Origin of the sequence: Burkholderia sp. 22088 (assembly GCF_052045915.1) — a bacterium.
GTDB classification, from domain to species: domain Bacteria; phylum Pseudomonadota; class Gammaproteobacteria; order Burkholderiales; family Burkholderiaceae; genus Burkholderia; species Burkholderia cepacia.
In genome coordinates, this window is record NZ_JBQEPY010000010.1 from 109,534 (window position 1) to 302,704 (window position 193,171).

Consider the following 193,171-nt stretch of genomic DNA (forward strand, 5'->3'; position numbering starts at 1 on the left):
ATCATGTTCGGGGTCGTCATGATTGTTCTCCTCCCTGATTGCCTGCATTGTTGTAGGTGGCGTGCAGCGGCGCGGGCGCCGGCGTGCCGCGAGCGGCGTCACGGCGCGCGCGGGCGGCCTCGCGGCGCGTCGCGAACACGACGAGCGCCTGGTACGCGGACGGCAGCACGCGCGCCATCCAGTCGCCGGCCTTCGCGTCGCGGCCGATCAGCACGCGGCGCTTGTTCTTGCGCACGCCCGCGAGGATCGTGCGCGCGGCATCGTCGGCGGTCGTGATGAAGAACTTCTCGAACGTGTCGCGGCCTTGCTGCTCGCTCGCGACCATGAAGCCGACCATGTTCTTCGACACGCGGCTTGCCTGCGCGATGTTCGTGCGGATGCCGCCCGGATGCACGCAGGTCGCCGATACGCCGCACTTCATCATGTCGAGTTCCTGGCGCAGCGATTCGGTGAAGCCGCGTACCGCGAACTTGGTCGCGTTGTAGCCGCTCATGCCCGGTTGCGCGAAGATCCCGAACAGGCTCGACGTGTTGATCACGTGGCCGTCGCCCGATGCCTTCAGGTACGGCAGGAATGCCTTCGTGCCGTGCACGACGCCCCAGAAATTGATGTTCACGATCCACTCGAGATCGTTGTAGTCCATCCCTTCGATCGTGCTCGACAGCGCGACGCCCGCGTTGTTGAAGATCAGGTTGACCTTGCCGTGTTCTTTCGCGGTGTCGTCGGCCCACGCGAACATCGCATCGCGCTCGCCGACGTCGAGCACGCGCGTCGAGACACGCACGTTCGGCGCGATCGTACGGACGATCCGTTCGGTTTCGGCAAGGCCGACGCCGTTCTTGTCGGCGAGCGACACGTGGCAGCCTGCCTGTGCGAGCTGGATCGCGAGCGAGCGGCCCATGCCCGAGCCGGCACCCGTGATCGCGGCGACCTTGTTGGCGAAATCTCTCATGTCGGTTGCTCCTTGTCTGGCTCAGGCCGCTTCGGCGGAAGTCGGAGTCGAAGTCGAAGCGGCTGCGGCCGGCGCGGCGGCGGGCCGCGCCGTGGTGTCGAGTTGCGGCGCGCGATACGCGTGGTAATCGGCGATCGAGAAATGCGCGGTCGCCTGGCGGAAGCGCCACGTGAAGCCCGGCCACAGCGTGGTGTTCTTGCCGGTGCGCGGATCGAGGTACCAGCTCTTGCAGCCGCCCGTCGACCAGATCGCCTTTTTCAGCTTGCCCTGCAGGTCGCTGTTGAATTGCGCCTCGACGAGCGGACGCACCTCGATCGCATCCGCGCGTTCGCGACGCATCGCCTGCAATGCGCCGAGGATGTACTCGATCTGCGACTCGATCATGAACACCATCGAGTTGTGGCCGAGGCCCGTGTTCGGGCCGACGATCATGAAGAAGTTCGGGTAGCCGGGCAGCGTCGAGCCGAGATACGCGTGCGCGCCGTCGCGCCATGCGTCGACGATGTCGAGCCCTCCGCGGCCGATGATCGCGCCGCGCGGAAACGGATCGGCCACCTGGAAGCCGGTGCCGTAGATCAGGCAGTCGACTTCATGGCGGCGGCCGTCGGTCGTCACGACCGCGTCGGCTTCGATGTGGTCGATGCCGGTCGTGATCACGTCGACGTTCTTGCGCGACAGCGCCGGGTAGTAGTCGTTCGAGATCAGCACGCGCTTGCAGCCGAGCGTGTAGTTCGGCGTGACGGTCTTGCGCAGCTCCGGATCGGGAATCTGCTTGCGGATGTGGCGCAGCGCGAGCTTCTGCACGTTCTTCATCAGCGACGGATGGATCGCGAAGCCGAGCACGCGCGATTCGAGCATCCAGTAGATGCCGCTGCGCACGGCCTTCTGCGTGAACGGCAGCGTACGGAACAGCCACTTCTCGAACCCGGTCAGGTTGCGGTCGGGCTTCGGCATGATCCACGGCGGCGTGCGCTGGAACAGCGCGAGTGTTTTCACGCGCGGTGCGATCTGCGGCACGAACTGGATGGCGCTCGCGCCGGTGCCGATCACCGCGACGCGCTTGCCTTCGAGTGCATAGTCGTGATCCCAGTGCTGCGAGTGGAACGCGCGGCCCTTGAAATTCTCGACGCCGGGAATCGACGGCAGCGCGGCGCGCGACAGGCCGCCCATCCCGGACACCAGCACGCGTGCCGACAGCCGCTTGCCGTTCGCGAACGTGAGGCGCCAGCGTTGCGCGGCGTCGTCGTATTCGGCGCGCTGCAGTTCGTGGTTCAGGCGCAGGTGCGCGCCGATCCCGAAGCGCTGCACGCAGTCTTCCAGATACGCGCGGATCTCCGGTTGCGGCGCGAACATGCGCGTCCAGCGCGGGTTCGGCGCGAACGAGAACGAATAGACGTGCGATTGCACGTCGCATGCACACCCGGGGTAATGATTGTCGCGCCACGTGCCGCCGACCGACGCGGCCTTCTCGAGGACGACGAAGTCGGTCACGCCTGTTTGCCGCAGGCGGATCGCCATCCCGAGGCCGGCGAAGCCGGTGCCGATGATGGCGATGTCGATGGTTTCGTCCAGGCCGTCGTGGCCGGGCGGACCGAAAGGCAGCGTACGAGCATTCATCCGGGTGTCTCCGATTTGGCTCATTTTCGAATGTTACATTGTTTGATGTAACGATAGTGGGTGAACCCGGAAACCGCAAGAGGCTAGAAGCGGCGCTCTAAGGGCCGGAAGCCAGGCTGGAAAAGGCTGAGCGGGGTTTGGAACGGGCCGGTTCCCGCATCGCGGGATGCGCGGAAAGGGCCGTCGGCGGGGCGAGAGAGGGAGCGCACGAGACCGCCGGCGTGCGGCGGTCTGTTTGAAACGGTATCAGGGACGGATCGTTCGGGCGGCCGTCTCATGGAAAACCCCGGCGACGATCGTGACCTGCGCGAGCGCGTAGAGGCCCCAGATCAGGTACTCGATGCCCGGAAAGCCGCCGAGGAAACGGCCGACGCCGATCAGCGTATCGGAGCCGACGAAGATCAGGCTGCCGACGGCCACCAGTGGGCCGCGCGTGCGGGCCGCGAGCGCGAAGCTCGCCATCACGCAGAGCACGAGCATGTAGACGGCGACGGGTGCGAGCAGTTCGCCGAGGTGCGGGAAAAACGCCACGTAGAACGCCGGGGCGGCGATCCACAGCCCGACGAGCGCGACGACGCGCCAGCCGTGCGGCCGTGCGCGCCAGCGCATGAAGATCGCGCAATAGCACAGGTGCGTGAGCAGGAACGCGCCGAGGCCGAGGACGAACGACAGCGGCCAGTCGGGCAGCGCGAGCAGCACGTCGCCGAGCACGGCGGTCACGAGCGCCGCACACAGCCACGCGCGTTCGCGCGCCGCGCCGCAGGTGCTGCCCGCCGCGAGCAGCAGGATGCCCATCGCGGCTTTCGCGGCGGCCTGGCCGGGATAGGGGGCGGCAGCGAGCGACAGCCCGTACAGCAGCGCGGCGAAGACGGCGAGCGGCCAGAGCCGGCGGTAGGTGGCGGGAAGCGTGGCGATCAAGGCGGGTGTCTCCGGTTTGTTGTTGTCTGCGGTGGACGGCGCACGGTCGAGGGCGCGGCTGCCGGCCATTATCCGGAAGAACGGGCGCGGGAAAACCGGCGAATCCTTCTAGGACGCGGCAGGCAGGGGACGCAAAGGCGCCTGGCCGCAGCCGTGGCGATCCGGCTTTGCCGTGTGCACGACGGGCGAACGCCTTCACCCGGTTTCTTCGACGTGTTGCCCCGGTCGAGCCGGGGCAACGACATCAATTCGGCTTGTTATGATCGCCGCGGTATTGCCGTTGTCGTTGTTCCGCCCGGCCGCGTGACAGGATGCGCAAGCCGGTGCGTGCCCGATGAATCCATGCCGTACTCGCTCCGCGCGCCGATGCAACGCGGCGCGGGCCGGCCCCCACGAAAAATGGTCCGACCATGACCGAACTTCTCCATGGCGACGGCGCGATCCGTCGCACGACGCCCTACGGCTCGTCGATCGAAAACACCTTTGCGGGCGTGCTGTCGTTCATGCGCCGCAACTATTCGCGCGCGCTCGACGGGGTCGACGTCGCGATCTCCGGCGTGCCGCTCGACCTCGCGACGACCTATCGCTCCGGCGCGCGGCTCGGCCCGGCCGCGATTCGCGCGGCGAGCGTGCAGCTCGCGGAGCTTCACCCGTATCCGTGGGGTTTCAACCCGTTCGACGATCTCGCGGCCGTCGACTACGGCGATTGCTGGTTCGACGCGCACAACCCGCTGTCGATCAAGCCCGCGATCGTCGAGCATGCGCGCACGATCCTGCGCTCGGGCGCGAAGATGCTGACGCTCGGCGGCGACCACTACATCACGTATCCGCTGCTGGTCGCGCACGCGGAGCGCTACGGCAAGCCGCTGTCGCTGATCCATTTCGACGCGCACTGCGATACGTGGGCCGACGACGATCCGGACAGCCTCAATCACGGGACGATGTTCTACAAGGCCGTGAAGGAAGGGCTGATCGATCCCGCGACGTCGGTGCAGGTCGGCATCCGCACCTGGAACGACGATTTCCTCGGGATCGAGCGGCTCGATGCCGCGTGGGTGCACGACCACGGTGCGCGCGCGGCGGTCGAGCGGATCGTCGACATCGTCGGCGCGCGGCCCGCGTACCTGACGTTCGACATCGATTGCCTCGATCCGGCGTTCGCGCCCGGCACCGGCACGCCGGTCGCGGGCGGGCTGTCGTCGGCACAGGCCCTCGCGATCGTGCGCGCGCTCGGCGCGATCGACCTGGTCGGTGCGGATGTGGTCGAGGTGGCACCTGCGTACGACCACGCGGACATCACGGCGATCGCGGCCGCGCATGTTGCGTGTGACTTGCTGTGTCTGTGGCGGCAGAAGAGGGTGGCAGGGGCGCTGAAGTAAGCAGGCATGCCGGGTATGCGCGTGCCGACGGCGCGCGCACGTTGTCGGCTCGATGCGCGGTGTGCCGATTGCCGTTTGCATCCGGTGGATTCGGCAAAGGGCCATCGGGGATTTCCGTGGAAGGTCCTTGCCGATCCGTTGGCGACATCCGCGAAACGTCAGCGGGTGGCTGCCTCCGTCCGCCGGCGAGGCATTCGCGTATCACCGATGTTGCGTGCCCGCGGCATCGAGCAAAAAGCTATCGATTCCTGAAGAAAGCGGAAAGCATGTCGTCTGCCGGAGCAGCACGGTGCGGCGTCGCTCGCTGCTTTCCCGATCGTCCGCGGGATCGTGCGCGATCCGGCTCGACACCGGTGCCAACCGGCCATGTTCCTGTATAAACCGCACGCGGCCGGATGAGATCGGATTGCGCGCGCTGCTCGAGCCCGTGCGCGATCCAGCCGATCGAGCGGCCCAGTGCGAACAGGCCGAATGCGGCACCGACGGGAAGCCGCAAATGTCTGCGCAGTGCCACCAGCGCGAGATCCACGGAGGGCTTCTGGCCGGTGAGCGCGCTCCCTGCATCGAGCATCCTGTTCCACTGAGGGCGGCGCGGCAGGATCCGCGACAACAGATACGTCGCGCGCACGTCGCCATCAGGGTAGAGCGAATGTCCGAAGCCCGGCAAGCCGTCACCCCGGGCGAGACGCTCGCTCATTTTCCGTTCGACATCCTTATTGCCGATTTCGTCCCACAGTGCTTCGCCGCGCGCCGTGGTGGCGCCGTGACGTTCGCCCGACAGGCCGGCCAGGCCGCCGACCACGACGGCCCGCAGGCTCGCGTTCGTCGATGCAATGCACCGGCCCGTGAAGCTCGACGCGTTCAGTTCGTGATCCGCGCACAGCACGAGCGCCGCCCTGATCAGCTCGGCGCCCGCGGGCCCGACGCCCCACGCCCGCGCGCATTGCACGTGGATGGGGGCCGTATCGATCCGGGTGCGCAGCAGGCATGCCGCCAGAATCCGCACGAGATCGCCGCAGCCCTGTGCGTGACGATCGGACGATTGCTGCCAGATCGCCGTTGGCGCGTCCTCGCTCGCGACGGTGAAGAGCGGCAGCAGTGCCTGCTCGGCACGTTGGTCGCCGTAGTGCCTGAAGAGCGTTCGCAGCACCGCGGGCGTAGCGGGGGCCTGGCGGCCGAAAGCGGTCTGCTCGTCGCATCGCCATAGCAGCGCCGCGACTTCCTCGAGGCTCGCCCGGCTCGCGAGATCGAGCGCATCCGTGCCGCGATAGAAGAGCCGGCCGCCGTCGATCAACGTGATGCTCGATTCGAGCACCGGGGCACCCCAGTTCAGCGCGGCCTTTGCCACTTCCTTCGGCTTGCGGCCTCGTGCGCGTTGATCCGCGAGCCGGTCGACGTCGGCCGCGAGGTAGCGGCTTTCACGGTGGCTGCCGCCAGGTTCCGCGCGAAGCAGGCCGCGGCTGACGTACGCATAGAGCGTTTGCCGCGAGACGCCGAGCCTTGCCGCGGCGTCGGTCGAATTCAGGTAGTTCGACATCGTGCGCAGAGTGAATCGTTCGACAGGTTGATCAGGATAATCAACGTTGACAGCAAATGCGAGCGAGACGATCTTTGCGTCACCTAATTCATGCGAGGCGAACATGCGTGTCGATCAAATATCGCGGGAACGGGCCACGACCGACGAGGATCGGGTGTCGCACCATCTGCGGACGTTCTGGCTGGCGGCCGGCGGCTCTCCGGCTTTCCTCGAATCGTGCAGCTTCAGCGGCGCGGGAGAACTGGTCTCCGCGTTTCGCGTAACCGACATGGCCGCGGCGGCAATCGGGGCGGCGGGGACGTCCGTCGCCGAATTGCTGCATGCGTCGGCGGGAACGTTGCCGGCGGTACAGGTCGACCGGCGCATGGCGTCGCTGTGGTTCGGCACGTCGTTGCGTCCGCAGGGCTGGACGATGCCGCCTCAATGGGATCCGGTGGCCGGCAACTATCGGGCGCGCGATCGCTGGATCAGGTTGCACACCAACGCGCCGCATCATCGACTGGCCGCGTTGTCGGTACTCGGCTGTGCCGCCGATGCGGAATCGGTCGCGCAGGCGGTGAGTCGCTGGGATGCCGGCGCGCTCGAGGCGGCGATCGTCGAGCGTGGCGGGTGTGCCGCGGCGATGTACTCGGCGCAGGAGTGGGCCGGGCATCCGCAGGGGCAGGCGGTCGCAGCCGAACCGTTGCTGCACGTTCATTCCGCGACGGATGCCGTCGCGCATGCCTGGCGGCCTTCGAGCGACCGGCCGCTGCGCGGCATTCGCGTGCTCGACCTGACGCGCATTCTCGCCGGCCCCGTGGCGACACGATTTCTTGCCGGCCTGGGTGCCGAGGTGCTGCGCATCGATCCGTACGGCTGGGAAGAACCGGGTACGGTGCCCGAAGTCGTCCTCGGCAAGCGCTGTGCGCGGCTGAACCTGAAGGATGCCGCGGATCTCGATACGCTCAGGCAGTTGCTGCGCCGCGCGGATATCGTCGTGCACGGTTACCGGTCGGATGCGCTGGCGCGCCTCGGGCTCGATGCCGCGCAACGGCGCGAACTGAATCCCGCGCTCATCGACGTGTCGCTCGACGCCTATGGCTGGACCGGCGCGTGGCGTTGCCGGCGCGGCTTCGACAGCCTCATTCAGATGAGCACGGGAATCGCCGAGGCGGGCATGCGCGTGACGGGCAGCGATGAACCGGTGAACCTGCCGGTCCAGGCGATCGACCATGCGACGGGCTACCTGATGGCGACGGCCGCCATCCGCGGGCTGACCACGCGAATGACGCAGGGTGTCGGTACCGAGGTCCGCGCTTCGCTGGCGCGCACGGCGGCCGTCTTGCAGTTGCGCCCGGAGCCGATGAGCGAGGTGGTCGAACTGGTCGCCGACGATCAGCGGGATCGGGCGGACCACGTCGAGCTCACATCGTGGGGGCCGGCATCGCGGCTTCGCCCGCCATTGCAGATCGACGATGCGCCGCTGCGTTGGTTTTATCCGGCACGTGCACTGGGTGCATATGAACCCGGGTGGTTGTCGTCGAACGACGATCTTTGAGGAGGCGCGTTTCCCGGTCTTCGGCGCCGTACGCCCGGAAGGTCAACGTGACGCGAAGAAGTCGGGGGCGATGAACGGCCGGCCGGCTGCCGACACCATCGGCCGGCACGTGACCACGTAGAGCAACCAGGTCAATGGAGGCGCGGAGCGGGGACGTTGGCGAAGCGGGCAGTTGCTCGCCGCCCAAATTCCGCAACGTCGGGCAATGCAGAAAAGGCCGGCGGGCAGCATGCCCGTCGGCCTTTTTTCTATGGACGTGTGCGAAGCGTGGGTTCGCGCTACTTCGCGGCGAGCGCGGATGCGATGCTCTTGTCGCTCCACGCGTTGTCGGCCACGCTCAGCTTCTGCGGAATCAGCTTCGCCGCGTAGAACGCATCGGCGACGCCTTGCTGGGCCGCGACGATCCGGTCGTCGATCGGCACCGCGCCAAACGGGACACGCTTGATCCACGTCTCGACGAGCGGTTGCGGCAGGCCGACCTTCGGCGCGATCAGCGCGGCGGTGTCGGCCGGATGCGCGTTGACCCACAGGCCCGTCTCGCGCGCCTGCTTCAGGATCGCGCCGACCACGTCGGGATGCTGCTGCGCGAAGTCCCGCGTCGCTTCGTAGAAGTTGTTGGTCGCCGCGAGGCCCGTGTAGTCGGACAGCGTGCGTACCTTCAGCGTGTTTTGCGCGGCCGCGTAGTACGGATCCCAGACGACCCACGCATCGACGTTGCCGCTTTCGAACGCGGCGCGCGCGTCGGCCGGCGCAAGGTACACGGGGTGGATTTCGTCGTAGCGCACGCCGGCCTTCTGCAAGGCTTCGAGCAGCAGGTAGTTCGCGCTCGAGCCCTTCTGCAGCGCGATTTTCTTGCCGCGCAGGCCCGTAACCGAACGGATCGGCGAATCGGCCTTCACGAGCACGGCTTCGTTGTGCGGCGCCGGCGGTTCCGCGCCGACGTAGACGAAGTGCACGCCGGCCGCTTGCGCGAACACGGGCGGCGGCGCGCCCGTATAGCCGAAGTCGATGCTGTTCGCGTTCAGTGCTTCGAGCAGTTGCGGCCCGGCCGGGAATTCGAACCACTGGACGCCATAACCGAGCGGCTTGAGCCGCGCTTCGAGCGAACCTTGGGCCTTGACGACCGACAGCAGGCCGGCCTTCTGGTAGCCGATGCGCACGACCTTGTCGGCGCTACCTTGTGCGAACGCCGATGCCGCGGACAGCGTGACGAGCGTGACGGCGGCGGTGCGGGCGATCCAGCGGGTGAAACGAATCATCGAACGGACTCCATGCAAAACGTCTTCGGGCGAGCGGCTGTGCCGCTCGGTTGGAAGAATCGTCGCATGGGCGGTCGCGCCCGCAAACGAAGCATTGCCGATATGAATATGACGGCGGCGCGCCTATGCTTCGTCGTCGTGTTCCGATGCCGGCGTGCCGGACTGCCGCGCGGCTTCGTCGCTGAGCTTTTTGTCGAGGATCGTCGCGACGCGGCCGCCGAGATAGGCGCTCGCGGCGGTTTCCAGCGCGCGGTTCGTCTCGCCTTCGACGAACACGGCCGCGAGCGGGCGCAGGCGCCAGATCGCGTCGACCAGCTCGGGCACGTCGGTGGCGGGCGGCAGCGTGCCGGCGTCGTAGCGGTCGAGCCGCTTCACGACGAGATCGACGAGCAGCCGCGCGATCGCGTCGAAATGCGGCCGCGCGAGGCTGATCACGTCGAGCAGTTCGCGCGGCGGGATGCCTTCCTTCGTCATCGCGGCCGCCGCTTCGAGCAGCGCGGGGCTCTTCGCGACGAACGACAGGCCGCGCCGTTCGAGCAGGCCGAGTTCGGTGACGCGTGACAGCTGCGTGGTCGCCTGCGGGCCGAACATCTGCGCGAGCGCGGCGAGCGAATAGGTTTTCGGCAGTTCGTGCGACCAGCGGCCGCCGATCGCGTTTTCGAGGCCGAGGATCGAGCGCAGGTCGTGGCCTTCGTCGATCGCCTTGATCAGGTCCTGGATGTTCGACAGCGTGTAGCCGCGCGCGAGCAGGTGGTTGATCAGCTTCAGGCGCGCGACGTGCGTGTCGTCGTAAATGCCGACGCGGCCGCGCTTTTCCGGCGGCGCGAGCAAGCCGCGATCCTGGTACGCGCGGACATTGCGCACGGTCGTGTCGGACACGCGCGCAAGCTCGTCGACCGTGTACTCGTTGCGGGCGTCCGGCGCGGCCTCGTCGGGTGTGGAATGAGTCTGTTTTGACATGCGGCCATTCTAGCGCGACGTGGCGCGCCAGGGTCCGTTCGCGCGCATGAAGGGCCGGCGCGAGCCGGTCATTCGCATGACCGGACCTATGGCGAGACGGGGAGCGTGTTCGCACCGTCGCCGAGCGGGCGCTGCAGCAGCGCCGTATCGATCCAGCGGCCGTGCTTGAAACCGGCCGCCTTCAGCATGCCGGCCGGCTCGAAGCCGAACGCGCGATGCAGCGACGTCGAGCCGCCGGTGCCGCCGTCGGCGATCACCGCGATCATCTGCCGCCACGGGCCGGCCTCGCAGCGTTCGATCAGTGCCGCGAGCAGCGCGCGGCCGATCCCGCGCCCGCGCTGCGCATCGTCGATGTAGATCGAATCCTCGATCGTGAAGCGGTACGCGCTGCGCGTGCGGTACGGCGTCGCGTACGCGTAGCCGGCCACGCGGCCGTCGCATTCGGCGACGAGGTACGGCAGCCCGTGGCTCAGTACCGCGTCGCGGCGCGCGCGCAGTTCGGCGACGTCGGGCGGCGTTTCCTCGAAGGAGGCGACGCTGTGGTGCACGTGGTGCGCATAGATCGCGTGGATCGCGTCGAGATCGGCTTCGGTCGCGTCGCGGACGACGCAGGCGGCTGGCGAGATGGACATGGCGACGGAGCGACAGGGTGGGGTACGGGAAAACCACTACTATGCGGGCGATTGCCCGGCGCGTAAAGCGGTGGCCGCGGCGATGGCGAGCGGCGGCGACTGCAGCGGTAACCGCGCGTCGGGCGCCGCGGGGTTCAGTTCGGCGCCCGCTTCTTCTGCGTGTCGCGCGGCAACTCGTCGAAGCGGGCGAAGTAGTAGGCGGAAAAGCGGCCGAGGTGCCCGAAGCCGAACGTCAGCGCCGTATCGGTGATGCTGGCGGCCGGGTCGGTCAGCAACTGCACGCGCGCGGCGTCCAACCGGATGTTGCGCAGCAGCTCCATCGGGGTCGCGCCGTGATAGCGGCGACACAGCACGTTCAGCGTCCGCAGGCTGACACCGGCCGCGCGGGCGAGATCCTCGAGCGAGATCGGCGCGCAGAGCCGCGCGTGGATGAATTCGTGCAGCGCATCCATCTGCCGGATGTCGCCGCGCGATCCGGCTTGCGCGGGTGCGCCGCGCGCTTGCAGCGCCGGGCCGGCTTGCACGGCGGCGGGCGACGGCGGGCAATGCACGAGCAGGAACAGCGCGAGGCTTTGTTCGAAGTGGTCGCGCCATTCGGCCCGTATGCCGCCGTCGTCGGCAACGGCGAGCACGTTGAGCAGCGACTGCGCGATCAGATCCCACTGCGACGCAAGCGCCGTCGGCAACAGGAAGCCCGGTGCGAGGCCGGGCGCCGCGTCGTCGGGCCGGCGGCCGCAGACTGCGCGCATCAGCGAATCGGGCACCTTGACGATCAGCTGCCGGGTGCCGGTTCGCCAGCGCAGGCGCACGCGCGACGTCGGTGCCAGCACGGCGGTACGCCCTTCGGAGACGCCCATCACGTGCCCGTCGCACTCGATTTCGGCGCTGCCCGCGAGGGACGTGTGGACGAGCGAAAAGCCGTCGAACGGGCGCGGGGCGACTTCGACTTCGGCGCCGTACTGCAGCGCGTAGACGCTCAGGTGATTCAGTTGCCCCTTGAACAGCGCTGCGTCGGGTACGCCCTGCTTCCAGCGCAGCGCATGCTCGGCCAGTTCCAGCGAGACCTGCTCGTGCGCATCCGTGCGCAGGCCGGATCGGAACACGCAATTCCGATACAGCGCGGACAATGCGTCCGCATTCGGGGTGAGGGGCATGGGGCGTCTCCTGCGTGGCGTTTTTCGTGCAGCACATCGGCTGGCCGCGGATGTGCGTCGTGCCACATCGGTTTCTCTTGTGAGCGAGATATCCTGAAACGATGATATTGATCTTTGTCAGGCTTGTCGAAAGTTTCGCAAGAATCGGATAGTCCCGTCCCCGCCGGGGAGAAATCCGGATAGCGCGCGGCGTGCGGCACGAGAAAAACGAACCGGATTCGCGAGCGGCCTGCAAATTCCGGATAGTGGAAATCATTGTGGCTTCCTACACTGCGCCGGCAGCCGGACGAACAGCGGCGCATTTCATGTCAATGATTCGTACAACTACTAAGTTGATGGGCCGATCGATCGTACTAGGTCGAACTCGCGTAATGCGACGGCTACCGCCGGGCCCGGGTCCCCTCTGGAAAAGGAAGGAAGCTCCATGCGTCAAATCAACCTGCAGGCGCTCTCGGACGATGCGCGGCTGGGCAAGCTGCACGGCGTCGTGCTGTTCTGGTGCGCGCTGATCATCGTGTTCGACGGTTACGACCTGGCAGTGGCCGGCATCGCGCTGCCGGCGATCATGAACGAGATGGGCGTCAACCCCGCGCAGGCCGGCTTCATGGTCAGCTCGGCGCTGTTCGGCATGATGGTCGGCAACATCGTGTTCGGGACCGTCGCCGAGCGGATCGGGCGCCGCCGGGCCATCGCGGCCTGCCTGACGTTGTTCAGCGTCTTCACCGCGGCGGCCGGACTGGCGCCGACGCCCGTGCTGTTCGGTGTCGCGCGCTTCCTCGCGGGCATCGGCATCGGCGGCGTCATGCCGAACGTGATCGCCCACATGACCGAATATGCGCCGCGCCGCGTGCGCAATACGCTGGTGACGCTGATGTTCAGCGGCTATTCCGTCGGCGGCATGCTGGCGGCGGTCATGGGCAAGGGGATGATCGACGCCCATGGATGGCAATCGGTGTTCGTCGCCGCGGGCGCGCCGGTGCTGCTCGTTCCGCTGCTCATGAAATGGATGCCGGAATCGCTGCCGTTCCTGATCCGGCACGGCAGGACGGACGAACTCGCACGCATCGCGCAGCGGCTCGATCCCGCCTATCGGCCGCAACCGGGCGACTGCTATGTCGTTCCGCGCGCCGACCACGCGGGCAACGCGCCGGTCCGGCAGCTGTTCGACGACGGCCGCGGGTTCAGCACGGTCATGTTCTGGATCGCGTGCTTCATGTGCCTGTTCATGGTGTACGCGCTCAGTTCGTGGTTGACGCGGCTGATGGCGGGCGCCGGCTACAGCCTCGGCTCGGCGTTGACGTTCGTGCTGGTGCTGAACGCCGGCGCGATGGCCGGCGCGATCGGCGGCGGCTGGCTGGCCGATCGCCTGCCGATCAAGACGGTGCTCGTGTCGATGTACCTCCTTGCCGCCGTGTCGATCACGCTGCTCGGCTACCCGATGCCGACCGCGCTGCTGTTCGTGCTGGTCGGCCTCGCGGGTGCGTCGACGATCGGCACGCAGATCGTCAACTGCGCATATGCGGGGCAGTTCTATCCGATGGCGATCCGGTCGACCGGCATCGGCTGGACGTTGGGTGTGGGCCGCAGCGGCGCGATCCTGGCGCCGATCGTCATCGGCGTGCTGGTGGGCATCAATCTGCCGCTGGCACAGAACTTCATGGCGATCGGGCTGCCCGCGCTGGTGGCGGCCGTCGCGGTCGGCTTGATCGATCAGCGGCGCTCGGCGTCGCGCCACGGCCCGGCGGTTTCGGCCGCCGAACGGCACGTGTCGTCCGCCGGGCAGTCCTGAACGGTTTATCCGCGGCGCCGGCGCGCGGCCGCCGGCCGATCGCGCACGGCGACGCCGCGGCCCGCATCCTGTGAAGGGGAAAGTCAGTCATGCAGCTCGATTCAAGGGCGTCGAAGGCGATGCTGGGGTGGAGTGTGTTCGCATCGTCGCTGATCGCGACGACGGGCACCGTACAGGCGCAGGGCAGTGTGACGCTGTACGGCATCGTCGACACCGGCATTTCGTACTACAACCATGCGGCGAAGGGCGGATCGGCGGTGGGCATGCCGCATCTGACCGGCGAATTGCCGTCGCGGTGGGGCGTGAAGGGTACCGAAGACCTGGGGGGCGGCAACCGCGCGTTTTTCGTGCTGGAGAACGGCTTTCAGCCAGGCACCGGTCGGCTCAACTACGGCGGGCGACTGTTCGGCCGGCAGGCGAACGTGGGACTGAGCAGCGCATACGGAACGCTCACGCTCGGCAGGCAAATGAACATGACGGCCCATGCGCTGGCCAACGCCGACGTGATCGGGCCGTCCATTCATTCGCCGAGCAACTTCGACGCCTATCTGCCGAATGCGCGCAGCGACAACGCGATCGGTTACCTGGGCAAGTTCCGCAGGCTCACGATCGGCGGCACCTACAGCTTCGGCCGCGATGCCGCCGGGCCGGCCGGGCCTTCCGCGACCGGCTGCGCTGGGCAGGTGCCGGGCAATCCGCTCGCGTGCCGGCAATATACGGCGCTGGTCGCTTACGACGCGGCGCGCTTTGGCGTCGCGGTGTCCTACGACGTGAAGCGCGGCGGGGCGGGCGCATCGGCGCCGCTCGACAGCAGCGCCCATACGAGCACGCACGGCGTCGTCGGCGGCTATGCGGTGATGGGGCGCGCGAAGCTCGGCGCGGGATGGATCAGGAACAACGTCGCGGCGGCCGGCCATTTGCAGACCGATATCGTCTTCGCGGGCGTTGCCTATGCGCCGACGCCTGCGGTCACGTTCGATGCACAAGGCACGCGTTATCTGCGACGCGGGCCCGCGAGCAACGCGAACGCGACGTTGCTGGCCGGGCGCGCCAACCATCAGCTGTCCAAGCGGACGCGCGTCTATACGTCGGTCGGCTACATGCTGAACAGCGCGAGCGCAGGCAAGGCGGTCGCCGCCGGTGGCACGGTCGAAACGGGGCAGAGCCAACTGGGGATCATGGCCGGGCTACAGCAGCGGTTCTGACGAGGCCGGGGCGTCAGAGCCGCCCATCCGCCGCGCGAACCGCTTCGGCGATCGCATCCGCGACACGCTGTACGCGCGGCGAGCGGCGCACGTCCGGATGGACGACGAGCCAGATTTCGCGCTCGATATCGCAACGCGGCGCGGTGGTCAGTTCGACGAGCGGCGCACCGGCTTGCACGGCCGGATCGTCGACGAGAAAGCGCGGCAGCAGCGCGACGCCGGCGCCCGCCGCGCACGCGCGATGCTGCGCGGCGAGGTCGTTCGCGATGAACGCGAAACGGCGCCCGGCCGCGAAACGCTCGAGCCACTGCTGCTGCGGCGTTTGCGCGAGTGCATCGTCGTAGCCGACGAACGGCCAGGTGTCGGGCGGCGCGCTCGCCCATTCCGGCGACGCGCACAGCGCGAAGCGCATCGTGCCGAGCCGCCGCGCCGCGAGCCCCGGCTCGGTCGGCCGCGACAGCCGCACCGCGAGATCGGCTTCGCGCGCGTACAGGTTCGCCGCGTGCATCTCGCCCATCAGGTCGATCCGCAGCGCCGGCCATGCGTGCTGCGCGCGGGCCAGGCGCGGCGCGAGGAAATGGCTGGCGAACACCGGCGACGCCGATACGCGTACCACGCCGTCGAGTGCAGCCGCACCCTGGGCGGCGCGCGCGAACGCATGCGCGTCTGCTTCGAGGCGTGCGGCGTGCTCGGCAAGGTGCAGCCCTTCGTCGGTGGGCGGCCAGCCGCGCGGCAGCCGGTCGAACAGCCGGATGCCGAGCGCGGATTCCAGCGCGTCGATGCGGCGCGCGACCGTCGAATGCTGAACCTGCAGCGTCCGCGCGGCCGCCGACAGGCTGCCGCCGCGCATCACCGCGAGGAAGTACCGGATGTCGTCCCAGCCCATCGGTGGCGCGGCTGCGGGTGTGGATGCTTGATCGGTCGAATTTTGCACAGTAGATGGGCGATCAACGGGAATTTCGATCGATTATGCACGATGGGATGATCGTGTCACTTCATTCGATTGCGAGGAACGTCATGACTCAAACCACGACCGCCATCCGGATCGGGATCGACCGCTACGGCGACGCCGGCGTGCTGCGCCGCGTCGATGCACCCGTCGCGCCGCCCGATGCCGGCGAGGTACGGATTCGCCAGACCGCGATCGGCGTGAATTTCGTCGACATCTATTTCAGGACGGGCGCGCATGCGTTGCCCGCGCTGCCGGACGCACTCGGCGTCGAGGCGGCGGGTGTGATCGATGCGGTCGGGCCGGGTGTGACGGATCTCGTCCCCGGCCAGCGCGTCGCGTATGCGGGCATGCCGACCGGCAGCTATGCGAGCCTGCGCACGATGCCGGCCGAGCGCGTGGTGCCGATCCCCGACGGCTTGAGCGATGACGCAGCGGCCGCCGGGCTGCTGAAAGGGATCACCGTTTACATGCTGATGCATCGCGTCCGGCAGGTCGGCGCGGGCGACACGGTGCTCGTGCACGCTGCCGCCGGCGGTGTAGGACTGCTGGCGACGCAATGGGCGCGTGCGCTCGGCGCGCGGGTGATCGGCACGGTCGGGTCGGCCGCGAAAGCCGCGCTCGTGCGCACGCATGGCGCCGAGGCGGTCGTCGATTATCGCGAGGAGGATTTCGTCGCGGCGGCGCGCGCGTTCGGCGGCGGCACCGGGGTCGATTACGCGATCGACGGGATCGGCGGCGACGTGCTGACGCGCACGCTCGGTGCAGTCCGTCCGTTCGGGATGGTCGCGAGCATCGGGCAGGTGGCCGCGATCGGCGCACGGCACACGTTCGATCTCGACGAACTGGGGCCGGCGCGCTCGATCGCGCTGGCGCGGCCGAGCGTGCTCGGCTTCATCGCGCGCGACGTCGACGGTTACCGGGAGGCTGCGCGCGCGACACTCGAACGGCTGGCGAGCGGGATGCACGTGGAGATCGGCGCGCGGCTGCCGCTCGAACAGGCGGCCGATGCGCACCGGCTGCTGGAGTCGCGCACGACGACGGGCGGGGTCGTGCTGGTGCCGTAACGGCGGGTGGCGGCGAATCGCGAGGCGGCCCGGGGGCTGCATCGCGGTTCACCGGCAAGTCAGTTGTGCTTGCGCAACGGCGCATCCTCGACGAACCACGCGAGCACGAACGCGATCGCGATGACCGTCGCCGCCGCGAGATAGACGACGTGCAGCGAGCCTGCGAACGCATGCAGGTACGCGTCGCGCACGGCATCCGGCAACTGGTGCACGGCGGCCGGGCCGAGCGCGGGCGGCAGCTCCGTGCCGGCCGGCAGCGCAGCCGTCACCCGCGACTGCAGCCCGTGCGAGAACAGCGCGCCGAACGCCGCGACGCCGAGCGAGCCGCCGATCGAGCGGAACAGCGTCGCCCCCGACGTCGCGACGCCCATGTGCCGGAATTCGACCGTGTTCTGCACGGCGAGCGTGAGCACGGGCATCACCATGCCGAGCCCGATCCCGAGCAGCGCCATGTACGCATACATCGTGTGCAGCGGCGTATCGAGCGTCAGTGTGGACAGCAGCGCCATCGCGATGCCGCCGGTCAGCGTGCCCAGGATCGGAAACATCCGGTACGAGCCGAGCCGCGAGATCAGCCGGCCGCTGACGACCGACGTCACGAGCATCCCGCCCATCATCGGCAACAGCTGCATCCCGGCCTGCGACGGTGTCGAACCCTTCACGACCTGCAGGTAAAGCGGAATGAACGTGACCGAGCCGAACAGCGCGATGCCGACGACGAAGCCGATCAGGCTGACCAGCACGAAGGTGCGATGGCGGAACAGTTCGAGCGGCATGATCGGCTCGGCCGCGAGCCGTTCTTCGTAAATGAAGCCGCCGATCGAGACGACGCCGAGCACGAGCGTCATCCACAGCTGCGGCGACGTCCACGGCAGCAGCGAGCCGCCTTCGCTCGTGAACAGGATCACGCAGGTGAGGGCCGTGGCGAGGAACGCGGCGCCCATGTAGTCGATCCGGTGCTTCACGTGCGCGGTGTGCGGCCGGAACGCGACGCCGATCACCGCGAGCGCGAGAAAGCCGAGCGGCAGGTTGATCGTGAAGATCCAGCGCCACGACAGGTGCTCGACCAGGAAGCCGCCGAGCAGCGGGCCGACGATCGTCGCGAGGCCGTACACGCCGCCGAACATCCCCTGATAGCGTGCGCGGCGGTCGGGCGGCACCAGATCGCCGATCGCGGCCATCGTCACGACCATCAGGCCGCCGCCGCCGAGCCCCTGCAGCGCGCGCAGCACGATCAGCTGCGTCATGTCCTGCGCGACGCCGCACAGCGCGGAGCCGGCGAGGAACAGCACGATCGCGGCCTGCAGCACGATCTTGCGGCCGTACAGGTCGCCGAGCTTGCCGTACAACGGCAGCACGACGGTGGACGACAGCAGGTACGCGGTAACGACCCACGACAACTGGTCGAGCCCGCCGAGCTCGCCGACGATCGTCGGCAGCGCGGTCGACACGATCGTCTGGTCGAGCGCGGACAGCAGCATGACGAGCAGCAGCGCGGTGACGATCAGCCCGGTCGGCGCGTCACGGCGGGCCGTTTCGGCGGCCGGCGGAGTGAGGAGGGTGTCGGTAGTCATCGATATATCTGCCGTGGCAGGGAATTGGCTCGAACTATAGCGATGGATAGTTGACCAGTCAATTTCTGCCCGGGCTCGATTTGTTGCAACGGTAACAGTAGATTGCCGACGCAAAAAATTGACCGGGATCAGCCGGAAAGCAGGGCCGGACTCAAGTTTTTTGCAGGCAAACCGTAATACAGCGTGCTGCGGACCGATTTCCGCGGCACTTTTCACCGCTCACGTCCCGTCATGAACCTGAACGCCCTGTTTTCCCGTTTCTCGATCCGCACGCGGATCTTCTCCACGCTCGGCCTTGTCGCCGCGCTGCTCGTCGTGTCGGGGCTGATCGGCCTCGCCGGCATGCAGAGCTCGAACCGCGCGCTCGACGAGGCTTATACGCAGCAGCTGGCGGCGAAGACCGCGCTGTCGACGGCCAGTCTCAACCTGACGATCGTGCGCACGACGCTCGACCGCGCGCTGCTGCACCCGGAAGCGCCGGACGTGCCCGATCTCGTCAAGAAGGCCGAGAGTTATCTCGTGAAGGCCGACACCGCGTGGCGCGCCTACGCGTCGATGCCGCACGACGGCGACGAAGGCCCGCTCGCGAGCCGCCTCGATGCCGCGCGCCAGGCGCTGATCGGGCAGGCGCTGAGGCCGATGATCGACGCGGTCCGCGACGGCCGCCGCGACGAGGCCGACCGGCTGCTGATGTCGGTCGCGCCGCCGCTGTCGGTTGCGCTCACGCAGGCGACCGATGCGCTCGATGCGTACCAGGGCGCACGCGGCAAGGAGGTGTACGACACCGCGCAGACCTACTACGGCTGGATGCGTGCGGGCGCGATCGCGGGTATCGCGTTCGGCCTGGCCGCGTGCCTCGGCTGCGCGATCGGCCTGCATTACGCGATCACGCAGCCGGTGAACCGCCTGCTGTCGCATTTCCGCCGCCTGTCGGAAGGCGACCTGACGTCGGAAGTGCGCTGGTCGTCGCGCGACGAGATGGCCGAACTGGTCAACGGCGTGACCGGCATGCAGCGCAGCCTCGCGGACACCGTGCGTCAGGTCAGCCAGGGTTCCGAGGCGATCTCGACGGCGACGCACCAGATCGCGGCCGGCAACACCGACCTGTCGCAGCGTACCGAGGAACAGGCGTCCGCATTGCAGGAGACGGCTGCGAGCATGGAGCAGCTCACCGCGACCGTGAAGCAGAACGCGGACAACGCGGTGGAGGCGCAGGCCTGCGCGGACACCGCGAGCGAGATCGCCACGCGCGGCGCGACCGTGGTCGGCGAGGTGATCGGCACGATGAACGAGATCGACCAGAGCTCGCAGAAGGTTGCCGACATCATCGGCACGATCGAGGGGATCGCGTTCCAGACCAACATCCTCGCGCTGAATGCGGCGGTCGAAGCCGCGCGTGCAGGCGAGCAGGGCCGCGGCTTCGCGGTGGTCGCGGGCGAGGTGCGCACGCTTGCGCAACGCTCGGCGTCGGCGGCGAAGGAAATCCGCACGCTGATCGGCGAGTCGGTCGAGCGCGTCGCGAACGGCTCGCGGCTCGTCGGCGTGGCCGGCACGACGATGCAGGACATCCAGCAGGCGATCGGCCGCGTCACGGGCATCATGACGGAGATCGCGGCCGCGTCGAACGAGCAGCGCGACGGGATCGAGCAGGTGAACCGCGCGGTGTCGCAGATGGACCAGGTCTCGCAGCAGAACGCGGCGCTCGTCGAGCAGGCTGCGGCTGCGGCGGCTTCGCTGGAGGAACAGGCGGACGGGTTGCGGCGCGCGGTGGGGGCGTTCCGGGTGGCTTGAGCGACGGCGTGGCGTGGTGGCGGGTTTGTCGGTTGACGTAACCCGTCTCGCGGATCAGTCCGTGTGCTCGCGGATGATCCGGTCAAGCAGATCGGGGATGTCGGAAGGTGCCTCTGAACCCGTGAACGTACACACTTCGATGTGCCCGTCACGAAATACGTCTACTTCGACGCGCATTGCGACTATCGTCATCGAGACCAGCACGCTGTCCGGTCGGTTGCGGCTCAACGTGTAATGGATCTTCGCGGTATCGAGGCGGTCGAGCAGGTTGAATAGCGGATGTGTGGTCATGACCCGAAGGATTGTTTGCTGAACACGTGCCTTTGCGTGATCACCCAAGTAGTTCGCTTGCCACTTCATGCCGCCGCAAGTTCAAACGCCCGGGGCCAGGCTCAACCCGATCGCCTCGCACAGCACGGCGACTTCCGCGCCGCATGAAGGCTCGAGCACGAACAACGCCTTGCGATTCGCGTCGAGATCGGCCAGATATCGATCGAGCAGCGCCTCGTCGACGCTTGCTGCTTCGAAATCTTCCCGGCTGTGCATCCACTTCAGCCACTCGCATACGTCGGCCGCCGAAAACGCGTATGCGGGGGATATCAGAAGGCGTGACACGACGTTCTGTTCCGCAAAATCGATTACGCGTTGGGAGATGACGCCGGTGAAGCGAAACGTGCCGACCCTTCCGTCGATTCGACGAAACCGAAGCCGCAATTCCTGATCAGTTGGACGATGGTCAATGGTGACGAGTTCGGCATCGTGAAAGGTCGGCATGTCGTCGAGCCCGATCACGCTTTGGTAAGTCACGTTTCCCATGAATGAAATGAAATCCCGGTTCAAGGTTACGGAAGAATGGTTAACGGTACACCCGGTCCCCGGCGCAATCTCCCGCTAAATGGGTCAATCGCCCAGTTATGCGCGTGAGGAATGCCTTGGCCATGATCGTGGTCGAAATCGATATCGACCGCGGGGCGGCCATCCTGGCCGTACAGGCGCATCTGTCCGCTGCCTGGGTTCGTGTACCAGGTACCGGGTTTTCCGGCGTTCGGCGTCTTGGCAATTTCAAGAATGTCGTTGCCGGGCGAGAGTTCCAAATACTCGAACGGCTGCGCGTTGTCGAGTAGCGTGGACGTGAGGCAATCGCCTGCCTGCCGGGTTGCTCCTTCAGACCAGTCCTCCACGACGCTTTGGAGATAGCTGACGAGTTCGTCCGCGCTCACGTCGCTCGGCGTGGCCCAACTGCGCGCCGTGATCGGCTCGCAAGATGACGGCGGCCTATTGATGGGTTTGATGCTTTCCAGATTGGAGAACGGCGTGAACGACGGTCCGGCCGCCATAGCCCTTCGGGCGACTGGCTTTCCGGTTCCGCCGCTCGCGCCCGATTGCGTAGCTGTTCGCTCGATTGCAACGGAAACTCCTCCCCCTCGTATGGCCGAGCGAAGTAGCGCAACAGCGTCGCCGGCCGCGCCATACGACGCACGAAGCCCAAGCCGTCGAATGTAGTCCGACGCTCTATGGGTTTCGTTCCCGACACCTGCGATCGGCCAGATCCGCAAGAACTCGTCTGCATCTCGTCTCTGCTGGAGCGTCAACGCGCCCGAAGAAACGGAATTGTCCAAGGTGGCGTGCCTGCCGAAACCCAAAGCGATTTTCACTGCAGCCATCGATCGACGCGTCTCAAATGCCATACGGAATGGCCTGGCATCGTAGCGGCGGACCGCAAGCGGATGAACCATCAGTTGTCGCAGGAATCGGGCACAAGGCTGGCGGATCAGGGCTTCGGGCAGAATGAAATGTGCCCGACTGTGTCAGCGGGCATCATGGCGAACAACGTCGTCAAGTCGGACGAACCGCGCTACCTGGTCACCCCGCCGTGAGCTGCGCGGCCGCACGCGACGACGCGACGATCAGCAGCTTCATCGTCGCGCGCGTCGCACCGACGAACAGCTTGCGCGCGGCACGCGCGTCGAGCGTGTCGAAGTCGACCTCGGTGAGGATCACGCAGGGTGCCGACTGGCCCTTGAAGCGGTAGATCGAATCGAGCAGCACGTCGCCTTCGCGATATTCCGGGTTGCCGAACAGGTCGTACTTGCCGGTGAAGCTCTTGAGCCGGTGCGGGCCGAGCTGGTCGAGCGGCGCGAGCACCGAGCCTTCGCGGCCGCGATACGACAGCACCGCAATGTCCTGCTTGCGAAAGCCAAGCGACAGCGCGTGCGTGATCGCCCGCTTGGTCGCGTCGACGCAGGCTTCGGCCAACGCGTCTTGCGACGCACCTTCTTCCCCGTACGCCGACACCGACGGATCCGAACCGTCGAACGGGCTGCCCGAGCGCAGCTCGGCCGCGAGCGGCTCGACCCTGCCGACGATGTCGCGCACGAATTCGAGCAGGTCGCGCGGGCTCCGGTAGTTCGTGAGCGCCTTCAGCGTGACCCAGCCCGGCAGCGCGACGGGCTCGCGCATGTACAGGTTCTGCAGCGGATCTTCCAGCCACCACCATGCGCCGTCCGGCACCAGCAGGCGCTCCAGCGCGGCCGCCCACGGAGCATGGAAATCCTGTCCTTCATCGACGACCAGCACGTCGAAGCGCCAGCGTTCGGAAATGGGCGTTTGCGCGAAGCGCGCCTCGAGCCGTTCGAATTCGCCGGGCACCTGGAAGTCCGGCGTATAACCGCCGTCGCGCGCGACCCAGTCGCACAGCTGGTGGTAATTCGCGATCTTCGCGCCGGGCGGCGCGATGCGCGTGATGTAGTCGGCGAGCGGCCGGTTGAAGCACACATAGAGCACACGCTTGCCGGCCGCGACGGCATCGCGCATTGCCTGCACCGCGAGCTGCGTCTTGCCCGAGCCGGCCGTGCCGGTGACGCGCAGCCGGAACGGCGCGAATTCGAGCTGGCGCGCCCATGCGGCGAGCCCGCCCGACAGCCGCGTGACAAGCGTGCCGGCCTGCCCGACGAGCGCGCTCGTATCGGGCGTGAGCGCGAGCTCGTCCGCGAGGAAATGGTGGAGTTTCGGCGCGTTCGGAAAGTGCTCGTCGTCCTCGGGCAGGATCCGCAGGATCACCTGCGCGAGCTGCGCCTTGCGCGACGCGTCGACGATGCGGTCGGCCGCGACGCCGGCGATCGACGCGTCGCGGATCGAGTAGTCGGGGCAGTACAGCAGCGCCTCGACGCCGTAGACACCCGCGCCGAGCGCGGCCGTCAGGCGCCGGTGCAGCGTTTCCTGCGTGCGCGCGAGCTGGATCGGGACGTTGCGTTCCTTCTGCAGATAGACCTTCACGAGCCCCTTCGGCGTTTCGCGCAGGAAGCCGGCTTTCTGCTCGATCAGCAGCACGCGGCCGGCCGGGCTCACGACGACGAACGCGGCCTCGCCGAACACCGAGAACGCCTGGTCGGCGCGCGTCCAGTGCACGCCGTGATACACGGTGTACCCGTCGGGCAGCGCGTGTTCGAGGGCCGCGAGCGTTTCGCGCTCGCGTTCGGCCGCGCCGGTCGCGGCGAGGCTTTTCCAGTCGTCGGGGATGAGGCGGGCCATGGCGTCGGGCGGCGGATGCCGGCGTGGGCGTGAACGGGTGCGGCTATTGTACTGATCCACGACCCTGTTCACGACCGCCGTGCCGCGCGGACGATGGCCGTCCGGACCGGGAACGGCCCGGGGACGTTACCCGCGTGCGAGCCGTTTCGCGAGATCGGCGCTGAGGATCGCCATGCGCGCGGGTTTTTCGTAGCAGACGACGTCGAACGCGCGGATCACTTCGCTGATGTCGGCCTCGCTCGCGCGGCCGGTGAGCAGGTCGCCCGTCAGCACGAAGATCGGCGCGCCCGGGTTGTCGGACGTGCGCACGGCCTTGATCGCGGTGGCGGCCGTGCTGTCGTCGAACAGCCATTCGGTCAGGACCGCGTCGAACGCCTGGCCCTGCAGCGCGTCGACGAACGGCGCGAGGCCGTCGAATGCGGCCGTCGCGAAACCCTGGCGTTCGAGATAGCGGCACAGCTCGGTCGCGCTGACGCGATCGGGGTCGATCACCGCGACGACGAGCTTGTCGCTCTCCGCGCGGCGCGGATAGATCTCGATCTTGTGCACGTCGTACGCGTTCTGATACAGCACGCCGGTGTGGCGCAGCACGCGCCAGCGGCCGTTCTGTTCGTACGCGACGAATTCGGGGCGCGCGCCGGCTTCGAGCGGCGCGCCGATCCATGCGGTGCACGGAATCTCGGCGACGCCTGCATAAAGTACGGCCTCCTGCGAATAGGCGCCGACCATGCCGGGGTCGAGCGTTTGCGCGCCGAACAGCTGGGCGGCGGGTTCGCCGTACGCTTCGGCGACTTTCTTGATCTGCGCGAGCGTCCAGGGGCTGCTGCCGCGCAGCTTACGATGGCCTTGCGAAAAGCTCAGGTCGAGGATGCGGCATAGCTCGGTGGTCTGCTGGCGCTTGCCGATGCCGTTGCGGGTCATCAGCTCGCGCACGCGCTCGGCAACCGCGAGGGAATCCGTGGTGATTGCTTCAGTGGTCATGCTACGGGAACGGATCGTGACGTTCAGAACGACGCCTTGCGGCAGTCTCGACGGACAGTCTTCGTGACGTCCAGGGGCGAGCCGACCGGCCACGCGCGGAAAAGATAACTTTACCGCAAAATGGTCGTTATTCAGCGTCGTGAAAGGTGCGTTTGTGTGAAAGGTGTGTCACGACGTTACCACCGCCGCCCGTATCCGGATGCATTAACCCCTGACAGGAAACAATGACGACAACCTATCCGCTGCACGATGCCCTGACCCTTGGCGATACGCCATTCCCGGCCGACGCCGACGTCGTGATCGCCGGCGCCGGCATCATGGGCTGCGCAGCCGCGTATTACCTGGGTCTGCGCGGCCTGAAGGCCGTCGTGCTCGACAAGTCGCGTATCGCCGGGCAGCAGTCGACACGGGCGTGGGGATTCGTGCGGCAGCAGGGCCGGGAAGCTGCCGAGGTGCCGCTGATGATGGCCGGCATGCGGATCTGGGAGACGTTAGAGGAAACCCTCGGTTTCGATCTCGAATGGCGGCAGGGCGGCTGTCTTTATATTGCGGACAACGAAACGGACTGGGCGTCGTTCAACGCGTGGCTCGCGGTCGCGCGCGAGCACGGACTCGACACGCGTACGCTGACGCGCGCGCAGATCGACGAGCGCGTCAGCGGCCTTTCGCCGCAGGCACGCACGCTCGGCGGGCTGTATACCGCGACCGACGGCCAGGCCGAGCCGCGCCGGGTGGCTGCCGCGTTCGCCGCGCGTGCCGTCGAGGCCGGCGCGCGCTTCTTCGAAGGCTGCGGCGTGACCGCGATCGAGACGGCCGGCGGCGCGGTGGTCGGCGTCGTGACCGAGCGCGGCACGATCCGCACGCGGCGCGTGATCTGCGCGGCGGGCGCGACCAGTTTCCGGCTGCTTGACGGCGTCGGCATCCGACTGCCGCAGCAGGCCGTCCGCGGCACCTGCATGCGCACCAATGTGGTGCCGCCGGTGTCGGCGTCGACGGTGTGGGGGCACGGCCTCGGCATCCGGCAGCGCAAGAACGGCGCGATCAATCTCGCCGACGACATGCAGGTCGACGTCGACCTGACGCTCGGCCACCTGCGCGGGTTGAGCCTGTTCTGGCCGGAGTTCTGGTCGCAGCGCGACAAATTCCGGCTGCACGTGAACGGGGCTGCCTGGCGCGATGCGCTTGCGCGCATCAACGGTGCGACCGGGCCGATCGAGCCGCGCGATCCGCAGCCGCAGCCGAATCGCGCGCATGCGCCGCGTGCACTCGCGAAACTCAAGACGATCTTTCCCGCGCTGAAGGACGCGCAGATCGTCGAGGCCTGGGCCGGCCTGATCGACGTGCTGCCCGACGGCATTCCGGTGATCGATGCGCCGGGCACGCCGTCCGGGCTCGCGATTGCGACGGGGTTCTGCGGCCACGGTTTCGCGATGGGGCCGATCGTCGGGCGGCTGCTTGCCGAATGGATCGACACCGGCGCGCCGTCGCTCGACCTGTCGGCGTTTCGCGCGCAGCGCTTCGTCGACGGGACGATGGTGCGGCCGCGCAGCATGCTGTAACGGATGAATCGATGTGATGACGTCGGCCGGTCGCGGCCGACCCATCGTAGAATCGAGCCCGCATCCTTCAGGAGATTCCCCGTTGGCATCGCCCTCCGCCCAGCGCCGCTCGTTGCGCTCACGCCTGCGTCGCGCGCGTAACCCGTGGCAGGCGCCGCGCGCACGCACGCTGTTCACGCGTCGCGCGACGTCGCCGCGCCGCACGCTGCTGTTCCGTCTCGGCGCGGTCGCGCTGCTGTGCACGCTCGCGTTCCTCGTGCTGTATCTCGATCGCGACGGGTTGCGCGATTCGACCAAGAGCACGCCGATGACCGTCGCCGATCTCGTGTACTTCACGATGGTCACGGTCGCGACGGTCGGCTACGGCGACATCGTGCCCGTCACCGCACGGGCGCGCCTCATCGATGCGTTCTTCATCGTGCCGATCCGCATCGTCATCTGGTTCATTTTCCTGGGCACGGCCTATCAGTTCGTGATCCAGCGCGTCGTCGAGGAATTCCGCATGAAACGCCTGCAAAAGCAATTGTCCGATCACATCGTCGTATGCGGTTATGGCCTGTCGGGCTCGATCGCGGTGCGCGAATTGCTCGAGAGCGGTGTCGATCCGGCGACGGTCATCGTGATCGATTCGCAGCAGCAAGCGCTCGAGGCCGCGACGTCGCTCGGCGTGACCGGGCTGCTCGGCGATCCCGCGCACGAGGATCTGCTGCAGCAGGCGCAGGTGCGTTCGGCGAAGGCGGTGATCATTTCGGTGACCGATGATCCGACCGCGATCCTGCTGACGCTGTCGGTGCGCAGCATCGCGCCCGATACGAAGATCGTCGTTCGGATCCAGGAGAACCTGTACCAGCGGCAACTGCGGCAGGCGGGCGCCGACGTGATCGTGTCGTCGACGAAGATCGGCGCGCTGCTGCTCGCGGACGCCGTGCATAGCCGCTATATCGTGCCGTTCGTGAACGACATGCTGTCGACGCGCGGACGCGCGACGCTGCTGGAGCGCGAAGCGATGCCGCAAGAGGTCGGCTGCATGACGAACGTCGTGCCGGGTGCGATCGTCGTCGGGCTCGATCGGTGCGGGAAGATTTTTTCGTTCTACGAGGACCCGCCTTGCAGGATCGAGGCAGGGGACACGCTGGTTGTGATTCAGTCGGCGCGGATTCCGGATCCGGATGTTTGATGCTTGGTTGTTCTTATAAAATAAATTAGTTCAATGACTTATGATCGTTTGTAAAGATTGCTTGTCGATTTTTTTTCGTGTGTAGGCGTCATGTAGGCGTCCCAGGAGTGACATCGATCCACGTAGATCCTCGTGGAATCGATGCCTGAGAATCCGGTTCGACGGCAGTCAGTCCGAGACAGCATGTTTCTCAACGATCTTGATAACTTGATCAATGCATTTTCATCAGGGATCCCCAGGTGGCGACTGCTGGCGGCGGCGCATCGACATGCAAAAGCGGCGCCAGCCCCGGGCTGACTTCAATTGAACAAGGCCGGGTGTGCGTTGAGTCATGCCAAAACGCACGACTCGCGGGCACGCCCGATTCACGGCCATCAAGACAGGCTTTGCCCTTCCTTGCGCAAAGACCCCGTCAGGTGACGCAATTCGTCCAGCAGCTTGACGGCGGGCGCGGGTAGCGTGCCTCGCCGGCGCCGGAATGCCGTCAGGGTGCGTTGCGCATCCAGGCCTTCGATATCCAGAGCGTCGATGACGCCCGCTTTGCTTTCGGTGTCGTACATCGGTTCGGCCATCCACGAGACAAAGCCACATCGCGCTACGAGGCTTTTGAGTACGGTGACCGAACGGGTCTCGACCGCGATGGCCGGCATTGGCAGGCCGCGGGCCCTGAAGGTTTCCTGCATGTGGGCATAAGGTCCGGTTCCCTTGGGCGTGAGCGCCCACCGTTGTGTCAATGTGTCGTCGAGTCGAAGGCCGCGCTTCGCCCGCAACGGATGATCGAGTGCCGCGACCACGAAACTCCTGTCGGTCCATGAACAATCGGAGATCGCAGCGACATCCTCGGTTTCGATTCCCGATGTGCAAAGCGCCAGGTCGATTTCATAAGCGAGCAAGCCCTCGACGAGACGATCCCACACGCCTTCGATCACCTCGACGCGCAGATTGGGCCATTTCTCCAGCACACACGCGATGGCCATCGGCAAGACGAGGCTCGCTATGCTGCCCACCGCGCCGACCTTGATCACGCCTTTCGCCAGGCCGCGCATCGCGTCCAGTTCCTCGCGCGCCTGTTCGGCTTCCCTTTGCAGCGACATCGCATGCGGCATCAATGCTTCGCCCAGCGCGGTCAGCTGCATCCCCTTGGTGTGACGCTCGAAAAGCGGCCCCCCGACGGACTCCTCGAGCCGCTTGATCGATCTGCTCAGCGCCGGCTGGGTCATGTTCAGCATGGCCGCGGCTCGTCCCAGGCTACCTGCGGAGACGATCGCGGTGAACATCATCAACTGCTGCAGATTGAAACTCATCGTGTCGAACCAGATTGAAAGGGGGGGAAGGGGGCGAGCGAGATTCCGGGTCGCCCGGCGCCAGCTAGGTGTCTTCCCTGCAAGGGCTCGCGGTGCCCGCTCATTGCGGCCACCGACGAGCCCCCGATGACGGCGAACAGCCTTTTCCGACAAGGCATCCGGGCGGAATTGGCCGATCCGGCATTCCGATAGACGCATGCCAAAATGTAATGACTTTGAGCTTTTTTGGCAATTTTCAAACAGGGTGTCGAATCCCATACTGCGGCTCATCCCATCACCGCCAGCCTGAGTGGCGAACCGCAGAGGATTCGAGATGCAACGAAATACAAGTGGGCAGCCGACCGTTCGCGATGCCGTCGTGGACTTGATGCGGCGCCTCGAATTGACGTCCGTGTTTGCCAATCCCGGCTCGACCGAGCTACCGATGTTCCGCGACTTCCCGGAGGACTTCCGGTACGTGCTCGGATTGCAGGAAGCAGTGGTGGTCGGTATGGCGGACGGGTATGCCCAAGCCACCGGCAATGCCGCGCTGGTCAACCTGCATTCGGCAGCCGGTGTCGGCAACGCGATGGGCAACGTCTTCACGGCTTTCAAGAACCGGACGCCCCTGATCATCACGGCCGGCCAGCAGGCCCGTTCGATTCTGCCGTTCGATCCGTTTCTGTCGGCATCGCAAGCCACCGAGCTGCCGCGGCCCTATGTGAAATGGAGCATTGAACCGGCTCGTGCCGCGGATGTTCCGCTGGCCCTCGCCCGTGCTTACCACGTGGCGATGCAGGAGCCGCGTGGTCCGGTGTTCGTGTCCATTCCGGTCGACGACTGGGATCAGCCGGCCGACTTCGTCGAGGCGACCCGGATCAGCACCCGGTTCCGCCCCGATCCGGTACGGATCGCGGAGATCGGCGACGCGCTGGACGACTGCGAACGGCCGGCCCTCGTCGTCGGCGCGGAACTCGATCGTGCCGATGCGTGGAGCGAGGCCATCCAGCTGGCCGAGCGCCACAACGCGCGGGTTTATGTTGCGCCGATGTCGTCACGCTGCAGCTTCCCGGAAGATCATCGACTTTTCGCCGGCTTCCTGCCGGCAATGCGCGAAAAAATCGTTCGGATGCTGAACGGGCATGACCTGATCTTCGTCGTCGGGGCGCCGGCTTTTGCGTATCACGTCGAAGGCAGTGGCCCGCATGTGCCCGATGGCGCGGCGTTGTACCAGCTCATCGACGATCCGGCTACCGCTGCCTGGACCCCGGTCGGCACGTCGGTGGTGGCGAACATTCGCCTGGGGCTGGTGGACCTGCTCGCCCGGCCGGCACCGCGAGGCCGGCCCCTGCCGGCGCCGCGCGAGGCGGTCGAGCGAGCCGAGCCCACAGCAGTGATGTCGGTCGCTTATGCGTTGCAGACGCTGTCCGAAGTCCGCAACGCAGCCGATATCGTGGTCGAGGAGGCGCCCAGTTCACGCCCCGTCATGCAACGTTATCTCCCGTTCACGCGCAGTCAGACGTTCTACACGATGGCAAGCGGCGGTCTGGGCTACGGCATGCCCGCCGCGGTGGGTGTCGCCTTGGCCAGACCCGGCAGCCGCGTGATCGGCCTCATCGGCGACGGCTCGGCGATGTATTCGCCGCAAGCGATCTATAGCGCGGTCCAGCTCGATCTTCCGATCACATTCGTGATCCTGAATAACTCGCGCTACGCCGCCTTGCAGGAATTCGCGCCCGTGTTCGGCTTCGCCGCGTCGGATCCGGTACAGGGCACCGACCTGCCAGGGCTGGATTTCGTTTCCCTGGCCAACAGCATGGGGTGCGAAGGCGTTCGAGTGAGCGACGCGCTGTCGCTGAAGCCCGCGCTGGAAGACGCGTTGTCTTCGGGAAAAACACGCGTCGTCGAAATTGTCGTGGCCTGACCGCGAGTCGCTGATTCGGCAGGCCGGTTTTTCAAGAATATTCCAGGAGACGGTAATGAATCAGGTAACGATGTTGATCAACGGCGAGCGTGCGATGGCTCGCGACGGCGCGACATTCGAGCGCCGTAACCCGCTCGATGACACGGTTGCCTCTACGGCGCCGGCCGCGACTGTCGCCGATGCACAAGCGGCGGTGCATGCGGCGGCCGCCGCGTTTCCCGCATGGTCGGCGATGGGCCCCGGCGAGCGACGCGCTCTACTGAATCGGGCCGCGGATGCGCTCGAAGAAAAAGGCGACGCTTTCGCGCTGGCAATGGCAACCGAAACGGGCGCGTCTCGCCTGTGGGCGGATTTCAACGTCAAGCTTGCGGCCGACGGGCTGCGCGAAGCGGCTGCGATGATCACGCAGATCTCCGGCGAGGTGATTCCGTCGGACGTGCCGGGCAGTCTTGCGCTCGGCGTGAGGCAGGCCGCCGGCGTCGTGCTCGGGATCGCACCGTGGAACGCGCCCGTCATCCTCGGCGTGCGTGCCGTCGCGTTGCCGCTGGCGTGCGGCAATACCGTCGTGCTCAAAGGTTCCGAAACCTGCCCCGCGACCCACGGCCTCATCATCGAAGCGTTACAGGACGCCGGACTGCCACGCGGCGTCGTGAACTTCGTCACGAACGCGCCGGCGAATGCGGGCGACATCGTCGAAGCGATCATTGCCGAACCGGCGGTCAGGCGGGTGAACTTCACGGGTTCGACGCGCGTCGGCCGCATCGTCGCGACCCAGTGCGCGAAATATCTGAAGCCTTCGGTACTCGAACTCGGCGGAAAGGCACCGTTTCTGGTGCTTCACGATGCCGATATCGAAGCGGCGGTTCAAGGCGCGGCATTCGGGGCGTTCGCCAATTCCGGCCAGATCTGCATGTCGACCGAACGCATCGTCGTCGACACGAAGATCGCCGATGAATTCGTCGCGCGACTGGCGGAAAAGGCACGGAGCCTGCCGCTTGGCGATCCGAGAAAGGGGCCGACCGTGCTCGGCTCCGTCGTGGACATGGCGACGGTCAGGAGATGCAACGACCTGATCGACGACGCGCTGGCGAAAGGTGCGACCCTGGTATGCGGAGGGACATCCGAGACCACGCTCATGCCGGCCACGTTGCTCGATCACGTGACGGCGGACATGCATATCTACCGGGAGGAGTCGTTCGGGCCCGTCAAGGCGATCGTTCGCGTCAATGGCGACGAAGAGGCCATCGCCTGTGCCAACGACAACGAATATGGCCTGTCGGCGGCAGTCTTCAGCCGTGACGTCGCGCGGGCGTTGACGGTCGCGAAGCGTATCGAGTCCGGGCTTTGCCACGTCAATGGCCCGACGGTTCACGACGAGGCGCAGATGCCGTTTGGCGGGATGAAGTCCAGTGGTTTCGGGCATTTCGGCGGCAAGGCCGGGATCGCGGAATTTACGGATTTGCGCTGGATCACCGTGCAAACGACGCCTCGTCACTATCCGTTCTGATCGTTGCCGCGGTCATGGCACGTGTTGCTCACCATGGACGCGATGGGCTTCCGGATGGTGGGCACGAACACAATAACAACCCGATATCGTTGAGACGCCTTCGCTCCTGAAACGACGAGCGACCGGCTTAAGGAGACTGCAATGCCCGTCATCAATTTCGAGTCGTCGCTCGATCGCGCCCGGTTGGAGTCCGACCGTCGCGTCGGAAAACGAATTACGCAGGACTGCGATTCAGAATTCGCCGGTCTGTCCGGGAGAGCGAAATGAACGATCGTAATCCGCCTCTGCTGACCGTAGACATCGGCCGTGCCCTCGATGAAGGACCGTTCTCGGCGTTCCAGCGAACGGTCGTCCTGCTCGCCGCGCTTGCGATCGTGATGGATGGCTTCGATGGGCAGCTCATCGGGTTCGCCATTCCCAGCTTGATCAAGGAATGGGGCATCACGCGCAACGCATTTGCGCCCGCCGTTGCTGCCGGCCTCGTCGGCATGGGTATAGGGAGCGCGTTCGCCGGGCTGTTCGCGGACAGGTTCGGTCGGCGCTGGGCAATCATCGGCAGCGTGCTGGTATTCGGCTTGGCGACGAGTTCGATTGCGCTATCGCCGGACGTGATGACCATTGCCATCCTGCGCTTCTTCGCGGGACTGGGTATCGGCGGCGCACTGCCGAGCGCGACGACCATGACGGCGGAATTTACGCCGGCTCGCCGGCGGACGCTCGCGGTGACCGCAACCATCGTTTGCGTACCGCTGGGGGGCATGCTTGCGGGGCTATTCGCGAGCGTCGTGCTTCCGCATTACGGCTGGCGCGGGCTCTTTCTGATTGGCGGCACGCTTCCCGTCGCACTGGCGCTCCTGCTGTATTTCGTCATGCCGGAATCGCCGCGTTATCTTGTGCGTCATCAGGAACGCTGGAATGAACTGCGTCACCTGCTGTCCCGCATGTCCCGCTCGATTCAGCCGCACGCCGTATTCGCCGATCAGAAGGAGCAGAAAGCGGGGCAGCGCCCAGGCTTTCGCGCGTTGTTCGCGGACCATCAAGGCCGCGACACGCTCGCAATCTGGGTCGCTTTCTTCATGAACCTCGTCGCGGTCTACAGCGCATTCAGCTGGCTGCCGACGATGCTGGCAGGCGAGGGACTCAGCGCTTCGGTGGCGGGTTCAGGTCTTACCGCCTACAACCTCGGCGGCGTACTGGGCGCAATGGGCTGCGCAGTGGCGATCGGTCGGTTCGGGTCGCGCTGGCCTTTGCTCGTATGTTGCCTGATGGCGTCCGCGAGCGCGCTTTTCCTGCGCGGTCTCGACGTCTCTGCCCACACGACGTTGCTCGTGTTCGGGATCGGGTTGCACGGCCTCTTCGTGAACGCGGTTCAATCGACGATGTATGCCCTTTGCGCGTACGTCTATCCCACCGAGATTCGCGCGACCGGGACCGCATCCGCGCTCGCGTTTGGGCGGCTCGGCGCGATTCTCAGCGCGTTCGCGGGGGCCTTCGTGATCACGCAGGGTGGAGCGTCTGCGTACCTGGGCATGCTGGGTGCCGCGATGGCGATGGTTTTTATCTGCCTGATGATCGTGCGTCGTCATATTCCGCCCATCAAGGGCGCTTGAGATCAGTGTCGAGGGCGACGTTTGTCACGCGCTCCGCGCAGGGCACGTAACGATGTCGCTCATGTTGAACCGAATGACGGAAAACGTCTGACAGTACCTTCAGTTGGAGATGGCATGCGCACTCAAGTAGGCATTATTGGCGCCGGTCCTGCCGGCCTCCTTCTTTCTCATCTTTTGCATCTGAAAGGTATCGAGTCTGTCGTGCTCGAAACCCGCCGACGCGAGCAGATCGAATCGACGATCAGGGCGGGTGTACTCGAGCAGGGGACGATGGACCTGCTTGAAGCGTCCGGTGTCGGTGAGCGTATGAAGGCAGAAGGAGCGTTGCATCACGGCTTTGAACTCGCCTTCGACGGAAAGCGGCGGCGCATCGACCTCAAGGCGTTGACCGGGCGGGCCATCACCGTCTATGCGCAACACGAAGTCATCAAGGATCTGGTGGCGGCTCGGGTTGCTGCAGGCGGCTCTATCCTGTTTGATGTCGCGGATGTCTCGATTCACAACATCGACACGTCGGCCCCGTCGATACGGTTCGTGCATCAAGGGCAATCACATACGCTGGACTGTGATTTCGTGATCGGATGCGACGGTTCGCAAGGGGTGTCCCGTTCGGCGATTCCCGAGAGCGTTCGCCGCGATTTCGAGCGCGTCTATCCGTTCGGTTGGTTCGGCATTCTGGTCGAAGGTGCGCCGTCCGCAGACGAGCTGATCTATGCACGTCATGATCGCGGTTTTGCCTTGGTCAGTACCCGTTCGCCGACGGTTCAGCGCATGTATTTCCAGTGCGACCCGAAAGATTCGGTCGACAACTGGTCCGACGACCGGATCTGGGCCGAAATGCACGCACGCGTCGACTCCGCCGATGGCCAGAGCGTTGTCGACGGGAAGATCTTTCAGAAGAATATCGTCGGCATGAGGAGCTTCGTCTCGACGACGATGCAGCACGGCCGACTGTTTCTTGCCGGCGACGCCGCTCATATCGTTCCTCCTACCGGAGCAAAAGGTCTCAACCTGGCAGTCTCCGACGTACGAATCCTGAGCAGTGGACTCGACGCGTATTACCGGACCGGCGATGAAGCGCAACTCGCTTCGTACAGCGAGCTTGCGCTGAAACGGATCTGGCGTGCCGAGCATTTCTCCTACTGGATGACCCGCATGATGCATCGTCTCGACGATGCCTCGCCGTTCGAACAGCAGTTGCAGGTTGCCGAGCTCGAGCATGTGACTACGTCCGAGACTGCGGCGAGGTCCATGGCGGAAAACTATGTTGGGAGCGTTGCCGTCTAGCTTTCGACTTTGCGTCGTTACTCGGTCGTCTTCCGCCTCGAATGACCGAGGGAGACGCGCGAAACCGGCGTGCAGCGCGTCTCGTGCTTTTCGCATCACGATTTACTCTGACAGTACCCCGATCATGACAACAGGATTTCCCGGCATTTTCTCCGTCAGCGACTATCGTGGCGAAGCCAGACGGCGGTTGCCACGCATGGTGTTCGACTATCTGGAAGGCGCGGCAGACGACGAATCGGGATTGACGCATAACCGTTCGGCGTTCGACAGGCTGCAGTTGTTGCCGCGCCGGCTGTCGGATGTCAGCACGCGAGAGCAGTCGGTGCCGCTTTTCGGGCGGCTGATTCCATTACCGCTGGTGATCGCGCCGACGGGCCTCAATAGCGCGTTCTGGCCGAAGGGCGACCTCGCACTTGCGCGCGCGGCGGGCAAGGCCGGAATTCCGTTTGCGCTATCGACGGCTTCCAACATGTCCATCGAAGAGGTGGCAAAAGGGGCCGACGGAGACCTGTGGTTTCAACTGTACGTCGTTCATCGCAACCTCGCGAAGAGTCTGGTCAATCGTGCCCGTTCGGCTCGCTATTCGACCTTGATCCTCACCGCCGATGTCGCGGTGAACGGCTTTCGCCGACGCGATCTTCGCAATGGCTTTGCCATGCCGTTCAAGGCAAGTGCACGTGCGGCCGTCGACGGACTGTCGCACCCGCGCTGGCTTTGGTCCTATCTGATGAACGGCATGCCGGAGTTGAAGAATTTCGCCACGGACGATGCATCGGACACCGCCTCCCAGGCGGCGATTCTTCGCCGGCAGATGGATGCGAGCTTCAGTTGGGACGACCTGCGCCGTTTGCGGGACGAATGGCCGGGCAAACTCCTCGTCAAGGGCATCGTGACGGCCGACGATGCCGCGCGGTGCGTCGCGCTCGGCGCGGACGGCGTCATCGTTTCGAACCACGGCGGCAGGCAACTCGCCGACCTGCCCGCGACGGCCGACGTGCTGCCGGATATCGTCGAGCGCACCTCAGGCACGACGGTCATTCTCGACAGCGGCATCCGGACGGGGGCCGACGTCGTCAAGGCGGTCGCGCTGGGGGCCCACGCCGTGATGCTGGGGCGGGCCACCTTGTACGGGCTGGCTGCCAGAGGGGAAACCGGCGTGAGCGACGTCATCGACATGATCAAACGGGAAACTGACCGGACGCTCGCCCTCATCGGTTGTCGCTCGGTGGGCGAGCTCGATCGCAGCTATGTTTCGAAGCGGCCGTCATAGGCAACTGCGCATTGACGGCGGATTCTGGATGCGCAATTGTTCGGGGTGACGCTCCCGCGTATTTGCCGCCGGAACCTTGTGCCATGAATCAAGTGACGACCACGGATCATTACCATCGCGACGACCGGCTTTTGGCATGGGCGGATCAGGTTCGGGCCAGTTGCGTCCCCATGGTTTTCAGGACCGAATCCGATCAGGGATTTCGTGGCGAGATTTCCAGCGTGAACACGGGCGGAGTGTGTGTGTCGCGGATCTCGGCGGTCGATCACGTCGCGGCTCACGACTGGGACGACGTGCGGCGCACGGCGGACGACTACCTGCTCGTGTCGATACAGATCGAGGGGCGAGGTGCACTCGAGCAGGATGCCCGCACCGCGTTCGTCGACCCTACCGACATGGTGCTGTTCGACTCGTCGCGCCATTTCGTCTGGCATTTTTCCGGACAGCACTACACGATCCGCTTTCCCCGCCAGGCGCTGGAGAAATTGGTGCCGTGCGGCCGGCAGCACACCGCGGTGCGTATTCCTGCGGCCACCGGGATACGCCGTATCGCCGCGGACCATATCGCGTCGCTGCACCGAGTGCTTTCGTCAGACGAAGGCGCGATGACCGCTTGCGAGAGGCTTGGCGATGTGTCCGCCAACCTGGTCGCGCTGGCGTTGGCGGATTATTTCAACACGGTTCCGCTGCCCAGATCCAACGTGAAAGAGATGCATCTGCTGCGGGCGCGCGCGTTGATCAAGGACAGGATTCACGACCCGGAACTGGGACCCGAACTGATCGCCGATGAACTGGGGGTTTCCAGCCGTTACCTCTATCGCCTGTTCGCCGAGGCCGGGGAGTCGATCGGCGAGACCATCTGTACGGCCAGACTCAACGGGTGCGGCGAGTGGCTTCGGCAACGCGCGTACGCTAACCGCTCGATTACCGATATTGCGATGGCTTGGGGTTTCAATAATGCATCGCATTTCAGTCGTACGTTTCGACGTCACTTTGGCGTGTCTGCGCGCGACTACCGTGCGAAGCATCGCGACGTTGGTTGAATCGCCCCTGAGCGGGCTGCGCGGTAATCCCGCCGGCTGGCAGCATAAGTAAAAATCCTGTTCTGTCAGAGTCAAGCGTCCGCCATATTGGCCCCGGACACTTTCTCTACAACGTTGCGGGCGTCCCGTCCCGCGAGTCGTGGAGGAGTATCTTGGCTCTCAACCATCCCCAATATAAGGCGGCTGTCGTGCAGGCCGCCCCGGCGTTCCTTGATCTTCAAGCCGGAATCGAAAAGTCCATACGCCTGATTGAAGAGGCGGCGCAGGCCGGCGCCGCCCTGATCGCGTTCCCTGAAGTGTGGCTGCCGGGCTACCCGTTCTACATCTGGCTGGGTACACCGGCCTGGTATATGAGCAAAGGCTATGTTCAGCGATATTTCGACAACTCGCTGAGCTACGACAGTCCGGAAGCCGATGCACTGAGGGCCGCGGCCAGAAAAAACCGCATCACGGTGGTGATGGGACTCTCGGAGCGCAAGGGCCATTCCTTATATATCTCCCAATGGATCATCGGCCCCGACGGAGAAACCCTCCTGCAACGGCAGAAACTCAAGCCTACCCACCTCGAGCGGACGGTCTTCGGTGATGGCGAGGGCAGTGGCCTGACCGTAATCGACAGTCCGTTGGGAAAGCTCGGCGGGCTTTGTTGTGCCGAACACGTGCAGCCTTTGACCAAGGCCGCAATGTATGCGCAAGGCGAACAGGTCCACGTTGCGGCCTGGCCGAGCTTCTCGCTCTATGAATTTGCCAGCGCATTGAGCCACCAGGTGAACAACGCGGTTTCGCGGACGTATGCCGTCGAAGGAGGTTGCTTCGTCCTCGCGCCTTCGACAGTCGTCACCGAGGAAATGGTCGAGAGCCTTTGCGACACCGAGGACAAACGTCAGCTGTTGCGGGCAGGCGGTGGCCACAGCGTCGGATACGGGCCCGACGGGGCGGAACTGTTCGACAAGATCGACGAAACCGCGGAAGGCCTGCTCTACGCCGATATCGACCTCGGCATGCAATCGCTTTCGAAGTGCGTTTTCGATCCCGTGGGGCATTACTCGCGGCCTGACGTCCTGCGGTTGCTGATCGACCGGCGACCGCGCCCTCCGGTCACCGAGATCCTCGATGGCCCCGCCGGGGAGACGGTCGCCGATGATCAAACATCGTCGGACAACGGTTGCTCGCCGGAGCTCGCGAGAAGTGGCGGAGATCGGTAGCGGCCTGTCGGGCTCGCCATGCGATTCCGTGGTGAGCCGGACGGAGGTTTTCGTGTCGCTGCCGTATTGGCTCGATACCGATTGAAGCGGGATGGTTTTCTTTGAAACAACAGCCATTCAATCACGACGATATATTTAGGATATCGATATGAACTACAAACAAAATAGAGAATACGAATGGAAGATGGTCATCTTTCTTGCGGTGCTGTTCGGCATCGTTGGACTCGATCGTCTGGTCATCGTGTATCTGTTTCCGGTTCTTCTGCCGGAGCTCAAATTGAACAACACGCAGGCGGGCGCAATCGCGTCGGTTCTCGCGTTGACCTGGGCCATTTCGACATGGGTGCTCGGGAGTCTGTCCGATCGCCATGGGCGTCGCAAGATTCTGCTGGGGTCTTCGATCTTCTTCTCGGTGATGACCTCCTTTACCGGCGTCGCCAAGTCGTTCCACGGCATGCTGCTCGTGCGAGGCCTCCTTGGCGTGGGCGAGGGCGGCGTCTTCAGCGCCAGCGTCGCGACGATCGACGAAATATCGACGCCGAGCCGGCGCGGCTTGAATCTGGGCATTCATCAATCGTTTTTCCCGCTTCTGGGTATCGGCCTTGGACCGATCATCGCTACCCAGCTCGTGATGCACATGCGCTGGGAGTGGGTGTTTTTCGTGCTCGGTATTCCGGGGCTTTTGCTGACGTTCCTGATCGGCAGGACCATGCGAAAGACGGAGGCCGGTCGCGACAAGCAGGTCCGGGCGGCCTCGGGCGGCCCGTTGACCGTGCTGAGATACAAGAACATCTGGTTGACCACGGTCATCGGATCGCTCTTCCAGACGGGCTTGTTCGTGTTCTCGACGTTCGTCGCGCTCTATCTGACCAAAGTCGTGGGCCTCAGCCTCGGCACGGTCGGCTTGATCATTTCCGGATGGGGTTTCGGCGGGTTTATCGGAATGGTCGCCGTTCCGGCGATATCGGATCGGCTCGGGCGGCGTATCGTGCTCGTCGTCTCGGCGGCTTGCTATGGCGTCCTGATGTTGGCGTTCGTTCTTTGTCACGCTTCTCCGATCGTGATGTTCGTCAACCTCTTTGCTGCCGGGATTTGCGGCTTCGGCATCGCACCTCTCTTTCTTGCCGTGATTCCTTGCGAATCCGTACCGTCCACGCTGACCGGTTCGGCCGTAGGCGTTCCGACCGCTGTCAGTGAACTCATTGGCGGGGTCCTGATGCCCGTGGTTGCAGGTGGGCTTGCCGATACGTTCGGTCTGGGTTATCCGATGCTGATCGTCGGGGGCGTGTCGTTGGTGAGCGCGCTCGTGGGGATGTTTCTCGATGAAACGGTACCCGCTGCGACGTCGAAGCATTCCGTCTCGAACATCGACGCGGCCTGAACGTCCGTCGAAGCGCAGGCGAATTTCAGATCGTTACGCGGACTCACTCGATCGAGGCCGCCTGCGTCGGCCGGGGGGCGGTATCCGCGGCGAAGAGGGGCGCTGCCAGGGTTGGCTACGCCATCGTCATTTCTGAAGATGCGCTACAAAAAAGCCGATGCGCAATCTACGAAGACCGAAATGCACGAGAGACGTAGATGCCAACCCTGCCGCAGCTTTCAGTCGTCGACGCAAAAGGCGCGATCGATCGACGCGAGATATCCTGCCTGGAATACGTTCAGGCGCTGGTGGATCAACACGCCAAAACCGAGTCGCTGAACGGGTTCGTGTTTTTCGACCGTGACGCGCTGTTGCAAGCGGCGCGGGAACACGATGAATCGCTCGTAGCCCGAACGGGCCGGTTGCCGCTTTCCGGCATTCCATTGGCCATCAAGGACAACATCGACTGCGCGGGCATGCCGACCGCCGCGGGAACGGCAGCGCTCCGCGACGCCGTACCTCGAGCTGACGCACCCGTCGTGGCACGCGTGATCGACGCGGGCGCGTTGGCCGCGGGCAAAGCGAACATGCACGAACTCGCTTTCGGCTGCACCAACCACAACGGATTTTTCGGCCCGGCCCGCAACCCGTATGACCCGTCCAGAATTCCAGGCGGAAGCAGCGGCGGGTCTGCCGTGCTGGTGGCGAGTGGTGCGGTGCCGGCGGCGCTCGGCACCGACACGGGCGGATCGGTGCGCATACCGGCGGCGCTGTATGGATTGGTCGGCTTTCGTCCTACGCACGGACGCTATCCGTCCGGAGGTGTCGTGCCGATATCGCCCACGCGTGACACGGTCGGCCCGATCGCCCGCACCGTCGCCGACGTGATGTTGCTGGACGAGATCTTGTCCGGAAGCGGTTCAACGCTTCCCGCGGTCGACGATACACGTGGCTTTCGCCTGGCAGTTCCCTATTCGACGTTGGGGGAGGGGTTGTCACCCGACGCCTGGCCGGTACTCGAACGTGCGCTGCATGCAAGTGCCGCGGTGGGCGTTGGGGGGCTCGTGCCGGCATCGGTACGAAACCGTATTGGCGGTTTAGTCTCTTGTATCGGACGATTCGCCGCGTCGTGCGTACGTGGCCGTCGACCGCGCCGTTCAATCGTCATGACGACGGGGTCGTTCCGGCCGCGGCGACGGAGGCGGCAAGCTCCGCGCGGTTGGAGAATCCCTTCTTGTCCATGATCCGCCGCAAATGGGTGCGCACGGTCGACAGGCTGATGCAGAGAAGACGGCCGATATCCTGATCGGTACAGCCCTTTGCGACCAGCTGGGCGATCTCGCTCTCACGGTCCGTGAGCCCTGTCGCGCTGCCTGCCCGGCGTTTGATCGCGCGGCAAAGGAACGGCTCGATCGCATCGAGCACGAGTTTGTCGCGCATCTCGAACTCAGGCCGATTCCTCGTTCGCCAGATTCTCAAGTCGCTGAGCTGGCGTTCGCCGTCGAAGACAAACACGTTGATTCCATGATGCAACCCATCCTGCGCGAGAAACTCGTTGTAGAACTCGCTTTTCTCCAGTGCAGGCCGGTCCATCACTTCTTCCACCAACGTGGCCCTGCGCCGCTTGCAGAGTTGCGCCGTCATCGGGTCATTGTGCTGGTACCAGCTCGTGTAGCGACGCACGTGATCCGAGTCGACATTGACTGCAATCGGGTCGGCGTACATCCCTTTTTCGGCATCCCAGTTGTAGGAGACGCAGAAATCGGATCGCAGCAGCCGGGTCAGGTCTGACAAAACGACGCGCCTGACATCCACGATCGGCCCGAGCTCCTCGAGCCGCCCGATGATGTCACCGAAAAGTCGGAGTTCGTCGAGCGTGAGATCGTGAACTTGTGGCTTCAAGGGTGCCTCATCGGTAGGTGGAATCGGGAGACAGCATGCGTGACAGCCTCGAAAGACTGGTTCGCATTACACATCAAGCATAGCAAGGCAAAAAATCCCGATCAGCAATGAACTTCACTGCCATTGCCTGTCCGTTGTATTCATGCCGCAGTCAGGTCCACTGCCTATTGCAGATCGGAAGGGATGTTCGCGAGGGCGCCTGAATTTCTTGAGCGCGGGCTCAGGCCGAGTTTCCCCTGTCGATATTTCTAACGATGGGGCTCAAAAAACGGTGCTCATAGAGTAGACGCGCAGTGGGAAGCGGACGTGCCGAGACTGTTCGTTGTAGCGAGGCAAGCTGGAGGGTTACCCGGAGACGCCTGCCCATTGACCAAACGATTCCGATGCATTTCCAGCGGGACGTTTTCCTCAGTCATTTTCGTCAACGAAAGCTACGCATAAAATTAGGAAAGCGATATGAATACGGTCATCAAGCGAAGCATGGTGGTGTGCGCCGCGGTCGGTTGCGGCGTGGCACATGCACAGTCCTCAGTGACGCTGTACGGGCTGGTGGATGCGGGTATTACGTACACGAACAATGCGACATCGAGCACCGGACATGGCGCGCTCGTGCAGTTTGCGTCCGGGTCTTCGCAGGGAGATCGCTGGGGGCTGACGGGTAAAGAGGACCTGGGTGGCGGACTCAAGGCGATCTTCACGCTCGAAAGCGGCTTTCAACTTTCCAACGGGGCCTTGGCGCAGAGCGGGCTTTTGTTCAATCGCGCAGCCTTCGTCGGCCTTGACGGACGCTTCGGCACGCTGACGCTCGGGCGGCAATACGACTTCATCGGCGATATCTTTCCGGCGTACTCGATTGCGGGAAATACGGCAGCGGGCATCCTGGGGTGGGGAATCCCGGCGTATGCGGCTGGCGGATATACGCTCGACAACCGACTGTGGGGCGATAACGTCAACAACTCGGTGAAGTATCTTTCGCCGACGATTTCGGGTTTCAGTGTCGGCGCCATGTATGGTTTCGGCAACGTCGCCGGCTCGTTGGGCACCAACAGCTCGATGAATTTTCTGCTGAACTACAGCCAAGGCGGGCTCGCCGCATCGCTGTCGTATTTCAAGCAGCATAACGCGACGACTTCCGCGAATTTGACCGAATACGCCGGCGGTGCAACCTACAGCCTGGGGAAAGCGCAGATTTTTGGTGTCGTGACCGATGTTCAGTTGAGCAGCGGCACCCGGGCTCGGGCGCTGACCTATGACGGTGGCATGACTTACTTTGTCAAGCCCGATATTTCGCTTGGAGCAGGGTTCCAGTTTCAACAGCGCAACAACGGCGTCGGCAGCGCGAACCAGGTGACCATCGGGGCGGATTACTTCATTTCCAAGCGAACGGACGTGTATTTCGTTGGCGCGCTCGCGCATGATCATGCACACGGCGCGCAAATCGAAGCAGCGCTCGGATCGCCGTCCAGCACGAGTTTTCAGACTGCGGCACGGATCGGCATTCGCCACAAGTTCTGACGGTCGCGGGTCGAGCGCGATGGCGAACCGGGGGTTCGCCCATTTGTCTTCGACGCGGTATCGGCCGCTACATCGCCGCACCATAAAGATGATGCGCGTCGGTCAGTGCATCCGCGACGAGTTCCAGGCCGTCCCGGCACTGCTCCCGATCCTGCGGCCCGCCAAGGCAGATACGGATCGCCGCCGGCGGGTCGCCGTCCGTCGAAAATGCCGCGCTCGCCACGGCGGCGACGTTTCGACTCCGCAGATGCTGCGCCAGATCCGGTGCGGTCCATAGGCACTCGCCCGGAATCGGCAACCAGAGATGGAAACCGTCGGGGTGGGCATCGAAAGGCCATGCGCCGAGAATCCGGCCCGCGATCGCCTGCCGTGCATGCGCCTCCGATCGAATCGCGGCCAGCATCTCGCTTGCCGTGCCGTCATTGATCCACTGGGTAGACAGCAGCATCGTGAACGGGCTCGGCATCACGGTCGTGGCGCGCAATGCGCCGGCGATCCGCTGTGCTTCGCGCACCGTCGGCGCGAGCAGGTAAGCGATGCGCAACCCGGCGCCGAAGTTCTTCGACATGCCGGTCACGTAGTAGGTCAGTTCTGGCGCCAGCAGCGCCAGCGGGGGCGGTGCGCTCTGCGGCAGCATCGCATAGGCATCGTCCTCGATGATGGGCACGTTGTAGCGTGTGGCGATATCGGCCAACGCTTCGCGGCGTCGGAACGGTATCGTGAGCGTGCTCGGGTTCTGCAGGGTCGGGTTGCAGTACAGCGCGGCGGGCTGTCCGCTTCGGCAGAGCGATTCGAAGGCATGCGGCAACGGCCCGTCGTCGTCCCGCGGCAGCGGCTGTAACCGCACGCCCAGTTGCGATGCGATGGCCTTGATGCCGGGGTAAGCGAGCGAATCGAGGCAGATCGAGTCGCCGCGGCTTGCAAGCCGGGAAACGAGCGCGACGAGGGCGCTGTGGATTCCCGGACAAACGAGCACGCTATCGCTGCTGCAGCCGGGCAGGCGATTGGCCAGCCATGCGCGGCCGGCGGCGCGATCCGCCGGTGTGCCGCCGAAATCCTGATATCGCATCAATTGGTAAGGGTCCGCCGCGGCGAACAATGCGGCAGCCGATTCCTGCAGTCGCCCGGCCATCTCGGGCGGCTCCGGTGGCATGTTCATCGACATCTCGATGCTGCTCCCGCCCGACAGCGGGATCGTCCGGGTTGGGCCGCGCACGAATGTACCGCTTCCTGCCCGTGTATCGAGCAAGCCGCGCCTGCGGGCTTCAGCATACGCGCGGGCTACCGTCGTGTAGTTCAGGTTCAGCGCACCGGCGAGATCGCGCAGCCCGGGTAGGCGGTCGCGTGGTTTCAGCCGGCCCGCCGCCAGGTCTTCCTCGATCAGGTCGGGGATCAGCAGGTACGCCGGCTTCCTGCTTTCCAGGAGTCGCTTCGACCAATGATGGATTATGTAATCCATACCTGTTTCCATTTGATGATTCATCAAAACGTTAGCATGGCGCATTAATCGGAAATATCTATATCGCCATTCTGAAGCCAGATGATTGCATTGATCGCATCATGTATCGGATTGATGCATGGATGCACGCTCGATGCGCACGCATGCTTGCTGGTTGCTTCACACGGGTGCGCGCCGTCGCCCGGACGGGACACTTCCTGTCCGAACCGCATTCGGTCACGCAAGGATCGGACCGGCTGCATCGGCATTTATCGATTGAATGATCGGAGAGTGATCGCATCAGGTCTGTGCCTGGTTGGCATATGCGTTGCGTTAATGAGATCGCCCGGACTCGAAAGTGTTCGGGAATATCACTGAACTCATTATCAAACGGAGCGTGCCATGCCCGCAGTCAATCAGCCGTTGCACAAGAAGGGAGATTTCCTCGTCGATTACGAGGAAAAGGTGTTCGAAGACGTCAAGGCGGAACCGGGCGAGAAAGCGCTCGTGACGTTCCACACGGTTGCGTTCGAGGGATCGATCGGCTTCGTGAACCTGCTGCAGGCGACTCGCCTGCAACGCAAGGGATTCGAGACGTCGGTGCTGCTCTATGGCCCCGGCGTGACGCTCGGCCTCCAGCGCGGGTTTCCGACGCTCGGGGACGAGGCGTTTCCCGGTCATCTGAACTTCAACAAGCAACTCGTCAAGTTCATGGAAGAAGGCGGGAAAGTCTACGCGTGCCGTTTTGCGCTGCAGGCGCTCTACGGGCATGGCGAAGCGTCGCTGATCGAGGGCATTCGACCGATCAATCCGCTCGACGTGCTGGATATCCAGCTGCTTCACCGCAAGGAGAACGCGCTGGTCATCCATACCTGGACCGTTTGATCGAATGACGGGTGCCATCATGTCCGACAAACGCATCGTCCGGGCGGCAGCCGTCCAGATCGCTCCCGATCTGGAACGCGCCGGCGGCACGCTCGACAAGGTCTGCGCGGCGATCGACGAGGCCGCCGGCAAGGGCGTCCAGCTGATCGTCTTTCCTGAAACATTCGTGCCGTATTACCCGTACTTCTCGTTCGTGCGGACGCCGGTCGCATCCGGCGCCGATCACATGCGGCTGTACGAGCAGGCCGTGGCGGTGCCGGGCCCCGTGACGCATGCCGTTGCGGAGCGCGCGCGTCTGCACGGGATGGTGGTCGTGCTCGGCGTGAACGAGCGCGACCACGGCAGCCTGTACAACACGCAGCTGATCTTCGACGTCGACGGGCGCCTCGCGGTGAAGCGCCGCAAGATCACGCCGACGTTTCACGAGCGGATGATCTGGGGGCAGGGCGACGCGGCCGGACTCAAGGTTGCGCAGACCGGTGTCGGACGGGTCGGTGCGCTCGCGTGCTGGGAGCACTACAACCCGCTCGCCCGTTATGCGCTGATGACGCAGCACGAGGAAATTCATTGCAGTCAGTTTCCCGGCTCGCTGGTCGGCCCGATCTTTGCGGAACAGATCGAAGTCACGATCCGCCACCACGCGCTGGAAGCGGGCTGCTTTGTCGTCAATGCGACCGGCTGGCTGACGGACGCCCAGATCGAGTCGATCACGGGCGATCCGAATCTGCAGAAGGCCCTGCGCGGCGGATGCAATACCGCGATCGTGTCACCGGAGGGGCAGCATCTGGCCGAGCCCTTGCGGGAGGGCGAAGGGATGGTGATCGCCGACCTGGACATGTCGCTGATCACCAAGCGCAAGCGAATGATGGATTCGGTCGGCCACTATGCGCGGCCGGAACTGCTGAGTCTTGCCATCAACGATCGGCCGGCGACGACGGTGACCCCGATGGGGATCAGCGTGCCGGCCGCACGCGACTTCGAGGGACATTGCCATGAGCGCGAACGCGAAACCGTCGGTGCAGAGCCGGCAATTGATGACTGAACTGCAGTCGGTCGGGCTGCGCCTCGCCGATCCGCGGGTGGGCGCCGCGAGCCGGCGCGGCGGCGCCGGGCCGTCCGATCACAAGGCCGTGACGGTCGACGGCGTGACCATCATGGTGCCGGTGCACACGAGTACCGCGTGGGATTCGCCGTTCGTCGCGGCGGCGCCCGATGCGGCGGGCGTCAGCCTGCTCTCGCGCGGCACCATCCCGATCGCGAGCATCAGCTTTCCGTCGAGCCCGCGTTTCTACGCGTTGCAGACACTGGAGGGCGTGCCGTACTCGCACATCGCGACGCTGCATGGCGCCGACGTGCTGGCGACCACGGTGTTGCAGACCTGCATTCGCTACGAGAGCCGGCGCAAGACCTGCCAGTTCTGCTCGATCGGCCAGTCGCTCGCGGCCGGCCGGACGATCGCCCGCAAGACGCCGGAGCAACTCGCCGAGGTTGCGCGCGCGGCGGTCCTGCTCGACGGCGTCAAGCACATGGTGTTGACGACCGGCACACCGCCGACGCCGGATCGCGGTGCGCGCGTGCTGTGCGAAAGCGCGTTCGCGATCAAGGCGGCCGTCGATCTCCCGATCCAGGCGCAATGCGAGCCGCCCGACGACGACAGCTGGTTCGACCGGATGAAGGCAAGCGGGATCGATACGTTGGGCATGCATCTGGAAGCCGTGACGCCGGCGGTGCGCGAACGGATCATGCCGGGCAAGGCGAGCGTGCCGCTGTCCCGATACATGGCGGCATTCCGCGCGGCCGTCGGCGTGTTCGGCCGCGGCCAGGTCAGCACCTACATCCTCGCCGGGCTCGGCGACAGCGCGGCCGCGATCCTCGACATGTCGCGCGAACTGATCGGGTTGGGCGTGTATCCGTTCGTCGTGCCGTTCGTCCCGATCAGCGGCACGCCGCTGGAGAGTCATCCGGCGCCGTCGCCGGACTTCATGCGGGCGGTGCTCGAACCGCTCGGCGCCATGCTGCGCGACGCCGGCATGCGCTCCGCCGACATCAAGGCAGGCTGCGGAAAGTGCGGCGCCTGCTCGTCGCTTTCGACCTACGAGGGGTGAGCATGTACTGCGCAGAGATGGGACTGGCCGACTGCCGCGACACCTACCGGCCCGCCGAATACCGGATCAAATGGGCGGCGCTTCCGTGGGAAATCGACGAAGCATACAAGCTGCGCCGGGCGGTGTTCTGCATCGAGCAGGGGATCTTCGCCGGCGACGATCGCGACGATATCGATCGCCACGCGCAACTGCTGGTCGCAGTCAGCTGCTGTGCGGGGCTGCCCGAGCAGGTGGTCGGCACGGTGCGGATTCATGAAACCGTGCCCGGAACCTGGATGGGCTCGCGGCTGGCGGTGCATCCGGCGTTTCGCAGGCAGGGCAGGATCGGCTCGATGCTGATCGCACTTGCCGTCAGCAGCGCGCATGCCGAAGGTTGCCGAACCTTCGTCGCACACGTGCAATCGCAGAACGTGCCGCTGTTTCGTCGGCTTCACTGGGATGCGCTCGGCGAAGAAACGTTGTTCGGACGTCCTCATCAACTGATGCAGGCCCGGCTTGCGCACTATCCGCCGTGCGGCACGCCGTTCGAGGGTTTCGTCCTGCGCTCGGAGGTGCGGCCATGAGTGTCGACGGTCGCATCGCAACGCTGCGCGCAAGTCGCGGTTTCCAGCACAAGCACGACATCTCCGGCGTGGTCGCATCGCTGGCAGCGTCAATGCCGAACGGCGAGCGGGATCTTGCACAGGCGGTGGCACTCGGCGACGACTGCGCGGCGATTCCCGATGCGGACGGTTACCTGCTGTTCGCGATCGAGGGCATGGTCGGCGATTTCGTCGAGTCGATGCCGTGGTTCGCGGGGTACAGCGGCGTGATGGCGAACGTCAGCGACATCTATGCGATGGGCGGGCGGCCGATCGCCGTCGTCGATGCACTGTGGAGCGACGGAATCGACGCCGCGCGGCCGGTGCTCGCCGGGATGGCCGCGGCTGCGTCGGCGTATGGCGTGCCGATCGTCGGCGGCCACAGCAACACGCGCAGCGCGCAGGGGCAACTGGCCGTATCGATCCTGGGCCGGGCCCGCGCGCTGCTGTCGAGCTTCAGCGCGCGGCCGGGCGATCGCCTGATGATGGCGATCGACCTGCGTGGCGCATTCGAGGATCCGTACCCGTTCTGGAATGCGTCGGTCGGCGCGCCGTCGGCCCGGCTGCGCGGCGATCTCGAGATCCTGCCGGCGTTGGCTGAAGACGGGCTGTGCGATGCCGCGAAGGATATCTCGATGGCGGGCGTGCTCGGGACGGCGCTGATGCTCGTCGAATGCTCGCGCGTCGGCGCGCGCATCGAACTCGACGCGATCCCGCGCCCGCCCGGCGTCGATTTCGATCGCTGGCTGACGGCCTTTCCGAGCTACGGGTTCCTGATGTCGGTCCGGCCGGCGCATGCCGACGCGATCGTGGAACGCTTCGCGGCGCGCGGGCTCGCGTGCGCCGTGATTGGCGATATCGACGCAACGCGCGAGGTCGTCGTCGAAGAAGCGGGCGAAACGGCGGTGCTGTGGGATTTCGGGATCGAGCCGTTCATGACCGGCGGCGGAGGTGTCCGATGAGTGGCGATGCGTTGCGTATCGCGCTGCTGACCCATTCGGTGAATCCGCGCGGCGGTGTCGTGCACGCACTTGAACTCGCCAGTGCGCTGCACGAAGCGGGAAACGACGTCACCGTGTTCGCGCCGGCCGCGCCGGGCGAGGCGATGTTCCGCGATGTCCCGTGCCGCGTCGTGCTGGCGCGCGTCGATGGCCGCCCTGGCAGCGTCGCGGAAATGGTGTCCGCGCGGATTGCTGCGATCAGGCGCGCATTGCTGGAGCACGAGGCGGGCGGGTTCGACGTCCTGCATGCACAGGACAGCATCACGGGCAATGCGCTGGCCGAGTTGCGGCAGTCCGGCGCAATAGACGGTTTCGTACGGACCGTGCATCACCTCGACGTATTCGACGACCCGCAGCTCGAGCGCTGGCAGGAACGTGCGTGGCGCGCGGCGGACCAGGTGCTGTGCGTGAGCGCCGTGTGGGCGGCCACGATGCGCAAGACGTTCGGGGTCGACGCAAGCGTGGTGCCCAACGGCGTGGACGTCGCCCGGTTCGCTCGTGCGGACCAGGCGGACATGCAGGCGGTGCGGCAGCGGTACGGCCTGCACGGCGGCCCGATTGTCCTGGCGATCGGCGGGATCGAGGAGCGGAAAAACTCGATCGCGTTGCTCGAGGCGTTCGCCCGATTGCGCGGCACGATGCCCGATGCACGGCTCGTGATCGCGGGCGGCGCGAGCCTGCTCGATCACGACGCATACGCACGCCGCTTCGTCGCGCGCGCCGCTGCCCTCGGGCTGGGGATCGGCGTCGACGAACCCGTCGTGTCGACGGGGCCGCTCGATGACGCGGCGCTGGTCGCGCTGATGCACTGTGCCGACGTGGTGTCGATGGTGTCGGTCCGAGAGGGATTCGGTCTGGTCGTGCTCGAGGGGCTTGCTTGCGGAAAGCCCGTCGTCGTGTCCGAAATCGAACCCTTTACCGAGTATCTGGACGAGCACGCGTGTGTGTGGGCCGATCCCGGCGATGTGGATTCGATCGCCGACGCGCTGCGCGACGCGCTCTCGGGACGGCGTGTTCCCGATTTCGTACATGCCGTTCCCGCAGTGCTGAACCGCTACTCATGGGAAGCGAGTGCGCGAAGGCATCTGGATATCTACCGGGCCCGGCTGGCGCAGCGTGCGCGAGCCGTGTCCACTGAATGAGGAGGAATCATGCCGGTCATGCATTTTCGGGTTCGTTGGCCCGATCAGTCGGAAACAAATTGCTATTCGCCTTCGACCGTCGTGTCGGAATTCTTCACGCCCGAGACGCAGTACGCGCTCGACGACTTCGTCGAGCGAGCCCGACGCGCACTGGGTATCGCGTCCGATCGCGTACGCGAGAAATACGGATTCGCGTGCTCGGCCGCGATGGACGAGCTGGCACGGATCGAAGCGAACGCGGAACGATTCGCGCCGCAGGGCGACGCGACCGTGACCGTCATCGAACTCGTTTGAGGCGTAAGGCACGCAGGAATCCACTGTCTTCTTCAACACACATTCAGGACTGCATCATGTCAAGCGAACCCGTTGTTTCATCCGGCCTCCCGGATTCCGATGCCCATCTGCGCGTAGCCGTCATCGGCGGCGGGCAGGCGGGGTTGTCGATCAGCTACTACCTGAAGCAGGCAGGTATCGATCATCTCGTATTCGAAAAGGAGACCGTGACGCACACGTGGCGCAAGCAGCGCTGGGACGCGTTCTGTCTCGTGACGCCGAACTGGCAGTGTGCGCTGCCGGGTTATCCGTATCGCGGTGCCGATCCGCACGGCTTCATGACGAAGGACGAGATCGTCGAGTATCTCGACGGATTCATCCGCAGCGTCGATGCACCGGTGCTGGAACATACCGCCGTCGAGCGTGTGACGCGCGACGCGGACGGACGTTATCGCATCGCGACGTCGCGCGGCGCGTACACGGCGGATCAGGTCGTCGTTGCATCGGGCGGCTACCATCGGCCGATTGTGCCGCGGATGGCCGAGCGGTTGCCGGCAACGATCGTGCAGATCCAGTCGTCGGAATACCGGAATCCGGCCGCATTGCCGGACGGACCGGTTCTCGTGGTCGGATCGGGGCAGTCGGGCGCGCAGATCGCGGAAGACCTCCACCTCGCCGGGCGAAAAGTGTTCCTCGCGGTGGGCGATGCACCGCGCTGTGCGCGTTTTTACCGGGGCAGGGACGTCGTCGACTGGCTGGCCGACATGCAGTACTACGACATGCCGGTCGATGCGCATCCGCTGCGCGAAGGCGTGCGCGACAATACCAACCACTATGTGACCGGCCGCGATGGCGGGCGCGATATCGATCTGCGCCGCTTTGCGGCCGAAGGGATGGAACTGTACGGCCGGCTGGAGGATTTCGCGGGCGGGCAGTTGCGCTTCTCCGCGGATCTGTCGGCGCAGCTCGACAGCGCCGACGATACGTACAACCGGATCAATGCCGGCATCGATGCCCATATCGAGAAGAACGGGATCGCGGCGCCGCCGGCGACGCGCTACGAGCCCGTATGGCGTCCGGCCGGCGAGCGCACGGCGCTCGATCTCGCGGCCAGCGGCATCGCATCGGTCGTCTGGTGCATCGGCTTCACCCCGGATTTCAGCTGGCTGGATGCGCCGGTATTCAACGGCCGCGGTTATCCCGCGCACCGGCGCGGCGTGACGCCGGTTCCGGGGCTCTACTTCGTCGGGCTGCCCTGGCTATATACGTGGGGTTCCGGGCGATTCTCCGGGGTGGCGCGCGATGCGGCCCATATCGTCGAACAGATCCAGGCCGGGACGACGGCCGCGCGGCGCTCGGCCGAAAGCCTGGCCGCCTGACGCCGATGCATACCGCCATCCATCGCTATCGGGCCGGCATGCCGCAACTCGCGCACACGGGGCTCGCGGAGAACTGGCTGCTCAAGGAGTGCGGGCAGCGTCACTGGGACGCGCTGGCCGCGCACGGCGGCCGCGACGTCCCCGAGTTCTTCGACGACGAGGGGCGGCGCGCCTATGCGTCGTTCGTTGCGGTGCACGTCGACATGAACCGCCGTCACGCGATTCGCGAGAACGACACGTTCGCGCTTCATGTCGCGCTTCGCAGGGTCGGCCCGATTCGCCATTTCAGCGAGCAGCGGATCCGGCACGGCGACGACGAAGTCGGTATCGTGCGGATGATGTCGACGTTCGTGACGCGCGAACACGCCGGCAGCAACCGCTCAGTGGCGAAGGCGCGTATGACCGGCATCGACGGCAGCACCGGACCGGTTCCGGCCGATGCGCTGGCGATGGCGGAACGTGCGAAGAAGTTGCGCGTGCGGGATGCGTCGATCGTGCCGGCGCTCGCCGGCCTCGCGGAGGGCGACGGCGCAAGCGTCTCGTTTCTGCCGTGCCCGAACATGGATTTCAATGGCGCGGACCTGCTTTACTTCGCCAGCTTCCAGGCATTCGTCGACCGCGCGGAATGGCAGCATTACCGCTTCGAGCAGGCCCCCGTGCTGGCGGCGCGTCAACTGTACTTTCATGGAAATCTCGACATCGGCGATTCGTTGACCGTGCGTTTCGCGCGTGCTCGATCCGATGCGGATGGCCTGTTGCACTGGAGCGAAATCGTGCGCGACGGCGACGGGACGAAGATTGCCGATGTGATCACGCAAAAGCGCTGGAGTCGGGCATGAACGAAGCGGCATGCATGGAGCCGGGCACCGGCGTGGAGAACGTCGCGCGGAACGATCGAGGCGCGCGCGCGGTGCCGCTTCGGAAACTCTACACGCGCAGCGATCTCGACGCCGTCGCGCATCTCGACGGCATGCCCGGCGCGTGGCCCTATGTGCGCGGGCCGTACGCGTCGATGTATACCGATCGCCCATGGACGATCCGGCAATACACGGGGCATGCCGACGCCGCGGATTCCAATCTCGCGTTTCGCACGGCACTCGAGCAGGGCGCGCAGGGGTTGTCCGTGGCATTCGACCTGGCAACGCAGCGGGGCTACGACTCGGACTGCGCCGAGGCGCGGGCCGACGTCGGCTTGGCCGGCGTCGCGATCGATACGGTCGAGGACATGGTGCGGCTGTTCGACGGCATTGCGCTCGACGCGACGACCGTGTCGATGACGATGAATGGCGCGGTCCTGCCGATCATGGCGGCGTTCGTCGTGGCCGCCGAGGAGCAGGGCGTGCCGCCCGAGCGGATCGGTGGGACGATTCAGAACGACATCCTGAAGGAGTACATGGTCCGCAATACGTGGATCTTCGAGCCGGAGCCGTCGATGCGGATCGTCGCCGACGTCGCGTTGTGGCTCGCGCGGCATGCACCGCGCTTCAATGCGCTGTCGGTGTCGGGATATCACTTCCAGGAAGCCGGCGCCGATGCCGTGCTCGAGCTCGCGCTGACGCTGTCGAACGCGCGCGCGTACGTCGACACGCTGGCCGCACGCGGCATGCCTGCGGATGAAGCCTGCTCCCGTTTGAGCTTTTTCTTCGGCGTCGGCAGCGATTTCTATACGGAAATCGCCAAGCTGCGCGCGGCGCGCCTGCTGTGGGCGGAGATCGCACACGCGTGCGGCGCGCGTTCGCCCCGGGCGTGCGCACTGCGCATGCATTGCCAGACGTCGGGCTGGTCGTTGACGGCACAGGAGCCGGAAAACAACATCGTTCGCGTGACGGCGCAGGCGATGGCCGCGGCGTTCGGCGGCACGCAGTCGCTGCACACGAATGCGTACGATGAAGCGCTTGCGCTGCCTTCCGCGGCGGCGGCGCGCCTCGCGCGCAATACGCAGCTGATTCTGCAGCATGAAACGGGACTGTGCGACACGGTCGATCCGTGGGCCGGCTCGTACATGATGGAGTCGCTGACGGACGACATCGCGACACGCGTGCGCGCCGAGCTGGCCGCCATCGACGCGCAGGGCGGCGTGATCGCCGCGATCGAGTCCGGCTGGGTCAAGCGGCGCTTGCTGCGCGCCGCGGCCGCGACGCAGGCGCAGGTCGATTCCGGGTGCCGGACCGTGGTTGGCGTGAACCGTTTCGTTGCGGACGAAACGACTGGCAAATTCATGGAGTGCGAGATCGACGGCCGTCATGTGCGTGCCGGGCAGGCGCGGCGAATCGCAGCCGTCAAGGCCGCGCGCGATCCGGCGCGTGTTGCGACGGCGTTGCAGCGGCTGGCCGATGCCGCGCGCGACGGCACCGGAAACCTGCTGGCACTGGCGATCGACTGCATGCGGGCACGTGCGACCGTCGGGGAGTGTACGCGCGCGCTGGAATCGGTATGGCCGCGGCATGTCGTGGCGGTGGAAGCGGACGGCGAGGGCGTCTACGGCGAACATCGGCGCGACGACGCTGCATGGCAGGCGGCGAAGGGCTGCGTCGACCGGCTGGCGAAACGCGTGGGACGCAGGCCGCGCATCATGATCGCCAAGCTCGGCCAGGACGGGCACGACCGCGGTGCGGCCGTCGTCGCAGCTGCGCTCGAGGACGCCGGATTCGACGTCCTGCGCCTGCCGCTGTTTCAGCAGCCGGCATGTGTGGCGGCAGCCGCGCAGGCGTATGGCGCCGACATCGTGGGCATTTCGTCGTTGTCGGGTGCCCACCTCGAACTGGTCGAGGGGCTACTCCACGCACTGGCGTCGTATGACGCCGCGATTCAGGTGGTGTTGGGCGGAATCTTTCCCGCAGCGGATGCGCGACACCTGAAGATGAAGGGTGTCGCGGCGACGTTCGGGCCCGGCGCACCGATCGACGCTATCGCCGAAGCGCTGTGCGCATGTATCGAGCGGGCTCGGTGTGGACACCTGGCGGCGGGCGCCAGCTGACGCTTTCTCGTGCGCCGCAACAAGTCCGCGATGGAATGCGTGCGCGATTTCGGCGCGCAACTGCACACGGTATTGCTCGCCGGCGTCGTATGCGCGAGCAGCGATCTTTATCACCACAGCAGATAAACGTATCCGAATCGCTTCGTTGACGCACGCCGGCACGCCCTCGTAGATTCGCGTTTTGACCGAATCAGGGCCATGCCGTGACGACTACCGCCATCCGCGACGCCGCGACGCTATCCGCTGGACATCCTGCCTTGCGGCCGGACGGCGCGGCGCAGCATTTCGACATCGTGCCGTTCGACGCGCCGCTCGGCGCCGAAGTGATCGGCCTCGACCTGTCGCAACCGCTCGACGCCGGCGACTTCGCGCGCATCCATCGCGCGCATCTCGATCACCACGTGCTGGTGTTTCGCGACCAGCGCATCACGCCGGACGAGCACATCGCGTTCAGCCGCCGCTTCGGCCAGCTGCAGATTCACGTGCTGCACCAGTTCGCGCTGGCCGGCCACCCGGAAGTGCTGATCGTGTCGAACATCGTCGAGAACGGCAAACCGGTCGGGCTCGGCGATGCCGGCCATTTCTGGCATTCCGACCTGTCGTACAAGGAAAAACCGAGCCTCGGCTCGCTGCTGCACGCGCAGGAACTGCCGGCGGAAGGCGGCGATACGCTGTTCGCGAACATGCATCTCGCGTGGGATACGCTGCCGGCGCACCTGCGCCGCGCGGTCGAAGGGCGGCGCGCCGAGCATACGTATCTCGCGCGTTATGCGGAACTGCAGGCGCGCAGCCGGTGGCGGCCCAACCTGTCGCCCGAGCAGATCGCGCAGGTCGCGGCGGTCGTTCACCCGGTCGTGCGCACCCATCCTGAAACCGGCCGAAAGGCACTGTTCGTCAGCGAGCATTTCACTACGCGCATCGTTGGCTTGCCCGATGACGAAAGCCGCGCGCTGCTCGACGAACTGTTCGCGCACAGCGTGCGCGCCGAGCACCTGTATCGGCATGCGTGGCGCGACCACGACCTCGTGTTCTGGGACAACCGTTCGCTGATGCATCTCGCCGCCGGCACGCCCGACCACCTGCGCCGCAAGCTGTACCGCACGACGATCGAGGGCGACGCGCCTTTCTGAGCCGCGCGCCGCGTCATTCATTCCTGCCCCATCCTGACCGGAGTTCCGATGTCGTTTTCGTTCTTGCCGGCGCGTCGTGCGCTGGCGGCCACGCTCACCGCCGCGCTCGCCTTCGCGGGTGCGGTCATCCCGCAAGCCGCACACGCGGAAGGCCGCATCCGCATCGCCGAGCAGTTCGGCGTCGTCTACCTGATGCTGAACGTCGCGCGCGACCAGCAACTGATCGAGAAGGAAGGGCGCAAGGCTGGCCTCGACATCAAGGTCGACTGGGTGCGACTGTCGGGCGGCGCGGCCGTGAACGACGCGCTGCTGTCCGGCGCGGTCGACGTCGCGGGCGCGGGCGTCGGTCCGCTCTTGACCGTGTGGGATCGCACGCGCGGCCGGCAGAACGTGAAGGGCGTCGCGTCGCTCGGCAATTTTCCGTATTACCTCGTGAGCAGCAACCCCAACGTGAAGACGATCGCCGACCTGAGCGCGAAGGACCGCATCGCGGTGCCGGCGGTCGGCGTGTCGGTGCAGTCGCGCGTGCTGCAGTACGCGGCCGCGAAGCAGTGGGGCGACAAGCAGTTCGACAAGCTCGACGCGCTGACGCAGGCGATTCCGCATCCGGACGCGACGGCCGCGATTCTCGCGAACAGCAACGTGATTACCGGTCACTTCGGCAATCCGCCGTTCCAGGAGCAGGAACTCGCCGGCAACCCGAACGCGCACATCGTGCTGAATTCGTATGACGTGCTCGGCGGCCCGAGTTCCGCGACGGTGCTGTACGCGACCGAGAAATTCCGCGACGACAACCCGAAGACCTACCGTGCGTTCGTCGCTGCACTGGCCGACGCCGCACGGCAGATCGCGGCCGATCCGGAGCGCGCGGCCGACACCTATATTCGCGTGAACGGTTCGAAGATCGATCGCGCGCTGCTGCTGAAGATCCTGCGCAATCCGCAGGTGCAGTTCAAGACCGCGCCGCAGAATACGCTGCCGCTCGCGCAGTTCATGCATCGCACCGGTGCGATCCGCAACGAACCGAAGTCGTGGCGCGATTATTTCTTCGACGATCCGGCGACGGCCGGCGGCAGTTGAACGGTGCCGATGCTGTGACGCCGCGATCGACGCTTATGCGTCGGCGCGGTTTCGATATGCGCAATCGATGGTTGGTCCACACGGTGCCCGGCCGTATGTTGATGCTTTTCCCGCAAGAGATTCGATCGTGAACGCCACTTCTCCCCGAACCTGGTTGCCGCCGTATGCGGCACGTGGCGGCGCGTCGCCGGCCACGTCTGCCGTGCCCGATACGCGTGCCGACGATCGCCCGGCCGCGAACGCCGCGCAGGCCGGCACGCACAGCGAACGCCTGCTGGCGATCGACCAGGTCAGCCTCGAATACCGCAGCGGCGCGCGGATCGTTCGCGCGACGCATCAGGTGAGCTTCGACGTGTACGGCAGCGACCGCTTCGTGCTGCTCGGCCCGTCGGGGTGCGGGAAGTCGACGTTGCTGAAGGCGATCGCCGGCTTCATCGAGCCCGTCTCGGGTTCGATCGCGCTCGACGGCCGGCCCGTAAGCGGGCCGGGGCCCGACCGCATCGTCGTGTTCCAGGAGTTCGATCAGTTGCCGCCGTGGAAGACGGTCGCCGAGAACGTCGCGTTTCCGTTGCGCGTCGCCGCGAAGCTGTCGCGCGTCGAAGCACGCGAGCGCGCGCTGCACTATCTCGACAAGGTCGGCCTCGGCACGTTTGCCGATGCCTATCCGCATACGCTGTCGGGCGGCATGAAGCAGCGCGTCGCGATTGCGAGGGCGCTGGCGATGCAGCCGCGCGTGCTGCTGATGGACGAGCCGTTCGCGGCGCTCGATGCGCTCACGCGCCGCAAGATGCAGGAGGAACTGCTGCGGCTGTGGGACGAGTTCCGCTTCACGCTGCTGTTCGTCACGCACTCGATCGAGGAGGCGCTCGTGGTCGGCAACCGGATTCTGCTGCTGTCGCCGCATCCGGGCCGCGTGCGCGCGGAGCTCAACAGCCACGAGCATTCGCTCGACAACGTCGATACCGGCGACTTCCGCGACAACGTCGCCCGGATTCACCGCCTGCTGTTCGACACCGACGCACCGCACGTACCGACGACCGAGGACGCCGCATCATGAGTACGATCGATCCGGCCCTGCCGCCGCGGCCGCCCGTGCGCGACGAATACACGCGCACGCTCGACGCGCTGCCCGACGCCGAACGCGCGGCGCCCGCGCCGCTGCTGCGCCGCATCGCCGGCGCAGCGTGGTTTCGCCGCAGCGTCATCGCGCTCGTGCTGATCGCCGTCTGGGAGATCGTCGCGCGCATCGTCGCGAACGATCTGCTCGTCCCGACCTTCGGCGCGACGCTGGCTGCGTTCGTGCAGGGCATCGAGTCGGGCGAACTGCTCGTCAAGACGGGCATCTCGATGTCGGTTCTGCTCCGCGGCTATGCGCTGGGCGTGCTGCTGGCGTTCGCGCTGACGTCGCTCGCGGTATCGACGCGCATCGGCCGCGATCTGCTGACGATGCTCACGTCGATGTTCAATCCGCTGCCGTCGATTGCGTTGTTGCCGATCGCGCTGCTGTGGTTCGGGCTCGGCACCGGAAGCCTGCTGTTCGTGCTCGTGCATGCGGTGCTGTGGCCGCTCGCGCTGAGCATGTATACCGGCTTCGCCGGCGTACCCGTCACGCTGAAAATGGCCGGACGCAACTACGGGCTCACCGGCCTGCGCCAGATCGCGCTGATCCTCGTGCCTGCCGCGCTGCCGTCGATCCTGTCGGGGCTGCGCGTCGGCTGGGCATTCGCGTGGCGCACGCTGATCGCGGCCGAGCTCGTGTTCGGCGCGAGCGCGGGGCAAGGCGGGCTCGGCTGGTACATCTTCCAGAACCGCAACGAGCTGTACACGGATCGCGTGTTCGCGGGCCTCGCGGCCGTCATCGTGATCGGGCTGCTGGTCGAGAACCTCGTGTTCGATACGCTCGAACGCGCGACCGTGCGGCGCTGGGGCATTCAGCACTGACGCGTCGGGACGCGATTAGTCCCGGCGCATGCGTGACGTAAGCTGAAATCGGCCCCTCGCGCGGGGCGGGTGGGTCCCAATACTTGCGGACGGCACGTCACGTGCGCGGCGTGACGGATACCGCGTCGCGCGCTGCCGCGACGTTCTCCAATCTATCCGAACAAGGGCCCACCGAATGACTGCCCGTGATGCGATCGATTCGCGCGACGCATGGCGCGACGCGCGCGGGTGCACTGCTTGATGCGGCGGCAAGCGGAGCGGGACGGGTCACAGCTTGCCCGGCCTCGGGTCGGGCACGAAGCCGTCGCGGTTCGGCATCTTCACGCGCGGTAGCGTGCGCGCGTCGAGTTGGGCGTCGCCGGGCACGATGCCGTTCAGGTGGAGGACGTACGCGGTGACCGCATAGACGTCGTCCGCGCTCAGCGATTGCGGCGCGTTGTACGGCATCGCACGGCGGATGTAGTCGAACAGCGTCGTCGCGTACGGCCAGTAGCTGCCGACCGTCTTTTTGGGCTTCGCGCTCGCGAGCGAGCCGATGCCGCCCACGAGAGGATCGCCGACGCCGCCTTCGCCGCCGGCGCCGTGACACATCGCGCATTTGTCGGCGAACACGTGGCCGCCGCGTGCGACCGTGCCCGCGCCGGGTGGCAGGCCGGTGCCGTCCGGGGCGACGTCGATGTCCCACGCGGCGAGCGCCGCGCGATCGACCGGCTGTCCGAGGCCGAAGCCGGCGCCGAACGCGCCCGACGTTATCGCGCAGCCCGCCAGCAGGCAAACGAGCACCTTACGCATTGCGCACCTCGCCGTCCGTGCCGACGCGCCAGTTCTGGATACCGTTGTAGTGATACTGCGAGTTCAGGCCGCGCGCGGCGACGAGCGCGTCGCGGGTCGGCTGCACGTAGCCGGTTTCGTCGGTCGCCCGGCTTTGCAGGTCGGCCGGCTCGCCGCGCCATATCCAGTCGGCCTCGAAGCGCGTCAACGCACGATCGCGTACGTCGCCGGCGAGCCGTGCCGGCCGCCACGTGCGACCGCCGTCGGTCGACACGTCGACGGCGCGAATTCGGCCACGGCCCGACCACGCGTAGCCGCTGATCGGGTAATAGCCGTGCGCGGCGAGCCGGTGCCCGGCCGATGGCCGCGTGATGACCGACTTCGCGTCCATCTCGAACACGAACTGGCGCGCGCAGCCGTCGGGCAGCAGATTCGTATATTTCGACGTTTCCTCGCGCGTCATCTCCGGCGCGCGCACCAGTTTCAGCCGTCGCAGCCACTTGATGTTCGTATTGCCTTCGAAACCCGGCACGATCAGCCGCACCGGGTAGCCGTTCTCCGGGCGCAGCCGTTCGCCGTTCTGCGCATAGACGACCAGCGCGCGCTCGAGGATCCGGTCGAGCGGCAGGCTGCGCGTCATCGCCGCGCCGTCCGCGCCTTCGGCGAGCAGCCAGCGTGCGTCGGCATCGACGCCCGTTTCATCGAGCAGCGTCGACAGCCGGACGCCGGTCCATTCGCAGCACGACAGCAACCCGTGCGTGAACTGAACGGGCAGCCCGCTCGGGCCGTTCCATTCGCTGCCCGTGTTGCCCGAGCATTCGAGGAAGTGGATCCGCGATTCGGACGGAAAACGCAGCAGGTCGTCGATCGTGAAGACGCGCGGCTCGTGCACGAGGCCGTGCACGACGACGCGATGGCGCTGCGCATCGATATCCGGCACGCCCGCGTGATGACGCTCGTAGACGAGCCCGTTCGGCGTGATGTCGCCGAACAGGTCGGCGAGCGGCGTCATCGACGAGCCGGAGCCGGGCAGCGCGGGCGTGCGGGCGCTGCGACGGATCACGTCGCGCTCGTGCTGCCCCGGCGCGCCGTACGGTGGCGACAGCAGCGGCGCACCGGGCGCGCGTGTCCACGGAGGCACGTCGAGCGGCTGGCTCGCGAGCGCGCCGCCGGTGGGCAGCATCGCGGCCGCCCAGCCGCCGGCGAGCTGGCGCAGCGCCGCGCGCCGGCCGGAGCGCGGTGCTCGGGGAGGAAAACGGGAATCGGTCATGGTCGAGCGCGTGTAGCACGCGGGAGCCGCGCGGGGAAACGATGATTTTCGGCAACCGGGCACGGCGCGGCAAACAACGATTCCCGCTTTGCTTATCGCGACTATTTCGCGGGCGTACAACGCATGGCCGGTCGAAGCGCTGAGTTCAGACGGAACGCTCTCCGCCTCGATGCTCGCCACCAATGCCGCCTGCCGAACCCGGCGTGATGTTATCCGGGGCGCCAACCAAAAAAACTTGACGTTGAGAGCACATGCTCCTATTCTTCGTCTCAAGGGAGCATATGCTCCCACTTTCGAACGGAGCGAAACGATGAACGAGCCTGAGATTCTTGTGAGCGGTGCAACCGGACGCACCGGAGGTATGGCGATCGACGAACTGCTCAAGATGCACAAACGCGTACGTGCCTACGTGCGCACCGATGACGATCGGGCGGCCGCCCTGAGGCAGCGCGGCGTCGATGTCGCGATCGGCGACTTCACCGGCATCGACGACATTCGGGCAGCGATGGAAGGCATCCGATCGGCGTATTTCCTTCATCCGATCGCGCCGGGGATCATCGGGGCCGCAGCCTATTTCGCACAGGCGGCAAAGGAAGCGGGGGTCACGGCGATCGTCAACATGTCGCAGATTTCCGCGCGTCGGGCGTCGCTGAGCCACGCGGCACAGGATCACTGGGTCTCCGAGCAGGTCTTCGATTGGTCGGGCGTCGCGACGACGCATTTGCGCCCGACCTTCTTTGCCGACTGGCTCGTCTATCCGCATTTTGCGCGGGAGATATGGGCCACGAAGAAGATCGAATTTCCGTTTGGCAACGGCCGTCACGCGCCCATCGCCAGCGACGACCAGGGACGCGTGATCGCCCACCTCCTCGCCAAACCCGAAGGCCACGAGGGCAAGACCTACACGCTGCACGGCCCCGTCGAGATGAACCACGTCGAGATCGCAGAGGCGATGAGCGAGGTTCTCGGCGCCCGGATCGAATACGCGCCGACTTCCATCGAGGAATTCCGGATCAAGATGGAGACCCTTTACAAGTTTCCGCCGTTCCTCACGCAGCATCTGGTCGAAGTCGCGCAGAACTACCGAGACGGAATCTTCTCGGGCACCAACGACGCCGTCGAGAAGATCACCGGAACGCCGCCGCTGTCGGTCCAGCAGTTCGTCGAGAAATATCGGGCCGCATTCGTGTGAACACGTCCCTGAAACGAATCGAGGGGTTTGAACATGTCACCCATCCAGCCTGATCGTCACCCGTTTCTCGATGATCTGACGGCCGATGCCGAACTGGTCAGCTCGGTGTTGCGCACGCCCGTGACCGGGCGCGACGAAATCCGGCTCGCCGTCGACGCCGTCGGGACCTTTTACGTCTCGCAGACGCCCACGTTTGTTCAGGCCGTCGGCTCACGGCTCTTTCTCGAATACGAGGCCGTACTGACGAGCGGCGAGACGCTGAGCGCGGTCGTGGTCGTCGATCGCAATGCCGACGGCTCGGTGCCGCGAGTCAGCGTGCGAATGAGCCCGCTTGGCGCCGTACTGACGCTCGCGACCCATCTGCGTGAGTCGCTTTCGAAGCAGTTGCCGGAGCACGTCTTTCTTTGAGCCAGGCACCCGCGTGCTCGTGGCGGGCGTCGACACGCCCCCGGCACGCGGCTTTTGAAACAGGAGCTTGTCATGGATATCAAGAACGCCACCGTCTTCATCACCGGTGCCAATCGCGGCCTGGGCCTCGCTTTTGCACGCGAGGCGCTGCGGCGCGGGGCGGCGAAAGTGTACGCCGGTATGCGCAACACGAGCGGTTTCGACGAGCCGGGCATCGTGCCGGTCAGGATCGATGTCACGGATCCGGCGTCGATCGCCGAGGCCGCGAAACGGGCGGCCGACACGACCCTGCTGATCAACAACGCGGGCATTGCCGCGCTGATCGACGGGCCTTTGGCGGCCGACGTGCAAGCGCAGTCCGCCCGCTTGTTCGATACCAACTACTACGGCGTGGTGCGCGTCACGCAGGCCTTCGAACAGATCCTCGCGGCCCAGCCGCATGCCGCGATCATCAACGTGCTTTCCGACATCGTGTGGCTCCCGCGGCCGAATCTCACGCCGTATGCCGCGTCGAAAGCCGCCGCCTGGAGCTACACGAACCAGCTTCGCTTTTACCTGCGCGAGCGCGGCATCCAGGTTCTCGGCTTGCACGTCGGGTTCGTGGATACCGATCTGACCAACGGCATCGACGTGCCCAAAGCCAGTCCCGGTGACGTCGTACGACGGACCTATGACGCGCTCGTCGCCGGCAAGAGCGAGGTCATGGCCGACGAGGGGACCGCGGTGCTGAAGAGCACGCTTGCGGCCGAGATACCCGGCTACATCACGCCGCCGGCCGGGCTTTGAACACCGCGGTCGACACGAGCCGGATTCGGCGGCGAGACACGAGGTGCGCGGATCGTGTGCCAGCGTTGTCGCTCCCGGCTATCATCGATGGATACGACCATACCTTTGCGCGACGCGTGCGTAGCGTTCGCGCAAGGAACCGAAATCAGGAGTGCACCCGATGTTGCCCGTCAACCAGCCGCTTGGCATCGATCAATGCAACTGCTTCACCGTAAGGAAGGCGAGCAGGCAGATCACCCGACTCTACGATAGTCATCTCGAGCCCTCGGGCTTGCGCATCACGCAATTCCTCACGCTGGCCGCCCTGCGCGAAGTGGGAAGTACGCCGGTCAACGCCCTTGCCGAACGGCTCGATATCGAACGAACGGCGATGGGGAAGATGGTTGGCTTCCTGGAGCGCGACGGCTTCGTCACGATCAAGCCGTCGCCCACCGACGGCCGCAGCCGCCTCGTCGAACTCACCGAGGAGGGACGGCGCCTGCACGAAAGAGCCTCCCCGCTCTGGCAGGAAGCGCAACGGGAGTTCGAGCAACTGAACGGTGTGGCCAATGTGACGGCGTTGCGAGAAGGGTTGAGAGGAGTGCAGATCGGCGACGTGTCGATGCGCTCGTCGCAAGACTGAGTAGTCATGCGACGAAGGGCGATGAAATCCGCTGCCGTTATCGCTGGCCGGCATCGCGCAGCAGCCCGAGGCGCACGAGGCTTTCGGCCGTGGCGACAATGGCGTCCTCGCGCGGGCGGGGCGACCAGCCGAGCAAGCTGACGGCCTTCTGGCTGGTGGCGTTCAGGTTGCGGCCGAGCAACGGCAGCGATCCTCGCAGCGCAGGATCCCTGAGTGCGCCGATGCGCACCAGCCAGTCGGGCAGCACCCGGGTGGACACATGGCGCGCGGCATCCCCCATGCGCGCCTTGAGCACCTGCGCGGCTTCGGCGAGCCACATGCTTTCGCCGGCAATGGCAATGAAGCGCTCTCCGTTCGCGGCGTCGAGGGTCATCGCCCGCACATGCAGGTCGGCGACGTCGCGCACGTCGACGAAGCCGGAATTGATGCGCGGATTGCCGGGCTGGCCGTTCAGCATGCCCCTGATCAGGCGGATGGAGTGCGAATAGTCGTCGCCGAGCACGGGCCCGACAACCGTCACCGGGTTGATCGCGGACAGTTGCATGCCGCGTCCTTCTCGCGCGATGAAGTCCCATGCCGCGCGTTCCGACAACGTCTTCGACTTCTGATAAGGCCAGACATCGGCGGCCGTCAGGTTGCTCCAGTCGGTCTCGTCGAAGGGGCGGCTCATTGGCCCGTGTCCGGCGCAGATCGCACCGAAAGCGGAGGGCAGCACGACGCGCTTTGCACCCGCGTCCCGCGCCGCACGCAGCACGCGCAGCGTGCCTGCCACGGCGGGCTTGACCCAATCGTCTTCACTCGTCTGCGTGCCGGTGGGCGTGGGCGACGCGCCATGCACGACGTAGGCGCAGCCGGCGGTTGCCTGTTGCCAGCCGTCGTCGGCGAGGAGATCCGCCTCGACGAATGACAGGCGATCTCCGGGTTCTGCGCCGCCTCTTTCGAGCTGGGCGCGCACCTGCGTCTCGCGCGTGAGCGAGCGGACGGTGGTTCGTACCTGATAGCCGCGATGCAGCAGCGCCAGGATGCAGTGTTGTGCAATGAAGCCGGTGCCGCCCGTTACGAGAACCGATTCGAGGCTGGATGTGCTGTTCATGTCGTTGAATGTCAGGGACGAAGAACCGGAAGGTTAAGGGCCGGTCTGCCGCGTGTTAATGCTTTATAGTGCGATTTACTTGCGCGACAGTACGATGATGAGTGACGACCCCTTCTCCGACATCCTGAGACTCGCGAACGCCGAATCGCTGGCAACGGGAGGCTTCTCGGCCGGCGGCGCTTGGGCCATTCGCTTTCCGGCACCCGACAAGATCAAATTCTTCGCGGTGGTGAAGGGCACGTGCTGGGTCTCCATCGACGGAGAGGAAACGCCGATCCGCTTCGCAGGCGGGGATGTCGGTCTGCTGACGGCAAAACGGTCCTTCGTTCTCGCGAGCGACCCTGGCGTTCCACCTGTCGATGCGATGACGTTGTTCTCGGGCGCGGGCAAGTCGGCGGTGAAACTGGGTGACGGCGATGACTTCGCCCACATCGGTGGACACGTCCTGCTCGATCCGGTAACCGGCAACTTGCTGTCGGACGTACTGCCGCCGTGGATTCACGTACCGGCCGCATCGCCGCAGGCCGTGAAGGTGCGCTGGCTTCTCGAGCAACTCGTGGAAGAGCGAGCGGCCGATCTGCCCGGCGCGCAGCTCGTCTCGGCCCAGCTTTCGCAACTGCTTTTCATTCAGATACTGCGCGCCCATCTGAACACGTCCGCGCCCCTGGCGGGATGGTTGCGCGCGTTGAGCAACCCACGCATCGCACCCGCACTGCGACTGATGCACGGCGATCCCGCACGCGCATGGCATCTGGACGAGCTTGCCGCCGCGTGCGCGATGTCACGAACCACGTTCGCTGCGCACTTCAGGGCGAGCGCCGGCGTCGCGCCGCTGACCTATCTCGGCCAGTGGCGCATGCGGGTTGCGGAGCGCCGTTTGCGCGACGAGCGCATTCCGGTCGCCCTGCTTGCACAATCGCTCGGCTATTCGTCCGAAAGCGCATTCAGTAACGCGTTCAAGCGCATGTCCGGACATGCGCCGACGGCCTATCGTCATATCGCGCGAGCGGCTGCCGAAAACGTCGGAAGTGAACGTGGCGGCGTTCGCGTGGAAGCCGGGGCTACCGGTTCGACGCCGTAGCGGTCTGATGGCGGAGGTTCAGCGGGAACGGGCAAAGATCATGCGAGCGCGACGAGCGGCGGCGCGGCACGCGCGCCGGCCAGCGTCGGCAGCGCATCGAGCAGCGACGCGGTGTACGGGTGCGACGGCGCGCCGAACACGCGCTCGACCGGGCCGCTTTCGACCACCCGGCCGCCGCGCATCACGAGGATCCTGTCGGCGACGTGATGCACGACGCCGAGATCGTGCGAGATGAACAGCATCGCGGTGCCGTGCTCGGCCTGCAGATCGGCAAGCAGATCCAGCACCTGCGCCTGGATCGACACGTCGAGCGCGCTGACGGGTTCGTCCGCGACGAGCAGCGCCGGGTTCGACGCGAACGCGCGCGCAATCGCGACACGCTGCCGCTGCCCGCCGGACAATTCGCGCGGGTAGCGGTCGATGCAACCGGCGCCGAGCTGCACCTCATCGAGCAGTTGCAGCACGCGGCGACGACGCGCATCGCCGCGGACACCGGTCGGGTCGAGGCTTTCGCCGACGATCTGTCCGACCGAGTAGCGCGGGTCGAACGAGCTGTACGGGTCTTGCGCGATCAGTTGCAGCCGGGCGCGACGCGCGCGGCGTGCGGCTTCCGGCACACCGCTCCACGGCTGGCCGTCGAGCGCGACGGTGCCGCTGTCCGGCTCGACGAGCCCGAGCACGATCCGTGCGACCGTGGACTTGCCGGAGCCGGATTCGCCGACGATGCCGAGCGTCTCGCCGCGTGCGAGCGTGAACGACACGCCGTCGACCGCGGCCGGCGCGGCGCGATCGCCGTAGCGTTTCGTCAGCGCGTCGACGGCCAGTACCGGTGCCTGCGTATCGATGCGCTTCGGCGGCAGCGGCACGCGCGCGGCGGTCGCGAGCCGGAACCCGCGCGATGCGGCGGTGGGAATCGCCGCCAGCAATTCGCGCGTGTACGGGTGTGCCGGCGCGGTCAGCACGTCGCGCGCCGGGCCCTGTTCGACGACCTGGCCGGCGCGCATCACGAGCACGCGATCGGCGAGCTCGGCGACGACCGCGAGATCGTGGCTGATCAGCAGCACCGCGTCGCCGGCATCGCGGCGCGCGCGCAGCAGCGACAGGATCTGGCGCTGCACGGTCATGTCGAGCGCGGTGGTCGGCTCGTCGGCGATCAGCAGCGATGCGCCGCCCGCGATCGCGGTGCCGATCAGCACACGCTGCCGCAAGCCGCCGGACAACTGGTGCGGATACTGCGGCAGCCGCCGCTCGGGATCGTCGATGCCGACCGCACGCAGCAGGTCGGCGCTGCGCGCCGCGACATCGCGCCCGCGCGTGTTGCGCAGCGCCTCGGCGACGAGGTCGCGCACGCGCCACAGCGGATCGAGCGACACCAGCGCGTCCTGCAGCACGTAGCCGATCCGGCGCCCGCGTATCGCGCGCCAGTCGCGTTCGCGATGGCCGCGCGCGTCGGCGCCGGCGATCTCGAAGCGTTCGGCGTCGATCACCGCGTTGGGTCCGTTCAGCCCGACGAGGCTGCGTGCGGTGACCGACTTGCCGGAACCCGATTCGCCGACGAGCGCGACGCATTCGCCGGCATGCACGGCGAGGTCGAGCGGTCCGACGACGGGCTGCGTGCCGTGCGCGCCGCGAAAGCCGATCGTCAGGCGCTCGATGCGAACCAGCGGTGCGGCGCGGGCCGGCGTTGCCGGTGCAGCGGATGCGATCGTGCTCATGCTGCCTCCCTGCGTTCGAAGCGCGCCTGCCAGTAGCCGCCGAGCGCATTCACGGCGATCACGGCCGCGGTGATCGCGACGCCGGGCCACACCGCGATCCACCATGCGTTGTACAGATAGTTGCGGCCCTCGGCGAGCATCAACCCCCATTCGGCGGCGGGCGGCTGCGGCCCCATGCCCAGGAAGCTCAGTCCCGACGTGCCGATGATCGCGGTGCCGAGCCCGATCGTCGCGAGCACCGGCACCTGCGCGATCGCATGCGGCAGCACGTGCCGCCAGACCAGCACCGCCGGTGCGAGGCCGAGCGTGCGCGCGTGCTCGACGTAGCCGGAAGCCGCGACGACGAAGGTTTGCGCCCGCACCACGCGCGCGAAGCGCGGCACCGACGCGACGCCGAGCGCGAACACGAGGTTCACCGCGCCGGGGCCGGTGAACGAGATCAGCATCAGCGCGAGCAGCAGGTCGGGGAATGCGGACACGACGTCGAGCACGCGCGTGATCAGCTCGTCGAGCCAGCCGCGCGCAAGGCCGGCAAACAGCCCGAGCGCGGTGCCGAACAGCGTCGCGACGCCGATCGCGGCCGCGCTGATCGACAGCGAGTAGCGTGCGCCGTACACGACGCGCGAGAAGATGTCGCGGCCCAGCTGGTCGGTGCCGAGCCAGTGCTCGGCACTGCTGCCGAGCTGCGCGGACAGCGGATCGGCGGCCAGCGGATCGTAGTGCGCGAGCCAGCCCGGTGCGATGACCGCAATCGCGTTCAACAACAGATAGACGGCAGCCAGCGCGAGGCCCGGATGGCGGCGCAGCCAGCCGGCTGCGGCGGATGTCGCCGGGGCGCGCAACGTGAGATCGACGGGAGTGGACATCGAAGCCTCCGGTTCAGCGCGGTGCGCGGCGATCGCGCAGGCGCGGATCGATCAGCAGGTACAGCAGGTCAACGGCGGTGCTGAGCGCGACGTAAATCGCCGCGGACAGGATCGCGATCGCCAGGATCACCGGCATGTCCTTCGACAGCACCGCGTCGACGGTTACCTTGCCGAGGCCCGGCCGGCCGAACACCTGCTCGGTGATGACGGCGCCGCTGAGCAGCCCGCCCACGAGCCAGCCGGCGAGCGTGACGGCCGGCAGCGCCGCGTGGCGCAGCGCATGGCGCACGCGCAGCGCGAGGCCGCCGACGCCCCACGAACGCACCGTGAGCGCATACGGCTCGTCGAGCGCGCGCTCGATGCCTTGCCGCAGCACGCGGCCGATCACGGCGCCCTGTGCGAGCCCGAGCGACAGCGCGGGCAGGACGAGCGACGCGAAGCCGCGATCGCCGGCCACCGGGAACAGCTTCAGCGTGAAGCTGAACACGAACAGCAGCATGATGCCGAGCCAGAACGACGGCGTCGACGCGAGCAGCAGCTCGACGCCGGATGCCGCGCGCCCCGCCCAGCGGCGACCGGCCGTGAGCACGGCGAGGCCGACCGCGAACGCGATCGTCACGACGAACGCCGCGCCCGTGAGCTTCAGCGTCGGCCACAGCTGGCCGAGCACGAGCGGTGCGACGTCGGTGTTCAGGATGTACGAGCGGCCGAACTCGCCGTGCAGCAGGCGCCACAGGTAGTGCACGTATTGCAGCGGCAGCGGTTCGTCGAGTCCCCATTCCCGGCGGATCGCCGCTTCGATCTCCGGCGTGCTCAGCTGCTCGCCGATCAGGATGCCGACGATGTCGCCCGGTGCGAGATGCACGGCCGCGAACGACAGCGTGACCGCGGCCCACAGTACGAGCGCGCCGGTCGCGAGCCGCGTCGTGACCGGCGAATGCAGCCAGCGGCGCCAGGGGGCCAGCGAGCGTGCGGCCGGCAGCGCGTCCGGGACGGGGACGGGAGCGGAAGGCGAAGGGTTCATGTGCGATATCTCCTGTCGGTTTGGCGCGGCGTGCGGGGCAACGCTCGACGCGCCCGCCTACTTCTTGATCCACACGTCGTACGGGTTCTCGGGCATCTGCGCGAACGAGCGGAAGCGCAGCCCCTGGACGGCCTTCGCGGCGGCGATCTGGTCTTCGGGCTCGTACAGCGGCACCGCGTACGCCTGCTCGTTGATCGCGAAGTGCTGCAGCTCGCCGTACAGCTTCTTGCGTTCCGCGATGTTCTGCGTGCGTGCGGCCGCCTGCAGCCAGCGCGTCAGCTCGGGCGCTGCCGCACGGCTGTAGTTCAACGCGCCGCCGCGATCGACGGGCAGGTAGTGGCCTTCGATGTCGATGCCGTCCGGCGGTGTGTTCGAATTCGCGATCGAGCCGAACTTGCCGCTCTTGCGCGCTTCGACGTACGTGCCGTCGTCGACGTACTGGATCTTCAGGTCGACGCCGAGTCGCTGCCGCGCCTGCGCCTGCAGTGCCTGCAGCAGCACGTCGCGCTGGTCGCGCACCGTTGCCTGCGCCTGGATCACCGCGATCGTCAGCCGTTCGCCGTTCTTCGTGCGGTAACCGCCGCTGTCGCGGATGTTCCAGCCGGCTTCGTCCAGCAACTGGTTCGCGAGCTTCGGGTTGTTGCCGTAAGTCTTTTCGATCGACGCGACATAGAGCGGATCGATCGGCGACGTGACGCCCCATGCACGCGTGCGCTCGCCGCGGTAGATCGACTGCACGATGCCCGTTATGTCGAGGCCTTCCAGCAGCGCCCGGCGCACCTTCACATCCTGCGTGGGACCGTAGCCGACGTTCAGGAACAGCGAGTAGGGCGTGCCGGTGTTGAGCGCGCGGCGGTAGGTGAAATCGGCGTTCTTGCGGATCAGCGCGGCGTCGTTGCCGGACACGCCTTCGATCACGTCGACCTGACCGGACAGCAGCGCGCCGGTGCGCACGGACGATTCGGGCAGGAACCGGTAGACGATCCGGTCCAGGTACGCGGGGCCCTGGTGGCCCGCCGTCGGCGGCGCCCAGCGATAGTCGGGGTTCTTCGCGAATTCGATTTCCTGCCCCTTGACGTAGCGGCGCAGGATGAACGGGCCGGTGCCCGCGATGTCGGGGCCGCCCGATTTCAGGCTCGGTCGGTCGAACGCGTTCGGCGACAGCAGCGGCAGCCGGCCGGCGAATGTCAGGAACGGCGCATACGGTGCATCGAGCGTGATCGCGACCGTGTGCTCGTCCGGTGTCTTCACGTCCGCGACGTGCGAGATCAGTCGCGCGAGCTGGCTGCCGGCGGAGTACGACAGTTCGCGCGCGTTCAGGAAATTGCGCGCCACGGCCTTCGCGTCGAACGGCGCGCCGTCGGTGAACTTCACGCCGTCGCGCAGCGTGAACGTATACGTCTTGCCGTCGGCGGAGACCTTGTAGCCGGTCGCGAGCCACGGCACGTAGCTGCCGTCCGGCTTCTGTGCGAGCAGGCTTTCGTATGCGTTGCGCAGGAGCAGCTCGACCTTGTCCTGGCCGTTCAGTTGCGGGTTCAGCGTGCGCGGCTCCGTTTCGACGCCCCAGGTCAGCGCGCCTCCGGAGACGGGCGTGCCCTGTGCGAACGCCGCATGCGGGAACGCGAGCGCGACCAGCAGCGCGGCCGAGGCGGTACGGCGCGAAGCGCGGAGAGCGGAATCCGGAAATGCGAATGTCATGCGTGGCAGCCTTTCACGAGGTGGGTAGCAGGGGATGCGGTGCGCGAAGCCCGGAGGAGGGGGCGTCACGCGTTTGCGTGGAGCGGCACGTCGTGCGCGGTGGCATCGTCCGCCGCCGCATCGCGATAGAGATCCGGGAGCAGGATTTTCCGCAGCCAGACGAGCGGCGTGCCGAGCGCATTCGTCGAGCGATCGAACGGCAGGTAGCCGTTACGTTCGTAGTACGGCTGCAGCCACGGATGGTTGGTCGCGGTCGCGAGATAGGTCGCGGGCGCCTTCACCTGCGCGGCCAGGAACCGCGATTCGACGTGCTCGATCAGTGCGTGCCCGAACCGCTGCCGCTTGAACGCGGGCGCGACCGCGAACCAGTGGAGGAACGGATACGGCATGCGGTGGCGTTCGCCGGATACCCATGGAAAGCGCACGGTCAGCGTGGCCGCGAGGGCCGGTCGGCCTTCCGGTGTCGTGTGTTCGAGCACGAACGTGGTTTCGCGCGCAACGGTTTGCGCGACGCGCTCGATCGGCGAGCGCGTGATCGTGAAAAGCACGCCCTGCGGCACGAGCGGCGCATACGCATCCTGCAGCAGCGCGTAAAGGGCCGGCACGTCGTCCGTGCCGGCGATGCGGATCGTATCGGTCATCGCGCGGTGCCCTCGAAGTCCGGTTGCGGCGTCGCGGCGCGCTCGCGCGATTCCCGCGCATCGGGCCGGTATCGCGACGCCGCCGCGCCGTGCTCGTCGGCCGACGCGCCTGCCAGCAGCCGCAGCGACGCAATACGCGGTGCGGCATCGGCGAGCGGCGTATCGATGACGAATTCGTCAATCCCGTGGCGGCGATGCAATGCGTGCAGTTCGTGCAGCACGTCGTCGCGCGTGCCGTGCACGATCCGCGTTTCGCGCGGATCGATGCGATGGGGCCCGCCGCCTGCCTGCCGGATATAGGCGTGCGCCTGATCGAGGCTGCCGACGTTGACGGCAGGCGTGTCGCCCACCTGCACGCGAAAGCCCTGATGTCCGCTCGCCAGCTGCGCGGCCGCGTCGCGGGTTGCCGCGACGATCGCGGAGACCGCGAGCAGCGGCGTGCGGCCGCCGGATGCGCTGCGGTATGCATCGAACGCGCGTTCCAGATCGGTCGGTGAGGCGTTCAAATGCGACGCGTAGACGAACGCCCAGCCGAGCCGCGCCGCGAGCGCGGCGCTTTCCGCACTGGCGCCGAGCAGGAACGGTTGTGCGGGCTCGGGCGGGCGCGGCGTCGCATGCAGCGTGGCGTCATCCTGCCCGGTCGTATCGGCAGCCGTGGCTGCGCCCTGAAGATGACGATTCAGTTCGTCGGCCAGATCGGCGAACGACGCGCGCCGCGCGGGATCGTAGCCGGCCTGCAGAGCGCGCGTCGACAGCGGCAGGCCGCCCGGCGCCTTGCCGATGCCGAGATCGACGCGGCCCGGCGCCAGCGACGCGAGCAGGTTGAAGTTTTCCGCGATCTTGTACGGACTGTAGTGCTGCAGCATCACGCCGCCCGAGCCGACGCGAATGCGCCGCGTATGCGCGAGCACGTGCGCGATCAGGATCTCCGGCGACGGGCACGCGAGCGCGGCGGTGTTGTGATGTTCGGCGAGCCAGTAGCGGTGATAGCCGGCGGCATCGGCGAAGCGCGCGAGCGACACGCTGCGCGCAAGCGCGTCGGTGGCCGTTTCTCCCGGCGCGACCGGGCTCTTGTCGAGCACGCTCAAGCGGAACGGCAACGCGGTCGAAGCGGACGAATCGGAGTCGGAGCGGATGGCGTCGAACGTCATGATGAAGCGATCGGCGCGGGTCGAAACGGCCTGATCAACGGGTTTGGCATGCCGAATTATTTTGCGGCGCCGTTCGCACGGTCAAACAATCAAGAAGAATATCGAAAGCCGAAAATATTCGTTCCGGCCGACCGGGGGGCTTGCATTATGGTCGTTGACTGCGCGTCGTCTCGCGGCGTGTGCCTGGCTCCTGCCGGGCGATGCGGGGCCACGATGCCGACATGAAGTGTCCGATCGAACGGAATCAAGAGGAATACAGATGAATGACAAATGCGTACTGCGTGAGACGCTCACCCTCGTTACGCGCCATCGGGCGACGAACGGAGCCGCGTCATGAGCGGCGCACGTAGACGGTTGAAGACGCTCGTCGGCGCGGCGAGCGTGCTGTACGCACCCGGCGACGCGGATGTCGTGCACGGTGTGCGACGTGCGGCGTCGCTCGCACGCAAGGCGGAAGCCGAGAAGATCACCGGCCTCTTTACCGCCGACCTGCTGCAGGCCGATTCGGCCGGCCTCGCCGGCACGACGGGCAGCCAGGAGCCGATCGTCGCGCTGGCGGCGCTGAGCCAGGCGACGTCGGCGATCGGCCTCGTCGCGACGGTGTCGACGACGTATCACCATCCGTACAACCTCGCGCGGCTGATCGGCACGCTCGACCACGTGAGCGGCGGCCGTGCTGCGTGGAACGCGGTGACGTCGTCGGTCGGCGAGGAGAATTTCGGCGATGCGGCGTTGCCCGACCCCGAACGGCGTTACGCACGTGCGGCCGAATTCGTCGAGGTCGTCAACGCGCTGTTCGACGCGAACGATCCGGGCGCGACGCGGCGCGGGCAGGGCGGTGGCATCTCGGTCGATCCGCGCAAGCTCGGCGCGATCGACTATCACGGCGAGCACTTCCAGGTGCAGGGGCCGCTGAACGTGCCGCCGTCGCCGCAGCGTCGGCCGGTGCTGTTTCAGGCGGGTCAGTCGGCCAGCGGCGTATCGCTCGGCGCGAGGTACGCGGAGGTCGTGTATACGTCTCAGCCGACGCACGAAGACGCGCGCGCATTCGTCGCCGAACTGCATCGGCAGGCCATCGCGTTCGGCCGCGGCGACCGGCTGCCGCTCGTGATGAACTCGTTCCATTCGGTGATCGGCGAATCCGATGCCGACGTCGCGCGACGGTTGCGCGACAAGCATGAACGCATCGATTACGAACAAGGCCGGCTGAAGCTCGCCGACATGCTCGGCGGCGGCGTCGACCTGCGCGACCTGCCGCTCGACCAGCCGTTGCCGGGGTCGCTGCTGCCGGCGATCGACAGCGTGCATCGCCGGCGAGGGCGTGTTGCGATCTTCGTCGGCTATGCGCGTCAGCGGCTGACGCTGCGCGAGCTGATCGTCCGCGCGCAGGAGACCGGCCACTGGTTCGTCGCCGGCACGCCGGAGCAGCTTGCCGATGCGATCGAGGCGCGCTATCGCGCGGGGCTCGTCGACGTGCTGTCGCTGCACGGGCTCGGTCAGCCGGACCAGGAGGATCTGCTGCTCAATGGCTTGCTGCCCGAATTGCGTCGTCGTGCGCTGCTCGATACCGACTACGTGGGGGGTGATTTCCGCGCGAATCTGGAGTTGCCGGCGTTGCAGCGCGAAACAGCGGAGGCGTGAGCGGGCGAACGGTCGAACGATGCACCGTGCTGCGCGTTCGGCGGTGCGCCGTTCCGCCATATCGCGCGATCAGATATTCATCGAAAAAATAACCATTTGGTACACACGTCGGCGCGCATTACAGTCTCGCCTCCTGCCGGCTGCGACGCCGGTCGTTCCGACGTTATTTCAGAAATTCGCCACATGAATCGTTTGATGCGTTCCAGTGTCCGCCGTGCCGCGGCCGCGGTGTTTGTGGTCGGCCTCGTGCCGGCTTCCCATGCGGCCCAGCCGACGTTGCGCGTCGGAATCGACGCCGAATCGTATCCGCCGTTCTTTTCGAAGGACGCGGCCGGCAAGTGGAAGGGCTGGGAAATCGACGTGCTCGATGCCGCGTGCGGCAAACTGAACGTGCGGTGCGAACTCACCGACATTGCTTGGGACGGCCTGATTCCGGCGTTGCAGAACCGCAAGATCGACGTGATCTGGTCGTCGATGACGATCACCGGCGAACGGCAGAAGGCAATCGATTTCAGTCGCGCGTATTACGAATCGCCGACGGTGTTCGTCGGCGCGAAAAGCGATCGGCGCCGCGTCGACTGCGCGGTGCCCGCGAGCTTCAAGGGTCGCGTGATCGGCGTCGAGGCCGGCACGAACTTCTCGGCGTTCCTCGATTCCCGCTTCAAGCCGGATGCGCAGATCAAGGCGTTCGACAAGTTCGACAACGCGCTCGCGGATCTGGTGTCCGGCCGGGTCGACTACGTGCAGGAAGGCAAGGGTCTGTTCACGGCCTTCCTCGCGTCGCGCGACGGCAAGGACTTCGAGGTCAAGGCGACGTGCGCGGACAACCCGGTGCTGGGCCTCGGCATCGGTGCGGGCGTGCGCCAAGGCGATGCGCTGCGCGGCAAGCTGTCGACCGCGATCGCTCAGCTGCAGCAGGACGGTACGTGGGATGCGATCACCGCCCGCTATCCGAACCTGAAGGGCACGATCGAGAAGGGCCGCTGACCCGATGGCCGCGGACGACTCGCTGCTCGCGCTGCTTGCATTCGACGACGGTGGATATGGCCGTGTGTTCGCGGGCGCGTTCGCGCTGACGTTCGGCGTCGCGGCGTCGTCGTTCTGCACCGGCGTGCTGCTCGGCATCGCCGGCGCGCTCGGCAAGCTGTCGCGCCACGCGCCGCTCGCATGGCTCGCGCGGCTCTACACGACGCTGGTGCGTGCGCTGCCCGAGCTGTTGTGCCTGCTGCTCGCGTTCTATGCGCTCGCGCCTGCCGTCGAGGTCGCGCTGCGCCGCGGCGGCCTGGTGCCCGACGGCTTCGCGTTCCCGCCGTTCCTCGTTGCTGCGCTGTCGCTCGGTTTCATCCAGGGCGCGTATCTGACCGACATCTTCCGCGCGGCGCTTATCAACGTGCCGATCGGGGAGATCGAAGCCGCGCATGCATACGGGATGACGCCATGGCAGACGTTCACGCGCATCCGGCTGCCGGCCGCCGCGCGGCTCGCATTGCCGGGTGTCGGCAACGTGTGGCTGAACGCGACCAAGGACGCGTCGTTCATCAGCGTGCTCGGCTCGTTCACGGACTTGCTGAAGGCGAGCCAGCTCGCGGCCGGCGCGACCCGTCACTATGTATTCTTCTATCTCGTCACGGCCGCGCTGTTCCTGCTGCTGAGCATCGCGTCGACCGGCATCTTCGCGGTGCTCGAGCGGCACGCGAACCGTGGCACGAGGCGCGCAACCGCATGATCTTCTCGCTGCCGTTCCTGCTCGATACGGTGATGCCGAAGCTGCTCGCCGCGGTGCCGACGACGCTCGCGCTGACGCTGTTGTCGGGCGTGGCCAGCATGCTGCTGGGCGTGCCGCTCGCGCTCGCCGCCGGTGCGCGCCATGCGCCGCTGCGCTGGTCCGCGCGCGGCTGGATCATGCTGATTCGCGGCACGCCGCTGCTCGTTCAGCTCTATTTGCTGTACTACGGATTCGGGCAAATCGTGCCGCGCGAATGGATGCGCGACAGCTGGGCATCGCCGCTGCTGCGCGACGCGTTCTGGTACGCGATCGTCGCATTGAGCGTGAACGAGAGCGCGTATGTCGCGACGATCCTGCGCGGCGCGATCGCCGGCGTGCCGGCCGGCGAGATCGAAGCCGGGCACGCATACGGCATGACGCGCGCGCAGGTGCTGCGCCGCATCGTCAGCCCGCGCGCCTGGCGGCTCGCGCTGCCCGCGCTCATCGGCGAGGCGATCCTGCTGCTGAAATCGACCGTCCTCGCGTCGACCGTGACCGTGTTCGACGTGATGGGAACGGCCAATACGCTGCGCTTCGAGACGTTGCGCGTGTACGAACCGCTGGCCGGCGCGGCGATCGTCTATGTCGTACTGGTCGCGCTGCTGATCGTTCCTGCCGGCCGTTTCGAGCAGCACGTCAATCGCTACCTTACGCGCGCGCCAGACGAGCGTACGCCAGCACGGCGCCGCCGCCGCGCGTCGTCGGGCGCGTGGGCGGCACCCAACTGATTCCTTCCCTGATACCGATTTCGACGATGTCCGATCCTCGCCCGTTGCTGTTTTCCCTGTATGAACAAGCCAGTGTCGGTTGCGGTGGCGCACCAAGCCTGTGGACCCACCCCGCCGATGAACGGCTGCGCGCCAATACACTCGCGTTCTGGTCGAACCTCGCGCGCACGGCCGAACAGGCCGACCTCGACATGCTGTTCTTCGCGGACGTGCTCGGCCTGTACGACGTCTATGGCGGGTCGGCCGATGCCGCGCTGCAGTGGGCGGTCGAGTCGCCCGCGAACGATCCGATGATGCTGATTCCGGCGCTGGTCGCGCAGACCGAGCGGCTCGCGTTCGGCGTGACCGCGAGCACGACCTACGAGCATCCGTTCGCGCTCGCGCGCCGCTTCAGCACGCTCGATCATCTGAGCAACGGCCGGATCGGCTGGAACATCGTGACGTCCTACCTGACGAGCGCGGCGCGCAACTTCGGGCTCGACCGGATGATCGGTCACGACGAACGCTATGCGCGAGCCGAGGAGTTTCTCGACGTCGTCTACAAGCTGTGGGAAGGGAGCTGGGCGGACGACGCGGTCGTCGCCGACAAGCACGCGCCGCGCTATGCGCGTGGCGACCGCGTGCGGCCGATCGCGCACGAAGGCACGCACTATCGCGTGCAGGGGCCGCACGTCTGCGCGCCGTCGCCGCAGCGCTCGCCGGTGCTGATCCAGGCCGGCTGGTCCGGGCGCGGACGCGAATTCGCAGCGAAGCACGCGGAGGTGGTGTTCGTCGCGAAGTCGAATCCGCACGAGATCCGCGCGGGCCTCGACGAGATTCGCCGGCAGGCGGCTGAACGCGGCCGGTCGGCGGACGACGTGAAGTCGCTGACGGTGCTGCGGATCGTGACGGCGCGCTCGTCGAGCGACGCGAAGGAGAAATACCACCTGCTGCAGCAGCACTATCACCAACACGCGCAACTCGTCAGCTACGCGGGCGACACCGGCATCGACATCGACCGCTACGCGGACGACGAACCGCTTACGACGCAGACGGAAGGGCTCACGTCCTACGTGATGAGACCCGACGGCAGCGGCAAGCCGCTCACCGCCGGCGACGTGCGGCGCAAGTTCGCGAGCGTCACGCGCGGCACCGACCTGATCCTCGTCGGCTCGCCCGACGAGGTCGCCGATCAACTCGCCGAGCATGCGCGGCAGTCGACGACGAGCGGCTACATGCTCAATCCGCTTATCAGCCCGGGCACGCTCGACGATTTCGCCGAACTGATCGTGCCGGAACTGAAGAAGCGCGGCCTGTACCGGACGACGGCACCGGCCGGTACTTTCCGTTCACGCCTGAGCGGACGGGATCGGTTGCCTGATACTGCGTATGGTTCGTCGTTCAGACACTCGGCCGTGGGGTTGGTCTGACCTCAAGCAATTCGGTGCCGGTAACTTCAGCGCGCAACCGACGCTCCGGTGTCGTGGAACGTTCGGACGACGGTCGGGGGTTGATCCGCTTGGCGGGTGGTGAGGTGCAAGTTTTTCGTGTACTAAAACGACAAGCGAGGGCGCGCCTTGATGAGCGATGCAAGGCGTACTGAAGCCTGGTGAAGCAGGCTCACCCCGGTGTGCCCTGATCATTCTCGCGGGGCATACGCTTGATGCGCATCGATCAGCCGGCCTTCTTGGGTTCCCTTTTTTCTGTCGCGGCTCGCGGACCAGATGCTGCTCTTTCTGGTGCCGCTCGTCGTCTTTCAGATCACGCATAAAGCGACGTGGCCCGGGCTCGCATTTTTCATCGAAGCGTTGCCGCGATTCATCGCCTTTCCGGTCTGCGGTGAATTGAGCGACCGCGTGCCGCCCGTTCGCGTGCTGCGAGCGAGCCGGACCAGTCGTGCCATCGCCTGCATGATCGGCATTGCCGGCTATGTCGCCTGGAGCGGAATCGGGTGGCTGATCGCGTTGTCCGCCGTCTGCGGCGCACTCACGAGTCAGGGGCTTGTCGCTCGCGAAGTGCTGCTGCCACAGATTTCTACGCAGCAGCGCTTCGAAAAAGTGCTGTCATATACGCAGCTTGCCGAGCAGTTGGGAGTCGTGCTCGGGCCGATCGTCGCGGCGGCACCTAGAAATCCGAACGCACGGTCAACATCACGTTGCGCGCATCGCCGAATACGCTGTAATAGGTGCTGGGCGGACGAATGTAGTACCTGCGATTGAACACGTTATTCAATTGCAAGGACGCCGTCACGTGCTTGGTGAAACGATATCCCGCTTGTGCGTCGAAAACCGCATAGCCGCCCTGTTCGACGCCACGCGAAATCCGCGTTTGAGCGAGCATGCCGCCCCCGATCGAGAATCCGCGTAACGGGCCTTGCGAGAGCGTATATCGGGTCCACAGCTTGAACAAATGCTTCGGATCCGTGCCGTCGGTGAGATCGGGCGAGTCGTTCTCGTAGTGTGCGTTCAGATACGTGTAGCCGGCATAGAGATTCCAGTCTGGCGTCGGCTGGCCAGTGAGTTCGAGTTCGATACCCTGATTGCGTGCCTTGCCTGCGGATACGTAATAGAACTGATGGGCAGGGTCGGCAACGGCGCGGTTGTCGTCGTTGATGCGGAACAGCGCGGCGTTTGCATTCAGGCGGCCATCGAGCAGGCTGCTTTTTATGCCTACTTCGTACTGCTCTCCCGAGCGCGGCGGCAGGCCCGGCCCCGAGTACGTGCCTTGCGTTTGCGCATCGAGGAACCGCGCGTAGTTGGCGTAGGCCGTCAGCGACGGCACGATGTCCCACAGCAATCCGGCGGACGGCAGGAAGCGATGATTGACCTGTGCGTTGGTCGTCCAGTCCGCGACGCTCGGCAACGTCGACTGCGTGCGGTCTTGCAGGAACGCCTCGCGGCCGCCGAGCACGAGCGTCAGCGGCGTGGCGAGCTTGATACGCGCCTGCGCATAGACGCCGTATTGCACGGTGCGGTGATTGGTGCCGAACGTGTACGGTACGTCCACGGCGGGTACCGCATTGGGATCGTAGAGACTGTAGGCGCCACCGTACGGGCCGCTCAACGCGCGGTAACCCGATTGCGCGCCCGATGTCATCACGGCGTAGTTCGCGCCGATGATCAGCGTATGCGTCTGCCCCCAGAGGCGGACCGGGCCGGATACATTGGTGTCCGCGCCGAACCAGTCATAGCTCGTGCGCTGCCGCTGGTCTCCGAAGCGCGCGAGGCCGTTTGCGGTCGCGCCGGGGCCGGAGTACGCGTAGTAGGCCTTGGAGAGTTCGTGGCGGTAGAACAGCGTGGTCGAAGATTGCCACGCGTTTTCGAACCGATGCACGAGGTTGGCGTTGACCTCCTGCAACGAGGTGTACGCGTAGTTCCAGCTCGGACTGAAGTTCCGCGTATATTCGCTCGGCACGCGCCCGGTGAGCGCGGTACGCGTGCTGTTCAACACGCCGCCCGCACCGTAATCGATGCCGGAAATCGGCGAGACCTGATAGCCGCCCGAGAACGACAGCGTCGTGCGCGGCGTGAGGTCCCAATCGAGCGCACCATAGGCCATCACCTCCTTGCTGCGCGTGCGCTCGATGGATTGCATACCGGTGCTGCCCACGAGAACGGCGCGTCCGCGCAGCGTGCCGTCCTTGTTCAGCGGCCCGGTGACGTCGATCATCTGGCGCACGCTGCCGAACGAATCGACCTGTGTTTCCGTGCCGAGATGGAACTGATCCTGAGGGCGCTTGCGCACGAGATTGACGACGCCGCCCGGCTCGCCCATGCCATCGATCGAGCCTGCCGGGCCGCGCAGGATTTCGACGCGGTCGTACATCGCCAGATCGAATTGCAACTGATACTGCAGGCCGCTCAGCGTCGGGACCCCATCGAATTCAATGCCGAGCTGCGAGCCGCGCGCGCGGAAGTACGCGGTACCGTCGCCGTAGTCGATCGAACTGACGCCGGTCACGGAGCGCAACGCCTGCTGGATGGTCGTGATGTTCTGGTCGTCCATCCGCTCGCGCGTGAGCACCGAGACCGAGTTCGGCGTCTCCTTGATCGATTGCGCGACTTTTCCGCCGATGGTGGCCCGCTTTGCAGCGTAGTTGCCGCTGCCTTCGGTTGTCGCATCGGCGTCCTTTGTGCCCACCACCGTCAAGGCGGGCAGCATGCCGCCGACGGGGGCGGGCGAGCCTTGCGCGTTCGCCCACGAGGAGGCGAGGCACAGCGCCGAAAAGGCGAGCGGGGCACCGCTGCGTCGTCCCGTCGTCACGCGCCGCGCGCGCGGGTGGTCTATTCTCGTTGTCATGGTTGATCATCCCGATGTTGAAAAACGTCGAACTGCTTCCTCCCGCCAGCGGCGGGTTGAAAAATGGGGGGGACGATCTTTATCGACGGGCATCTGACGGCCTCGTCTGTCTTGAATCCATGCACTACCGAACAATCGCCAGGCCGACATCGTGGTCGATCCCGCGACCCGTGACGCAATTACCGCCGCAACCCGCGCAGCATCACGAGCGCGACGAGCCACGGTCCGCCGAGCAGCGTGGCGACGAGGCCGGTCGCGATTTCCTGCGGAAAAACGATCTGCCGCCCGAGCCAGTCCGCCGTCACCATCAGCAGCGCGCCGAGGGTTGCGGCCAGATAAAGCTGCGGCACGGGGCGGCGCGCACCGGAAAACCGTGCGATATGCGGCGCGATCAACCCGACGAACGACAACGGCCCGACAATCACGGTGGCCGCCGCCGTTGACATGGCCGCCAGCAGCAGCAATGCGAAGCGCGCGCGACCCACGGGCACGCCGACGCTCGCCGCGACGTCCGTGCCGAGCGCAAGAGCGGCGAGCCAGCGTCCGGTCAGCGGTGCAACGGCGAGCGTGAGGAGCGCCAGTGCCGCGACGCTCCATGCGATGCCGGGCGCGACGTAGTAGGTGGATCCGATCAGCAGATCGACGAGCACGCCCGCGCGCGGATCGCCGCTTGACATCAGCGCGCCGACTACCGCGTTGAACAGCGCACTGATCGACAGCCCGACGAGCAGCAGGCGCTCGGGCGCGAATCGCGCGCGCCGTCCGAACCAGACGAGCAGCACCAACGTCGCGAACGTGCCGGCCACGCAGCCAGCCACCAGCGCGGCGGGAACGAGGCGGTGACCGAGAAACAGTACGGCGACCATGCCGAACATGCCGCCGGAACCCACACCGAGCACGTCGGGACTCGCCATCGGATTCGCGCTCATGCGTTGCAGCAGTGTTCCCGCGACTGCCAGCAGAGCGCCCGCCGCCAGCGCCGCGACGAGGTGGGGTACGCGCCAGAACAGCAGGCTTTCGATTTGCGTGAGCGTGGCGACGCTCGCGCCGGTGGGGCCGCGAGAGACCGCCAGCGACAGCAGGCATGCGAGCGGCAGCAGCATGGCCCATACCAGCGCCATCGCACGAGGCGCGCGGCGATCATGCCGGGGGCCCGCTGCAGCATGCGCATCGGGTCGCGAGCGCAAACGCGGCAGCAACCCGACGAGCAGCGGTACGCCCACGATCGCGGTCGCGCTTCCGGTCGCGATCACGTGTGCGGAAAACAGGTCGGCCCGCGCGGCCGTGCGCACGATTTCATCGGTGAGCCACAGCAGCGCCGCGCCGGTGAGCGGTGACCACACTAGCCGCGCGCGCAATTGCCGCGCGCCGGCCAGGCGGGCCAGCAACGGTGCGGCCAGGCCGATGAAGCCGATGACGCCCACTTCTGCGACCACGAACGCCGTGAGCGCGACCGCGACGAACAACGCGGCGCCGCGCACCCATCCGACCGCGACACCGAGATGGCGCGCCGTCGTGTCGCCTGCGTCGAACAGACTCAGCGGGCGATAGAGCAGGGCGGCGCCGCCCGCGCAGGCGGCGAGCTGCATGCCCAGATGCAGCGTCGGTTGCCAGCCGTTCTGGTCGAGCGCGCCGCCGCCCCAGATCTGCAAGCCCGCAAGCCTGTCGAAATGCACCACCGAGATCGCGAGACTGATTGCACCGCAGTACAGGTTCACCACCATGCCGCCGAGGATCACGCCGAGCGGCGACATACGTTGCGCCCATGCCAGCGCGAACACGACGAGCATCGCGGCCGCGCCGCCCGCGAGCGCCAGCGTGCTTCGACCCATGGCCAACCAGCCGGGCATCCAGATCGTCGCGACAGACAGCGTGAGATACGCGCCCGGGAACACCCCGAGCGTCATGGGTTCAGCGAGTGGATTGCGCAGCACCTGTTGCATCAGCGCGCCCGCGAGACCGAGTGCGGCGCCGCACAGCAGTGTCATCGCGACGCGCGGCAGCAGGCTGTAGTGGACGAGCAAGGCCCCCACGTCCTGCGTGTCGGCGGTGGCCGCGAGCGCGCGCCAAAAGGATGCGCCCGCCAGTGCGCGATGCACGTCCGTGGCGGTGAGGCATGCGGCGAGTACGGCCATGGCGCCGACCAGCGCCAGGCGCCGATCGCTTGTCCGCGCGACGCGTCCGGCCAGCACGAGGTTACGCAAGGTCGCCTCCGCCGTGCTCAAGTGTGGCGAGGGCGATCGAGACGGCCGCGGCGAAGCGGCGCATCGACACGAGTCCGCCGAAGGCCGCGATCACCGGCAGTACTGCGACGCGTTTCTCGCGCACGGCAGGCAGCGCACGCCACAACGGGCTCTGGTTCAGCGCGGCACGCACGGCGGCGCGCAGCGGCCCGATCAGCAGAATGTCCGCTTGCGGGACATCGAACAGGCGTTCCAGCGCGACGGTGGCCGAGCCGGTTACGGAGGTGCGCCATGGCGTGGAGGCCGCGCGGCTCGCCGCGTCGCGAGGATGGGCCGCATTGTCGACACCGATGCGTGCGAGCACGTCGTCGAACAGGCTACCCGCGCCATAGACGCGAAAATGTCGCTCGTCGAGTGCTTCGGCGACGATCACGGCTCGCGCCGGGTGAGCCCCGGTGCTCGCGATCCGGGTGGCCACCGACGCGAATTCCTGTTGCGCGGCGGCGATCAGCTCGGTGGCGCATAGCGGCGCCCCGATTGCGCGCCCCATCGCGGAGGTTTCGTCGCAGAGCACCTCGAGAGGCCGTGCAGCGCTCATGTATGTGCCCAGCGTGAGCGTCGGCGCGATGCGTCGTAGCGGCGTCATCAACGCCGCATGCGCCGGCGTGACGATGATGAGATCCGGCGCGAGCGCGAGCAGCACTTCGAAATTCGGCTGATAGAGCAGGCCGACATCGGCGACGCCGGGCGGCAACGGCGGCGTCACGATGCCGCTCGCATACCAGTCGGGCAACGGAATGCCGACGGGCGCGCGCCCGAGCGCGAGCAGCGTTTCCGTCAGTTCCCAGTTGAGCACCACGATGCGGTGCGGGAACCGTGTGACCGCGGCAGCGACGCATGGCGCGGAGAACCGTGTGCCGGAGCCGGCGAGCACGGTGAGCGCGACGAGCAGTTGCCGGCGGCGCGGATTCGCAACGAGCAGGTTCATGCCGGAAACCCCAGGCGCCGCCCGCTGACCGGATCGGCGCTCACGCGCATCGGCACGCCGTAGATCGATTCGAGGTGGACAGGGTCCATGATGTCGGCGGCGCGCTCGCGCATCAGCAGACGGCCCTCGCGCAGCGCAACGATGCGGTCGCAGAACCGCGCGGCCATGTTCACGTCGTGCAGAACGACGACGGCGCTCATCGCCCTCGTCGCGCAGAGCGTGCGCACGAGTTCGAGCACGGAGAGCTGATGGTTGAGGTCGAGCGCCGACGTCGGTTCGTCGAGCAGCATGCAGCGGCAGTCCTGTGCGACCAGCATCGCCAGCCATGCACGCTGACGCTCGCCGCCCGACAGTACGTCGACGGGGCGATCGGCGTGACGGAGCACATCGGCTGCACGCATCGCGCGCTCGACGTGCTCGGCGTCTTCGTCCCCGAAGCGTCCGAGCGCGCCATGCCACGGATAACGCCCGAGGGCGACCAGTTCGTGCACGGTCATGCCGTCGGTGGGCGGCGTCTGCTGCGGTAGATACGCGACCTGGCGCGCGAACTGGCGTGCGCCCCAGTCGGCGAGCGGCTTGCCCGCGTAGCGAATCGTGCCGGCAGTGGGGGCGAGCTGGCGAGCGAGCAATTTGACGAGCGTGGATTTGCCCGAACCGTTGTGCCCGACCAGCCCGGTCACGCATGCGGGTTCGATCGCGAGAGTGATCGATTGCAGCAGGGGACGGCCGCTGGCGACGTACGACACGCGTTCGAGCGAGAACGTCGCGGTATTGCCGGTGTCGCCGCATGCGGAGCGGGCTGCTTCGTCGCGCACGATATGGCTCATGCCGCGCTCGCCATGTCGTTGCCGCCCGTACGCCGAGCATTGTCCGCGCCGGCCGTGTCCGCGGTAATCGCGGCGATGCGCCCGTTCTCGAGTTTGATGAGACGGTCGGCGAGATCGAAGTAGCGATCGTCGTGCGTGATGACCAGCACGGTCTTGCCGTTCGCCTTCAGCGCGGGCAACAGCGTGCGATAGAACACGTCCTTGAAGGCCGGATCCTGATCGGCCGCCCATTCGTCGAAGACATAGAACGGTCGATCCTCCAGGAATGCGACCAGCAGCGCGAGGCGTTTGCGCTGACCTTGCGAAAGGGCGAGCGTGGAGAACGTGCCGCGCTCGATGCGCACCTTGTGGTCGAGTTGCAGCGCGACGAGCAACGTACGCGCCATCCCTTCGCGTTCGCCGGTCAGGCAGAGCAGCGAATCGAACAGATGAAAATCGCTGAAGACCACCGAGAAACGCTGTCGATACGCGGCACGCGTCGTGTCGTCCACGGCGACGCCGTCGACGAGCAGACGGCCGCGCTCGGGCGCGTAAAGGCCGACGAGCAGCTTCGCGAGCGTGGTCTTGCCGCTGCCGTTGCCACCGACGAGATACACGAGCTCTCCGGCGTCGAACGTCAGATCGATGGGCCCGAGCGTGAACAGGCCGTCGTCGCTTTCGCGCACATAGCGATGTTCGACACCTTCGAACGCGATGCGCGAGAATCCTTCGGCCGGGGCTGGGGCGGAATCGGCGTGATTGCCTGGTTCGGCAGGCAGCGCCGCTTCAAGCGCGCCGATGCGCTCGAACGCAACGCGTGCCGAGTTGAGCGACGGTAGCGCCGCGAGCAGCCCTTCGACGGGCATGATCAGATAGAGGAACACGAGCGCGTAACCCGACATGACGTGTGCGTCGGCGCCGAACAGATGCGCGAGCACGAAAGTCGTCAGGCCGACGAAGCCGAACAGCAGCAAATTGCCCCAGCTTGCCGCGAGCGCGTGCAGCACATAGCCGCGCGTGCGCTGCACGCGCACCGCTTCCACGTGCGGCGCGAGCTCGCTGCCGACGAACGCGTTCGCGCGGGCGCGATGCAGCTTGAGTTCCTTGGCGCCGTCGAACAACGCACGAAACTGGTTCAGCAGCGTGTCCTCGCGGTCGCGCGATGCGCGCAGATGACGCAGCGCACGGGCGCTCACCAGCTGCGTGCCGAGCGTGCCGGCCCCGAGCACGCCCAGCGCGACAGCAAGGATCGGCAGCGAGAGCATGCCGAGGTACGTGAGACAGCCGACGATCACGGCGCCCTGCATCGCAATGGAGGGCAGGCTCACGAAGAACACGACGATGCTGTCGAGATCCTGGGTCAGCGCGCCCACCGCGCGGGCCGCGCCGCACCGCTCCAGATCGCGGAACGACGCGGCGGTAATGCGCCCGATCGTCTGCATGCGCAGTTGAGCCTTGACGCGCTGACCGAGATACATGAATAGCGCCTGCGAGCCGATGCGCGTCACGAGCACCAGCGCGGCAAGCAGTACGAAGCGCATGCCCAGGTGCATCAGCTGTGCGCCCGACGCTTGCAACGCCTGATTGATGAGTGCCACGAGCGCCGCGTTCGCGAAGCCGCTCGCGAGACTCGCGAGCAGCGCGACCGGCAGCAACCAGCGTGAGTAGCGGAGCAATGAGGCAATGAGAGGCATAAGTCGTCGAAGGTCGTGCGGACGTGCTGGTTGCACGTGTTGTGTCTCAGAAATAAGAATGAGACGTATTAAACGTGGCGAGCGGGATTTGGCCGTAACCATTGATGGGTAAGGAGATTAATGCCTCCCGCAGCCGAAAGGTAGACAGGCGATATCGATTTTTTGACAGAATTTGGTGAATTTGAAATATCATGGCGCACTTCCTTTCGAACGTCTCCGATGAAGGCCTTTCTGCTCAAGCGCTATCCGCTGGCGCGGGTGCCGCTGCCGCGCCAGGTGGCCGCGACCCTCGTGAACTACCGTCAAGGCGAACGCGTGGCTTGGCATCAGCATCGCCATGGCCAGCTGGTCTTTGCAGCGAAGGGCGTCGTCCGCGTGCTCACGCCGGCCCGCACATGGACGCTCCCGCCGTCGCGGGCGGTGTGGCTGCCGTCGGACGTCGATCACGAACTGCACGCGGTGGGTGACACCGCGCTATGCAGCGTCTATGTGGAACCCGAAGTGTTTCCGTGGCCTTGGGAGGAGCCGGCGGTCATCGCCGTGTCGGCGTTGCTGCGGGAACTCGCGCTCACGGTGGTCGACGGGGCGGATACCTATACGGCCACGAGCCGTGCCGGGCTCGCCGCGTCGTTGCTGATGAAAGTGCTCGCGGAAACGCCGAGCCTCGCCGAGCCGGGTGTGCCCTTGCCGCGCGACGAGCGCCTGCTCAAGCTGTGCGAGCACATGATGAACGACCCCGCGAGCGATCTCACGCTGGACTTCTGGGGCGAGCAATTCGGCGCGAGCGGCCGTACGCTCGCGCGCCGGCTGCATGCCGAGACGGGGCTGACGTTCGTGGCCTGGCGGCAGCAGATGCGCGTCGCGGAAGCGATCACGCGCCTCGCGCTCGGCCAGTCGGTTGCGCAGGTGGCAAAAGATCTCGGGTATCGCAGCGCGAGCGCGTTCATCGTCATGTTCCGACGGATCACGGGCGAATCGCCGCAGCGATATCTCGCAGCGAGCTGAACAGGCACGATTCGGGCCGGCCCGGCGACGCAGCGCGCCGGACACATGCGGCCCGATCGGGATTCCTCGCCGCGCGCTTACCCCCGCCCGACGAACGGCATGGCCGTCGCCATGATCGTCATGTTCAGGATGTTGGTATCCAGCGGCAGGTTCGCCATCTGGACGATCGCGTTCGCGACGTGCGTGACGTCCATGCGCGCCTCGGGCGCGAGGCTGCCGTCGGCTTGCGGGACGCCTTGCGTCATCCGTTCCGTCAGCGACGTCGCGGCGTTGCCGATGTCGATCTGGCCGCACGCGATGTTGTACCGGCGGCCGTCGAGCGCCAGCGCCTTGGTGATTCCGGTCACCGCATGCTTGGTGGCCGTGTACGCGATCGTATCGGGGCGCGGCGCATGCGCCGAGATCGAGCCGTTGTTGATGATTCGGCCGCCCTGCGGCGTTTGCGCTTTCATCACGCGCCATGCGGCCCGCGCGCACAGAAAGACGCCGGTCAGGTTCGTCGCGACGACGCTGTTCCACAGATCGAATTCATATTCGTCGAGGGAAACCGCGGGCGCGTTGCGGCCGGCATTGTTGAACAGCACGTCGAGCCGGCCGAACTGCTGCGCGATCTGCGCAAACGCGTGGTCGACCGATGCTTCGTCGGTGACGTCCGCAGGAAACACGTGCGCGTCGCCGCCGGCGGCGCGGATCGCGTCCTGCGTTTCGCGCAACGAGGCCTCCGTGCGACCGAGCAGCGCGACGGTGAATCCCGCGTGGGCGAGCGCGACGGCCGCTGCGCGACCGATGCCGGAGCCGGCGCCCGTGATGGCTGCGAATTTCTTCGAGACAGACATGGCTTGATTTCCTGCTGGTTGAAAGAAGGCGAGGCGGCCGATGACCGGGATCATCGCCGCATCCGGCAATGTAGTCGAATTGCGCGGTGCGCATGTCCGGGCGACATCGCAACGCACGTTCGGCTGACTACTTCGTCCGGCCGGGCGCGGCCTTTCGTGTCCGCGTGCCGGTCTGCGCAAACAGATCGACCACGACGTCGCGCAGCCACCGGTTCCCCTCGTCCTGATTGACCCGTGCATGCCAGAGCATGTGAATCGGCGTCCCCGGCAGCGCGACGGGCAGTGCGCGCCAGCCCAGCGAAAACGGTGCGGCGAGCTGCTGCGCGAGATGCTCGGGCACCGTCGCGATCAGGTCGGTGCGCTGCAGGATGTAGCCGACGCTCATGAAATGCGGCACCGTCAGCCGCACCTGGCGCGCCACGCGGCGGCGCCTCAGCCATTCGTCCACCTGCCCGTGACCGGTGCCGGCCGACACCACGACCAGATGTTCGGCATTGCGCCATGCGTCGACCGTCAGCGGCGCGTCCTCGAGCGGATGCCCCCGCCGGAACAGGCACACATAACGCTGATCGAACAGCCGGCGCTGATAGAAGCCACCCTTGAGCTGCGGCAGCAGGCCGATCGCGAGATCGACGCGGCCGTCGGCCATTTCGTCACCGAGGTTGATGCTCGTGTTGCGCACGGTATTGAGCGCGATGCCCGGCGCCGCTTGCGACAGGTGTTCGAGCAGCGCGGGCAGGAACACGACTTCGCCGATGTCGGTCATGCCGATCGTCAGCGTGCGCGTGGCGCGCAGCGGATCGAAACCGGTCTCGGGATTGAGCGCGGCGTGCAGGGTCGCGAGCGCGTGCGACACGGGTTCCGCCAGGCGCAGCGCGAACGGCGTCGGCACCACGCCGCCCGGCCCGCGCACGAACAGCGGATCGCCGAGCCGGCGGCGCAGCTTCGCGAGCGCGTTGCTCACGCCCGGCTGGCTCATGTTCATCTGCTCGGCGACGCTCGACACGCGCCGTTCCTGCATCAGCCGCTGGAAAAGCAGCAGCAGGTTGAGGTCGATATCGCTCAGTTCCATGGGTTTTGCCTCGCCCGGTTCATTGCATCCAGTGATGATGCAGATTCATTTCATTTTATTGTGGAATGAAAGTCGGCTCCCGAGAATACCGGTACGGCCCATGCAATCGGCATGGCCGCTGCGCACGTCGCACACCCCACATCGGAATATCGGAGACACCTTCATCATGCAGACGAACCTGAAGATTGCGATCGTCGGCGCCGGGATCGGCGGGCTGACGCTCGCGCTCGCGCTGCGCGAGCACGGCATCGACGCTCAGATCTACGAACAGACGGAGGTGCTGCGCGAAGTCGGCGCGGCCGTCGCGCTGTCGGCCAATGCGACGCGCTTCTACGAACGCATGGGCCTGCGTGCGGCCTTCGACGCGGTGTGCGCGGACATCCCGGGGCTCGTCTATCGCGACGGCCGCAGCGGCGCGTTGATCGGCCATCATCGCGGCGAACCCGACTATCGCCGGCAATTCGGCGGCGCGTACTGGGGCGTGCATCGCGCGGATCTGCAGGCCCTGCTGTCGAAGGCGGTCGGCCTCGACAGCATCCATCTCGGCCACCGGTTGACCGATCTCGTGCAGCACGCCGATCGCGTCACGCTGGCATTCGACAACGGCGTGCGCATCGACGCCGATCTCGTGATCGGCGCGGACGGCGCGCGCTCGATCACGCGGCGCTGGATGCTCGGCTACGACGATGCGCTGTATTCGGGCTGTTCGGGGTTTCGCGGCGTGGTGCCGGCCGCGCGGCTGAGCCTGCTGCCCGATCCCGAAGCGCTGCAATACTGGATCGGGCCGCACGGGCACCTGCTGCACTATCCGATCGGCGCCGGCGGCGACCAGAATTTCCTGCTGGTCGAGCGTCATCCGTCACCGTGGCCGTCGCGCGACTGGGTGATGCCGTCGGAAGAGGGCGAGCAACTGCGTGTATTCAGGAACTGGCATCCGGCGGTGGTTCAGATGATCACCGCTGTGCCGATCAGCCAGCGCTGGGGCTTGTTCCATCGGCCGCCGCTCGGCCGCTGGAGCCGCGGGCGCGTGACGCTGATCGGCGACGCCGCGCATGCGCTGGTGCCGCACCACGGGCAGGGCGCGAACCAGTCGATCGAGGATGCGGTGGTGCTGGCGGCGCAACTGGCGAAGGCCGGGCCGGGCAACTGGCGAGAGGCGCAGGAAGCGTACGAGCGGCTGCGTCGCGGCCGCACGCGCAAGGTGCAGTACGCGTCGATTTCCGTGGCCGATGTGCTGCACCTGCCCGACGGGCCGGCCGCGCAGGCACGCAATGCGCGTCTGGCCGAGCGCGACAGCGTGCTGCATCACCTGGACTGGATTCACGATTTCGATGCGCTCGCCGGGGAGCCGGACGAGCGCCAGGGCGGCACGTGGCTTTGAGCCCGCCGTCAGGCCCGGGCGCGCCGGGACGGCGTGCGCGGCGCATGAGACAGGGCGCCGGCCTGCGGCCGGCCGGTCACCGTCGCGCCGGGTGAAAACGGGCGGGGTAGCGCCCGCCCGCCGTCACTTCACGCACTCGAGCGCGTACTTCAGTCCCGTCCCGAGCAGCCCGCGCCATACGTCCCACGTATGCCCGCCATCGACGATGCGCAGTTCGGCCGGGTTCTGCGCGCGGCGCAGGTGCGTGTACAGCACGCTCGATTCGGCCTGGATGGTCAGGTCGTCGTCGCCGGCCGCGATGAACATCGGGATTCGCCAGCTGCGCGCGAAATAGCCGCGCATCAGTGCCGGGTAGTTGAGTTCGTGCCACACGCGCGGGTCGAACTGCCGGTCGCCGAACACGCCGACGTAGCGCGCGGCGGAATTGAGCGGCGGCTCGTTCGCGTAGATCGCGGGGCTCAGCAGCATCGCGCCGCAGAACAGCCCCGGTTCGAGCAGCGAGAAGCGCAGCGCGCCGAACCCGCCCATCGACACGCCGCCGATCGCTCGGCCCGCGCGCTGGTTCGACACTGCGAAGTGCGCTTCGACTTCGGGCAGCAGGTCGTTGAGGAACGCGCTCTGCATCTTCTCCTTGCGGTCGACGTACCAGTCGGTGCCGCCCTGCGGCATCACGATCACGACGGGCGGAATCTCGCGGCGCTCGATCAGCGTGTCGGCGGTGGCCTGCAGCCGGCCCTGCGTGACCCAGTCGTTCGCGTTGCCGGCATTGCCGTGCAGCAGGTACATCACCGGGTAGCGCGCGCCTTCCGGGTTGTAGCCGGGCGGCAGGTAGACCGTGTACGACCAGTCGCGCTTCAGCGACGCCGACCGGAACGTGCGCAGCACGACGCTGCTGCCCGGATTGAGCGCGGGCTCCTGGGCGGCCGACGGGGTCGTCGCGGTCTGGACGGCGGGCGGCGGCGCGGGCGATGCCGCCGGCGCGGGCGGCGTGGCGCGGGCGGTGGCGATGGAGCCGGCGATCAGGGCGAGGGCGAACGGAAGGGCGAGTCGGCGCATGTCGAATCGTTTCAGGAGAGGCGCCGGCTATCGTAGCAGCGGCGCATGACGGCGCGGCGCGTCATCGCCGCGATCGGAACGGCAGCCGCGCGACGAGCGGCCCGTAGAGTTTGGCGACGAGATACAGCAGGCCGATCGCGACGACGTCGGCGGTCAGCCCGAGTTTCACGTCGAGATAGCCCTCGGTCGCCTGGTAAAGCAGCGAATCGACCGCGAGCGAGATGCCGGTGCCCGCGACGAAGCACAGCAGCCCCTGCCGGCCGATCGTGCCGATCCACGGCATCGCGTGCGCGACCTTCTTCATCCAGCCGAGGTGGACGAGCTTGGCCGCGAGCCACGCGATCGCGAGGAAGTTCGCGAGCCGCAGCGCGCCGAGGTTCTGCTTGATCGACGGATCGGTCGGGAACGGTTCGATGCGCAGCCGGTAATACGCGCCGGCCGCGACGATCGCGAGCGACACGGCCGTCAGCAGCCAGCCCTGCGGCTTGGGCGCGAGCGTCTGGTAGACGGGCTGGCAGCGCGCGATCACGCCGAGCACGAACAGGAACTGCCACGCGAACGGGTTGAAGTCCCACGGCGCGCCTTCGACGGTCGGCAGGAAGCGCGCGACATGCGGCGCCGCGAACCACAGCGAGCCGCTGAACGCGAGCAGCAGCCATGGCTGCGTGCGTGCGAGCGGCAGCGTGAGCGGGACGAGCAGCGCGAAGAACGCGTACATCGGCAGCACCGACGCGAGGTACGGCTGGCGGCGGAACAGCAGGATGTCGCGCAGCGCGGCGAGCGGCTTGTGGAGCAGGCCGTCGAGGTCGTTGGTCGGCATGTTCGGGCCGTCGATCGCGAACGCGTTCAGCACGGCCGTGATCAGCAGCATCAGGCCGGCCGTCACGAGGAACGCACGGTAGATCTCGAACGCGCGCCGGATGAAGCGCTGGCGCGCGGCGGCTTCGTCGTGCCGCTCGGCGAGCGAGTTGTACGCGATCGCGGTCGCGAAGCCGCCGAGGAACACGAACACCTCGGCTGCGTCGCACAGCGCGTACGCGTGCAGCGTCACGCGCGACAGGATGCTGCCGCCGATGTGGTCGACGACGATGACGAGCAGCACGAGGCCGCGAAAGAAATCGAGCTCGGCGTAGCGGCCGGCCCGGGCCGGCGCGGTCATCGGGCCGCCTTCCGGCGCGGGCCGCGTGCGCGGCCGGCACACGCCGCGCATGAATCGGGGTGAAGCATGAATTCGTGAAGAAATGACGAACGGATGCGCATTGTGCCACCGATGCGCCAGGGCTCGGGTTTACGCGGATGGCGGCGCGTCCCGCCGCTGCCGATAAGCCGGGTCAGGCCGTCCGCGCGACGGGGCAGTTGGACGAGCGCAACGTTTTGCGCAGGGTTCACATGCCCCGATGGACGGACGGTTTGCGACGTGACACCATTTTGTCCTCACGCGGCCGCACACCGCGTCGTCCGCCCTGCGGGCCACACCTACAACAGATCGAACATTCGCCGGGCGCGCGACACGCCCGGCCCCGGCTCCGGAGATTGGTCATGAAGAAGCACGTCTTTTTTACCGCTGCGCTGGCTGCTTTCGCCGCGCCGGTCTTCGCCCAGAACAGCGTGACGCTGTACGGTGTGATCGACGAAGGCTTCAACTACACGAACAACGTGAATGTGAATGGGGTCGGAAAGTCGAATTACCAGCTCGCGAGCGGCTACGCGCAGGGCAGCCGCTGGGGCCTGAAGGGCAGCGAGGATCTCGGCGGCGGGCTGAAGGCGATCTTCACGCTGGAAAACGGTTTTGACGTCAACAACGGCCGGCTCGGGCAGGGCGGCCGCATGTTCGGCCGCCAGGCGTTCGTCGGGCTCTCCGAGTCGCGCTTCGGCACGCTGACCTTCGGCCGCCAGTACGACTCCGTCGTCGACTATCTGGCGCCGCTCACGGCCAACGGCAACTGGGGCGGCACGCTGTTCTCGCACCCGTTCGACAACGACAACACGGACAACTCGTTCCGCGTCAACAACACGGTCAAGTATGCGAGCGCCGACTGGAACGGCCTGACGTTCGGCGGCACGTACAGCTTCAGCAACAGCACCGGCTTCTCGAACAACCGGCAGTACAGCCTCGGTGCGCAGTATTCGCTGGCCGGGCTGCAGGTCGCGGCTGCGTACCTGCAGGCGAACAACCCGGGGGTCGGCAGCGCGGGCGCGATCACCGCGGATGACGCGAACTTCGTCGCCGACCGCCTGCGGATCTTCGGCGGCGGCGTCAACTACACGTTCGGCCCGGCCACGGTCGGTTTCGTCTATACGAAGACGGACGTGAAGAATCCGGTATCGACGGTCTACCTGCCGGCTTCGACGTTCGCCGGCCTCGGGCTGACCGCGACGAAGTTCCAGAACTTCGAGATCAACGGCAAGTACCAGCTCACGCCCGACTTCTATCTCGGCGCGCAGTACGTGTACACGGACGGCAAGTTCGATGCCGCGGCCGGATCGTTCAAGCCGAAGTACCACACGGTCGGCCTGATGGCCGACTACAGCCTGTCGAAGCGCACCGACGTCTACCTGCAGGGCGCATGGCAGAAGGTTGCCGGCGACAAGACCGGCACCGCGGCCGACGGCGGCTACGTGGTCGGGACGGACGGCCCGTCGGCGTCGTCGAACCAGTTCGCGGTGCGCGCCGCGATCCGCCACAAGTTCTGAGCGTTTCGACCGGCCGGGGCCGGTGCCCCGGCCCCAGCCCGCGTCAGCCCGCCCGGTACGGGCCGCCGAGCGTCTCCGCGAGCCAGTCGACGAAAATCCGCACGCGCGGCGCGAGATGCCGCCCGGTCGGAAACACCACCGACACGGGCAGCGGCTCTGCATTCCATTCCGGCAGCACCTCGACCAGCGAGCCGTCCGCCAGCAGCGGCCCGAGCCCTTCGCGCGGCGCCTGGATCAGCCCGAGGCCCGCAAGACAGCACGCGAGATACGCCTGCGAGCTGTTGACCGACACGACGCTGCGCATCTTGACCGCATGCAGTTCGCCCGTATCCATGTCCGCATATTCCCAGTCCAGCTCACGGCCCGTTCGGCTCGAGAAATAGCCGACCGCGACGTGGTCCGGCAGCTCGTCCGGCGAGCGCGGCGTGCCGTGGCGCGCCAGATACGCGGGCGCCGCGCAGTTGATCTGCGCCAGCTCGCCGATGCGCCGCGCGACGAGCGACGTGTCGGACATCGTGCCGACCCGCACCGCGCAGTCGATGCCGTCGGCGACGAGGTCGACGAAGCGGTCGGTCGTGCCGATCACGACGCGCAGGTCGGGGTAGCGTGCATGGAAATCCGGTAGCGCCGGAATCATCTGGTTCACCGCGAAGCGCTCCGGCAGGTCGACGCGGATCGCGCCGCGCGGCGTCGCGCCGGCGTCCTCGAACAGCGTTTCCGCATCGTCGAGATCGGCCAGCAACCGCATGCAGCGCTCGTAGTAGGTCGCCCCCTCGGCCGTCAGCGCGACGCGCCGCGTCGTGCGCTGCAGCAGGCGGACCTTCAGGTGCTTTTCCAGATACTGGACGGCGTTGCTGACCGTCGGGCGCGGCAGTTGCAACTGCTCGGCCGCTTTCGTGAAGCTGCCGAGATGGGCGACGCGCGCAAAGATGCGCATTGCATGCAGATGATCCATGCGGGGCGGGGGTGTGGGCGGATGGACAGGCTCCATTGTTAATCAGCGTCGAATGGTTTGGTGGAGTGTTTCGCATTTATCGCGCGTCGCGATGCGCCCAGAATCCGGCCTGTTGATTCATCACTCGAGGAAACGGACATGGAGATACGTGAACTGGGCCGGTCGGGCCCGCGGGTATCGGCGCTCGCGCTGGGCTGCATGGGGATGTCGGACTTCTACGGGCCGGCCGATCGCGCCGAGAGCATCGCGACGCTGCACGCGGCGCTCGACCACGGCATCACGATGCTCGACACCGGCGATTTCTACGGAATGGGCGACAACGAGATGCTGATCCGCGATGCGCTGCGCGGCCGGGCACGCGACCAGGTGCTGATCAGCGTGAAATTCGGCGCGCTGCGCGATCCGGCCGGCGGGTTTGCGGGCTACGACGCGCGGCCGGCGGCGATCCGCAACTTCGTCGCGTACTCGCTGAAACGGCTCGGCACCGACTACATCGACATCTACCGGCCGGCGCGCGTTGATCCGGCGGTGCCGATCGAGGAGACGATCGGCGCGATCGCCGATCTCGTGAAGGCCGGGTACGTGCGCCATGTCGGCCTGTCGGAAGCCGGCGTCGACACGATCCGCCGCGCGGCGGCCGTCGCGCCGATCTCCGACCTGCAGATCGAATATTCGCTGCTGTCGCGCGGTATCGAGGCCGGGATCCTGCCCGCGTGCCGCGAACTCGGGATCGGCGTGACGGCCTACGGCGTGCTGTCGCGCGGGCTGCTCGGCGGGCGCTGGAGCACGGCGCGGCAGGGCGAGCGCGATTTCCGCGCGGCGAGCCCGCGCTTCCAGGGCGAGAACCTCGCGCACAACCTCGCGCTCGTCGACGCGCTGCGCGCCATCGCCGACGAGAAGGGCAGCAATCCCGCGCAGGTCGCGATCGCGTGGGTGCTGTCGCGCGGCGGCGATATCGTGCCGCTGATCGGCGCGCGCAAGCGCACGCAGCTTCAGGACGCGCTGCAGGCGGCTGAGATGCAACTAACGGTCGATGACATCGCGCGCATCGAAGCGGCGGTTCCCGCCGGGGCGGCTGCCGGTGAGCGTTATCCGGCCGCACAGATGGCTCACCTCGACAGCGAGCAGGGACGGGGGACATTCACGGGGACTGATCGACCGGGCCGGTAGCCGGCGCACGCGACCTGCGTTGAACGAAGGCAGGCGTGCGCCGGACGGCGGCGGCGCGGTGTGCGAATGTGCGCGCGCGCCGGCCGCGCCGGTTCCGCGCGGCCGGCCCGAGCCAGCCTCAGGCAAAGCCAGATGGCGGGCGGCGCGATCGGGGTTCACGATCGGCGCCGTACTCATCCGGACGGAATGCCTTTCATGCACATTGATACGCTGACGATCGTCGCGGTGGTTTTCCTGCTGGCCGGCGCGGTCAAGGGAATGATCGGGCTCGGCCTGCCGACCATCGCGATGGGCTTGCTGACGCTCGCGATGCCGCCGTCGGCCGCCGCGAGCCTGCTGCTTGTGCCGTCGTTCATCACCAACGTGTGGCAGTTGTGGCTCGGCCCGTCGTTCGGGCCGCTGCTGCGCCGGCTGTGGCCGCTGCTCGCCGGTCTGACGATCGGCACGCTGACGGGCGGGCTGCCCGCGCTCGCGGCGGGCAGCACCTGGACGCATGCGGCGCTCGGCGTGGTGCTGATCCTCTACGGGCTGTGGGGGCTCGCCGCCGCGCGGCTGCCCGCGCCGGGGTGCCACGAAAAATGGCTGTCGGCCGTGGTCGGCTACCTGACGGGTGTCGTGACGGCCGCGACCGGCGTGTTCGTCGTGCCGGCCGTGCCGTACCTGCAGGCGCTGCGGCTGTCGAAGGACGACCTGATCCAGGCGCTCGGGCTGTCGTTCACCGCGTCGACGATCGTGCTCGGCCTGCAGTTGCGCGTGACGGGTGCGCTGGAGACGGTCGATCTCGGCGTGTCGGCGCTCGCGCTCGTGCCGGCGCTGGCGGGTATGGCCGGCGGGCAATATGCACGGCGCGTGATGAGCGAGAAGGCGTTCAAGCGCTGCTTCTTCGTCGGGCTGATCGCGCTCGGCGCGTACATGGCGGTTTCGGGGTGGCGGTGAGCGGGCATCGCCGGCGAGCGTGATGCCCGCTGTCCGTGACGATCCCGAAGCCGGTCGTCGAAACCGGCTTCGGGCGCATTCACCGGGCGCGGGCCACCCCGCTCAGGCCGGGTCGGCGTACTTCAGCGTCCACCCGAACGTACGGGTCGCGCCCGCGCCGAGTGCGAACGGCTTCGTCGTGCACGCGAAGTTCGAATGCAACTGGCCGATCGGCGTCGTCGACAGCGGATTCGTCGTGCCGTTCACCGTATCGAAGGCGGACAGCGCGCAGTTGTCGAACCCGGTCGCCGCATAGCCGGTTGCGGGGCTGTTCGCGTACGTGACCGACACGCCGTCGCCGTTGGCCTGCGTCGAGGCGAAATCCGCGAACGACGTGAAGTCCGTTTCGACCGACAGGTTGCCGGTGAGCGTGCCGGTGCTCAGCGTGTCGCTGCGCGCCACCGAGCCGTGCGCGAACGTCAGCACCGTATGCACCTGGAGATCGAGATCCGTCGTGTACGCCGCGTTCTTCGATGCGAGCCGGAACTTCGCGGTATCGAACGACACGATCACCTGCCCGTTGCCTTGCTGGACATTCAGGTTCCTGTAGTACGTGACGGGAATGTAGGTCTTGCCGTTGTACGACACCTGCGGAATCAGCAACGCGTAGCCGAGATCGGTCGTGCCGTAGGTCAGCTTGTCGGAGGACGGCACCGGGTAGTACGGCGTGAACGAGTTGTAGTCGGGCGCCTGGCTGAGGTTCAGGTTGATCACGCGCCGGCCGTCGCGCACGGTCACCAGCGCCGCGCTGTACGGATGCGCGGGGTCGTTCGGCTGGTTGTACCAGGTGAGCGTGTAGTGCGGGAGCGCGTCGAGCCATGCGTTGTAGTCGGCGTCGGCCATCGGTGCCTTGCCGCCGAAGCCGAGCTTGTTCCACCACGCGTTCACGTACAGGTACTGGTGCAGCAGGCTGAAGTTCTCGCCCATCACGCGCGGCTTGCCGCGATACGCGTCCGTGCCGCGACCCTTGACCCACATGTTCACCGAGGGCGTCGGCAGCGACGGGTCGTACCAGAACGTGTCGAAGCGATGCGCCGCCTTCGTGATGAACGTGTATGCGACCTGCTTCTCCTGGTCGGACAGCACGCCGGCGTTGGCCGCGGCCGTCAGCACTTCCATGAACGCGGAATCGCCGTACGGGCCGATCGAGCGGCCGTAGTTGAAGCCTTCGCCGTCGCCGTTCAGCTGCGGCAGGATCAGGTCGACGGACTTGCGCAGATATCCCTTCAGTTCCGGCGTGAAATTCGCTTCGTTGCCCATCTCGAACGTGCGCTCGGTCACTTCGCCGATCAGCAGCGTGCTGTAGCGGTCGAAGCGCGCCTGGTCGTAGTAGGTCGTGTGCGTGTTCGACGCTTCGTCCGAGAACCCGCCCGACGAGTCGTTGCGGATATGGTTCGTGAGCGTGTACAGCAGCGCGTCGCGCGCGCCCATCGTCGCGACCGACGGATCGGTCTTCGACGCGAACGACGGGCTGCTCCAGCCGAGCTTCTGGCGCAGCCCGGCGATTCCGTAGGACACCGCGTAGTAGTTCTGCGCGGTGTTGAGCGACGCGATGTCGATTGGCGTGCCGGCGGCCGGGCACGTGTCGACCTTGCCGCTCGCGTCGGGGCCGAACATGTCGCAGAACCGCAGCCGCTGCTGCAGCGTCGCGAGCATCGCGTCGCTGAAGACTTCGTTGAGCATCCCGTGCGCCTGCAGGTTGTTCAGCGCGACGAGATAGTAGTACTCGCCCCACGACGTGTTCGCATACGCATAGTTGCCGCCCGACTGCGCCATCATCGCGGTCGTGATCTTCTGGTAGGTCGCGAGGTAGCTCGCGTATTGCGGATCGTTCTTCGACTTCATGTCGATCAGGATGTATGACAGGCCGAGCGCGAGCTTGCCGGGCAGGAATTTGTCGCCGGTATTCGTGTCGAGCACGTGGACGGGCGTGCCGTCGCCGAGATCCATCGCGACCTGCGTGAAGTCGGGCGACTTCCGGATCAGGTCGAACAGCGCGCGCATCTGGCCCATCATCGTGATCGGCGTATCCGTGCCGGCCGGCACGCGCGTATCGGCCGCGCCGTAGACGAGCGCCTGCAGCGAGTTCGCCGCGAGCGCGGAGGCGGGCGGCGACGTCGGCGTCGAGTTCGACGGCGGGGACGACGAAGACGGCGGATCGGTGATGTCGTTGCCGCCGCAGGCACTGACGAACAGGACGGAAAGGGCGCTGAGCGCGGCGCCGAGCGCGAATCTGCTGCGCGGATGCATTGTGTCTCCAGTCTTGAATAGTGATGAGGGACGGGCGGGGGTGGCCGTCGCCGCGCTCGATGCCCGTGCCTGGCCGCCGCCTTGCAACCCTGATCCCTGAAGACGGACGGCCTGAATCACTACTCGAGCGGGCAAGCGTTCTCCCTGCGCGGGCCGTGGCCGGCGTCGCGCGGATGCATTGGAAAACGTTTTCCAAATTTAGGCATCGAGCGGCGTGATGTCAATGAACTTTCACGTCGAACGCGCCGGGAAAAACCCGGATGGCGGGGTACGAGGAAATGGAGCGACAGATTGGAATGCCGCAAAAATTACGGGGATTTCTTTCGGTCGTGACGAGGTGAAGCGCGGGAGGTCGATGCGGACGCGGCGAGCAGAGAGACTATCCGGCGACATATGCGCGCCGGATTTAGAGAGAAAACGTTATCCATAAGAATCGAAGTGAATCGTGCATGCATCGCGGCATCGACCGCGAGCGACGCGCGTCACCTCGGCGCGGTTTCGCCGGACAGGAACGCGACGAATTCGCGCGTGTACTTCGGCAGCGCGTCGAACGACCGCGCGCACAGCTTCAGGCGACGGTGGCTCCACGGATCGGACAGCTCGACGAGCCGCACGTCCATTGTCTGCATCGCACGTTCGGCCGCATGGCGCGACACGATGCCGATGCCCACGCCGCTGGCAATCACGCGGCAGATCGCATCGAAGCTCTTCAACTGCACGCGGTAGCGGATCCGCTTGCCGAGCGCGCGCGCCTGGTCGGCGAGATGCACCTGCAGTGCGCTGCCGTCGGTGAGGCCGATGAAGTCGGCGTCGGCGATCGTGTCGAACGCGACCTTGTCGTGTGACGCGAGCGGATGCGCGGCCGGCACGACGACGATCAGCCAGTCCTCGCGGAACGGCTTCTGTTCGAGCCCGCCGAGCCCGACCGAATCGGCGACGATGCCGACCTCGGCCGTCTTGTTGCGGATCGCATGCACGATCTCCTGGCTCGAGCGCTCCTCGACGCTGATCGACAGCTTCGGATGATGCGGCAGGTAGTCGGCCAGCGCATCGGGCAGGTATTCGCTCAGCGACGCCGTGTTGCACAGCAGCCGGATATGCCCGCGCAGCCCCTGGCCGTATTGCTGCAGTTCGCCGCGCATGTGGTCGATCTGCTGCAGCACGGTGCGCGCGTGGTGTTCGAGCGCGCGGCCTGCGTCGGTGGCCTGCGCGCCCGACTTGGTCCGGTGCAGCAGCGGTACGCCGAGCTCGTCCTCCATGCCGCGGATGCGCTCGCTCGCGGCCTGCAGCGTGATGTGGGTCCGCTCGGCGCCGCTCGTGATCGTGCCGGCCTCGCAGATGTTCAGGAAGAGCCGCAGGTCGGTCAGGTCGAAGCGCATGATGGGTGGGGGCGATCGCGTTGGAATGGCCGATAAGTTAGCAGGGAACCGCGGCCGGGGTCTCAGGCTTAGCCTGAGGCCCGATTCGCCGGTTCCGTATTTTCGGGGCGCGATCGATGACGGATCATGGCCGCACATCAACCGGGGGAGCCTGTCATGCGGATCGATCCGTCGTGGGGCGTGTCGTTCAAGATCGCGCTGCACGTGCTGTTCCTGTGCATCGGCATCGCGTGGGCCTGTTCCGAACTCGCCGCGTGGCTGCGTTGAGCGTCGCGGCGCGCAGCAGTGGCAGGCTGCGACGCCTATCAAAACGAGTTCGTCATAGTTTTACGAAACGAAAATTCTTCCGTTTTCACGCGAAAAAACCATCAAGTTTTTCCGAATCGGACCGTATTACCGGTAGCGAATGCCGGCCGGCATCCGGTTCGTGATCGTTTGTCATCATTGTTTTCATCCGGTTACACGTCGGCCGTTCCGTTTTTGAGATGCTTGAAAGATTGTCAAACCGGAGTCGGATCGTCCATGAAATCGCACGAGATTCACCGTCACGCGGCGTGGCTGCCGGGCCTGGCCGCCGTGCTCGTCATGGCCGGTTGTGCAAGCACGCAGTCCGTTCCGCCGAGCGACACGTTGGCGGCACAGTCGTTACCGTCGAGCCCGCCGGCCGTTGCGCCGGCGGCCGCCACCCCGCCTCCCGCGCCGATTCTCGTCGCGCAGAAGTACGTCGTGAAGCGCGGCGACACGCTGACGGGCATCGCGTCCGCGAACGGCTGCAGCATTGCCGACCTGCGCACCTGGAACAAGCTCGGCGCGAACGGCAGGCTGCGCATGGGGCAGGTGCTGCGCATCGTCAGGCAGCAGCCGTTGCCGCCGCCGGGCGCCGCCGGCATGCAGGTGGCCGCCTCGTCGGCTGCGAGCAATGGCGCGGGGAGCAGCCCGGCATCGGCGCAGGCCACCGCGTCGACCGCGAGCGACCGTCAGGTCGTCAAGGAAACGAAGCGGCATGCAGGCGGTGTCGCGCTCAAGTGGCCCGCCAACGGCAAGATCGTCGACGGGTTCCGGCCGGGGCAGAACCGCGGCATCCAGATCGCCGGCCGGCCGGGCGACCCGGTCCGCGCCGCGGCCGACGGCCGCGTGATGTACGCCGGCACCGGCCTGAACGATTACGGCAGCCTGATCATCGTCCAGCACAACGCGGATTTCCTGACCGCCTATGCGCACAACCGCAAGCTGCTCGTGAAGACGGGCGACATCGTGCGCCAGGGCGACGAGATCGCCGAGATGGGCGACCTCGACAACTCGCGCGTCGCGTTGCTGTTCGAAGTGCGGCGCGACGGCAAGCCGGTCAATCCGATGCCGTACCTGCCTTCGTCGCAAGGGTGAGGCCAGGTCGTTTCGCTGGAACGTGGCGGCGGTCGCTGCTACGCTAGGGCCTGTTCATGCGAGTCCCGTGCTTCGCGCGGGGCCGACGGCCGTCTTTCGGGGATGCGCGGTGAATGCTGTCGCGGGCCGGCCGCCGGCGCGAACGGGGGCGCTTCGTTAAGGCGTGCCCGCGTCGCTTCGTGCCACCGTTTCCGACAGAAGACAGAACACACCTCATCCATGGAACACTCTCCGACACGCCGCTCGCTGTTGCTTGCCGCCGTGGCCGCGCCGTTCGTCGCCGCGTGCACGTCCGCGCCGGTCGCCGACCAGGGGCGCGCCCACGCCGCCCAGGCCGAATTGACCGCGCTCGAGAAGGCGTCGAATGGCCGGCTCGGTGTCGCCGCGCTCGATACGTCGAACGGCGTGCGCATCGCTCACCACGCGCGCGAACGCTTCCCGCTGTGCGGCACGTATGCGGTCGTCGCGGCCGCCGCGATGCTCGCGCGCGGCTCGCTCGACGCGTCGCTGCTGCCGCGCCGGATTCTTTACCGCCGCTATGAAATCGTGTCGGGCTCGCCGGTCACGGAAAGCCACGTCGACACGGGCATGACGATCGAGCAGCTGTGCGTGGCGATGCTGCAGTCGGGCGACAAGGGGGCCGGCAACCTGCTGATGGGCGTGCTGGGCGGCCCGCAGGCCGTCACGTCGTTCGCGCGCGCGAGCGGCGACACGTCGTTCCGCCTCGATCACTGGGAACCCGAACTGAATCACGCGGCGCCCGGCGACGAGCGGGACACGTCGACACCGGTCGCGATGATCGACACACTGCAGCGGCTGGTGCTCGGCAACACGCTGCCCGAACCGCAGCGCGCGCAGCTGACGGAATGGATGGTCGGCGGCGCGCGCGGCGCGACCGGCATCGCGGCGGGCGTGCCGCCGGGCTGGCGCATCGCGGACAAGGCCGGCACGGGCGGTTACGGCACGACGGCCGACGTCGCCGTGCTGTGGCCGCCGTCGCGTGCGCCGATCGTGATGGCCGTATCGTTCACGCAGCCGCAAGCCGCGGCGGCGGCCCGCGCGGACGTCGTCGCGTCGGCGGCGCGCATCGTGGCGGGCGCGCTCACCGCGACGGCCTAGGGCCAGCGCAAGCCCGTTATTAGCGTGAACAGGCCCTAACGCCTCGCGCCTCGCGCAAAACCGGCGTTTGGCTTATCGTGTCGGACAGCGCGCGCCGGAGCCGGCGCGCGGCCCTTTCGCGCCGTTTTTGCGTTTGCCTTCTTCATGCACCGACTTCCGCCCCTGCACGCACTGCAGATCTTCTCGACGGTGGCCCGCCACCGCAGCTTCACCCGCGCGGCCGAGCAGCTGTGCGTCACGCAAGGGGCGGTGAGCCGGCAGATCCAGACGCTCGAGGCGCATTACGGTTTTCCGCTGTTCAAGCGGCATGCGAAGGGCCTCACGCTGACGGCGGAAGGCGAGCAGTTGCTGCCGGTCGTCAACGAGAGCTTTGCGCGGATCGAGGACATCTCGATGAAGCTCACGCGGCAGCGCACCGATCTCGCGCTGAAAGTGCCGACCTGCGTGATGCGCTGGATGCTGCCGCGCATCATGCGCTTCCAGGACGAGCATCCCGATCTCCACGTGCAGATCACGACCGCGTGGCAGCACGTCGTCGATTTCTCGACCGAGCCGTTCGACGCGGCGATCGTCTACGGCACGTCGCCGGGCGCGGGCGTGTTCGCGCTGCCGCTGTTCGACGAGCGGCTGACGCCCGTCTGCGCGCCCGAATTGCGGCAGACGTCGCCGCTCGACTCGGTCGGCGACCTGGTGCGTCACACGTTGCTGCATCCGACCCGCGACCATCGCGACTGGCGCGCCTGGCTCGATTACGCGGGCGAGCGCGGCGTCGATCCCGCGCGCGGGCCGACGTTCGACACGCTCGATCTCGCGACGAACGCGGCGATGCAGGGCTTGGGCGTCGCGGTTGGCGACGTGACGCTCGTCGACGACGACGTCAGCGCGCGCCGGCTCGAACGGCCGTTCGATCTCGTGCTCGAGACGGGCGCGCGCTACTTCTTCGTCTATCCCGAGAACATCGGCAACCAGCAGAAGATCCGCGCGTTCAGCGACTGGATCGCGCGCCACCGCGACTGAGCGGCGCCGCGCGCGTTCACCGAACCGGCGAGCGGAACCCGCCGGGCGTCGCGCCGGCGAGCGGCTTCACTGGTATGTCACGACCGCGATCATCGGTGCGTGATTGTTGCCGGGACGGTTCGGTAAAACGATTGCGCGCGAGGCCTGAGTAAAGGTCGTGGTCTTGATCGCCTGCTGGCTCGCCGCGTCGACGAACGCGATCTGGCCGGTTGCCGGGCGCGGACAGTCGGCGCGTACGCGCCCATTGGCGAGATCGGGCGTATCGAGCGCGAACGAGCAGGGCGGCTCGACGATCATGCCGGAGAAGTGGATGATGCCGGACGCGCCGGCGGCGAAGGACGAGGAAGTGGCCAGAAGCGAGGCAGCCAGGGCGAACGAGGCGGCGATATGGCGGTGCTTCATGACAGGCTCCATAGAGGAAGCGCGTCGCAGCGGGGCCGCTCGGGTGGCAGTCCGTCAACGCCGCGATGCTGTATGCGTAAACGGCAAAACCATTGGGCCTCTTGAATGAAAAAATCGAAATAATGACTATAGGCAAACGATTGCGAATTGCTTGAATCAATGTAGGCCGAATCTGCGCAATCGCAAGTCAGGGAAAAGCCGGGGGGATAAGATCGAACGGCGAACGGTCGTCGCGACCGTTGTGCGGGCAACGGGCTCGCGCCGTCCGGAATGCAAAAACGCCGCTCGTCTCGAGCGGCGTTTTGCGTTGGGGCGAAGGTGCGCCGTTCAGTTCATGCGCTTGCGTACCGCGCCGACGATCACGAGCAGCACGATCGCGCCGACGATCGACGCGATCCAGCCCGCGCCCTGGCCCGGCGAGTACCAGCCGGCGGCGCGGCCGACGTAGCCGGCGATCAGCGAGCCGACGATGCCGAGCACGGCGGTCATCAGGATGCCCATCTTGTCGTCGCCGGGCTTGAGCGCGCGGGCGAGGAGGCCGACGATGAGCCCGACGACCAGGGTTTCGATGAATTGCAGCATGAACGCCTCCCTATTGCGGTTGAGCTGTTGATGAAACGAAGTTGACCCGTGCGGCGCACAAGGGTTCCATGCGGCGGCAAGCCGGCGCGTGGCGTGCCGAGTATCGCATGGCGGCGCGACGTGCGGATGTCACGCAGCCGGCGCGCCCGGCGCAGGCTCGAGACGACGATAGCCTTCGGTTGCGTTCAGCAGCGTGCGCGTGTAGTCGCGCGCCACCTGCCCGGCCCGCACGTCCTCGATCCGGAGCTGCTCGACGATCTCGCCCTGCTGCATCACGGCGACGCGCTGGCACAGGAAGCCGATCACCGCGAGGTTGTGGCTGACGAGGATCATCGTCAGGTTGCGTTCGCGATGCAGGCGTCGCAGCAGGTTCAGGATCTCGGCCTGCACCGACACGTCGAGCGCGGACGTCGGCTCGTCGAGCAGCAGCACGCGCGGCTCGACGATCAGCGCGCGCGCGATCGCGACGCGCTGCCGCTGGCCGCCCGACAACTGGTGCGGATAGCGGAACCGGAACGTGGGGCCGAGGCCGACCTCGGACAGCGCACGGGCGATGCGCGCATCGGTGTCGCTCATGCCGTGGATCGACAGCGGTTCGCGCAGCGTCTGGTCGACCGTGAAGCGCGGATGCAGCGACGCGTACGGGTCCTGGAACACCATCTGCACGTGGCGGCGAAATGCACGATCGGGCGTGCCGCCGACCGGCCGGCCGTCGATCGACAGGCTGCCGGACGCGAGCGGCACGAGGCCCGTCAGCGCGCGCAGCAGCGTCGACTTGCCGGAACCCGATTCGCCGACGAGCCCGAACACCTCGCCGTCGCGCACCGCGAAGCTCGCATCGCGCACGGCGTCGACGTGACCCGTGCGGGTCGGGAAACGGATCGATGCGTGATCGACGTCGATCATCGTGCGGCCTCCTGTCGATCGGCGGGCGTGCCGGCATGCGGCGCGGGTTCGAGCCACGCCGGATCGCGCCGCAGCACGGGCAGTTCGTCCGGCGGGTTCGCGAGCGGCGGGTTCGCCGCGAGCAGCCCGCGCGTATAGGGATGGGAAGCGTTGCGCAGGTCGCGCGCGGCGCAGGTTTCGACCACGCGGCCCGCGTACATCACCGCGACGCGATCGCAGAACGACATCACGAGCGGCAGGTCGTGGCTGATGAACATCAGGCCCGTGTCGTGGCGCGCGATCATCGCGTCGAGCACCGCGAGCACCTGCATCGACACGGCGACGTCGAGCGCGGAGGTCGGCTCGTCGGCGATCAGCAGGCGCGGGCCGGTCGACACCATCATCGCGATCATCACGCGCTGGCCCATGCCGCCCGACAGCTCGTGCGGATACGCATCGGCGACGCGCGCCGGGTCGCGGATCTGCACGGCCGCGAGTGCATCGACGATCCGCTCGCGCAGCGCGCGGCCGCGCAGCCCGGGCTCGTGCAGCCGGAACGCTTCGCCCATCTGCTTGGCGACCGTCATCACCGGGTTCAGCGAATATTTCGGGTCCTGCAGGATCATGCCCATCTGGCTGCCGCACAGCCGCCGGCGTTCGCGCGGCGACATCGCGAGCAGGTCGTGGCCCGCGAAGCGCATCGTGCGCGCCGACCAGCGCGCGGCGTCGGGCAGCAGGCCGAGCAGCGCGCGGCCCGTCAGCGATTTGCCGGAGCCCGATTCGCCGACGATGCCGAGGCGTTCGCCGGGCGCGAGCGTCAGCGACAGGTCGCGCACGGCATCGGTGACGGTGCCGTCGTGCCCGCGAAAGCCGATCTTCAGGCCGTCGATCTCGCACAGCGGCGCGGGCGTGGGGGCGGGGTTCATCGGCATGTCACGCTCCATGACGGGGATCGAAGACATCGCGCAGCCCGTCGCCGAGCAGGTTGAACGCGAGGCTCACGAGCAGGATCGCGCAGCCGGGCAGCGTCGCGACCCACCACGCGTCGAGCAGCACGTTGCGGCCCGACGCGACCATGAAGCCCCACTCGGGGCTCGGCGGCTGTGCGCCGAGGCCGAGGAAGCCGAGGCCCGCGACGGTCAGGATGATGCCGGCCATGTCGAGCGTCGCGCGCACGATCACCGACGACATGCACAGCGGCACGATGTAGCGCAGCAGGATGCGCGGGCCCGACGCGCCCTGCAGGCGGGCGGCGTGGATGAAGTCGGCCTGCGCGATGCGGATCGTCTCCGCGCGCGCGAGCCGCGCATACGCGGGCCACGCGGTGATCGAGATCGCGACGACCGCGTTGATCACGCCGGGCCCGAGCGCGGCCGCGAATGCGAGCGCGAGCACGATCTTCGGGAACGCGAGCGCGATGTCGGTGATGCGCATCAGCACGCTGTCGACGAAGCCGCCGCAATAGCCGGCCGTCGTGCCGATCGCGAGGCCGATCGGCACGACGATCACGACGACGAGCAGCGCAATGCCGAGCGTGAGGCGCGAACCGGCGATCAGCCGCGAAAGGATGTCGCGGCCGAGCTGGTCGGTGCCGAGCCAGTGCGACGGCGAGCCGGGCGGCAGCAGCCGGTCGGACAGCACCTGGCGCAGCGGATCGTGCGGCATGATCAGCGGGCCGACGATCGCGACGACGATCAGCGCGACGAGGATCGCGAGCCCGAACAGGTTGAGCGGGTTGCCGGCGAAACGGCGCCAGCGGCGATACGCGAGGCCGAGTGCGGCCTGCGAGCGCGAGGCGGGTGCGTCGGACAGCAGCCACGCGCGCAGCGTGAGACGCTCGGCGTTCATGGTTGGACGACCTTCGGCATGGGCGATGAAAGAAGCAGGGTGGAAGCTGTCATGTCGTGTCGGCGTCTCAGCGCGCGCGCGGATCGAACACGCGGTACAGCGCGTCGGTCAGCAGGTTGACGGTGATGAACATCGCGCCGATCACGAGCGTCGCGCCGAGCACCGCGTTCATGTCGGCGTTCAGCAGCGCGCCGGTCAGGTACGAGCCGAGCCCCGGCCACGCGAACACGATCTCGGTCAGCACCGAGCCTTCGAGCAGGTTGCTGTAGGTGAGCGCGATCACGGTGAGCAGCGGCACCGCGATGTTGCCGAACGCATGCCGCCAGATCACGCGGCGCTCCGGCAAGCCCTTCGCGCGCGCGGTGACGATGTATTCCTGGCTCAACTGGTCGAGCATGAACGAGCGCGTCATGCGGCTGAGATACGCGACCGAGTAGTAGCCGAGGATCGCGGCGGGCAGCGCGATGTGCGAAACCGCGTTGCGGAACACGTCCCATTCGCCCGCGAGCGCCGCGTCGATCAGCAGGCTGCCCGTGCGCGGGTCGACCATCCCGTCGTACACGGGATCGAGCCGGCCCGGCCCGCCGACCCAGTGCAGCCGCGCGTAGAACAGCAGCAGCCCCATCAGCCCGAGCCAGAACACCGGCACCGAATTGCCGATCAGCCCGACGAAGCGCGCGATGTGATCGATCGGACGGTTGTGCTTCACGGCGGCCGCGACGCCGAGCGGCACGCCGATCGCGATGCCGATCAGCGTCGCGATCGTCGCCAGTTCGAGCGTGGCCGGGAATACGCGCTTGATGTCGTCGAGCACGGGGTTCGCGGTCAGCAGCGACATGCCGAGATGGCCGTGCAGCACGTCGCGCGCATAGATCAGGAATTGCGTGACGAGCGGCTTGTCGAGCCCGAGCGCGATGCGTTCGGCCGCATACGCCTCGGCCGACGCGCGATCGCCGAGGATCGCGAGCACGGGGTCGATCGGCACCTTGCGGCCGATCACGAACGTCAGCGCGAGCAGCCCCGCGAACGTGACGGCGAGCGTGAGCGTCCAGCGCAGCACGCGCAGTGCCCAGCGCACGGCCGGGCGCCGCGCGGGCAGCGTGCGCAGGGCTTCGAGGGAGGAGGCGGGAGTCGACATGCGGTGAATCTTATTGCTTCTTCAGGTTGCGGTACGACACGAGATCGTTGATCGGCCCGACTTCGAGCCCGCTCACGCCGGGCCGCGTCGCGACCTGCGCGACTTTCTCGAACATGATCACGAACGGAGAGCGCGCGAGCATCTCCTTCTGCATCGCCTGATACCGTTGCGCGCGTTTCGCGGCGGTCGGCTCGGCGAGCGCGGCGTCGGTTTCCTTCGTCAGTTGCGGAATGTCCCAGCTGTTGCGCCAGGCCAGCATTTTATAGCTCGACTTGTCGGAATTGTCGGGGTTCCACGCAAAACCCTGCGCGTTGCTGTGCGGATCGATGTAGTCGGCCGACCATTCGCCGATGTAGATGTCGTGCTGGCGCGCGCGGTATTTCGCGAGCGTCTGCTTGTTGTCGCCGGGGATCAGCTGCACCTTGATGCCCGCCTGCGCGAAGTTCGCCTGCACGGCCTGCGCGATTTCGGTGTACGGATAATCGTTGCGCACGTCCATCGTCACCGAGAACCCGTTCGGCACGCCGGCCTTCGCGAGCAGCGCCTTCGCCTTCGCGACGTCGAGCCGGTACGGGTTCGCGTTCAGCGTGCCGAGGAAGCCTTCGGGCAGGAAGGTCTGGTGGACCTTGTAGGTCGTCTTCACCACGTTGCCCTGGATGCCCGCATAGTCGACGAGCCACTTCAGCGCTTCCTGCACGTCGGGCTTCGCGAGCGTCGCATTCTTCGTGTTCAGGCCGAGATACAGCAGCGTCGCCTGCGGCGATGCCGACACCTTCGCCTTGCCGGATTTCACGACCGACGCCAGATCGTCGGGGCTCAGGTCGCGTGCCGCATCGACGTCGCCGTTCTCCAGCAGCAGGCGCTGGCTCGCGGCTTCGGGCACGTGGCGCAGCACGATGCGCTTCATCGCGAGCGGCAGCCGGTAGCCGTCGAAGCGCTGCAGCACGACGCTGTCGCCGGCGGTCCACTTGACCAGCTTGTACGCGCCGGAGCCGGCCTCGTTGGTCTTCAGCCACGCGTTGCCGAAGTCGCTGCCCTGCTGGTGCGACAGCAGCAGCTTCCTGTCGAGCACCGAGGCGGGCCAGGAGCCCAGCACGTTCAGGACGAAGGTCGGCGCGTACTTCTGGTCGGTCGTGACCGACACCGTCAGGTCGTCGAGCTTCTTCACGTTGGCGACGACGTTCGCCTTCGTGAGCCCGATGCCGGTCAGCACGGCCGCCGGCCCCTTGTCGAGCAGCACCGCGCGCTGGATCGACCACGCAACGTCGTCGGCCGTCAGCGGGTTGCCCGAGTGGAACTTGAGGCCGGGGCGCAGCTTGAACGTGTAGGTCAACCCGTCGGTGCTCACCGTCCACGACTGCGCGACGTCGCCGTTGAATTTCGACGGATCGCGCAGGTCGACGCGCACGAGCCGGTCGTACGTGTTCGCGACGTATTCCTCCGGCACCAGCTCGTAGACCTCGCCCGGGTCCAGCGTCGTGAATTCGTCGAGCAGCGTGGCCATCACGAACATGTCCTTCGGCGTTTCCGCATGCGCGGCGGACAGCGGAACGGCGGCGAGAACGGATGCGGCGGCCAGCGCCGCGACGAGCCGGGATGTCAGGGGTTTCATCTGCGCTCCATGTGTCGTTGAAGTCGTTGAACGTGAACGGTGGGGAGAATGCGTCGGGCCATCACATCAGGCGCCACGGGCCGCTTGCCGCATTGTCGATCTGGGGCAGCGCATGCGAGCCGGGCAGTTCGTAGTGCCACCATTCGCTGTCGATGTGCGCGAAGCCGGCCGCGTGCATCACGCCGAGCAGCAGCAGGCGGTTGCGCTGCACGGCTTCGGGCAGCCCCGCGTGGAAGTGGCCGGATGCGGCGACCATCTCGTCGAAGCCGGTGCCCATGTCGAGCGGCTCGCCATCCGCGCCGACGAGCGTCAGGTCGAGCGCGGTGCCGCGGCTGTGATTCGAGCCGCGGCCGAGATCGGCGACGAAGTTCGGATCGGGCAGGAAATCCCACAGCACCTGCTGCGCCTGCGGCGGCCGGTACGCATCGTAGATGCGCAGCGTGAAGCCGGCCTGCGCGGCGACGTTCACCGCGCGGCGCAACGCGGCCTCGGCCGGCGCCAGCAGCAGGCAGTGCGCGCGGCGGTAGATCGGCTTGCCGGTCAGGTTGCGGTCGGTCGCGTAGACGAGGTCGATGTCGACGCGATGGGTGGCGGGCGTGATTTCGACGAGGCGGTGGTCGTTCATTGGCGGTTCGGGTTCGGTCGGGCTCGCTCAGGATTCGAATTGGTCGAACGTGTGCTGCAGTTCGCGGTTGCGCGCGACGCGCCGGTCGATCGCGGGGCCGAGGCGGTCGACCACGGCCGTGATCAGCAGGTTGAACAGGCAGGTGAGCGGTGCGAGCGAATCCCAGAACTGGCCGACGTCGGTCTTCACCTGCAGCAGGTCGGCCGGCCAGTCGCGCGCCCACGGGCACGAGAGGTCGGTGACCAGCGCGAACGGCTGCCCGCGCTCGGCGGCCGCCTGGCAATAGCGGCGCGCGCTGCGCGAATACGCGCGGGTGTCGGTGACGATGCAGTACGGCCGCTCGAATTCGGAGTTCAGCGAATCGACGTACGAGCCCGACTGGCCGTCGGAATAGAACACGCGCGGGCGCAGGTATTCGAGGTAGCTGCTGAACGCGTTGCTGATCCCGCGCGTCGACTGGATGCCGAGGATGAATACCGCGTCCGCATGCGCGATCCGGTCGGCGACCTGCGCGAACACCGGGCCTTCGGCGAGGCGGTACACGTGGCGGATCGCGTCGAGCTCGCGCTCGAGCGACGATGCGAGCGGGCTGTTGCCGGCATCGCCGTTGCCGTTGCCGTGGGCCGGTTGCGTACCCGCGACGCGGCGGTATTCGTCGAGCCGGTCGGTGATCATCCACGGGCGATCGCCTCCGCCGCGCAGCTCGCGTTTCAGGTCGTCGAGATTGCGGTAGCCGACGCTGCGCAGGAAGCGCCCGACCGAGATGCCGCTCGTGCCGGCCTGCTGCGCGATCTGGTCGGCCGTTTCGAGCCCGAGCCGGTCGAGGTTCGCGAGCATGTAGCTCGCGATGCGCTTCGCGGTCGGCGTGAGCTCGGCGTAGCGGGATTCGACGGTACGGGCGAACGCGCAGGTCATCGGCTGTTAGATCGTTGTCGTCTGATGATCGAATGTCATCCATCTAACGAAGCCAAAATCATTCGCGCCAGCGGATAAAAACTATGGTGTGAGGATAGGTGATAGGGTCGGAAGTGCGTTCGACGGTGGGGCGGTCCGCGCCGGAAGGGGCTTGGTTTTATCTCTGTCAGGAATAATTTGCGTTTATGTCTGATGGAGATAATTTGCGTTTATGTCTGTCAGGCATATACTGCATTTATTGTCTTCGGGGATCCATGCCGTGAACTTCATCGTCAATACGTCCGCGCAACTGGGCGAAATCCTGTCTTCCGCGCGTCAGGCAAAGGGCCTGACACAAGCGGAAGCGGCCGGGAGAATCGGCGTGGGCCAGTCGCGCCTGTCGTCGCTCGAAACCACGCGTACCGAAAGCCTGTCGCTTAGTCAGTTGCTCGAGTTGACCGCGCTATACGGTCTCGAACTCAGCATCCGCACGAAGGACGGGCACGACGCAGCCGACGTCGAGTGGTAAGCGATGGGACGCAGAACGCACACGCGCGCATTGTCGATCTGGACGAACGGCCAGCGGGTCGGCACGTGGCGGATTCCCGCGCGCGGCGACATGGAACTCCTGTACGACGCCGACTGGAAACAATCAGCCGTCGGCCGCCCGTTGTCGCTGTCGCTGCCGTTCGGTGTCGGCGAAGCACCGCTGCGCGGCGAACGCGTGAATCACTTCTTCGACAACCTGCTGCCGGACAGCGATGCCATTCGGCGCCGCCTGGCCGCCCGGTTCGGCACGGCGACGACCGAGCCGTTCGATCTGCTCGCCGCGCTCGGCCGCGACTGCATCGGCGCGGTGCAATTGCTCGGCGAGGACGATGCGCCGACCGGCCTGAATCGCATCGACGGTACGCCGCTGTCGGACGACGACGTGGCACGCGTGCTCGATCAGGCGAGCGGGGTGGCGACGGCAGGCGGGGACGACGACGATTTCCGGCTGTCGCTGGCCGGCGCGCAGGAAAAGACCGCACTGCTGTTTCATGACGGGCGCTGGATGCGCCCGCATGGCGCGACGCCGACGACGCATATTCTGAAATTGCCGCTCGGGCTGGTCGGCAACAAGCGGGCCGACCTGACGGCCTCCGTCGAGAACGAGTGGCTGTGCCTCGCGATCCTGCGCGCGTTCGGCCTGTCGGTCGCGCAGGCGGAAATCGTGCGTTTCGGCGCGCACAAGGTTCTGTCCGTCGCACGCTTCGATCGTGCGTTTCATCGCGATGGCGGGTGGCTGTTGCGCTTGCCGCAGGAGGACTTCTGCCAGGCGCTCGGCGTGCCGCCTCATCTGAAGTACGAGTCGCACGGCGGCCCCGGTGTGCCCGATCTCGCAGGCCTCCTGCGCCGCTCCGAAACGTCGCGGGAAGATCTCGACACGTTGTTCGCCGCCCTGATCGTGTTCTGGATGCTTGCCGCACCGGACGGGCATGCGAAGAACTTCAGCCTGCGCCTGCTGGCGGGCGGCCGTTTCCGGCTGACGCCGCTTTACGACGTGATGTCGATCTGGCCGGTCGAAGGCGACGGCGCGAACCAGTGGTCGTGGCACAAGGCGAAGCTCGCGATGGCCGTGCACGGCAAGCGCAAGCACTATGCGATGCGCGACATCACGCGACGGCACTTTAGCGCGATGGCCGAGCACTGCCTGCTCGGCGATATCGCGACGCCGATCGTCGAACGGCTCGTCGCGATGACGCCGCATGTGATCGAATCGGTCGCCGCGGCGTTGCCGCCCGGCTTTCCGGCACGGGTCGCGGAACGGATTCTGGGCGGCTTGAGGTTTGCCGCGCAACGGCTCGACGCGATGCCGCGAGAGTGAACCGCTTCCGGTCGCGGCGCAGGTCGCCGGTTTCCGGCGTATCCGCATCCGCACGGGCCCGCTCGAAACGATCGGTGATTCGAATCGGCCGCGTCGTATCCCGATCTCGTGTTGTCGCCATGCAGGGTCGTCACGACCGGGCGCAATCGTATCCCCTCATTTACCGAAATCCGTTCCCTTCCCGCCATCCCGCTGCACCGCAATAATTACAAAATTAAAGTCGATCAGCTTAAGTCATTAATTCAGGTTAATAATTCATTTAATTTATTCGTCGAATTGTATTTAACTTGCGTGACGGGATGTTCGATTTTCGATAATCCGAAAAACGGCATGTGTTCCGTAATGGGAATTCACTTGATCGCAAGAATGAAGGAGAAGTCATGACGAATCTTTCTCGACGCAGAATGCTGGCGAATACGGCCGGCGCCATTGCCGCCGCCGGTATTGCGGTATCGGCCAAGGCCGCCTCGTTCGGCAATCCGGACAGTCCGCCGGAAGGCGCGGTCAATGCGCGCAACCGTCAGAGCCTGACCGATCCGGGGCCCAAAAATCCGGCTATCGCCAACCAGTTTCCGTCCTTTCAGGATCCGCCGGCCACCGATATCAACGGCATGCCGTTATTCTGGGCCTCGTTCAATAATGCGCATAAAAGAATTCAAAATGGCGGATGGGCGCGTGAAGTCACCCAGGACGATTTTGCGATTTCCGAAACCATTTCCGGCGTCAACATGCGCCTGACGCGCGGCGGCATTCGCGAGATGCACTGGCACCAGCAGGCCGAGTGGGCCATCATGCTCGACGGCCGGTGCCGGATCACGGTGCTCGACGAACTCGGGCGGCCATCGGTGCAGGACGTGAAAACCGGCGATCTCTGGTATTTCCCGCCCGGCCTGCCGCATTCGCTGCAGGGCCTCGGCACCGACGGCGCCGAATTCCTGCTCGCGTTCGATAACGGCCGCGCGTCCGAATTCAACACGCTGCTGCTGACCGACTGGGTCGCGCACACGCCGCCCGACGTGCTCGCGCTCAACTTCGGCGTGCCGGCCGACGCATTCCGGAACATCCCGCTCGACAACCTGTGGATCTTCCAGGGCGACGAACCGGGCCCGCTCGCGGAAGCCCAGCGCGCATCGGCATCGGCGGCAGGGGCGCCGCCGCATCCGTTCATCTTCTCGCTCGGCGACATGAAACCGGTCAGGAAGACCCGCGGCGGCGAAGTGCGGATCGCGGACAGCACGAACTTCAACGTGTCGACGACCGTCGCGGCGGCGCTCGTCACCGTGCATCCGGGCGGCATGCGGGAGCTGCACTGGCACCCGAACGCGGATGAATGGCAGTACTACATGCAGGGCGAGGCACGGATGACCGTGTTCGACACGGGGCCGAAGGCGCAGACGGCCGACTTCCGCGCGGGCGACGTCGGCTACGTGAAGAAAAGCCTCGGGCACTACGTGCAGAACACCGGCAACACCGATCTGGTGTTCCTCGAGATCTTCAAGACCGACCGCTATGCGGAAGTGTCGCTGTCCGACTGGCTCGCGCATACGCCGCCGAAGCTCGTCGAAGCGCACCTGAACGTCGCGCCGGACGTGATCGCGCAGTTTCCGCGCAACCGTCCCGACGTCGTGCCGCTGTAACGCCGCCGCTGCCGCCGCGGCCGGCAGCCGACATGCCGGCCGCGGCGCCCGACCTTCAGGAATCCTGCCTCATTCGAACGGAACACCACCATGATTCCCGTCACGAACAAACCTGCCGGCAGCTTCGCGCTGCCGAGTCTGCCTGCCGGGCACACCGGCCACACCGGCCACCCCGACGGCGCGGCGCGTGCCGCGCTGGAAGGGCGCCGCACCGGCGTCGCCGCGCTGCTGCCGTTCGTCGGCCCGGCCGTGATCGCGTCGATCGGCTATATGGACCCCGGCAACTTCGCGACCAACATCCAGGCCGGTGCCGCGTACGGCTACCGGCTGCTGTGGGTCGTGCTGGCCGCGAACGCGATCGCGATGCTGTTCCAGGCGATGTCGGCGAAGCTCGGCATCGTGACCGGCCGCAATCTCGCGGAGCTGTGCCGTGACCGGTTTCCCGCGCCGGTCGTATGGGGGATGTGGGTCGCGTCCGAGATCGCCGCGATGGCGACCGATCTCGCCGAATTCCTCGGCGGCGCGCTCGCATTCGGGCTGTTGTGCCACCTGTCGCTGTTCGCGGGGATGATCGCGACGGCGCTCGCGACCTGCGCGATCCTCGCGCTCGAAAAGCGCGGCTTCCGGCCGCTGGAAGCCGCGATCGCGGCGCTGGTCGGCGTGATCGGCGCGTGCTATCTCGGCGAACTGCTGATCGCGCCGCAGGACTGGCATGCGGCCGCGTTCCACCTGGTCGTTCCGCAGATTCCGGATCGCGCGGCGCTGACGATCGCGGTCGGGATCATCGGCGCGACGATCATGCCGCACACGCTGTATCTGCATTCGGGGCTCACGCAGGATCGCACCGCGCCGCGCGACGATACGGAGCGGCGGCGGCTCGTGCGCTTCTCGAATCGTGAGGTGGTCGTCGCGCTCGGGCTGGCCGGGTTCGTGAATCTCGCGATGGTGATGATGGCGTCGTCGGCGTTTCACGCGAGCGCGCCGGGCATGACCGACATCGGCGACGCGTATCACACGCTGATCCCGGTGCTCGGGCCGGCGGCCGGCGCGCTGTTTCTCGTCGCGCTGCTGACCTCGGGCGTGTCGAGTTCGGTGGTCGGCACGATGGCCGGGCAGGTCGTGATGCAGGGCTTCATCCACCGCCGCATGCCGGTCTGGGTGCGGCGCGCGGTGACGGTCGTGCCCGCGTTCGCGGTGGTCGCGCTCGGCTGCGACGTCACGCGCGCGATGGTCGCGAGCCAGGTGGTGCTGAGTTTCGTGCTGCCGATGCCGATGATCGCGCTGCTGATGCTGTCGGCGCGCGCGGACGTGATGGGCGCTTACGCGATGCGGATGCCGCTGCGGATCGTCGCCGGCGCGGCAACGGTCGTGATCGTCGGGTTGAACGCGTACCTGGTGTGGGCGGCATTCAATTGACCGGCGGCGGGCCGCCGCCCGCTGCCTACTGCTGCATGTCCGGCGCCTCGCGCAGCCGCCAGATCGCATTGCACTGCTGGCCGCCGAGGCTCGTCGAGCGCAGCGTGACGACGGTGCCGGGCGCGATCCGGTACGTGAAATGCGCCGTCAGCTCGGTGCCTTTCCGCTGCGGCTGCCCGTCGACCAGCACTTCGCACAGCAGCGGCGACGGCGACCCGGACGGGTGCGTGACATAGACGTTCAGCCGCGCGATGTCGCGTGTCGCGGTGAACACGACTTCGTGGTTCCCGCTGCCGATCAGCATCGTGCCGCCGGGTTCGTCGATCGCCTGCAGGTAGGCGCCCGCGCTTGTCTCGATCGTTGCGGCCGCAACGGTCAGCCCGGCCGAGCGCACGTAGTCGGTTGCCGCGATGCGCGCGGCGACCGCGTCGGACTGTGCCGGCGTGCCGTCCGACAACGCGAACGGCACGCCGTCGCGCAGCGCGGCGTCGACGTGGTTCGCGTAGTAGCGCCAGCGGTCGAGGAAGCGGATGTCGCCGGTCATGTGCAGCGCGCGGATCGGCTCGCCGTGATACCGGAGCGTCGTCGTGCCGGTGCCGGCATCGAACGCTTCGTGAATGCCGTACTTGCTGACGAAGTTCTGGACCGGATCGAGCAGTGCCGTTTCGCCCTGGGCGCTCCACAGGTGCAGGAACGTCGTATCGATCCCGAAGCATTCCTGGAAATCGGTGCCGATGCGGGCGGTGCAGTCGCGCAGGTGGCCGGCGTAGCGTGCCCACGCGTCGGCGGTCCCGGCAACGAGCCCGGCCTGCAACGCGCTGCCGTGGCGTGCTGAGACTTCGTCGACGACGAGGCGCCAGTGATGGTCGCGCCGCTCGCCGATCAGCGGCGTGACGACGAACGTGCAGAACAGCGGGTCGGGGCACGCGTGGAGCCGGTCGTCGCCGATCTGCGAGAACAGGTCGAACCGCGGCGCGCAGAACCAGATGTCGGCGTCGTACAGCGCGAGCTTGCGGATCTGCGGGTTGCGTGCGCAATACTCGGCGGCCTCGATGAAGCGGCCGACCGGCAGCGCATACGCGCTCGACGCGTCGATCACGTCGACCGACTGGCTCGCGAGGATCTGCCGCTTGCGTTCGGACAGCCCGTAGCCGATCACCGCGATCCGCCCGTCGTAGCCGGTGTGCCGCAGCGACAGCAGGAACGGCACGAGCATCTCGTACCACGCGCGGTTGTTGTCGTTGATCGCCACGCAGACCGCGTGTTCGCTCGATTGCATGTTCGCCCCCCGTTGCGCGCGCCCGGCTCAGTAGCCGACGTGGCGCTCGCAGACGACCGCGCCGCAACCGCGGCTGTCGTGATACGTAATATGAAACTGCTTGTTGTCCCACAGCCACTGGAACACGGCCTGGTACACGCCGGCCACGGTCATGTCGTGCAGCACGATCTTCTTGCGCGCCAGCGGGCCGAAACGGTTCAGTTCGGCGAGCGTCTGCTCGTACGTATGGGTGGTGTCGATGAACAGCAGGTCGGCGGCGAGCGGCTCCATCGCGAGATCGTCGGCGATCCGGAATTCGAAGTCGATCGACAGGTCTTTCGCCGCCTGCTCCAGTTCGGGCCGGATCTGGAAATACTCGTCGGAGATGTCGACCGACACGAGGCGCTTCGGCTGCGCGAGCAGGAAGGCCGTCGTGGTCAGCCCGGTGAACACGCCGAGCTCCAGGATGGTGTCGCATCCGGCGGCCGTTTGCGTATAGAAGTCGAAGCGGGAGGGGCTGTCGCCGAGCCAGCCGATCGGCTCGATCTTGTACTGAAGGAACTCCATTCGCAGTTGTTGTAGCGTGCGCATCCTGTTTTCCTTGGCGAAGCGGATTGGCGGATTCGATGGTCCCGATCGTCGCCGGTTGCGGCCGGCGTCCGTGGCGTCGCGCATTGTAGATCGCCCGCGCCGCACGGCATAGCACTGCCACGGCGGCCCGCGGCGATTACCCGCGCGCCGGCAGGGCCGGACGCGCGGGCGGGCGCCATTATTTCGCGAGCGTGCGGTATGACACGAGGTCGTTGATCGGCCCGATTTCCGGCCCGGTCACGCCGGGGCGCGTCGCGACCTGCACGACCTTCTCGAACATGATGATGAACGGCGAGTTCGCGAGCACGGCCTTCTGCAGCGCTTCGTAACGCTGCGCGCGTTTCGCGGGCGACGGCTCGACGAGCGCGGCCTCGGTGTCCTTCGTCAGTTGCGGAATGTCCCAGCTGTTGCGCCACGCGAGCATCTTCGTCGGCGACTGGTCGGAGTTGTCCGGATTCCACGCGAAGCCGCGCGCATTGCTGTTCGGGTCCATGTAGTCGGGCGACCATTCGCCGACGAAGATGTCGTGCTGGCGCGCGCGATACTTGCCGATCGCCTGCTTCGCATCGCCCGGAATCAGCTTCACGCGGATGCCGCCCAGCGCGAAGTTCGCCTGCAGCGCCTGCGCGATCTCGAGGTACGGATAGTCGTTCGGCATGTCCATCGTCACGTCGAAGCCGTTCGGCAGGCCGGCCTTGGCGAGCAGCGCCTTCGCCTTCGCGACGTCCTGCTTGTACGGCCGCGCGTTCGACGCGCCGAGGAAGCCTTCGGGCAGGAAGGTTTCATGCACCTTGTACGTCGTGCTGACGATGTTGCGCTGGATGCCGTCATAGTCGACCAGCCATTTCATCGCCTGCTGCACCTCGGGTTTCGCGAGGTTCGGGTTCTTCGTGTTCAGGCTCAGGTACAGCAGCGCGGACACCGGCCACGATGCGACCTTGATCTTGCCGGCCTTCGTCAGCGCGGCGAGGCTGTCGGGGCTCAGGTTGCGCGCGGCGTCGGCGTCGCCGTTCTCCAGCAGCAACCGTTGCGCGGACGCTTCGGGCACGTGGCGCAGCACGACGCGCTTCATCGGGTACGGCGTGCGGTATTTCTCGAAACGCTGCAGCACGATGGTCTCGTTGGGCGTCCACTTGACGAGCTGGTACGGGCCCGAGCCCGCGTCGTTGGTCCGGAGCCAGCCGCTGCCGAAATCGTTGCCCTGCTGGTGCGACAGCAGCAGCTTCTTGTCGAAGACCGATGCCGGGCATGCGCTCAGCACGTTGAGCACGAAGCTCGGTGCGTACTTGCGGTCGGTTTCGAGCACGACGGTCTGCGGATCGACCACGCGCACTTTCTGCGCCACGTTCGCTTTCGTGAGGCCGAGGTCGGCGAGCACGCCGGCCGGCCCCTTGTCGAGCAGGATGGTGCGCTGCAGCGACCACGCGACGTCGTCGGCGGTGACCGGGTTGCCGGAATGGAACGTGAGGCCGGGGCGCAGCTTGAACGTGTAGGTCACGCCGTCGGCGCCGACCGTCCACGATTGCGCGATCTGCCCGTCGAAGCGTGTCGGGTCCTTCAGATCGACGCGCACGAGCCGTTCGTAGGTATTCGCGACGTACTCCGACGGCACCAGTTCGTAAATCCCGCTCGGGTCGAGGGTCGTGAATTCGCCGAGCTGCGTGGCGACGACGAAGATGCCGGGCGGCGTGGCCGCCTGCGCCGGCAGCGCCGGAACAAGCGCGACGAGCGCGGCGCTGACGAACAGCCGGGACAGCAGGTGCTTCATGCGGGCTCCGTTGAAAGGGAATCGTGGGTGCGATTCTCTCATCGACGGCCACCCGGATGAAAATATTCAGCGTGCGCGCCGACGGGCCGGCGCGCAGGCGCGAGCCGGGCGGGCGCCCGGCGTCGGCGGGGTTCGGATCAGATCAGGCAGCGTGCGAGCGCGAAGCGCATCGTTTCCTCGGGCGGCTCGCTGCCCGAGCCGCGCACGACCTTGACGACCGAACCGTTGCCCGACGGCGTCAGCGTGACGAAGTACGAGTTCGAGCCGACGGCGATGTCGGTCACGCCGTTGTGCTGCGATTGCTCGGTGCCCGGCAGGCGGCTGTCGAGGCAGTTGGCGATTGCGTAGGCCGGACGTTGCGACGACACGTACATCATCGGCGCCGCGCCGGACGAGGCGGCCGAGTCGGACGACGGCGCGGAACCGCAGGCGGCGAGCAGGGCGGCGGGAAGGAGCAGCAGGAATCGTTTCATGGTGGGTCGTCGTGGGTCTCGTATCGAGGCTGGGGCGCGGGGTAGGCGAAACGCGAAGCTTCGCGACGAAACCGCCCGGAATCGGGCCATGTTTGACGGACGACGATGCGGCAGGCGGCTGACGACGGAGTATACCCGCAGCATTTGACGCCGTTGGCGCGTTGAAACGATTCGATACACAACAAGCACCCGCTGCCGCGCGGCGGCAGCGGGCGTTTCAGGGGGGGGCGAATGGGCACCTGCCGGTGTTGTCGATCTTATTGGCCGATCTGGTGGCTGACCGCATTTTCCTGCTGGTTCAGCACGTGCTTTTCGCTCTTCGTGATGTGGCTGCGATCCTGCGCAGCCATGTCCCGCTCTTCCCGGCGGATCTTGCGGTCGTCACGGTGCAGGCGCGCGGCCTGTGCGTGCGACATCTCGCCTTCCTTCACTTCGTGACGGATCCGGCGATTCTGGTTTGCGAGGCGCTGGTTGACCGCTTCGCGGCGCGGATGCGCCTGTTGCCACGGCGTGTCGGCGAACGCGGTGCCGGTCAGTACCGACATCAGGGTGGCGGCAATCGCGAGATGGCGGGTCAGGGCTCGCATGGTGTTTTCTCCTGTCGTTGCGCGCTCGAATCGTGGGCGCTTGTCCAGAAAACGCGGCGCGGGCACCGGCTGTTGACGTTTCCGCCTGTATCGATTGCAAGTCTTTATTACGTCGGCGCGTGGCGGCGCGGGGCCCCGGCGTGCGCGGCGCGGGCTCCGGCCGCCGCGCATGCGGATCAATGCGCGCCGGCCGCCGCCGCGTCGGCATCGCCGCCGCCCGAGCGCGACGGTTTCGTGATCCAGATCAGCGGAATGATCGCGACGAAGATGATCGCCGATACATAGAAGATGTCGTTCAGCCCCATCACGGCGGCTTGCGAATCGACCGACGTGTTGAAGAGCGCGAGCGCCGAATCGGGGCTCAGGTGCAGCAGCGAGCGCGTCGTGTCGACGTGTTGCGCGAAGGTCGGGTTGTCGATGCTCGCCTGTTCGGTGAGCCGCGCGTGATGCAGGATCGTGCGGTCGTTCCAGGCGTTGCTGATCAGCGACGTGCCGACGGCGCCGCAGAACGTGCGGCCGAAATTCGACAGGCCGGCGGCGGCCGGAATCTTTTCCGGCGGCAGCCCGGACAGGATGATCGACGTCAGCGGCACGAAGAACATCGCCATCGGGATGCCTTGCAGCAGCGTCGGCAGCACGAGGTCCCAGTGCGACACGTCGGTGTAGAAGGTCGTGCGCATCATGAACACGACCGCGAAGCCGACGAACGCGAGCGTCGCGATGTAGCGCGGATCGGTGCGCGGCAGCAGGCGCCCCATGACCGGCGTGAGCAGGATCGCGAACACCCCGAGCGGCGCGGTGGCGAGCCCCGAATCGACCGCGCGGTAGCCGAGATAGCCCTGCATCCACTGCGGCAGCAGCACGAGCGTGCCGAAGAACATCCCGTACGCGACCGAGATCGCGATCGTGCCGCCCGCGAAATTGCGCTGCGTGAAGAGCCGCAGGTCGACGATCGGGTTGGCCTCGTGCAGCTCCCACACGAGGAAGAACGCGAAGCCGATCAGCGCGACGATGCCGAGCGTGACGACGACGGGCGAGTTGAACCAGTCGAGATCCTTGCCCTTGTCGAGCATGATCTGCAGCGATGCGACCCACAGCACGAGCAGCAGCAGGCCGACCGTATCGATCGGCAGGCGGCGCGTGGCCGATTCGCGATCCCGGAACACGATCCACGTGACGGCGGCCGCGAAGAAACCCACCGGGATGTTGATGTAGAAGATCCACGACCAGTTGTAGTCGTACGTGATCCAGCCGCCGAGCGACGGCCCCGCGATCGGGCCGACGAGCGCCGTCATCGACCACAGCGCCAGCGCGCTCGACGATTTCTGCCGCGGCCACGCGCCGAGCAGCAGCGCCTGCGACAGCGGCGCGAGCGGCCCGGCGACCGCGCCCTGCAGGATCCGCGCGGCGAGCAGCGTCGGCAGGTTCGGCGCGATCCCGCACAGCCACGACGCGAACACGAACAGCAGGATCGACGTGACGAACAGGCGTACCTGGCCGAAGCGCTGCGTGAGCCAGCCCGTCAACGGAATCGACACTGCGTTCGCGGCCGCAAAGATCGTGATGACCCACGTGCCTTCGTCGACCGACACGCCGAGGTCGCCCGAGATGGTCGGAATGGCGACGTTCGCGATCGACGAGTCGAGCACGTTCATGAACATCGCGAGCGATACCGCGATCGTGCCGATCGCGAGCTTGCCGCCCGACAGCGGGGCTGGAGATGACGGAGTGGACATGGGTTTCCTGCGTAAGAAGCGTAAGGTGCTTGACGGCTGCGGCCCGTCGCGGCGGGCACGCGCCACCGCGCACGCACGCGCGCGAAGGCGACGCAGGCGCGGCGCGGCCGCTGAACGGAAAGGCGCACGGCGCGCGACGCGGCCCGGTAGCCGGGGCCGACGCGTACGATGTGCGGCTCGATCGGATGCACGAAGCCGTGGCGGGCTTCGGAAGGCGGGATGCTGCCGGTCAGGAAGGCGGGACGCGCGTGACGCGTCTGCGGGCAGCGGTCAGGCGGCTGGCGGCGCCGGTGGAGTCGTTGTGCATCGCGACAGGCTAACGATGTGGCGAGCCGCCATCAACACGGGCCGGCTCATTAATCGATTTCGCGCCGCGCAATAATCGGTGTGCGAACCGTGCCGAACCGAGCCGGTTACGGTGCGGTTCGCCATGCGGTGAACAGTTCCGCAAGGAAATCGACGAACGCGCGCACCTTGCTGTCGAGCGTCGCGCGCCGCGGGTACAGCACGTGCAGCTCGACGTCGTCGGCCCGGTGCCAGTCGGGCAGCACGATTTCGAGTTCGTTCCGTTCGAGCCGGCGGGCCGTGTAGTGCGTCGAGGCCAGCGCGATGCCGCCGCCGCTCGCGGCCTGGCGCAGCACCGTCACCGATTCGTTGGTGATCAGCACCGGCCGCACCGGCACGTCTGCGACTTCGCCGGCCGCATTGGTGAGCCGCAGCGTCAGGCCGGGCGCGTCGCGGCCGACGAGCAGCAGGTCGTGCTGCGCGAGGTCCTGCGGCGTGGCGGGCCGGCCGACGCGGTCGAGATAGGCGGGGCTCGCCGCGAGCTTCGCCTGCGACCAGCCGAGCGAGCGTGCGATGTAGCTGGAGTCGGTCAGCACGCCCGCGCGCAGCGCGACGTCGAAGCCGTGCTCGACGAGATCGAGCGGGTTGTTGTCGTAGATCAGCACGAGCTGGACGAGCGGGTAGCGCCGGCGAAACTCGGCGAGCGCCGGCTCCAGTTCGAACAGGCCGATCGAGTAGGGCACCAGCACGCGCAGTGTGCCTTCCGGCGCCATGCGCAGCGCGCGGGCCTGACGGTCCGCGTCGAGCAGGATGTCCTCGGCGCGCAGGCAGCGCTCGTAGTAGTCGCGTCCGGCCTCGGTGACGGACACGCGGCGCGTGGTCCGGTACAGCAGCTGGACGCCGAGATCGTCCTCGAGCTGCTTGACCTTGCGGCTCACGCGGCTGAGCGGCATGTCGAGTTGCGTGGCGGCGGCGGTGAAGTTGCCGCGCTCGACCACGCGCAGGAATATGCGGATGCTTTCGAAGTTCATACGGGGTGCTTCCGTGTTCGACCTGCGCGCATCTTACCTTCGCCGGCCGGATCGCTCCGTGCGGCGGCGATTATCCTGCCCGGTGCAATAACGCATCCTGTCCGCGCCTCTTAGTGGCGGCGGCGCGCCCCCGTATGCTCGCCGCATGAAATTCGCCTTGCCCGATCTGCCGCCGCGCGCGGCTTTCCGCACCGTGCTGCGCGACGCGCGGCCCACGCTGCCGCCCGGTGCGATCGCCTTCGCGTTGCGCAACACGGCCGCCTCGCTGCTCGCGCTCTACATTGCCTTCCGGATGAATCTCGACGACCCGAAATGGGCCGCATCGACGGTGTGGATCGTCGCGCAGGGCAGCCGCGGGATGGGCTTGTCGAAGAGCCAGTACCGGATTCTCGGCACCGCGATCGGCGCGGTCGTCGCGCTCGTGCTGACCGGTGCATTCGCGCAGACCCCCGAACTGTTCCTGCCGGCGCTCGCCGCCTGGATCGGCCTGTGCGCGGGCGTCGCGACGTTCCAGCGGAATTTCCGCGCCTATGCGGCGGTGCTCGCCGGCTACACGGCCGCGATCGTCGCGATGGATGCGGTATCCGCGCCGCTGCACGCGTTCGACATCGCGGTCGCGCGGTTCCTCTACGTGGTGGTCGGCATCCTGTGCGGCGCGCTGTTCGATACGGTCTTCGCGCCGGGTACGCCGCTGGACGATGTCCGTACGCGCCTCAAGCGCTATCTCGACCGCGCGGCGGCGGTCGGCGCGGGTGCGCTGCGCCGCGAGCCGAACGTCGCGGCCGTGCACCGGCTGTTCGCGGATGCGCTCGAACTCGACACGGCGGCCGAATATGCGGCCACCGGCGCGCCGCCGGTGCGCAACGCGATCGGCCATCTGCGCACGGCGGTGCTGGGCGTGCTGTCCGCGCAGGCCGCGGGGCAGGCGCTGCACGATCACGCGGCGCGCAGCGGCGGCACGCCGGACCCGCTGGTCGCCGATGCCGCGCAGGTGCTCGACGGCGTGGCGGCGTCGGGCGAAGCGGGCGCCGCGCTCACCGCATTGCGGGCGCGCGTGGACGACGCGGTGCGCGCCGAGGCCGCGGAGCCGGCCGGCTCGGACCCGTCGCGCCTGCTCACGCTGGACCGGCTGGCGGCGCTGCTTGCCGGGTTCGACGCCGCCTTTGCGGGCAAGGCGCGGCTGGACCTGCCGAATCCGCCGGCGTCGCGGGTGCGCTATGCGTTCCACCACGATCCGGTGCTCGCGTGGCACAACGGGATGCGCGCGTTCATCGCGGTGCTGATCGCCGCGGCGTTCTGGATCGTGACGGCGTGGCCGTCGGGCGCCGGGTTCGTCGCGATCACGGGGGTGGTCTGCGCGCTGTTCTCGACGCGCCCGAACTCGGTGGGCGCCACCGTCGGCTTCCTGAAAGGAGCCGCCTGCGCGGCGGTCGCGGGCGCCCTTTGCAACTTCGTGCTGCTGCCGGCGGTGTCGGGCTTCGAGATGCTCGCGTACATCCTCGGCGTGTTCACGATCGGCGCGGGCATCGCGATGCGCCATCCGCGTGCGGCCGGCATCGGCAGCGGCTTCTCGATCTTCTTCTGGAATTTCACGTCGCCGGACAATACGGCGCGTATCGGCGACGCGACCTTTCTCAATTCGGCGCTTGCCACGCTGCTCGGCATCGCGTTCGGCGCGATGGTGTTCGCGCTCGTGTTCCCCGGCGATCCCGGCGCGAGCCGGCGGCGCCTGCATTGCGCGGTGCGCGCCGACCTCGCGCGCATCGCACGCAATCCACGGGCGTGGCCGGCGAGCGCGTGGCTGAGCCGCACGGCCGACCGTCTCGGGCGCGAGCTCGGCTTCGCGGGCCGTCTGCCGGCCACCCTCATCGAGCGCGACCTGCGCGACTTGCTCGCGGCCTGGACGATCGGCGACAGCCTGTTGGCGCTGGCCGAACTGGCGGCGCGCGAGCCGGCGGCGCGCCGTGCGGTCGCGTTGGTGCGGGGGCGGGTCGGGCTCGCGGATTTCGCCCGGCTCGAGCGGGCTTGCGGCGCGGCGGCCCGCGTGCTGCTGCGGCGCGTGACCGAGGTCGACAGCGACGACGGGCGCGCGCTGCTGCGCGGTGTCGTGCTGCTGCGGACGATCGCGGAGACGGCGGCCGCGCATGACGGCTTCCTGCGCGGCCGTCGGGATTGACGGGCTGACGGGTGGAAGGGCGGCGGGGCGCGCGAGCGGCGGCCCGCGCGTCAACTGAGGCGATAGGCCTTGCCGGGCGTCACTTCCGCCGGTAGCGGCTCGCGGTTCAGTTCGAGCAGCGTGCGCTCGATCGTCCGCGTCATGGCATCGAGCGCGAGATGGTTCGGCCCGTCGCCGAACGGTTCGGCGATCGCATGGGCGATCGCGTCGAGCGCGATCAGCGTATAGGCGACGAACACGGTGACGAACGGCGTTGCCGCGCCGATCGAATCGACGAGGCCGAACGGCAGCAGCACGCAGTACGCATAGATCGTCCGGTGCAGCAGCACGTCGTACGAGAACGGGATCGGCGTCGACGCGATGCGCTCGCAGCCGCTCACCATCGCGACGAGATCGTCGAGGCGTGCGTCGAGCATCCACAGTCGCGTATCGGCGAGACGCCCGGCGTCGGCGCGCGCGGCGAATGCTTCGCGCAGTTCGTGAACGATCGCGACCGGCGCATACCGGGCGGCGGCGATGCGCGTACAGGCGGCGCCGTCGAGCAGCGTGCGCAGGTCGGCCGACGGATCGGTGCCGCGCAGCTGATGCTTCAGCGCGTAGACGAACGCGACGACCTTGCGCACGAACGCCTGCCGCGACGCGTCGTTATCGTCGATCGCGCCGTAGCAGAGCGCCTGCGATACCAGCGTGCGCGTGGCGGTCAGCACGCCGCCCCACAGCTGACGGCCCTCGCGGTAGCGTTCGTAGCTCGCATTGTTGCGAAACCCGGCGAAGATCGCGAGCGTGAGGCCGATCAGCGTGAACGGCGTCGGGTTCAGCGGCACCTTCTCGCCGAGCACGCGGCCGCCGCCCCACACCGCGACGATGCTGATCGCGAGCGTCAGCACGAGTTGCGGCAGGATGGTCGGCAGCACCGACCCGTTCCAGACGAGCAGCATCCGCAGCCAGTGCTCGCGCGGACGAACGATCATCGCCGTGCTCCGTCAGGCGGCGATCGATGCCGGCGCGGCCGCGCGATGCAGCAGCACGGGTACCGACTTCGACGTCGGCGTGTTGCACACGTCGCCGACGCTGTCGAGCGGCACCAGCGGGTTGGTTTCCGGGTAGTACGCGCCGATGCAGCCGCGCGGGATGTCGTACTCGACGAGCAGGAAACCGTCCGCGCGCCGCTCGATGCCGTCGTGCCACACGGTTTCCATGTCGACCCATTCGCCGGCCTTCAGGCCGAGCATCGCGAGATCGTCGCGGTTGGCGAACACCACGCGGCGCTGGCCGAACACGCCGCGATAGCGGTCGTCGAGCCCGTAGACGGTCGTGTTGTACTGGTCGTGCGAACGCGTCGTCATCAGCGTCATCAGGCGTTCGCCGTGCAGCGCGCGGGCGCGCTGGATCGGCGTGTCGGCGGGCAGCGGGTGCGCGATGAAGTTCGCCTTGCCGGTCGGCGTGAGCCATTCGCGGTCGCGTGACGCGACGCGCAGGTGGAAGCCGCCCGGCCGCGCGATGCGCGTGTTGTAGTCGTAGAAGCCGTCGAGGGTGGCCTCGATCGCGTCGCGGATCTTCGCGTAATCGTCCTTGTAGGCGAGCCAGTCGATCTTGCCGCTGCCGAACAGCGCATGACCGATGTGCGCGACGATCGCGGGCTCCGACATCAGGTTCGGCGAGGCCGGCTTGTTCATCCCGTACGACACGTGGACCATGCTCATCGAATCCTCGACCGTCACGCCTTGCGCGACGTTGTCCTGCAGGTCGATCTCGGTGCGGCCGAGCGTCGGCAGGATCAGCGCGTCGCGGCCGTGGATCAGGTGGCTGCGGTTCAGCTTCGTCGTGATGTGCACGGAAAGATCGCAGCGGCGCATGCCTTCCCACGTGCGCGGCGTGTCGGGCGTCGCCATCGCGAAGTTGCCGCCGAGGCCGATCAGCACCTTCACGTGGCCTTCGAGCATGCCTTCGATCGTCTCGACGACGTCGTAGCCGTGGTGGCGCGGCGGTTCGAAATCGAACACGTGGCCGAGCCGGTCGAGGAACGCCTGCGACGGCTTTTCCTCGATCCCGACCGTGCGGTTGCCCTGCACGTTCGAGTGGCCGCGCACCGGGCACAGGCCGGCGCCGGGGCGGCCGATGTTGCCGCGCATCAGCATCAGGTTCGTCAGCATCTGCACGGTCGCGACCGAATGCTTGTGCTGCGTGATGCCCATCCCCCACGTCGCGATCACGCGTTCGCTGCGCGCGTAGAGCTGCCCGAGGCTGTCGATCTGTTCGTACGGCACGCCGCTTTCGGCGGTCAGCGCGGACCAGCTTTCGTTGCGAAGATCGTCGGCAAACGCGTCGAAGCCGGCCGTGTGCTCGCCGATGAACGCGGTGTCGAGCACGCGCGGCGTACCGGCGGCGCGCGCGGCGTCGTCGAGTTCGAGCACGCGCTTCGCGATCCCCTTGATCAGCGCAAAATCGCCGCCGATCGTCGGCTGGATGAACGTCGATGCGATCTTCGTGCCCGACATCGTCAGCATCTCGATCGGGCTTTGCGGATCGGCGAAGCGTTCGAGGCCGCGCTCCTTGAGCGGGTTGATCGACACGATCGTCGCGCCGCGCTTCGCGCATTCGCGCAGCTCGCCCATCATTCGCGGGTGGTTGGTGGCCGGGTTCTGGCCGAAGATCAGCAGCGTGTCGGCGTGCTCGAAATCGTCGAGCGTGACGGTGCCCTTGCCGACGCCGACCGACGGCGGCAGCCCGCGGCTCGTCGCCTCGTGGCACATGTTCGAGCAGTCGGGGAAGTTGTTCGTGCCGTACAGCCGCACGAGCAGCTGGTACAGGAACGCCGCTTCGTTGCTCGCGCGCCCTGACGTGTAGAACGCGGCCTGGTTCGGATCGGGCAGCGCGCGCAGGTGGCGCGCGATCAGCTCGAATGCGTCGTCCCATGCGATCGGCACGTAGCGGTCGGTCTGCGCGTCGTACACCATCGGGTCGGTGAGCCGGCCGTGCTGCTCGAGTTCGAAGTCCGTCTGTTCGAGCAGCTCGGTGACCGTGTGCGCGGCGAAGAATTCGGGCGTCACGCGCTTGCTGGTCGCTTCGGCGGCCACGGCCTTCACGCCGTTTTCGCAGAATTCGAACGTCGATGCGTGCTGGCGGTCGGGCCATGCGCAGCCCGGGCAGTCGAAGCCGTCCGGCTGGTTCTGGCGCAGCAGCGTGCGGTAGTTGCCGCCGGCGACTTTTTCCTTGATCAGGTTGATCGTGACGGCCTTCAGCGCCCCCCAGCCAGCGGCCGGGTGGGTGTACGGTTCGATGCGCGCGGTAGCGGATTTCTTTTTCATGATGCAACGGGTGTCGGGGTCGATGGCCGCAGAGTACGCGCGGCCCCTGTTCGGCTGTGTGTACACCTGTTCGCTTCAAAAAAGAGTACAGTTTCGGCCATTCAGGCAGTGCGGATCGCAACTGTGTTGTTGAAGGGAAGTTGAAAGGGAGGCGCGTGAAGCGTTACGAACAACTGGCCGACGATCTCCAGGCGCAGATCGAGCGTGGCGTATACCGGCCCGGCGAGCGGATTCCGTCGGTGCGGCAGGCGAGCCGGCAGCAGCAGCTCAGCGTCACGACCGTGCTGCGCGCGTACCTCGTGCTGGAAAGCCGCGGCCTGATCGAGAGCCGGCCGCAATCGGGCTACTTCGTCCGTGCGCGCGCGTCGGCGCCCGCCGAGGCCGAACTGCACATGTCGGCGCCGGCCGCGGAGCCGTCGGCCGTGGACGTGAGCCGGCTCGTGCTGTCGACGCTGCGTTCGATCGCGCGCGACGACGCGGTGCCGCTCGGCTCGCCGTATCCCGATGCGTCGCAGTTTCCGGTGCAGCGTCTCGCGCGCTATGCGCAGACGATCGGCCGCCGCCGCACCCGCTGGGGCGTGATCGACGATCTGCCGCCCGGCAACCAGGAGCTGATCCGCCAGATCGCGCGGCGCTACGCGGAGCGCGGGATCGCGGTCGAACCCGGCGAGATCGTGGTGACGATCGGCGCGACCGAGGCGATCAACCTGTGCCTGCAGGCCGTCGCGCGGCCGGGCGACACGATCGCGGTGGAGTCGCCGACGTTCTACGCGATGCTGCACGCGATCGAGCGGATGGGCATGCGTGCGCTGGAAGTCGCGACGCACCCGGGTGACGGCATCGATCTCGACGCGCTCGAACGAATCCTCGAACGCGAGCGCATCGCCGCGTGCATGGTGATGCCGAATTTCCAGAATCCGCTCGGCTTCCAGATGCCCGACACGCGCAAGCGCGCGCTCGTCGAGCTGCTGGCGAAGCACGACGTGCCGGCGATCGAGAGCGATGTCTATCACGAGCTGCACTTCGGCGACACGACACCGAGCGCACTGAAGTCGTTCGACCGCGACGGGCTCGTGCTGCATTGCGCGTCGTTCACGAAGAGCCTGTCGCCGCGCTACCGGATCGGCTGGGCGATGCCGGGCCGCTATCGCGACCAGGTCGAGAAGCTGAAATTCCTGAACACGCTCGCGACGCCCGCGATCGAGCAGCTCGCGATCGCCGAGTACCTGAAGCACGACGGCTACGACTTTCACCTGCGGCGCATGCGCAAGCTGTATGCGCAGCAGGCGAGCCTGATGAGCGCGATGGTGCGGCGCTTCTTTCCGGAGGGCACGCGGCTGTCGCAGCCGCAGGGCGGGTATGTGCTGTGGGTCGAGCTGCCGAAGCAGGTCGACGCGATGAAGCTGTATGCGCTGGCCCTCGCGGAGCGGATCACGGTCGGGCCCGGGCACATGTTCTCGGCCGGCACCGATTACCGGCATTTCATCCGGCTCAACTACAGCTATCCGTGGTCGCGGCAGATCGAGGATGCGCTGAAGGTGCTCGGGCGGCTCGCGTCGGAGTGCGCGGCGCGGTGAGGTGAGTGCCGCCATGCCCGGCGGCAGGCGGCCGATGACCGGCTGCCGTGTCGTGCGTCAGCCCGCGTGCGGCGCCTGCAGCCCGGCTTGTCCGGCTTGCACGACGCCGGCCATCTGCCGCATGTCGAAGCCCGACGGGTGCTGGTACACGCGCAGCCCGAATTCCGGCAGCACCGCGATCAGGTGATCGAACAGGTCGGACTGGATGGCTTCATAGTCGACCCAGGTCGTCGTGTCGGTGAAGCAGTACAGTTCGAGCGGAATGCCTTCGGCCGTGAGCGGCAGTTGCCGCGCCATGCAGGTCATGTCGCGGCGGATGCGCGGATGGCCCTTCAGGTAGTTCGCGACATACGCGCGGAACGTGCCGAGATTCGTCAGCTGGCGGCGGTTCGCCGGGCAGTCGCCGGCCGCGCCGAGCGTGCCGTTCCATTGTTCGATCGCGTCGACCTTGTCCTCGAGATAGTCCTTCAGCAGCGTCAGGCGTTCGAGCCGTTCGATCTCGTCGTTCGAAAGAAAACGCACGCTCGTCGCGTCGACGAACAGCGCGCGCTTGATGCGGCGCCCGCCTGCCTCGGTCATCCCGCGCCAGTTCTGGTAACTCTCGGTGATCAGTTTCCACGTGGGCACCGTGATGATCGTGTGATCGAAGTTCGCGACCTTGACGGTGTTCAGCGTGATGTCGATGACCGTGCCGTCCGCGCCGGCCGACGGCATCGTGATCCAGTCGCCGATCCGCAGCATGTCGTTCGACGACAGCTGCACGCCCGCGACGAGGCCGAGCAGCGTGTCCTTGAAGATCAGCATCAGCACCGCCGACATCGCACCGATGCCGGACAGCAGCAGGCCGATCTGCTTGCCGGTTGCGTCGCCGATCACGACAAGCGCGGCCGTGATGAACATCACGAGCTTGACGAGCTGCATCGCGCCTTTCAGCGACAGGCGCGGCTGGTCGCGCTGGTACGTGCGATGCGCGTGTTCGAGCGCCGAAAGCGTCGCGCTCACGGTCATCGTCACGAGGAACACGATCAGCGCGAACAGCGCCTTGTCGGCGACCTGCGCGGCCGTATCGGGAATGCCGGGCACCGCGCCGAGCCCGAGCTTGATCACGACGAACGGGACGATGCGGTTCAGCCACTTGAATGCGCCGAACTCGAACAGCGCGTCGTCGACGCGCGTGGCGGAAAGCCGCGCGAGCCGCGCGACCACGCGGAACAGCAGGAAATGGACGACGGCGGTGATCGCGCCGGCGGCGGCGAGCAGGATGAGGATGCCGACGAGCGGCGCAAACCAGGATTCGTTCAGGGTCATAGGGGCAAACAGGGGCCTTCTCGTGCGTTGAACCGGCGCCGCGACGCGGCGCGCGCCCGGTGAAGGGCGCATGAAAGGGACCGTGATTGTGCCATCGGGTTCCAGGCACGTCGCCGTGAACGCGCGGCGCGCGGCTCCCGGATCGGCTCACCATTGCGCAGGTCTCCTCTGCAATCGGGTGAGGGCGGGTGACGAAAGCGCGTCACCGCAAGCCGGTGCGCGCGCGGCTTGCCGGATGCGCCGCCGGTTCGTCCGGAATCGGCGCGACGCCGCTGCGGCGGGCCTGCGCGCTTCAATGCGCGTGCACGGCGATCCATGCAATCATGCGGGCGTCGCAGGGTTGTCGGCGTGCCGTTCGCCTTTGCGCGCGGGCCATCCGTCGACGGTGAGCGACACGTGCCGTTTTCGCGCACTTGCCATGCGATGCCTGCCGGGGGCACGATGCGCGAACGACTTCGCGAACCACGTCACCCCGTATTCACGCACTTCACGCATGCAAGATTCCAACGAAAGCCGCCCGTCAGGCGTGCGGCTGCTGAAAGGCATCCTCCCGATCCGCCGTGGCGGGGCCGTCCGCGACATTCTTGCGGGCATTTCGCTCGCGTCGATGGACATCCCGCAGGTGCTCGGCTACGCGCGCATCGCCGGCATGCCGGCCGTCACGGGCCTCTACACGGTGTGCCTGCCGCTCGTCGCGTTCGCGATCTTCGGCGCGTCGCGGCATCTGGTGGTGGCCGCCGATTCCGCGACCGCGACGATCTTCGCGAGCCGGCTGTCGTCGATGGCGCCGGCCGGCAGTGCCGAATACGCGGCGCTGGCCGGCATGGTCGCGCTGCTGACCGCCGCGATGCTGCTGCTCGCGCGCATCTTCAAGCTCGGTTTTCTCGCCGATTTCCTGTCGCGCACGGTGCTGGTCGGCTTTCTCGCCGGCGTCGGCGTGCAGGTGTCGATCGCGATGCTCGGCGACATGCTCGGGCTGGCCGTGCCGTACCCGGCGTCGCGCAGCCTGGCGCAGCTCGACTACGTCGTCACGCATCTCGTCCACACGAACCGGCCGACGTTCGCGCTCGCGGCGCTCGTCGTCGTCGCGATTCTCGCCGGCAAGCGGTTCCTGCCGCGCGTGCCGATGCCGATGATCGCGGTCGCGGGCAGCATCGCGGCGAGCGGCACGTTCGGATTCGCCGCGCACGGCATCGCGGTGCTCGGGCCGGTCGCGGGCGGGCTGCCGCCGTTGCGCTGGCCGTCCGTCACGTGGCAGCAGTTCCTCGATCTCGTGCCGGTCGCCGCGTCGTGTTTCGTGATGATCATTGCGCAGAGCGCGGCCGCCGCGCGCGTGTTCGCGCAGCAGTATCGCGAGGACGTCGATACCAATGCCGACATCCTCGGCCTCGCGGCCGCGAACGCCGCGGCGGCGGTGGGCGGCGCGTTCGTCGTCAACGGCAGCCCGACGCAGACGGCGATGGCCGACGGCGCGGGCGTGCGCAGCCAGATCGGGCATCTCGCGTTTGCGGCCGTGGTGGCGGTGGTCCTGCTGTTCTTCAGCACGACGCTGCAGTATCTGCCGCATGCGGTGCTGGCCGGCATCGTGTTCACGATCGCGCTCGGGTTGATCAACGTGCGCAGCCTCGCCGCGATCCGCAGGGAAAGCCCCGGCGAGTTCACGCTTGCGCTGGTCACGGCCGTGGCCGTCGTGACGGTCGGCGTCGAGCACGGCATCCTGCTGGCCGTCGCGCTGTCGCTGATGCGGCACGTGCGCCACAGCTACCAGCCGCACACGATGGTGCTCGAACCGGTCGAAGGGAACGGCAGGTGGCAGCCGGTGCCCACGCGGCGGGGTGCGATGACGGCGCCGGGGCTGATCGTCTACCGGTTCGGCTCCGACCTGTTTTTCGCGAACGATCACCTGTTCGCCGCCGAAGTGACCGAGCTCGTCGATGCGGCGCCGGTGCCGGCGCGCTGGTTCGTCATCGATGCGGGGGCGGTCACCGACATCGATTATTCGGCCGCGCGCACGCTGACCGATCTCGTCAGGATGCTGCACGCGCGCGGGATCGGCGTGCTGTTCGGGCGTGTCAACCGCTACCTGCGCGCGGACATGGATCGCCACCGGATCACGGAGATCGTCGGCGCGTCGTGCATCTTCCCGACGCTGCACCAGGCGCTCGAGGCCGCCGGCACGACGCCGGCGCCGCAGGAGCCGGGCACCGTGTAGCGTCGGCCCTATGCGGCCGCGCGCAGGCGCGCGAAGCCGTTGCGCAGGTGGCGCGCGAGTTCCGTCGCGGCCGGCGTGTGCTGGCCGCGCGGCAGATGAAGGTTGATCGCGAAGTTCGGCAGCGCGGGCAGGCCGCTGCCGGCCGGCAGGATGTCGAGGTCGGCCGGCACGGTCGACGCGAGCCACGCGGTGACGGCGAGGTCGGAGCGCACGGTCGCGGTGGTGGCGTCGATACTGCCGTTCTCGAACACGGTGCGCCACGCGCGATCGCAGCCGCGCAGCGCGTCGAGCACCGTCGGGCGGAACGCGCAGGTCGGCGCGACCATCGATACGGGCAGCGGCGTGTTGCGGTACGCGGTGCCGCCTTTCGCACCGACCCAGACCAGGCGGTCGACGGCGATGCACTCGCCGCGTGACGGCCCGACCGGCGCCTCGATCAGCGCGACGTCGAGTTCGCCCTGCGCGAGCCCCCGGTGCAGCTCCGGCGACGCCTCACACACGAGCGTGAGCGCGACCTGCGGATGCGCCTGCGCATAGCCTTTCAGGATCGGCGCGAGGCAGGTGCCGACGAGATCCTGCGGCGCGCCGAGGCGCACGGTGCCGTCGACCGCGCCGGCCGTCATGTCGGCCAGCAGCGCATCGTGCACGGCGAGCAGCCGGCGCGCCTGCCCGAGCAACCGCTCGCCGTCCGCCGTGAGCAGCAGGTTGCGATGCTCGCGGACGAACAGCGGGCCGGACAGCGTTTCGAGCCGTGCGACCTGCTGGCTGATCGCGCCTTGTGTCAGGTGCAGCGCGCGGCTGGCCGCCGTCATGCTGCGATGATCGGCGACCGTGACGAAGGCGCGCAGCAGCGCAATGTCGAGATGACGTGCCATGCGGCGCATTATGAACGCTAATGACAGGCATAAAAAGCTTTCGCTGTCGTAATGGCGGGATCGCGCGTAAAACAGGGCTTCGACGACGCCAACCGGGAGCTTCCGTGCCGTTCCGAGACTACCTGCCGCTGATGCTGTTCGTGATCGTGTCCACCGTGACGCCGGGCGGCGCGACGACGCTCGCCACTGCGTCGGGCGCGCATTTCGGCTATCGGCGTTCGCTGCCGATGATGGCGGGCATCGCGGCCGGCCTGGCGTCGATGGCCGCGGCGGCGGCGGCCGGGCTCGGCGGCGTGCTGCTTGCGCTGCCCGCGTTGCAACTCGTGATGAAGGCGGTCGGTTCGGTGTACCTCGTGTGGCTGGCCGTACGCATCGGGCGCGGCGGCAAGCCGCGGCTGGATGCCGAGGTGCACCGGCCGCAGGGTTTCCTCAGCGGCGTCTGGATGCTCTGGCACAACCCGAAAGGCTGGGCGATGACGCTCGGCGCGGCCGCGTCGTTCGCCGCGCTCGCGTCCGGCCCGGCCCGGCTCGGCATATTGCTCGGGCTGGCGTTCGGCGTGGCCGCGATGGCGTCGCTGTCGCTCTGGTGTTTCGCCGGGCTGCTGTTCGCGCGGGTGTTGCGCACGGAGCGGCAGTGGCACTGCCTGAATGCGGCGCTCGGCGTGCTGCTCGTGATCTCGATCGTGCCGATGTGGCTGCCGTAGCGGGGCGGCCGCACGTGTCGTGCGGCCGCCCGAAGGTCAGCGCGAACCGGCGCGCGCGGTGCCGGCCGGCTGCCCGCCCGCACCGGTCGACCACAACGGCAGGCGCAGCGTCGTGACGACGCTTGCCGCGTGCAGCACGCAAAGCAGGCCGAACGCCCACGCATACGCGTTTGCCGGCGTGCCGCCGCCCGCCGCCGATTCGACCTGCAGCCGCCATGCGAGGAACAGCGTGCACACGGTGGTGAACGTCGGGCCGCCGAGACGCTGCACGATATTGAGCGAGGTCGTCGCCATCGGCAGGTTGCGGCGCTCGACCGACGCATACGCGGCGGCGATCGACGGCGCGCCGATCGCGCTCTGGCCCATGCCGCGCAGGAACAGCGCCGGCACGAGCAGGTAAGGATCGTAGCCGGTCAGCGCGAGGAACACGAACGGCAGCGTCGCGAGGAGTGCGAGCAACGCGCCGGCCGAGGCCAGCCGGCGCACGCCGAACCGGCTCGTCAGCGCGCCCATCGACGGATACGTGACGAGCATGCCGAGGCCCATCGGCGCGAGCAGCCAGCCCATTTCACCGGGCGTGCGCCCGCACGCCTGGATCAGGAACACCGGAATCAGCATCTGGCCCGCGAACAGCGCGCCGTTCGACAGGAACTGCGTCGACGCGGCCGCGCCGAACACCTTGCCGCGAAACAGCGCAAGGTCGATCAGCGCATCGTCGCCGTTGCGCGTCTCGACCCGCAGGAACGCGGCGAGCAACAGCGCCGACACGACGATCGCCGCGATGCCGGGTGCTTCGTTGATCCGCTCGATGCCGTACAGGAACAGCACGAGCCCCGGCGACAGCAGCGCGAGGCCGACCCAGTCGAGCGTGCGCCGTTGCGCGTCGTCGCGGTCGGCGGGCAGGAACCGCGCGGCCAGCGCGAGCGCCAGCACGCCGACGGGCAGGTTCACGAGAAACAGCCAGCGCCACGACGCGTGTTGCAGGATCGCGCCGGCCACGACCGGGCCGAGGATCGGCGCGAGCAGCACGGGCACGGCCGCGTAGCCGATCACGCGCGCCATCTGCTGGCCGGCGACACGCGCGATCATCATCTGCGCCATCGGCGCGAGCAGCCCGCCGCTGACCCCTTGCAGCACGCGGAAGGCGATCAGCGACGGCGCGGACCATGCGAGCCCGCACAGGGCCGACGTGAGCGTGAATGCCGAGAAGCACCACAGATACAGCGCCTTTGCGCCGATCCGGTCGACGAGCCAGCCGTTCAGCGGCAGCACCAGCGTCAGCGCGAGCAGGTAGCCGCTCGTCACCCACTGGATCGTCGCGAGGCTCGCGTGCAGGTCGGTCGCGAGGCTCGACAGCGACACGTTGACGATCGTCGCGTCGAGCTGCGACAGCAGCGAGCCGAGCGTGGCGACCGCGCCGACCTTCCAGATCGACGGATCGAGCCGGCCGGCCGCGCGGCGCGGCGCCGGCTGCGCGCGTTCGCCGCTCACGCGCCGCGCCGATCGAGCAGCGCGACGATGTCCTGCGTCGTGCCCGTCTCGCCGAGGCGCGGGAACAGGCGCTCGACGCTGTTCGCATGCGCGTCCGCGTTGAGGTCGGTCATCGCGTCGATGGCGAGCGTGACGTTGTAGCCGAGTTCGTGCGCCTGCCGTGCGGTCGACTCGACGCCGATGCTCGTCGCGACGCCGGCCAGCACGATCTGCGTGACGCCGGCCGCCTTCAGGTGCGCGTCGAGACCGGTGCCGGTAAACGCGCCCCAGGTTTTCTTCGTCACGACGTGGTCGCCGGGCTGACGGTTCAGTTCGGGGACGAGCTCGGTCCAGTCGGGGGGCAGCGCGCCGGTGCGCGCCTGCTGCTGCGTGCGGCCCGGCGCAACGCCGGCGACGTTGACGAGCACCACCGGCAGGCCGCGGCTGCGGAATGCGTCGAGCAGCGCGCGGCTGTGTGCGACCACCGGCTCGACCGGGTGCGCGGTGGGGAGGGCGACGATGCCTTTCTGCAGATCGATGACGACGAGTGCCGTGTTCGTGTCGAGACGGGTTGCGCTCATGATGGGGGCTCCGTGGAAGGGACGAGAAAAGCCTTGCGCGCGAATGCTGCGGGGCGCGCGGGCCGGGTTCACTGCTCGCCGATGCGGCGGATCAGCGGGATTGCGGCGGCGAGCGTGTCGATGTCTGCGGGGTCGAGCTGCTCGATCGCGGCGCCGAGCCACTTGTGCTTGGCGGCGTTGCGCTTGAGCCGCGCGTCGAGGCCGGCCGCGGTCAGCCGGAACAGGATCTGGCGGCCGTCGGTCGGATGCGGTTCGCGCTCGACGAGACCGTCTTCCTCGAGGCTCGCGAGAATCGCCTTCATCGATTGAGGCTTCATCGCTTCGGCGCGCGCGAGATCGGCGGTCGTCATCGGCCCGTGCCGCTGGAGTCGCGCGAGCGCGCTCGTCTGGGACATGCCGAGCCCGTCGGATTCGATCTCGGAGCGGAGCCGGCGGACCAGCTGGCCGACCGCGAGGGTCAGGTCGGCAGCGACGATATCGGCGGAAACGCCGGATTTGCGTGGAGGGTTCATGCGGCGGATCATAGAACACGACAGCTAAACTTGCAAGTTTAGCTGTCGAATTGACCGCCGGATCGAGGTACGGCCGGGCGTGCGGTTACGCGCGGCGGAGCGGGACCGGTACGACCTCGTTGTATCTCGGGGTCGCGCTCTCGTGCAGCAGGTCGCCGAGGTATTGCGCGAGTTCGTCGGCGGCGAGCGCGGACGGAATGTGCAGGTTGGCCGCGCGTCGCTTGCCTTCGGTGCCGAGATCGAACACGGCCCAGCGGTCGTCCTTGCGCACGACGGCGAGTAGACGGCCAAATGCGTTGAAGCGGTATTCGTCCTGCATGGCTGCGCTCCCGTAGGTGACTGCGCCGGCCGCCCGCGCGCTCACTGGATCGAGCAGGACAGCCAGCGATGGATCTTGATGGCATCGCTCGAGACGCCCGCACGCGTCGGTGCGCCGAGCAGCACGACCGTTTCGCGGCGGCCCTTCACACGCATGCGCATCACGACGCCGTGCCCCGACTCGTTGATGAAGCCGGTTTTCTGCAGCCGGATCGGCAGGCGGCGGTAGCGGACGAGCGGGTCGGAATTCACGTACACCAGCTCGCCGTCGCCGGGGCGCACGGTGGTCGACGTATCCGTCGAGAAATAGCGGATCAGCGGGTCCTGCGCCGCCGCGCCGACGAGCTTCGCGAGATCCTCGGCCGTCGACACGTTGTGCGGCGACAGGCCGGTCGGCTCGCGGAAGTGCGTATGGTGCATGCCGAGCCGGCGCGCTTCGCGATTCATCGCGTTGACGAACGCGGCGCGCCCGCCCGGATAGTCGCGGCTCAGCGCGGCGGCCGCGCGGTTTTCCGACGACATCAGCGCGATATGGAACATCTCGCGGCGCGACAGTTCCGAACCCACCTGCAGGCGCGAGCCGGTGAACTTGATCGTGTCGCGGTCGCGCGCGGTGACGCGCAGCACGCCGTTCAGTGGACGGTCGGCGTCGCGCGCGACGACGGCCGTCATCAGCTTCGAGATCGACGCGATCGGCCGCACCGAACGTGCGTTGCGCGCCAGCAGCGGCGTGCCGGAGTCGACATCGAGCACGTAGGCCGCACGCGAATACAGGGCATTGACCGCGCGCGGGGAGTAGCCGCAGCTTGCCATCAGGCGCGGTTTCGCGGCGGTCGGGCGCGGGCGTACGGCGGTCGTGCGCTTCGCGCGGCGATGCGGGGCCGAGGCGGCGTGACGCTTGATCGTCTGATGCTTCGCACTCGGGCGACGATGCTTGACCGCCTTGTGCTTGCGGTGGGGTTTCTTCTTGACGGCTTTCTTGTGCGGATGCGCGTGGGCCTGCGCGGTGCGATGCGGCTGCGCGCGCTGCGCGGACGCGTTCGCGGCGAACGCGAGCAGCAGGAACGAGAGAGCGAGGATCAGCGTGGTCCGGGCGCGAGGCACGCGCGCGATGAGGCCGGTCAAGCGAAAGTCTCCTTTCCACGCGCGAGGTGGCGGCGCGGAATGCATGGGCGGTCAGTGGGTGCGGGAAATTATAAGGTCGTTCGCGGGAGGATGACGATAGCAGCCGGCCGTCGGCGCGCTGTTTTGCCGGCTGCCGCTGCGGTGCGCCGCGTTTCGCGTCGATATGTCGCGCCGGCGTGACAAACGATGGTACGGCCGGCAAGATGGCGAGCTCATCGTCAGGAGAACCCATGTCCCGCCAACCGCACGCGCTGCCCGTGCTGCCGCTTGCATCGATCGACAGCCTGTCCGCGACAGGTGAACTCGTTGCCTTCAACGTCGGCGCGGACGATGTGTTGTACACGGCATTTGCACTGGAACCGCTCGACGACCGGACACGCTCCGACGGCGCTTCGTTCGCGATCACGACCCCCTCAGCTGCGCAGCGCTATCGCTTGATTGCGTGGCGCGAAGGCGAAACGCTGCTCGATCTCGTCGTCGACAACGAACCGTTCGATATTCACGAGATCCAGCCGGTGGGAGACGATCTGCTGCTGGTTTGCTGTCGATCCTGCTATCGCGGGCCGGACGACTTCGACCTGAACGGCCGCCTCTATCGCCGCGACGGCACGCGTTGCGGAGAAATACTGCTGGGCGACGGCATCCGGTCCGTGCAGGTCACGGGCACGGGGGAAATCTGGACGTCCTATTTCGACGAGGGTGTCTTCGGCAATTTCGGCTGGGGGGCGCCGGTCGGGGCGTCCGGACTGGTCGCCTGGAGCCGGCGCGGCGAGCTGCTTCATGCGTTCTCGCCGCCCGAGGGGCTGGGCCCGATCGACGATTGTTATGCGCTCAACGTTCAAGGCGACCACGACGTCTGGCTTTATTACTACAGCGAATTCGCGCTCGTCCACTTGCGCGACCGGCAGCCTGTCGCGTCATGGCGTATTCCGGTCAAGGGCAGTCACGCGTTCGCGGTGATGGAAGACCAAGCGCAACACGGCGGGTTCGTGGCGCTGTTGTGCGGGGCATACGGCGATCGCGACGTGTTGCAGCTCGTGCGTCCGGGCACCGATGGCCAGGTACGGGTGGTACGCGCGTATCGCATGCTGAATGGTGGCTCGGCGCCCGTGGGTGTGGCACGCGCGGTCGGCCGTGGTCGTGCGCTGTACGTTGTCGGCACGGACGGCAACGTGTATCGGATCGACATGGCGGGGCTTTGCGCGGCCGGTACCGCTTAACGCGGCCAGTTCCGCCGCGACACGACCGCGAAACTGATCGCGATCGACCCCGTTACCACGCGCGGCGGCGGGTCGTCGAGCGCATCGCCGAAGCGAAAACGGCGGCTGCGTCCGTCGCTGCGTTCGGCACGACGTTTCGGTGCACGCGTATCGGCCGCGGCGGTGCGTTCGTTCGCGACGGCCACATCGCACGGCTGGTCGGCCACGCAGTCGGCGGCAAGATCGAGGGGCATGACAGTCGGTTCCGGGAAGGGCATGCCCGTATTGAACGTCATTGCATTCGATCGGTAAAATGAATGTTTCAATCGTTACGATTCCTTTTAAGAATGGAATTGAAACTGCTGCGTACGTTTCTGACCGTCACCGAGCTGTGCCATTTCAGCCGCGCGGCCGATGCGCTGCACATGAGCCAGCCGGCACTGAGCAAGCAGATCGGCGCGCTGGAGGCGAGCCTCGGCGGCAAGCTGTTCGAGCGCGGGCGGCACGGCGCGGAGCTGACGCCGTTCGGCGAGCGTTTCCTGCCCGACGCGCAGGCGCTCGTGCGCGATGCCGACGAGATCCTCGCGCGCGCACGGGAGGCGACCAGCGGGCAGCGCGGGCATCTGCGGCTCGGCATTTGCCTGTCGGTGCTGACGATCGTGCCGAAGCGGGTCGCGGAGTTTCGTCGCCGCAATCCGGGCATTGCGGTCACGTTGAGCGACCTGTCGTCGTCCGAGCAGACACGCCGGCTGCGCGCGGGCAAGCTCGATGCCGGGTTTCTGCGCCTGCCGGCCGACGAAGGTTTGTCGTCGTTCAAGGTGGTCGACGAGGGGCTCGCGCTGGCGGTGCCGCCGCATCTCGGCTTCAAGCGCGTGCCGGCCGATCTCGACGTGCTCAACGAGATCGGCTTCATCGCGCTGCAGCGTGCGCGGGGCCCGGGGCTCGCCGCGCAGATCGATCGATGGTGCGTCGAGCGCCGCTTCGTGCCGCACGTGACACAGCAGGCCGAGGACGTGCAGTCGGTGCTGACGTCGGTCGCGGCCGGTGTCGGCGTCGCGTTCATTCCGTCGCGCGCGCAGTACCTGCTGCGCGATGCGACGGTGCTGCCGCTCGATGGCCGGGACGCAAAGTGGCGCGTCGGGCTGGCGTGGCTGTCGGATCGCGACGATCCCGTGACCACGCGCTTCGTGTCGTTCATGCGTGCCGCGATCAAGGACGCCTGACGGGCGAAGCGATATAGTCTCCGCAATCGGCGCTGAATGCGCGAATGAATACCTGTCTGCAACGGACCGAACCGATGACCTCAGAATCCGACGAATCCCCGCTCGATCCCGCACTCGTCGCGACGCTCGCAACGCTGAACGACGCCGCGAGCGATCCGGCCGGCAAGACCTGGTCGTTGCCGAAGATCGCGAAACGCACGCAACTGCCGATGAGCACGCTGCGCCGCGTGCTGACGCAGCTCGACGCCGCGGGCCTGAGTACGACGACGCTGAACGAAGACGGCACCGGCAGCGCCGCGCTGACCGACGAAGGGCGCGCCGTGTGCGCGCAACTGTTCGGCGCGAACGACACGCAATGAAAAACGGGCCGCTGGAAGCGGCCCGTCGTCTGGCGGTTCGGTATGCGGTTCGATGCCGCACACCTGCGTGTCACCACCGCACCGTGACGCCGCCCATCACCGAATGATCGTAGGTCTGGTCGTTCAGCCCGCGCCGATAGCCGATGTCGAGATCGAGCCACGGCTTCGGCGAATAGATCGCACCCGCGATCGCGAACGCGGGATTCGCGCCGGCGCCGCGCTCCGTGTTGCGCGACGTGCCGATGTCGGCCACGATCTGCAGCTTGTCGGTCGCCTTGTAGATCGCCGCGCCCGACACGGCCCAGATCGACGTCAGGTCGCCCTGGCGATTCGGCTGGTACGTCATGCCCGCATTCGCGAGGAACGAAAACCGCGCGACGTCGAGCTGTGCGAGCAGCGTTGCGCCGGCACCCGCGCGGCCGGTGCCGAGCCCGCGCCGGTCGTTGCCGGTCGGCGTCGTCAGTTTCGGCTTCAGCGCGACCGACAGCGGGCCGCGTTCGACGAATCGCCATTTCATGCCGATCTCGACATCGCCGATTCCCGCACCGTTCTCGTCGGTCCGCGTTTGCAGATGCGTGTAAGGCACGTTCACGTAGAGATCGACGCGTTCGCCGAACCCGCGCGTGAGCGTCGCGTTCCACAGCTGGTGGCGGCCGTTTTCTTCCTGTTTCGAGGTTTCCTCGGCGTTGAACTCGAACTGCCAGTTCGCGTTGCCCTGCGTGCCCGTGTCGTCGCTGACGAGCGGATGGGTGGCGAGGGCGTCGAACGGCGCGAGGAGGGCGCTCGCGGCTGCGAGCGGAAGCATTCTCTTCATTGCATCACCTGTGTCGTGCATGGCGAGCCGGCCGGCCCACGCGCAGTGCGCGGGCCGACCGGCTTCAGGCCTAGACCATCAGAACCACTGCTTGTAGCGGCGCACGTAGATCGTCTTGACGATCTGCGCGAGCAGGATATAGCCGACCATCGTCGCGGCGAGCCACAGCCAGAAGGTGCCCGGCAGGTGCATGAAGCCGAGCGACTCCGCGAACGGCGAGAACGGCAGCCAGCAGCCGATCGCGATCGCGGTGAACGTCGACAGCAGCACCGGCAGCGCGGCCGTGCTCTGCAGGAACGGGATCTTCTGCGTGCGCAGCAGGTGCACGACGAGCGTCTGCGACACGAGGCTCTCGATGAACCAGCCCGAGTTCATCACGATCTGGCCGCCCGCACCGCCGTTCAGGTGATACATCGCACCCGCGCCGAATACCGTCCACATCAGGATGTACGTCGTGATGTCGAACACCGACGACGTCGGCCCGACCCACAGCATGAAGCGGCTGATGTTGCCGGCTTCCCACTTGCGCGGCTTCTTCAGGAACTCGGGGTCCATCTTGTCCCACGGCAGCAGCATCTGCGACGTGTCGTAGATCAGGTTCAGCACGAGCAGCTGCGTCGCGAGCATCGGCTCCCACGGCAGGAACGCGCTCGCGACGAGCACCGAGAACACGTTGCCGAAGTTCGAGCTCGCGGTCATGTTCAGGTACTTCAGGATGTTGCCGAACGTCTCGCGGCCCTTGATCACGCCTTCCTCGAGCACCATCAGGCTCTTTTCGAGCAGGATGATGTCGGCGGTTTCCTTCGCGATGTCGGCGCCGCTGTCGACCGAGATGCCGACGTCGGCGTCGCGCAGCGCGGGGGCGTCGTTGATGCCGTCGCCGAGGAAGCCGACCGTGTGGCCGTTCGCCTGCAGCGCCTTGACGATGCGTGCCTTCTGCAGCGGCGTCAGTTTCGCGAACACGGTCGTGCGTTCGACGACCTGCGCGAGCGTCGCGTCGTCGAGCGCTTCGATCTCCGTGCCGAGGATCGGCTTGCCGGGTTCGAGGCCGACCTGGCGGCACACCTTCATCGTGACGATCGGGTTGTCACCCGTCAGCACCTTCACGGCGACACCGTTTTCGCGCAGCGCGGCGAGCGCCGGTGCGGCCGATTCCTTCGGCGGGTCGAGGAAGGTCAGGAAGCCGCGCACGACGAGGTCGTGTTCGTCGGCGGTGCGGTACTGCTGGCGCTCGTCGCCGCGCGGGATCGTGCGCGTCGCGAGCACGAGCACGCGGAAGCCGTCCTCGTTGTACGCGCTGGCCTGTTCGAGCAGCCGCTTGCGCGCGACGAAGTCGAGCGGACGCACGCCGTCTTCATCCTGCACGTGCGTGGAGACGGCCAGCATCTCCTCGACCGCGCCCTTGCAGATCAGCAGGTGCGTGCCGCGCGTATCCTCGACGACGACCGACAGGCGGCGCCGTACGAAGTCGAACGGCAGTTCGTCGATCTTCTTGTAGCCCTGCGGCTTCACGCGCTCGCCGATCTCGTCGGCACGTGCGACGACCGCGATGTCGATCAGGTTCTTCTGCCCGCTCTGGTGGAAGCTGTTCAGCCAGCCGAGCCGCAGGATGTCCTCGTTCTTGTGGCCCGACAGGTCGAGGTGATGCTCGAGGATGATCTTGTCCTGCGTGAGCGTGCCGGTCTTGTCGGTGCACAGCACGTCCATCGCGCCGAAGTTCTGCACCGAATTCAGGCGTTTCACGACGACCTTGCGGCGCGCCATCGCGACCGCGCCGCGCGCGAGGTTCGCGCTGACGATCATCGGCAGCATCTCGGGCGTGAGGCCCACGGCCACCGCGAGCGCGAACGTGAGCGCGCTCAGCCAGTCGCCCTTGGTCAGCCCGTTGATCATGAACACGATCGGCACCATCACGAACATGAACTTGATCAGCAGCCAGCTCACGCTCGCGACGCCGCGGTCGAAGCTCGTCTCGATGCGCTTGTGGCTCACGACGTTGCGCGCGAGCGAGCCGAAGTAGGTGTCCGCGCCGGTCGCGACGACGACGGCCGTCGCCGTGCCGCTGACGACGTTGGTGCCCATGAAGCAGACATTCTCGAGATCGAGCAACGATGCCGACGTATCGGTCGCCGCACCGGCCGCGCGCGTGCCGGCGGATTTGCCCGCGACCGCGCCGAGCGTGTCGTACTTCTCGACCGGCAGCGCCTCGCCGGTCAGCACGGCCTGGCTGATGAACAGGTCGCGCGACGCGAGCAGGCGCACGTCCGCCGGGATCATGTCGCCGGCCGACAGGTGCACGATGTCGCCGGTCACGACTTCGCGCATCGGCACCTCGCGGCGGGACGGCTCCGACGTGTCGGTCACCGCGCGCTGTACGGTCGCGGTCGTGCGGACCATCGCCTTCAGCTTCTCGGCCGCGCGCAGCGAGCGGAATTCCTGCACGAAGCGCAGCAGCGCGCTGATCGTGACCATCGTCAGCAGGATCGTCATGCCGACGTAGTCGCGATCGTCGGGTGCGGCGAACCAGACGTCGGTGAAGAAGCTGATGGCGGCCAGCACCAGCAGCACGTAGACGAACGGGTTGTGGAACGAGAGCAGCAACTGGCGGGTCCAGTGCGGCGGCTTGTCGTGCGCGATTTCGTTCGGGCCGTCGTGCTGCAGGCGGCCGGCGGCCTGGTCGTAGGTGAGGCCGCGCGTGCTGGTGTTCAGCGACTTCAGCGTGTCTTCGAGCGGGCGGGCCGCTTCCTGCGCGGCGCGCATGATGCGCGGTTCGTTCTGCGGGCCGGCGCCGGCCTTGATGAAGCCGCGTTGTTTCTTGTGCGAGGTGTTGTGTCGTGTTGTCATGAGTCGCTCCTTGCGCACGAGGCGGCGGGCGGGGAGCGACCGTGACGTTATCGACGCACGAGCGCTCCCCGCCGCGTCGCGTCAGGCGCGATCGGCTGTGGATCGGTGATGGCGGGAACGCTCGCCGGCGCGTGCAGTGCGGCCGGAGGGGCGATGCGCGGCGTCGCACCGGCGAGCGATAATCGACTACTGTCGTCCGAGTTCATCTGCACTCCTGTCGGTTGCGGGTAATCGGCACGGGCGATCGAAGGCGACGCGCGCACGAAGGCGCGCGGCCGGACGGCACGCGAACGGAAGGCGCACGCGGCTGACGCTGCGCGCAACACGAACGCACGCGCGCGACGGCGCGGCGCGTGCGTTCGACAACATCGAAAATTCGGCGGGAGATCTGGCCGGTCAGGCCGGAAGGGCGCCGCATCCTGCTTCCCGGGATGCGGCAGAAGACGAGGCTCTGCGCGTTTTCCTCAGGCAGCAGTCAAGTTGGTCAGGCACCAACTACAACTCGCATCGGTGTTCACAGAACACTCCATGTAATTAGACGGGAGCGATGGTAATGGGTCGCTGTGCGAAGCGTCAACCCTTTTGTCGGTCGTTATTTCGGGAAACATGATCGGGGTGATGTGTGCGTGGCGCAGCCCCCGATTGCCGCGAATGAAACGGCCGCGCGCATGCGTGATCGGCATGCGCGCGGCCGCGTGGAAGCAGGGGCGGGTTACTGGCCGGCTGCCGCGATGGCGGCCCCTGCGTCGACAATGCCCGAGCCTGCCGGCATCGCGGTGCACGACGTGCCGGCCGCGAGCTTGGTCGTGCGCGCGCCGCCTTGCAGCTTCTGCTGGATCTGCGCGGGCGTGAGGGTGCCGTTCACCGACAACATCAGCGCGGCGACGCCCGACACCTGCGGCGTCGCAAGGCTGGTGCCGTTCGCGAGGCCGTAGGTGTCCGAGCCCGGCGTCGTGGTGCCGGTGTTCGACGTCGACAGGATGTTGACGCCCGGCGCGCTCAGCGAGACATCGGCGCCGAAGTTGCTGAACGACGCACGGCGGCCGGTCGCATCGGTGGCGCCGACGCTGATCACGCCGCGGCAGTTCGCAGGCTGGTCGAGCCCGGTCGACAGGCCGTCGTTGCCGGCTGCGACGACGACGGTCACACCCTTCGCGGTCACGTCGTCGATGGCCTGCTGGAACGTCGTGCTGCACGCGCCGACACCGCCGAGGCTCAGGTTGATGACCTTCGCGGGGCGCGGGTTCGTCGGCACGCCGTTCACCGGGATGCCGGCTGCCCAGCGCATCCCGTCGGCGATGTCGCTCGTCACGCCGCCGCACTTGCCGAGCACGCGCACCGGCAGGATCTGGCTGAGCCATGACACGCCGGCGATGCCGGTGCCGTTGTTGGCGGTCGCGCCGATCACGCCCATCACGCGCGTGCCGTGCCAGCTGCTGTCGCTCGGCTGGCTCGCGCAGTGATAGTACGGGCCGTTTGCGTTGTCGAGTTCCTGTTGCGTGACCCAGTCGCCCGGATCGGTTGCGTCAGGGTTGCGCGCCAGGCCGTTGTTGCTGGTGTTGACGTTGCTGATGAAGCTGTAGCCGGACAGCAGGTTGCCGAGCAGATCGGCATGCGGCCGGTAGCCGGTGTCGAGCACGGCCGTGACGACGGTCGGCGAACCCTTGGTCACGTTCCAGGCGGGCGGCAGGTCGATGCCGGCGGTCGGGTCGGACAGGTACCACTGCTGGTTGTAGAGCGGATCGCTCGGCGTGTCGCGGATCTGCATCGGGTGATCCGGTTCCGCGTAGTCGACGTCCGAATCGGCCGCGAATGCCTGCGCGAGCGCGGCTGCGTCGGTGGCTGCCATGCGCTGGCCGAGCGACAGCACGGCCGCGCCGTTCGAGATCGTCCGTTCGACCTGCACGTTCACCGGGGCTTGCCCGACCGTGCTCGCATAGGCACGTGCACTGCCGGCGACCGGTGCCGTCCAGCGCGTCATCGAGCGCTGGATGACCGCGTCGAGCCGCGTCCCGTTGTCGATGGCCGCCATCGCGCGCGTGGCCGTCAGCGTCTTCAGCTTGACGATCAGGTGATCGATCGGCGCTTCTGCCGGCGCGGCCTGCGCCGCCATCTGCACGGCGGCCTGCTGCGTCGCGCATGCATTGTTGCCGGCCGAGGCGGGCGGGGTCGTCGGAGTGCCGGGAGCGGGCGTCGGGGCGGGGGCAGGTGCCGGTGCCGGTGCCGGCGCCGCGTTGGAAGAAGACGGGTTGCTGCCGTCGCCGCCGCCTCCGCCGCCGCAACCGGCGAGGGGCAGGAGGGCGACGGCGGACAGCATGCCGGCGAGCATGCGCGCATGTGCGGAGCGCGCCAGCGCAAGATTGAAACGCTTGGTTCTCATGTTGAAACTCGATCCTCGTAGATAACCGTCGTGCCGGCGGTGGCGCTGGTCCGGCTGACCCGGACCTTGTCGTTTTTGTCTGGCGGCCGCGGCAAGCTTGCTGCGACGCGCCATGCACTGGGTAACGGCTGGCGCGGCGGCTTCTTGAGTGCGTTTCACGAGAAAAACCGGGGCTGGCGCAAACGATTACGTTGCTGCGCCGCAGCACGAACACGTGTTTGGAACGTATGGCACAGAAGGCGGGGTGAGCCCGCGTGCGGCCGGTCGGGCGAAATGTGCGGCGGGGGCCGGTTTGCGCGGCACGGCAAACGTCTTTCAATGCACGGTCACGGTGGAAGGTTGCTTACGCTTTCCCTGATGCGACGCGAATTTTGTCGGGCGTAGGATCGCGATTCGATCAACGTTTCGTCAGGAGAAAAGCATGGATCGCCGCTTATGCTGGCTGGCCGTCGCGCTGTCCTGTGCGCTGGCGGGTACCGCGCACGCGCAGGCCCTTACCGGCACGCTGAAGAAGATCAAGGACACGGGCGTCGTGTCGCTCGGCATTCGCGAATCGTCGGTGCCGTTCTCATATTCGGACAACCAGCAGAAGAACATCGGCTATTCGCGCGACATCGCATCGCGCATCGTCGACCAGCTGAAGACGGAATTGAACCTGCCGAACCTCTCGGTGAAGGAGATCCCGATCACGTCGCAGAACCGGATTCCGCTGCTGCAGAACGGGACGATCGATTTCGAATGCGGATCGACGACGAACACGCTCGAACGGCAGAAGCAGGCCGCGTTCTCGAACAGCATCTTTCTTTATGGCATCCGCTTCAGCACGCGCAAGGATTCGGGCGTGAAGGATTTCGCGGACCTGGCCGGCAAGACGGTCGCGACGACGGCCGGCACGTCGGACGAGCGCCTGCTGCGCAAGCTCAACGAAGAGAAGGCGATGAACATGACGATCATCAGCGCCAAGGATCACGCCGAAGCGTTCATGAACGTCACGACCGGGCGCGCGGTGGCGTTCGTGATGGACGAGCCGTTGCTGTACGGCGAGATCGCGAAGGACCGCAACCCGGGCGCGTATACGGTGACGGGCACGCCGCTGGTTCACGAGAATTACGCGTGCATGATGCGCAGGGACGATCCGGCGTTCAAGCGCGTGGTCGACGGCGTGATTGCGAAGATGCAGACGTCGGGCGCGGCCGAGAAGCTCTACGACCAATGGTTCATGCAGCCGATCCCGCCGAAGGGCGTGAGCCTCAACTATCCGCTGTCGGCGGAGATGAAGCAGCTGTTCAGGAATCCGACGGATCAGGCGCAGTATTGATCCAGTCGCCATGAGGGCGTGCGGTCCGAAACATTGCGTGTCCGGGCCTGCACGCTCGAATCCCTCCGGCCTCCGCGCCGGCGTCGCGGTGCGTATCCTGCCGCCGTGAAAGTCGTCTGGCGCGTTCGCGCCGGATGCTGAAACTCGTCCTTCGAGCCGTCGCCCATCCGGCGTTGCACCTCGCCGGGCATCCGTCAGGGCCCCGTCCGCGCCCGTCCTTTTCCCCGGCGTCTGAACCTGTGCCGCGCACCGAATCGCGGTCCGCACGCGTACACCTAGCTCGCGACCGGCCCCGCCGTTTGCCGCGTAAACCCGAATACAGATTTCAATTTGAACTGTTCAGAATCGGCTGAAATTGTTCAACAATTTTCGGCGGAAAATCCCGGAAAGCCGCATGGATCGGCGTTCGGGAGGCGTTGCGGAATTTCAGCGCGAGAGCCGAATAACCCAGGAGTTTCGCCATGTCCGCTCGTTTCCCGCTTCGACATTTCCTCCGCGGCGCGCTCGTGCCGCTGGCATTCGCGTGCTCGCTCGCGGCCGCGGCCCCGCTGCAGACGGTGCGGCCCGGCACGCTGCTGGTGGGTTCCGACCTCACGTATCCGCCTTACGCATACCTGGACGCGGGCAAACCCGCCGGCTTCGACGCCGAGTTCGCGCGGATGCTCGCGCGCCACCTGAAGCTCGAGCCGGTATTCCTCGATACGCGCTTCCCGGACCTGATCCTCGGGATGAAGGCGCGCCGCTTCGACGTCGTTGCGTCCGCGCTGTACGTGACGCCCGATCGCGTGAAACAGGTCGATTTCGTGCCGTACCTGAAGACGGGCGCGTCGTTGCTCGTCGCGAAAGGCAGCGCGTTCCTGCCGAAGACGCCGCAGGATCTGTGCGGCAAGCGGGTTGGTTCGATCAAGGGCGCGTCGTGGACGCCGAAGCTGCGTGCGGTGTCGCAGGACACGTGCAAGGCGGTCGGGCGCGGCGAGATCGCGATCCTCGAATTCCCGACGTCGCCGGAAGCGACGTCCGCGCTGATGTCGAAGGCGGTCGATGTCCAGATCGAGGATGCGGCCGTCGCGCAGGGGATTCCGAAGCAGACGAACGGGCGCGTCGACCTCAGTTCGACGACGCTGCTGTATCCGATCGTGATCGGGCTCGGCGTGACGAAGGGCGACGGCGGCCTGCAAGGCGCGCTCGAGGGCGTGCTGAACGACGCGAAGCAGAGCGGCGAATATGGCAGCCTTGTGAAGAAATACGGATTGCAGGAGCCCACGGCCGCCGACGTTGCCCACGCGCTCGGCACCGCGAAGTAAGCGCGCGGCACGCACGACCGGACCACCGCGCGCCGCGCCGGCGCGACTACCCGCAGCGGCCGCGCGATGCGTGCCGCGCGGCCGCATCACCTTTCGCGGTTGAGGAGTCTCCGATGCAGTTCGATTGGCACTATGCGTTTCAGCTCTTGTGGGACAAGGATTTCTGGCGCGCCTGCGTCGTGGTCGTCGAACTCAGTGTCGCCACGTGGCTGCTCGGCGTGTTGCTCGGCTTCCCGGTGGCGCTCGCGCGCCAGTCGCACCAGCTGCTGCTGAAGCGGGCGGCGGCCGTCTATATCTGGTTCTTCCGCAGCCTGCCGCTGCTCGTGCTGCTGGTCTTCATCTACAACCTGCCGCAGGTCTTTCCCGCGACCAGCGCGGTGCTGTCCGATCCGTTCAGGGCGGGCCTGATCGCGATGGTGCTGAGCGAAACCGCGTATTTCGCGGAAATCCATCGCGGCGGGATCCTGTCGGTGCCGCGCGGGCAGCTCGAGGCCGGGCGCGCGCTCGGCATCCGGTTCACCGGCATCCAGCGGCTGATCGTGATGCCGCAGGCGATCCGCATCGCGCTGCCGGCGCTCGCGAACGAGTTCATCACGATCGTGAAGCTCACGTCGCTGGTGTCGGTGATTTCGCTGGCCGAGATCCTGCTCGTCGGGCAGCGACTGTACACGCAGAATTTCCTGGTGTTCGAAACGATGCTGGCGGTGGCGTTCTACTACGTGCTGATCGTGACTGTGTTCAGCCGGCTGCTCGGCTATCTCGAACGACATCTCGACGTCAGCCGCCGCATGCCCGCACCGGCCGGCCACGTGGATCTCGCGTTGCCGCTGTCCGCGCCGGCCGTCGCACCGCGGCCGCGCGCGAACGCCGAATTCGCGCTTCGCCTGAAAGGCGTGCAGCAGCGTTACGGGCGCCATGAAGTGCTGAAGGACATCCATCTCGACGTCGTGCCGGGGCAGGTGGTGTCGATCATCGGTCCGTCCGGCTCGGGCAAGACGTCGCTGATCCGCACCATCAACGGTCTCGCGCCGGTGAATGCGGGCGAGATCGACCTGTACGGCGAGCCGTTCATCCGCGCGTCAGGCTCGCATCCGCCGCGCGTGTCGCACGAACGCATCCTCGATATCGGCATGGTGTTCCAGAGCTTCAACCTGTTTCCGCACCGCACCGCGCTGCAGAACGTGATGATGGCGCCGTGCTATCACCGGCAGGCCGATGCGGCGGCGATTCGGCTGCAGGCGCTGTCGCTGCTGTCGAAGGTCGGATTGCTCGAACATGCAAACAAGTATCCGCATCAGTTGTCGGGCGGCCAGCAGCAGCGCGTCGCCATTGCTCGCGCACTCGCGACGAGGCCGTCGATCATGCTGTTCGACGAGCCGACGTCGGCGCTCGATCCGGAACTTGTCGGCGAGGTGCTGAAGGTCGTCGAGACGCTCGCGAAGGAAGGGATGACGATGATCATCGTGACCCACGAGATGAATTTTGCGTTCAAGGTATCCGACCGGATCGTGTTCATGGAGAGCGGACGCATCCTGTACGACGTGCCGCCGGACCGGATTCGAGGCAGCGCGGACGCGCGCGTGAAGGACTTTCTGAAGCACGTTCACTTCGCATGACGAATGACGGGATGGGAGCAGAAATGGACCCGACGGATTTTCGCCTGGGTGGTGGGAACGAACACGTGAGTGCCGAGCGGCTGCGGGCGTGTCTTGAACGTGCCGACGCGCATCCCGGCGACATCGCGACCGCGTGGCTCGCGCGGCGCGACGCCGCCGCGGTTGCCGAAGCGGACGCCCGGGATACGTCGCGGCGCACCGACGCGGTCGGCGCGCTGCTGGCCGGCACCGTGCTGACGGTGAAGGCCTGCTTCGATTGCGAAGGTTGGGTCACGCATGCCGGTTCGCGCGTACTGGCCGACGAACCGCCGGCAAAAACCGACGCCGCGCCCGTGTCGGCGCTGCGTCGGGCCGGCGCGGTGCTGGTTGCGCAGACGGCGATGACCGAATTCGCGTATGGCGCGCTCGGCGTCAACCGTGCGTACGGGACGCCGACGACGCCGCTCGATGCGCGGCGCGAGCGGGTGGCCGGCGGCTCGAGTTCGGGCGCGGCGGTGTCGGTGGCGCTCGGTGCGTCCGACTTGTCGCTGGGTTCCGATACGAGCGGCTCGGCGCGCATTCCGGCCGCATTCTGCGGGGTGACCGGATTCAAGCCGTCGCACGGGCGCTACCCGAGCGACGGCATGCGGTTTCTGTCGACGAGCTTCGACGTGCCGGGCCTGCTGGCGGCGACGGTCGACCTGTGCCGGCAGGCGGACGTTGCGCTGCACGGCCGTGAGGCGCGGCGGCGACGGCCAGCGGGCATCCGCAATCTGAATTTCATCGTGCCCGAGCCGTTCATCACCGACGATATCGATCCGGAGGTCGGACGCACGTTCGACGCGTGGCTGTCCCGACTGTCCGCACAAGGTGCGCGCATCCGGTACAAGCGGCTCGATTGCGTTGCCGAGGCCGGCGCCGTCGCGCGCGCCGGCGGCATCATCGCGGCGGAAGCGTTCATGCTGCATCGTGCACGGCTGGAAACGGCGGCGGACCGTTACGATCCGCTGGTCGGCCCGCGCATCGCGTTGGGCGAGCAGGTGCGTGCGCACGACTACGCGGCGGCGCTGCTGCGTCTGGCGGCACTGGCCGACACGTACCACGCCGAACTCGGCGACGCGGACGCGGTGCTGACGCCGACCGTGCCGATGCTGCCCCCACGTGTGGCCGATCTGGCCGACGAAGCTGCTTACCTTGCGCAGAACGCGCGAGCGTTCCGGTTGACCGAGTTCGCGAACCGGCTCGACCTGCCGAGCATCAGCGTGCCCGGCGACCTGCGCAACCGGCAGCCGGTCGGCTTGTTGATGACCGGGCGGCGCGGCGAAGACGCACGGCTGCTCGATGTCGCGGCAATAGTCGAACGTGCGCTGACCGATTCCGCGTGACGCATTCTCCGGCGGCAAGGCCCGCCTTGCCATTTTTCATCGTCACTATTCAGAGGTACATATGATCGTCGTGAGATCGGCCGATATCGCCAATACCGAACGCCACGCGCGGGGCCCGGGCTGGGACAGCAAGCGCATGATCGTCAGGCAGGACGGCGTCGGCTATTCCGTCCACGAGACGCGTGTGCAGGAAGGCGCGGAACTGCATCTGCACTACAAGAACCACTTCGAAACCAACTATTGCGTGGCCGGCGAAGGGGAGGTCGTCGACACGGCGACCGGTGACGTACACCGGATCACGCCCGGCACGATTTACGCGCTGAACCTGAACGATTCGCACATCCTGCGCGCGACGCGCGGCGACCTGCATCTCGTTTGCGTGTTCAATCCGCCGTTGACCGGGCTGGAAACGCATCGGGAAGACGGCAGCTATGCGCTGCCGGCCGAAGAGCAAGCCTGACGACGCGGGCTGCCGGGCCGTTGCGCGCCGCTTCGTGCGGCACGCAACGGCAGCGCGGTGCTCGGGTTCAGGCCGCCTCGCGATGGCTGCGCTTGATGGCCTCGACGAGCATCCGCTCGGAATCGTCGAGATAACGCGCGAGCGTGGTGACGGCTTCGCCGCGACGGTTCTGCGTGAGCAGGTCGTAGATCTGGTATTCGCGCTGGATCCAGTCGTGCGTCTGCACGCGCTTCTCGTCGGGATCGGCAGCGAAGACGAGGCGCAACTGAGCGGAGATGGTCCGGAAGAACTCGTCGAGCAGCGCCGATTTCTGCAGCGCGACGATGTGCTGGTGAAACCGCAGGCTGTGCGTGCCGACGGCCTGCCAGTTTTCCTTGTCGAGCTCGCGCTCGGCCGCGCGAATGGCAGTCTGCATTTTATCGAGCAGCGCCGGCTGCGCGAGTTCGGCCGTGTTCAGCGCATGCAGTTCAAGCGTGCGGCGCGCGATGTAGAGATCGCGCACGTCCTGGCGATTCAACGTGCGCACGACGACGCCCTTGTGGCGCACGAATGTGACGAGCCCTTCACGGCCGAGCTGATGCAAGACTTCGCGAAGCGAGTTGCGCGACGTGTCGTATTCGGCCGCGAGGTCCATCTCGATCAGCGCGGTGCCGGGCGGCAGCTTGCCGCTGATGATGTGCTCGCGCAGTTGATGGCTGATCCGGTCGGCGACCGATTGTCCTCGCGCTTTTTCGCTTGCCATTCCGTTCGTTCGCTCCTCTCCTGATCGTGCGCCGCCGGCGTGGCTGGCCGCCGGCGTTTCGCCATTCTACGGGCTACGGGCCGGGTTACGCCGTTTTGTCGTGCTGCCACTCGGCCTGCGGCGGCTGCATCCCGTGCTGGCCGCGATAAGTCGCGACGGGCGGCTGCGACCAGCCTTCGAGCAGGCTCGGGTCGAGCCGGTATACCTCGACGCCGAGCGGCCGGCACACGTCGATCGGGTCGCGCGCGTCCGGCCCCCACATCGGTACCGACAGGTCGCCGCCCGGACACGTGGACATCGCACACAGTACGTCGATTTCCGCGAAGAACTCGAGGTAGTCGCCCGGTTTCGCGGGGCAGGCCTTCATGAAGTACTTGTCGGCGTCGTTCAGGCCCGTGCACTGAAACACGTTGAGCACGTCGTGCACGTCGAATTCGGTCAGCCCGTAGGGCGCGACCGCGCGCACGAGGTTCGAGTGGCAGTGGAAATGGAAATCCTCGCCGGTCAGTAGCTTGTTCACGTACGGGTCGCAGCGCGTGCCGAGCAGGTCGTGCACGCGGCCGCCGTCGCTGTCGACGCCATAGCCGGCGAGCGTGTCGTCGGTGATCGTGACCATCGGGCGCAGGTACGGCAGCGTCGACCAGAGCCGGTCGAACGTCGTCACGTGCGCTGCCTGCAACTGGCGCGTGCGCGATGCCCACATGCGTTCGCGCGGATTGTGCAGGTTCCACATGTTGAAGTCGGCGACTTGCGGGCCTTCGAGCGTGACGATCCGGAACACGTGGCCCGCCGGCACCGTCCACGCGAAGCCACTGCGGATCGGCACGACGTGCGACGCGATTCGTTCGCGCGCGTCCTGGCGCTGGGCGATCGCGGAATAAAAGGCGTGGTCGACGTTCAGGACGGAACCCTTGGTGACCTGGTAGGCGGCGGGGTAGTTCGGCATGACGCGGTGCTCTCGGGGAAGGTTGTTAAGTGCGGCAATCCGGTCGTCACCCTTTGTGGTGGCCGGTCAGGCGTCGATTTTCATGTTTGATTGTTCAACAATTTGTCGGCGCTTCGGGGAGTATAGGGCGAAGGCGGGGAGGTGTGTCAATCAGCGGAAAGTACGGAGACGGCAGGAGAGGTGGCGCGTTCCGGCTCGCGCGCGTCCGGCTGTGCCGCAATCGGCATTTCAACCTCGCCGATTCCATGGGATTCCGGTCGCGCTGCGCAACAACAGGCACAATACGCAATTGACTGCGCACGGCTGTTCGTAATTCGAACATGCGGGCGCGTGTCGCCGCCGTCAGAATCCTCCCCAGCCGTCATGAACGCCACGCTCAACTCCGCGCGCGAGTCGAACTCGCCGCGTTTCCTGTTGTTCCTGATCTGCCTGTTCGCGTCCGCGGGCCAGCTCGCAATCGACATCTACGTGCCTGCGCTGCCCGACATGGCACGGTCGTTCGCGACCACGCCGCAGGCGATCCAGTCGAGCGTGTCCGGCTACATGGCCGCCTACGCGCTCGGCCAGCTCATCTTCGGGCCGGTCGCCGACGCATACGGGCGCAAGCGCGTGCTGGCGTTCGGGCTCGTGATCTACACGATCGGCTGCCTGCTGTCGCTCGGCGCGCAGAACCTGGAGACGTTCGTGCTGGCGCGCTGCCTGCAGGGTTTCGGGATCGCGACCACCAACCTGCTCGCGAAGGCGATCATCACCGATTCGTTCTCCGGCCAGGCGCTGATGCACGCGTTCACGTACATGTCGATCGCGTGGGGGCTCGCGCCGATCATCGCGCCGGTGATAGGCGCGCACCTGCAGGAATGGTTCGGCTGGCGCGCGTGCCTCGTGTTCCTGCTGGTGTACTCGCTGGTGATGTGGGCACTGCTGTGGCGATACCGCGAAACCTTGCCGAAGCCGGTGCATCTCGAGCCGCGCACGCTGATGACGAACGCGGGCAAGGTGCTGGCGAGCCCGGTGTTCCAGAGCTGCTTCCTCGCACAGGGGCTGTGCTACAGCATCCTGCTGGTGTTCAACATCGTCGGGCCGTTCATGGTGCAGACCACGCTGCACAAGCCGCCGACCTTCTTCGGCTATCTCGCGCTCGGCATCGGGCTCATGTATTTCCTCGGCGGGCTGTCGAACCGCATTCACGGCCGCGGGCTGCCGAGTGCCGAGCAACGGCTGCGTATCGGCGCGCGCGTGATGGCAGGGGCATCGGTCGCGATGCTGGTGCTGGCGCTGACCGTCGGGCTGCGCGTGTGGACGCTCGCGACGCCGGTGCTCGTGATGGGTTTCTGCGCGGGCGCGATGTACCCGACGCTGATGGCCAAGGGCAATTCGCTGTTTCCGCATATCGCCGGCCTGACGAGCGCGATCCTCGGATGCGCGCTGCTGCTCGTGTCGTCCGCGATGATGGGGCTGGCCGGTTTCGTGTCGATCCATGTCCTGACGCCGCTCGCGGTCTTCTTCGTCGCGCTGTCCTGCATCGTCGTGTGGATGGTCACCAAGTTGCTGCGGTACCTGTCGCAGCAGCAGGCCGAGGCCGCGCCCGTCGCGTGCGGGCGTGGGGAGGCCGCGTAAATGCCGCCTGTCGACCGCCCCATGAACCCAATCCTGCTGAACCGCGTCGCCCGAACCGACGCCGCCGACCTGATCGCCGCCAATCGCGCGAGCCGGAACCATCATCTGCCGTGGGTCGACTCGTTCACCGACCAGGCGGGATTCGACCAGTGGTTCGGCCGCTGCCTGACGGGGCCGAACGTCGGCTTCGTCGCGCGCGAGCGTACGTCCGGGGCGGTGGTCGGCGTGGTGAACCTCAACGAGATCGTCGGCGGCGTGTTCCAGAGCGCGTATCTCGGGTACTACGGGATGGTGGCGTTCAGCCGCAAGGGGCTGATGACCGACGCCATGCGCGCGGCGATCGGTGTCGCGTTCGGCGAACTCGGGCTGCATCGGCTCGAAGCGAACATCCAGCCGGGCAACCATGCGTCGATTGCGCTGGTTCGGCGGCTCGGCTTCACGAAAGAGGGGTTTTCTCCGCGCTATCTGCGCATCGACGGCGCATGGCGCGACCACGAACGGTGGGCGCTGCTGGCCGACGACGCGCCCGAAGCGCGCGGCTGACGCGTGATACCAGGCAGTAACGGGCGACGTTCTTCCCGCCGCCGGCCGCTTGTCAAAGCGGATGCGTCGCGCCGGCCTGCGTGAGCAGCGAAACCGCAGCCGGATCCGGCATCCCGTTCGCGTCGATCGCGCCGGCTTTCGCGAGCGCGACGAGATCGCTGTCGACACCCGGTTGCCCGACCGTGAACGACGTGGTCAGGAACGCCGGCGCCGTGAGCGTGACCGAATAGCGCTGCTGCAGGTTCGTCACCACGGCCGATTGCGCGGCCTGTACGGTGTTCGCGCTGTTCATCGCCTGCTGGTAGCGCGGATTGCCCTGGAAATTGCCGATCAATGCGGCGGTGTTCGTGCCGAGCTGGGCGGCGAGATAGGCCAGCATCAGCTCGGTCTCGGGCGTCGTATTGAACGTGCCGCCCGCGTACGCGAGCGAATGCAGGCTCGTGCCGCCCGACGTCACGGTGACGACGCACGGCAGCGCGGCATTGACCGTCACGCGGTAGTTGCCGCCGCCGTCCGTCAGCGTCGTCGCCGAGCCCGTCACGCAGCTGACCGTCACCTGCGCGCTCGCGAGCGCGTCGCCCGTCGCGGCCGTGCCCGACAGCGCGACGGTTTGCGTGTTGTTGTTGTTGTTGAAGCAGACATCCACGCCGAAGCAGGCATCGCCGTTGCACGCCTGAAGCGCTGCGAGGGTGGCGAGGCAGAGCGTGCCCAGCGCGGGGCGGATGAAACGCCTGGGGTGCAGGTTCATGGTCGCTGGCCTTGAGGAGAGTGGGGCAACCGGCAGGCGCCGACGGTGCGGCGTCGTTCACATTCTATGTCCCGAAGCGGTGCACTGCTTGCCCGTTTCGGTCGTCTGGCCGGCCTGCGGCCGGACGCGGCCTGACGACGAGCGCGTCGTGCAGCGGCACGCTGAAATGACGAGATCCGGAAGTCGGCCGGAAACCTTTCAGTTCCTTTCACAATTGGTTATGCTGCGGGACGATTAAAAACGACGAGAGAACGTGCCGTTCCCGATGGAGCCGGCGCGCCGTTTCCGACATGAATTCGAAACGACAGACGGGCCGGCCGTGCGCGCCGGGCGGCGAAGGCGATCCGGCATCGCGGGCAGGCACGGCCCGAACCGGCATTCGGCACCCACGCGGCACCAGGGGCGTGACCGGCAGGTCCGGCTTCCGGAAGGCCGCTGCCTTGCTCGCGGGCGCGATCTTGCTGTTCGGCGGCACGGCCATCGCGGCGCCGGCCGAAGATGGCAGCGTTGCCGTCGCGGCGTCCATGGCCGCCACGCTTGCCACCCCGGCCCGGTCGGCCTGCACACACGTGGCCGCCGCCGCAGCCTATCCGGTTGCCTCGAAGCCGGAAGCCGCACCGCCGTTGAAAGGCCGCGTGACGGACACGACGGGCGTGCTGAGCGCGGCCTGCGCCTCCGAGCTGACCGACCGCCTCGCCGCGCTCGAACAACGGCTCGGCGTACAGGTCGCGATCCTGCTGGTCGGGTCGACCGGACAATCGACGATCGAACAGTTTGCGACCACCGTGTTCGACCAATGGAAACTCGGCAAGGCCAAGGTCAACAACGGCCTGCTGCTCGTCGCCGCGCTCAACGACCATACCGTGCGGATCGAAGTCGGCTACGGGCTCGAAGGCACGATTCCGGACATCGTCGCGGGCCGGATCATTCGCGAGCGGATCGTGCCGGCATTCCGCGAGAACCGCATTGAAGCCGGCATCAGCGATGCGCTGGACGCGCTGACGCACGAAATGATGCCGGCCGACGTCGCCGCGCCGGAGCAGCCTGCACCCGCCACGGCGTTCGGCGGGCGCGACGAAGCATACGAAACGGCCGCGGCGACCGCGACGGATGCCGCGAACCCGCCGCCCCGCGACGCGCGAGCCGGCGGCGAAAAATACCAGTCGAACGGCCTGCCCGAGCGGAAACGCCCGAACACGGGCGGCGTGCGGTTCTGGTTCCTGCTCGGGGTTGCCAACGTCGTGCTCGGCGTGGTCGCGCAGTGGCGCAAGCTGCGCCGCAGGGTGGCGCTCCTGGCCGCCTGGCTCGTGGCGGCCGTCGTGCCGGTCGTGATGCTGCCGGTCGGCGCGATCTTCAACGGCAATCTCGAAGCCATGCTGGGCGCCGCGGCGTTCGTTCCGGCGGCCGCCGGTGTCGGGCCGTGCCTGCTCGGCATCAACCTGTTCCTGTCGGCGCGCGTGCGCAAAATCACCGCGATCGTGGGCGGGACGCTGTTCATGATCGTCGCGATCGGGCGCGAAATGGACTATTCGGTCGGGGAAGTGCTGTCCGGCATCTTCGGCGTGCTGTGCGTACTCGCCGTGATCTGGGCGAAGCTGACGGGCAGTGGCTCGTCTTCGTCGTCATCCTCGTCCGGCTCCCGGTCGCAATCGGGTTCCGATTCGTTTCGCGGCGGCGGCGGGTCGAGCGGCGGTGGCGGCGCATCGGGCCGCTGGTAGCGTGCGCGCGCAGCCTGCCTGCGCGCCTGATTCCTTTCACCTGCCGCTCCACCCGGAGCGTTCAACCGGAAACAACCCATGATGAAATGGTTTCGAATCCTGCTCGTGTGCTGCGTGCTGACCCCGCTCGCGGGGTGCGGCTACAACGCGATCCAGTCGTCCGACGAGGACATCAATGCCGCATGGTCCGAAGTGCTGAACCAGTATCAGCGCCGCGCGGACCTCGTGCCGAATCTCGCCGCGTCGGTGAAGGGCTACGCGTCGCACGAGGCGCGCGTGCTGACCGAGGTGGCATCGGCCCGTGCGCGCGTGGGCAGCGTGCAGATGACGCCGGAGATGGCGAAGGACCCGGCCGCGCTCGCGGCGTTCGACCAGCGGCAGGGCGAGCTGTCCGGGGCGCTGAGCCGGCTGATGGTGGTGTCCGAGCGCTATCCGGAGCTGAAGGCGAACGAAGCGTTCCGCGACCTGCAGACCCAGCTCGAAGGCACGGAAAACCGCATTGCGGTCGCGCGCGGCCGCTACATCAAGACGGTGCAGCACTACAACGTGCAGATCCGCCAGTTCCCGGGCGTCGTGATCGCGAAGATCTTCGGCTACCAGCCGCGCCCGAATTTCAGCGTCGCGAACGAAGCGGCGGTTTCGACCGCGCCGGCACTCGATTTCTCCGCGCAGTCGCAGCCGCAGCCGGCAAAGGCAAACACGGCCGGCGAGTAAGGCCGGAGCGTCAGGTCGAAACGTCCGACCGAAGCGCGCATTCAGGGCTTGCGCGCGGCCGCCTTCGCGAACGCGCCGCGCACCTCGAAGCCGATCGCGTCGGCAACATTGCCGCGCGCATCGACGAGTTCGAGCCGGTGCCGGCCCGGCCACGGCATCCACGCGATGCGGTCGGCATGTCCGATCACCTTGTCGTCGAGCCGCCACGCGAACTTCGCGGCGTGCCCGGCCGAGCGCTCGAACCAGATCCGCTGATTCTTCGGCGGAATGTCCGGGTCGATCGCGAAGATCGTGCCGTCGGTCGGCGTGCCGATCGTCAGCGGCGCACGCGCGCCGTCCTTGCCCGGCGTGACGGGCGCGGCGAGCCGGATCGTGTCGACCGCCGTGCCCGCGACGAACCACTCGTTGCGTGACGGTTCGATGTCGCGCTCGAAGGTGATGCGGCGCGTCTCGACGCCGGCCGGCGCGCGCGGCGCGCGGCTCGGCACGTCGCGGTGCAGGTAGCCGACGACGGCCGACCACACCGGCGACGCGCCCGTGACGCCCGACACGTCCCACATCGGCGAGCCGTCCGCATTGCCGACCCACACGCCGACCGTATAGCGCGACGTGAAACCGACGGTCCAGTTGTCGCGCATGTCCTTGCTCGTGCCGGTCTTGACTGCCGAGAAGAAGCGCGTCGCGAGCGGATTGTCGAAGCCGAACGTGCGCACGCGCGCGTTGTTGTCGGAAAGGATGTCGGTCACGACGAAGCTGGCTGCCTCGCTGAACACGCGCGTGCCGTCGGCCGCGCGGGCGGGCGAGGCGGCCGATGCGCCGGATGCCGGTGCCGGCACCAGCCGGTCGACGACCTGGCGGGCGACGCCGCCGTTCGCGAGCGCGCGGTACGCGTTGGTCAGCGACAGCAGCGTGACGTCCGCACTGCCGAGCGCGAGGCTGAAGCCGTAGTAGTCGCCTTCCTGCGCGAGCGGCAGGCCGAGCGCGGTCAGCGTGCGCGCGAAGCGGTGCGGCGTGACGAGCACGAGCGTGCGCACGGCCGGCACGTTCAACGAGCCGCCGAGCGCGCTGCGCACGCTCACCCAGCCCTTGAAATCCTTGTCGTAGTTCTGCGGGATGTACAGGCCGCCGCCGGCGGCGAGGTTGATCGGCGCGTCGTCGAGCAGCGACGCGGCCGTCAGCCGTTTCTCGTCGATCGCCTGCGCGTACAGGAACGGCTTGAGCGTCGAGCCGGCCTGGCGCGGCGCGAGCACGGCATCGACGTCGCGCGCGCTCGACAGCGCGCCGGACGAGCCGACCCATGCACGAATCTCGCCGGTCGCGTTGTCGATCACGACGACCGCACCGTCCTGCACGTTGCGCCGGTGCGCGGGCGCGTTGAGTTCGGTCAGCGCGCGCATCAGCGTGTCGCGCGCGAAGCGCTGCAGCGGCGCGTCGAGCGTCGTGCGCACCTGCGCGCCGGCCGCCGGCCGGACCTCGGCCGCGATGCGTCGCGCGAAGTGCGGGGCGAGGGCGGCGCCGTCGTCGCGCGCGGCGCTGGCCGGCCGCGCGGTGACCAGCTGCACGTAGCCGTCGAGCGAAGCACAGGCCGGCTCCGCGTGCATGTCGCGCAGGATCCGGCACGCGCGCTCGGCAACCTTCGCGGGCGTGGCGTTGGGCGCACGCACGAGCGCGGCCGCGATCGCGGCTTCGCGTGCGTCGAGGCCCGACGGTGCCTTGCCGAACAGCACCTGAGACAGCGCGGCGAGGCCGATCGTCTCGCCGCGGAACGGCACGAGGTTCAGGTATGCCTCGAGCACCTGGTCCTTGCGCCAGCCGCGTTCGAGCAGCAGCGCGTTGACGGCCTGCGAGGCCTTCTGCGGCAGCGAGCGCTGGCCCGACCGGCGCGGCGAATCGCTGAGCAGCCCGGCGAGCTGCATCGTGACGGTCGACGCGCCGCGCGTGCGTTCGTTCCACAGGTTGCCCCACGCGGCGCCGGCGATGCCGCGCCAGTCGACGCCGCTGTGTTCGTAAAAGCGCTTGTCTTCCGATACGACGATCGCCTCGCGAAACGCGGGCGACACGTCCGCGAGCGACACCCAGTCGCCGCGCCGTTCGGTGAGGTCGACGCGCGTGCGCTGCAGCGGCGTGCCGTCGCGCGCGAGCAGCACCCAGTCGGAGCTGCGCCAGTTGCGGCGCACTTCGTCGTAGCCCGGCAGCGCATGCGCGACGAGCGGCGCGGCCAGCACGACGGCGACGAATACGCGGCCGGCGAAACGCGCCGGCCGCGGCAATACCTGATCGATCATCGCGTACTCGTTACTTGCCCGCGTCGGCCGGCTTCACGGTCATCGGCGGGTTCGGCCACAGGCCGTACACGGACGGCGCGTACAGCGCCTCGACACGCGTCGGCGGCAGCCCGAACGTGCCGACGTTGTTCAGCCGCACCGTGTACTCGACCGAGAATTTGCCCTTCGGCAGATAGTCGTAGTACGCACGGTAGCCGTCGAAGTCGCGCTCGATGAACGCCGGCCAGGCGCCGTCCGGCGTCTTCTCGCCCTGCGTCGCGGCTTCGGAGTCGCGGCCGAGGCCCGAACCGAGGATCGTCGAACCGGCCGGAACCGGATCGTTGACGACGACCCACGTCATGTCGCTCTGCGCGTCGATGTCGAGATGCACGCGCACGACGTCGCCGCGCGTCAGCACGCCCTTGACGGCGGGCGACACCGGCGTGACGGTCTTCGTGATCCGGTAGCCGGCCGCGAACGGCGAACGCAGCGGCACGGCCGCGAGGCTTTCGATCGTGGCCCACGGGCGGCCGGTGCCGTCTTGCGTGACGGACAGCGTGGCCGGTGCCTGCGACGCGCGCGGCCACGGCAGCATCACGCTGCGGGCCGCGGCGGCGCGGGTGGCCGGGGTGGCTTGCGTGGTCGATGCAGCCGGGTCGGCGGGCGCGGGTGCCGGCGCCTGCGACCACGAGATCGTGCGCTCGTCGCCGCCGAGCGCGACCTTCGTCGCGCCGGCAACCGGCGTGCTCTCGTAGGTGCGCGAGAAGCGCTCGACCGCGAGCAGGCCGAGCGCGTTCGACGTGGTCGTCTGCCATGCGCCCTGGCGCTGCAGGGCGAGCAGGCCGGCCGTCACGCGCGGCATCTCGTCCTTCCACGCCGGATCGCCGGCGAATTCCAGCGCGAGGCGGGCCGCGTTGGTCTCGTTACTGGTCATCAGCCACCACAGGTCGTCGTCGCGCGCGGTCGAGAACACGAGCTGCGTGCCCTGGTACGTGAGGCGTGCCCGCAGGATCTGCTCGACCTGCGCGCGTTTCTCGTCGCGTTGCGGGATGTCCTTCACGCGCGTGAGGATCGCGTGATAGTCGATCACCGCCGACGTCGGCCACTGGTTCGGCGCGATCTCGATCGAGCCGAGCATGCGTCCTTGCGCGGCGCCGTAGCGCGACAGCGCTTCGATCGCGGCGAGCTTGCGGAGGTCGCGATCCTGGCGCGGCGCCCACGTGTTGCGCTCGAGACGGCCGTCGACGAAGCGCGCGAGCCCGGCTTCGAGCTGCGTGCGAAGGTCTTCCGGCAGCGCGAAGCGCGGGTCGAGACGGCTCGCCTCGTCGGACACCACGAGCAGGTACGACGACAGCGTCGCGCTGCCGGCGTGCGAATCGTCGGACGACGGCGGGAAGTAGCTCGCGAGCCCGTCGCTGTCGAGATAGACGGGCATGCGGGCGATCAGCGCCTGCCATTGCGCGGGATCGCGCAGGCCGATCGCGCGCGACGTCTGCTGTTCGAGGCAGCGGTACGGATAGCGCTCGAACCAGCGCTTCACGCCGGGCAGTCCGTCGGCGAGCTTCGACTGCAGCGACACGGCGATGCCGCCGCGCGGCAAGCCTTGCGCGTTGTTCGCGGCGCCGGCCGGGGAGGCCACCGGCACCGTCAGCGTGCCGTCGACCTGCGCGAGCGTCGCCTGCTGTACCGTGACCGGCAGCGCGGGCACGACCTTCTGCGCGACCGCCAGCGCGTCGGACGCGCGCTTGCCGCCTTGTTCGGTCGCTTCGATGCGCCAGTTCAGCGCACCGGCCGCGTCGAGCGCCTGCTCGGGCACGGTGATCGTCCATGCGACTTCGGTTGCCGTATTGGCCGCCAGCGAGATGGTTTGCGGTGCGACATCGAGGCCCGTCACGCGCGGCGTCACGACGACCTGCATCGCGCGGTCGGTCGTGTTGCGCAGCGTGACCTGCGCGCGGAACGCATCGCCTTCGCGCACGAGCGGCGGCAGGCCGGAGATCAGCTGCAGATCCTGCGTACTGCGGATCGACGTGCTGCCGGTGCCGAAGCGGTCGGGGCCGACCGCCGCGATCGCGACGATCCGGAAGCGCGTGAGCGCGTCGTTCAGCGGCACCTCGACGGTCGCGCTGCCGTTGGCGTCCAGCGTCACGCGCGGATTCCACAGCAGCAGCGTGTCGAACAGCTCGCGCGTCGGCGCGCTGCCGCCGCCGCCGCCGGCCGGCACGGCCTTGCGGCCGAAGTGGCGGCGGCCGACGATTTCCATCTGCGCGGTGGCCGTCTCGACGCCGTACGCGCGTCGCCGCAGCATCGCGTCGAGCAGGTCCCAGCTGTTGTTCGGCATCAGTTCGAGCAGCGCCTCGTCGACGGCCGCGACCGCGATCTGCGTGCCGGCCGGCGCGGGCTGGCCGTTCGGCAGCGTGACCTTCACGTGCGCCTGCGCCTTGCTGCGCACGGTGTAGCGCGTCGCGTCGGTCGTCACGGACACGCCGAGACGGTGCACGCCGGTGCCGACCTTGATCTCGCCGAGGCCATAGCGGAACGCGGGTTTCGACAGGTCGACGAACGCGGTCGGCGCCTCATAGTGACGGCCCTCGCGCCAGAATGCGCGTGCCCATTCGACCGGTGCCTTCCAGCCCCACGTGAAGAACGAGTACCACGGCACCTCGCGAATCCGGCCGCGCAGCGCGAGCACCGACACATAGACGTTCGGCCCCCACGTGTCGCCGACCTTCAGGTCGACCGTCGGGTTCTTGCCGTTCAGTTCGACGATGTGCGTTTCCATCACGCCGCCGCGCTCGACCGCCACCAGCGCGGTCGCGTAGCGGAACGGCATGCGCACCTGGAAGCGGGCGGTTTCGCCCGGTTCGTACGAGGTTTTCTCGGGGATCACGTCGATCCGGTCGGTGTTGTCGCCGCCGAACCAGAGTTCGTCTTCGCGCGTGACCCATACCGAGGTCGACGCGTTCGACGTGCGGCCGTCGCCGTCCTTGGCCACCGCGATCAGCTGCACGTTGCCGGCCTGCTCGAGCGTCGCGTCGCAGGCCATGCGGCCCTTGTCGTCGGTCTTGCCCGAGCACAGCACGCCGAGGTCGCGGGTGTCGCTCTTGTTGTCGTACGCATAGAAGCCGCCGACCATCCGCTTGCGCGACGACGTCGTGATGCGCGCGACGCCCTTGATCTCGATCGGCACCGACGCGCGCGGCTTGCCTTGCAGGTCGACCGCCAGCGCCTGCACGGGCACGCGCTGGCCGACGGAGACCCAGCGGCCCGCCTTGATGCCGGCCACCACCGCGGCCGGCCACAGGATCGTGTCGCCGCGAATCGTCTGCACTTCGCCGTTCGGGTCCGCGAACGTCGCTTCGAGCGCGATGCGCTTCGGTGCGTCGACGTCGGGCAGGCCCTTCAGCGTGACCGAGCCCGCACCGTTGCGGTCGAGCGTCAGCGGCAGCTTGTCGGCGATCAGCTTCGTCGCGTCGGGATCGTTGTTCGACGACGACGCGTTGTCGCCGTCCTGCGAATCGTCGTCGGCATTGCCGTCGCTCGTGTCGGGGCGATACGGCGTGAAGCTGAAATCCTCGAAGCGATCGGCGAACGGCGGCGATGCCCACTTCATCAGCGCCGACACCTGCACGGGCAGGTTCGATGCGCCACCGCCCGACACGTAGTCGATCTGCACCGCGAGCGGCGCCTCCTTCACGGCGACGAGCGGGCTCTTCTGCGCGTCGCGCGCGCCGATCGATCCCTTCAGGACCGGCAGGCGGAACGCCTCGACGCGGAAGCTGCCGCTGTAGTAGGTGGACGTGGGCGAGTCTTCCGGGCCGCCTTCGAGCTCGACGCTGTATTCACCGAGCTTCGCGGCGGCCGGCAGCGTGAACTGCGAGTCCGCGCTGTGGTCGGCCGCCCATGTGAGCGGCAGCTTGTAGGTCTGGCCCGTGCCGAGATGCCGGATCGTCACGCGGGTCGGGTATTGCGACGGGAACGCGAGGCTCTGCAGCGTCTCGGACCGGATGAAGTGCTTCATCGACACGGTTTCGCCCGCGCGCAGCAGCGTGCGGTCGAACACCGTATGCGCGCGCACGGTCCGGGCGCTGTCGGTATCGGTCGGCACGTTGAAGCGCCACGATTCGATCCCGCGGTTCCAGCCCGAGCTGACGAACGCCATGTCGGGGCCCGTCTTCGGATCGTTCACGCGGGCCGACACGAAGTAGTCGTCGAAGCGTTGTTCCGAGTCGGACGAGTTGCAAGCGCGCTTCGATTCGAACGCGCCGTCGATCTTCAGCAGCCCCTGCGCATCGGTCGTGCCGGATGCGATTTCGTCGCCGTTGCAGTCCGACACGCGGATCTGCGCGTTCGGCACGGGCTTGCCCTTGTCGAGCGTCGTGACCCACACGAGGTTGTTTTCGCGGCCCTGTTTCAGGTGCACGCCGAGGTTGGTGACGAGCACCGTGGTGCGCACGTACATGCTCGACGGCTTCGCGAGCAGCGAGCGGCCGAGCGCGGGCGACGCGAGTTCGAGCACGTAGAAGCCGGGCTTGTCGATCGGCACGCCGACGACCTCGAACGGGCGCAGCGCCTTCGGGTCCGCCTTCGGCAGCGTCAGCGCCTGCACGCCGGGCTGGCCCTTGAGCAGGGTCAGCGAGCGCACGTCGATGCGGCGATCCTTCGGTGCGGGCGCCTTCTCGCCGGCCTCGCGCGGCACGTAGACGGGGTGCTGGCCCTTGCGTTCGAGCAGGCCGGGAATCTGGCTGTCGATCGAGCCGGCCGTCATCGACCAGTTGTCGAAGCGGTCGACGGTGCGCATCCACTGACGAATCGCGGTGTCGTCGTCGACCTTCAGGTTCGAGAACTGCGCGCCCTGGGTGTTGAGGCCGTCGATATGCAGGTCGGCCTCGACGTTGCGCAGCGTGACGGGCACGAGCGCGGGCGTATCGGGTTCGGCGAAGCGCTCGACGATCCCGAAGGTGCCCGACGAGAACTTCGCGAGCGGCGGCATCGGCGCGGTGCGCGTCGCGAGCGGGAACAGGTCGGCGTTCGACAGCGGCCGGTCGGTCACGTCGCGCAGGCCCGACGGCAATTCGACCGTCAGGCCGGCCTGCTCGGGCAGCGGCGGGTTGAACGTGACGGTGGTGACTTCCTCGCTCTTGTCGTCGGCCGCGAAGGTCGGCGACAGCGAACCGTCAGGGCCGCGCAGCTTGATCGCCTCGGCGTTCTTGCGCGAGATCGGCGCGTTGAACGACAGCGTGAGCGGGCGCAGCGGCGTGCAGGGCGCCTTCGCGTTCTCGCGTTCGCACGAGAAGCTCGCGGCGAACGGTGCGCGCACGGTGAAATCGAAGCGCCGTTCCGTTTCGTTCGGAATCCCGCTCGGGCTCGTGACGCCCTTGCCGTACACGAGCTGCATCTTTGCGCTCGCGGGCAGCGCCTGCGCGCACGACAGCGTCAGCACGCGCGCGGCATCCTTCTTCAGCCCGAAGTGATCGAGCAGCGCGTTGCGCGCATCGTCGGCGGCCGTGACGGGAATGCGGTTGCCGATGCCGGCCGCTTCGCACCAGATGTTCGCGAGCGCCGAACGCGGTTCGGCCGGGCCGTTCAGCTTCAGCACGAATACCTGGTGTTCCTCGATCTCGCGCGAGCCGGGGCGGACGTTCACCGGGAACGGGCCGCCCGTCTGGAACGTGAAGCGGCGCGGGCCGCTGGCCGCATTGCCGGCGACCGAACGCAACGCGTCGTTGAGCGCGACCGAGCAGCGCACGCCGGGCGGCAGGTCGTTTTCGAAATCGTAAACCCAGGTCTTGTCGTCGAGCCAGTGACCCTGGCCGCGCGCGGCCGCGGAATCGTTGCAGGTGACGCGTGCGGGATTCGGCGCGGACGCCGAGCCGAACGCGACCATCGGTTCGTCGAACTTGACGACGCTCTGCCGGACTTCGGTGACGGTGCCTTGCGGCGAGACGCTCACCGTGCGGGCCGCGCCCGCATGCAGCGACAGTGCCGTGGCGCCGCCGAGCGCCGCGACGGCGCCAAGGCGCCAGAGCAGCCGGGTGGTGTGGTGGATGCGTTCCGTTTTGTTCTGTTTGTCGTGCTGCTTCATCGCTCGATCGCCCTCGGAGGGAAGCTTTCTGTTTGATTGCACGCGATTCTAACCGACCGACATGCGCCTGCATCGTCGCGCGCAGTCAGTGTGTCGCCGGTGTACGACATGGGTGCGTCGGCCGCAACTTTGTCGCGCCGACGATACAAAAAAGCAGCGAAATGTCGATTGTCTCGGATTGCGGAACATTTAATGGACTATAAAAAGATTGTTCGATCCGATTTGTGCGCGTACATTTCAGGTCCGCGCCAATGTTTGAGAAATATCAAGCGTGGTTTTCCCGAATCCGGTGTTCGAGAGAAAAGGAAACATGCACAACGACAACACTCCCCACTCGCGTCGCACTGGCGACGCAGCCGTAACAGGCATCACTCGGCGTCAATGGCTGCAGGGCGCACTGGCGCTGACGGCGGCGGGCCTCACGGGCTCGCTGGCGTTGCGGGCCCTCGCCGACGATCCCGGCACCGCGCCGCTCGATACGTTCATGACGCTCTCCGAAGCATTGACAGGCAAGAAGGGGCTGAGCCGCGTGCTCGGCCAGCGCTTCCTGCAGGCCTTGCAGAAGGGTTCGTTCAAGACCGCCGACAGCCTGCCGCAACTCGCCGGCGCACTCGCGTCCGGTTCGCTGAATCCCGATCAGGAAACACTCGCGCTGAAGATTCTTGAAGCGTGGTATCTCGGCATCGTCGACAACGTCGTGATTACCTACGAAGAAGCATTAATGTTCAGCGTCGTGTCCGATACGCTCGTGATCCCGTCGTATTGCCCCAACAAACCCGGCTTCTGGGCCGACAAACCGATCGAGAGGCAAGCCTGATGGCCGATACCGATACGCAAAAGGCCGACGTCGTCGTCGTCGGCTCGGGTGTCGCAGGCGCGATCGTCGCGCACCAGCTCGCGATGGCGGGCAAGTCCGTGATCCTGCTGGAAGCCGGCCCGCGCATGCCGCGCTGGGAAATCGTCGAGCGCTTCCGCAACCAGGTCGACAAGACCGACTTCATGGCCCCGTACCCGTCGAGCGCGTGGGCGCCGCATCCGGAATACGGCCCGCCGAACGACTACCTGATCCTGAAGGGCGAGCACAAGTTCAACTCGCAGTACATCCGTGCGGTGGGCGGCACGACGTGGCACTGGGCCGCGTCGGCGTGGCGCTTCATCCCGAACGACTTCAAGATGAAGACCGTGTACGGTGTCGGCCGCGACTGGCCGATCCAGTACGACGACATCGAGCATTGGTACCAGCGCGCCGAGGAGGAACTCGGCGTGTGGGGCCCGGGCCCCGAGGAAGACCTGTACTCGCCGCGCAAGGAGCCGTACCCGATGCCGCCGCTGCCGTTGTCGTTCAACGAGCAGACGATCAAGAGCGCGCTCAACGGCTATGACCCGAAGTTCCACGTGGTGACCGAGCCGGTCGCGCGCAACAGCCGCCCGTACGACGGCCGGCCCACTTGTTGCGGGAACAACAACTGCATGCCGATCTGCCCGATCGGCGCGATGTACAACGGCATCGTGCACGTCGAGAAGGCCGAGCAGGCCGGCGCGAAGCTGATCGACAGCGCGGTCGTCTACAAGCTCGAAACCGGGCCGGACAAGCGCATCACCGCCGCGGTCTACAAGGACAAGACGGGTGCCGACCATCGCGTCGAAGGCAAGTACTTCGTGATTGCCGCGAACGGCATCGAGACGCCGAAGATCCTGCTGATGTCCGCGAACCGCGATTTCCCGAACGGTGTCGCGAACAGCTCGGACATGGTCGGCCGCAACCTGATGGACCACCCGGGCACCGGCGTGTCGTTCTACGCGAACGAGAAGCTGTGGCCGGGCCGCGGCCCGCAGGAGATGACGTCGCTGATCGGCTTCCGCGACGGCCCGTTCCGCGCGACCGAAGCCGCGAAGAAGATCCACCTGTCGAACATGTCGCGCATCAACCAGGAGACGCAGAAGATCTTCAAGGCCGGCAAGCTGATGAAGCCCGAGGAGCTCGACGCGCAGATCCGCGATCGTTCCGCGCGCTACGTGCAGTTCGACTGCTTCCACGAAATCCTGCCGCAGCCCGAGAACCGCATCGTGCCGAGCAAGACGGCCACCGACGCAGTCGGCATCCCGCGCCCGGAGATCACCTATGCGATCGACGACTACGTGAAGCGCGGCGCCGTCCACACGCGCGAGGTCTACGCGACGGCCGCGAAGGTGCTGGGCGGCACCGAAGTCGTCTTCAACGACGAGTTCGCGCCGAACAACCACATCACGGGCGCGACGATCATGGGCGCGGATGCACGCGACTCGGTCGTCGACAAGGACTGCCGCACGTTCGACCATCCGAACCTGTTCATCTCGAGCAGCTCGACGATGCCGACCGTCGGTACGGTGAACGTGACGCTGACGATCGCGGCGCTTGCGCTGCGGATGTCGGACACGCTGAAGAAGGAAGTCTGACCGTGCGGAAATCTACTCTCACCTTCCTCCTCGCCGGCTGCCTCGCGCTGCCGGGCCTCGCACGCGCGGCCGATGCGGCCGATCCGGCGCTGGTCAAGCGCGGCGAATACCTCGCGGTCGCGGGCGACTGCATGGCCTGCCACACCGCGAAGGGCGGCAAGCCGTTCGCGGGCGGTCTCGGCATGCCGATCCCGATGCTCGGCAAGATCTATACGAGCAACATCACGCCCGATCCCGAGACGGGCATCGGCAACTGGTCGGCCGAGGACTTCGAGCGCGCGGTGCGCCACGGGGTGTCGAAGAACGGCGACAACCTGTATCCGGCGATGCCGTACGTGTCGTACGCGAAGATCAACGACGACGACGTGCAGGCGCTGTATGCGTACTTCATGCACGGCGTCGAGCCGGTCAAGCAGGCGCCGCCGAAGAACGAGATTCCCGCGCTGCTGAGCATGCGCTGGCCGCTGAAGATCTGGAACTGGCTGTTCCTGAAGGACGGCGCGTACGAGCCGAAACCGGCGCAGAGCGCCGAGTGGAATCGCGGCGCGTATCTCGTGCAGGGCCTCGCGCACTGCAGCACGTGCCACACGCCGCGCGGCATCGCGATGCAGGAGAAGTCGCTCGACGAGACGGGCGGCAGCTTCCTGTCGGGTTCGGTGCTGGCGGGCTGGGACGGCTACAACATCACGTCCGACCCGAACGCGGGGATCGGCGGCTGGACGCAGCAGCAGCTCGTCCAGTACCTGCGCACCGGTACCGTGCCGGGTCTCGCGCAGGCGGCCGGGCCGATGGCCGAGGCGATCGAGCACAGCTTCTCGAAGATGACCGAAGCCGACATCGGCGCGATCTCGACGTACATTCGCACGGTGCCGGCGGTTGCCAGCGGCGATGCGAAGCAGTCGCGCTCGTCGTGGGGCAAGCCGGCCGAGGACGGCCTGACGCTGCGCGGCGCCGCACTCGCGTCGTCGGGCATCGATCCGGCGCGGCTGTATCTCGGCAACTGCGCGACCTGCCACCAGATGCAGGGCAAGGGCACGCCGGACGGTTATTACCCGCCGCTGTTCCACAACTCGACGGTGGGCGCACCGAATCCGACCAACCTCGTGCAGGTGATCCTGAACGGCGTGCAGCGCAAGGCCGGCAGCGAGGACGTCGGGATGCCGGCGTTCCGCCACGAGCTGTCGGATGCGCAGATCGCCGCGCTGACGAACTACCTGACCGGGCAGTTCGGCAATCCGGCCGCGAAGGTGACCGAGCAGGACGTCGCGAAGCTGCGCTGATGCGGCGCGCGACGAAGCAGGGCGATAACTGACAAGAGGAGGAGCACAGCACATCGGGTTGTTGCCCGATGCCGGTTGTTGCAGAGCGGGACGGGCGGCGCAGGCGGCCGCCCGTCCTGGTTCATTCGCAATCCGGTGCGCCGGGCGTATTTGCGCCATGCGCATCGCTTTCGTTGATCGACACCATGACACCGAATCAACCGTTTCTCGCGTCCCAGCGCGATGTGCTGCTGCTGCTTGCCCGGATCCTGCTCGTGATCCTGTTCATGATGTTCGGCTGGAAGAAGATCGTCGACTTCCCCGGTACCATCGCGTTCATGGGTTCGGAAGGCGCGCCCGCGCCGATCATTTCCGCCGCGATCTCCGTCGTGATGGAGCTGTTCGTCGGGGTCGCGATCCTGGTCGGCTTCCAGACGCGCGCGCTCGCGCTGCTGCTGGCGCTCTATACGATCGGCACCGGCATCATCGGCCACCACTACTGGACGATGACGGGCGGCGAGCAGATCAACAACATGATTCATTTCTACAAGAACATCGCGATCTCCGGCGGCCTGCTGGCGCTTTGCGCGGCGGGCCCCGGACGTTTCTCGATCGATCGCGGATAAACGGACCCGGGGCGCGCGCATGGGGCGCGCGCTGGAAGGTCGAGACTCCGAGGGGGCATCATTTTGCGACTCAAACATTTCGCATGGCTGATCGCGGCCGCCACACCGGCGGCCGCTTTTGCTCAGACGAGCGTGATGCTGTACGGCCGCATCGACGGCGGCATCGAATACCTGAACCACATCGCGCAGCCGAACGGCGGCAGCGCGACCCGCTGGAGTGCCGAAGGCGGCGACTGGGGCACCAGCATGTTCGGCTTGAAGGGCTTCGAGGATCTCGGCGGCGGGCTGTCGACGGTCTTCAACCTGGAGACCGCGTTCCAGGTGATGAACGGCACGACGGGCGGCGGGCGCATGTGGTCGCGGCGCGCGTATGTCGGGCTGAAGAGCGACACGTGGGGCCAGCTGCAGGCCGGCCGAAACCTGTTCATCGACAGCGACGGGGTGTGGGAATTCGACCCGTTCGTCCAGCAGGCGTTTTCGTCGGCATCGCTCGTGCGCGGCCGCAACTGGCAGCAGACCAGCAACAACATCGAATATCACAGCCCCGTGATCGGCGGCTTCGACGTGCAGGCGCAATACGCGTTCGGCAACCAGTCGCGCGGCTTCAACTATGGAGCGGCCGACGACTTCGGCCGCTCGGACGGGATCATGATTTCGTACCACTCGCCGGTGCTCGACGTGCGCGGCATCTACGACGAGCTGCGCGACAACAACGGCAAGTTCAGCAACATCTTCACCGCGTCGCGCGAATATTTCGTCGGTGCGAACGTCAAGGTGTCGAAGTTCAAGATCCAGGGCGCGTATACGCACTACCAGGCGCCGGACAGCCCGGCCGGGGTGGCCGATCGCGCCGATCACTACTGGCTCGGTGCGACCTACACCGCGACGCCGCAATGGGCCGTGACGGGCGGCGGTTACTACGTGAAGGTGGGCGACGGCGGCGGCGACGCGTCGCACGATCCGTCGGGGCACGCGATGATGTACGTGCTCGGCACCACGTACAACCTGTCGAAGCGCACGTTCCTGTATGGCACGGTCGCGTATGTGCGCAACGGCGGCAACTCGAACTTCTCGCTGCTCGCGACGCCGCGCGACGCGACGTCGGGTACGAGCCCGATGACGGGCGAGTCGCAGACAGGGGCGTATGTGGGGATGATGCATACGTTCTGAGCGGCGAAGGTAGACGCCTTGCACGCAACAACGCACGGGCGGTTGCCGTCCGTGCGTTGTTGCGTTGACGGTGTGACCGGTGCCGGTCAGAACGCGCATGCCTCGGTCGTGGTGAGCGTCGCGAACGGGCCCCCAAGCGTTGCGTTGTGATGCGCGACGATCCGCTCGGCCGGCAGTTCGGGCGTATCCATGCAGGTGTGCGCATCGGTCACGAGCACCGCGCGAAAACCGAGATCGCCGGCCGCGCGACACGTCGTATCGACGCAGTACTGCGTCTTCATCCCCGCAATCACGATCTCGCCGATGCCGGCCGCATGCAGCCATGCGGCGAGCGGCGTGCCGGTGAAGCAGCTCGACTGCGTCTTGGCGAACACGGTATCGCGTGCGGCATCGATTGCGAGTTCAGGCAGCAGTGCGGTCAGCGGCGAGTCGGGCGCGATCGACGAACCGGCGGGGCCGGTGTGCCGCACCGCGAATACCGGTGCACCGGCTTCATGCGCGCGACCGATCAACCGGTTGATGTTCGCGAGCACACGTTCGCCGTCGTACGGACGCTCGGGGCCGTGATACAGGCCGACCTGCATGTCGACGACGAGCAGTGCGCGTTTCGGGGAAGAGACTTCGGGCATGGCGTTTCTCCTGAGTGACCGATACGGACGGAGAAACGACAAGACCCCGTCCGGAACCGGCGGGGCCTGTGAGGAATCGTGGCGCTACGACCTTGCGCGCACTCGCCGCACGAGCCCGCCGAAGGCGGTCGTGCGTGTCGTGGTCGAGGAGGTGGTCGTGGTGTGGCGCATGGAGCGATCATGCCCGATACGCACGCACTGCGTCAATCGCGCATCCCGCATCGCCCACCGGTCAGTCGAGTGCCTTCCCGGCTTTTTCGTCCATGCAGCGAATCGCGAGCAGCGTGAACGCACCGCAACCAATCGCATACCACGCCGGCGCATTCGGATTGCCGGTTGCAGCGATCAGCCACGTGACGAAAAACTGCGCGAAGCCGCCGAAGATCGCGACGCCCACGCTGTACACGAGTGCGCCGCCCGTCGCACGCACCGCACGCGGGAACAGCTCGCCGAGCATCGCACCCGTCGCGCCGATGTTGATCGCGTGCACGATCGACAGCGCGGCGATGATCGACAGCAGCGATGCGGCGCCCGGCCAGCGGTTCAGCGCGATGAACGCCGGGTAGATCGCGGCCATCAGCGCGATGCGCGTCCACCAGACGATCCGGTTGCGCCCGTACACGTCGGACAGGTGGCCGCCGATCGGCGTCACGAGCATCAGGATCGCGCCCGCGACGCAGCCGGCCGTCATCGACAGCCAGGTCGGCAGATGCAACACCTGCACGCCGTAGATCGCCATGTAGAACACGATGATGTAGTGGATCGACGTGCCGCCGATCGTCACGCCGAGGCCCGCGAACACGGCCTTGCCGTGATGGCGCAGCACGTCGGCGAGCGGCAGCGATGCGACCGGCTCGTCATGCGTGGCGGCGGGCGCGGCGGCCGGCACTTCCTCGACGGTGCGGCGCAGCCAGTAGCCGAGCGGCACGAACAGCGTGCCGATGATGAACGGGACGCGCCAGCCCCAGCTTTCGAGCTGCGCGGCATTGAGCGTCGATGTCAGCGCGACGCCGGTCAGCGCACCGGCGAGCGCGGCGAGTCCCTGGCTCGAGAACTGGAACGACGCGTAGAAGCCGCGGCGGTGCTGCGGCGCCTGTTCGAGCAGCAGCGTGGTCGACGCGCCGACTTCGCCGCCCGACGCGAACCCTTGCAGCAGGCGCGCGAGCACGAGCAGCAGCGGGGCGGCGAGGCCGATCTGCGCGTAGGTCGGCGCGACGGCGATCGTCGCGGTGCCGAGCGCCATCAGCAGCAGTGTGAGGATCATCGCCTTCTTGCGGCCGGCGCGGTCGGCATACATGCCGATCACGAGCCCGCCGAGCGGGCGCGTGACGAAGCCGACACCGAAGCTCGCGACCGCGAGCATCAATTGCCCGAACGACGAATGCACGGGAAAGAACAGCTTGCCGATCAGGATCGCGAAGAAGCTGTAGACCGTGAAGTCGTAGAACTCGAGCGCGTTGCCGACGGCGGCGGCCGCGATCAGCCGGCGTTTCTTCGCGGCGGCGCGAGCATCGACCGGCGTGCCGGCGAGCGAAAGGGCGGACGTTTCCATGTGGGGTTCCCCCGGTTGGCGCGAAACGATGGGATGAAGGGCCGTCAGGCCGCGAGCCAGGCTTCGGCGATGCGAACCCAGTAGCTCGCGCCGATCGCGAGAATGTCGTCGTTGAAGTCGTAGCCGGGGTTGTGCACCATGCAGCCGCCCTTGCTGCCGATCCCGTTGCCGATGAATGCGTAGCAGCCGGGGCGCGCTTCGAGCATGAACGCGAAATCCTCGCTGCCCATCAGCGGCGCGGCGTCGGTCTCGACGCGCTCGGCGCCGAGCATCTGGCGCGCGATGTCGGCCGCGAATGCAGTCGGCTCCGCGTGATTGACGAGCACCGGGTAGCCGTAGTCGTAATCGACTTCCGCCGTGACGCCGAAGCTCTCCGCCTGGCCTTTCGCGAGCGCTTCGATGCGGCGCGCGAGCAGCGCGCGCACGTCGGCGTTCAGTGCGCGCACCGACAGCTTCATCACGACGGTTTCGGGAATGATGTTGAAGGTCTCGCCGGCCTGCACGCTGCCGACCGTGATCACGGCCGCATGCTGCGCATCGACCTCGCGCGCGACGATCGTCTGCAGCGCGACCATGATGCTGCCCGCGGCCGACATCGGATCGCGCGCGAAATGCGGCATCGCGCCGTGGCCGCCGACACCGCGCAGCGTAATCGTCACACGGTCGGCCGATGCCATCGCGGCGCCGGTGCGGAAGGCCATGTCGCCGGCCGCGCGGCCCGGCATGTTGTGGATCGCGAAGATCGCGTCGCACGGGAAACGGTCGAACAGCCCGTCGTCCATCATCGCCTTCGCGCCGCCGAAGTTTTCCTCGGCCGGCTGGAAGATCAGGTTCAGCGTGCCGGAGAACTGGCGCGTTGCAGCGAGGTGGCGCGCCGCGCACAGCAGCATCGCGGTGTGGCCGTCGTGGCCGCACGCATGCATCTTGTTCGCATGGCGGCTCGCGTACGGCAGGCCGGTGGCTTCCGCGAGCGGCAGTGCATCCATGTCGGCACGCAGCCCGACCGTGCGTATGCCTTGCCCTTCGCGCAGCACGCCGACCACGCCCGTCTTGCCGATGCCGCGATGCACGTCGTAACCCCAGCCGGCGAGCAGCTCGGCGACGAGGTCGCTCGTGAGCGTTTCCTCGAATGCGAGTTCGGGGTGAGCGTGGATGCGACGACGCACCTCGACCAGCTCGGGCGCGATCGCGGCGATACCGAGGATGACGGGGTTCACGGCTTGCAGCATGGTCTCTCCTGTGGGGCGGCTGGGGCGTTTGACGCACATATGACGAGCAAGCATATAAATTTCTTTTGCGTACCAGAAGCTGATAAATTGCTTTGGTGCTCACCACCGGTTGCCGCTCGGGAATACCCTGAGCCGGTGTGTGCCGTGCAGCACAGGGTTTCCACGGATCACGCGTCGCCGCCATGAAATACCATCAGCTGAAAGCGTTCGTCACCGTCGCGGAAGAGGGGAGCATTCGCGCGGCCGCGCGGCGCCTGAACGTGTCGCCGGCGGCACTGACGAAGGCGGTCAAGGAACTGGAGATCGCGCTCGGCGTGTCGCTCGTCGTGCGCACCGCGCGCGGCGTCCAGCTCACCGCGTTCGGCCAGCAGTTGCAGGTGCGTGCGCGGCTGATCGTCGCCGAAATGCAGCGCGCCCGCGACGACATCGAGCAGGCGCAAGGGGCGATGACGGGCTCCGTCGCGGCGGCGGTCACGCCGGCCGCCGCGGTGACGATCCTGCCCGATGCGTTTCGCGCGTTCCGGCGGCGTTTTCCGGTGGCGCGCGTCAGTATCGTCGAGGGGTTTCCGGGCGTCGCGCTGCCGCGGCTTCACGACGGCTCGCTCGATTTCGCGGTGGCCGTCGTCGTGCCCGAACTGCTGGCCGCCGAGTTCGATCACGCCGAACTGTATTCGAGCCGTTCGCTGATCGTCGCGCGCAAGGGGCATCCGCTCGCATCGGCCACGTCGCTCGCCGATCTCGTCGAAGCCGACTGGCTGATGAATCCGTCGCCCGAAAGCTCGACGCAGGTGCTGTTCAATTCGTTCGTCGCCTACGGGTTGCCGGTGCCGGCGCGCGTCGTCGAATGCCCGAGCTTCGGGCTCGCGCGCAGCCTGATGATGGGCTGCGACCTGATTGCGTCGATGCCCGAGCAGCTGCTGCAGGGCGAGTGGGCGCGCGACCAGTTCGCGGTCCTGCCGATCCGCGAGCGGTTGCCGGCCGTCTCGGTGCAGGTCATCACGCGTCGCGACAGCCCGCTGACGCCGGCAGCGGCGATGCTGCTCGATTGCCTGCGCGATTCCGCGAGGCGCAAGGGGCTGCTGTGAACCTGCGCCCGCGGGCAGCGACCGTCGTTGCGTCGTTATCCTCACGATCGGGCGTGCGGCGTTGCCGTCGCCCGGCGGGCACGTGGCTTGCGCAGCGGGCACGTCATTGCGGCGTCTGCCGCGCGAGCCGGTATCATAGCGGCCGGCCCGCCGCTCCGGCCGGCCTCCAACCACATCGCCATCCGGCATCCAGCAATCAGAGGCATTTCATGACCAGTGCAACCCAATTCGACAACGTATCGGTCGTCAAGCGCGCGAACGTCTATTTCGACGGCAAGTGCGTGTCGCATACCGTGCTCTTCCCGGACGGCACGCGCAAGACGCTCGGCGTGATCCTGCCGTGCGCGCTCAACTTCGGCACCGATGCGCCCGAATTGATGGAAGTGCAGGCCGGCAAGTGCCGCGTGAAGCTCGACGGCAGCAGCGAATGGCAGACCTACGGCGCCGGCGAATCGTTCTCGGTGCCGGGCAAGAGCCGTTTCGACATCGAAGTGCTCGAGACGCTCGATTACGTCTGCAGCTACCTGTAAGACGCGCGCAGCAAAAGAAAAGCCCCGCCGAAGCGGGGCTCGTCACAAGCGGATGGCGCAAGGCCATCCGGAGCGCCTGTTCTCTTACAGGCAGGCGTTGATGTCGCCGGCCGACGATGCGTCGCCGCCGCGGAAGCCAACCCACGTCTTTGCATTCGCGGCGTTGGCCGGGCGCACGACGGCCGCGGCGCCGTTCGGCGGCTGCTGGCCCGGCGCATACACGGCCATGGCGAGGCCGTTCGCGAGTTCATACTGCGACGTCACTTGTTGCTGCGACTTGTCGGCCCAGGTCTTGGCGATGCATTGCGCGACCTGATCGGCGGGCTTCTGGCTTTGTCCCACGTTTTGGAGGGCAGAATCGGCTGCATGAGCAGAAAATGCCACGGTCAATGCGATGAGCGGTAAGTATTTCGCGTTCACGTTATCTCCCTCGAGTCGTGATTGATTGAGTGGGATGCGCAGCAGGACTGCGTGCAAGTGAGATCGCATCGAACAAGCACGGTTCCGGCTATTCCGAAACAAGTTGTTAACGCGCTTGCCAAATGGCGACTCCGATGCTGTGCACTTTGCTGCGGCACGGCATGCATCGTGTGCGGTTCGACGTCATGCGCGGCGTGGTCGGCGCGCTGCCCGGTCGTGTGGTGAAGTGATGGTCGCGGCGAGCGGCATGCATGTGCATGCCGTGCCGCAACTCTTTATTTGATCGCGCAGTGGAATGGCTGATTGATGGCCCCGTCGCATGGGCACCATGATGACAAACTTTCGGCCGTCGAATTGTTAACCAACTTTAAACAGGGGACGCGACGGAATGCGAGGCGGCACGCGACGGGCGTGCCGCGTCGTGCGCAGAGGTGACGCGAGCGGGTCGTGCGCGGCGAGGGTGCCGCGCGGCGCGGTGGGTCAGCCGGCCTTGCGCGTGCCGATGTCGCGCAGGTTGGCCGGGACGATCGGGCGGAAGCGCTCGCGTTTCTGTTCGTCGTCGAAGTGCTGCAACGCGGGCTTGATGAGGTCGCTGCGCGACACGATGCCCGTGATGCGCATCGATTGCTCGTCGGCGACGACGGGCAGGCGCTCGAGCCCGAGCATCGCGAGTCGCGATGCGACGACGCGGCACGATTCGTGCGCTTGGGCAACCGCCGGCGCACGATTGGCGAACGCGCGCGAGATCGGCGTGTCGGGTGCAGCCTGTGCGCGCTGTGCATCGAGCGTCGCGCGATCGACGAGACCGAGCAGGCGGCCGTTCTGCACGACCGGGTACGCACGGTGCGTCTGTTTCGCGCCGAAGTACCGCGACTCGACGGCATCGAGCGTCGCCGCGCCGTCGATCGTGACGAGCAGGTCGGCGGACGTCATTACTTCGCCGATGTCGTGCCGCTCGAGCGGATCGACGCCGTATTCGCGATAGATGTGATAGCCGCGGCGTGCGATCTTTTCCGTCATGATCGAGCGTTTCATCACGATGGTTGCGAAGCCGTGCGCGACGAGCGTCGCCGCGAGCAGCGGCAGTAGCGCGTTCGCGTCATGCGTGAGGCCGAACGCGAACACGATCGCGGTGAGCGGGGCGCCGAGCGTTGCGCCGAGGGTCGCGGCCATGCACACGAGCGGCCACAGTGTCGGATCGCCGCCCGGCAGCATCGGCGACAGCACGGTGCCGAGGCCGGCGCCGAGCATCAGCAGCGGAGCGAGCACGCCGCCCGACGTGCCCGAGCCGAGCGCGATCACCCACATCACGGCTTTCACGAGCAGCAACGCGAGCGCGATCTTCAAGGCGATGTGCTGGTGCAGCAGGTCGCCGATCACGTCGTAGCCGACGCCGAGCGCGCGCGGCTCGAGCCAGCCGCCGATGCCGATCACGATCGCGCCGAGCGCGGGCCACCACATCCAGTGCACCGGCAGCTTCGCGAAGGTGTCCTCGACGCGGTACAGCGCGGCCGACAGCCCGCATGCGAGCAAGCCCGACAGCAGGCCCGCGACGATGCACGACAGCAGCGCGACGGGCGTCGGCGCGGCCGTCGTCAGCGGAAACAGCGGATCGACGCCGAAGAACACGGCCCGGGCGAAACCCGCCACCGCGCATGCCAGTGCGACCGGCAGGAAACTGCGCGGACGCCATTCGAACAGCAGCAGTTCGACCGCGAGCAGCACGGCGGCGACCGGCGTGCCGAACACGGCCGTCATGCCGGCGGCCGCGCCGGCGACGAGCAGCGTCTTGCGCTCGGCGGCAGTGACGTGCACGCACTGCGCGATCAGCGAGCCGAGCGCGCCGCCCGTCATGATGATCGGGCCTTCGGCGCCGAACGGGCCGCCGCTGCCGATCACGACGCCGGACGACAGCGGCTTGAGGATCGCGACCTTCGGCGACATGCGGCTCTTGCCGAACAGGATCGCCTCGATCGCTTCCGGAATGCCGTGGCCGCGGATCTTTTCCGAACCGAAGCGCGCCATCAACCCCACGATCAGCCCGCCGATCACCGGCACCACGATCACCCACGCGCCGAGCGTGTTGTTCGCGGGCGAGCGGTCGACGAACGAGAACTGCTGAAAGAAGAACAGGTTCGTGAACAGATGGATCAGGCTCAACAGCACGAACGCGGCAAGCGTGCCGAGCAGGCCGATCCCGGCGGCAAGCAACGCGATCCCGGGCAGGCGTTCGTTGGTCGAGAAATCGCGTTTGTGTGGGGCGTTCATCGGCGTGGAAAAAGCATGGGTCAGTAATCGATCTGCGGAACCTGGAACGCGTCCTTGAGCGACTTCAGCTCGGCGCGATGCATGACCGCGAGGCGGGCGAGCAGCGTCTCGCCGGCCGGCTCGAGATGAACCTCGACCTGCCGGCGATCCGCTTCGCTCGTCTTGCGCTTCACGAGGCCGAGCGCTTCGCAGCGCGTGACCAGCGCGACGACTCCGTGATGCTGCGCCTGCAGGCGTTCCGCGAGTTCGCCGATGGTCGCCCATTCGCGATGCGGGTAGCCCTTGATGTGCAGCAACAGCAGGTATTGCAGCGGCGTCACGCCCTCACTTTGCGCGGCGCGCTCGGAGAAGCGCTCGAAGCGGCGCATCTGGTAGCGGAACTCGGACAGTTGCTGGAAATCGCTTTTCGTCAGCGCGCGTCGGGTATCGTTCATCGGGGGCGGTCGGTCAGTCGGTTACGGTAGCGTGAAATATATCACAACATGACATAAATGGCCGAATTCGTGCGGATAGGATGCACGCCTCGTAGCACCGGCCGCTACATGGCGTTACGAGCGAGGCACACGTCAGGCAGCCTCGAGCATTTGCGTCTGCCGATAAAGGCCCGTGACGAGATCCGTCTGGGTAATGATCCCGACGAGCCGGTGCGATTCATCGACGACCGGAATGTGGTGGTGGCCCGAATGCGTCAACAGCGGGACGAGCGCGGTGATCGGCATCGTTTCCGGCACGCACGCGACGTCGCGCGTCATCACCGAGGCGACGCTCGCCGGCTGGCCGCCGAACGATTGCGGCAGCCGCGCGGACAGGCGTTGCCACAGCGGGGTCGGGCGGCGCAGCGGGCGCGTGAGGTCGGCGCGCGTGACGATGCCGGTCAGGCGGCCTTCGCCGTCGACGACGGGCAGCGCCTTCACGCGATGGCGGTCGAGCAGCGTGAGCGCGGCCATTACCGATGTCGACGGCGCGACTTCGATCGCATCCTTCGTCATCAGGTCGGCGCACGAGAGCTGGCCGAACGTGCGTGTGTAGGCCTGCATCTCGGTTTCGCGCAGCAGCGCTTCCAGGTCGTCCGGATCGACGTCGAGCCATTCGCTGCGGCGCTTGAGCACCGCGTCGAGGTCGCCGCGTGTGAAGCGGCCGCGCGCCGGTGCGGCGCCGCCCGCCTGCGGTTTCGCTTCGGGGCGCACGCCGCCGTGCGGGTAGCGGTGCCCGGTCAGCGTGTGATAGGCGAGTGCGGCGGACAGCAGGATGGCCGATTGCAGCGCGATCGGCTCCAGCACGAAGCTGAACCCGAGCGAATGGATCGCGGGGCCGCCGACCACGGCCGTGAGCGCGACGGCGCCCGACGGCGGGTGCACGCAGCGCAGCGCGAACATGCCGCCGATCGCGCACGCGATCGCGACCGCGGCGGCCGTGATCGGATCGGCGATCCATTGTGCGCAGGCGACACCGACCGTCGCCGCGACGAGATTGCCGCCGATGATCGACCACGGCTGCGCGAGCGGACTCGCCGGCACCGCGAACAGCAGCACGGCCGATGCGCCCATCGGCGCGACGAGCAGCGGCACGAGGCCCGGTACGCCAGGCAGCACGCGCATGGTCACGCCGACTGTCGCGATGCCGACGAGCGCGCCCGTGCATGAACGCAGGCGCTCGCGCCAGCCCAGCGACATCGGCTGGGGAATGAAGCTGTGCAGCCATTGCCGCAACGTGCGGCGCGACGAAGGGGAGCCTGACGACATGGACGGTAAGCGGTAAAGATGACAGCGCGGGCGCGCGCAGCGACGAGCCGCGAATTATATCGTGTTGTGATATAAATTGTCGCGCCGCATCAAGGCGGTGCATGTGCGTGACACGCATGTCTTGCAAAAACCTTTCATCCGATGAAAGTTTATGGTCGTGGCAATAGCGCAAATTTGTCTGTAGCGGCGTACAATTCGGGCCACTGAATCCCCCCTTCATGCCAGAACCACGTACGCGATGCCCGCTCTCCCGCCTTTCTCCCGGCACGGTGATCGATTCGACGTGGTTCGCGGCTGCGTTCCGTTCCCCACCTGACGCGAGCGCTGCCGACGCCTCCCCACTGACTCTCCCCAAGCTAATTCAATGGACATGCTCGAAAACATGCGCCTGTTCGTGCGCGTTGTCGAAGCCGGCAGTTTTACTGCGGTCGCGAAGGAAATCGACGCGACCACCGCGCAGGTGTCGCGCGCGGTTTCGAACCTCGAAGCGCACGTACAGACGCGCCTGCTGCATCGCACGACGCGCCATCTCGGCCTCACCGAAAGCGGCGAACGCTATTTCGAGCGCGCGAAATCGATCCTCGCGGAAATCGACTACGCGAACGCGGAGGCGCGCAACGCACTGCTGCGGCCGAGCGGCAAGATGCGCATCCACGCGATGACGGGGCTCGGGCAGAGTCATGTCGTGTCGTCGATCGTCCGCTACCAGGAGGACAACCCCGACGTGTCGGTCGAGCTGACGCTCGCGCAGCGGATGCCGAATCTCGTCGAGGAGGGCTATGACGTATCGATCGTGACGGCGTCGCAACTGCCCGATTCGGGCTACGTCGCGCAGACCTGCGGCACGAGCTGCAGCGTGCTCGTCGCGTCGCGCGAATACCTGGCGCGCCACGGCACGCCGCAGACGCCCGACGAATTGCCGAACCACGTGTGCCTGCGCCTCGACACGCCCGCATCGCCGGCCGGCGAATGGCGGCTCGAGCGCAGCGATGGCGAGGAGGCCATCTACGAGCTGCAGCCCGCGCCGTTCCAGGTCAACGTGCCGGACGCGCTGTGTGTCGCGGTGCGCGCCGGGCGAGGGATCGCGTGCGTCGCGCTGTATACGGTGCTCGACGACATCCGCGAAGGGCGGCTGATCCGCGTGCTGCCCGAGTATCGGCTGCAGACGGTGAGCGTGTATGCCGTCTACGCGACGCGTCGTTATCTCGATGCGAAGATCCGCACGTTCCTCGACCACCTGCGCACGACGCTCACGCCCGCGCTGGAGGACGACCTGCGCGAACTCGACCGGCTGACCACCGAACAGTCGCCCGGCGGCCGCAAGCGCGCTTGACGTCCTGCGGCCTGGGCCGCGCATCGGGTGCAATCGAGTATGGAAATCGTATCGATATCGGTCTAACGTCCAGAGACTATCGATCGATTCAAGAATTGCATGATTGAACTGCACCAGCTTCGCTGCTTCGTCGCGGTCGCCGAGGAGCTGCATTTCGGTCGCGCGGCCCGGCGGCTCTTCATGACCCAGCCGCCGCTCAGCCGGCAGATCCAGCTGCTCGAGCATGCGCTCGGCATCGCGCTGCTCGAACGCAGCAGCCGGCAGGTCAGCCTGACCGCGGCCGGCGAGCGGTTCCTGCGCGACGCGCGGCACATTCTCGAATTCTCCGCACGGGCCGAGCAGGCCGCGCAGCGCGTCGCGCATGGCGGCGCCGGCCGCATCACGCTCGGCTTCACGGCGGTCAGCGCGTACCGGATGATCCCGATGCTGCTGGCGCATGCCGCGCACGCGCTGCCGGACGTCGACGTCGAATTGCGAGAGATGGTGTCGACCGTGCAGATCGACGCGCTGGCGTCACGGATGCTCGACGCGGGCTTCGTGCGTCAGCGGGCCGCCCGCCAGCCGCTCGAATACCGGCTCGTGCAGCGCGAACCGATGCTGGTCGCGGTCGCGGAGGGGGCGCCGCTCGCCGCGTGCGAGCGCATCGGCCCCGACGATCTCGACCGGCAGCCGTTCATCGCGTATTCGCCGAACGAGGGGAAATACTTCCACGACCTGATCTCGGGCCTGTTCGCGAACGCGGGGCGGCTGCCGAACTACCTGCATTACGTCGGGCAGACGCATACGATCCTGGGCCTCGTGCGCGCGGGCCTGGGTGCCGCACTCGTGCCGGCGTCGGCGCGCGAACTGCATGTCGACGGCGTGGTGTTCCGGCCGCTGGCGGGCACCGACGTGGCGGCCGAGCTGTATCTCGCATGGCGCACGGACAACGACAATCCTGCGTTGCCGGTGTTCAACGCGATGGTCGAGCGGTTTCTCGCGCAGGAGCAGGGCGGCGCGTGACGTGATGCGCCGGGGAATCCGCCCGGGCGATGTGACAAGCTTTCAGTCCGGAAGGGGGCGCATGCGATGACAAGCAATCCTGACCGAGCACGACGGGTCGCAGTCCTGCGAATCCTTACCGTACTGAAAGCCGTTTCGCTGCCGGTGTTCCAGCGGAGGAACGCAGCGCTTCGCTGCACTGCGACAACTGCTTGACGCTGCATGCCGGTCGGCGCAGGATACGTCCGTGCATTTGGAGCGGGACGCGCCGGCCGCGCGGTTCCTGCACCCGCGATATGCAGAAGAACAACGATGAGCCTTTACGCACTCGTACCGGAATACCGGCCCCGCGTCTGTCGGCCCGCCGGAACCACGCTTCTCCCGACGCCCGCCGCGTCACGTATCCGTCATCCCGTTTCGTACCGTGCCTCGGTACGCTTTCCCGTTCGCGCGCGAGCCTCGACGATGAACGGCGCCCGTCCGGCGCGCCGCATCGCGGCACCGTCCGCCATCCTTCATTACCGCATCCTGAACGGCGCCTACACCGGCGTCTCGTGACGCCCGTCGCGCCCGTCCTTGTATTGCGCCGCCGGCTTTGCCTGGCTGCCCGGCGGCACCGAAGTCCGAAGCATTTCGATTGAGCTTGAAAGAGCACACGCAAGCAGTTCGGTTCGAGGTTCAAGGAGAAAAACTCATGTCGCAGCTTTCGAATGAAGAAGCAAACGGCAGTTCGGGGAGTGGCAAGGTCAAGCTGGTCAAGTGGGCGATCATCATCGCCGGCGTCGCGATCGCGGCACCGGCCGCGCTGTTCATCCTGAAGGGAGTGATCGCGCTGGTCACGGCGGGCGTGATCGGTCTCGGCGCGATCTACTTGGCGCCGGTCGTCGCGATGAAGTTCGCGAACCAGAAGGTGAAGATGATCGTCGAGGAGGCGCAGGCGAATCCGATCGAGACGCTGATCAACCAGCTCGCGGAAAAGCGCCAGGCGGCACAGAAATTCGCGGACAGCATCACCGCGTTCCGTACCGAGGTGAAGAACTTCGAGAACAAGACGGAACTGTTCGAGAAGCAGTATCCGGACGACGCGCCGCGCTTCAGGCAGCAGCTCGACACGATGAAGCAACTGCTCTCGTTCCGCGAGGGGCGCTACAAGCAGGTGCAGGCCGAGCTGAAGAACTTCGCGTCGGCGATCGACCGTGCGAAGGCGATGTGGGACATGTCGCAGGCGGCGCAGCAGATGAACAAGCTCGCGGGCCGGCAGGCGTCCGACACGTTCGAGCAGATCAAGACCGACGTGGCCGTCGATTCGGTGATGCGCTCGGTCAACAAGGCGTTCTCCGAAATGGAGACGTCGCTGATGGATAACCCCGAGGTCAAGCAGGCGCAGCAGCAGGCGGTGGCGAATGCCCCGCACGCGCCCGGGCTCGACGCGGCGAACCCCGCGCAGCTGCCGTCGAAACAACAATAACTTCCTGCAGGCACGCAACCATGAAAAAACTGCTTGGCGCCATCGCGTTTCTGGTAGTGCTCGTCGGCGTATGGATCGTTCATCAGGGCGGCCTGTCGACGCTGATTCCCGCGCATGACGCGGCCCCGGCCTCGACATCCGCGCAAAACGGCGACAGCGGCCAGGCGGCGCAGACGCCGCCGTCGGCCAGCGTGCTGCCGGCCGGCTTCACGCCGCAGGCCAGCACGCTGAAATCGATCGCGGAAAACGGCATCGTTCGGATCTCGGTGCAGAACCCGAGCGAACCGTTCTTCGGCGAGGACAAGGGCTCGCCGCACGGCTTCAACGTCGAGTTCGCGCGGCTGCTGTTCGCGGACCCGTCGTTCTCGCACGGCGGCAAGCCGGTCGTCGTCGATACGCGCCACGAGGTCGACACGTACCCCGGCGTGCCGAAACAACTGCTCGATACCGACGCGAAGGGGAACCACGTGGTCGACGTGGCGATGGACGGGCTGACGTTCCCTGACAACACGCCGGCAGGCGTCGTCTATTCGGTGCCGTACGTCGACGATTTCGGCTATTCGCTGATCGTGCGGCAAGGCTCCGCCATCCGCTCGATCGACGATCTCACGGGCAAGACGGTCGGCATCCTGAAGGGCGACCCGGACGTGCGTGCGTTCGTCACGCGCCAGTATCCGAACGTGAAGTTCGTCGAAGTCGACGATTCCGATCCGGCGTTCATCGCGAAGAGCATCGACGGCCACACGGTCGATGCGTTCATCTACGACTATCCGTTCGCGGTCAGCTCGATCAAGGGCACCGACCTGAAATTCGCGGTGACCAAGCTCGACGGCTCGAACATCGCGTACAAGATCGGCGTGCGCGCGGATGACCAGGATCTGCTGATCTACCTGAACGCCGCGATCGCGAAGCTCAAGCAGTCGCCGCAGTATCTCGAGCTGCTGCGCAAGTATTTCGTCAGCGACCAGGCGGTGACGACCGCGGCCGCGTCGGGCGAACACACGTACGTGGTGAAGGCGGGCGACACGCTGAACATGATCGCGGCGAGCAAGCTCGGCAGCGGCCAGCGCTATCGCGAGATTCAACGCCGCAACAACCTCGCGAACCCGAACCTGATCCTGGCGGGCCAGCGTCTGGTGATTCCGGTGCGCTGACGGCGGCGTGAAGTGAACGAAAAGGAAGGGACGTGAAGGACGGCGCGCGGCCCGGCGGAGAGCGCGTGTATGCGGCGCGCCAGGCAGTGAACGCGTAACCAACCGGGTAGAAGGAATTAGCAGATGGCTTC

At 67.0% G+C, this 193,171-nt stretch carries 168 protein-coding genes and 1 pseudogene (1 of these 169 cut by a window edge); 85 read left to right on the forward strand and 84 right to left on the reverse strand.

Going from position 1 to position 193,171, the window contains the following annotated elements; translation table 11 throughout:
• The 4 genes from ACTJLD_RS20345 to ACTJLD_RS20360 all read right to left on the reverse strand — a co-directional run.
• Positions 1-20: the 5' end (the start) of a metal-dependent hydrolase gene (locus tag ACTJLD_RS20345; protein WP_027789351.1), read on the reverse strand. 886 nt of this gene lie to the left of the window's left edge; the window shows 20 of its 906 coding nt (coding positions 1-20); its start codon is at positions 18-20; its stop codon lies off the left edge, out of view.
• A complete protein-coding gene (locus ACTJLD_RS20350; RefSeq protein WP_021156860.1) occupies positions 17-952 on the reverse strand; it encodes an SDR family NAD(P)-dependent oxidoreductase in 936 nt (311 codons plus the stop codon). The genes ACTJLD_RS20345 and ACTJLD_RS20350 overlap by 4 nt, the downstream gene beginning before the upstream one ends.
• A 21-nt stretch (positions 953-973) precedes the next feature.
• Positions 974-2,569, reverse strand: coding sequence for a flavin-containing monooxygenase (locus tag ACTJLD_RS20355; RefSeq protein WP_440659496.1), 1,596 nt, complete (start codon positions 2,567-2,569; stop codon positions 974-976).
• A 246-nt stretch (positions 2,570-2,815) separates the two neighbouring features.
• Positions 2,816-3,487 carry a lysoplasmalogenase gene (locus ACTJLD_RS20360; RefSeq protein WP_226155583.1) on the reverse strand — a complete coding sequence of 224 codons (672 nt, stop codon included), beginning with the start codon at positions 3,485-3,487 and terminating at the stop codon, positions 2,816-2,818.
• A gap of 410 nt (positions 3,488-3,897) precedes the next feature.
• Between ACTJLD_RS20360 and speB the strand changes: the two genes are divergently transcribed.
• The gene (gene speB, locus ACTJLD_RS20365; RefSeq protein ID WP_440659497.1) at positions 3,898-4,866 is read left to right on the forward strand and encodes an agmatinase; all 969 of its coding nucleotides are present in this window, start codon (positions 3,898-3,900) and stop codon (positions 4,864-4,866) included.
• A gap of 238 nt (positions 4,867-5,104) precedes the next feature.
• Here speB and ACTJLD_RS20370 read toward each other — a convergent pair whose 3' ends face one another.
• Positions 5,105-6,403: a citrate synthase family protein gene (locus ACTJLD_RS20370; RefSeq protein ID WP_440659498.1), complete on the reverse strand. Its 1,299-nt coding sequence runs from the start codon at positions 6,401-6,403 to the stop codon at positions 5,105-5,107.
• 103 nt (positions 6,404-6,506) lie between these two features.
• Between ACTJLD_RS20370 and ACTJLD_RS20375 the strand changes: the two genes are divergently transcribed.
• Positions 6,507-7,940: a CoA transferase gene (locus ACTJLD_RS20375; protein ID WP_440659499.1), complete on the forward strand. Its 1,434-nt coding sequence runs from the start codon at positions 6,507-6,509 to the stop codon at positions 7,938-7,940.
• 278 nt (positions 7,941-8,218) lie between these two features.
• Here ACTJLD_RS20375 and ACTJLD_RS20380 read toward each other — a convergent pair whose 3' ends face one another.
• The 4 genes from ACTJLD_RS20380 to ACTJLD_RS20395 form a co-directional block, all read right to left on the reverse strand.
• Positions 8,219-9,199: a sulfonate ABC transporter substrate-binding protein gene (locus ACTJLD_RS20380; RefSeq protein WP_048022540.1), complete on the reverse strand. Its 981-nt coding sequence runs from the start codon at positions 9,197-9,199 to the stop codon at positions 8,219-8,221.
• Positions 9,200-9,322: 123 nt separating this feature from the next.
• Complete coding sequence (locus ACTJLD_RS20385; protein WP_027789345.1) at positions 9,323-10,159, reverse strand: MerR family transcriptional regulator; 837 nt, start codon at positions 10,157-10,159, stop codon at positions 9,323-9,325.
• Positions 10,160-10,245: 86 nt separating this feature from the next.
• Positions 10,246-10,791: a GNAT family N-acetyltransferase gene (locus ACTJLD_RS20390; protein ID WP_134255175.1), complete on the reverse strand. Its 546-nt coding sequence runs from the start codon at positions 10,789-10,791 to the stop codon at positions 10,246-10,248.
• Between the two features lie 134 nt (positions 10,792-10,925).
• Positions 10,926-11,945 (reverse strand): AraC family transcriptional regulator, encoded by a 1,020-nt coding sequence (locus tag ACTJLD_RS20395; protein WP_060319560.1) that lies wholly within the window; start codon positions 11,943-11,945, stop codon positions 10,926-10,928.
• Positions 11,946-12,369: 424 nt separating this feature from the next.
• Here ACTJLD_RS20395 and ACTJLD_RS20400 point away from each other — a divergent pair, with 424 nt between their 5' ends.
• A complete protein-coding gene (locus tag ACTJLD_RS20400; RefSeq protein WP_440659500.1) occupies positions 12,370-13,734 on the forward strand; it encodes an MFS transporter in 1,365 nt (454 codons plus the stop codon).
• A 119-nt stretch (positions 13,735-13,853) separates the two neighbouring features.
• Positions 13,854-14,939, forward strand: coding sequence for a porin (locus ACTJLD_RS20405; protein WP_440659550.1), 1,086 nt, complete (start codon positions 13,854-13,856; stop codon positions 14,937-14,939).
• A gap of 13 nt (positions 14,940-14,952) precedes the next feature.
• Here the strand turns inward: ACTJLD_RS20405 and ACTJLD_RS20410 are convergent, their stop codons facing one another.
• Positions 14,953-15,825, reverse strand: coding sequence for a LysR family transcriptional regulator (locus tag ACTJLD_RS20410; protein WP_440659501.1), 873 nt, complete (start codon positions 15,823-15,825; stop codon positions 14,953-14,955).
• Between the two features lie 131 nt (positions 15,826-15,956).
• Here ACTJLD_RS20410 and ACTJLD_RS20415 point away from each other — a divergent pair, with 131 nt between their 5' ends.
• Entirely contained in the window at positions 15,957-16,955 is a 999-nt protein-coding gene (locus tag ACTJLD_RS20415; protein WP_440659502.1) for a quinone oxidoreductase family protein, read from the forward strand.
• Positions 16,956-17,014: 59 nt separating this feature from the next.
• Here ACTJLD_RS20415 and ACTJLD_RS20420 read toward each other — a convergent pair whose 3' ends face one another.
• Positions 17,015-18,529 carry an MDR family MFS transporter gene (locus ACTJLD_RS20420; RefSeq protein WP_440659503.1) on the reverse strand — a complete coding sequence of 505 codons (1,515 nt, stop codon included), beginning with the start codon at positions 18,527-18,529 and terminating at the stop codon, positions 17,015-17,017.
• Positions 18,530-18,760: 231 nt separating this feature from the next.
• On the opposite strand from ACTJLD_RS20420, the gene ACTJLD_RS20425 reads away from it, so the two are divergent.
• Positions 18,761-20,320 (forward strand): methyl-accepting chemotaxis protein, encoded by a 1,560-nt coding sequence (locus ACTJLD_RS20425; RefSeq protein WP_226150220.1) that lies wholly within the window; start codon positions 18,761-18,763, stop codon positions 20,318-20,320.
• Positions 20,321-20,374: 54 nt separating this feature from the next.
• Here ACTJLD_RS20425 and ACTJLD_RS20430 read toward each other — a convergent pair whose 3' ends face one another.
• The 3 genes from ACTJLD_RS20430 to ACTJLD_RS20440 form a co-directional block, all read right to left on the reverse strand.
• Positions 20,375-20,611 carry a hypothetical protein gene (locus ACTJLD_RS20430; protein WP_034196069.1) on the reverse strand — a complete coding sequence of 79 codons (237 nt, stop codon included), beginning with the start codon at positions 20,609-20,611 and terminating at the stop codon, positions 20,375-20,377.
• Between the two features lie 81 nt (positions 20,612-20,692).
• Positions 20,693-21,136 carry a hypothetical protein gene (locus tag ACTJLD_RS20435; protein ID WP_060084227.1) on the reverse strand — a complete coding sequence of 148 codons (444 nt, stop codon included), beginning with the start codon at positions 21,134-21,136 and terminating at the stop codon, positions 20,693-20,695.
• Between the two features lie 26 nt (positions 21,137-21,162).
• On the reverse strand, positions 21,163-21,657 hold the full coding sequence (locus ACTJLD_RS20440) for a hypothetical protein (protein WP_440659504.1): 495 nt from the start codon (positions 21,655-21,657) through the stop codon (positions 21,163-21,165).
• Positions 21,658-21,834: 177 nt separating this feature from the next.
• Here ACTJLD_RS20440 and ACTJLD_RS20445 point away from each other — a divergent pair, with 177 nt between their 5' ends.
• The gene (locus ACTJLD_RS20445; RefSeq protein WP_440659505.1) at positions 21,835-22,197 is read left to right on the forward strand and encodes a hypothetical protein; all 363 of its coding nucleotides are present in this window, start codon (positions 21,835-21,837) and stop codon (positions 22,195-22,197) included.
• On the opposite strand, the gene ACTJLD_RS20450 is transcribed toward ACTJLD_RS20445, so the two are convergent.
• A complete protein-coding gene (locus ACTJLD_RS20450) occupies positions 22,184-23,851 on the reverse strand; it encodes an ATP-binding domain-containing protein (RefSeq protein ID WP_060084225.1) in 1,668 nt (555 codons plus the stop codon). The genes ACTJLD_RS20445 and ACTJLD_RS20450 overlap by 14 nt on opposite strands.
• 126 nt (positions 23,852-23,977) lie before the next feature.
• On the reverse strand, positions 23,978-24,832 hold the full coding sequence (locus tag ACTJLD_RS20455; RefSeq protein ID WP_006485970.1) for a helix-turn-helix domain-containing protein: 855 nt from the start codon (positions 24,830-24,832) through the stop codon (positions 23,978-23,980).
• A 224-nt stretch (positions 24,833-25,056) separates the two neighbouring features.
• Here ACTJLD_RS20455 and ACTJLD_RS20460 point away from each other — a divergent pair, with 224 nt between their 5' ends.
• Both ACTJLD_RS20460 and ACTJLD_RS20465 read left to right on the forward strand, forming a co-directional pair.
• Positions 25,057-26,391, forward strand: a complete 1,335-nt coding sequence (locus tag ACTJLD_RS20460; RefSeq protein ID WP_027789332.1) for an NAD(P)/FAD-dependent oxidoreductase — start codon at positions 25,057-25,059, stop codon at positions 26,389-26,391.
• Between the two features lie 82 nt (positions 26,392-26,473).
• The gene (locus tag ACTJLD_RS20465) at positions 26,474-27,568 is read left to right on the forward strand and encodes a potassium channel family protein (protein ID WP_027789331.1); all 1,095 of its coding nucleotides are present in this window, start codon (positions 26,474-26,476) and stop codon (positions 27,566-27,568) included.
• A 374-nt stretch (positions 27,569-27,942) separates the two neighbouring features.
• Here the strand turns inward: ACTJLD_RS20465 and ACTJLD_RS20470 are convergent, their stop codons facing one another.
• A complete protein-coding gene (locus tag ACTJLD_RS20470) occupies positions 27,943-28,872 on the reverse strand; it encodes a LysR family transcriptional regulator (RefSeq protein ID WP_440659506.1) in 930 nt (309 codons plus the stop codon).
• Positions 28,873-29,185: 313 nt separating this feature from the next.
• Between ACTJLD_RS20470 and mdlC the strand changes: the two genes are divergently transcribed.
• The 10 genes from mdlC to ACTJLD_RS20520 all read left to right on the forward strand — a co-directional run bounded on the left by mdlC (position 29,186) and on the right by ACTJLD_RS20520 (position 41,301).
• On the forward strand, positions 29,186-30,775 hold the full coding sequence (gene mdlC / locus ACTJLD_RS20475; RefSeq protein ID WP_226178868.1) for a benzoylformate decarboxylase: 1,590 nt from the start codon (positions 29,186-29,188) through the stop codon (positions 30,773-30,775).
• Positions 30,776-30,830: 55 nt separating this feature from the next.
• Entirely contained in the window at positions 30,831-32,282 is a 1,452-nt protein-coding gene (locus tag ACTJLD_RS20480; protein ID WP_440659507.1) for an aldehyde dehydrogenase, read from the forward strand.
• A 141-nt stretch (positions 32,283-32,423) separates the two neighbouring features.
• Positions 32,424-32,549: a hypothetical protein gene (locus ACTJLD_RS20485; protein ID WP_260433357.1), complete on the forward strand. Its 126-nt coding sequence runs from the start codon at positions 32,424-32,426 to the stop codon at positions 32,547-32,549.
• Positions 32,546-33,892: an MFS transporter gene (locus ACTJLD_RS20490; RefSeq protein ID WP_440659508.1), complete on the forward strand. Its 1,347-nt coding sequence runs from the start codon at positions 32,546-32,548 to the stop codon at positions 33,890-33,892. Before ACTJLD_RS20485 ends, ACTJLD_RS20490 begins: the two co-directional genes overlap by 4 nt.
• Before the next feature lie 114 nt (positions 33,893-34,006).
• Entirely contained in the window at positions 34,007-35,179 is a 1,173-nt protein-coding gene (locus tag ACTJLD_RS20495) for a 4-hydroxybenzoate 3-monooxygenase (protein WP_334066737.1), read from the forward strand.
• Positions 35,180-35,303: 124 nt separating this feature from the next.
• Positions 35,304-36,449, forward strand: coding sequence for an alpha-hydroxy-acid oxidizing protein (locus ACTJLD_RS20500; protein ID WP_440659509.1), 1,146 nt, complete (start codon positions 35,304-35,306; stop codon positions 36,447-36,449).
• A gap of 83 nt (positions 36,450-36,532) precedes the next feature.
• Entirely contained in the window at positions 36,533-37,492 is a 960-nt protein-coding gene (locus tag ACTJLD_RS20505) for a helix-turn-helix domain-containing protein (RefSeq protein WP_060319571.1), read from the forward strand.
• Between the two features lie 152 nt (positions 37,493-37,644).
• On the forward strand, positions 37,645-38,697 hold the full coding sequence (locus ACTJLD_RS20510; protein ID WP_049096296.1) for a carbon-nitrogen hydrolase family protein: 1,053 nt from the start codon (positions 37,645-37,647) through the stop codon (positions 38,695-38,697).
• A gap of 148 nt (positions 38,698-38,845) precedes the next feature.
• Complete coding sequence (locus ACTJLD_RS20515; protein WP_440659510.1) at positions 38,846-40,078, forward strand: MFS transporter; 1,233 nt, start codon at positions 38,846-38,848, stop codon at positions 40,076-40,078.
• A gap of 197 nt (positions 40,079-40,275) precedes the next feature.
• Positions 40,276-41,301: an amidase family protein gene (locus ACTJLD_RS20520; protein WP_440659511.1), complete on the forward strand. Its 1,026-nt coding sequence runs from the start codon at positions 40,276-40,278 to the stop codon at positions 41,299-41,301.
• Here ACTJLD_RS20520 and ACTJLD_RS20525 read toward each other — a convergent pair.
• Entirely contained in the window at positions 41,222-41,959 is a 738-nt protein-coding gene (locus tag ACTJLD_RS20525) for a helix-turn-helix transcriptional regulator (RefSeq protein ID WP_440659512.1), read from the reverse strand. The two genes, ACTJLD_RS20520 and ACTJLD_RS20525, sit on opposite strands and share 80 nt — an antisense overlap.
• Positions 41,960-42,415: 456 nt before the next feature.
• Between ACTJLD_RS20525 and ACTJLD_RS20530 the strand changes: the two genes are divergently transcribed.
• Positions 42,416-43,474 carry a porin gene (locus ACTJLD_RS20530; protein ID WP_060371808.1) on the forward strand — a complete coding sequence of 353 codons (1,059 nt, stop codon included), beginning with the start codon at positions 42,416-42,418 and terminating at the stop codon, positions 43,472-43,474.
• A 67-nt stretch (positions 43,475-43,541) separates the two neighbouring features.
• On the opposite strand, the gene ACTJLD_RS20535 is transcribed toward ACTJLD_RS20530, so the two are convergent.
• Entirely contained in the window at positions 43,542-44,933 is a 1,392-nt protein-coding gene (locus ACTJLD_RS20535; protein ID WP_124531760.1) for an aminotransferase-like domain-containing protein, read from the reverse strand.
• Between the two features lie 381 nt (positions 44,934-45,314).
• Between ACTJLD_RS20535 and ACTJLD_RS20540 the strand changes: the two genes are divergently transcribed.
• The 14 genes from ACTJLD_RS20540 to ACTJLD_RS20605 all read left to right on the forward strand — a co-directional run bounded on the left by ACTJLD_RS20540 (position 45,315) and on the right by ACTJLD_RS20605 (position 59,406).
• On the forward strand, positions 45,315-45,797 hold the full coding sequence (locus tag ACTJLD_RS20540) for an MSMEG_0572/Sll0783 family nitrogen starvation response protein (protein ID WP_006405208.1): 483 nt from the start codon (positions 45,315-45,317) through the stop codon (positions 45,795-45,797).
• A 19-nt stretch (positions 45,798-45,816) separates the two neighbouring features.
• Positions 45,817-46,839 (forward strand): Nit6803 family nitrilase, encoded by a 1,023-nt coding sequence (locus ACTJLD_RS20545; protein ID WP_060061953.1) that lies wholly within the window; start codon positions 45,817-45,819, stop codon positions 46,837-46,839.
• Positions 46,832-47,902 carry an MSMEG_0568 family radical SAM protein gene (locus ACTJLD_RS20550; protein ID WP_059697794.1) on the forward strand — a complete coding sequence of 357 codons (1,071 nt, stop codon included), beginning with the start codon at positions 46,832-46,834 and terminating at the stop codon, positions 47,900-47,902. The genes ACTJLD_RS20545 and ACTJLD_RS20550 overlap by 8 nt, the downstream gene beginning before the upstream one ends.
• Before the next feature lie 2 nt (positions 47,903-47,904).
• Positions 47,905-48,465 (forward strand): MSMEG_0567/Sll0786 family nitrogen starvation N-acetyltransferase, encoded by a 561-nt coding sequence (locus ACTJLD_RS20555; RefSeq protein ID WP_027789319.1) that lies wholly within the window; start codon positions 47,905-47,907, stop codon positions 48,463-48,465.
• On the forward strand, positions 48,462-49,445 hold the full coding sequence (locus tag ACTJLD_RS20560; RefSeq protein ID WP_440659513.1) for a sll0787 family AIR synthase-like protein: 984 nt from the start codon (positions 48,462-48,464) through the stop codon (positions 49,443-49,445). The genes ACTJLD_RS20555 and ACTJLD_RS20560 overlap by 4 nt, the downstream gene beginning before the upstream one ends.
• Positions 49,442-50,626: an MSMEG_0565 family glycosyltransferase gene (locus tag ACTJLD_RS20565; RefSeq protein ID WP_321908649.1), complete on the forward strand. Its 1,185-nt coding sequence runs from the start codon at positions 49,442-49,444 to the stop codon at positions 50,624-50,626. Before ACTJLD_RS20560 ends, ACTJLD_RS20565 begins: the two co-directional genes overlap by 4 nt.
• A gap of 9 nt (positions 50,627-50,635) precedes the next feature.
• Positions 50,636-50,920, forward strand: coding sequence for an MSMEG_0570 family nitrogen starvation response protein (locus ACTJLD_RS20570; RefSeq protein ID WP_021156903.1), 285 nt, complete (start codon positions 50,636-50,638; stop codon positions 50,918-50,920).
• 56 nt (positions 50,921-50,976) lie between these two features.
• A complete protein-coding gene (locus ACTJLD_RS20575; protein ID WP_060084213.1) occupies positions 50,977-52,278 on the forward strand; it encodes an MSMEG_0569 family flavin-dependent oxidoreductase in 1,302 nt (433 codons plus the stop codon).
• A 5-nt stretch (positions 52,279-52,283) separates the two neighbouring features.
• The gene (locus ACTJLD_RS20580) at positions 52,284-53,117 is read left to right on the forward strand and encodes a Pnap_2097 family protein (protein ID WP_440659514.1); all 834 of its coding nucleotides are present in this window, start codon (positions 52,284-52,286) and stop codon (positions 53,115-53,117) included.
• Entirely contained in the window at positions 53,114-55,255 is a 2,142-nt protein-coding gene (gene scpA, locus ACTJLD_RS20585; RefSeq protein ID WP_440659515.1) for a methylmalonyl-CoA mutase, read from the forward strand. Before ACTJLD_RS20580 ends, scpA begins: the two co-directional genes overlap by 4 nt.
• Before the next feature lie 203 nt (positions 55,256-55,458).
• Entirely contained in the window at positions 55,459-56,385 is a 927-nt protein-coding gene (locus ACTJLD_RS20590; protein WP_440659516.1) for a TauD/TfdA dioxygenase family protein, read from the forward strand.
• Positions 56,386-56,433: 48 nt separating this feature from the next.
• The gene (locus tag ACTJLD_RS20595; RefSeq protein ID WP_059575161.1) at positions 56,434-57,465 is read left to right on the forward strand and encodes an ABC transporter substrate-binding protein; all 1,032 of its coding nucleotides are present in this window, start codon (positions 56,434-56,436) and stop codon (positions 57,463-57,465) included.
• Between the two features lie 67 nt (positions 57,466-57,532).
• Complete coding sequence (locus tag ACTJLD_RS20600) at positions 57,533-58,522, forward strand: ABC transporter ATP-binding protein (protein ID WP_119336878.1); 990 nt, start codon at positions 57,533-57,535, stop codon at positions 58,520-58,522.
• Positions 58,519-59,406 (forward strand): ABC transporter permease, encoded by an 888-nt coding sequence (locus ACTJLD_RS20605; RefSeq protein ID WP_027789310.1) that lies wholly within the window; start codon positions 58,519-58,521, stop codon positions 59,404-59,406. The genes ACTJLD_RS20600 and ACTJLD_RS20605 overlap by 4 nt, the downstream gene beginning before the upstream one ends.
• Before the next feature lie 267 nt (positions 59,407-59,673).
• Here the strand turns inward: ACTJLD_RS20605 and ACTJLD_RS20610 are convergent, their stop codons facing one another.
• Positions 59,674-60,198: a c-type cytochrome gene (locus tag ACTJLD_RS20610; protein ID WP_027789309.1), complete on the reverse strand. Its 525-nt coding sequence runs from the start codon at positions 60,196-60,198 to the stop codon at positions 59,674-59,676.
• Positions 60,191-61,447 carry a sulfite dehydrogenase gene (soxC, locus tag ACTJLD_RS20615; RefSeq protein ID WP_321838852.1) on the reverse strand — a complete coding sequence of 419 codons (1,257 nt, stop codon included), beginning with the start codon at positions 61,445-61,447 and terminating at the stop codon, positions 60,191-60,193. Before soxC ends, ACTJLD_RS20610 begins: the two co-directional genes overlap by 8 nt.
• Before the next feature lie 310 nt (positions 61,448-61,757).
• Here soxC and ACTJLD_RS20620 point away from each other — a divergent pair, with 310 nt between their 5' ends.
• The 4 genes from ACTJLD_RS20620 to ACTJLD_RS20635 all read left to right on the forward strand — a co-directional run bounded on the left by ACTJLD_RS20620 (position 61,758) and on the right by ACTJLD_RS20635 (position 64,455).
• Positions 61,758-62,639: an NmrA family NAD(P)-binding protein gene (locus ACTJLD_RS20620; RefSeq protein ID WP_060319583.1), complete on the forward strand. Its 882-nt coding sequence runs from the start codon at positions 61,758-61,760 to the stop codon at positions 62,637-62,639.
• 33 nt (positions 62,640-62,672) lie between these two features.
• On the forward strand, positions 62,673-63,047 hold the full coding sequence (locus ACTJLD_RS20625) for a hypothetical protein (RefSeq protein ID WP_027789306.1): 375 nt from the start codon (positions 62,673-62,675) through the stop codon (positions 63,045-63,047).
• A 72-nt stretch (positions 63,048-63,119) separates the two neighbouring features.
• Positions 63,120-63,833, forward strand: a complete 714-nt coding sequence (locus ACTJLD_RS20630; protein WP_060359231.1) for an SDR family oxidoreductase — start codon at positions 63,120-63,122, stop codon at positions 63,831-63,833.
• Between the two features lie 160 nt (positions 63,834-63,993).
• Entirely contained in the window at positions 63,994-64,455 is a 462-nt protein-coding gene (locus ACTJLD_RS20635) for a MarR family winged helix-turn-helix transcriptional regulator (RefSeq protein WP_060085489.1), read from the forward strand.
• A 37-nt stretch (positions 64,456-64,492) separates the two neighbouring features.
• On the opposite strand, the gene ACTJLD_RS20640 is transcribed toward ACTJLD_RS20635, so the two are convergent.
• Positions 64,493-65,548 (reverse strand): SDR family oxidoreductase, encoded by a 1,056-nt coding sequence (locus ACTJLD_RS20640; RefSeq protein ID WP_440659517.1) that lies wholly within the window; start codon positions 65,546-65,548, stop codon positions 64,493-64,495.
• Positions 65,549-65,606: 58 nt separating this feature from the next.
• Between ACTJLD_RS20640 and ACTJLD_RS20645 the strand changes: the two genes are divergently transcribed.
• Entirely contained in the window at positions 65,607-66,629 is a 1,023-nt protein-coding gene (locus ACTJLD_RS20645) for an AraC family transcriptional regulator (RefSeq protein WP_176114365.1), read from the forward strand.
• Positions 66,630-66,667: 38 nt separating this feature from the next.
• Here the strand turns inward: ACTJLD_RS20645 and ACTJLD_RS20650 are convergent, their stop codons facing one another.
• The 6 genes from ACTJLD_RS20650 to ACTJLD_RS20675 form a co-directional block, all read right to left on the reverse strand.
• Complete coding sequence (locus tag ACTJLD_RS20650; protein WP_226178896.1) at positions 66,668-68,344, reverse strand: dipeptide ABC transporter ATP-binding protein; 1,677 nt, start codon at positions 68,342-68,344, stop codon at positions 66,668-66,670.
• Positions 68,341-69,210 (reverse strand): ABC transporter permease, encoded by an 870-nt coding sequence (locus tag ACTJLD_RS20655; protein WP_081072584.1) that lies wholly within the window; start codon positions 69,208-69,210, stop codon positions 68,341-68,343. Before ACTJLD_RS20655 ends, ACTJLD_RS20650 begins: the two co-directional genes overlap by 4 nt.
• Before the next feature lie 13 nt (positions 69,211-69,223).
• Positions 69,224-70,234 (reverse strand): ABC transporter permease, encoded by a 1,011-nt coding sequence (locus tag ACTJLD_RS20660; RefSeq protein ID WP_440659518.1) that lies wholly within the window; start codon positions 70,232-70,234, stop codon positions 69,224-69,226.
• 57 nt (positions 70,235-70,291) lie between these two features.
• Positions 70,292-71,932 (reverse strand): ABC transporter substrate-binding protein, encoded by a 1,641-nt coding sequence (locus ACTJLD_RS20665; RefSeq protein ID WP_175853052.1) that lies wholly within the window; start codon positions 71,930-71,932, stop codon positions 70,292-70,294.
• A gap of 65 nt (positions 71,933-71,997) precedes the next feature.
• On the reverse strand, positions 71,998-72,573 hold the full coding sequence (locus tag ACTJLD_RS20670; protein WP_440659519.1) for a GNAT family N-acetyltransferase: 576 nt from the start codon (positions 72,571-72,573) through the stop codon (positions 71,998-72,000).
• Positions 72,570-73,724 carry an MsnO8 family LLM class oxidoreductase gene (locus ACTJLD_RS20675; RefSeq protein ID WP_440659520.1) on the reverse strand — a complete coding sequence of 385 codons (1,155 nt, stop codon included), beginning with the start codon at positions 73,722-73,724 and terminating at the stop codon, positions 72,570-72,572. Before ACTJLD_RS20675 ends, ACTJLD_RS20670 begins: the two co-directional genes overlap by 4 nt.
• Positions 73,725-74,057: 333 nt before the next feature.
• Between ACTJLD_RS20675 and ACTJLD_RS20680 the strand changes: the two genes are divergently transcribed.
• From ACTJLD_RS20680 to ACTJLD_RS20705, 6 genes and pseudogenes are all read left to right on the forward strand, one after another.
• Positions 74,058-75,365: an NtaA/DmoA family FMN-dependent monooxygenase gene (locus ACTJLD_RS20680; RefSeq protein WP_174391837.1), complete on the forward strand. Its 1,308-nt coding sequence runs from the start codon at positions 74,058-74,060 to the stop codon at positions 75,363-75,365.
• 183 nt (positions 75,366-75,548) lie between these two features.
• Positions 75,549-76,352 carry a transporter substrate-binding domain-containing protein gene (locus ACTJLD_RS20685; protein ID WP_027791919.1) on the forward strand — a complete coding sequence of 268 codons (804 nt, stop codon included), beginning with the start codon at positions 75,549-75,551 and terminating at the stop codon, positions 76,350-76,352.
• 4 nt (positions 76,353-76,356) lie between these two features.
• The gene (locus ACTJLD_RS20690) at positions 76,357-77,091 is read left to right on the forward strand and encodes an ABC transporter permease (protein WP_440659521.1); all 735 of its coding nucleotides are present in this window, start codon (positions 76,357-76,359) and stop codon (positions 77,089-77,091) included.
• Complete coding sequence (locus ACTJLD_RS20695) at positions 77,088-77,858, forward strand: ABC transporter permease (protein WP_440659522.1); 771 nt, start codon at positions 77,088-77,090, stop codon at positions 77,856-77,858. Before ACTJLD_RS20690 ends, ACTJLD_RS20695 begins: the two co-directional genes overlap by 4 nt.
• A gap of 26 nt (positions 77,859-77,884) precedes the next feature.
• Positions 77,885-79,267 carry an LLM class flavin-dependent oxidoreductase gene (locus ACTJLD_RS20700; protein ID WP_027791916.1) on the forward strand — a complete coding sequence of 461 codons (1,383 nt, stop codon included), beginning with the start codon at positions 77,885-77,887 and terminating at the stop codon, positions 79,265-79,267.
• Between the two features lie 233 nt (positions 79,268-79,500).
• Positions 79,501-79,957, forward strand: a pseudogene (locus ACTJLD_RS20705) (MFS transporter); the annotation flags it as partial.
• Between the two features lie 4 nt (positions 79,958-79,961).
• Here ACTJLD_RS20705 and ACTJLD_RS20710 read toward each other — a convergent pair.
• The 5 genes from ACTJLD_RS20710 to ACTJLD_RS20730 all read right to left on the reverse strand — a co-directional run bounded on the left by ACTJLD_RS20710 (position 79,962) and on the right by ACTJLD_RS20730 (position 87,807).
• Entirely contained in the window at positions 79,962-82,136 is a 2,175-nt protein-coding gene (locus ACTJLD_RS20710; RefSeq protein ID WP_440659523.1) for a TonB-dependent siderophore receptor, read from the reverse strand.
• A 179-nt stretch (positions 82,137-82,315) separates the two neighbouring features.
• Positions 82,316-84,340, reverse strand: coding sequence for a Fe(3+)-hydroxamate ABC transporter permease FhuB (gene fhuB, locus ACTJLD_RS20715; protein WP_440659524.1), 2,025 nt, complete (start codon positions 84,338-84,340; stop codon positions 82,316-82,318).
• The gene (locus ACTJLD_RS20720) at positions 84,333-85,307 is read right to left on the reverse strand and encodes an iron-siderophore ABC transporter substrate-binding protein (protein ID WP_440659525.1); all 975 of its coding nucleotides are present in this window, start codon (positions 85,305-85,307) and stop codon (positions 84,333-84,335) included. Before ACTJLD_RS20720 ends, fhuB begins: the two co-directional genes overlap by 8 nt.
• Positions 85,304-86,134 (reverse strand): ABC transporter ATP-binding protein, encoded by an 831-nt coding sequence (locus ACTJLD_RS20725; protein WP_440659526.1) that lies wholly within the window; start codon positions 86,132-86,134, stop codon positions 85,304-85,306. Before ACTJLD_RS20725 ends, ACTJLD_RS20720 begins: the two co-directional genes overlap by 4 nt.
• Positions 86,131-87,807: a cyclic peptide export ABC transporter gene (locus ACTJLD_RS20730; protein ID WP_440659551.1), complete on the reverse strand. Its 1,677-nt coding sequence runs from the start codon at positions 87,805-87,807 to the stop codon at positions 86,131-86,133. Before ACTJLD_RS20730 ends, ACTJLD_RS20725 begins: the two co-directional genes overlap by 4 nt.
• A 219-nt stretch (positions 87,808-88,026) precedes the next feature.
• Between ACTJLD_RS20730 and ACTJLD_RS20735 the strand changes: the two genes are divergently transcribed.
• A complete protein-coding gene (locus ACTJLD_RS20735; RefSeq protein WP_027791912.1) occupies positions 88,027-88,812 on the forward strand; it encodes an AraC family transcriptional regulator in 786 nt (261 codons plus the stop codon).
• Positions 88,813-88,889: 77 nt separating this feature from the next.
• Here the strand turns inward: ACTJLD_RS20735 and ACTJLD_RS20740 are convergent, their stop codons facing one another.
• The gene (locus ACTJLD_RS20740; RefSeq protein ID WP_322074077.1) at positions 88,890-89,648 is read right to left on the reverse strand and encodes an SDR family oxidoreductase; all 759 of its coding nucleotides are present in this window, start codon (positions 89,646-89,648) and stop codon (positions 88,890-88,892) included.
• 127 nt (positions 89,649-89,775) lie between these two features.
• Positions 89,776-90,720, reverse strand: a complete 945-nt coding sequence (locus ACTJLD_RS20745; RefSeq protein WP_301826976.1) for a LysR family transcriptional regulator — start codon at positions 90,718-90,720, stop codon at positions 89,776-89,778.
• A 166-nt stretch (positions 90,721-90,886) separates the two neighbouring features.
• On the opposite strand from ACTJLD_RS20745, the gene ACTJLD_RS20750 reads away from it, so the two are divergent.
• On the forward strand, positions 90,887-92,101 hold the full coding sequence (locus ACTJLD_RS20750; protein WP_440659527.1) for an FAD-dependent monooxygenase: 1,215 nt from the start codon (positions 90,887-90,889) through the stop codon (positions 92,099-92,101).
• 123 nt (positions 92,102-92,224) lie between these two features.
• Here ACTJLD_RS20750 and ACTJLD_RS20755 read toward each other — a convergent pair whose 3' ends face one another.
• Entirely contained in the window at positions 92,225-93,157 is a 933-nt protein-coding gene (locus ACTJLD_RS20755; RefSeq protein ID WP_060061555.1) for an alpha/beta hydrolase, read from the reverse strand.
• 61 nt (positions 93,158-93,218) lie between these two features.
• Entirely contained in the window at positions 93,219-94,316 is a 1,098-nt protein-coding gene (locus ACTJLD_RS20760) for an OpgC domain-containing protein (RefSeq protein ID WP_027791907.1), read from the reverse strand.
• A 380-nt stretch (positions 94,317-94,696) separates the two neighbouring features.
• Here ACTJLD_RS20760 and ACTJLD_RS20765 point away from each other — a divergent pair, with 380 nt between their 5' ends.
• A complete protein-coding gene (locus ACTJLD_RS20765; RefSeq protein WP_059697457.1) occupies positions 94,697-95,851 on the forward strand; it encodes a porin in 1,155 nt (384 codons plus the stop codon).
• 43 nt (positions 95,852-95,894) lie between these two features.
• Here the strand turns inward: ACTJLD_RS20765 and ACTJLD_RS20770 are convergent, their stop codons facing one another.
• On the reverse strand, positions 95,895-96,806 hold the full coding sequence (locus tag ACTJLD_RS20770; protein ID WP_048022506.1) for a LysR family transcriptional regulator: 912 nt from the start codon (positions 96,804-96,806) through the stop codon (positions 95,895-95,897).
• 138 nt (positions 96,807-96,944) lie between these two features.
• Between ACTJLD_RS20770 and ACTJLD_RS20775 the strand changes: the two genes are divergently transcribed.
• Positions 96,945-97,976 (forward strand): aldo/keto reductase, encoded by a 1,032-nt coding sequence (locus tag ACTJLD_RS20775; RefSeq protein WP_440659528.1) that lies wholly within the window; start codon positions 96,945-96,947, stop codon positions 97,974-97,976.
• 195 nt (positions 97,977-98,171) lie between these two features.
• On the forward strand, positions 98,172-98,912 hold the full coding sequence (locus ACTJLD_RS20780; RefSeq protein ID WP_175755157.1) for a sulfite exporter TauE/SafE family protein: 741 nt from the start codon (positions 98,172-98,174) through the stop codon (positions 98,910-98,912).
• Positions 98,913-99,014: 102 nt separating this feature from the next.
• Here the strand turns inward: ACTJLD_RS20780 and ACTJLD_RS20785 are convergent, their stop codons facing one another.
• Together ACTJLD_RS20785 and ACTJLD_RS20790 are read right to left on the reverse strand one after the other, a co-directional pair.
• A complete protein-coding gene (locus tag ACTJLD_RS20785) occupies positions 99,015-101,201 on the reverse strand; it encodes a hypothetical protein (protein WP_440659529.1) in 2,187 nt (728 codons plus the stop codon).
• A 482-nt stretch (positions 101,202-101,683) separates the two neighbouring features.
• Complete coding sequence (locus ACTJLD_RS20790; protein WP_027791901.1) at positions 101,684-102,580, reverse strand: LysR substrate-binding domain-containing protein; 897 nt, start codon at positions 102,578-102,580, stop codon at positions 101,684-101,686.
• A 126-nt stretch (positions 102,581-102,706) separates the two neighbouring features.
• On the opposite strand from ACTJLD_RS20790, the gene ACTJLD_RS20795 reads away from it, so the two are divergent.
• The 4 genes from ACTJLD_RS20795 (at position 102,707) to ACTJLD_RS20810 (ending at position 106,099) form a co-directional block, all read left to right on the forward strand.
• Entirely contained in the window at positions 102,707-102,847 is a 141-nt protein-coding gene (locus ACTJLD_RS20795; protein WP_155522853.1) for a hypothetical protein, read from the forward strand.
• 255 nt (positions 102,848-103,102) lie between these two features.
• Entirely contained in the window at positions 103,103-103,963 is an 861-nt protein-coding gene (locus tag ACTJLD_RS20800; RefSeq protein WP_060319598.1) for a peptidoglycan DD-metalloendopeptidase family protein, read from the forward strand.
• Between the two features lie 219 nt (positions 103,964-104,182).
• Positions 104,183-105,082 (forward strand): class A beta-lactamase, encoded by a 900-nt coding sequence (gene bla / locus ACTJLD_RS20805; RefSeq protein WP_060085472.1) that lies wholly within the window; start codon positions 104,183-104,185, stop codon positions 105,080-105,082.
• A gap of 144 nt (positions 105,083-105,226) precedes the next feature.
• Complete coding sequence (locus tag ACTJLD_RS20810; RefSeq protein WP_027791898.1) at positions 105,227-106,099, forward strand: LysR substrate-binding domain-containing protein; 873 nt, start codon at positions 105,227-105,229, stop codon at positions 106,097-106,099.
• A gap of 66 nt (positions 106,100-106,165) precedes the next feature.
• Here the strand turns inward: ACTJLD_RS20810 and ACTJLD_RS20815 are convergent, their stop codons facing one another.
• The 9 genes from ACTJLD_RS20815 to sapR form a co-directional block, all read right to left on the reverse strand.
• On the reverse strand, positions 106,166-106,501 hold the full coding sequence (locus ACTJLD_RS20815) for a hypothetical protein (protein ID WP_059697445.1): 336 nt from the start codon (positions 106,499-106,501) through the stop codon (positions 106,166-106,168).
• 327 nt (positions 106,502-106,828) lie between these two features.
• Positions 106,829-107,083, reverse strand: coding sequence for a GlsB/YeaQ/YmgE family stress response membrane protein (locus tag ACTJLD_RS20820; RefSeq protein ID WP_027791896.1), 255 nt, complete (start codon positions 107,081-107,083; stop codon positions 106,829-106,831).
• 129 nt (positions 107,084-107,212) lie between these two features.
• The gene (locus tag ACTJLD_RS20825; RefSeq protein WP_059697443.1) at positions 107,213-107,989 is read right to left on the reverse strand and encodes an ABC transporter ATP-binding protein; all 777 of its coding nucleotides are present in this window, start codon (positions 107,987-107,989) and stop codon (positions 107,213-107,215) included.
• A complete protein-coding gene (locus ACTJLD_RS20830) occupies positions 107,986-108,900 on the reverse strand; it encodes an ABC transporter ATP-binding protein (protein WP_060359213.1) in 915 nt (304 codons plus the stop codon). Before ACTJLD_RS20830 ends, ACTJLD_RS20825 begins: the two co-directional genes overlap by 4 nt.
• 1 nt (position 108,901) lies before the next feature.
• Positions 108,902-109,816 (reverse strand): nickel transporter permease, encoded by a 915-nt coding sequence (nikC, locus tag ACTJLD_RS20835; protein ID WP_027791893.1) that lies wholly within the window; start codon positions 109,814-109,816, stop codon positions 108,902-108,904.
• A 67-nt stretch (positions 109,817-109,883) separates the two neighbouring features.
• Complete coding sequence (locus tag ACTJLD_RS20840; RefSeq protein WP_027791892.1) at positions 109,884-110,954, reverse strand: ABC transporter permease; 1,071 nt, start codon at positions 110,952-110,954, stop codon at positions 109,884-109,886.
• 10 nt (positions 110,955-110,964) lie between these two features.
• Positions 110,965-112,566: an ABC transporter substrate-binding protein gene (locus ACTJLD_RS20845; RefSeq protein ID WP_059496889.1), complete on the reverse strand. Its 1,602-nt coding sequence runs from the start codon at positions 112,564-112,566 to the stop codon at positions 110,965-110,967.
• A 61-nt stretch (positions 112,567-112,627) separates the two neighbouring features.
• Positions 112,628-113,191, reverse strand: a complete 564-nt coding sequence (gene ddpX, locus ACTJLD_RS20850) for a D-alanyl-D-alanine dipeptidase (protein ID WP_027791890.1) — start codon at positions 113,189-113,191, stop codon at positions 112,628-112,630.
• Between the two features lie 27 nt (positions 113,192-113,218).
• Positions 113,219-114,106 carry a sap1 transcriptional regulator SapR gene (gene sapR / locus ACTJLD_RS20855; RefSeq protein WP_334009864.1) on the reverse strand — a complete coding sequence of 296 codons (888 nt, stop codon included), beginning with the start codon at positions 114,104-114,106 and terminating at the stop codon, positions 113,219-113,221.
• Between the two features lie 259 nt (positions 114,107-114,365).
• Between sapR and ACTJLD_RS20860 the strand changes: the two genes are divergently transcribed.
• The 4 genes from ACTJLD_RS20860 (at position 114,366) to ACTJLD_RS20875 (ending at position 119,005) form a co-directional block, all read left to right on the forward strand.
• Positions 114,366-114,614, forward strand: coding sequence for a helix-turn-helix domain-containing protein (locus ACTJLD_RS20860; protein WP_021161351.1), 249 nt, complete (start codon positions 114,366-114,368; stop codon positions 114,612-114,614).
• Positions 114,615-114,617: 3 nt separating this feature from the next.
• Positions 114,618-115,952, forward strand: coding sequence for a type II toxin-antitoxin system HipA family toxin (locus ACTJLD_RS20865; RefSeq protein WP_440659530.1), 1,335 nt, complete (start codon positions 114,618-114,620; stop codon positions 115,950-115,952).
• Between the two features lie 380 nt (positions 115,953-116,332).
• Complete coding sequence (locus tag ACTJLD_RS20870; protein WP_334002193.1) at positions 116,333-117,589, forward strand: oxalate decarboxylase family bicupin; 1,257 nt, start codon at positions 116,333-116,335, stop codon at positions 117,587-117,589.
• Between the two features lie 90 nt (positions 117,590-117,679).
• Positions 117,680-119,005 (forward strand): Nramp family divalent metal transporter, encoded by a 1,326-nt coding sequence (locus ACTJLD_RS20875; protein ID WP_060206753.1) that lies wholly within the window; start codon positions 117,680-117,682, stop codon positions 119,003-119,005.
• Positions 119,006-119,030: 25 nt separating this feature from the next.
• Here ACTJLD_RS20875 and ACTJLD_RS20880 read toward each other — a convergent pair whose 3' ends face one another.
• The 7 genes from ACTJLD_RS20880 to ACTJLD_RS20910 form a co-directional block, all read right to left on the reverse strand.
• Positions 119,031-120,284: a hypothetical protein gene (locus ACTJLD_RS20880; RefSeq protein WP_124544135.1), complete on the reverse strand. Its 1,254-nt coding sequence runs from the start codon at positions 120,282-120,284 to the stop codon at positions 119,031-119,033.
• Between the two features lie 27 nt (positions 120,285-120,311).
• On the reverse strand, positions 120,312-120,854 hold the full coding sequence (locus tag ACTJLD_RS20885) for a class I SAM-dependent methyltransferase (RefSeq protein WP_021161346.1): 543 nt from the start codon (positions 120,852-120,854) through the stop codon (positions 120,312-120,314).
• Between the two features lie 178 nt (positions 120,855-121,032).
• Positions 121,033-122,622, reverse strand: a complete 1,590-nt coding sequence (locus ACTJLD_RS20890) for an ABC transporter substrate-binding protein (RefSeq protein WP_027791883.1) — start codon at positions 122,620-122,622, stop codon at positions 121,033-121,035.
• A gap of 137 nt (positions 122,623-122,759) precedes the next feature.
• Entirely contained in the window at positions 122,760-123,095 is a 336-nt protein-coding gene (locus ACTJLD_RS20895) for a hypothetical protein (RefSeq protein ID WP_021161344.1), read from the reverse strand.
• Between the two features lie 257 nt (positions 123,096-123,352).
• Positions 123,353-123,682 carry a hypothetical protein gene (locus tag ACTJLD_RS20900; protein ID WP_119337826.1) on the reverse strand — a complete coding sequence of 110 codons (330 nt, stop codon included), beginning with the start codon at positions 123,680-123,682 and terminating at the stop codon, positions 123,353-123,355.
• Positions 123,683-123,858: 176 nt separating this feature from the next.
• Positions 123,859-125,418, reverse strand: coding sequence for a DHA2 family efflux MFS transporter permease subunit (locus ACTJLD_RS20905; RefSeq protein WP_440659531.1), 1,560 nt, complete (start codon positions 125,416-125,418; stop codon positions 123,859-123,861).
• Between the two features lie 413 nt (positions 125,419-125,831).
• Complete coding sequence (locus tag ACTJLD_RS20910) at positions 125,832-126,734, reverse strand: LysR family transcriptional regulator (protein ID WP_059697421.1); 903 nt, start codon at positions 126,732-126,734, stop codon at positions 125,832-125,834.
• A 145-nt stretch (positions 126,735-126,879) separates the two neighbouring features.
• Between ACTJLD_RS20910 and ACTJLD_RS20915 the strand changes: the two genes are divergently transcribed.
• Entirely contained in the window at positions 126,880-128,910 is a 2,031-nt protein-coding gene (locus ACTJLD_RS20915) for an FUSC family protein (RefSeq protein WP_440659532.1), read from the forward strand.
• A 50-nt stretch (positions 128,911-128,960) separates the two neighbouring features.
• Here the strand turns inward: ACTJLD_RS20915 and ACTJLD_RS20920 are convergent, their stop codons facing one another.
• Positions 128,961-129,881, reverse strand: coding sequence for a bestrophin family protein (locus tag ACTJLD_RS20920; protein WP_440659533.1), 921 nt, complete (start codon positions 129,879-129,881; stop codon positions 128,961-128,963).
• Positions 129,882-129,893: 12 nt separating this feature from the next.
• Positions 129,894-132,218 carry an FdhF/YdeP family oxidoreductase gene (locus tag ACTJLD_RS20925; protein WP_119337797.1) on the reverse strand — a complete coding sequence of 775 codons (2,325 nt, stop codon included), beginning with the start codon at positions 132,216-132,218 and terminating at the stop codon, positions 129,894-129,896.
• Positions 132,219-132,373: 155 nt separating this feature from the next.
• Between ACTJLD_RS20925 and ACTJLD_RS20930 the strand changes: the two genes are divergently transcribed.
• Positions 132,374-133,795, forward strand: a complete 1,422-nt coding sequence (locus ACTJLD_RS20930; RefSeq protein WP_440659534.1) for a PLP-dependent aminotransferase family protein — start codon at positions 132,374-132,376, stop codon at positions 133,793-133,795.
• Between the two features lie 57 nt (positions 133,796-133,852).
• Here the strand turns inward: ACTJLD_RS20930 and ACTJLD_RS20935 are convergent, their stop codons facing one another.
• Positions 133,853-135,103 carry a mechanosensitive ion channel family protein gene (locus tag ACTJLD_RS20935; RefSeq protein WP_059697415.1) on the reverse strand — a complete coding sequence of 417 codons (1,251 nt, stop codon included), beginning with the start codon at positions 135,101-135,103 and terminating at the stop codon, positions 133,853-133,855.
• Positions 135,104-135,596: 493 nt separating this feature from the next.
• Here ACTJLD_RS20935 and ACTJLD_RS20940 point away from each other — a divergent pair, with 493 nt between their 5' ends.
• On the forward strand, positions 135,597-137,315 hold the full coding sequence (locus tag ACTJLD_RS20940) for a SulP family inorganic anion transporter (protein ID WP_060173410.1): 1,719 nt from the start codon (positions 135,597-135,599) through the stop codon (positions 137,313-137,315).
• Between the two features lie 8 nt (positions 137,316-137,323).
• Here ACTJLD_RS20940 and ACTJLD_RS20945 read toward each other — a convergent pair whose 3' ends face one another.
• Complete coding sequence (locus ACTJLD_RS20945; RefSeq protein ID WP_027791872.1) at positions 137,324-138,199, reverse strand: LysR substrate-binding domain-containing protein; 876 nt, start codon at positions 138,197-138,199, stop codon at positions 137,324-137,326.
• Between the two features lie 95 nt (positions 138,200-138,294).
• On the opposite strand from ACTJLD_RS20945, the gene ACTJLD_RS20950 reads away from it, so the two are divergent.
• The gene (locus ACTJLD_RS20950) at positions 138,295-138,894 is read left to right on the forward strand and encodes a LysE family translocator (protein ID WP_081061174.1); all 600 of its coding nucleotides are present in this window, start codon (positions 138,295-138,297) and stop codon (positions 138,892-138,894) included.
• 36 nt (positions 138,895-138,930) lie between these two features.
• On the opposite strand, the gene ACTJLD_RS20955 is transcribed toward ACTJLD_RS20950, so the two are convergent.
• The 5 genes from ACTJLD_RS20955 to ACTJLD_RS20975 all read right to left on the reverse strand — a co-directional run bounded on the left by ACTJLD_RS20955 (position 138,931) and on the right by ACTJLD_RS20975 (position 142,900).
• Positions 138,931-140,385, reverse strand: a complete 1,455-nt coding sequence (locus tag ACTJLD_RS20955) for a DHA2 family efflux MFS transporter permease subunit (protein ID WP_440659535.1) — start codon at positions 140,383-140,385, stop codon at positions 138,931-138,933.
• Positions 140,382-140,945, reverse strand: coding sequence for an isochorismatase family protein (locus ACTJLD_RS20960; protein WP_027791869.1), 564 nt, complete (start codon positions 140,943-140,945; stop codon positions 140,382-140,384). Before ACTJLD_RS20960 ends, ACTJLD_RS20955 begins: the two co-directional genes overlap by 4 nt.
• Positions 140,946-141,013: 68 nt before the next feature.
• Complete coding sequence (locus tag ACTJLD_RS20965) at positions 141,014-141,469, reverse strand: MarR family winged helix-turn-helix transcriptional regulator (protein WP_027791868.1); 456 nt, start codon at positions 141,467-141,469, stop codon at positions 141,014-141,016.
• Between the two features lie 73 nt (positions 141,470-141,542).
• A complete protein-coding gene (locus tag ACTJLD_RS20970; RefSeq protein WP_027791867.1) occupies positions 141,543-141,776 on the reverse strand; it encodes a DUF7661 family protein in 234 nt (77 codons plus the stop codon).
• A gap of 41 nt (positions 141,777-141,817) precedes the next feature.
• Complete coding sequence (locus ACTJLD_RS20975; protein ID WP_175755128.1) at positions 141,818-142,900, reverse strand: serine hydrolase; 1,083 nt, start codon at positions 142,898-142,900, stop codon at positions 141,818-141,820.
• 230 nt (positions 142,901-143,130) lie between these two features.
• On the opposite strand from ACTJLD_RS20975, the gene ACTJLD_RS20980 reads away from it, so the two are divergent.
• Positions 143,131-144,120, forward strand: a complete 990-nt coding sequence (locus tag ACTJLD_RS20980; protein WP_440659536.1) for a hypothetical protein — start codon at positions 143,131-143,133, stop codon at positions 144,118-144,120.
• Here the strand turns inward: ACTJLD_RS20980 and ACTJLD_RS20985 are convergent.
• Complete coding sequence (locus ACTJLD_RS20985; protein ID WP_334035687.1) at positions 144,117-144,395, reverse strand: hypothetical protein; 279 nt, start codon at positions 144,393-144,395, stop codon at positions 144,117-144,119. The two genes, ACTJLD_RS20980 and ACTJLD_RS20985, sit on opposite strands and share 4 nt — an antisense overlap.
• Before the next feature lie 51 nt (positions 144,396-144,446).
• On the opposite strand from ACTJLD_RS20985, the gene ACTJLD_RS20990 reads away from it, so the two are divergent.
• Positions 144,447-145,322, forward strand: coding sequence for a LysR family transcriptional regulator (locus tag ACTJLD_RS20990; protein ID WP_059697408.1), 876 nt, complete (start codon positions 144,447-144,449; stop codon positions 145,320-145,322).
• 74 nt (positions 145,323-145,396) lie between these two features.
• Complete coding sequence (locus ACTJLD_RS20995; RefSeq protein WP_027791863.1) at positions 145,397-145,681, forward strand: transcriptional regulator; 285 nt, start codon at positions 145,397-145,399, stop codon at positions 145,679-145,681.
• A gap of 70 nt (positions 145,682-145,751) precedes the next feature.
• On the opposite strand, the gene ACTJLD_RS21000 is transcribed toward ACTJLD_RS20995, so the two are convergent.
• From ACTJLD_RS21000 to ACTJLD_RS21015, 4 genes are all read right to left on the reverse strand, one after another.
• Complete coding sequence (locus tag ACTJLD_RS21000; protein WP_124672228.1) at positions 145,752-146,495, reverse strand: transporter; 744 nt, start codon at positions 146,493-146,495, stop codon at positions 145,752-145,754.
• Between the two features lie 78 nt (positions 146,496-146,573).
• Positions 146,574-149,339, reverse strand: coding sequence for a magnesium-translocating P-type ATPase (gene mgtA, locus ACTJLD_RS21005; protein ID WP_440659537.1), 2,766 nt, complete (start codon positions 149,337-149,339; stop codon positions 146,574-146,576).
• Positions 149,340-149,386: 47 nt separating this feature from the next.
• Positions 149,387-149,545, reverse strand: coding sequence for a hypothetical protein (locus ACTJLD_RS21010; RefSeq protein WP_174392226.1), 159 nt, complete (start codon positions 149,543-149,545; stop codon positions 149,387-149,389).
• Between the two features lie 506 nt (positions 149,546-150,051).
• Positions 150,052-151,719 carry a S8 family peptidase gene (locus tag ACTJLD_RS21015; protein WP_440659538.1) on the reverse strand — a complete coding sequence of 556 codons (1,668 nt, stop codon included), beginning with the start codon at positions 151,717-151,719 and terminating at the stop codon, positions 150,052-150,054.
• Positions 151,720-152,140: 421 nt separating this feature from the next.
• Between ACTJLD_RS21015 and ACTJLD_RS21020 the strand changes: the two genes are divergently transcribed.
• Positions 152,141-153,037: a glutamate/aspartate ABC transporter substrate-binding protein gene (locus ACTJLD_RS21020; protein ID WP_060195438.1), complete on the forward strand. Its 897-nt coding sequence runs from the start codon at positions 152,141-152,143 to the stop codon at positions 153,035-153,037.
• A 325-nt stretch (positions 153,038-153,362) separates the two neighbouring features.
• Here ACTJLD_RS21020 and ACTJLD_RS21025 read toward each other — a convergent pair whose 3' ends face one another.
• A complete protein-coding gene (locus ACTJLD_RS21025; RefSeq protein ID WP_155639085.1) occupies positions 153,363-153,500 on the reverse strand; it encodes a hypothetical protein in 138 nt (45 codons plus the stop codon).
• On the opposite strand from ACTJLD_RS21025, the gene ACTJLD_RS21030 reads away from it, so the two are divergent.
• From ACTJLD_RS21030 to ACTJLD_RS21045, 4 genes are all read left to right on the forward strand, one after another.
• Positions 153,499-154,341, forward strand: coding sequence for a transporter substrate-binding domain-containing protein (locus ACTJLD_RS21030; RefSeq protein ID WP_060195440.1), 843 nt, complete (start codon positions 153,499-153,501; stop codon positions 154,339-154,341). The two genes, ACTJLD_RS21025 and ACTJLD_RS21030, sit on opposite strands and share 2 nt — an antisense overlap.
• A gap of 113 nt (positions 154,342-154,454) precedes the next feature.
• The gene (locus ACTJLD_RS21035; RefSeq protein ID WP_060195442.1) at positions 154,455-155,957 is read left to right on the forward strand and encodes an amino acid ABC transporter permease/ATP-binding protein; all 1,503 of its coding nucleotides are present in this window, start codon (positions 154,455-154,457) and stop codon (positions 155,955-155,957) included.
• 23 nt (positions 155,958-155,980) lie between these two features.
• Complete coding sequence (locus ACTJLD_RS21040; RefSeq protein WP_060195444.1) at positions 155,981-157,321, forward strand: amidase family protein; 1,341 nt, start codon at positions 155,981-155,983, stop codon at positions 157,319-157,321.
• Positions 157,322-157,382: 61 nt separating this feature from the next.
• Positions 157,383-157,781 (forward strand): ectoine synthase, encoded by a 399-nt coding sequence (locus ACTJLD_RS21045; protein ID WP_060195446.1) that lies wholly within the window; start codon positions 157,383-157,385, stop codon positions 157,779-157,781.
• A gap of 67 nt (positions 157,782-157,848) precedes the next feature.
• Here ACTJLD_RS21045 and ACTJLD_RS21050 read toward each other — a convergent pair whose 3' ends face one another.
• Entirely contained in the window at positions 157,849-158,523 is a 675-nt protein-coding gene (locus ACTJLD_RS21050) for a GntR family transcriptional regulator (protein ID WP_060195448.1), read from the reverse strand.
• Positions 158,524-158,608: 85 nt separating this feature from the next.
• Positions 158,609-159,469, reverse strand: coding sequence for an urea carboxylase-associated family protein (locus tag ACTJLD_RS21055; protein WP_060195451.1), 861 nt, complete (start codon positions 159,467-159,469; stop codon positions 158,609-158,611).
• A 363-nt stretch (positions 159,470-159,832) separates the two neighbouring features.
• Between ACTJLD_RS21055 and ACTJLD_RS21060 the strand changes: the two genes are divergently transcribed.
• Positions 159,833-161,086, forward strand: coding sequence for a multidrug effflux MFS transporter (locus ACTJLD_RS21060; protein WP_060195452.1), 1,254 nt, complete (start codon positions 159,833-159,835; stop codon positions 161,084-161,086).
• 21 nt (positions 161,087-161,107) lie between these two features.
• Positions 161,108-161,629, forward strand: a complete 522-nt coding sequence (locus tag ACTJLD_RS21065) for a GNAT family N-acetyltransferase (RefSeq protein ID WP_440659539.1) — start codon at positions 161,108-161,110, stop codon at positions 161,627-161,629.
• 52 nt (positions 161,630-161,681) lie between these two features.
• On the opposite strand, the gene ACTJLD_RS21070 is transcribed toward ACTJLD_RS21065, so the two are convergent.
• Positions 161,682-162,377 carry a hypothetical protein gene (locus tag ACTJLD_RS21070; protein WP_440659540.1) on the reverse strand — a complete coding sequence of 232 codons (696 nt, stop codon included), beginning with the start codon at positions 162,375-162,377 and terminating at the stop codon, positions 161,682-161,684.
• A gap of 208 nt (positions 162,378-162,585) precedes the next feature.
• Complete coding sequence (locus tag ACTJLD_RS21075) at positions 162,586-162,903, reverse strand: hypothetical protein (protein WP_124839803.1); 318 nt, start codon at positions 162,901-162,903, stop codon at positions 162,586-162,588.
• On the opposite strand from ACTJLD_RS21075, the gene ACTJLD_RS21080 reads away from it, so the two are divergent.
• Together ACTJLD_RS21080 and ACTJLD_RS21085 are read left to right on the forward strand one after the other, a co-directional pair.
• Entirely contained in the window at positions 162,902-164,095 is a 1,194-nt protein-coding gene (locus tag ACTJLD_RS21080; protein ID WP_440659541.1) for a TPM domain-containing protein, read from the forward strand. The two genes, ACTJLD_RS21075 and ACTJLD_RS21080, sit on opposite strands and share 2 nt — an antisense overlap.
• Before the next feature lie 81 nt (positions 164,096-164,176).
• Positions 164,177-164,809 carry a LemA family protein gene (locus tag ACTJLD_RS21085; RefSeq protein ID WP_175861509.1) on the forward strand — a complete coding sequence of 211 codons (633 nt, stop codon included), beginning with the start codon at positions 164,177-164,179 and terminating at the stop codon, positions 164,807-164,809.
• 41 nt (positions 164,810-164,850) lie between these two features.
• Here ACTJLD_RS21085 and pbpC read toward each other — a convergent pair whose 3' ends face one another.
• A complete protein-coding gene (pbpC, locus tag ACTJLD_RS21090) occupies positions 164,851-167,094 on the reverse strand; it encodes a penicillin-binding protein 1C (protein WP_440659542.1) in 2,244 nt (747 codons plus the stop codon).
• A 10-nt stretch (positions 167,095-167,104) separates the two neighbouring features.
• Positions 167,105-173,158: an alpha-2-macroglobulin family protein gene (locus ACTJLD_RS21095; protein WP_440659543.1), complete on the reverse strand. Its 6,054-nt coding sequence runs from the start codon at positions 173,156-173,158 to the stop codon at positions 167,105-167,107.
• Positions 173,159-173,468: 310 nt separating this feature from the next.
• Here ACTJLD_RS21095 and ACTJLD_RS21100 point away from each other — a divergent pair, with 310 nt between their 5' ends.
• The 5 genes from ACTJLD_RS21100 to ACTJLD_RS21120 all read left to right on the forward strand — a co-directional run bounded on the left by ACTJLD_RS21100 (position 173,469) and on the right by ACTJLD_RS21120 (position 178,649).
• On the forward strand, positions 173,469-173,975 hold the full coding sequence (locus ACTJLD_RS21100) for a sugar dehydrogenase complex small subunit (RefSeq protein WP_027791852.1): 507 nt from the start codon (positions 173,469-173,471) through the stop codon (positions 173,973-173,975).
• Positions 173,975-175,594: a GMC family oxidoreductase gene (locus ACTJLD_RS21105; RefSeq protein ID WP_027791851.1), complete on the forward strand. Its 1,620-nt coding sequence runs from the start codon at positions 173,975-173,977 to the stop codon at positions 175,592-175,594. The genes ACTJLD_RS21100 and ACTJLD_RS21105 overlap by 1 nt, the downstream gene beginning before the upstream one ends.
• A 2-nt stretch (positions 175,595-175,596) precedes the next feature.
• The gene (locus tag ACTJLD_RS21110) at positions 175,597-176,874 is read left to right on the forward strand and encodes a cytochrome c (protein WP_027791850.1); all 1,278 of its coding nucleotides are present in this window, start codon (positions 175,597-175,599) and stop codon (positions 176,872-176,874) included.
• A 185-nt stretch (positions 176,875-177,059) separates the two neighbouring features.
• Entirely contained in the window at positions 177,060-177,479 is a 420-nt protein-coding gene (locus ACTJLD_RS21115) for a DoxX family protein (RefSeq protein ID WP_440659544.1), read from the forward strand.
• A gap of 63 nt (positions 177,480-177,542) precedes the next feature.
• Complete coding sequence (locus tag ACTJLD_RS21120; protein WP_027791848.1) at positions 177,543-178,649, forward strand: porin; 1,107 nt, start codon at positions 177,543-177,545, stop codon at positions 178,647-178,649.
• A gap of 86 nt (positions 178,650-178,735) precedes the next feature.
• On the opposite strand, the gene ACTJLD_RS21125 is transcribed toward ACTJLD_RS21120, so the two are convergent.
• From ACTJLD_RS21125 to ACTJLD_RS21135, 3 genes are all read right to left on the reverse strand, one after another.
• On the reverse strand, positions 178,736-179,278 hold the full coding sequence (locus ACTJLD_RS21125; protein ID WP_440659545.1) for a cysteine hydrolase family protein: 543 nt from the start codon (positions 179,276-179,278) through the stop codon (positions 178,736-178,738).
• A 232-nt stretch (positions 179,279-179,510) separates the two neighbouring features.
• On the reverse strand, positions 179,511-180,830 hold the full coding sequence (locus tag ACTJLD_RS21130) for an MFS transporter (RefSeq protein ID WP_027791846.1): 1,320 nt from the start codon (positions 180,828-180,830) through the stop codon (positions 179,511-179,513).
• 44 nt (positions 180,831-180,874) lie between these two features.
• Positions 180,875-182,059: a M20 aminoacylase family protein gene (locus ACTJLD_RS21135; protein ID WP_440659546.1), complete on the reverse strand. Its 1,185-nt coding sequence runs from the start codon at positions 182,057-182,059 to the stop codon at positions 180,875-180,877.
• 182 nt (positions 182,060-182,241) lie between these two features.
• Between ACTJLD_RS21135 and ACTJLD_RS21140 the strand changes: the two genes are divergently transcribed.
• Positions 182,242-183,144 carry a LysR substrate-binding domain-containing protein gene (locus ACTJLD_RS21140; protein ID WP_027791844.1) on the forward strand — a complete coding sequence of 301 codons (903 nt, stop codon included), beginning with the start codon at positions 182,242-182,244 and terminating at the stop codon, positions 183,142-183,144.
• A 209-nt stretch (positions 183,145-183,353) separates the two neighbouring features.
• Positions 183,354-183,674, forward strand: a complete 321-nt coding sequence (locus ACTJLD_RS21145) for a pyrimidine/purine nucleoside phosphorylase (protein WP_006478890.1) — start codon at positions 183,354-183,356, stop codon at positions 183,672-183,674.
• Positions 183,675-183,758: 84 nt separating this feature from the next.
• Here the strand turns inward: ACTJLD_RS21145 and ACTJLD_RS21150 are convergent, their stop codons facing one another.
• The 4 genes from ACTJLD_RS21150 to ACTJLD_RS21165 form a co-directional block, all read right to left on the reverse strand.
• A complete protein-coding gene (locus tag ACTJLD_RS21150; protein ID WP_021162025.1) occupies positions 183,759-184,094 on the reverse strand; it encodes a hypothetical protein in 336 nt (111 codons plus the stop codon).
• Between the two features lie 480 nt (positions 184,095-184,574).
• Positions 184,575-186,362 (reverse strand): chloride channel protein, encoded by a 1,788-nt coding sequence (locus tag ACTJLD_RS21155; protein WP_440659547.1) that lies wholly within the window; start codon positions 186,360-186,362, stop codon positions 184,575-184,577.
• Positions 186,363-186,382: 20 nt separating this feature from the next.
• Complete coding sequence (locus ACTJLD_RS21160; RefSeq protein WP_440659548.1) at positions 186,383-186,796, reverse strand: MarR family winged helix-turn-helix transcriptional regulator; 414 nt, start codon at positions 186,794-186,796, stop codon at positions 186,383-186,385.
• A 132-nt stretch (positions 186,797-186,928) separates the two neighbouring features.
• On the reverse strand, positions 186,929-188,104 hold the full coding sequence (locus ACTJLD_RS21165; RefSeq protein WP_175897525.1) for an HPP family protein: 1,176 nt from the start codon (positions 188,102-188,104) through the stop codon (positions 186,929-186,931).
• Positions 188,105-188,468: 364 nt separating this feature from the next.
• On the opposite strand from ACTJLD_RS21165, the gene ACTJLD_RS21170 reads away from it, so the two are divergent.
• The 4 genes from ACTJLD_RS21170 to ACTJLD_RS21185 all read left to right on the forward strand — a co-directional run bounded on the left by ACTJLD_RS21170 (position 188,469) and on the right by ACTJLD_RS21185 (position 193,040).
• Positions 188,469-189,437 carry a LysR family transcriptional regulator gene (locus ACTJLD_RS21170; protein WP_027791840.1) on the forward strand — a complete coding sequence of 323 codons (969 nt, stop codon included), beginning with the start codon at positions 188,469-188,471 and terminating at the stop codon, positions 189,435-189,437.
• A 99-nt stretch (positions 189,438-189,536) separates the two neighbouring features.
• Positions 189,537-190,439 (forward strand): LysR substrate-binding domain-containing protein, encoded by a 903-nt coding sequence (locus ACTJLD_RS21175; protein WP_060173393.1) that lies wholly within the window; start codon positions 189,537-189,539, stop codon positions 190,437-190,439.
• A gap of 673 nt (positions 190,440-191,112) precedes the next feature.
• Positions 191,113-191,886, forward strand: coding sequence for a hypothetical protein (locus ACTJLD_RS21180; protein WP_027791838.1), 774 nt, complete (start codon positions 191,113-191,115; stop codon positions 191,884-191,886).
• A 20-nt stretch (positions 191,887-191,906) separates the two neighbouring features.
• Positions 191,907-193,040, forward strand: a complete 1,134-nt coding sequence (locus tag ACTJLD_RS21185) for a transporter substrate-binding and LysM peptidoglycan-binding domain-containing protein (protein WP_226155706.1) — start codon at positions 191,907-191,909, stop codon at positions 193,038-193,040.
• Positions 193,041-193,171 lie beyond the last annotated feature (131 nt).

What these genes read in the sequence shown, in the direction of transcription:
- ACTJLD_RS20865 (WP_440659530.1), top strand. Translation starts at nt 114,618, where the DNA reads ATGGGACGCAGAACGCACACGCGCGCATTGTCGATCTGGACGAACGGC.
- ACTJLD_RS20355 (WP_440659496.1), bottom strand. Translation starts at nt 2,569, where the DNA reads ATGAATGCTCGTACGCTGCCTTTCGGTCCGCCCGGCCACGACGGCCTG.
- ACTJLD_RS20795 (WP_155522853.1), top strand. Translation starts at nt 102,707, where the DNA reads ATGGCCGCACATCAACCGGGGGAGCCTGTCATGCGGATCGATCCGTCG.
- ACTJLD_RS20780 (WP_175755157.1), top strand. Translation starts at nt 98,172, where the DNA reads ATGCACATTGATACGCTGACGATCGTCGCGGTGGTTTTCCTGCTGGCC.
- ACTJLD_RS20445 (WP_440659505.1), top strand. Translation starts at nt 21,835, where the DNA reads ATGGGTTTCGTTCCCGACACCTGCGATCGGCCAGATCCGCAAGAACTC.
- ACTJLD_RS20670 (WP_440659519.1), bottom strand. Translation starts at nt 72,573, where the DNA reads ATGACCGATACGATCCGCATCGCCGGCACGGACGACGTGCCGGCCCTT.
- ACTJLD_RS20370 (WP_440659498.1), bottom strand. Translation starts at nt 6,403, where the DNA reads ATGTCGAACTACCTGAATTCGACCGACGCCGCGGCAAGGCTCGGCGTC.
- ACTJLD_RS21060 (WP_060195452.1), top strand. Translation starts at nt 159,833, where the DNA reads ATGAACGCCACGCTCAACTCCGCGCGCGAGTCGAACTCGCCGCGTTTC.
- ACTJLD_RS20520 (WP_440659511.1), top strand. Translation starts at nt 40,276, where the DNA reads ATGCCAACCCTGCCGCAGCTTTCAGTCGTCGACGCAAAAGGCGCGATC.
- ACTJLD_RS20875 (WP_060206753.1), top strand. Translation starts at nt 117,680, where the DNA reads ATGATTCCCGTCACGAACAAACCTGCCGGCAGCTTCGCGCTGCCGAGT.
- ACTJLD_RS20425 (WP_226150220.1), top strand. Translation starts at nt 18,761, where the DNA reads ATGAACCTGAACGCCCTGTTTTCCCGTTTCTCGATCCGCACGCGGATC.
- ACTJLD_RS20645 (WP_176114365.1), top strand. Translation starts at nt 65,607, where the DNA reads ATGCTTTATAGTGCGATTTACTTGCGCGACAGTACGATGATGAGTGAC.
- ACTJLD_RS21025 (WP_155639085.1), bottom strand. Translation starts at nt 153,500, where the DNA reads ATGGCGAAACTCCTGGGTTATTCGGCTCTCGCGCTGAAATTCCGCAAC.
- ACTJLD_RS20965 (WP_027791868.1), bottom strand. Translation starts at nt 141,469, where the DNA reads ATGATCCGCCGCATGAACCCTCCACGCAAATCCGGCGTTTCCGCCGAT.
- ACTJLD_RS21145 (WP_006478890.1), top strand. Translation starts at nt 183,354, where the DNA reads ATGACCAGTGCAACCCAATTCGACAACGTATCGGTCGTCAAGCGCGCG.
- ACTJLD_RS20960 (WP_027791869.1), bottom strand. Translation starts at nt 140,945, where the DNA reads ATGAGCGCAACCCGTCTCGACACGAACACGGCACTCGTCGTCATCGAT.
- ACTJLD_RS20535 (WP_124531760.1), bottom strand. Translation starts at nt 44,933, where the DNA reads ATGGATTACATAATCCATCATTGGTCGAAGCGACTCCTGGAAAGCAGG.
- ACTJLD_RS21050 (WP_060195448.1), bottom strand. Translation starts at nt 158,523, where the DNA reads ATGGCAAGCGAAAAAGCGCGAGGACAATCGGTCGCCGACCGGATCAGC.
- ACTJLD_RS20810 (WP_027791898.1), top strand. Translation starts at nt 105,227, where the DNA reads ATGCACCGACTTCCGCCCCTGCACGCACTGCAGATCTTCTCGACGGTG.
- ACTJLD_RS20415 (WP_440659502.1), top strand. Translation starts at nt 15,957, where the DNA reads ATGACTCAAACCACGACCGCCATCCGGATCGGGATCGACCGCTACGGC.
- ACTJLD_RS20495 (WP_334066737.1), top strand. Translation starts at nt 34,007, where the DNA reads ATGCGCACTCAAGTAGGCATTATTGGCGCCGGTCCTGCCGGCCTCCTT.
- ACTJLD_RS21165 (WP_175897525.1), bottom strand. Translation starts at nt 188,104, where the DNA reads ATGTCGTCAGGCTCCCCTTCGTCGCGCCGCACGTTGCGGCAATGGCTG.
- ACTJLD_RS20505 (WP_060319571.1), top strand. Translation starts at nt 36,533, where the DNA reads ATGAATCAAGTGACGACCACGGATCATTACCATCGCGACGACCGGCTT.
- ACTJLD_RS20595 (WP_059575161.1), top strand. Translation starts at nt 56,434, where the DNA reads ATGTCGTTTTCGTTCTTGCCGGCGCGTCGTGCGCTGGCGGCCACGCTC.
- ACTJLD_RS20935 (WP_059697415.1), bottom strand. Translation starts at nt 135,103, where the DNA reads ATGACCCTGAACGAATCCTGGTTTGCGCCGCTCGTCGGCATCCTCATC.
- ACTJLD_RS20635 (WP_060085489.1), top strand. Translation starts at nt 63,994, where the DNA reads ATGTTGCCCGTCAACCAGCCGCTTGGCATCGATCAATGCAACTGCTTC.
- ACTJLD_RS20845 (WP_059496889.1), bottom strand. Translation starts at nt 112,566, where the DNA reads ATGAAACCCCTGACATCCCGGCTCGTCGCGGCGCTGGCCGCCGCATCC.
- ACTJLD_RS21010 (WP_174392226.1), bottom strand. Translation starts at nt 149,545, where the DNA reads ATGAACTCGGACGACAGTAGTCGATTATCGCTCGCCGGTGCGACGCCG.
- ACTJLD_RS21080 (WP_440659541.1), top strand. Translation starts at nt 162,902, where the DNA reads ATGGCCGCCACGCTTGCCACCCCGGCCCGGTCGGCCTGCACACACGTG.
- ACTJLD_RS21045 (WP_060195446.1), top strand. Translation starts at nt 157,383, where the DNA reads ATGATCGTCGTGAGATCGGCCGATATCGCCAATACCGAACGCCACGCG.
- ACTJLD_RS20925 (WP_119337797.1), bottom strand. Translation starts at nt 132,218, where the DNA reads ATGAAAAAGAAATCCGCTACCGCGCGCATCGAACCGTACACCCACCCG.
- mgtA (WP_440659537.1), bottom strand. Translation starts at nt 149,339, where the DNA reads ATGACAACACGACACAACACCTCGCACAAGAAACAACGCGGCTTCATC.
- ACTJLD_RS20760 (WP_027791907.1), bottom strand. Translation starts at nt 94,316, where the DNA reads ATGACCGCGCCGGCCCGGGCCGGCCGCTACGCCGAGCTCGATTTCTTT.
- ACTJLD_RS20665 (WP_175853052.1), bottom strand. Translation starts at nt 71,932, where the DNA reads ATGACATTCGCATTTCCGGATTCCGCTCTCCGCGCTTCGCGCCGTACC.
- ACTJLD_RS21030 (WP_060195440.1), top strand. Translation starts at nt 153,499, where the DNA reads ATGTCCGCTCGTTTCCCGCTTCGACATTTCCTCCGCGGCGCGCTCGTG.
- ACTJLD_RS21035 (WP_060195442.1), top strand. Translation starts at nt 154,455, where the DNA reads ATGCAGTTCGATTGGCACTATGCGTTTCAGCTCTTGTGGGACAAGGAT.
- ACTJLD_RS20390 (WP_134255175.1), bottom strand. Translation starts at nt 10,791, where the DNA reads ATGTCCATCTCGCCAGCCGCCTGCGTCGTCCGCGACGCGACCGAAGCC.
- ACTJLD_RS20640 (WP_440659517.1), bottom strand. Translation starts at nt 65,548, where the DNA reads ATGAACAGCACATCCAGCCTCGAATCGGTTCTCGTAACGGGCGGCACC.
- soxC (WP_321838852.1), bottom strand. Translation starts at nt 61,447, where the DNA reads ATGACCGATTCCCGTTTTCCTCCCCGAGCACCGCGCTCCGGCCGGCGC.
- ACTJLD_RS20560 (WP_440659513.1), top strand. Translation starts at nt 48,462, where the DNA reads ATGAGTGTCGACGGTCGCATCGCAACGCTGCGCGCAAGTCGCGGTTTC.
- ACTJLD_RS21100 (WP_027791852.1), top strand. Translation starts at nt 173,469, where the DNA reads ATGCACAACGACAACACTCCCCACTCGCGTCGCACTGGCGACGCAGCC.
- ACTJLD_RS20430 (WP_034196069.1), bottom strand. Translation starts at nt 20,611, where the DNA reads ATGACCACACATCCGCTATTCAACCTGCTCGACCGCCTCGATACCGCG.
- ACTJLD_RS20880 (WP_124544135.1), bottom strand. Translation starts at nt 120,284, where the DNA reads ATGCAATCGAGCGAACACGCGGTCTGCGTGGCGATCAACGACAACAAC.
- ACTJLD_RS21115 (WP_440659544.1), top strand. Translation starts at nt 177,060, where the DNA reads ATGACACCGAATCAACCGTTTCTCGCGTCCCAGCGCGATGTGCTGCTG.
- ACTJLD_RS21075 (WP_124839803.1), bottom strand. Translation starts at nt 162,903, where the DNA reads ATGGACGCCGCGACGGCAACGCTGCCATCTTCGGCCGGCGCCGCGATG.
- ACTJLD_RS21040 (WP_060195444.1), top strand. Translation starts at nt 155,981, where the DNA reads ATGGACCCGACGGATTTTCGCCTGGGTGGTGGGAACGAACACGTGAGT.
- ACTJLD_RS20920 (WP_440659533.1), bottom strand. Translation starts at nt 129,881, where the DNA reads ATGATCGTTCGTCCGCGCGAGCACTGGCTGCGGATGCTGCTCGTCTGG.
- ACTJLD_RS20900 (WP_119337826.1), bottom strand. Translation starts at nt 123,682, where the DNA reads ATGCGAGCCCTGACCCGCCATCTCGCGATTGCCGCCACCCTGATGTCG.
- ACTJLD_RS20570 (WP_021156903.1), top strand. Translation starts at nt 50,636, where the DNA reads ATGCCGGTCATGCATTTTCGGGTTCGTTGGCCCGATCAGTCGGAAACA.
- ACTJLD_RS20400 (WP_440659500.1), top strand. Translation starts at nt 12,370, where the DNA reads ATGCGTCAAATCAACCTGCAGGCGCTCTCGGACGATGCGCGGCTGGGC.
- ACTJLD_RS21135 (WP_440659546.1), bottom strand. Translation starts at nt 182,059, where the DNA reads ATGCTGCAAGCCGTGAACCCCGTCATCCTCGGTATCGCCGCGATCGCG.
- ACTJLD_RS20385 (WP_027789345.1), bottom strand. Translation starts at nt 10,159, where the DNA reads ATGTCAAAACAGACTCATTCCACACCCGACGAGGCCGCGCCGGACGCC.
- ACTJLD_RS21015 (WP_440659538.1), bottom strand. Translation starts at nt 151,719, where the DNA reads ATGAGAACCAAGCGTTTCAATCTTGCGCTGGCGCGCTCCGCACATGCG.
- ACTJLD_RS21125 (WP_440659545.1), bottom strand. Translation starts at nt 179,278, where the DNA reads ATGCCCGAAGTCTCTTCCCCGAAACGCGCACTGCTCGTCGTCGACATG.
- nikC (WP_027791893.1), bottom strand. Translation starts at nt 109,816, where the DNA reads ATGAACGCCGAGCGTCTCACGCTGCGCGCGTGGCTGCTGTCCGACGCA.
- ACTJLD_RS20735 (WP_027791912.1), top strand. Translation starts at nt 88,027, where the DNA reads ATGAAGGCCTTTCTGCTCAAGCGCTATCCGCTGGCGCGGGTGCCGCTG.
- ACTJLD_RS20530 (WP_060371808.1), top strand. Translation starts at nt 42,416, where the DNA reads ATGAATACGGTCATCAAGCGAAGCATGGTGGTGTGCGCCGCGGTCGGT.
- ACTJLD_RS20750 (WP_440659527.1), top strand. Translation starts at nt 90,887, where the DNA reads ATGCAGACGAACCTGAAGATTGCGATCGTCGGCGCCGGGATCGGCGGG.
- scpA (WP_440659515.1), top strand. Translation starts at nt 53,114, where the DNA reads ATGAACGAAGCGGCATGCATGGAGCCGGGCACCGGCGTGGAGAACGTC.
- ACTJLD_RS20685 (WP_027791919.1), top strand. Translation starts at nt 75,549, where the DNA reads ATGAATCGTTTGATGCGTTCCAGTGTCCGCCGTGCCGCGGCCGCGGTG.
- ACTJLD_RS20460 (WP_027789332.1), top strand. Translation starts at nt 25,057, where the DNA reads ATGACGACAACCTATCCGCTGCACGATGCCCTGACCCTTGGCGATACG.
- ACTJLD_RS21070 (WP_440659540.1), bottom strand. Translation starts at nt 162,377, where the DNA reads ATGAACCTGCACCCCAGGCGTTTCATCCGCCCCGCGCTGGGCACGCTC.
- ACTJLD_RS20745 (WP_301826976.1), bottom strand. Translation starts at nt 90,720, where the DNA reads ATGGAACTGAGCGATATCGACCTCAACCTGCTGCTGCTTTTCCAGCGG.
- ACTJLD_RS20790 (WP_027791901.1), bottom strand. Translation starts at nt 102,580, where the DNA reads ATGCGCTTCGACCTGACCGACCTGCGGCTCTTCCTGAACATCTGCGAG.
- ACTJLD_RS20895 (WP_021161344.1), bottom strand. Translation starts at nt 123,095, where the DNA reads ATGAAACGATTCCTGCTGCTCCTTCCCGCCGCCCTGCTCGCCGCCTGC.
- ACTJLD_RS20800 (WP_060319598.1), top strand. Translation starts at nt 103,103, where the DNA reads ATGAAATCGCACGAGATTCACCGTCACGCGGCGTGGCTGCCGGGCCTG.
- ACTJLD_RS20580 (WP_440659514.1), top strand. Translation starts at nt 52,284, where the DNA reads ATGCATACCGCCATCCATCGCTATCGGGCCGGCATGCCGCAACTCGCG.
- ACTJLD_RS20395 (WP_060319560.1), bottom strand. Translation starts at nt 11,945, where the DNA reads ATGCCCCTCACCCCGAATGCGGACGCATTGTCCGCGCTGTATCGGAAT.
- ACTJLD_RS21185 (WP_226155706.1), top strand. Translation starts at nt 191,907, where the DNA reads ATGAAAAAACTGCTTGGCGCCATCGCGTTTCTGGTAGTGCTCGTCGGC.
- ACTJLD_RS20455 (WP_006485970.1), bottom strand. Translation starts at nt 24,832, where the DNA reads ATGACCACTGAAGCAATCACCACGGATTCCCTCGCGGTTGCCGAGCGC.
- ACTJLD_RS20885 (WP_021161346.1), bottom strand. Translation starts at nt 120,854, where the DNA reads ATGCGCACGCTACAACAACTGCGAATGGAGTTCCTTCAGTACAAGATC.
- ACTJLD_RS21170 (WP_027791840.1), top strand. Translation starts at nt 188,469, where the DNA reads ATGGACATGCTCGAAAACATGCGCCTGTTCGTGCGCGTTGTCGAAGCC.
- ACTJLD_RS21180 (WP_027791838.1), top strand. Translation starts at nt 191,113, where the DNA reads ATGTCGCAGCTTTCGAATGAAGAAGCAAACGGCAGTTCGGGGAGTGGC.
- ACTJLD_RS20625 (WP_027789306.1), top strand. Translation starts at nt 62,673, where the DNA reads ATGTCACCCATCCAGCCTGATCGTCACCCGTTTCTCGATGATCTGACG.
- ACTJLD_RS20725 (WP_440659526.1), bottom strand. Translation starts at nt 86,134, where the DNA reads ATGAGCCATATCGTGCGCGACGAAGCAGCCCGCTCCGCATGCGGCGAC.
- ACTJLD_RS20720 (WP_440659525.1), bottom strand. Translation starts at nt 85,307, where the DNA reads ATGAACCTGCTCGTTGCGAATCCGCGCCGCCGGCAACTGCTCGTCGCG.
- ACTJLD_RS21105 (WP_027791851.1), top strand. Translation starts at nt 173,975, where the DNA reads ATGGCCGATACCGATACGCAAAAGGCCGACGTCGTCGTCGTCGGCTCG.
- ACTJLD_RS21000 (WP_124672228.1), bottom strand. Translation starts at nt 146,495, where the DNA reads ATGAAGAGAATGCTTCCGCTCGCAGCCGCGAGCGCCCTCCTCGCGCCG.
- ACTJLD_RS21095 (WP_440659543.1), bottom strand. Translation starts at nt 173,158, where the DNA reads ATGAAGCAGCACGACAAACAGAACAAAACGGAACGCATCCACCACACC.
- sapR (WP_334009864.1), bottom strand. Translation starts at nt 114,106, where the DNA reads ATGACCTGCGCGTTCGCCCGTACCGTCGAATCCCGCTACGCCGAGCTC.
- ACTJLD_RS20410 (WP_440659501.1), bottom strand. Translation starts at nt 15,825, where the DNA reads ATGGGCTGGGACGACATCCGGTACTTCCTCGCGGTGATGCGCGGCGGC.
- ACTJLD_RS20980 (WP_440659536.1), top strand. Translation starts at nt 143,131, where the DNA reads ATGTCCCGCCAACCGCACGCGCTGCCCGTGCTGCCGCTTGCATCGATC.
- ACTJLD_RS20485 (WP_260433357.1), top strand. Translation starts at nt 32,424, where the DNA reads ATGCCCGTCATCAATTTCGAGTCGTCGCTCGATCGCGCCCGGTTGGAG.
- ACTJLD_RS21055 (WP_060195451.1), bottom strand. Translation starts at nt 159,469, where the DNA reads ATGCCGAACTACCCCGCCGCCTACCAGGTCACCAAGGGTTCCGTCCTG.
- ACTJLD_RS20660 (WP_440659518.1), bottom strand. Translation starts at nt 70,234, where the DNA reads ATGAACCCTTCGCCTTCCGCTCCCGTCCCCGTCCCGGACGCGCTGCCG.
- ACTJLD_RS21065 (WP_440659539.1), top strand. Translation starts at nt 161,108, where the DNA reads ATGAACCCAATCCTGCTGAACCGCGTCGCCCGAACCGACGCCGCCGAC.
- ACTJLD_RS20825 (WP_059697443.1), bottom strand. Translation starts at nt 107,989, where the DNA reads ATGATCGACGTCGATCACGCATCGATCCGTTTCCCGACCCGCACGGGT.
- ACTJLD_RS20500 (WP_440659509.1), top strand. Translation starts at nt 35,304, where the DNA reads ATGACAACAGGATTTCCCGGCATTTTCTCCGTCAGCGACTATCGTGGC.
- ACTJLD_RS20700 (WP_027791916.1), top strand. Translation starts at nt 77,885, where the DNA reads ATGTCCGATCCTCGCCCGTTGCTGTTTTCCCTGTATGAACAAGCCAGT.
- ACTJLD_RS20990 (WP_059697408.1), top strand. Translation starts at nt 144,447, where the DNA reads ATGGAATTGAAACTGCTGCGTACGTTTCTGACCGTCACCGAGCTGTGC.
- ACTJLD_RS20945 (WP_027791872.1), bottom strand. Translation starts at nt 138,199, where the DNA reads ATGCGCCGCATGGCACGTCATCTCGACATTGCGCTGCTGCGCGCCTTC.
- bla (WP_060085472.1), top strand. Translation starts at nt 104,183, where the DNA reads ATGGAACACTCTCCGACACGCCGCTCGCTGTTGCTTGCCGCCGTGGCC.
- ACTJLD_RS20785 (WP_440659529.1), bottom strand. Translation starts at nt 101,201, where the DNA reads ATGCATCCGCGCAGCAGATTCGCGCTCGGCGCCGCGCTCAGCGCCCTT.
- ACTJLD_RS21140 (WP_027791844.1), top strand. Translation starts at nt 182,242, where the DNA reads ATGAAATACCATCAGCTGAAAGCGTTCGTCACCGTCGCGGAAGAGGGG.
- speB (WP_440659497.1), top strand. Translation starts at nt 3,898, where the DNA reads ATGACCGAACTTCTCCATGGCGACGGCGCGATCCGTCGCACGACGCCC.
- ACTJLD_RS20740 (WP_322074077.1), bottom strand. Translation starts at nt 89,648, where the DNA reads ATGTCTGTCTCGAAGAAATTCGCAGCCATCACGGGCGCCGGCTCCGGC.
- ACTJLD_RS20540 (WP_006405208.1), top strand. Translation starts at nt 45,315, where the DNA reads ATGCCCGCAGTCAATCAGCCGTTGCACAAGAAGGGAGATTTCCTCGTC.
- ACTJLD_RS20815 (WP_059697445.1), bottom strand. Translation starts at nt 106,501, where the DNA reads ATGAAGCACCGCCATATCGCCGCCTCGTTCGCCCTGGCTGCCTCGCTT.
- ACTJLD_RS20870 (WP_334002193.1), top strand. Translation starts at nt 116,333, where the DNA reads ATGACGAATCTTTCTCGACGCAGAATGCTGGCGAATACGGCCGGCGCC.
- ACTJLD_RS21130 (WP_027791846.1), bottom strand. Translation starts at nt 180,830, where the DNA reads ATGGAAACGTCCGCCCTTTCGCTCGCCGGCACGCCGGTCGATGCTCGC.
- ACTJLD_RS20630 (WP_060359231.1), top strand. Translation starts at nt 63,120, where the DNA reads ATGGATATCAAGAACGCCACCGTCTTCATCACCGGTGCCAATCGCGGC.
- ACTJLD_RS20905 (WP_440659531.1), bottom strand. Translation starts at nt 125,418, where the DNA reads ATGTCCACTCCGTCATCTCCAGCCCCGCTGTCGGGCGGCAAGCTCGCG.
- ACTJLD_RS20690 (WP_440659521.1), top strand. Translation starts at nt 76,357, where the DNA reads ATGGCCGCGGACGACTCGCTGCTCGCGCTGCTTGCATTCGACGACGGT.
- ACTJLD_RS21020 (WP_060195438.1), top strand. Translation starts at nt 152,141, where the DNA reads ATGGATCGCCGCTTATGCTGGCTGGCCGTCGCGCTGTCCTGTGCGCTG.
- ACTJLD_RS20730 (WP_440659551.1), bottom strand. Translation starts at nt 87,807, where the DNA reads ATGCCTCTCATTGCCTCATTGCTCCGCTACTCACGCTGGTTGCTGCCG.
- ACTJLD_RS20695 (WP_440659522.1), top strand. Translation starts at nt 77,088, where the DNA reads ATGATCTTCTCGCTGCCGTTCCTGCTCGATACGGTGATGCCGAAGCTG.
- ACTJLD_RS20470 (WP_440659506.1), bottom strand. Translation starts at nt 28,872, where the DNA reads ATGAGTTTCAATCTGCAGCAGTTGATGATGTTCACCGCGATCGTCTCC.
- ACTJLD_RS20565 (WP_321908649.1), top strand. Translation starts at nt 49,442, where the DNA reads ATGAGTGGCGATGCGTTGCGTATCGCGCTGCTGACCCATTCGGTGAAT.
- ACTJLD_RS21175 (WP_060173393.1), top strand. Translation starts at nt 189,537, where the DNA reads ATGATTGAACTGCACCAGCTTCGCTGCTTCGTCGCGGTCGCCGAGGAG.
- ACTJLD_RS20840 (WP_027791892.1), bottom strand. Translation starts at nt 110,954, where the DNA reads ATGTCGACTCCCGCCTCCTCCCTCGAAGCCCTGCGCACGCTGCCCGCG.
- ACTJLD_RS20820 (WP_027791896.1), bottom strand. Translation starts at nt 107,083, where the DNA reads ATGCTGCAATTCATCGAAACCCTGGTCGTCGGGCTCATCGTCGGCCTC.
- ACTJLD_RS20480 (WP_440659507.1), top strand. Translation starts at nt 30,831, where the DNA reads ATGAATCAGGTAACGATGTTGATCAACGGCGAGCGTGCGATGGCTCGC.
- ACTJLD_RS20605 (WP_027789310.1), top strand. Translation starts at nt 58,519, where the DNA reads ATGAGTACGATCGATCCGGCCCTGCCGCCGCGGCCGCCCGTGCGCGAC.
- ACTJLD_RS20350 (WP_021156860.1), bottom strand. Translation starts at nt 952, where the DNA reads ATGAGAGATTTCGCCAACAAGGTCGCCGCGATCACGGGTGCCGGCTCG.
- ACTJLD_RS20985 (WP_334035687.1), bottom strand. Translation starts at nt 144,395, where the DNA reads ATGACGTTCAATACGGGCATGCCCTTCCCGGAACCGACTGTCATGCCC.
- ACTJLD_RS20600 (WP_119336878.1), top strand. Translation starts at nt 57,533, where the DNA reads ATGGTTGGTCCACACGGTGCCCGGCCGTATGTTGATGCTTTTCCCGCA.
- ACTJLD_RS21155 (WP_440659547.1), bottom strand. Translation starts at nt 186,362, where the DNA reads ATGAACGCCCCACACAAACGCGATTTCTCGACCAACGAACGCCTGCCC.
- ACTJLD_RS20555 (WP_027789319.1), top strand. Translation starts at nt 47,905, where the DNA reads ATGTACTGCGCAGAGATGGGACTGGCCGACTGCCGCGACACCTACCGG.
- ACTJLD_RS21160 (WP_440659548.1), bottom strand. Translation starts at nt 186,796, where the DNA reads ATGAACGATACCCGACGCGCGCTGACGAAAAGCGATTTCCAGCAACTG.
- ACTJLD_RS20680 (WP_174391837.1), top strand. Translation starts at nt 74,058, where the DNA reads ATGAGCGGCGCACGTAGACGGTTGAAGACGCTCGTCGGCGCGGCGAGC.
- ACTJLD_RS20915 (WP_440659532.1), top strand. Translation starts at nt 126,880, where the DNA reads ATGAAATTCGCCTTGCCCGATCTGCCGCCGCGCGCGGCTTTCCGCACC.
- ACTJLD_RS20655 (WP_081072584.1), bottom strand. Translation starts at nt 69,210, where the DNA reads ATGTCCACTCCCGTCGATCTCACGTTGCGCGCCCCGGCGACATCCGCC.
- ACTJLD_RS20710 (WP_440659523.1), bottom strand. Translation starts at nt 82,136, where the DNA reads ATGACAACGAGAATAGACCACCCGCGCGCGCGGCGCGTGACGACGGGA.
- ACTJLD_RS20610 (WP_027789309.1), bottom strand. Translation starts at nt 60,198, where the DNA reads ATGCGTAAGGTGCTCGTTTGCCTGCTGGCGGGCTGCGCGATAACGTCG.
- ACTJLD_RS20515 (WP_440659510.1), top strand. Translation starts at nt 38,846, where the DNA reads ATGAACTACAAACAAAATAGAGAATACGAATGGAAGATGGTCATCTTT.
- ACTJLD_RS20995 (WP_027791863.1), top strand. Translation starts at nt 145,397, where the DNA reads ATGACCTCAGAATCCGACGAATCCCCGCTCGATCCCGCACTCGTCGCG.
- ACTJLD_RS20675 (WP_440659520.1), bottom strand. Translation starts at nt 73,724, where the DNA reads ATGACGTTCGACGCCATCCGCTCCGACTCCGATTCGTCCGCTTCGACC.
- ACTJLD_RS20440 (WP_440659504.1), bottom strand. Translation starts at nt 21,657, where the DNA reads ATGGCGGCCGGACCGTCGTTCACGCCGTTCTCCAATCTGGAAAGCATC.
- mdlC (WP_226178868.1), top strand. Translation starts at nt 29,186, where the DNA reads ATGCAACGAAATACAAGTGGGCAGCCGACCGTTCGCGATGCCGTCGTG.
- ACTJLD_RS20450 (WP_060084225.1), bottom strand. Translation starts at nt 23,851, where the DNA reads ATGGCCCGCCTCATCCCCGACGACTGGAAAAGCCTCGCCGCGACCGGC.
- ACTJLD_RS20765 (WP_059697457.1), top strand. Translation starts at nt 94,697, where the DNA reads ATGAAGAAGCACGTCTTTTTTACCGCTGCGCTGGCTGCTTTCGCCGCG.
- ACTJLD_RS20830 (WP_060359213.1), bottom strand. Translation starts at nt 108,900, where the DNA reads ATGCCGATGAACCCCGCCCCCACGCCCGCGCCGCTGTGCGAGATCGAC.
- ACTJLD_RS20375 (WP_440659499.1), top strand. Translation starts at nt 6,507, where the DNA reads ATGCGTGTCGATCAAATATCGCGGGAACGGGCCACGACCGACGAGGAT.
- ACTJLD_RS20490 (WP_440659508.1), top strand. Translation starts at nt 32,546, where the DNA reads ATGAACGATCGTAATCCGCCTCTGCTGACCGTAGACATCGGCCGTGCC.
- ACTJLD_RS20755 (WP_060061555.1), bottom strand. Translation starts at nt 93,157, where the DNA reads ATGCGCCGACTCGCCCTTCCGTTCGCCCTCGCCCTGATCGCCGGCTCC.
- ACTJLD_RS20380 (WP_048022540.1), bottom strand. Translation starts at nt 9,199, where the DNA reads ATGATTCGTTTCACCCGCTGGATCGCCCGCACCGCCGCCGTCACGCTC.
- ACTJLD_RS20620 (WP_060319583.1), top strand. Translation starts at nt 61,758, where the DNA reads ATGAACGAGCCTGAGATTCTTGTGAGCGGTGCAACCGGACGCACCGGA.
- ACTJLD_RS20890 (WP_027791883.1), bottom strand. Translation starts at nt 122,622, where the DNA reads ATGAAGCACCTGCTGTCCCGGCTGTTCGTCAGCGCCGCGCTCGTCGCG.
- ACTJLD_RS20435 (WP_060084227.1), bottom strand. Translation starts at nt 21,136, where the DNA reads ATGGGAAACGTGACTTACCAAAGCGTGATCGGGCTCGACGACATGCCG.
- ACTJLD_RS20575 (WP_060084213.1), top strand. Translation starts at nt 50,977, where the DNA reads ATGTCAAGCGAACCCGTTGTTTCATCCGGCCTCCCGGATTCCGATGCC.
- ACTJLD_RS20970 (WP_027791867.1), bottom strand. Translation starts at nt 141,776, where the DNA reads ATGCAGGACGAATACCGCTTCAACGCATTTGGCCGTCTACTCGCCGTC.
- ACTJLD_RS20910 (WP_059697421.1), bottom strand. Translation starts at nt 126,734, where the DNA reads ATGAACTTCGAAAGCATCCGCATATTCCTGCGCGTGGTCGAGCGCGGC.
- ddpX (WP_027791890.1), bottom strand. Translation starts at nt 113,191, where the DNA reads ATGAACGACCACCGCCTCGTCGAAATCACGCCCGCCACCCATCGCGTC.
- pbpC (WP_440659542.1), bottom strand. Translation starts at nt 167,094, where the DNA reads ATGATCGATCAGGTATTGCCGCGGCCGGCGCGTTTCGCCGGCCGCGTA.
- ACTJLD_RS20420 (WP_440659503.1), bottom strand. Translation starts at nt 18,529, where the DNA reads ATGACTACCGACACCCTCCTCACTCCGCCGGCCGCCGAAACGGCCCGC.
- ACTJLD_RS20550 (WP_059697794.1), top strand. Translation starts at nt 46,832, where the DNA reads ATGACTGAACTGCAGTCGGTCGGGCTGCGCCTCGCCGATCCGCGGGTG.
- ACTJLD_RS20770 (WP_048022506.1), bottom strand. Translation starts at nt 96,806, where the DNA reads ATGGATCATCTGCATGCAATGCGCATCTTTGCGCGCGTCGCCCATCTC.
- ACTJLD_RS20775 (WP_440659528.1), top strand. Translation starts at nt 96,945, where the DNA reads ATGGAGATACGTGAACTGGGCCGGTCGGGCCCGCGGGTATCGGCGCTC.
- ACTJLD_RS20940 (WP_060173410.1), top strand. Translation starts at nt 135,597, where the DNA reads ATGCAAGATTCCAACGAAAGCCGCCCGTCAGGCGTGCGGCTGCTGAAA.
- ACTJLD_RS21085 (WP_175861509.1), top strand. Translation starts at nt 164,177, where the DNA reads ATGAAATGGTTTCGAATCCTGCTCGTGTGCTGCGTGCTGACCCCGCTC.
- ACTJLD_RS20545 (WP_060061953.1), top strand. Translation starts at nt 45,817, where the DNA reads ATGTCCGACAAACGCATCGTCCGGGCGGCAGCCGTCCAGATCGCTCCC.
- ACTJLD_RS20405 (WP_440659550.1), top strand. Translation starts at nt 13,854, where the DNA reads ATGCTGGGGTGGAGTGTGTTCGCATCGTCGCTGATCGCGACGACGGGC.
- ACTJLD_RS20650 (WP_226178896.1), bottom strand. Translation starts at nt 68,344, where the DNA reads ATGAGCACGATCGCATCCGCTGCACCGGCAACGCCGGCCCGCGCCGCA.